Origin of the sequence: Microbacterium sp. LWH11-1.2, from assembly GCF_038397745.1 — a bacterium.
GTDB lineage: Bacteria > Actinomycetota > Actinomycetes > Actinomycetales > Microbacteriaceae > Microbacterium.
In genome coordinates, this window is the sequence record NZ_CP151636.1 from 1,406,174 (window position 1) to 1,627,315 (window position 221,142).

At 69.8% G+C, this 221,142-nt stretch carries 213 protein-coding genes and 1 riboswitch (2 of these 214 only partly in view); of the genes, 123 read left to right on the plus strand and 90 right to left on the minus strand.

What is annotated here, in order from left to right; translation table 11 throughout:
- Nucleotides 1-351, plus strand: the 3' portion of a protein-coding gene (locus MRBLWH11_RS06680) for a hypothetical protein (RefSeq protein ID WP_341947227.1). Its footprint begins 180 nt before the window's first position; only the last 351 of its 531 coding nucleotides appear in the window; its start codon lies off the left edge, out of view; it ends in the stop codon at nucleotides 349-351.
- A 21-nt stretch (nucleotides 352-372) separates the two neighbouring features.
- On the opposite strand, the gene MRBLWH11_RS06685 is transcribed toward MRBLWH11_RS06680, so the two are convergent.
- Nucleotides 373-1,302 (minus strand): alpha/beta hydrolase, encoded by a 930-nt coding sequence (locus tag MRBLWH11_RS06685; protein WP_341947229.1) that lies wholly within the window; start codon nucleotides 1,300-1,302, stop codon nucleotides 373-375.
- Nucleotides 1,303-1,376: 74 nt separating this feature from the next.
- Between MRBLWH11_RS06685 and MRBLWH11_RS06690 the strand changes: the two genes are divergently transcribed.
- Nucleotides 1,377-2,024: a TetR/AcrR family transcriptional regulator gene (locus MRBLWH11_RS06690; protein WP_341947230.1), complete on the plus strand. Its 648-nt coding sequence runs from the start codon at nucleotides 1,377-1,379 to the stop codon at nucleotides 2,022-2,024.
- 61 nt (nucleotides 2,025-2,085) lie between these two features.
- Here the strand turns inward: MRBLWH11_RS06690 and MRBLWH11_RS06695 are convergent, their stop codons facing one another.
- Complete coding sequence (locus MRBLWH11_RS06695) at nucleotides 2,086-2,832, minus strand: hypothetical protein (protein ID WP_341947231.1); 747 nt, start codon at nucleotides 2,830-2,832, stop codon at nucleotides 2,086-2,088.
- A gap of 103 nt (nucleotides 2,833-2,935) precedes the next feature.
- Between MRBLWH11_RS06695 and MRBLWH11_RS06700 the strand changes: the two genes are divergently transcribed.
- On the plus strand, nucleotides 2,936-3,493 hold the full coding sequence (locus MRBLWH11_RS06700) for a MarR family winged helix-turn-helix transcriptional regulator (RefSeq protein WP_341947232.1): 558 nt from the start codon (nucleotides 2,936-2,938) through the stop codon (nucleotides 3,491-3,493).
- A 9-nt stretch (nucleotides 3,494-3,502) separates the two neighbouring features.
- Here the strand turns inward: MRBLWH11_RS06700 and MRBLWH11_RS06705 are convergent, their stop codons facing one another.
- Nucleotides 3,503-4,420 carry a cation diffusion facilitator family transporter gene (locus tag MRBLWH11_RS06705; protein ID WP_341947233.1) on the minus strand — a complete coding sequence of 306 codons (918 nt, stop codon included), beginning with the start codon at nucleotides 4,418-4,420 and terminating at the stop codon, nucleotides 3,503-3,505.
- 75 nt (nucleotides 4,421-4,495) lie between these two features.
- Here MRBLWH11_RS06705 and MRBLWH11_RS06710 point away from each other — a divergent pair, with 75 nt between their 5' ends.
- Both MRBLWH11_RS06710 and MRBLWH11_RS06715 read left to right on the plus strand, forming a co-directional pair.
- Nucleotides 4,496-4,771, plus strand: coding sequence for a DUF1778 domain-containing protein (locus MRBLWH11_RS06710; RefSeq protein WP_341947234.1), 276 nt, complete (start codon nucleotides 4,496-4,498; stop codon nucleotides 4,769-4,771).
- Nucleotides 4,749-5,264: a GNAT family N-acetyltransferase gene (locus tag MRBLWH11_RS06715; protein WP_341947235.1), complete on the plus strand. Its 516-nt coding sequence runs from the start codon at nucleotides 4,749-4,751 to the stop codon at nucleotides 5,262-5,264. The genes MRBLWH11_RS06710 and MRBLWH11_RS06715 overlap by 23 nt, the downstream gene beginning before the upstream one ends.
- A gap of 19 nt (nucleotides 5,265-5,283) precedes the next feature.
- Here the strand turns inward: MRBLWH11_RS06715 and MRBLWH11_RS06720 are convergent, their stop codons facing one another.
- Nucleotides 5,284-6,690: an MFS transporter gene (locus MRBLWH11_RS06720; RefSeq protein ID WP_341947236.1), complete on the minus strand. Its 1,407-nt coding sequence runs from the start codon at nucleotides 6,688-6,690 to the stop codon at nucleotides 5,284-5,286.
- Nucleotides 6,691-6,761: 71 nt separating this feature from the next.
- Nucleotides 6,762-7,658: an Lrp/AsnC family transcriptional regulator gene (locus tag MRBLWH11_RS06725; RefSeq protein WP_116633657.1), complete on the minus strand. Its 897-nt coding sequence runs from the start codon at nucleotides 7,656-7,658 to the stop codon at nucleotides 6,762-6,764.
- A 222-nt stretch (nucleotides 7,659-7,880) separates the two neighbouring features.
- On the opposite strand from MRBLWH11_RS06725, the gene MRBLWH11_RS06730 reads away from it, so the two are divergent.
- From MRBLWH11_RS06730 to speB, 4 genes are read left to right on the plus strand one after another with little or no spacing between them, the layout of a single operon-like run.
- A complete protein-coding gene (locus MRBLWH11_RS06730) occupies nucleotides 7,881-9,203 on the plus strand; it encodes an MFS transporter (RefSeq protein ID WP_341947237.1) in 1,323 nt (440 codons plus the stop codon).
- Between the two features lie 51 nt (nucleotides 9,204-9,254).
- The gene (locus MRBLWH11_RS06735) at nucleotides 9,255-10,922 is read left to right on the plus strand and encodes an amidohydrolase (RefSeq protein WP_341947238.1); all 1,668 of its coding nucleotides are present in this window, start codon (nucleotides 9,255-9,257) and stop codon (nucleotides 10,920-10,922) included.
- Nucleotides 10,915-12,525: a thiamine pyrophosphate-dependent enzyme gene (locus MRBLWH11_RS06740; protein ID WP_341947239.1), complete on the plus strand. Its 1,611-nt coding sequence runs from the start codon at nucleotides 10,915-10,917 to the stop codon at nucleotides 12,523-12,525. Before MRBLWH11_RS06735 ends, MRBLWH11_RS06740 begins: the two co-directional genes overlap by 8 nt.
- A 2-nt stretch (nucleotides 12,526-12,527) precedes the next feature.
- Nucleotides 12,528-13,478 (plus strand): agmatinase, encoded by a 951-nt coding sequence (speB, locus tag MRBLWH11_RS06745; protein ID WP_341947240.1) that lies wholly within the window; start codon nucleotides 12,528-12,530, stop codon nucleotides 13,476-13,478.
- A gap of 10 nt (nucleotides 13,479-13,488) precedes the next feature.
- On the opposite strand, the gene MRBLWH11_RS06750 is transcribed toward speB, so the two are convergent.
- Both MRBLWH11_RS06750 and MRBLWH11_RS06755 read right to left on the minus strand, forming a co-directional pair.
- The gene (locus tag MRBLWH11_RS06750) at nucleotides 13,489-14,316 is read right to left on the minus strand and encodes an RIO1 family regulatory kinase/ATPase (RefSeq protein WP_243408768.1); all 828 of its coding nucleotides are present in this window, start codon (nucleotides 14,314-14,316) and stop codon (nucleotides 13,489-13,491) included.
- Between the two features lie 251 nt (nucleotides 14,317-14,567).
- Nucleotides 14,568-16,043, minus strand: coding sequence for an alpha/beta fold hydrolase (locus MRBLWH11_RS06755; RefSeq protein WP_341947242.1), 1,476 nt, complete (start codon nucleotides 16,041-16,043; stop codon nucleotides 14,568-14,570).
- 193 nt (nucleotides 16,044-16,236) lie between these two features.
- On the opposite strand from MRBLWH11_RS06755, the gene MRBLWH11_RS06760 reads away from it, so the two are divergent.
- Nucleotides 16,237-17,430, plus strand: coding sequence for an MFS transporter (locus tag MRBLWH11_RS06760; RefSeq protein ID WP_341947243.1), 1,194 nt, complete (start codon nucleotides 16,237-16,239; stop codon nucleotides 17,428-17,430).
- A gap of 226 nt (nucleotides 17,431-17,656) precedes the next feature.
- Here the strand turns inward: MRBLWH11_RS06760 and MRBLWH11_RS06765 are convergent, their stop codons facing one another.
- A complete protein-coding gene (locus MRBLWH11_RS06765; RefSeq protein WP_341947244.1) occupies nucleotides 17,657-18,574 on the minus strand; it encodes an AraC family transcriptional regulator in 918 nt (305 codons plus the stop codon).
- A 78-nt stretch (nucleotides 18,575-18,652) separates the two neighbouring features.
- On the opposite strand from MRBLWH11_RS06765, the gene MRBLWH11_RS06770 reads away from it, so the two are divergent.
- Nucleotides 18,653-19,114, plus strand: a complete 462-nt coding sequence (locus MRBLWH11_RS06770) for a DUF3817 domain-containing protein (RefSeq protein WP_341947245.1) — start codon at nucleotides 18,653-18,655, stop codon at nucleotides 19,112-19,114.
- A 24-nt stretch (nucleotides 19,115-19,138) separates the two neighbouring features.
- Here the strand turns inward: MRBLWH11_RS06770 and MRBLWH11_RS06775 are convergent, their stop codons facing one another.
- The 13 genes from MRBLWH11_RS06775 to MRBLWH11_RS06835 all read right to left on the minus strand — a co-directional run bounded on the left by MRBLWH11_RS06775 (nucleotide 19,139) and on the right by MRBLWH11_RS06835 (nucleotide 32,028).
- Nucleotides 19,139-19,816: a hypothetical protein gene (locus MRBLWH11_RS06775; protein ID WP_341947246.1), complete on the minus strand. Its 678-nt coding sequence runs from the start codon at nucleotides 19,814-19,816 to the stop codon at nucleotides 19,139-19,141.
- A 49-nt stretch (nucleotides 19,817-19,865) separates the two neighbouring features.
- Entirely contained in the window at nucleotides 19,866-20,810 is a 945-nt protein-coding gene (locus tag MRBLWH11_RS06780; protein ID WP_341947247.1) for an NAD(P)/FAD-dependent oxidoreductase, read from the minus strand.
- Nucleotides 20,803-21,132: a ferredoxin gene (fdxA, locus tag MRBLWH11_RS06785; protein ID WP_116633669.1), complete on the minus strand. Its 330-nt coding sequence runs from the start codon at nucleotides 21,130-21,132 to the stop codon at nucleotides 20,803-20,805. Before fdxA ends, MRBLWH11_RS06780 begins: the two co-directional genes overlap by 8 nt.
- On the minus strand, nucleotides 21,129-22,583 hold the full coding sequence (locus tag MRBLWH11_RS06790) for an FAD-dependent oxidoreductase (RefSeq protein ID WP_341947248.1): 1,455 nt from the start codon (nucleotides 22,581-22,583) through the stop codon (nucleotides 21,129-21,131). Before MRBLWH11_RS06790 ends, fdxA begins: the two co-directional genes overlap by 4 nt.
- 23 nt (nucleotides 22,584-22,606) lie before the next feature.
- The gene (gene cobA / locus MRBLWH11_RS06795) at nucleotides 22,607-23,518 is read right to left on the minus strand and encodes a uroporphyrinogen-III C-methyltransferase (RefSeq protein ID WP_341947249.1); all 912 of its coding nucleotides are present in this window, start codon (nucleotides 23,516-23,518) and stop codon (nucleotides 22,607-22,609) included.
- Complete coding sequence (locus MRBLWH11_RS06800; protein ID WP_116633672.1) at nucleotides 23,515-24,432, minus strand: ABC transporter permease; 918 nt, start codon at nucleotides 24,430-24,432, stop codon at nucleotides 23,515-23,517. The genes cobA and MRBLWH11_RS06800 overlap by 4 nt, the downstream gene beginning before the upstream one ends.
- The gene (locus MRBLWH11_RS06805) at nucleotides 24,422-25,312 is read right to left on the minus strand and encodes an ABC transporter ATP-binding protein (protein ID WP_116633673.1); all 891 of its coding nucleotides are present in this window, start codon (nucleotides 25,310-25,312) and stop codon (nucleotides 24,422-24,424) included. Before MRBLWH11_RS06805 ends, MRBLWH11_RS06800 begins: the two co-directional genes overlap by 11 nt.
- Entirely contained in the window at nucleotides 25,309-26,382 is a 1,074-nt protein-coding gene (locus MRBLWH11_RS06810) for an ABC transporter substrate-binding protein (protein WP_341947250.1), read from the minus strand. Before MRBLWH11_RS06810 ends, MRBLWH11_RS06805 begins: the two co-directional genes overlap by 4 nt.
- Nucleotides 26,383-26,444: 62 nt before the next feature.
- Complete coding sequence (locus MRBLWH11_RS06815; RefSeq protein ID WP_341947251.1) at nucleotides 26,445-27,761, minus strand: GTP-binding protein; 1,317 nt, start codon at nucleotides 27,759-27,761, stop codon at nucleotides 26,445-26,447.
- Entirely contained in the window at nucleotides 27,761-28,726 is a 966-nt protein-coding gene (gene cysD, locus MRBLWH11_RS06820; protein ID WP_341947252.1) for a sulfate adenylyltransferase subunit CysD, read from the minus strand. Before cysD ends, MRBLWH11_RS06815 begins: the two co-directional genes overlap by 1 nt.
- Nucleotides 28,723-29,499 carry a phosphoadenylyl-sulfate reductase gene (locus MRBLWH11_RS06825; RefSeq protein ID WP_341947253.1) on the minus strand — a complete coding sequence of 259 codons (777 nt, stop codon included), beginning with the start codon at nucleotides 29,497-29,499 and terminating at the stop codon, nucleotides 28,723-28,725. The genes cysD and MRBLWH11_RS06825 overlap by 4 nt, the downstream gene beginning before the upstream one ends.
- A complete protein-coding gene (locus tag MRBLWH11_RS06830; protein ID WP_341947254.1) occupies nucleotides 29,496-31,214 on the minus strand; it encodes a nitrite/sulfite reductase in 1,719 nt (572 codons plus the stop codon). Before MRBLWH11_RS06830 ends, MRBLWH11_RS06825 begins: the two co-directional genes overlap by 4 nt.
- Before the next feature lie 139 nt (nucleotides 31,215-31,353).
- Nucleotides 31,354-32,028, minus strand: a complete 675-nt coding sequence (locus MRBLWH11_RS06835; RefSeq protein WP_341947255.1) for a CbiX/SirB N-terminal domain-containing protein — start codon at nucleotides 32,026-32,028, stop codon at nucleotides 31,354-31,356.
- 100 nt (nucleotides 32,029-32,128) lie between these two features.
- Between MRBLWH11_RS06835 and MRBLWH11_RS06840 the strand changes: the two genes are divergently transcribed.
- From MRBLWH11_RS06840 to MRBLWH11_RS06855, 4 genes are all read left to right on the plus strand, one after another.
- On the plus strand, nucleotides 32,129-33,022 hold the full coding sequence (locus MRBLWH11_RS06840) for a heparin lyase I family protein (protein ID WP_341947256.1): 894 nt from the start codon (nucleotides 32,129-32,131) through the stop codon (nucleotides 33,020-33,022).
- 75 nt (nucleotides 33,023-33,097) lie between these two features.
- Nucleotides 33,098-34,465, plus strand: coding sequence for an NtaA/DmoA family FMN-dependent monooxygenase (locus tag MRBLWH11_RS06845; RefSeq protein ID WP_341947257.1), 1,368 nt, complete (start codon nucleotides 33,098-33,100; stop codon nucleotides 34,463-34,465).
- A 9-nt stretch (nucleotides 34,466-34,474) separates the two neighbouring features.
- Nucleotides 34,475-34,894 carry a hypothetical protein gene (locus tag MRBLWH11_RS06850; protein ID WP_341947259.1) on the plus strand — a complete coding sequence of 140 codons (420 nt, stop codon included), beginning with the start codon at nucleotides 34,475-34,477 and terminating at the stop codon, nucleotides 34,892-34,894.
- Between the two features lie 48 nt (nucleotides 34,895-34,942).
- Nucleotides 34,943-36,280 carry a DUF222 domain-containing protein gene (locus tag MRBLWH11_RS06855; protein ID WP_341947260.1) on the plus strand — a complete coding sequence of 446 codons (1,338 nt, stop codon included), beginning with the start codon at nucleotides 34,943-34,945 and terminating at the stop codon, nucleotides 36,278-36,280.
- Nucleotides 36,281-36,295: 15 nt separating this feature from the next.
- Here the strand turns inward: MRBLWH11_RS06855 and MRBLWH11_RS06860 are convergent, their stop codons facing one another.
- On the minus strand, nucleotides 36,296-36,955 hold the full coding sequence (locus MRBLWH11_RS06860; RefSeq protein ID WP_341947261.1) for a hypothetical protein: 660 nt from the start codon (nucleotides 36,953-36,955) through the stop codon (nucleotides 36,296-36,298).
- A gap of 199 nt (nucleotides 36,956-37,154) precedes the next feature.
- On the opposite strand from MRBLWH11_RS06860, the gene dnaK reads away from it, so the two are divergent.
- From dnaK to MRBLWH11_RS06910, 10 genes are all read left to right on the plus strand, one after another.
- On the plus strand, nucleotides 37,155-39,017 hold the full coding sequence (gene dnaK / locus MRBLWH11_RS06865) for a molecular chaperone DnaK (RefSeq protein ID WP_116633685.1): 1,863 nt from the start codon (nucleotides 37,155-37,157) through the stop codon (nucleotides 39,015-39,017).
- A 2-nt stretch (nucleotides 39,018-39,019) separates the two neighbouring features.
- On the plus strand, nucleotides 39,020-39,637 hold the full coding sequence (locus MRBLWH11_RS06870) for a nucleotide exchange factor GrpE (protein ID WP_341947264.1): 618 nt from the start codon (nucleotides 39,020-39,022) through the stop codon (nucleotides 39,635-39,637).
- A 7-nt stretch (nucleotides 39,638-39,644) separates the two neighbouring features.
- Entirely contained in the window at nucleotides 39,645-40,628 is a 984-nt protein-coding gene (locus MRBLWH11_RS06875; protein WP_116633687.1) for a DnaJ C-terminal domain-containing protein, read from the plus strand.
- A gap of 30 nt (nucleotides 40,629-40,658) precedes the next feature.
- Nucleotides 40,659-41,084: a MerR family transcriptional regulator gene (locus MRBLWH11_RS06880; protein WP_116633688.1), complete on the plus strand. Its 426-nt coding sequence runs from the start codon at nucleotides 40,659-40,661 to the stop codon at nucleotides 41,082-41,084.
- Complete coding sequence (locus MRBLWH11_RS06885) at nucleotides 41,063-41,839, plus strand: AraC family transcriptional regulator (RefSeq protein WP_341947266.1); 777 nt, start codon at nucleotides 41,063-41,065, stop codon at nucleotides 41,837-41,839. Before MRBLWH11_RS06880 ends, MRBLWH11_RS06885 begins: the two co-directional genes overlap by 22 nt.
- Before the next feature lie 112 nt (nucleotides 41,840-41,951).
- On the plus strand, nucleotides 41,952-42,917 hold the full coding sequence (locus MRBLWH11_RS06890) for an ABC transporter substrate-binding protein (protein ID WP_341947267.1): 966 nt from the start codon (nucleotides 41,952-41,954) through the stop codon (nucleotides 42,915-42,917).
- Entirely contained in the window at nucleotides 42,914-43,813 is a 900-nt protein-coding gene (locus tag MRBLWH11_RS06895) for a siderophore-interacting protein (RefSeq protein ID WP_243408771.1), read from the plus strand. Before MRBLWH11_RS06890 ends, MRBLWH11_RS06895 begins: the two co-directional genes overlap by 4 nt.
- The gene (locus MRBLWH11_RS06900; RefSeq protein ID WP_341947268.1) at nucleotides 43,794-44,888 is read left to right on the plus strand and encodes an iron chelate uptake ABC transporter family permease subunit; all 1,095 of its coding nucleotides are present in this window, start codon (nucleotides 43,794-43,796) and stop codon (nucleotides 44,886-44,888) included. Before MRBLWH11_RS06895 ends, MRBLWH11_RS06900 begins: the two co-directional genes overlap by 20 nt.
- Nucleotides 44,885-45,940, plus strand: a complete 1,056-nt coding sequence (locus MRBLWH11_RS06905) for an iron chelate uptake ABC transporter family permease subunit (RefSeq protein ID WP_341947269.1) — start codon at nucleotides 44,885-44,887, stop codon at nucleotides 45,938-45,940. The genes MRBLWH11_RS06900 and MRBLWH11_RS06905 overlap by 4 nt, the downstream gene beginning before the upstream one ends.
- Nucleotides 45,937-46,764, plus strand: coding sequence for an ABC transporter ATP-binding protein (locus MRBLWH11_RS06910; RefSeq protein ID WP_341947270.1), 828 nt, complete (start codon nucleotides 45,937-45,939; stop codon nucleotides 46,762-46,764). The genes MRBLWH11_RS06905 and MRBLWH11_RS06910 overlap by 4 nt, the downstream gene beginning before the upstream one ends.
- A gap of 32 nt (nucleotides 46,765-46,796) precedes the next feature.
- On the opposite strand, the gene MRBLWH11_RS06915 is transcribed toward MRBLWH11_RS06910, so the two are convergent.
- Genes MRBLWH11_RS06915 through MRBLWH11_RS06935 form a run of 5 tightly spaced genes read right to left on the minus strand, consistent with a single transcriptional unit; the run spans nucleotide 46,797 to nucleotide 51,621 of the window.
- Nucleotides 46,797-47,219 carry an ATP-binding protein gene (locus MRBLWH11_RS06915; RefSeq protein ID WP_341947271.1) on the minus strand — a complete coding sequence of 141 codons (423 nt, stop codon included), beginning with the start codon at nucleotides 47,217-47,219 and terminating at the stop codon, nucleotides 46,797-46,799.
- Nucleotides 47,209-47,541, minus strand: coding sequence for an STAS domain-containing protein (locus MRBLWH11_RS06920; protein ID WP_341947272.1), 333 nt, complete (start codon nucleotides 47,539-47,541; stop codon nucleotides 47,209-47,211). The genes MRBLWH11_RS06915 and MRBLWH11_RS06920 overlap by 11 nt, the downstream gene beginning before the upstream one ends.
- Nucleotides 47,525-49,489 carry a glycosyltransferase family 2 protein gene (locus MRBLWH11_RS06925; protein ID WP_116633695.1) on the minus strand — a complete coding sequence of 655 codons (1,965 nt, stop codon included), beginning with the start codon at nucleotides 49,487-49,489 and terminating at the stop codon, nucleotides 47,525-47,527. Before MRBLWH11_RS06925 ends, MRBLWH11_RS06920 begins: the two co-directional genes overlap by 17 nt.
- A complete protein-coding gene (locus MRBLWH11_RS06930; protein ID WP_116633696.1) occupies nucleotides 49,486-50,646 on the minus strand; it encodes a GAF domain-containing SpoIIE family protein phosphatase in 1,161 nt (386 codons plus the stop codon). Before MRBLWH11_RS06930 ends, MRBLWH11_RS06925 begins: the two co-directional genes overlap by 4 nt.
- 42 nt (nucleotides 50,647-50,688) lie before the next feature.
- Nucleotides 50,689-51,621, minus strand: a complete 933-nt coding sequence (locus tag MRBLWH11_RS06935; protein WP_341947273.1) for a hypothetical protein — start codon at nucleotides 51,619-51,621, stop codon at nucleotides 50,689-50,691.
- Nucleotides 51,622-51,667: 46 nt separating this feature from the next.
- Between MRBLWH11_RS06935 and MRBLWH11_RS06940 the strand changes: the two genes are divergently transcribed.
- The 5 genes from MRBLWH11_RS06940 (at nucleotide 51,668) to MRBLWH11_RS06960 (ending at nucleotide 57,338) form a co-directional block, all read left to right on the plus strand.
- Complete coding sequence (locus tag MRBLWH11_RS06940; protein ID WP_341947275.1) at nucleotides 51,668-52,828, plus strand: DUF4185 domain-containing protein; 1,161 nt, start codon at nucleotides 51,668-51,670, stop codon at nucleotides 52,826-52,828.
- 131 nt (nucleotides 52,829-52,959) lie between these two features.
- Complete coding sequence (locus MRBLWH11_RS06945) at nucleotides 52,960-54,327, plus strand: extracellular solute-binding protein (protein ID WP_116633698.1); 1,368 nt, start codon at nucleotides 52,960-52,962, stop codon at nucleotides 54,325-54,327.
- Between the two features lie 74 nt (nucleotides 54,328-54,401).
- Nucleotides 54,402-55,328 (plus strand): sugar ABC transporter permease, encoded by a 927-nt coding sequence (locus MRBLWH11_RS06950; RefSeq protein WP_341947276.1) that lies wholly within the window; start codon nucleotides 54,402-54,404, stop codon nucleotides 55,326-55,328.
- A 1-nt stretch (nucleotide 55,329) separates the two neighbouring features.
- Nucleotides 55,330-56,226, plus strand: coding sequence for a carbohydrate ABC transporter permease (locus MRBLWH11_RS06955; RefSeq protein WP_341947278.1), 897 nt, complete (start codon nucleotides 55,330-55,332; stop codon nucleotides 56,224-56,226).
- Nucleotides 56,227-56,237: 11 nt separating this feature from the next.
- Nucleotides 56,238-57,338 (plus strand): DUF4185 domain-containing protein, encoded by a 1,101-nt coding sequence (locus MRBLWH11_RS06960; protein ID WP_341947279.1) that lies wholly within the window; start codon nucleotides 56,238-56,240, stop codon nucleotides 57,336-57,338.
- A 9-nt stretch (nucleotides 57,339-57,347) separates the two neighbouring features.
- Here MRBLWH11_RS06960 and MRBLWH11_RS06965 read toward each other — a convergent pair whose 3' ends face one another.
- Entirely contained in the window at nucleotides 57,348-58,190 is an 843-nt protein-coding gene (locus tag MRBLWH11_RS06965) for a PhzF family phenazine biosynthesis protein (protein ID WP_341947280.1), read from the minus strand.
- Between the two features lie 140 nt (nucleotides 58,191-58,330).
- On the opposite strand from MRBLWH11_RS06965, the gene MRBLWH11_RS06970 reads away from it, so the two are divergent.
- Nucleotides 58,331-58,771, plus strand: coding sequence for a DoxX family protein (locus tag MRBLWH11_RS06970; RefSeq protein ID WP_116633703.1), 441 nt, complete (start codon nucleotides 58,331-58,333; stop codon nucleotides 58,769-58,771).
- Nucleotides 58,772-58,799: 28 nt separating this feature from the next.
- On the opposite strand, the gene MRBLWH11_RS06975 is transcribed toward MRBLWH11_RS06970, so the two are convergent.
- Complete coding sequence (locus MRBLWH11_RS06975; protein ID WP_341947282.1) at nucleotides 58,800-59,933, minus strand: glycoside hydrolase family 172 protein; 1,134 nt, start codon at nucleotides 59,931-59,933, stop codon at nucleotides 58,800-58,802.
- A gap of 102 nt (nucleotides 59,934-60,035) precedes the next feature.
- Here MRBLWH11_RS06975 and MRBLWH11_RS06980 point away from each other — a divergent pair, with 102 nt between their 5' ends.
- Nucleotides 60,036-61,019: a LacI family DNA-binding transcriptional regulator gene (locus MRBLWH11_RS06980; RefSeq protein WP_116633705.1), complete on the plus strand. Its 984-nt coding sequence runs from the start codon at nucleotides 60,036-60,038 to the stop codon at nucleotides 61,017-61,019.
- Nucleotides 61,020-61,030: 11 nt separating this feature from the next.
- Here the strand turns inward: MRBLWH11_RS06980 and MRBLWH11_RS06985 are convergent, their stop codons facing one another.
- Nucleotides 61,031-61,462: a hypothetical protein gene (locus tag MRBLWH11_RS06985; protein WP_341947285.1), complete on the minus strand. Its 432-nt coding sequence runs from the start codon at nucleotides 61,460-61,462 to the stop codon at nucleotides 61,031-61,033.
- A gap of 199 nt (nucleotides 61,463-61,661) precedes the next feature.
- On the opposite strand from MRBLWH11_RS06985, the gene MRBLWH11_RS06990 reads away from it, so the two are divergent.
- Genes MRBLWH11_RS06990 through MRBLWH11_RS07005 form a run of 4 tightly spaced genes read left to right on the plus strand, consistent with a single transcriptional unit; the run spans nucleotide 61,662 to nucleotide 67,791 of the window.
- On the plus strand, nucleotides 61,662-63,155 hold the full coding sequence (locus MRBLWH11_RS06990) for an FGGY family carbohydrate kinase (protein WP_341947287.1): 1,494 nt from the start codon (nucleotides 61,662-61,664) through the stop codon (nucleotides 63,153-63,155).
- Complete coding sequence (locus MRBLWH11_RS06995; RefSeq protein ID WP_341947288.1) at nucleotides 63,152-65,737, plus strand: GH116 family glycosyl-hydrolase; 2,586 nt, start codon at nucleotides 63,152-63,154, stop codon at nucleotides 65,735-65,737. Before MRBLWH11_RS06990 ends, MRBLWH11_RS06995 begins: the two co-directional genes overlap by 4 nt.
- Complete coding sequence (locus MRBLWH11_RS07000) at nucleotides 65,734-67,368, plus strand: fucose isomerase (protein WP_341947289.1); 1,635 nt, start codon at nucleotides 65,734-65,736, stop codon at nucleotides 67,366-67,368. The genes MRBLWH11_RS06995 and MRBLWH11_RS07000 overlap by 4 nt, the downstream gene beginning before the upstream one ends.
- Before the next feature lie 12 nt (nucleotides 67,369-67,380).
- Nucleotides 67,381-67,791, plus strand: coding sequence for a hypothetical protein (locus MRBLWH11_RS07005; protein WP_116633710.1), 411 nt, complete (start codon nucleotides 67,381-67,383; stop codon nucleotides 67,789-67,791).
- A 7-nt stretch (nucleotides 67,792-67,798) separates the two neighbouring features.
- Here MRBLWH11_RS07005 and MRBLWH11_RS07010 read toward each other — a convergent pair whose 3' ends face one another.
- The gene (locus MRBLWH11_RS07010; RefSeq protein ID WP_116633711.1) at nucleotides 67,799-68,248 is read right to left on the minus strand and encodes a MarR family transcriptional regulator; all 450 of its coding nucleotides are present in this window, start codon (nucleotides 68,246-68,248) and stop codon (nucleotides 67,799-67,801) included.
- A gap of 93 nt (nucleotides 68,249-68,341) precedes the next feature.
- Here MRBLWH11_RS07010 and MRBLWH11_RS07015 point away from each other — a divergent pair, with 93 nt between their 5' ends.
- Genes MRBLWH11_RS07015 through MRBLWH11_RS07025 form a run of 3 tightly spaced genes read left to right on the plus strand, consistent with a single transcriptional unit; the run spans nucleotide 68,342 to nucleotide 71,147 of the window.
- A complete protein-coding gene (locus MRBLWH11_RS07015; RefSeq protein ID WP_341947290.1) occupies nucleotides 68,342-69,388 on the plus strand; it encodes an LLM class flavin-dependent oxidoreductase in 1,047 nt (348 codons plus the stop codon).
- Between the two features lie 29 nt (nucleotides 69,389-69,417).
- The gene (locus tag MRBLWH11_RS07020; protein WP_341947291.1) at nucleotides 69,418-70,473 is read left to right on the plus strand and encodes an LLM class flavin-dependent oxidoreductase; all 1,056 of its coding nucleotides are present in this window, start codon (nucleotides 69,418-69,420) and stop codon (nucleotides 70,471-70,473) included.
- The gene (locus tag MRBLWH11_RS07025; RefSeq protein WP_341947292.1) at nucleotides 70,470-71,147 is read left to right on the plus strand and encodes an NAD(P)-binding domain-containing protein; all 678 of its coding nucleotides are present in this window, start codon (nucleotides 70,470-70,472) and stop codon (nucleotides 71,145-71,147) included. Before MRBLWH11_RS07020 ends, MRBLWH11_RS07025 begins: the two co-directional genes overlap by 4 nt.
- A gap of 11 nt (nucleotides 71,148-71,158) precedes the next feature.
- Here MRBLWH11_RS07025 and MRBLWH11_RS07030 read toward each other — a convergent pair whose 3' ends face one another.
- From MRBLWH11_RS07030 to MRBLWH11_RS07040, 3 genes are all read right to left on the minus strand, one after another.
- Nucleotides 71,159-71,833 carry a hypothetical protein gene (locus tag MRBLWH11_RS07030; protein ID WP_341947293.1) on the minus strand — a complete coding sequence of 225 codons (675 nt, stop codon included), beginning with the start codon at nucleotides 71,831-71,833 and terminating at the stop codon, nucleotides 71,159-71,161.
- Nucleotides 71,830-72,291 carry a MarR family transcriptional regulator gene (locus MRBLWH11_RS07035; protein WP_341947294.1) on the minus strand — a complete coding sequence of 154 codons (462 nt, stop codon included), beginning with the start codon at nucleotides 72,289-72,291 and terminating at the stop codon, nucleotides 71,830-71,832. The genes MRBLWH11_RS07030 and MRBLWH11_RS07035 overlap by 4 nt, the downstream gene beginning before the upstream one ends.
- A 115-nt stretch (nucleotides 72,292-72,406) precedes the next feature.
- Complete coding sequence (locus tag MRBLWH11_RS07040; protein WP_341947811.1) at nucleotides 72,407-72,802, minus strand: RidA family protein; 396 nt, start codon at nucleotides 72,800-72,802, stop codon at nucleotides 72,407-72,409.
- Between the two features lie 111 nt (nucleotides 72,803-72,913).
- Here MRBLWH11_RS07040 and MRBLWH11_RS07045 point away from each other — a divergent pair, with 111 nt between their 5' ends.
- Nucleotides 72,914-73,888, plus strand: a complete 975-nt coding sequence (locus MRBLWH11_RS07045) for a WYL domain-containing protein (RefSeq protein ID WP_341947295.1) — start codon at nucleotides 72,914-72,916, stop codon at nucleotides 73,886-73,888.
- Between the two features lie 74 nt (nucleotides 73,889-73,962).
- Here MRBLWH11_RS07045 and MRBLWH11_RS07050 read toward each other — a convergent pair whose 3' ends face one another.
- Nucleotides 73,963-74,550: a hypothetical protein gene (locus tag MRBLWH11_RS07050; RefSeq protein WP_116633719.1), complete on the minus strand. Its 588-nt coding sequence runs from the start codon at nucleotides 74,548-74,550 to the stop codon at nucleotides 73,963-73,965.
- Between the two features lie 121 nt (nucleotides 74,551-74,671).
- Between MRBLWH11_RS07050 and MRBLWH11_RS07055 the strand changes: the two genes are divergently transcribed.
- Nucleotides 74,672-75,886, plus strand: coding sequence for a glycosyltransferase (locus MRBLWH11_RS07055; protein ID WP_341947296.1), 1,215 nt, complete (start codon nucleotides 74,672-74,674; stop codon nucleotides 75,884-75,886).
- A gap of 12 nt (nucleotides 75,887-75,898) precedes the next feature.
- A complete protein-coding gene (locus MRBLWH11_RS07060) occupies nucleotides 75,899-77,179 on the plus strand; it encodes a glycosyltransferase (RefSeq protein WP_341947297.1) in 1,281 nt (426 codons plus the stop codon).
- A 16-nt stretch (nucleotides 77,180-77,195) separates the two neighbouring features.
- Here MRBLWH11_RS07060 and MRBLWH11_RS07065 read toward each other — a convergent pair whose 3' ends face one another.
- From MRBLWH11_RS07065 to MRBLWH11_RS07075, 3 genes are read right to left on the minus strand one after another with little or no spacing between them, the layout of a single operon-like run.
- A complete protein-coding gene (locus tag MRBLWH11_RS07065) occupies nucleotides 77,196-77,726 on the minus strand; it encodes a hypothetical protein (RefSeq protein WP_341947298.1) in 531 nt (176 codons plus the stop codon).
- Between the two features lie 60 nt (nucleotides 77,727-77,786).
- Entirely contained in the window at nucleotides 77,787-78,419 is a 633-nt protein-coding gene (locus MRBLWH11_RS07070) for a LysE family translocator (RefSeq protein ID WP_116633723.1), read from the minus strand.
- Between the two features lie 33 nt (nucleotides 78,420-78,452).
- Complete coding sequence (locus MRBLWH11_RS07075) at nucleotides 78,453-78,614, minus strand: hypothetical protein (RefSeq protein ID WP_341947299.1); 162 nt, start codon at nucleotides 78,612-78,614, stop codon at nucleotides 78,453-78,455.
- A gap of 86 nt (nucleotides 78,615-78,700) precedes the next feature.
- Between MRBLWH11_RS07075 and MRBLWH11_RS07080 the strand changes: the two genes are divergently transcribed.
- From MRBLWH11_RS07080 to MRBLWH11_RS07110, 7 genes are all read left to right on the plus strand, one after another.
- On the plus strand, nucleotides 78,701-79,675 hold the full coding sequence (locus tag MRBLWH11_RS07080; RefSeq protein WP_116633724.1) for a helix-turn-helix domain-containing protein: 975 nt from the start codon (nucleotides 78,701-78,703) through the stop codon (nucleotides 79,673-79,675).
- A 220-nt stretch (nucleotides 79,676-79,895) separates the two neighbouring features.
- Nucleotides 79,896-80,408 (plus strand): nucleoside deaminase, encoded by a 513-nt coding sequence (locus MRBLWH11_RS07085; RefSeq protein WP_243408775.1) that lies wholly within the window; start codon nucleotides 79,896-79,898, stop codon nucleotides 80,406-80,408.
- A gap of 24 nt (nucleotides 80,409-80,432) precedes the next feature.
- The gene (locus MRBLWH11_RS07090; protein ID WP_116633726.1) at nucleotides 80,433-81,947 is read left to right on the plus strand and encodes an NCS2 family permease; all 1,515 of its coding nucleotides are present in this window, start codon (nucleotides 80,433-80,435) and stop codon (nucleotides 81,945-81,947) included.
- Nucleotides 81,948-81,982: 35 nt separating this feature from the next.
- A complete protein-coding gene (locus tag MRBLWH11_RS07095) occupies nucleotides 81,983-83,500 on the plus strand; it encodes an FAD binding domain-containing protein (RefSeq protein ID WP_341947300.1) in 1,518 nt (505 codons plus the stop codon).
- Entirely contained in the window at nucleotides 83,497-85,869 is a 2,373-nt protein-coding gene (xdhB, locus tag MRBLWH11_RS07100; protein WP_341947301.1) for a xanthine dehydrogenase molybdopterin binding subunit, read from the plus strand. Before MRBLWH11_RS07095 ends, xdhB begins: the two co-directional genes overlap by 4 nt.
- A gap of 12 nt (nucleotides 85,870-85,881) precedes the next feature.
- Nucleotides 85,882-86,721: a xanthine dehydrogenase accessory protein XdhC gene (gene xdhC, locus MRBLWH11_RS07105; protein WP_341947302.1), complete on the plus strand. Its 840-nt coding sequence runs from the start codon at nucleotides 85,882-85,884 to the stop codon at nucleotides 86,719-86,721.
- Between the two features lie 401 nt (nucleotides 86,722-87,122).
- Complete coding sequence (locus MRBLWH11_RS07110) at nucleotides 87,123-88,469, plus strand: reverse transcriptase family protein (protein WP_341947303.1); 1,347 nt, start codon at nucleotides 87,123-87,125, stop codon at nucleotides 88,467-88,469.
- A 348-nt stretch (nucleotides 88,470-88,817) separates the two neighbouring features.
- On the opposite strand, the gene MRBLWH11_RS07115 is transcribed toward MRBLWH11_RS07110, so the two are convergent.
- From MRBLWH11_RS07115 to MRBLWH11_RS07125, 3 genes are all read right to left on the minus strand, one after another.
- Nucleotides 88,818-89,078 (minus strand): PLD nuclease N-terminal domain-containing protein, encoded by a 261-nt coding sequence (locus MRBLWH11_RS07115; protein ID WP_341947304.1) that lies wholly within the window; start codon nucleotides 89,076-89,078, stop codon nucleotides 88,818-88,820.
- A 243-nt stretch (nucleotides 89,079-89,321) separates the two neighbouring features.
- Nucleotides 89,322-89,483 carry a hypothetical protein gene (locus tag MRBLWH11_RS07120; protein ID WP_341947305.1) on the minus strand — a complete coding sequence of 54 codons (162 nt, stop codon included), beginning with the start codon at nucleotides 89,481-89,483 and terminating at the stop codon, nucleotides 89,322-89,324.
- A 117-nt stretch (nucleotides 89,484-89,600) separates the two neighbouring features.
- Nucleotides 89,601-90,299: an NRDE family protein gene (locus MRBLWH11_RS07125; RefSeq protein ID WP_341947306.1), complete on the minus strand. Its 699-nt coding sequence runs from the start codon at nucleotides 90,297-90,299 to the stop codon at nucleotides 89,601-89,603.
- Between the two features lie 56 nt (nucleotides 90,300-90,355).
- On the opposite strand from MRBLWH11_RS07125, the gene coaBC reads away from it, so the two are divergent.
- The 6 genes from coaBC to MRBLWH11_RS07155 all read left to right on the plus strand — a co-directional run bounded on the left by coaBC (nucleotide 90,356) and on the right by MRBLWH11_RS07155 (nucleotide 95,536).
- Nucleotides 90,356-91,570: a bifunctional phosphopantothenoylcysteine decarboxylase/phosphopantothenate--cysteine ligase CoaBC gene (gene coaBC, locus MRBLWH11_RS07130; RefSeq protein WP_341947307.1), complete on the plus strand. Its 1,215-nt coding sequence runs from the start codon at nucleotides 90,356-90,358 to the stop codon at nucleotides 91,568-91,570.
- A 47-nt stretch (nucleotides 91,571-91,617) separates the two neighbouring features.
- A complete protein-coding gene (gene bcp, locus MRBLWH11_RS07135) occupies nucleotides 91,618-92,085 on the plus strand; it encodes a thioredoxin-dependent thiol peroxidase (RefSeq protein WP_341947308.1) in 468 nt (155 codons plus the stop codon).
- Between the two features lie 152 nt (nucleotides 92,086-92,237).
- A complete protein-coding gene (uraD, locus tag MRBLWH11_RS07140) occupies nucleotides 92,238-92,741 on the plus strand; it encodes a 2-oxo-4-hydroxy-4-carboxy-5-ureidoimidazoline decarboxylase (protein WP_341947309.1) in 504 nt (167 codons plus the stop codon).
- Nucleotides 92,738-93,079 carry a hydroxyisourate hydrolase gene (gene uraH / locus MRBLWH11_RS07145; RefSeq protein WP_116633739.1) on the plus strand — a complete coding sequence of 114 codons (342 nt, stop codon included), beginning with the start codon at nucleotides 92,738-92,740 and terminating at the stop codon, nucleotides 93,077-93,079. Before uraD ends, uraH begins: the two co-directional genes overlap by 4 nt.
- 7 nt (nucleotides 93,080-93,086) lie before the next feature.
- A complete protein-coding gene (gene pucL, locus MRBLWH11_RS07150) occupies nucleotides 93,087-93,980 on the plus strand; it encodes a factor-independent urate hydroxylase (protein WP_116633740.1) in 894 nt (297 codons plus the stop codon).
- A gap of 128 nt (nucleotides 93,981-94,108) precedes the next feature.
- The gene (locus MRBLWH11_RS07155; protein ID WP_116633741.1) at nucleotides 94,109-95,536 is read left to right on the plus strand and encodes a nucleobase:cation symporter-2 family protein; all 1,428 of its coding nucleotides are present in this window, start codon (nucleotides 94,109-94,111) and stop codon (nucleotides 95,534-95,536) included.
- A gap of 8 nt (nucleotides 95,537-95,544) precedes the next feature.
- Here MRBLWH11_RS07155 and MRBLWH11_RS07160 read toward each other — a convergent pair whose 3' ends face one another.
- Nucleotides 95,545-96,291 carry an SDR family oxidoreductase gene (locus MRBLWH11_RS07160; RefSeq protein WP_341947310.1) on the minus strand — a complete coding sequence of 249 codons (747 nt, stop codon included), beginning with the start codon at nucleotides 96,289-96,291 and terminating at the stop codon, nucleotides 95,545-95,547.
- Between the two features lie 70 nt (nucleotides 96,292-96,361).
- Here MRBLWH11_RS07160 and aceE point away from each other — a divergent pair, with 70 nt between their 5' ends.
- Nucleotides 96,362-99,094 (plus strand): pyruvate dehydrogenase (acetyl-transferring), homodimeric type, encoded by a 2,733-nt coding sequence (aceE, locus tag MRBLWH11_RS07165; protein WP_341947311.1) that lies wholly within the window; start codon nucleotides 96,362-96,364, stop codon nucleotides 99,092-99,094.
- A 6-nt stretch (nucleotides 99,095-99,100) separates the two neighbouring features.
- Here the strand turns inward: aceE and MRBLWH11_RS07170 are convergent, their stop codons facing one another.
- On the minus strand, nucleotides 99,101-99,868 hold the full coding sequence (locus MRBLWH11_RS07170) for an IclR family transcriptional regulator (RefSeq protein WP_116634014.1): 768 nt from the start codon (nucleotides 99,866-99,868) through the stop codon (nucleotides 99,101-99,103).
- Nucleotides 99,869-100,012: 144 nt separating this feature from the next.
- Between MRBLWH11_RS07170 and MRBLWH11_RS07175 the strand changes: the two genes are divergently transcribed.
- The 11 genes from MRBLWH11_RS07175 to MRBLWH11_RS07225 all read left to right on the plus strand — a co-directional run bounded on the left by MRBLWH11_RS07175 (nucleotide 100,013) and on the right by MRBLWH11_RS07225 (nucleotide 115,057).
- Entirely contained in the window at nucleotides 100,013-101,410 is a 1,398-nt protein-coding gene (locus MRBLWH11_RS07175) for an NAD-dependent malic enzyme (RefSeq protein ID WP_341947312.1), read from the plus strand.
- 5 nt (nucleotides 101,411-101,415) lie between these two features.
- On the plus strand, nucleotides 101,416-102,711 hold the full coding sequence (locus MRBLWH11_RS07180; protein ID WP_341947313.1) for an aldolase: 1,296 nt from the start codon (nucleotides 101,416-101,418) through the stop codon (nucleotides 102,709-102,711).
- The gene (locus MRBLWH11_RS07185) at nucleotides 102,708-103,535 is read left to right on the plus strand and encodes a bifunctional allantoicase/(S)-ureidoglycine aminohydrolase (protein ID WP_341947314.1); all 828 of its coding nucleotides are present in this window, start codon (nucleotides 102,708-102,710) and stop codon (nucleotides 103,533-103,535) included. The genes MRBLWH11_RS07180 and MRBLWH11_RS07185 overlap by 4 nt, the downstream gene beginning before the upstream one ends.
- Nucleotides 103,536-103,641: 106 nt before the next feature.
- The gene (locus tag MRBLWH11_RS07190) at nucleotides 103,642-104,442 is read left to right on the plus strand and encodes a TIM barrel protein (RefSeq protein ID WP_341947315.1); all 801 of its coding nucleotides are present in this window, start codon (nucleotides 103,642-103,644) and stop codon (nucleotides 104,440-104,442) included.
- The gene (locus tag MRBLWH11_RS07195) at nucleotides 104,439-105,344 is read left to right on the plus strand and encodes a 2-hydroxy-3-oxopropionate reductase (RefSeq protein WP_341947316.1); all 906 of its coding nucleotides are present in this window, start codon (nucleotides 104,439-104,441) and stop codon (nucleotides 105,342-105,344) included. The genes MRBLWH11_RS07190 and MRBLWH11_RS07195 overlap by 4 nt, the downstream gene beginning before the upstream one ends.
- A gap of 15 nt (nucleotides 105,345-105,359) precedes the next feature.
- A complete protein-coding gene (gcl, locus tag MRBLWH11_RS07200) occupies nucleotides 105,360-107,147 on the plus strand; it encodes a glyoxylate carboligase (RefSeq protein WP_116633748.1) in 1,788 nt (595 codons plus the stop codon).
- 8 nt (nucleotides 107,148-107,155) lie between these two features.
- Nucleotides 107,156-108,307, plus strand: a complete 1,152-nt coding sequence (locus tag MRBLWH11_RS07205; RefSeq protein ID WP_341947318.1) for a glycerate kinase — start codon at nucleotides 107,156-107,158, stop codon at nucleotides 108,305-108,307.
- 47 nt (nucleotides 108,308-108,354) lie between these two features.
- Nucleotides 108,355-109,746 (plus strand): allantoinase AllB, encoded by a 1,392-nt coding sequence (allB, locus tag MRBLWH11_RS07210; protein WP_341947319.1) that lies wholly within the window; start codon nucleotides 108,355-108,357, stop codon nucleotides 109,744-109,746.
- 63 nt (nucleotides 109,747-109,809) lie between these two features.
- On the plus strand, nucleotides 109,810-111,993 hold the full coding sequence (locus tag MRBLWH11_RS07215) for an AAA family ATPase (protein WP_116633751.1): 2,184 nt from the start codon (nucleotides 109,810-109,812) through the stop codon (nucleotides 111,991-111,993).
- Nucleotides 111,994-112,173: 180 nt separating this feature from the next.
- Nucleotides 112,174-113,541, plus strand: a complete 1,368-nt coding sequence (locus MRBLWH11_RS07220) for an 8-oxoguanine deaminase (protein WP_341947320.1) — start codon at nucleotides 112,174-112,176, stop codon at nucleotides 113,539-113,541.
- A gap of 52 nt (nucleotides 113,542-113,593) precedes the next feature.
- A complete protein-coding gene (locus MRBLWH11_RS07225; protein ID WP_116633753.1) occupies nucleotides 113,594-115,057 on the plus strand; it encodes a nucleobase:cation symporter-2 family protein in 1,464 nt (487 codons plus the stop codon).
- Nucleotides 115,058-115,062: 5 nt separating this feature from the next.
- Here MRBLWH11_RS07225 and MRBLWH11_RS07230 read toward each other — a convergent pair whose 3' ends face one another.
- Genes MRBLWH11_RS07230 through MRBLWH11_RS07245 form a run of 4 tightly spaced genes read right to left on the minus strand, consistent with a single transcriptional unit; the run spans nucleotide 115,063 to nucleotide 119,853 of the window.
- On the minus strand, nucleotides 115,063-116,574 hold the full coding sequence (locus MRBLWH11_RS07230) for an amino acid permease (RefSeq protein ID WP_116633754.1): 1,512 nt from the start codon (nucleotides 116,572-116,574) through the stop codon (nucleotides 115,063-115,065).
- Between the two features lie 30 nt (nucleotides 116,575-116,604).
- Nucleotides 116,605-117,534 carry an acetamidase/formamidase family protein gene (locus MRBLWH11_RS07235; RefSeq protein WP_341947322.1) on the minus strand — a complete coding sequence of 310 codons (930 nt, stop codon included), beginning with the start codon at nucleotides 117,532-117,534 and terminating at the stop codon, nucleotides 116,605-116,607.
- On the minus strand, nucleotides 117,531-118,940 hold the full coding sequence (locus MRBLWH11_RS07240) for an APC family permease (RefSeq protein WP_341947323.1): 1,410 nt from the start codon (nucleotides 118,938-118,940) through the stop codon (nucleotides 117,531-117,533). Before MRBLWH11_RS07240 ends, MRBLWH11_RS07235 begins: the two co-directional genes overlap by 4 nt.
- A 19-nt stretch (nucleotides 118,941-118,959) precedes the next feature.
- Nucleotides 118,960-119,853 carry a proline iminopeptidase-family hydrolase gene (locus tag MRBLWH11_RS07245; protein ID WP_341947325.1) on the minus strand — a complete coding sequence of 298 codons (894 nt, stop codon included), beginning with the start codon at nucleotides 119,851-119,853 and terminating at the stop codon, nucleotides 118,960-118,962.
- A gap of 78 nt (nucleotides 119,854-119,931) precedes the next feature.
- On the opposite strand from MRBLWH11_RS07245, the gene MRBLWH11_RS07250 reads away from it, so the two are divergent.
- Nucleotides 119,932-120,651, plus strand: a complete 720-nt coding sequence (locus MRBLWH11_RS07250; protein WP_341947326.1) for an FCD domain-containing protein — start codon at nucleotides 119,932-119,934, stop codon at nucleotides 120,649-120,651.
- Here MRBLWH11_RS07250 and MRBLWH11_RS07255 read toward each other — a convergent pair.
- From MRBLWH11_RS07255 to MRBLWH11_RS07270, 4 genes are all read right to left on the minus strand, one after another.
- Nucleotides 120,641-122,938 (minus strand): excinuclease ABC subunit UvrA, encoded by a 2,298-nt coding sequence (locus MRBLWH11_RS07255; RefSeq protein WP_341947327.1) that lies wholly within the window; start codon nucleotides 122,936-122,938, stop codon nucleotides 120,641-120,643. The two genes, MRBLWH11_RS07250 and MRBLWH11_RS07255, sit on opposite strands and share 11 nt — an antisense overlap.
- A 59-nt stretch (nucleotides 122,939-122,997) precedes the next feature.
- Nucleotides 122,998-123,585 carry a nitroreductase family protein gene (locus MRBLWH11_RS07260; protein ID WP_341947328.1) on the minus strand — a complete coding sequence of 196 codons (588 nt, stop codon included), beginning with the start codon at nucleotides 123,583-123,585 and terminating at the stop codon, nucleotides 122,998-123,000.
- An 84-nt stretch (nucleotides 123,586-123,669) separates the two neighbouring features.
- On the minus strand, nucleotides 123,670-125,160 hold the full coding sequence (locus tag MRBLWH11_RS07265; protein ID WP_341947329.1) for a glycosyltransferase: 1,491 nt from the start codon (nucleotides 125,158-125,160) through the stop codon (nucleotides 123,670-123,672).
- Nucleotides 125,161-125,242: 82 nt separating this feature from the next.
- The gene (locus MRBLWH11_RS07270) at nucleotides 125,243-126,151 is read right to left on the minus strand and encodes a LysR family transcriptional regulator (protein WP_116633760.1); all 909 of its coding nucleotides are present in this window, start codon (nucleotides 126,149-126,151) and stop codon (nucleotides 125,243-125,245) included.
- 133 nt (nucleotides 126,152-126,284) lie between these two features.
- On the opposite strand from MRBLWH11_RS07270, the gene MRBLWH11_RS07275 reads away from it, so the two are divergent.
- Nucleotides 126,285-129,752, plus strand: a complete 3,468-nt coding sequence (locus MRBLWH11_RS07275) for a bifunctional proline dehydrogenase/L-glutamate gamma-semialdehyde dehydrogenase (protein WP_341947330.1) — start codon at nucleotides 126,285-126,287, stop codon at nucleotides 129,750-129,752.
- A gap of 65 nt (nucleotides 129,753-129,817) precedes the next feature.
- Here the strand turns inward: MRBLWH11_RS07275 and MRBLWH11_RS07280 are convergent, their stop codons facing one another.
- On the minus strand, nucleotides 129,818-130,909 hold the full coding sequence (locus tag MRBLWH11_RS07280; RefSeq protein ID WP_341947331.1) for an ABC transporter permease: 1,092 nt from the start codon (nucleotides 130,907-130,909) through the stop codon (nucleotides 129,818-129,820).
- Nucleotides 130,906-131,802, minus strand: coding sequence for an ATP-binding cassette domain-containing protein (locus MRBLWH11_RS07285; RefSeq protein ID WP_116633763.1), 897 nt, complete (start codon nucleotides 131,800-131,802; stop codon nucleotides 130,906-130,908). The genes MRBLWH11_RS07280 and MRBLWH11_RS07285 overlap by 4 nt, the downstream gene beginning before the upstream one ends.
- Nucleotides 131,803-131,980: 178 nt before the next feature.
- On the opposite strand from MRBLWH11_RS07285, the gene MRBLWH11_RS07290 reads away from it, so the two are divergent.
- The gene (locus tag MRBLWH11_RS07290; protein WP_341947332.1) at nucleotides 131,981-132,832 is read left to right on the plus strand and encodes an alpha/beta hydrolase; all 852 of its coding nucleotides are present in this window, start codon (nucleotides 131,981-131,983) and stop codon (nucleotides 132,830-132,832) included.
- Between the two features lie 3 nt (nucleotides 132,833-132,835).
- Here the strand turns inward: MRBLWH11_RS07290 and MRBLWH11_RS07295 are convergent, their stop codons facing one another.
- From MRBLWH11_RS07295 to MRBLWH11_RS07310, 4 genes are read right to left on the minus strand one after another with little or no spacing between them, the layout of a single operon-like run.
- Nucleotides 132,836-134,029 carry a benzoate/H(+) symporter BenE family transporter gene (locus MRBLWH11_RS07295; RefSeq protein WP_341947333.1) on the minus strand — a complete coding sequence of 398 codons (1,194 nt, stop codon included), beginning with the start codon at nucleotides 134,027-134,029 and terminating at the stop codon, nucleotides 132,836-132,838.
- A 10-nt stretch (nucleotides 134,030-134,039) separates the two neighbouring features.
- A complete protein-coding gene (locus MRBLWH11_RS07300) occupies nucleotides 134,040-134,726 on the minus strand; it encodes a class I SAM-dependent methyltransferase (RefSeq protein WP_341947334.1) in 687 nt (228 codons plus the stop codon).
- Entirely contained in the window at nucleotides 134,683-135,360 is a 678-nt protein-coding gene (locus MRBLWH11_RS07305; RefSeq protein ID WP_341947335.1) for a response regulator transcription factor, read from the minus strand. The genes MRBLWH11_RS07300 and MRBLWH11_RS07305 overlap by 44 nt, the downstream gene beginning before the upstream one ends.
- The gene (locus MRBLWH11_RS07310; RefSeq protein ID WP_341947337.1) at nucleotides 135,357-136,622 is read right to left on the minus strand and encodes a sensor histidine kinase; all 1,266 of its coding nucleotides are present in this window, start codon (nucleotides 136,620-136,622) and stop codon (nucleotides 135,357-135,359) included. Before MRBLWH11_RS07310 ends, MRBLWH11_RS07305 begins: the two co-directional genes overlap by 4 nt.
- A gap of 138 nt (nucleotides 136,623-136,760) precedes the next feature.
- Between MRBLWH11_RS07310 and MRBLWH11_RS07315 the strand changes: the two genes are divergently transcribed.
- The 5 genes from MRBLWH11_RS07315 to MRBLWH11_RS07335 all read left to right on the plus strand — a co-directional run bounded on the left by MRBLWH11_RS07315 (nucleotide 136,761) and on the right by MRBLWH11_RS07335 (nucleotide 141,411).
- Nucleotides 136,761-137,411: a dihydrofolate reductase family protein gene (locus MRBLWH11_RS07315; protein ID WP_341947338.1), complete on the plus strand. Its 651-nt coding sequence runs from the start codon at nucleotides 136,761-136,763 to the stop codon at nucleotides 137,409-137,411.
- 29 nt (nucleotides 137,412-137,440) lie between these two features.
- Nucleotides 137,441-137,920 carry a hypothetical protein gene (locus MRBLWH11_RS07320; protein ID WP_341947339.1) on the plus strand — a complete coding sequence of 160 codons (480 nt, stop codon included), beginning with the start codon at nucleotides 137,441-137,443 and terminating at the stop codon, nucleotides 137,918-137,920.
- A 928-nt stretch (nucleotides 137,921-138,848) separates the two neighbouring features.
- Nucleotides 138,849-140,561: a carboxypeptidase-like regulatory domain-containing protein gene (locus MRBLWH11_RS07325; RefSeq protein WP_341947340.1), complete on the plus strand. Its 1,713-nt coding sequence runs from the start codon at nucleotides 138,849-138,851 to the stop codon at nucleotides 140,559-140,561.
- A 113-nt stretch (nucleotides 140,562-140,674) separates the two neighbouring features.
- Nucleotides 140,675-141,208, plus strand: a complete 534-nt coding sequence (locus MRBLWH11_RS07330; RefSeq protein ID WP_341947341.1) for a hypothetical protein — start codon at nucleotides 140,675-140,677, stop codon at nucleotides 141,206-141,208.
- Entirely contained in the window at nucleotides 141,205-141,411 is a 207-nt protein-coding gene (locus MRBLWH11_RS07335; RefSeq protein ID WP_116633772.1) for a hypothetical protein, read from the plus strand. Before MRBLWH11_RS07330 ends, MRBLWH11_RS07335 begins: the two co-directional genes overlap by 4 nt.
- Here the strand turns inward: MRBLWH11_RS07335 and MRBLWH11_RS07340 are convergent.
- From MRBLWH11_RS07340 to MRBLWH11_RS07355, 4 genes are read right to left on the minus strand one after another with little or no spacing between them, the layout of a single operon-like run.
- On the minus strand, nucleotides 141,408-142,220 hold the full coding sequence (locus tag MRBLWH11_RS07340) for an HAD family hydrolase (RefSeq protein ID WP_341947342.1): 813 nt from the start codon (nucleotides 142,218-142,220) through the stop codon (nucleotides 141,408-141,410). The two genes, MRBLWH11_RS07335 and MRBLWH11_RS07340, sit on opposite strands and share 4 nt — an antisense overlap.
- A gap of 28 nt (nucleotides 142,221-142,248) precedes the next feature.
- Complete coding sequence (locus MRBLWH11_RS07345; protein WP_341947343.1) at nucleotides 142,249-143,094, minus strand: exodeoxyribonuclease III; 846 nt, start codon at nucleotides 143,092-143,094, stop codon at nucleotides 142,249-142,251.
- A 9-nt stretch (nucleotides 143,095-143,103) separates the two neighbouring features.
- Nucleotides 143,104-145,296 (minus strand): malate synthase G, encoded by a 2,193-nt coding sequence (locus tag MRBLWH11_RS07350; protein WP_341947344.1) that lies wholly within the window; start codon nucleotides 145,294-145,296, stop codon nucleotides 143,104-143,106.
- On the minus strand, nucleotides 145,293-145,724 hold the full coding sequence (locus tag MRBLWH11_RS07355) for a heme-binding protein (protein WP_116633776.1): 432 nt from the start codon (nucleotides 145,722-145,724) through the stop codon (nucleotides 145,293-145,295). Before MRBLWH11_RS07355 ends, MRBLWH11_RS07350 begins: the two co-directional genes overlap by 4 nt.
- A gap of 66 nt (nucleotides 145,725-145,790) precedes the next feature.
- On the opposite strand from MRBLWH11_RS07355, the gene pyrE reads away from it, so the two are divergent.
- Nucleotides 145,791-146,399: an orotate phosphoribosyltransferase gene (gene pyrE, locus MRBLWH11_RS07360; protein ID WP_341947345.1), complete on the plus strand. Its 609-nt coding sequence runs from the start codon at nucleotides 145,791-145,793 to the stop codon at nucleotides 146,397-146,399.
- Complete coding sequence (locus MRBLWH11_RS07365) at nucleotides 146,396-147,298, plus strand: ROK family protein (RefSeq protein ID WP_341947346.1); 903 nt, start codon at nucleotides 146,396-146,398, stop codon at nucleotides 147,296-147,298. The genes pyrE and MRBLWH11_RS07365 overlap by 4 nt, the downstream gene beginning before the upstream one ends.
- Here the strand turns inward: MRBLWH11_RS07365 and MRBLWH11_RS07370 are convergent.
- The 3 genes from MRBLWH11_RS07370 to MRBLWH11_RS07380 all read right to left on the minus strand — a co-directional run bounded on the left by MRBLWH11_RS07370 (nucleotide 147,267) and on the right by MRBLWH11_RS07380 (nucleotide 149,811).
- Nucleotides 147,267-147,623, minus strand: a complete 357-nt coding sequence (locus MRBLWH11_RS07370; protein WP_341947347.1) for a hypothetical protein — start codon at nucleotides 147,621-147,623, stop codon at nucleotides 147,267-147,269. The genes MRBLWH11_RS07365 and MRBLWH11_RS07370 overlap by 32 nt on opposite strands.
- A 143-nt stretch (nucleotides 147,624-147,766) precedes the next feature.
- Nucleotides 147,767-148,912 (minus strand): hypothetical protein, encoded by a 1,146-nt coding sequence (locus MRBLWH11_RS07375; RefSeq protein WP_341947348.1) that lies wholly within the window; start codon nucleotides 148,910-148,912, stop codon nucleotides 147,767-147,769.
- Nucleotides 148,909-149,811, minus strand: a complete 903-nt coding sequence (locus tag MRBLWH11_RS07380) for a MurR/RpiR family transcriptional regulator (RefSeq protein ID WP_116633780.1) — start codon at nucleotides 149,809-149,811, stop codon at nucleotides 148,909-148,911. Before MRBLWH11_RS07380 ends, MRBLWH11_RS07375 begins: the two co-directional genes overlap by 4 nt.
- A gap of 168 nt (nucleotides 149,812-149,979) precedes the next feature.
- Here MRBLWH11_RS07380 and MRBLWH11_RS07385 point away from each other — a divergent pair, with 168 nt between their 5' ends.
- The 9 genes from MRBLWH11_RS07385 (at nucleotide 149,980) to MRBLWH11_RS07425 (ending at nucleotide 159,906) form a co-directional block, all read left to right on the plus strand.
- A complete protein-coding gene (locus MRBLWH11_RS07385; RefSeq protein ID WP_116633781.1) occupies nucleotides 149,980-151,527 on the plus strand; it encodes an ABC transporter substrate-binding protein in 1,548 nt (515 codons plus the stop codon).
- Between the two features lie 73 nt (nucleotides 151,528-151,600).
- Nucleotides 151,601-152,572: an ABC transporter permease gene (locus tag MRBLWH11_RS07390; RefSeq protein ID WP_116633782.1), complete on the plus strand. Its 972-nt coding sequence runs from the start codon at nucleotides 151,601-151,603 to the stop codon at nucleotides 152,570-152,572.
- Nucleotides 152,569-153,456: an ABC transporter permease gene (locus MRBLWH11_RS07395; protein WP_341947349.1), complete on the plus strand. Its 888-nt coding sequence runs from the start codon at nucleotides 152,569-152,571 to the stop codon at nucleotides 153,454-153,456. The genes MRBLWH11_RS07390 and MRBLWH11_RS07395 overlap by 4 nt, the downstream gene beginning before the upstream one ends.
- The gene (gene murQ, locus MRBLWH11_RS07400; RefSeq protein ID WP_341947350.1) at nucleotides 153,453-154,358 is read left to right on the plus strand and encodes an N-acetylmuramic acid 6-phosphate etherase; all 906 of its coding nucleotides are present in this window, start codon (nucleotides 153,453-153,455) and stop codon (nucleotides 154,356-154,358) included. Before MRBLWH11_RS07395 ends, murQ begins: the two co-directional genes overlap by 4 nt.
- The gene (locus tag MRBLWH11_RS07405) at nucleotides 154,358-155,551 is read left to right on the plus strand and encodes an anhydro-N-acetylmuramic acid kinase (RefSeq protein ID WP_341947351.1); all 1,194 of its coding nucleotides are present in this window, start codon (nucleotides 154,358-154,360) and stop codon (nucleotides 155,549-155,551) included. The genes murQ and MRBLWH11_RS07405 overlap by 1 nt, the downstream gene beginning before the upstream one ends.
- Nucleotides 155,548-156,036: a GNAT family N-acetyltransferase gene (locus MRBLWH11_RS07410; protein WP_341947352.1), complete on the plus strand. Its 489-nt coding sequence runs from the start codon at nucleotides 155,548-155,550 to the stop codon at nucleotides 156,034-156,036. The genes MRBLWH11_RS07405 and MRBLWH11_RS07410 overlap by 4 nt, the downstream gene beginning before the upstream one ends.
- The gene (locus MRBLWH11_RS07415; RefSeq protein WP_341947353.1) at nucleotides 156,033-157,172 is read left to right on the plus strand and encodes an enolase C-terminal domain-like protein; all 1,140 of its coding nucleotides are present in this window, start codon (nucleotides 156,033-156,035) and stop codon (nucleotides 157,170-157,172) included. The genes MRBLWH11_RS07410 and MRBLWH11_RS07415 overlap by 4 nt, the downstream gene beginning before the upstream one ends.
- Entirely contained in the window at nucleotides 157,169-158,278 is a 1,110-nt protein-coding gene (locus MRBLWH11_RS07420) for a serine hydrolase domain-containing protein (protein ID WP_341947354.1), read from the plus strand. Before MRBLWH11_RS07415 ends, MRBLWH11_RS07420 begins: the two co-directional genes overlap by 4 nt.
- Nucleotides 158,275-159,906 (plus strand): ABC transporter ATP-binding protein, encoded by a 1,632-nt coding sequence (locus MRBLWH11_RS07425; RefSeq protein WP_341947355.1) that lies wholly within the window; start codon nucleotides 158,275-158,277, stop codon nucleotides 159,904-159,906. The genes MRBLWH11_RS07420 and MRBLWH11_RS07425 overlap by 4 nt, the downstream gene beginning before the upstream one ends.
- Before the next feature lie 9 nt (nucleotides 159,907-159,915).
- Here the strand turns inward: MRBLWH11_RS07425 and MRBLWH11_RS07430 are convergent, their stop codons facing one another.
- From MRBLWH11_RS07430 to MRBLWH11_RS07445, 4 genes are read right to left on the minus strand one after another with little or no spacing between them, the layout of a single operon-like run.
- Nucleotides 159,916-160,083, minus strand: coding sequence for a hypothetical protein (locus MRBLWH11_RS07430; protein WP_341947356.1), 168 nt, complete (start codon nucleotides 160,081-160,083; stop codon nucleotides 159,916-159,918).
- On the minus strand, nucleotides 160,080-160,661 hold the full coding sequence (locus tag MRBLWH11_RS07435) for a YdeI/OmpD-associated family protein (protein WP_341947357.1): 582 nt from the start codon (nucleotides 160,659-160,661) through the stop codon (nucleotides 160,080-160,082). The genes MRBLWH11_RS07430 and MRBLWH11_RS07435 overlap by 4 nt, the downstream gene beginning before the upstream one ends.
- 3 nt (nucleotides 160,662-160,664) lie before the next feature.
- Nucleotides 160,665-161,477, minus strand: coding sequence for an HAD-IIA family hydrolase (locus MRBLWH11_RS07440; protein ID WP_116633790.1), 813 nt, complete (start codon nucleotides 161,475-161,477; stop codon nucleotides 160,665-160,667).
- A gap of 9 nt (nucleotides 161,478-161,486) precedes the next feature.
- Complete coding sequence (locus MRBLWH11_RS07445) at nucleotides 161,487-162,173, minus strand: helix-turn-helix domain-containing protein (RefSeq protein WP_341947358.1); 687 nt, start codon at nucleotides 162,171-162,173, stop codon at nucleotides 161,487-161,489.
- Between the two features lie 63 nt (nucleotides 162,174-162,236).
- On the opposite strand from MRBLWH11_RS07445, the gene MRBLWH11_RS07450 reads away from it, so the two are divergent.
- Nucleotides 162,237-163,853 (plus strand): amidohydrolase, encoded by a 1,617-nt coding sequence (locus MRBLWH11_RS07450; protein WP_341947359.1) that lies wholly within the window; start codon nucleotides 162,237-162,239, stop codon nucleotides 163,851-163,853.
- Between the two features lie 16 nt (nucleotides 163,854-163,869).
- On the plus strand, nucleotides 163,870-165,333 hold the full coding sequence (locus MRBLWH11_RS07455; protein ID WP_341947360.1) for a Na+/H+ antiporter NhaC family protein: 1,464 nt from the start codon (nucleotides 163,870-163,872) through the stop codon (nucleotides 165,331-165,333).
- A 23-nt stretch (nucleotides 165,334-165,356) separates the two neighbouring features.
- Here MRBLWH11_RS07455 and MRBLWH11_RS07460 read toward each other — a convergent pair whose 3' ends face one another.
- From MRBLWH11_RS07460 to MRBLWH11_RS07470, 3 genes are read right to left on the minus strand one after another with little or no spacing between them, the layout of a single operon-like run.
- Entirely contained in the window at nucleotides 165,357-165,989 is a 633-nt protein-coding gene (locus MRBLWH11_RS07460; RefSeq protein ID WP_341947361.1) for a metal-dependent transcriptional regulator, read from the minus strand.
- Nucleotides 165,990-166,011: 22 nt separating this feature from the next.
- On the minus strand, nucleotides 166,012-166,311 hold the full coding sequence (locus tag MRBLWH11_RS07465) for a hypothetical protein (RefSeq protein WP_116633792.1): 300 nt from the start codon (nucleotides 166,309-166,311) through the stop codon (nucleotides 166,012-166,014).
- 52 nt (nucleotides 166,312-166,363) lie between these two features.
- Nucleotides 166,364-167,638 (minus strand): Nramp family divalent metal transporter, encoded by a 1,275-nt coding sequence (locus tag MRBLWH11_RS07470; RefSeq protein WP_341947812.1) that lies wholly within the window; start codon nucleotides 167,636-167,638, stop codon nucleotides 166,364-166,366.
- Between the two features lie 125 nt (nucleotides 167,639-167,763).
- Between MRBLWH11_RS07470 and MRBLWH11_RS07475 the strand changes: the two genes are divergently transcribed.
- Nucleotides 167,764-168,414, plus strand: coding sequence for a TrmH family RNA methyltransferase (locus MRBLWH11_RS07475; protein WP_341947362.1), 651 nt, complete (start codon nucleotides 167,764-167,766; stop codon nucleotides 168,412-168,414).
- A 70-nt stretch (nucleotides 168,415-168,484) separates the two neighbouring features.
- The gene (locus tag MRBLWH11_RS07480; protein ID WP_116634022.1) at nucleotides 168,485-168,952 is read left to right on the plus strand and encodes a VOC family protein; all 468 of its coding nucleotides are present in this window, start codon (nucleotides 168,485-168,487) and stop codon (nucleotides 168,950-168,952) included.
- Nucleotides 168,953-168,982: 30 nt separating this feature from the next.
- Here MRBLWH11_RS07480 and MRBLWH11_RS07485 read toward each other — a convergent pair whose 3' ends face one another.
- Together MRBLWH11_RS07485 and MRBLWH11_RS07490 are read right to left on the minus strand one after the other, a co-directional pair.
- Nucleotides 168,983-169,261, minus strand: coding sequence for a hypothetical protein (locus MRBLWH11_RS07485; RefSeq protein ID WP_116634023.1), 279 nt, complete (start codon nucleotides 169,259-169,261; stop codon nucleotides 168,983-168,985).
- A gap of 116 nt (nucleotides 169,262-169,377) precedes the next feature.
- Entirely contained in the window at nucleotides 169,378-170,700 is a 1,323-nt protein-coding gene (locus MRBLWH11_RS07490; protein WP_341947364.1) for an MATE family efflux transporter, read from the minus strand.
- A gap of 49 nt (nucleotides 170,701-170,749) precedes the next feature.
- Between MRBLWH11_RS07490 and MRBLWH11_RS07495 the strand changes: the two genes are divergently transcribed.
- The 3 genes from MRBLWH11_RS07495 to MRBLWH11_RS07505 all read left to right on the plus strand — a co-directional run bounded on the left by MRBLWH11_RS07495 (nucleotide 170,750) and on the right by MRBLWH11_RS07505 (nucleotide 174,343).
- Complete coding sequence (locus MRBLWH11_RS07495; protein ID WP_341947366.1) at nucleotides 170,750-171,298, plus strand: DUF1992 domain-containing protein; 549 nt, start codon at nucleotides 170,750-170,752, stop codon at nucleotides 171,296-171,298.
- 25 nt (nucleotides 171,299-171,323) lie between these two features.
- Nucleotides 171,324-173,288: a M13-type metalloendopeptidase gene (locus MRBLWH11_RS07500; protein ID WP_341947368.1), complete on the plus strand. Its 1,965-nt coding sequence runs from the start codon at nucleotides 171,324-171,326 to the stop codon at nucleotides 173,286-173,288.
- A 113-nt stretch (nucleotides 173,289-173,401) separates the two neighbouring features.
- The gene (locus tag MRBLWH11_RS07505) at nucleotides 173,402-174,343 is read left to right on the plus strand and encodes a serine hydrolase (RefSeq protein WP_116633797.1); all 942 of its coding nucleotides are present in this window, start codon (nucleotides 173,402-173,404) and stop codon (nucleotides 174,341-174,343) included.
- Between the two features lie 24 nt (nucleotides 174,344-174,367).
- Here the strand turns inward: MRBLWH11_RS07505 and MRBLWH11_RS07510 are convergent, their stop codons facing one another.
- Nucleotides 174,368-175,807 (minus strand): MFS transporter, encoded by a 1,440-nt coding sequence (locus tag MRBLWH11_RS07510; RefSeq protein ID WP_341947370.1) that lies wholly within the window; start codon nucleotides 175,805-175,807, stop codon nucleotides 174,368-174,370.
- Nucleotides 175,808-175,869: 62 nt separating this feature from the next.
- Here MRBLWH11_RS07510 and MRBLWH11_RS07515 point away from each other — a divergent pair, with 62 nt between their 5' ends.
- Nucleotides 175,870-177,195: an alpha-hydroxy-acid oxidizing protein gene (locus MRBLWH11_RS07515; RefSeq protein WP_341947371.1), complete on the plus strand. Its 1,326-nt coding sequence runs from the start codon at nucleotides 175,870-175,872 to the stop codon at nucleotides 177,193-177,195.
- Between the two features lie 48 nt (nucleotides 177,196-177,243).
- Nucleotides 177,244-177,933, plus strand: a complete 690-nt coding sequence (locus tag MRBLWH11_RS07520; protein ID WP_116633800.1) for a GNAT family N-acetyltransferase — start codon at nucleotides 177,244-177,246, stop codon at nucleotides 177,931-177,933.
- Between the two features lie 9 nt (nucleotides 177,934-177,942).
- On the opposite strand, the gene MRBLWH11_RS07525 is transcribed toward MRBLWH11_RS07520, so the two are convergent.
- Nucleotides 177,943-179,412, minus strand: a complete 1,470-nt coding sequence (locus tag MRBLWH11_RS07525) for a peptide MFS transporter (protein ID WP_341947372.1) — start codon at nucleotides 179,410-179,412, stop codon at nucleotides 177,943-177,945.
- A 105-nt stretch (nucleotides 179,413-179,517) separates the two neighbouring features.
- Between MRBLWH11_RS07525 and MRBLWH11_RS07530 the strand changes: the two genes are divergently transcribed.
- Nucleotides 179,518-180,903 carry a glycine--tRNA ligase gene (locus MRBLWH11_RS07530; RefSeq protein ID WP_341947373.1) on the plus strand — a complete coding sequence of 462 codons (1,386 nt, stop codon included), beginning with the start codon at nucleotides 179,518-179,520 and terminating at the stop codon, nucleotides 180,901-180,903.
- Nucleotides 180,904-180,935: 32 nt separating this feature from the next.
- Entirely contained in the window at nucleotides 180,936-181,418 is a 483-nt protein-coding gene (locus tag MRBLWH11_RS07535) for a hypothetical protein (RefSeq protein ID WP_341947375.1), read from the plus strand.
- Nucleotides 181,419-181,430: 12 nt separating this feature from the next.
- Here MRBLWH11_RS07535 and MRBLWH11_RS07540 read toward each other — a convergent pair whose 3' ends face one another.
- Nucleotides 181,431-182,396: a WYL domain-containing protein gene (locus MRBLWH11_RS07540; protein WP_341947376.1), complete on the minus strand. Its 966-nt coding sequence runs from the start codon at nucleotides 182,394-182,396 to the stop codon at nucleotides 181,431-181,433.
- A 69-nt stretch (nucleotides 182,397-182,465) separates the two neighbouring features.
- Between MRBLWH11_RS07540 and MRBLWH11_RS07545 the strand changes: the two genes are divergently transcribed.
- A complete protein-coding gene (locus MRBLWH11_RS07545) occupies nucleotides 182,466-183,617 on the plus strand; it encodes an epoxide hydrolase family protein (RefSeq protein WP_341947377.1) in 1,152 nt (383 codons plus the stop codon).
- A 33-nt stretch (nucleotides 183,618-183,650) separates the two neighbouring features.
- Here the strand turns inward: MRBLWH11_RS07545 and MRBLWH11_RS07550 are convergent, their stop codons facing one another.
- Genes MRBLWH11_RS07550 through MRBLWH11_RS07565 form a run of 4 tightly spaced genes read right to left on the minus strand, consistent with a single transcriptional unit; the run spans nucleotide 183,651 to nucleotide 186,515 of the window.
- Complete coding sequence (locus MRBLWH11_RS07550; protein ID WP_341947378.1) at nucleotides 183,651-184,151, minus strand: GNAT family N-acetyltransferase; 501 nt, start codon at nucleotides 184,149-184,151, stop codon at nucleotides 183,651-183,653.
- An 11-nt stretch (nucleotides 184,152-184,162) separates the two neighbouring features.
- Nucleotides 184,163-184,588, minus strand: coding sequence for a DUF1801 domain-containing protein (locus tag MRBLWH11_RS07555; protein WP_341947380.1), 426 nt, complete (start codon nucleotides 184,586-184,588; stop codon nucleotides 184,163-184,165).
- Between the two features lies 1 nt (nucleotide 184,589).
- A complete protein-coding gene (locus MRBLWH11_RS07560) occupies nucleotides 184,590-185,183 on the minus strand; it encodes an HhH-GPD-type base excision DNA repair protein (protein WP_116633807.1) in 594 nt (197 codons plus the stop codon).
- A 27-nt stretch (nucleotides 185,184-185,210) separates the two neighbouring features.
- The gene (locus tag MRBLWH11_RS07565) at nucleotides 185,211-186,515 is read right to left on the minus strand and encodes a glutamyl-tRNA reductase (protein ID WP_341947382.1); all 1,305 of its coding nucleotides are present in this window, start codon (nucleotides 186,513-186,515) and stop codon (nucleotides 185,211-185,213) included.
- 72 nt (nucleotides 186,516-186,587) lie between these two features.
- Between MRBLWH11_RS07565 and hemE the strand changes: the two genes are divergently transcribed.
- Nucleotides 186,588-187,613: a uroporphyrinogen decarboxylase gene (gene hemE, locus MRBLWH11_RS07570; RefSeq protein ID WP_116633809.1), complete on the plus strand. Its 1,026-nt coding sequence runs from the start codon at nucleotides 186,588-186,590 to the stop codon at nucleotides 187,611-187,613.
- Here the strand turns inward: hemE and MRBLWH11_RS07575 are convergent.
- A complete protein-coding gene (locus tag MRBLWH11_RS07575; protein ID WP_341947383.1) occupies nucleotides 187,571-188,494 on the minus strand; it encodes an NAD(P)H-binding protein in 924 nt (307 codons plus the stop codon). The genes hemE and MRBLWH11_RS07575 overlap by 43 nt on opposite strands.
- 67 nt (nucleotides 188,495-188,561) lie before the next feature.
- Here MRBLWH11_RS07575 and MRBLWH11_RS07580 point away from each other — a divergent pair, with 67 nt between their 5' ends.
- From MRBLWH11_RS07580 to MRBLWH11_RS07630, 11 genes are all read left to right on the plus strand, one after another.
- Nucleotides 188,562-188,894, plus strand: coding sequence for a metalloregulator ArsR/SmtB family transcription factor (locus MRBLWH11_RS07580; protein ID WP_116633811.1), 333 nt, complete (start codon nucleotides 188,562-188,564; stop codon nucleotides 188,892-188,894).
- A gap of 26 nt (nucleotides 188,895-188,920) precedes the next feature.
- Complete coding sequence (locus MRBLWH11_RS07585; protein ID WP_341947384.1) at nucleotides 188,921-190,426, plus strand: FAD-dependent oxidoreductase; 1,506 nt, start codon at nucleotides 188,921-188,923, stop codon at nucleotides 190,424-190,426.
- Between the two features lie 105 nt (nucleotides 190,427-190,531).
- Nucleotides 190,532-190,933, plus strand: coding sequence for a hypothetical protein (locus MRBLWH11_RS07590; RefSeq protein WP_116633813.1), 402 nt, complete (start codon nucleotides 190,532-190,534; stop codon nucleotides 190,931-190,933).
- A 1-nt stretch (nucleotide 190,934) separates the two neighbouring features.
- Entirely contained in the window at nucleotides 190,935-191,342 is a 408-nt protein-coding gene (locus MRBLWH11_RS07595; protein WP_116633814.1) for a phage holin family protein, read from the plus strand.
- Nucleotides 191,329-191,604: a hypothetical protein gene (locus tag MRBLWH11_RS07600; protein WP_116633815.1), complete on the plus strand. Its 276-nt coding sequence runs from the start codon at nucleotides 191,329-191,331 to the stop codon at nucleotides 191,602-191,604. The genes MRBLWH11_RS07595 and MRBLWH11_RS07600 overlap by 14 nt, the downstream gene beginning before the upstream one ends.
- Before the next feature lie 45 nt (nucleotides 191,605-191,649).
- Nucleotides 191,650-192,327: a hydrogen peroxide-dependent heme synthase gene (gene hemQ / locus MRBLWH11_RS07605; RefSeq protein WP_282215750.1), complete on the plus strand. Its 678-nt coding sequence runs from the start codon at nucleotides 191,650-191,652 to the stop codon at nucleotides 192,325-192,327.
- An 8-nt stretch (nucleotides 192,328-192,335) separates the two neighbouring features.
- Entirely contained in the window at nucleotides 192,336-193,331 is a 996-nt protein-coding gene (gene hemC, locus MRBLWH11_RS07610; protein WP_116633817.1) for a hydroxymethylbilane synthase, read from the plus strand.
- Nucleotides 193,328-194,122 (plus strand): uroporphyrinogen-III synthase, encoded by a 795-nt coding sequence (locus tag MRBLWH11_RS07615; protein ID WP_116633818.1) that lies wholly within the window; start codon nucleotides 193,328-193,330, stop codon nucleotides 194,120-194,122. Before hemC ends, MRBLWH11_RS07615 begins: the two co-directional genes overlap by 4 nt.
- On the plus strand, nucleotides 194,119-195,096 hold the full coding sequence (gene hemB / locus MRBLWH11_RS07620; protein WP_341947386.1) for a porphobilinogen synthase: 978 nt from the start codon (nucleotides 194,119-194,121) through the stop codon (nucleotides 195,094-195,096). The genes MRBLWH11_RS07615 and hemB overlap by 4 nt, the downstream gene beginning before the upstream one ends.
- A gap of 240 nt (nucleotides 195,097-195,336) precedes the next feature.
- Nucleotides 195,337-195,669: a hypothetical protein gene (locus MRBLWH11_RS07625; protein ID WP_341947387.1), complete on the plus strand. Its 333-nt coding sequence runs from the start codon at nucleotides 195,337-195,339 to the stop codon at nucleotides 195,667-195,669.
- A gap of 80 nt (nucleotides 195,670-195,749) precedes the next feature.
- On the plus strand, nucleotides 195,750-197,072 hold the full coding sequence (locus MRBLWH11_RS07630) for a glutamate-1-semialdehyde 2,1-aminomutase (RefSeq protein ID WP_341947388.1): 1,323 nt from the start codon (nucleotides 195,750-195,752) through the stop codon (nucleotides 197,070-197,072).
- 83 nt (nucleotides 197,073-197,155) lie between these two features.
- On the opposite strand, the gene MRBLWH11_RS07635 is transcribed toward MRBLWH11_RS07630, so the two are convergent.
- Nucleotides 197,156-198,601, minus strand: a complete 1,446-nt coding sequence (locus MRBLWH11_RS07635; protein WP_341947389.1) for a DUF222 domain-containing protein — start codon at nucleotides 198,599-198,601, stop codon at nucleotides 197,156-197,158.
- 134 nt (nucleotides 198,602-198,735) lie between these two features.
- On the opposite strand from MRBLWH11_RS07635, the gene MRBLWH11_RS07640 reads away from it, so the two are divergent.
- Nucleotides 198,736-199,185: a hypothetical protein gene (locus tag MRBLWH11_RS07640; protein WP_116633822.1), complete on the plus strand. Its 450-nt coding sequence runs from the start codon at nucleotides 198,736-198,738 to the stop codon at nucleotides 199,183-199,185.
- A 70-nt stretch (nucleotides 199,186-199,255) separates the two neighbouring features.
- Here the strand turns inward: MRBLWH11_RS07640 and MRBLWH11_RS07645 are convergent, their stop codons facing one another.
- Nucleotides 199,256-201,382, minus strand: a complete 2,127-nt coding sequence (locus MRBLWH11_RS07645) for an ATP-binding cassette domain-containing protein (protein WP_341947390.1) — start codon at nucleotides 201,380-201,382, stop codon at nucleotides 199,256-199,258.
- Between the two features lie 110 nt (nucleotides 201,383-201,492).
- Here MRBLWH11_RS07645 and MRBLWH11_RS07650 point away from each other — a divergent pair, with 110 nt between their 5' ends.
- The 3 genes from MRBLWH11_RS07650 (at nucleotide 201,493) to MRBLWH11_RS07660 (ending at nucleotide 206,742) form a co-directional block, all read left to right on the plus strand.
- Nucleotides 201,493-202,554 (plus strand): enoyl-CoA hydratase/isomerase family protein, encoded by a 1,062-nt coding sequence (locus MRBLWH11_RS07650; RefSeq protein ID WP_341947391.1) that lies wholly within the window; start codon nucleotides 201,493-201,495, stop codon nucleotides 202,552-202,554.
- Nucleotides 202,555-202,786: 232 nt separating this feature from the next.
- Nucleotides 202,787-204,514 carry an ABC transporter ATP-binding protein gene (locus MRBLWH11_RS07655; RefSeq protein ID WP_341947392.1) on the plus strand — a complete coding sequence of 576 codons (1,728 nt, stop codon included), beginning with the start codon at nucleotides 202,787-202,789 and terminating at the stop codon, nucleotides 204,512-204,514.
- Nucleotides 204,511-206,742 (plus strand): ABC transporter ATP-binding protein, encoded by a 2,232-nt coding sequence (locus tag MRBLWH11_RS07660; RefSeq protein WP_341947393.1) that lies wholly within the window; start codon nucleotides 204,511-204,513, stop codon nucleotides 206,740-206,742. Before MRBLWH11_RS07655 ends, MRBLWH11_RS07660 begins: the two co-directional genes overlap by 4 nt.
- A gap of 67 nt (nucleotides 206,743-206,809) precedes the next feature.
- On the opposite strand, the gene MRBLWH11_RS07665 is transcribed toward MRBLWH11_RS07660, so the two are convergent.
- A complete protein-coding gene (locus tag MRBLWH11_RS07665) occupies nucleotides 206,810-208,720 on the minus strand; it encodes a D-alanyl-D-alanine carboxypeptidase (RefSeq protein WP_341947394.1) in 1,911 nt (636 codons plus the stop codon).
- An 81-nt stretch (nucleotides 208,721-208,801) separates the two neighbouring features.
- Nucleotides 208,802-208,913, plus strand: a riboswitch (TPP riboswitch).
- Here MRBLWH11_RS07665 and MRBLWH11_RS07670 point away from each other — a divergent pair.
- From MRBLWH11_RS07670 to MRBLWH11_RS07680, 3 genes are all read left to right on the plus strand, one after another.
- Nucleotides 208,904-209,554, plus strand: coding sequence for an ECF transporter S component (locus MRBLWH11_RS07670; protein ID WP_341947395.1), 651 nt, complete (start codon nucleotides 208,904-208,906; stop codon nucleotides 209,552-209,554). (Overlaps the previous riboswitch by 10 nt.)
- Nucleotides 209,551-211,008, plus strand: a complete 1,458-nt coding sequence (locus MRBLWH11_RS07675; RefSeq protein WP_341947813.1) for an ATP-binding cassette domain-containing protein — start codon at nucleotides 209,551-209,553, stop codon at nucleotides 211,006-211,008. The genes MRBLWH11_RS07670 and MRBLWH11_RS07675 overlap by 4 nt, the downstream gene beginning before the upstream one ends.
- Complete coding sequence (locus MRBLWH11_RS07680; protein WP_341947396.1) at nucleotides 211,005-211,784, plus strand: energy-coupling factor transporter transmembrane component T; 780 nt, start codon at nucleotides 211,005-211,007, stop codon at nucleotides 211,782-211,784. The genes MRBLWH11_RS07675 and MRBLWH11_RS07680 overlap by 4 nt, the downstream gene beginning before the upstream one ends.
- A gap of 19 nt (nucleotides 211,785-211,803) precedes the next feature.
- On the opposite strand, the gene MRBLWH11_RS07685 is transcribed toward MRBLWH11_RS07680, so the two are convergent.
- Entirely contained in the window at nucleotides 211,804-212,538 is a 735-nt protein-coding gene (locus MRBLWH11_RS07685; protein WP_341947398.1) for an aminoglycoside 3'-phosphotransferase, read from the minus strand.
- A 117-nt stretch (nucleotides 212,539-212,655) separates the two neighbouring features.
- Between MRBLWH11_RS07685 and MRBLWH11_RS07690 the strand changes: the two genes are divergently transcribed.
- The gene (locus MRBLWH11_RS07690; RefSeq protein WP_341947399.1) at nucleotides 212,656-213,417 is read left to right on the plus strand and encodes an SDR family NAD(P)-dependent oxidoreductase; all 762 of its coding nucleotides are present in this window, start codon (nucleotides 212,656-212,658) and stop codon (nucleotides 213,415-213,417) included.
- Nucleotides 213,418-213,444: 27 nt separating this feature from the next.
- Nucleotides 213,445-214,275 carry an NAD(P)-dependent oxidoreductase gene (locus MRBLWH11_RS07695; RefSeq protein ID WP_341947400.1) on the plus strand — a complete coding sequence of 277 codons (831 nt, stop codon included), beginning with the start codon at nucleotides 213,445-213,447 and terminating at the stop codon, nucleotides 214,273-214,275.
- Between the two features lie 6 nt (nucleotides 214,276-214,281).
- Here the strand turns inward: MRBLWH11_RS07695 and MRBLWH11_RS07700 are convergent, their stop codons facing one another.
- A complete protein-coding gene (locus MRBLWH11_RS07700; protein WP_341947401.1) occupies nucleotides 214,282-215,031 on the minus strand; it encodes a sulfite exporter TauE/SafE family protein in 750 nt (249 codons plus the stop codon).
- Nucleotides 215,028-215,615 (minus strand): ankyrin repeat domain-containing protein, encoded by a 588-nt coding sequence (locus tag MRBLWH11_RS07705; protein WP_243408783.1) that lies wholly within the window; start codon nucleotides 215,613-215,615, stop codon nucleotides 215,028-215,030. The genes MRBLWH11_RS07700 and MRBLWH11_RS07705 overlap by 4 nt, the downstream gene beginning before the upstream one ends.
- On the opposite strand from MRBLWH11_RS07705, the gene MRBLWH11_RS07710 reads away from it, so the two are divergent.
- Nucleotides 215,602-215,778: a hypothetical protein gene (locus MRBLWH11_RS07710; RefSeq protein ID WP_341947402.1), complete on the plus strand. Its 177-nt coding sequence runs from the start codon at nucleotides 215,602-215,604 to the stop codon at nucleotides 215,776-215,778. The two genes, MRBLWH11_RS07705 and MRBLWH11_RS07710, sit on opposite strands and share 14 nt — an antisense overlap.
- Before the next feature lie 15 nt (nucleotides 215,779-215,793).
- On the opposite strand, the gene MRBLWH11_RS07715 is transcribed toward MRBLWH11_RS07710, so the two are convergent.
- Nucleotides 215,794-216,432 (minus strand): bifunctional 4-hydroxy-2-oxoglutarate aldolase/2-dehydro-3-deoxy-phosphogluconate aldolase, encoded by a 639-nt coding sequence (locus tag MRBLWH11_RS07715; protein ID WP_341947404.1) that lies wholly within the window; start codon nucleotides 216,430-216,432, stop codon nucleotides 215,794-215,796.
- Nucleotides 216,433-216,495: 63 nt separating this feature from the next.
- Nucleotides 216,496-217,056: a ribosomal protein L7/L12 gene (locus MRBLWH11_RS07720; RefSeq protein WP_341947405.1), complete on the minus strand. Its 561-nt coding sequence runs from the start codon at nucleotides 217,054-217,056 to the stop codon at nucleotides 216,496-216,498.
- A 71-nt stretch (nucleotides 217,057-217,127) separates the two neighbouring features.
- Between MRBLWH11_RS07720 and rlmN the strand changes: the two genes are divergently transcribed.
- Complete coding sequence (gene rlmN, locus MRBLWH11_RS07725) at nucleotides 217,128-218,429, plus strand: 23S rRNA (adenine(2503)-C(2))-methyltransferase RlmN (protein WP_341947406.1); 1,302 nt, start codon at nucleotides 217,128-217,130, stop codon at nucleotides 218,427-218,429.
- Here the strand turns inward: rlmN and MRBLWH11_RS07730 are convergent.
- Nucleotides 218,378-219,013 carry an NAD(P)H-dependent oxidoreductase gene (locus tag MRBLWH11_RS07730; protein ID WP_116633833.1) on the minus strand — a complete coding sequence of 212 codons (636 nt, stop codon included), beginning with the start codon at nucleotides 219,011-219,013 and terminating at the stop codon, nucleotides 218,378-218,380. The genes rlmN and MRBLWH11_RS07730 overlap by 52 nt on opposite strands.
- Nucleotides 219,014-219,079: 66 nt before the next feature.
- On the opposite strand from MRBLWH11_RS07730, the gene MRBLWH11_RS07735 reads away from it, so the two are divergent.
- Together MRBLWH11_RS07735 and MRBLWH11_RS07740 are read left to right on the plus strand one after the other, a co-directional pair.
- On the plus strand, nucleotides 219,080-219,658 hold the full coding sequence (locus MRBLWH11_RS07735) for a TetR/AcrR family transcriptional regulator (protein ID WP_341947408.1): 579 nt from the start codon (nucleotides 219,080-219,082) through the stop codon (nucleotides 219,656-219,658).
- A 56-nt stretch (nucleotides 219,659-219,714) separates the two neighbouring features.
- Nucleotides 219,715-221,142 carry the 5' portion of a DUF4407 domain-containing protein gene (locus tag MRBLWH11_RS07740; protein WP_341947409.1) on the plus strand. The gene runs 183 nt beyond the window's last position, so 1,428 of the gene's 1,611 nt are visible here — the first part of the coding sequence; its start codon is at nucleotides 219,715-219,717; the stop codon falls past the right edge of the window.

Sequence of the window (221,142 nt, forward strand, 5' to 3'; positions counted from 1 at the left end):
TCAGACATCTGGGGCTTGCTCACCGAGCACCCCGCACTGCGCGACGACGACGACTTGTGCGAGCAGATCATCGCCATCGTGACGAATTCAGCCGCTCTGCGTGGTCGCCAATCGTTCATCCTCGCGTGCGGCTCCGTGAAGTTCGCGGCATATGCGCCGCAGATCGCCTCGCAACTCGGCGACCCGGACGTGGAGGGGCAAGCCCTCAGTACTCTCATAAAGATGCGGGCCGGGGCGTACGCCGCACAGGTGCGACCACTCCTGGACTCGCCGAGCGGCTTCATACGCAAATTTGCGAAGCGCTACCTTGCGAGGTACGAGGGCGCGAGCGACGGAGTCGGCCTCAGCTGATGTCGGCGTCTGCCTCGCGTCTCACGCCGGGGTCCTGACCGCGGCATCCGTCGATTTCGGCTGAGCCTGCCCCGTGGTCGTGCCGAGCGCGTCGACGGCCGCAAGCCCGCCGGCCACGAATGCCACCACCGCGTCGAGGGTGGCATCGGCCGACAGCACCCTGGTGTGCCCGTAATCGTCGGTGCGGAGCAGTCGCGAGCGCTCACCATGTGCGGTGTGCAGGCGCAGCGCGTCGGCATCCGGCATCCGACGGTCGCCGCGATCGTGCACGACGAGCAGTGACGTGTCGTCGGGGAGGGGGTGCGTCGCCGCGTCGGACAACGCTCCGGTCGTGGTCTCCTCCGCGCCGAACCGTCGGCGGAAGCGGGCCTTCATGTCGTCTGCTGTCGCACGGCCCAGTCGGAACTCGCGCACGAACTCGTCGATGAAGGCGTCGGGTCCTGCGCCGCCGGCGATGGCGACCACGGCCGGCGTCGGCACGGTCGACCGCGCGGCCGCCAGTGCGGCGAGGGCGCCGAAGGAGTGCCCGACGATCGCCGCGAAGGGCCCGTGGATCGCCTGCAGCTCCTCGGCCAGGGCGACCCAGTCGCGCACATCGGTGCGGCGGCCCTTCGATGCGCCGTGCGCGGGGGCGTCGAACGAGACGACGCGGAAGCCCTCGGACACGAGTTCCCGCACGAGCGGCGCGAACTGCGAGGCTCGGCCATGCCAGCCATGGAGCACCAGCACGGTACGCGGACCTGTTCCCCACTCGTAGCCGACGACCTCGATGCCGCGGGCGGTGAGGCGGCGGTACCGAGCCTCGCCGTGGGTGGTGGCATCCCAGTCTCGCACGGGCATCCGCGGGCCGGTTGCGAAGAACACCCGCAGGGCAAGTCCGCCGGCGAGTGCGGGGGATACCGCGGCGGTGGTGCGGATGCCGCGGGCGATGAGTGCAGGCAGGGACGACATGGTTCTCTCCTTCGCCGAAACAATACGAACGATCATACGTATAGTAGGCGAACGATCGTTCGTATACTAGGGGGATGCCGGATCACGCCGTGCTGGACGGGCGGAGGGCCCGCGGAGACGCCTCGCGTCGGGTCGTGCTGCAGAGCGCGACCGATCTGGCGTCGGTCGACGGGCTCGACGGTCTGACCATCGGGCGGCTCGCCGAAGCATCGGGCTACAGCAAGAGCAGCATCGCGACCCTGTTCCAGAGCAAAGAGGGTCTGCAGCTCGCGACCGTGGCGGCGGCGCGCGAGATCTTCGTCGCGCAGATCGTCGAGCCCGCTCGGGTGGAGCCTCGAGGAGTCCGCCGCCTGGCGGCGCTGATGCGGAACGGTCTCGTCTACTCGCGCGATCGCGTGTTCACCGGCGGGTGCTTCTTCGCCGCGACCGCGGCAGATGTCGACTCGAAGCCGGGCCCGGTGAGCGATGCAGTGCGCGCGGGGCTGTCCGACTGGTACGCCTATGTCGGGGTGCAGATCCGCTACGCGGTCGACGCCGGCGAGATCGAGGTCGACGACGTCGAGGTGCTCGCCTTCGAGTTGATCGCCCTGGACGACCAGGCGAACTCGCGTTCGCTGCTCATGCGCGACGAGCGCCCGTACGCACTGGCTGCCGCCGCCATGCGCGGACGCCTGCGCGCGGCCGGTGCTGATGAAGACGCGGTCGCGCTGCTCCGACTGTGACGAAACGCCCCACCCGACTGGTGTGTCGAGTGGGGCGTTCCCTCGTTCATGAGCCTGGAGCTCAGGCGTCGCGACCGCGGCTGTAGCCCGCGTCGAAGCCGCGCTCGTACGCGTGCTGCGCGAACCGCGCGGCACGGTGCGGGCCGTGACCGCGGTGACCGTGGTCTCCGCGCTCACCGTGCTCGCCCTCGCGGAAGCCCGGGTGGCCGTGGTGGCCGTGCCCGCGCTCGCCGTGGCGGCACTCGTCGTCACGCCGGTCGGCGTCGGGGCCGAAGCCGCGGCCGAAGCCGCGCCCCGGACCGAAGCCCGGACCGAACCCGCGGCCGAAGGGTCGACCGGATCGGCCCGGGAATCCGCGACCTTCGCCGCGCCCGCCGAAGCCGTGGCGACGGCCACGCGGAAGCGGGGTCTCCTCGTCCCAGCCGAAGGCGCGGGCGATCTTCTCGAGCGACGCGAGCGTGGTCGCCATCTCCTCGTCGGAGACGGCGCCTTGGACCTTTGCACGGATGCCGTCGACGATGGCGCCGAGGCGCTCCTTCGCCGCGCGGCCCTCGTCGGTGAGCGTCCAGCCGTCGCCGTCTGCGGCGACCCAGCCGCGCTCGACCAGGCGGTGCAGCTTGTGGCCGTTCAGCGGACGCCGCGCGGGGACGGTCCCGTCGATGACGTTGAGGATCCGCCAGTCGCGGCGGCTCGCCTGCTCCGCCTCGAAGGCGGTGGCGAACTCGGCCGCCATGAGGCGGTCGGCGGCCTTCAGCCAGTAGCCGAAGGGCCGGGAGGTGTTCTGGGGGTTCTGTGTATCGGTATTCATGAGCAGTCCTTGGATGTCAGTGTGCATGTGCTTGTCACATGTCATGTATATGTAGTGTGACATGCAGTAATGATCCATGTCAAGTCGCATGTAAAATCGATACGTGACCACCGACTCGAACGATCCCGCCGAAGCCATCGCCCAGGCGCTCTCCCGTCTGCGCGGTCGCCGTCCCGGAGAGCGGGGGCTGGGAGAGCGAGGCGCCGGAGAGCGAGGGCGCGGTGGCCCGCACGGCTGGCACGGCGGCCCGCGCGGCGAGCACGCCGACCACCACCGCGGGCACCCCGGCATGCCGCCCTGGATGGCCGACCCCTCGGGACGCATGGGCGGGCCTGCGCGCGTCCGGATGCTGGAGGCGCTCGCCGCGGCATCCGCTCCGCTCAGCGTCAGCGCTCTCGGAGAGGCGATCGGCGTCGATCAGCCGCGGGCCTCGCGTCTCGTGCAGCAGGGGGTCGAGCGAGGCTTCGTGCGCCGCGAAGCCGATCCCGACGACGCGCGCCGCACCCGCATCGCGCTCACCGACGAAGGTCGAAGGCTCGCGCGCGGCATGCGGGGCGAGCGTCGGGAGATGCTCTCCGGCGCCCTGGCGGCGTTCACCGAGGAGGAACGCTCCGAGCTCGCGCGGCTGCTGAACAAGCTCGCCGACAACTGGCAGCGCTGAGCAGTCGTCCTACGTGACCGCGAACTCCAGCGAGGGCTCGTCGTCGACCGAGAGCGACAGCACCACGGTCTCGATCGCGTCGTGCGCCTCGATCTGCCGCTCCACGTCGCGCAGGCGCCGGGCCACGTCGTGCTCCTGCTCGTCGCCGGCCAGATCGACCTCCGCGACGAGGAAGAACCGGTTCGGCCCCACGTACTCGATGTGCAGATACGTCACGCGCTCGATCTGCGGCAGGGCGAGGAGTGCGGTGCCGACGCGCGCCCGCAGCTTCGGCGACGCCGTGGTGCCCACCAGGAACTCGATGTTGCGTCCGATCAGGATGATCGCGACCACACCCAGCAGGATCCCGATGAGGATCGACCCCACGGCGTCCCAGGCGGCGATGCCCGTCACCTGATGGAGGAGGATCGAGCCGCCCGCCAGCACCAGTCCGATCAGGGCGGCCGAGTCCTCGAAGAACACCGCACGCAGGGTGGTGTCACTCGTCGAGAGCACGAAGTCCCAGGTCGAGGAGCCGCGCTCCTTCGCCAGTCGGCGTGACTTCACCATCGCCTGCATGAACGAGGCGCCTTCGAGCACGAACGAGACACCGAGCACGACATAGGCGATGACCGGACTCTCGACCGGCCCGCCGACGGACAGCTCCTGGATGCCGTGCATGATCGACACGATCGACCCGGCGGTGAAGATCCCGAACGCCGCGACGAGCGACCAGACGAACGCGTTCCGTCCGTAGCCGAGCGGATGCCGCGCGTCCTTCGTGCGTGCACCGCGGCGGTCCGCGATGAGGAGGAAGATCTCGTTGCCGGCATCCGCCCACGAGTGCGCCGCCTCGGCGACCATGGACGCCGACGACGTGAGGATCGCGGCGACGGTCTTGGCGATCGCGACCAGGACGTTGGCGAGGAAGGCGATGATCACGGTCACGCGGTCAGGCTACTCCCGTCGCGACGTGTGGACAGGGCCGTCCCTCGTACGGAAGATTGCCGTACAATCGACGGCATGGCATCTCCCCTCAAGGATCGGCGGATCGAACTGCGTGTGACCTCTGCGCAGAAGGCGGCGATCGAGGAGGCCGCGGCCCTGCAGGGGCGATCGGTCACCGACTTCTCGGCCGAGACGCTGGTGGCTCGGGCCGACGAGGTCATCCAGCGCGATCGTCAGCTGCGAGTCGACGCGATCCGGTTCGATGCGTTCCTCGAGGTGCTCGATCGTCCCGCTCAGAGCCTGGACGGACTCCGCTCGCTCCTGACCCGTGGTTCCGTCTTCGTTGACTGAGTTCCTGCGACCGAGACCGATAGCCGCCGGCGATCGTGTCAGCGACTTCCGGTGCGGCGAGGAACAGCTCGACGCGTGGCTGCGCGCGCGAGCGCGAGGCAACGAACGATCCGGCGCCTCACGGACGATGGTCTCGGTCCTGCGTGACGGCCGGGTCGCCGGCTACTACTGTCTGTCGTCCAGCGCGATCGTCCGCGACGCCGTGCCGGCGGGGCTTTCCCGTCAGCAGCCCGATCCGGTACCGGTGGTGCTGCTCGGTCGGCTTGCGGTCGATGAGGCGTTCGCCGGCCAGGGGCTCGGCGCGTCACTCTTGCAGCATGCCACCGTCCGGGCCGTCGAGGCCGCCGAGGCGATCGGCATCCGCGCGATCCTCGTGCATGCCATGACCGAGGGCGTGGTGCCGTTCTACGAGCGATACGGGTTCACTCGTTTCCCCGGTGAGGAGCGCACGCTGTACATGCTTCTCGCCGACGTCCGCGAGACGCTCCTCTGAACACGAGCCCGGCGACAGGTCAGCGCGGCGCCTTGACCGGGAGCAGCAGCACGAACCCGAGGATCAGGACGAGCACGATCCCGAGGATGCCGTACGCCGTCTGGCTCGTCGCCACGATGAGCACCGTCCAGGCGCCCGAGGCGATCCAGCTGGCCGCGCGGCCGGTCGTGGCGTAGAGCCCGAAGATCTCGCCCTCGCGGCCGGCCGGCGTGACGCGGGCGAGGAACGAGCGGGCTGCCGCCTGAGCAGGGCCGACGAACGCGCAGAGGATGAGGCCGCCGATCCAGAACACCATGGTCCCGCCGTCCCGCAGGAAGAACACCGCGAGGCCCGCGACGACCATCGATCCGATCGAGGCGAGGATGATGCGCTTCGGTCCGAGGCGATCGTCGAGGCGTCCGGCGAGGATCGTCGAGACGCCGGCGATGAGGTTCGCCGCGATGCCGAAGATGATGATCGCCTGGGTCTCGAAGCCGAACACCGCCGTGCCGATGATCGCGCCGAACGCGAAGACGCCGCCGAGCCCGTCGCGGAAGACGGCGCTCGAGAGCAGGTACCAGAAGGTCGGCCGGGTCTCGGGGTCGCGGTAGAGACCGGCGACGTCCTTCACCAGAAGCGCGTAGGACTGGAAGAAGCCCACCTTGCGCTCGGGGCGGCCGAGCGAGGGCTCCGGCACGTTCAGGAAGATCGGGATGCTGAAGATGATCGTCCAGACCGCGCATCCGACCGCGATCAGCCGGTAGGCGAGGCCGTTGTCGGTCGACATCCCGAACCAGTCGAAGGTGTCGAGCACGACCACGATGACGAGCGCGAGGATGCCGCCGATGTACCCGAAACCCCAGCCGAGGCCCGAGATGCGTCCGACGTTCTTCGGGGTCGCGATGCCGATGAGCATCGCGTTGGAGTTCACCGCCGCGATCTCGCCGAACACCGACCCCGCCGAGATCAGCGCGACGCCGAGCCAGAACAGGCTGGGGGTCGGTTCGACGAACCACAGGCCGAGCATGCAGAAGACCAGGGCGCCGGTGCCGATCCCCAGCCACAGCTTCTGCCGGCCTGCGGCATCCGCTCGCTGGCCGAGCACGGGAGCGAGCAGCAGGATGCCGAACGCCGCGATCGTCGACCCCAGTCCGAGCCCCGACGCGAGGTCGGCCTCGGCGGCCATGCGGGCCGGGTCCGACGCGTCGAGCGCGGCGATGTCGGCGGGGAGGAAGCCCTCGCCGACCAGGTACAGCGCCGTGAACACGAACGTGAGGATCACGGTGTTGAAGGGCTGCGTCGCCCAGTCCCACAGCGCCCACGAGTAGACCTGCTTCCTCGGGGCGGGTGTCTCGCCGCGCAGGTCCAAGCCGATCACGCCGACGGCGCCGCTGTTCGCGGTGGCGGCAGGCTCCGGAACGCCGGGACGCGCGTCAGGTTCGCTCATGGTCGAAGTCTGGCGCTGCCCGGTGAACGGGCGGTGACGGCGCGCCGCACGTGGATGCCGGACCGAGTGGATCACTCCGTGCGCAGCGGCCGCAGCGTGCGCGCGTAGTCCTCCTTCAGCACGGCGAGGTGCAGCCACGCCTCGATGCGTGTGACGCCGGGCAGAGCGCGCAGGCGCTCGAGGCTCGCGTACAGCGCGCCCGCCGAGGGCTCGACGAGGGTCGCGACCGCATCGAAACGCCCCAGCGTGCGCGCGGCGAAGTCGACTCCGCGGCCGCGCCGGAGTTCGTCGATCACGGCCTCGTCGTCGTCGCCGAGGATCATGCCGACGCCCATCGACAGCTGTCGGTGCGCGAGACCGCGCGCCTCGACCGCGCTGATCTTGATGACTCCCGCGTCGATGAGCCGCTGCACGCGGGTGGCCACAGCGGAAGGCGAGAGCCGCACCTGCTCACCCAGCGCGCGGAAGCTCCGGCGCCCGTCCGTCTGCAGCTGCTCGATCAGCGCCTCGTCGATCGCGTCGAGCGTCACCCCGCCGTGGTACTCCGAGACGAAGAACCCCTTCACGACGGTGGAGTAGATGATGGTGCTGATGTCGAGCACGCCCGTGATGGCGCGGATCTGGGCGAGCAGGTCGTGCAGCTCCGACATCGAGCCGACGCGGATCTCGGTCACGACGTCGTGCGCTCCGCCGACCGCCGAGACCAGCACCGTCTCGTCGAGGTCCCGCAGGTGCTCCGCGACGACCTCGACGGCGCCGTCGGTGCGGATCGAGACGTGTGCGAGGACGTGCTGACCGAGGAAGACGGGATCGACCGCGGCGACCACCCGCACGGTGCGATCTTCGAGCATGGCCTTCAACCGCGCCGCGACGGCAGCCCGGGACTGCCCGAGACGCACGGACAGCGAGCGGATGCTGGCGCGTCCGTCTTCCTGGAGCGCCCGGATGAGCTCGGCGTCGAAATCCATGGATCTCCCTCGATTCGTCACTTTCCCGGGATCGCTCGCGGACGCGAGCACATCATCAGCATAGGAGGTCGCTCTACCGGCGGGAAGGCGATACTTGCTTCATCAGCCGATCATTTCTCCAGTGTATGGCTCCTATCGCTGGAGTTCTGGCCTTGTCGCCGGCTCCGTGCGCCCGTAGCATCCTCCGATATCCGACATCTTCCGCAAAGGAGCGGTTACCCCATGACTTCCACGCACAGCAGGGCGCGACGCGCAGGCGTCGCCGCCTTCGTCGGCACCACCATCGAGTGGTACGACTTCTACGTCTACGCGACGGCCGCCGCCCTCGTCTTCGGCCCGTTGTTCTTCCCGAGCGGCGACCGGCTCGCCGAGACGGCCGCCGCCTTCGCCACCTTCGCCGTCGCCTTCCTCGTCCGCCCCCTCGGCGGCATCATCTTCGGCCACATCGGCGACAAGCTCGGCCGCCGCACCTCGCTCGTCATCACCCTGCTGCTGATGGGGGCGGCGACCGTCCTGGTCGGCTGCCTCCCCACCTACGAGAACGTCGGCATCCTCGCGCCCATCCTCCTGATCCTGCTCCGCGCCCTCCAGGGCCTCGCGGTCGGCGGCGAGTGGGGCGGCGCGGTGCTCATGAGCGTCGAGCACGCCCCCGAGAAGTCGAAGACGTTCTACGGCGGCTTCACGCAGCTCGGCAACCCGGCCGGAGCGCTCCTCGCCTCGGGCATCTTCGCGATCATGTCGCGCGTGAGCCCGGACTTCATCATGGACGGCGGATGGCGCATCCCGTTCCTGCTGTCGATCGTGCTGGTGGGCGTCGGGTTCTGGGTCCGCTACCGCGTCGAGGAGACGCCCGTCTTCGAGGCGAAGGTCGAGGGTCGCAAGCAGTCGATGCCGCTGGCCTTCGCACTGCGGACGAACTGGCGCCCGATCCTGCTCGGCATCGGCATCCTGCCGATCTCGACCGGCGGCTACTACCTCGCGACCACGTTCGCCACGGCCTACGCCACGGGCGAGCCCATCGCGATCAGCGAGCAGGTCATCCTCGACGCGATGACGATCGCCTCGTTCGTGGAGTTCGTCGTGACGCTCCCGGTCGCCTGGCTGGGCGACAAGTGGGGTCGCAAGAACGTCATGTACATCGGTCTGGTCACCTCGGTGCTCACGTTCGTGCCGTTCCTGCTGATCATGCCGGGCCGGGTCGAACCGCTGATCTTCCTCTTCGCCTCGCTGGTGCGCATCGCCATGAGCGCGACCTACGCGCCGATCGCAGCCCTGCTCGCGCAGATGTTCCGTCCTCAGGCCCGGTACACCTCGCTCGCGCTGTCCTACGGTGTCGGCGCCGCGCTCTGGGCGGGCTTCTCGCCCTGGTTCGCGACGCAGCTCATCGCCTGGACCGGCAGCGTCTGGTCGGTCATCGCGATGTTCATCGGCATGGCCGTCATCGCCGGCATCTGCACGCGTCTCGCGCCGCAGCACTCGGATGAGGCTCCGGTCACGGCATCGTTCACCGCCCGCACCGACACCACGGCCAACCGGCTGCCCTGATCGGCGCCGACTCCTTCCCGCCCGCACCGACACGATCGCGAACAGGCTCCCATGAGAAAGCTCACCCCCTTCGACCGCTCGGCTCAGACCGCGCCGCGACTCCTCACGGCACGGGCGATCCACACCGCGGATGCCGCCGCCACCGCGGCCACGGCCATGCTGACCGACCGCGGGCGGATCCTCGCGGTCGGCAGCGTGGAGGAGTGCGAGGCCGCCGCGGACCGCGCCGGCCTCGCCCCCGAACGGGTCGACCTCGGCGACGCGGTCGTCGTCCCCGGCTTCGTCGACGCGCACGCGCACCCCCTGATGTACGGCCAGCTGATGACCTGGGTCGACTGCGGGCCGGAGAAGGCCGGCAGCATCCCGGAGATCGTGGCGCTGCTGCAGGCGGCCGCCGCCGAGACCCCCGCGGGACGGCCGGTGCGCGGCTACGGCTACGAGCAGCGCAACCTCGCCGAGAAGCGGCATCCGACTCGCTTCGAGCTCGACGAGGTCGCGGCCGACCGCGAGGTGTACCTGATGAACGCGTCCGGTCACGGCGGCGTCGTCAACTCGCACACGCTCACCGTGAACGGCGTCGACCGCGACACCCCGAACCCCGACGGCGGCGAGTTCTTCCGCGACGCCGACGGCGAGCTGACGGGCGAGCTGTCGGATGCCGCGTGCAACATCCTCACCGGGGTGCACGGCGTGAAGATCGGCCACCACGGCCCGAACTTCCACCTCGCCGACGAGCCCGAGGAGCACCTCCGCCAACTGGATGCCGCGACCCAGCGGTTCCTCGCCGGCGGCGTCACCTCGATCGGAGACGCGCAGGTCACGCGCCGCGAGTTCGACATGTACCTGCGTCTCGCCGAGGCCGGGCGCCTCGAGCTGCGCGTGTCGATGTACCTGCTCTCGCATCTGCTCGACGAGGCGCTCGAGATGGGACTCGTCGGCCAGTTCGGCAACGCCCACCTCAGCTTCGCGGGCATCAAGCTCTACGCCGACGGCACGCTCGGCGGCTGGACCGCGTACTTCCCCGACGGCTATGTGGGCGACCCGTGCCGCACGGGCCAGCTGTACCACGAGCCCGCCGAGTACACCGCCCTCATCAGCAGGGCCCACGCCGCGGGTCTCCAGACCGCGACGCATGCGCAGTCACCCACCGCGATCGAGATGGTGGTCTCCGCGATCGAGGCCGCGCTCGCCGAGCGTCCGGATGCCGATGCCCGGCACCGCATCGAGCACTGCGGGCTGCCGACGCCCGAGCAGATCGAGCGGATGGCCGTCTCCGGCATCCGTCCGGTGAACCAGACGCAGCACTACTTCAACTGGGGTGAGGGCGTCGAAGAGGCGATCGGCACTCCGGGCGAGCGCTTCAACCCGCTCGGCGAGTTCGAGCGCGCCGGCGTGCCGTTCACGATCTCCTCGGATGCCCCGGTCGCCGAGCCGATCCCGCTCGAGGCCGTCCAGACCGCCGTCACGCGAGTGACGCGTCGCGGGCACAAGCTCGGCCCCGACGACCTGCGGGTGACCGCGCTCGCCGCCCTCCGCGCCCACACGATCGAGGGCGCGATCTCGATCGGCCGCGAAGACGACCTGGGCTCGCTCGAGGTCGGCAAGTACGCCGACTTCGCCGTGCTCTCCGATGATCCGCTCGCGGTCGCCGGGGAGGACATCGCCGCGATCACGGTGCGTGAGACCTGGGTCGATGGGGAGCGTCGGTACCGTGCCTGATTCCGACGAGACGTACGCCGACACCGCGGGCCGCGCGGTCCTCGAGACCATCCGCGCCTACGGGGTGACCGCGATCTTCGGGATCCCGGGCACCCACAACCTCGAGCTGTATCGGCCGCTCGCCGACCTCGGCATCCGCGCGGTGACGAACCGTCACGAGCAGGGATCCGGCTACGGCGCCGACGGCTGGGCGCAGCAGACCGGCCTCCCGGGTGTCGTCATCACGACCTCCGGACCGGGACTGCAGAACGCCATGAGCGCGATCGGCACGGCGTTCTGCGAGTCGCGTCCGATGATCGTGCTCTCACCCGGCGTTCCGCTGGGTGCCGAGTTCGCCGACGTCGGCACCCTCCACGAGACGAAGGATGCCACGGCCATGGTCGGCGCCATCGCCGAGTGGTCGCGCCGGGTGCGTTCGGCTGCCGAGGCCGTCGAGGCCGTGCACGACGCCTTCACCCTCTTCCGAACCGGTCGCCCGCGGCCCGTGCATATCGAGATCCCCCTCGATGTTCTCGAAGCCCCCGCGCGTGTCCCCCTCGCGGATCGAAAAGCGCGCCCCGCGCCCGATCCCGCCGCGGGCGACCCCTCCTCTGTGGCGGATGCCGCGCGCCTGCTGGCTTCCGCCCGCACCCCGGTGATCGTCGCCGGCGGCGGCGCGACGGATGCTGCCGCCGAGGTCACCGCGCTCGCCGAGCGCCTGGGCGCCCCGGTGCTCACGACGCTCAACGGCAAGGGCGTCGTCGATGAAGGACATCCGCTCTCCCTCGGATCGAACCTGCGGCTCGCGGCTGCCCGTGCCGTGGCGGAAGACGCCGACGTGCTGCTCGTGATCGGCTCGAAGCTGGGCGAGGCCGAGCTCTGGGCTCCGCGACTGGAGGCGCGCGGCGCCGTCGTGCGCGTCGACATCTCGCCCGCGCAGCGCGACAAGAACCTGGCCGCGACCGTCGGGATCACCGGAGACGCGGCGACCGTCGGCAGCGCACTGCTCGCGGCGCTCCCGTCGGAGCCGCGACCCGCGCCCGATCTGACGGCCGAGCGGGCGGCGATCGATGCCGAGATGCGCGCGACCGCACCCGAGGCCGTCGCGCTCGCCGAGATCATCGCCGACGCCCTGCCCGCCGACGCGATCGTCGCCGGCGACTCCTCGCAGATCGTCTACATGGCGCTGGGCAGCGTGCTGCAGGCACGGCATCCGCACTCGCTGCTGTACACGCCCACCTACGCGACGCTCGGCTACGGCCTGCCCGCCGCGATCGGCGCACGGGTCGCTCAGGAGGAGCGGCCGGTCGTCACCGTGATCGGCGACGGTGCGCTGATGTTCTGCGTCAACGAGCTCGTGACCGCGGTCGAGCAGCGCCTCGACGTCACGATCGTGTGCGTCGACAATGGCGGCTACGCCGAGATCCGTCAGAACGAGATCGATCGCGGGATGGCTCCCGTGGGCGTCGACCTCGTGCAGCCGGACTGGGCAGCTCTCGCCACGGCGTTCGGGGCCACCGGTCGCCGCGTCGACAGGGCCGAAGACATCGCGCACAGCATCCGTGAGGCCATCGCCGAGGGCGGCGTGCAGCTCGTCCACATCCCCACCGGAAGACAGGACTGACCATGACCGAGAACATCGGCCCCATCGACGCCTCCGTGAACCCCCGGTACTCCGGGATCGCGACCTTCGCGCGGCTGCCCCGGATCGAGGATGTGCCGCGCGCCGACATCGCCGTCGTCGGCATCCCGTTCGACTCCGGCGTGAGCTACCGTCCCGGCACGCGCTTCGGACCGTCGCACGTGCGCGAGTCCTCGCGCCTGCTGCGCCCGTACAACCCGGCGCAGGACGTGTCGCCCTTCGCGATCGCGCAGGTGGTGGATGCCGGCGACATCCCGGTGAACCCGTTCGACCTGACCGCCGCGGTGAGCGAGGTCGAGACCGCCGCGATCGCGCTCGGCGAGCAGGTGCAGCGCATCGTCACGATCGGCGGCGACCACACGGTCGCGCTCCCGCTGCTGCGCGCGGTCGCAGCGAAGCACGGCCCGGTCGCGGTGCTGCACTTCGATGCGCACCTCGACACCTGGGACACGTACTTCGGCGCGCCGATCACGCACGGCACCCCGTTCCGCCGCGCGAGTGAGGAGGGGCTGATCGACCTCACCGCGAGCTGCCACGTCGGCACCCGCGGCCCCCTGTACTCCAAGCAGGACCTCGAGGACGACGAGCGCCTCGGCTTCTCGATCGTGTCGAGCGAGTACATCGAGGAGCACGGCGTCGAGGCCGCGATCGCGCGGATCCTGCAGCGCATCGGCGACAAGCCGCTGTACGTCTCGATCGACATCGACGTGCTCGACCCCGCACACGCCCCCGGCACCGGCACGCCCGAGGCCGGCGGTCTGACGAGCCGCGAGCTGCTGCGCATCCTGCGGGCGCTCGGCGCGCAGGACATCGTCGGCGCCGACGTCGTCGAGGTCTCCCCGGCATACGACCACGCCCAGATCACCGGCATCGCCGCGAGCCACGTCGTGTACGAGCTCGTGAGCCTGCTGGCGGCACAGGTCGCGCGGCCCTGAGACGAAGGGCTCACGCGTACGACGCGGCGAGCAGCTCGGCGAACAGCTCCTCCGCGTCGCACTCGACCCGTCGCCGGCGGAACCAGTCGCAGATGTTGACGCAGTCGCGGTGCAGCAGGTCGAGACCCTGCGGGTTCGCGATGATGTCGACGATCTGCGGCAGATCGATCACCCGCACCCGCCCCTCGTGCACGAGCAGGTTGTACGCCGACAGGTCGCCGTGCGCGAAGCCGGCGGCGGCGAACGTGCGCATGAGGTCGACGATCTGCGTGAAGAAGTCGGCGAGCTCGGCGCGGTCGCTGCGCACCTGGGCCAGTCGCGGCGCGGCCGTGCCGTGCGCGTCGCCGAGGAACTCCATCAGCACCTCGGTGCCGTTGACCTGCACCGGGTAGGGGACGGGCGCGCCCCGCTCCCACATCCGGCACAGCGCCTCGAACTCCGCGAATGACCACTGTGCGGCGGCGACCTCGCGCCCATGGCTCGACTTCTTCGCGAGGGCGCGGGTGTCGCGGGTGTTCCGGGTGCTGCGACCCTCGGTGTAGACGGCCGAGCGGTGGAAGCTGCTGTGCTCGGCAGAGCGGTAGCGCTTCGCCGCCAGCAGCGTGTGCTGCGTCGGATCATCCGGCACGGCGCGCTCCAGCAGGAACACGTCGGCCTCCTTTCCGGTCTTGAGGATGCCGAGCTCGGTGTCGAGCGCGCCGGCGGAGGTCACGACCCACGAGGGCCGGGGCTCGGGGCCGCGTTCGGAAGGGGTGACGGCCGGCCAGGTGGTCCAGCGCTGGTTCTCGCCGGGTTCGACGTCGGCGAAGAAGAGTTCTGTTTCGAAAGGATCAGACAAGATGTGGCTCCGGAAGAGGAGGCCACACCAGGGATCAGGAGCGGGCGGCCTCGAAGGGAAGGATGTCGGCGGAGAGCGCGACGAAGACGGTGTTCATGTCCTCAGCTCCTTCCGCTCGGCCTTCCGGGCTCGTCCCGGTGCGTCGACGAGCCTAGGGCCTGCGTGCGGGGGCTGTCCAGACCGCGTGTTCCCCCGGACGCGGAGACGCACCCACCCGATCACGGATGGGTGCGTCTCGCGACGGCGATGCGTCAGGGTGCCGGGATGTCGTACTCGCAGGTGGTGGTCTCCGTCTTCCCCGTCCGCAGGAACTCGGTCACCGCGGCCGCGCCGCACGCCGACGCGTTACCGGTGCTTCCGTGGACGTCGTCCTCCATGGTGAGGATGGAGCCGCCGATCGCACCCTGCATGTCGGGCGCGAGGGACTCCGGCGTCACCAGCTCGTCTGTGTGGGCGGCGAGCAGCAGGGGGCGTCCGGTGTCCTCGAGCGCGACGGGGTCCGGCGACAGGTCGGCCGGCCAGTCCACGCAGAATCCGTAGTAGTAGGCCTGCGTCGCCGTCCACGTCTGGGGGAAGTCGGCGCGGAGCTTCGAGATGCTCTTCCACGCCGATGCCGCAGACTGCTCGGTGGTCGAGTCGTTGCACAGATACGCGGCTTCGGTGCCGCTGGCGACGATGTCGGTGCCGGGCTCGACGTCGGCGAGCGTGCCGAGCGCGGCATCCATCTGCACGATCTGCGCCAGCATGATCGGCCAGGTCGCCTTGACCCCGAACACCGCGTCCGACAGGGCGGCGGCGCCGAGGGTGCCGCCGAAGCCGTCGTCCTCCGGCACGGTCACCTGCTTGCCCAGCATGGTGTCCGAGAGCTCCGTCAGCGAGGTCTTCACCTCGTCGGGAGTCGTCCCGAGCGTCGCCCCCTCGGGGCTCGCGGCGACGAACTCGGCGAATGCCTGCAGGGCCGGTTCGCCGAGCTCGGCGACGCCGGGCTGGATCGCAGCCAGATCGATGTCGGGCGGCGCGATGGAGTCGAGCACGATCTCATCGATGCTCTCCGGGAAGAGCGAGCGGTAGACCGCGCCCAGGTAGGTGCCCCACGAGTAGCCGAGATAGTCGACCTTCTTCAGGCCGAGCGCGACGCGGATCGCGTCCATGTCACGCGCGGTGGTCGCCGCGTTCATCGAGGCGATGTACTCCTCGTTCTCCGAGATGCAGGCGGCTCGATCCTTCGTCTGGGCGTCGATCGCGGCCGTCATCGCCTCCTCCGTCGGCTCGAAGCCGGTCAGGGTGGTGGCCTGCTCGAGGCAGTCGAGTGGGGCGCTCGCGCCGGTCCCGCGCGGATCGAATCCGACCAGGTCGTGGTCGGTGGCGAGGTCGGCGAGGTTCGCCGTGCCGAGGAAGGGCAGGGAGCGGCCGCCGGCCCCGGGCCCACCCGGGTTCATCAGGACCGTCTCGGCATTCTCGGCGCTCTCGGTCGCGGAGAGCTTCGACAGCGCGATCTCGGTCATGCCGGCCTCGGGGTCGGAGTAGTCGAGGGGGACCTTCAGCGTGGCGCACTCGAGGCCGGGCTCGATGGTCACGGCGGGATCGTCGGGAGAGCACTCGCTCCAGGTCACCGGCTTCGGCTTCCAGTCGGGCTCGGCGGTGTCGGTGCCGCCCGCCGTGCACGCGGTCAGCGCGAGGAGCGCGACCGTCACGGCGGCCGTCGTCAAGAGGGCAGGGGTCTTCATCAAAGCCTTTCGCAGGAGTCATCGGTTGGTCTGGCGTCGCCACGCTAACGATCGCGACGTCCGCACCGCGTCCTCCCGCGGGCCCGTGCCTGTCCACCCGCGGGACGATCTTGCGCTCGCGCGCCGGACGAATGGTCGGATGCCGTGGACGACCGGTCGGGCGTCGACCCGCGGAACCTGAGAGCGTGGAACCATGACCACGACAGCGCCGATCCCGACGACCGCATCCCCTTCTCGAGCAGGGCGGATGCCGTACGGCGGCCTCATCGTCGTGATGCTGATGAGCTTCCTGCTGGTGACGGCGGAGTTCCTCCCCAACGGCGTGCTCACCGAGATGGCGGCGTCGCTGGGCGTCACCCCGGGACAGGCGGGGCAGACCGTCACGGTCACCGCGCTCGTCGGCCTGGTGGTGGCACCGACGATCGGCCTGATCTTCCCCCGCCTCGATCGCCGATCGCTGCTCGTGTGGATGGCGCTCGCCGCGGCCGTGTCGAACCTCATCGTCGCGATCTCGCCGAACCTCATCATCGTGCTGCTCGCCCGGTTCCTGCTCGGGGCGGCGATCAGCGCGTTCTGGTCGATGTCCATCACGGTCGCCGCGCGCATCGCCGGACCCGAGCGCCTCGGCCGTGCGGTCATGTTCACGGCCGCGGGGACCTCGCTCGCCACGGTCGCCGGCGTGCCGATCGGGGTGATGCTCAGCGAGCTCATCGACTGGCGCGTGGTCTTCGCCCTGGCGGGGGTCGTCACCGGACTCCTCGCGATCGCGCTGCGGACGCTCCTGCCCTCGGTGCCGGCCGCTCAGGCATCCAGCCTCCGTCTCCTGGTCGACACGGTGCGTCGTCCGGGCATCAGCCTCGGCATGATCGGACACGTGCTGATCGTCCTCGGCCACTTCCTCGCGTACACCTACGTGCGCCTCGCGCTGGAGCGCATCCCGGATGTCGACGCCTCCACCATCGTGGTGCTGCTCGCCCTGTTCGGTGCGGGCGGCCTGATCGGCAACCTCGTGATCGGCCTCGTGATCGACCGCTCCTTCGCCTTCTTCGCCGTGTTCGCCCCCGTCGTGATCGCCGTGGCGGTGGCCTCGATGATCCTGCTCTCGGGCACCGTGCTCGGGATCGGCATCGTCGTGTTCGTCTGGGGCCTGTTCTTCGCCTCCTGGCTCATCGTCGTGAACACCTGGGTCGGTCACCGGATGCCGGACCGCCTCGAGGCGGGCGGCAGCCTGGTCGTCGTCGGGTTCCAGGGCGCCATCATGATCGCGGCGGGCGTGGGCGGATTCCTCGTCGACACCATGAGCATCGAGCTCGTGTACGCGGTCGGGGCGGCGATCCTGCTCGTCGGAGCCGTGCTCTTCGGCGCCTCCAACCGCATCAAGGCCTGAGCGCGATCGCGGCACGCCCGACCGGCCGCGGCACGCCCCGACCGGCCGCGGCGTGCCCGGCCGACAGCGCACAGCTTCGGAGATCGCGGCCGACACTCCGCGGCTTCGGAGCCTCCCGCGGCGAGTCGCGCGCGGAACTCCGAAGTCGTGCCCGCAACGGATGCCGGATGCCGGATGCCGGATGCCGGATGCCGGATGCCGGATGCCGGATGCCGGATGCCGGGGGCTACGCGGGGACGGGCGCGCGGTGGGCCATGCGCCAGGATGACGGTGTCATGCCGGTGCGGCGGCGGAACGCGCGGCTGAAGCCCTCGTCCGAGGCGTAGCCGAGCTCCCGCGAGATCTCGGAGACGGCTCGTCCGGCGTCGAGCATCCGCTTCGCTGCGTCGACGCGCACCTCGGTGACGTAGTCGGCGGGGGAGCGGCCGACGGCGGTGCGGAAGCGCTCGGCGAACGTCGATCGCGACATCGCGCTGACCCCGGCGAGGCGCTCGACGGTCCAGTCGCGACCGGGCTCCTCGTGGATCGCCTCGACGACACGGTCGAGGAAGGGATCGTTCGACAGCGAGGGCCAGCCCTGCGGTGCGCAGCCGTTCGCCGCCCAGGCGCGGATGAGGGAGAGTAGCACGGTCGTCGCCATCATGCGGCAGATCAGCGGATCGCCCTGGCGCACGGGGCACGCGTCCGGGTCGACGAGGCCCATGTTCTCGGCCAGAGCGGCGGCCGCGGGTTCGAGGGCGTCGAAACCCGTCACGCTGATGAACTCGGGCAGCACAGCGCGCAGCTGCGACGCGGCATCCGCGAGTTCGAGGTCGACGACCATGAGGCTCGCGGCATCTTCGGCCTCGAGCGCGAACGGCGATCCGCCCAGCATCAGGAAGGCGTCGCCGGCGACGAGCCGATCACGGGTGCCCTGCGGGTCGATCGTGAGACGGCGCGAACCGGGATCGACGTCGAGACGGCATCCGTCTCCCAGGGGCGGATGCCCGTGCACGCTGCCCTCGGCGATGTAGACGAGGGTGATCACGTCGTGGGGGATCGGCAGCAGCGCTCCCGCGGGAAGGGAGGTGCGCCGAGCCACGCCGACGCGCAGATCGACGGTGCCGAGCACCTGCGAGAGCGCGTCCGCATCCACTGTCACCATGCCTTCGGCAACGCCCGTGCGCGATCGGGTATTCCGCTGCGCCCGGATACGCTGGGAGGACGCCACCCGAGGAGTCCCGTGTTCCGCACCCCCGACCGCCTGTTCCGAGTCCTCGCGATCGCGGAGGCGATCACCTGGACGATCCTGATCGCCGCGATCATCGCGCGTGCGGTCGGCGCACCCGGCGTGGTGGTGACGGTCGGCGGAGGCATCCACGGCTTCGTGTTCCTCGCCTACGCGGCCACTGCGGTGCTCGTCGCGCTCAACCAGCGCTGGCACCTCGGGGTCGGCGTGCTGGCGGTCGTCAGCGCGATCGTGCCCTACGCCACCATCCCCACCGAGATCTGGCTGCACCGCACGGGCCGGCTCGACGGCGCCTGGCGCCTCGATGCGACCGACGATCCCCGCGACCGCCGCTTGTACGACCGGCTGATGCGCTGGTTCCTGCGCCGGCCCCTGGTGCTGGTGCTCCTGCTCGCGGTCGGGATCGTCGCGCTCTACGTGATCCTGCTGCTGGTCGGTCCTCCCGGCGGCAAGTGAGGTCTCGCGCTCGCCGGAAGCCGATCAGGGGGTGACGACCACCGCGTTGGCTTCGTTCACGAGGTCCATGGTCGCCTCGGCGCCGATGCCGCCGGTGCAGTCGACGATCACGTACAGGCCGACGCCCGTCGTCGTGAACGCGCGAGCGGCCATCGTCCAGGTGCGGTCGCCGTCGGTGCCGACGACCTGGCGGGTCTCGACGCCGCCCGCGCCGCCGACCAGGTAGCTGAACTCGCCGGTCGTCGCCACCGCGGTGATGTCGGCGGTCGCGGTCTGCAGGAGAACGCCGAGGATCGCGTCGGACGAGGCGCTGTCGTCACCGGCGACCACGGCTACGTCGGAGGTGCGGCCCTGCCAGAACTGCGCGGTGCACGTGTCGTCGACCGTGCCGTACGTCCAGCCGCCGTTGCCGTCGTCGGGCGTGACCGTCTTCCAGGCCTCGTCTGTCAGGAAGCCGTCGCCCCATTCGATGTAGGCGCTGCTCGAGAGCTCCTGGCCCTCGGCGAAGGTCAGCGTCGATCCGCCCGACGGCTCCTCGGCGGGCTCGTCGGTCGCCTCGGGACCGCTCGAGGGGGCGCTCTCGGATGGCTCGGTCGTCGGGATCTGCGCGAAGAGGCATCCGCTGAGCGGAAGCGCCGCCGTCACGACCATCGCCGCGGCGGCCAGACGGAGGAGCGGTGAGAGCTGCGAGGTGCGCGTCATGGCGGTCAGCCTAGACCCGTGTGCGGGCGCGGACGATGGGCAGCCCTGCTCAGTGCGCGGTCGCGACGCCGATCGTGTCGTGCACGATGACCGCCGCCACGCGGGCTCCGGCCCCGGCCGCGACGATGAGCTGCTGCGGGCCGGGGGTGGCCGCATCGCCCGCCGCGTAGAGGCCGGGCACATCGGTGCGTCCGGAGCGATCGGTGACCAGGTGCCCGGCCTCGTCGAGCGTCGGGGCGATGCCGTCGAGGAACGACAGCTCGGTCTCCCACACGGGCCGCACGAACCCGCCGTCCACGGCGATCGTCGCCCCGTCGGCCAGCCGGATCGCCTCGAGCCGGCCGCGGTCGCCCACGAGCTCGACGATCGGATGCCGTCGCACGGCGACGCCGGCAGCGGCGAGCTCTGCCTCCTCTGCCGTGCTCACGACGTCGGCGCCGTTCGTGAAGACCGTGAGCGTCTCGGTCCAGCGGCCGATCAGGCGTGCGCGGGCGGCGAGGTCGGCGGACTCCCCGATGAGCGCGAGACGCCGTCCCTGCAGCTCCCAGGCGTCGCACGCGGCGCAGCTGAACAGGCTCATGCCGTAGAAGCCGCGGAGGTTCGGAACGTCGGGGAGCGTCTCGCGGAGCCCGGTGGCGAGCAGCACCGACCGCGCCGAGACCGTCGTCTCAGGCTCGCGTCGTCCGATCTCGGCGTCGAAGCGCACCCCGTCCGCTTCGGCATCCGTCGACCGGAGCGCCGCGACGCGCACGCGCGAGCGGATCTCGACGTTCGGGTAGGCCGCGAGCTCCTCGCGGGCGATGCGACGCAGCTCGTGCGGCGGCACGCCGTCGCGGGTGAGGAAGCCGTGGGAGTTCAGCGTGGCGGCGTTGCGCGGCCGGTCCGCATCGACCACGAGCACGCGCACGAGCGAGCGGCCGAGGTTGAGGGCGGCCGAGAGGCCGGCGGGGCCGCCGCCGATGATCAGCACGTCGTACGGAGCCGTCTCAGTCATGCCCACCCTCCTGTGGGGGAAGGGCGGCGACCACCGGATGGTCGAACGCGTAGACGCCGACCTTGGCGGCGCCGCCGGGCGATCCGATCTCCGAGAAGAAGTCGACATTCGCCTTGTAGTAATCCTGCCACTCCTCCGGCAGGTCGTCCTCGTAGTAGATCGCCTCGACGGGGCACACGGGTTCGCATGCGCCGCAGTCGACGCACTCGTCGGGGTGGATGTAGAGAGAGCGCTCTCCCTCGTAGATGCAGTCCACCGGGCACTCGTCGATGCAGGCCCTGTCCTTGACATCCACACAGGGCAGTGCGATGACGTAGGTCATCGGACGTAGGCGTCGTCGCGCGACACCGCCCGTGACGACACCGCCACCTGCTCGTCACGCGGCACGACCTTGACCCGCTCCCGGGCGTGGGTGTGCGTCTCGCCGAGGTGGCGCTCGTGGGCATCGAGGGCGAGCCAGCCGTCCCACGTCGTGTACGCCGTCTCGCGGGCGTCGAGCAGGTCGAGCACGTCGCCCTCGCCCTTCGACGGGCTCAGGGACCCAGAGGCATCCGTCAGCAGGCCCGCCTCGGCATCCGCGACCAGGTGCGTGATCGTCTCGAGCGCATCGGACTTGGTGTGGCCGATGAGGCCGACGGGTCCGCGCTTGATCCAGCCCGTCGCGTACAGGCCCGCCTCGCCGTCGACGCGACCGCCGTCGTTCGGCACGACGCCGCGTACTTCGTCGAACGGGGCGTCGACCACGCGCGTGCCGTAGTAGCCCACCGCGCGGTAGACCGCCTGCACGGCGTAGTCGCGGAACTCGCCCGTGCCGGTCAGCCGCGGCGCGGCATCCGTCCCGTCGGTCGCGAGACGGGTGCGCTCGAACCGGATGCCCTCGACCTCCCCGTCGCCGGTGATCTCCACCGGCGCGTGCCAGAAGTGCAGATGCAGCCGGCGGGATGCCGTGCCGGCGGGGCGCTCGCGCCAGCCGTTCAGCGTGCGGAGCATGACCTTGAGCTGGTTGTTCGGGGCGGCGGCCGGATCGACGCCCTCGAAGTCCTCGTCGTACAGGACGATGTCGACGTCGCGCACCTCGCCGAGCTCGCGCAGCTCGATCGGCGTGAACTTGATGTCGGCGGGGCCGCGGCGGCCGAACACGTGCACGTCGGTCACGGCCGACGACTCGAGGCCTTCGAGCACGTTGTCCGGCACCTCGGTCGTGCGCAGGTCGACCGCGTGCTTGGCCAGCACGCGCGCGACGTCGAGCGCGACGTTGCCGTTGCCGATCACGGCGACCGACGAGGCGTCGAGAGGCCAGGTGCGGGCGACGTCGGGGTGGCCGTCGAACCAGGCCACGAAGTCGGCGGCGCCGTACGAGCCGGGCAGGTCGACGCCCGGGATGTCGAGCACGGCGTCGCGGATCGCGCCGGTCGCGAGGATCACGGCGTGGTAGCGCTCACGCAACTCGTCGAGGGCGATGTCGCGCCCGACCTCGACGTTGCCGATGAAGCGGATGGTGCGCCGGGACGACGAGGTCGACGCGTCGAGCATCTCGTGCAGCGAGTTCACGATCCCCTTGATGCGGGGGTGGTCGGGAGCGACGCCGTAGCGGATCAGCCCGTAGGGGGCGGGAAGCGACTCGAACAGGTCGATCTCGACATCGGCGTCCGGCACCCCGCCCGGTTCCTGAGCCCGTCGAAGGACGGCGGTGGCGAGGAGGTTGCCGGCGTAGATGCCGGCGGGGCCGGCGCCGACGATCGCGACGCGCAGGGCAGGAGGGAAGGAGGTCATGACAGAGCCTTTCGGGGGCGCGTTCAGCGCGAGCGAGAGAACAGGGAGGCGAGGGGAGAGCGACGAGCGGATGCCGGGTCGAGCGCGTCGACCGCCTGGATGAGGCCGGTGTCGACCGCGAGACCCGCGTCGAGGGCATCCGCCCAGTGCGGCTTGGGTCGAGGTGCGCGCGGCTCGGAGACGGACGAGGTGACGATCAGCGCCGCGTGCGGGCTCAGAGCCACCACGTCGCCGACCACGACGACGGCAGGCGACCGCACCTGACGGCTCGCGGCGAGCTGCGCGATCGTGCCGAGCGTGCCCACGGTGACGCGCTCGCGCTCGCCGTAACCGTCCTCGATGATCGCGACGGGGCAGTCGACCCCGCGAGGGCCGGAGCTGAGCACGTGCGCGGAGTGTCCGAGGGTGTTCACACCCATCAGCAGCACGACCGTGTGATCGCCCTTCGACAGGCTCAGGGGCCCGCCCTGCTCGATCTGGTCGTGGCCGCTCAGCACGGTGAAGGATGCCGCTACCCCGCGGTGGGTCAGCGGGATGCCCGCGACGGCGGGGACGGACACGGCGCTCGTGACACCGGGGACGACGTCGACGGGGATGCCGGCGGCTTCGCAGTGCTGCTGTTCCTCGCGCCCGCGGCCGAACACGAACGGGTCGCCGCCCTTCAGCCGCACGACGCGGCGCCCCTCCGAGGCGAGCCGCACGAGCAGGTCGTTGATGCCGTCCTGCGGCACCGGATGGTGTCCGGGGAGCTTGCCGACGTCGATGACCTCAGCGGTGATCTCCACTCCTTCGGCGGCCAGCTGCTCGAGGACCGCGCGGGCGCCGAGGCGGTCGGCGACGATCACGTCGGCCTCCTGCAGCGCACGGAGGCCGCGGACGGTGAGCAGGCCGGCATCGCCGGGCCCCGCCCCCACAAGAGTGACTGTTCCGGTCATCGGTCGCCTCCCAGCGCGAGGCCGCGGCTCTGCAGCATCCGTCGCTCCAGCGGCCCGAAGATGGCGAGCTCGATGAGGATGCCGATCGCGAGGATCAGCAGGATCGTGCCGAGCACGCCGGCGAGATCGGCGAGTTCGCGCGACTGCTGCAGCATCGAGCCGAGCCCGAAGCCGATCGAGCCGCCCACGGCGATGATCTCCGCGGCCATGAGCGATCGCCACGAGAACGCCCAGCCCTGCTTGAGCCCGGCGACGTACCCGGGGAGCGCGGCCGGAAGGATCACCGCGGTGGCGAGCTGCCAGCGGCTCGCCCCGAGCACCGTCCCGACCCGGCGCAGCTGCGGCGGCACCTGGTCGATCCCGGAGAGCAGGCCGTTCACGATCGAGGGGATCGCGCCCATCAGGATCACGAAGTACACCGTCGCGTCGGAGAGGCCGAACCAGATGATCGCGGCCGGCACCCAGGCGACGGAGGGCAGCACGGTGAGGCCGGAGATCAGGGGGCCGGCGGCGCGGCGCAGCGGCTTCCATTCGGCCAGGAGCAGACCGAGCGGGGTGCCGACGGCGATCGCGATGAGGAAGCCGATGATTCCGCGCTCGAGGCTGGTGAGCACGGCCTCCTGCAGGCGTCCCGTCTGCCAGGCCTCGCCGAGCGCACCCGCCACCTGGAGCGGACCGGGGGCGATGTCGGGGCGCGGGTCGGCGATGACGACGTACAGCTGCCAGGCGGCGAGGAGCGCGAGCAGCAGGACGATGGGCGGCAGCACCTTCGACAGTGCCGTGCGCCATCGGGGGCGGAGGTCTCCCTGCGCGCTCTGCAGGCGGTCGAGGCCCGCGGAGAGCGTGCGCAGCTCGTCGTCCTTCGTCTCGCTGCGCTCGCTCGAAAGCCGAGGGGATGCGGTGTCAAGCGGCATTGCGGCGGATCTCCTTCCGCAGCTCGGCGGTGATCTCGGTGGCGAGGGCGGCGACCTCGGGCGACTCGATGCGCCGGCCGGTGGTCGTGGCGACCTTCCACTCCCCGGCGACCCGACCCGGGCGGCTGGAGAGCAGGATCACACGCTGTCCGAGCCGCGCCGCCTCGCGCACGTTGTGCGTGACGAAGACGATCGTGCGGCCGGTGGCGCGCCACACCCGCTCGAGCTCCTCGTGCAGCAGGTCGCGGGTGATGGCGTCGAGCGCGGCGAACGGCTCGTCCATCAGCAGGACGGGGCGGTCCTGGGCGAGCGCGCGGGCGAGCGCGACGCGCTGCCGCATGCCGCCGGACAGCTCATGGGGCCGCTTGTCACCCGCCTCGGCGAGATTCACGGTCGCCAGCAGCCGCTGCGCCTCCGCGCGGCGCTCGCCGCGGGGGACGCCGCGCAGCCGGAGCGCGAGCTCGACGTTCTTGCGCGCTGTCAGCCACGGCATCAGCGCCGATTCCTGGAACATCACCGCCGCGCCGCCCCTCGACGGGCTCAGTGACCCCGTGGTGGTCAGGATCTCACCCGACGTGAGCGGCTCCAGCCCGGCGATGAGGTTGAGCAGGGTGGACTTGCCGCATCCGGAGGCGCCCAGCAGGCACACGAACTCACCGGGCGCGATGTCGAGCGTCACGTCGTCGAGCACGAGCGGTCCCGCACCGAAGCGCTTCGTGACGTGGGAGAGGCGCACCGCGGGGTCGACCGGCGCGGCCGGCGCCGCCGGCGGCGTGACACCGTCGAAGCTCGGCGTCAGCGCGGCCACGGACACAGCCGGGGTGCCCTCAGACAGGCTCAGGGCCCCGGCTCCTGACGACCCCGCGGGCGCACTCATCAGTCCTCCCCGAGGCCGGCGGCGGAGACGGGCTCCTCGCCGTCCTTCTTCAGCAGCGCGTTCAGCGCACGCAGGTCGAACAGCCCGTCGATCGAGCCCTTCTTCTGCGTGCCGGCGGCCAGTCCGTTCTCGACCAGCGTCTCGAAGGTCTCCGCGTGCGGATCGACCGTGAACGTGACGTTCTCGAGGGCGCGGGCGAGCACGTCGTCCGAGAGGCGCTTGCCGGTGGCCTCCTCCAGGGCGTCGTTGATGACGCCGGGCGCCTCGTCGGCGTGCTCGTCGAGCCAGGCGACCGAGGCCACGTGTCCTTCGAGCAGGTCCTCGACGACGTCGGGGTGTTCCTCCGCGAACTCCGCGCGCACCAGCAGCACGGTGGTCGGGAACGCCCCGTCCTTCCAGAGGTCGGCCTCGTCGACGAGCACGTGCGCACCCGCCTCGACCACGAGCCGCGACACCCACGGCTCCGGCAGCCAGGCTCCGTCGAGCTCGCCCTGCTGGAACAGCGTGAGGGTCTGAGCGTTCTCGGTCGGGGTGATCGTGACGTCGCCGCCTCCGGCGGTCGAGGTCTCGAACCCCTCCTCGGCCAGCCAGCTGCGCAGCGCCACATCCTGCGTGTTGCCGAGCTGCGGGGTCGCGATGTTCGCACCGGCGAGATCGTCAGGGCTGTCGATCCCCTCGCGCACCACGAGGGCGGCGCCACCCGAGGTCGCGCCGGCGATGATGTGCGCGGACTCGCCTCCGGACTGGATGAAGGTGTTGATCGAGGGGTTCGGTCCGATGTACGTGGCGTCGATGGCGCCGGCGGACAGCGCCTCGATGGCGGCGGGGCCGGCGTTGAAGACCTCTGTCTTCAGATCGATGTCGCCGAGCGCGTCCTCGAACAGTCCCTCGGAGAGCCCGACGAGCGCCGGGGCGTGCGTCACGTTGGCGAAGTACCCGAGGCGGACCTCGTCGGGTGCCTTCGTCTCGCCCTTCGCGGCGTCGTCGGTCGCGGATGCGGAGGCGCAGCCGGCGAGCATCATCGCAGCGAGTCCCAGGGCAGTGAGTGTCGTGGTGGTGCGGGTGATCTTCACGGTTTCGCCTCCTCAGCGGTCGGTGGTGCAGGTGGGGTGGTGCAGGTTCGGTGGTGCAGGTCTCAGGGTTCGTCGATCACGGTCGCGGCGGCGAGCGTCGCGCCGTCGGCGGGGTGGATCAGCAGGAGCGAGCCGCCGGAGCGATCCCGCGCATATGGCTCGATCGGCAGGTCGGCGGCGAAGCGCAGCCGCACCCGGCCGATCTCGTTCGCGGCGAGCGACGGCGCGTCCTCGTGCGCGAGCGTCTCGAGGTCACGGCGCGACAGCACCTCGGCGACGAGCGCCTGCACCGTGGCGGTACCGTGCTTGACGAGCACCTTCGCGCCCGCGACGACCGGGCGCGCGTCCAGCTGGAAGAGCTCGACCACGGCCTCGCGGCTTCCCGTCGGAGCGGTGCCGGCGGCGGCGATCAGCGCGCCGCGGGCGGCGTCGATCTCGTCGGCGAGGGTCAGCGTCACGGACTGGGGCGCGGTGGCGGCATCCGCCGGCTCCCCGGCCACGTGGATGCCGGTGACGGTCGTCTCGTGCCCGCCGGGGAAGACGTCGACGCGGTCCCCCACCTGCACGACGCCCGAGGCGATGCGCCCGGCGAAGCCGCGGAAGTCGCGGTACTGCTCGGGATCGTCGATGTCGGGGGAGAGCCCGCCCTGCGGGCGCAGCACGAGCTGCACCGGAAGCCGGAAGGAGGATGCCGCGGCGTCCTCCTCGTCCTGACGGGGCAGCTCCTCGAGCAGCTCGATCAGCGTCGGGCCGGAGTACCACGGGGTGCGCGCGGACCGGTCGACGATGTTGTCGCCCTCCAGGGCCGAGACCGGCAGGACATGGATGCCGTGCAGGCCCAGCTGCTCCGCGACGCGCGCCGCCTCGAGCTCGATCTCGACGAAGACGTTCTCGTCGAAGCCGGTCAGGTCGATCTTGTTCACCGCGATGATCACGTGCGCGACGCGCAGCAGCGACACGACGGCGAGGTGACGGCGCGTCTGCTCGACGATCCCCTTGCGGGCGTCGACCAGCACGATCACCGCATCGGCCGTGGCCGAGCCGGTGACCATGTTGCGCGTGTACTGCACGTGTCCGGGGCAGTCGGCGAGGATGAAGCTCCGCCGGGCGGTGGCGAAGTACCGGTAGGCGACGTCGATCGTGATGCCCTGCTCACGTTCGGCGCGCAGGCCGTCGGTGAGCAGCGCGAAGTCGAAGTCGCCGTGCGCGAAGCCGCGCTGCCGGGACGTCGTCGCGACCTGCTCGAGCTGGTCGGCGAGGATCGCCTTCGCGTCGTGCAGCAGGCGCCCGACGAGCGTGGACTTGCCGTCGTCGACGGACCCCGCCGTGGCGAAGCGGAACAGCGTGGTGGTCTCCGACCCAGCTTCAATCGCGCTCATCAGAAGTACCCGTCCTTCTTGCGGTCTTCCATGGCCGCCTCGCTGATGCGGTCGTCGGCCCGGGTGGCGCCGCGCTCGGTGAGCGTCGAGCGGCCGACCTCGGCGACGACGGATGCCGTGTCCGCGGCATCCGATTCCACCGCTCCCGTGCAGCTCATGTCGCCCACCGTGCGGTAGCGGACCACGCGGCGCTCGGTCTCCTCGCCGGTGCGTGGCTGCGAGAACTCGCCGATCGCCCACCACATGCCGTCGCGGCGGAACACCTCGCGCTCGTGCGCGTAGTACAGCGGAGGCAGAGCGATGCCCTCGCGCTCGATGTAGCGCCACACGTCGAGCTCGGTCCAGTTCGAGATCGGGAACGCACGCACATGCTGGCCGGGCAGGTGGCGGCCGTTGTAGAGGCTCCAGAGCTCGGGCCGCTGGTTGCGCGGGTCCCACTGACCGAACTCGTCGCGCAGCGAGATGATGCGCTCCTTGGCGCGCGCCTTGTCCTCGTCGCGGCGGGCACCGCCGAACACGGCATCGTGCTTCCCCGCGGCGATGGCGTCGAGCAGCGGCTGCGTCTGCAGCGGGTTGCGCGTGCCGTCGGGGCGCTCGGCGAGGCGGCCGTCGTCGATGTACGACTGCACGCTCGCGACCTCGAGACGGATGCCGAGCCGCGCCACGGTCTCGTCGCGGAAGGCGATCACCTCGGGGAAGTTGTGGCCGGTGTCGACATGCAGCACGGGGAAGGGCACGCGTCCGGGGGCGAAGGCCTTGGCCGCGAGGTGCAGCACCACCACCGAGTCCTTGCCGCCGGAGAACAGCAGCACGGGGCGCTCGAACTCGGCGACGACCTCGCGGATGATGTGGATGCCCTCCGCCTCGAGCAGGTCGAGCGCGGAGAGCCGACCCTTCGACGAGCTCAGGGGCCCATGGTGCTGGGTCGCTGAGCCTGTCGAAGCGTCCTGCGTATCGAGAGTCATAGGTGCAGCCCGCATTCGGTCTTGGACAGGCCGGCCCAGCGGCCGGATCGAGGGTCTTCGCCGGCGGCGACGGGCTTCGTGCACGGTGCGCAGCCGATCGAGGGGTAGCCGTTCGCGATCAGCGGGTTCACCGGCACCTCGTTGACGGTCGCGTAGTCGATGAGGTCGTCGAAGCTCCAGGCGGCGACCGGGTTCACCTTGACCAGTCCGTTGCGCTCGTCCCACACGATCAGCGGAGTCTCGGCGCGGGTGGGCGCCTCCTCACGACGCACGCCGGTGAACCACAGCTCGTAGTCGCCGAGCGCGCGCTGCAGCGGCTCGACCTTGCGCAGCGCGCAGCACAGGCCCGGGTCGCGGGCGAAGAGGTCCTCGCCGTGGGCGGCATCCTGCTCGCGCACCGACTGCACGGGCTTGACGTCGACGATGCGCACGTCGAGCTCTCGCTCGACCTCGTTGCGCGTGACGGTCGTCTCGGCGAAGTGGTAGCCGGTGTCGAGGAACAGCACGTCGACGCCGGGGAGGCTCTGCGCGACCAGGTGCGGCAGCGCGGCATCCGCCATCGAGCAGGCGACGGTGGCCTGGCTGACGGCGAAGTTCTCGGCGACCCAGGCGACGACCTCGGCGGGGCTCGCCTCATCGGCCTGACGGCTGCGAAGCTCGACCGCGCCGCGCTCGGCGAGGGCGCGCAGCTCGTCCGCCGAGCGGCGGGCCGGACGTATGACGACCTGCTGGCCCTTCGACCGGCTCAGGGACCCAGCCTCGATAGGGCTCATTGCAGCGCCTCCTCGTCGGCGCGGTGCGCCCAGACGGCGAAGGTCTCGTCGACCTCCCGGTCGGCGAGGTAGCGGCGGATCACCCGCTCGGCGTAGTCGGCGATGCCGTCGGCGGCCACCTTCAGGCCGCGGACGGTGCGGCCGAGGCCGGCCTCCTCGCGGTCGACGTTCGCGAGGCCGCCGCCGAGGTGCACCTGATAGCCGGGCACCTGCTCGCCGTCGATCGACACGAGCTGGCCCTTCAGCCCGATGTCCGCGATCTGGATGCGGGCGCACGAGTTCGGGCATCCGTTCACGTGGAGGGTGATCGGGCGGCCGATCTCGGGCTCGAGCTCGCCGAGACGCCGCTCGAGCTGCGTGATCGCCTCGGCGGCGTTGGCCTTCGTCTCGACGATCGCGAGCTTGCAGTACTCGATGCCCGTGCAGGCGATCGTGCCGCGCCGGAACAGGCTGGGACGGGCGGACAGGCCGATCGCATCGAGGCCGGCGATGAGGCTCTCGACCTCGGGCTCCGGCACGTCGAGCACGATGAGCTTCTGGTGCGGGGTGGTGCGGACGCGCTGCGACCCGTGCACCTCCACGAGATCGGCGAGAGCCGTGAGCGTCGAGCCGGACACGCGTCCGACGAGAGGGGCAGCGCCGACGAAGAATCTGCCGTCCTTCTGCGCGTGCACACCGACATGGTCGCCGAGGCTCGTGGGCTTGGGGGCTGCGGGGCCGTCGGGGAGAGGCGTGTCGAGATACTCGGTCTCGAGCACCTCGCGGAAGCGCTCCACGCCCCAGTCGGCGAGGAGGAACTTCAGGCGGGCCTTGTTGCGGAGACGGCGATAGCCGTAGTCGCGGAAGATCTGCGTGACCCCGTGCCACACGTCGGCGACCCGGTCGGGCGCCACGAAGACGCCGAGGCGCTCGCCGAGACGCGGAACCACCGAGAGCGCGCCGCCGACCCACAGGTCGTATCCGATCCCGAGCTCGGGATGCTCGACGGCGACGAAGGCGCAGTCGTTGATCTCGTGGACGACATCCTGGCTGGGGTGACCGGTGATGGCCGTCTTGAACTTGCGCGGGAGATTCGCGAGCGTCGCGTCGCCGATGAAGCGCTCCGCGATCTCCTGGATCTGCGGAGTCGGGTCGATGATCTCGTCGGCGGCGATTCCGGCCACGGGCGACCCGAGGATGACCCGCGGCACATCGCCGCAGGCCTCCGTGGTGCTGAGTCCGACCTCTTCCAGGCGCCGCCAGATCTCCGGGACGTCTTCGACCTGCACCCAGTGCAGCTGCACGTTCTGGCGATCGGTGAGGTCGGCGGAGTCGCGGGCGAACTCGGTCGAGATCTCGCCGATCACCCGGAGCTGCTGCGTGGTCAGCTGACCGCCGTCGATGCGCACGCGCAGCATGAAGTACTCGTCCTCGAGCTCGTGCGGCTCGAGCTGGGCGGTGCGGCCGCCGTCGATGCCCGGCTTGCGCTGGGTGTACAGCCCCCACCAGCGGAAGCGTCCGTGCAGGTCGGTCGGATCGATCGATGCGAATCCGCCCTTCGCGTAGATCGTCTCGATGCGCTCCCGAACGTTGAGCCCGTCGTCCGCGAGCTTGAACTCCTCGTTCGCGTTCAGGGGTTCGCGGCCGTCGACCGCCCACTGTCCGTGCGGCTTGGTCGGCGTCCGCGTGGTGCGCGTGCGGGCACCACGGATCGGCGTCGGCTGCTCGATGGTCATGACCTGCTCCCTGGGATGGCTTCGCATCAAGGTAGGAGCTTGGACTCGGTGCAAGAACCTCGATGACACGGGGCGTCAGGGGGCGTCACAGAGAGACATACGGTCGCCGGAATATTGACAGACGGCCCGTCCGTCGGGATCAGCCGATCTGCGGGACGGTCTCCTCGAAGCGCGAGACCACGATGTCGATCAGCGGCTCGGGCACAGCGCCGCCGTCGAGCAGGGGCAGCGTGAGCACGCGTCCGGCCGCCTGCCGCTCCGCGAGGTCGAAGAAGTAGCCGCGAGCCAGGAGGTAGGTCGAGACGACGGCGTCCGGATGCGCCGCGAGTGCCGTCGGCAGATCGGGCTCGCGCGCGGCGAGGTACGCGAGCTCCACGCGGCGGCCGAGATGCTCGCGCAGGACGGCGGCCATGCCCTCGGCATCCGTCAGCGACCGCGGATCACGCGACCCCGCGACCGCGAGGATCACCGGGAGAGCGGATGCCGCGGGCATCCGCTCCGCGAGCACGGCGGCGAGCCGGGGGTCGGGGCCCAGAGGCGCCGCCACCACGGCATCCGCCCGGTCGGCGACCATCCCGTGCAGGTCGTGATGCACGTGGAATCCGCTCGACAGCAGCAGGGGGACGACCACGACGGGGCCGTCGATCGCCGCGAGGGCGTCGACGGCGTCGGGCTCCTGCACGTCGACGAAGGCGGCACGCACCTCGACGTCGGGGAGCCGGGCTGCGACCGCCTCGACGAGGTCGGCGATCGCGCGCGCCCCGGCGGCGTCGGACGTGCCGTGCGAGACGGCGAGCAGGGTGGGTCGAGCCATGCGGTCAGCCTAGGAGGTGCGTATGACGGAGATGTGTCGCGATTGTTAGCTTCTGTTGTATCGCTTGGCCGCCCCGCTCCGCGCCCCTACCGTGTCGGGGATGACGAACGACGATGTTTCTCAGACCCACCGGACCGCCCTCGGACGCCTCCTGCTCGATCGGCGCACGCTGCTCCGCGCCTCCGGCGCCGCGGCACTGGCCACGACCTTCGCGGTCGCCGGACGCCCGGCATCCGCCAGCGCCGCCTGCGAGGCGCTCGTCCATCAGGACGGATTCGCCACTCCCTCCGCCGGCAACTGGACCGCGCGCATCTTCGACGGCGCCAGCAGTCCGGTCGGCGCCGGTGACGTCTGGGGCGACCAGACGCTCTTCCCGCCCGCGCGCTACGCGATCGTGCCCGATCCGGCAGGCTCAGGGCAGCCGGTGATGCGCTTCACGGTGCCGGCCGACCAGGTCTCGTATCGGGCCGAGATCGCGCGCCGCCAGTTCACCCTCGGCCGGTACCGCTACGGAGTCTCGCACTACATCCCGACCGACTACGTGCCCTTCCGGTACGGCACGATCCTCGCGCAGTGGCACGGCTACACGCTGCCCGACGGCCGGGCGACGAACCCGCCGCTCGCGCTCCTGCTCAACGGCACCCCGACGCCCGTGTGGGAGCTGCACGTCTACCGGCTCCAGCCCGACCTCACGACGCAGCTGACCAGGCATACGCTCCCGGTGCCGGTGCAGTACGGCCGCTGGAACGACTGGACCGTGGACATCACCTGGTCGACGCCCTCCACTCCCGGCCGCGTGATCGTCACCCACGGCGGAACGACGGTGCTCGACATCTCCGGCGACAACAACTACCACCAGCAGTGGCCGCCGTACTTCCAGACCGGCATCTACCGGTCCTCGTGGCGCACCGGAGGGTATCCGGCGCAGCCCGACCTGCAGATCTACCACCGGGGCATCACCGTGCACGACCTCACGGGGTGCGCCGCCGGGTGACGTTCCGCGTCCCCCGTCTCGCCGCGAGGATGCCGACTTCACTAGGGTTCTGCGAGGGCCGAGGAAGGAGGCGCGATGACCAAGCAGCTCATCGTCAACCTGTTCGAGATGGCGACGCCGGGGCACATCACCCATGGGCTGTGGCGTCAGCCGGACAACCAGCGCGAGCGCTACGCCGACATCTCCTACTGGACCGAGCTGGCGCAGGTCGCCGAGGCGGCCGGTTTCGACGCGATCTTCCTGGCCGACGTCGTGGGTGCGTACGACGTCTACGACGACAGCTTCGAGCCCGCGCTCGAGCGCGGGCTGCAGATCCCCAACATCGATCCGCTGCTGCTCGTCGCCGCGATGGCGGCCGTCACCGAGCACATCGGCTTCGGCGTGACCTTCTCGACGACCTACGAGCCGCCGTTCGCCTTCGCGCGGCGCATGGCGACGCTCGATCACCTGACCCGCGGGCGGGTGGGATGGAACATCGTCACCTCGTACCTGCCGAACGCGGCGCGCAACTTCGGTCTCGACGATCAGATCCCGCACGACACCCGATACGAGATCGCGGCGGAGTACATCGACGTCCTCTACAAGCTGTGGGAGGGCTCGTGGGACGACGACGCGGTCGTCGCCGACAAGGACGGCGGAACGTACAGCCGCGCCGGCGCCGTGCGCGCGATCGATCATGTCGGCACGCACTTCCGCGTCGCCGGGCCTCACCTGTCCGAGCCGTCGCGGCAGCGTGTTCCGCTGCTGTTCCAGGCGTCGGCGTCGAAGGCCGGCATCGCGTTCGCCGCGCAGCACGCGGAGGTGCTGTTCACGGCCGACCGTCCGCCCGGAGCGCTCGAGCGCAACATCGCCGCGATCCGCGACGAGAGCGTGCGCCACGGTCGGCGGCCGGAGGACACGCGGTACGTCGTGATGGCCACCGTCATCGTCGCGCCCACCGAGGAGGAGGCGCGGGCGAAGTACGAGGAGTACCGGTCGTTCCGCGACCCCGAGGGAGCGTTCATCCACATGAGCGTGCCGTTCCATCCCCTGCAGCATCCGGCCGACATCACGGTGCGTGAGGCGCTGGAGCGCGAGGGGCGGCAGGACGTGGTCGACGCGGGCGCGCTCCCGCTGCATCTGACCGTCGGCCAGTTCGCGGGAGCGGTCGACGAGGCGTGGGATTCGCGCTTCCTCGCGGTCGGCAGTCCTGAGCAGGTGGCCGACACGATCGAGCGGTGGCTCGACGCCGACGGCATCGACGGGATCAACCTGCGCCAGTACCACTCGTTCGACACGGCCAGGGACTTCGGTGAGCTCGTGGTTCCGGAGCTGCGTCGGCGGGGACGGATGCGCGAGGCGTACGTGCCGGGGGAGATACTGCGCGAGCGGATCTTCGGCGAGGGGCCGCGCCTCCCGGAACGGCATCCCGCTGCGCGGTATCGCGGGGGTGCGAACCTCTAGACTCGGGCCATGCGGCTCCGTGCCATCGATCTGGTCGACGTCCTCGTGTATCTGGTCGTCCTCGGCACCTTCACTCAACTGTTCCCGGCGGTGATCTCCGAGAGCTTCCTGCTGTCGCTGCTGACGGCGGTCCTGCTGAAGGTCGTGCTCGAGGCCGTCGTGTGGGTGAAGACGAAGGCGCTCGCGCGCATCCGCTCCGAGGGCAGCGGCGCGAGACGGGCGGTCGGCGTGGTCGTGCTGCTGCTCGTGATGCCGGGCAGCAAATTCCTCGTGCTGGAGCTGGTCGACCTGGTGTTCGGCGACGCCGTGTATCTCGGCGGGTTCTTCCTTGTCACGCTGCTCATCGTCGTGCTCATGCTGGCGCGCGGGGGTGTGCGGCGGCTGCTGGTGCGGCCGGCGTCTGCCGAGGTGACGGCGTCGGACTCGTGATTCGCGACTGTATTCCGGAATGCCGGTTTATGCGCCTGAACAGGGGATTTGAATGTCGGTGGCCCCTGGTTCACTGAAGGTATGACAGCACTGGCGGATGCGACGGCCGAGCAGGTGAAAGCCCTGAGTTCGGCGACCGACATGCTCGTGGGGCTCGAGCGGACGATCAGCAGTCTGCAGGCCGCGCGCGACGGCGTTCTGGCGATCGGTTCTCGTCTGGCCCTGCAGGTCGCCGCCGAGCAGGAACACCCCGACTTCGGTGAACTCGCAGCGCGCACGGTCGCTTCCGAGATGGCAGCTGCGCTGCGCGTCAGCGACCGCACCGTGCAGGCGCGGATGGCGGATGCGGTGTGGCGGGTCGAGCGGTTTCCGCTGGTCTGGGCCGCCCAGGGGTCCGGCCGCATCAGTGCTGCGCACGCCCGAGCGATCTGCGATGCCGCCGAGCATCTGGAAGACGCCACGGACCGGGACTCGTACTCCGCCGAGATGGTGGCGTTCGCGGAATCGGAGTCCCCGAACCGGGTCTCCAGGCGCGGGCGGCGGGTGGCGGAACGATTCCAGCCGCGGTCGATGGATGAGCGGCATGCAGACGCACGGGAGAAGCGTTCCGTGTGGGTGAAGGACACCGGGGACGGGATGACGCAGCTCGGGCTGCTCGGCCCCTCCGCGCTCGTGCACGGTGTCTTCGAGCGGCTCACCGCGATGGCCAAGGCCGTCCGGTCCTCGGCATCCGAGCAGGATCACGATGCTGTGCAGGAACAGTCGGTGCGGGGAGCGGACACGCGGACCTTGAATCAGATCCGTGCCGACATCGCCCTCGACCTCCTCCTCTCCGGGGCTCCGGCCGGGCACGACACCCCAGACGAACTGCTCGCCGCGATCACAGCCTCGGTCTCCGTCACCGTTCCGGTCACCTCCCTGATGGGTCGCGCGACAGCTCCGGCCGAACTGAACGGTCGTACCCCGATGGACCTCGCCACCGCCCGCAGACTCGCCGGCGCAGCATCCGGATGGGATCGCATCCTCACCCACCCGATCACCGGCGCCCTGCTCTCCGTCGACCGCTACCGACCCAGTGCGGAGCTGAGACGACACCTCAGAGCCCGGGACCAGCGTTGCCGATTCCCCACCTGTGGCCACGCCGCCACCCACAGCGATATCGACCACCATCACGACGCCGCCCGCGGCGGTGCGACGACGGTGGAGAACCTCGGCCACCTCTGCAGACGACACCACGTCCTCAAGCACCACTCGCCATGGCACGTCGAACCCCTCGGCGACGGCACCTACGCCTGGACCAGCCCCACCGGCCGCACCTACATCGACAAACCGCCGCCCCCGCACACGATCACCTTCACCGACGACGATTCGAGCCCGCCGTTCTGATTCGACGGCTTCGCGCTATTCATCGACCGCGATGAAGTTCTTCGACAGCATCTCCTGCACGACGGGGCCGACAGGCTCTCCCTCGCACGTGACGGTGACCCACACCGAGTAGTCGGCTTCCACGAAGGCTCGCGCGGCCATGAAGTATCCGACCTCGTTGAACGTGTAGCTGAACTGGCGGTGCTCCACGCCGGAGCCCTCGCCTCCGTAGCGCAGGAACTCTCCGTCGGTGAGCCAGCCCTGCCCGAGGAAATCGCCACCGGACTGATGCTCGATCAGGGCGTCGGTGGCCTCCCTGTCGTCCATGCCGCCCGCGTCACCGAGCACGCCGCCCCGGAACGCGGCCGTGCAGGAGCCGCTGGCGTTCCGGTACGACCATCGTCCCGGCTGATCGGACGGGAGCGCCGCCCACCCCTCGTCCTCGATCAGCCCGTCGCCCCACCGGATGTCCGAATCCGCCGTCAGGGCCGCCCCTGCGGCGAAGGTCACATCCTCCGAAACCGACCCGATCCCCGCATCGGATGTCGGGCTCGTGCCGGATGTCCGGCTCGGGTCCGTACTCCTCGCCTCGCGCGAGATCGGGGGTGCGGCGCACCCGGTCGCGACGGCCAAGAAGGCAGCCACGGCGATGACGGCAGGGATGCGGAGGGTGGTGCGATGAATTCGTCGAGTCATGCTGCGGGAGCCTAGGCAGTCGCCGCATCCGCCGATCCACGCCTGTGGATAACTGCCGACACCCAAACTTGAGCCTTCTCGTATCAACTTTGTTTGACAGCATCCGCACCTCGGAGTACAGTTGAGTCATCGCGACTCAGGTTTCCCTGATCGCCGCAGATTTCCGAACCACAAGAACTTCCAACAAAGGAGAAAACACATGGCACGTGCTGTCGGTATCGACCTCGGAACCACCAACTCCGTCGTCAGCGTCCTCGAGGGCGGCGAGCCCAAGGTCATCGCCAACGCCGAGGGCTTCCGCACCACCCCCTCGGTGGTCGCCTTCACCAAAGACGGAGAGGTGCTGGTCGGCGAGACCGCCAAGCGCCAGGCCGTCACCAACGTCGACCGCACGATCTCGTCGGTCAAGCGCCACATGGGCACCGACTGGAGCTTCGACGTCGACGGCAAGAAGTGGACGCCGCAGGAGATCTCCGCGCGCATCCTCATGAAGCTCAAGCGCGACGCCGAGTCGTACCTGGGCGACACGGTGACGGATGCCGTCATCACGGTCCCCGCGTACTTCAACGACGCCGAGCGCCAGGCCACGAAGGAGGCCGGTGAGATCGCGGGCCTCAACGTCCTGCGCATCATCAACGAGCCGACCGCCGCCGCCCTCGCGTACGGTCTCGACCGCGGCAAGGAAGACGAGCTCATCCTCGTCTTCGACCTCGGTGGCGGAACGTTCGACGTCTCCCTCCTCGAGGTGGGCAAGGACGACGACTTCTCGACCATCCAGGTGCGCTCGACCGCCGGTGACAACCGCCTCGGTGGAGACGACTGGGACCAGCGTCTCGTCGACTTCCTCATCAAGCAGTTCAAGGAGACCACGGGCGTCGACGTCTCGGGTGACAAGATCGCCCTCCAGCGCCTCAAGGAGGCTGCCGAGCAGGCCAAGAAGGAGCTCTCCTCCTCGACCTCGACCAGCATCAACCTCCCGTACCTGTCGCTGACGGAGTCCGGCCCGGTGTCGCTGAGCGAGACCATCACCCGCGCGAAGTTCGAGGACCTCACCAAGGATCTGCTCGACCGCACCAAGAAGCCGTTCGAGGACGTCATCCGCGAGGCCGGCATCAAGGTCGCCGACATCGCTCACGTCGTGCTCGTCGGTGGATCGACGCGTATGCCCGCCGTCGCCGAGCTCGTCAAGCGCGAGGCCGGCAAGGAAGCGAACAAGGGCGTCAACCCGGATGAGGTCGTCGCCGTCGGCGCCGCCCTGCAGGCCGGAGTCCTCAAGGGTGAGCGCAAGGACGTGCTGCTCATCGACGTCACCCCCCTGAGCCTCGGAATCGAGACCAAGGGCGGCATGATGACCAAGCTCATCGAGCGCAACACGGCCATCCCGACCAAGCGCAGCGAGACCTTCACCACGGCAGACGACAACCAGCCGTCCGTCGCGATCCAGGTCTTCCAGGGCGAGCGCGACTTCACGCGCGACAACAAGCCGCTCGGCACGTTCGAGCTGACCGGCATCGCCCCGGCTCCCCGCGGCATCCCGCAGATCGAGGTCACCTTCGACATCGACGCCAACGGCATCGTGCACGTGTCCGCCAAGGACAAGGGCACCGGCAAGGAGCAGTCGATGACGATCACGGGCGGCTCGTCGCTGTCCAAGGAAGACATCGACCGCATGGTGCGCGAGGCCGAGGAGAACGCGGCCGAAGACAAGAAGCGCCGCGAGGCCGCCGAGGTACGCAACCAGGCCGAGACCCTCGCCTACTCGATCGACAAGCTGATCAAGGACAACGAGGACAAGCTCCCCGCCGACGTCAAGGAGTCGGTCCAGGCCGACGTCGACGCCCTCAAGACCGCACTCGCGGGCGAGGACGACGACGCCGTGAAGACCGCATTCGACAAGCTGAACGAGTCGCAGGGCAAGCTCGGCGAAGCGATCTACGCCACGTCCCAGGCGGATGCCGCGGCCGGCGCCGCCCCTGAGGGCGACGCGCCCGCCGATGACAGCTCCTCCGACGAGGACGTCATCGACGCCGAGGTCGTCGACGACGAGGAAGACAAGAAGTAATCATGACGGACAAGAACTTCGACGACAACGCCGGGGTTCCGGAAGAGGGGCCGGACGCGAACGCGTCCGGCCCCCAGCCGCAGAACCCCGACTCCACCGAGGCCGCAGCGGCCGAGGGCTCCGTCGACGACCTCACGGTCGACGACATCCTCGGTGCCACGCAGACCGGTGAGGCCGCGGCGGAGGACGCCGTGCTCGCCGACCTCGAGTCCACCCTGCTCAACGACCTCAAGCGTCTGCAGGCCGAGTACGCCAACTACCGCCGCCGCACCGAGGAGCAGCGTCAGATCGAGAGCGAGCGAGCGAAGGGCGAGGCCGCCAAGGGCCTCATCCCGGTGCTCGACGATCTCGACCGCGCGGCCCAGCACGGCGACCTCGTCGAGGGCACGCCCTTCGCCGTGATCGCCGACAAGGTGCGCGTGGTGGTCGAGCGCCTCGGTGTCGTCTCCTACGGCGAGAAGGGCGAGGAATTCGACCCGCAGCGCCACGAGGCGATCTTCCAGCAGCCCACTCCGGGCGTCACCAAGACCACGGTGCTCGAAGTCGTCGAGGTGGGATACCGCCTCGGGGACATCGAGCTGCGTCCCGCGAAGGTCGTCGTCGCTGTCCCTGCCGAGTAGGTGATCGATGGCTAGCCAGGATTGGTTCGACAAGGACTTCTACAAGACCCTCGGGGTCTCGAAGGACGTCAGCGACGCCGATCTCAAGAAGACGTACCGCAAGCTGGCGCGCAAGTATCACCCCGATTCCAATCAGGGTGATGCGGCGGCAGAGGCGAAGTTCAAAGAGATCAGCGAGGCGTACTCGGTGCTCTCCGACGCCGATCAGCGCAAGGAGTACGACGAGATCCGTGCCATGGGCTCGGGCGCGCGCTTCACGGCGGGCGGCGCGGGCGCGGGCGGCTTCGAAGACGTGTTCAGCCGCTTCGGCCAGCAGGGGCGCGGCCAGTCCGCCGACTTCGAGGACATCTTCGCGATGTTCAACCAGGGGCAGGGCGGTTCGTTCGGCAACGGCCGCTTCGGGCAGACGAGCGGCGGGTATCGCGGCTTCGGCGGGCCGCAGCGCGGTGCCGACGTCACGGCGCGGACGACGATCGACTTCATCACGGCCGTGCAGGGCGAGACCATCTCCCTGCAGGGAGAAGACGGCAAGCCGTTCAAGGTGAAGATCCCCGCCGGCGTGGCCGACGGGCAGAAGATCCGACTGCGGGGTCGCGGTCGCCCCTCGCCCGATGGCGGGGAGCGCGGCGACATCGTGGTGCAGATCACGGTGCGCCCGCATCCGGTGTTCACGCGTGACGGACTGAACCTGCGCGTCATCGTGCCGGTGACGTTCACCGAGGCGACCCTCGGCGCGACCATCGAGGTGCCGACGCTCGGCGGCGACGTGGTCAAGCTCCGCGTCGCACCGGGCACCCCCTCCGGTCGGGTGCTGCGCGTCAAGGGGCGCGGCGTCACGACGTCGAAGGGCAGCGGCGACCTGCTCGCCGAACTCCAGGTCGCGGTGCCGACGCACCTCGACGAAGCCGCTCGTGCGGCGCTGGAGAAGTTCCAGGAGCTCGAGCCGACGGAGAATCCGCGCGCCGAGCTGATGGCGAAGGCGAAGCGATGACGTCCGCGAGCACCGGGGAGGTGAGCATCCATGGCTGAACGTGGCATGGACGCCGACACCCCGGTGTTCGCGATCGCCGTCGCCGCCGAGCTCGCGGGCATGCACCCGCAGACGCTGCGGCAGTACGACCGCATCGGCCTCGTGGTGCCCGGCCGCACCTCCGGCGGTTCACGCCGGTACTCGACCCGCAACATCGAGCAGCTCCGCGAAGTGGCCGAGCTCTCCTCCCAGGGTGTCAGCCTCCCCGCGATCGCGCGCCTCCTCGACCTCGAGGATGAGAACCGGATGCTGCGCGCCCGAGTCGCCCAGCTCGACGCGGCGCTACGCGCCGAGCGCGAGAGCCGTCCCGGCGTGCGCGTGTTCGCCGCGGGCTCCACCGGCGTGGTGCCGATGCCCTCCGGCCGCCGCATCCGCCGTTCCACAGAGGTCATGCTGTGGAACCCGCGCGGGAACTGAGCGACGCGCTCGACGTCCCGGTCGGCGTGACCGGGATCAGCACGAGCCCCTTCGCGATCAGTGCGGCCGAGGAATGGGACTGGCACCGGCACGACGCCGATGAGCTGCTGTGGTCGGCACGCGGGTCTCTCGTCGTCGAGACAGCCGTCGGCTTCCACGCCGTCCCGTGGACCGTCGGCCTCTGGATCCCGGCAGGCGAACCGCATCGTGTGACCGCGTCGAAGGGCACGGAGTTCTCGTGCACGTTCCTCGCACCGGGGATCGGCTCCCCGCCGCGAGAGGGGGTCGGCGGCGTCGGCATCCCGATGGCCGCCCGCGCGCTCCTCGATGAGCTCGCGACACAGGACATGGCCGACGAGACGCGTCGGCTTGCGGAGCAGCTCGTGCCCCGCCTGCTCCATCGCGCGGAGCTGCTTCATCTCACCCTGACCCTGCCCGACGACGATCGGGCGAGGCGGATCGCGGAGGCGGTGCAGCAGGATCCGGCCGATGCGCGCACGCTGCAGGAATGGGGCGCCGTCGTCGGCGCGAGCGAGCGGCATCTCGCACGCTTGTTCCGCCGCGATTCCGGCCTCTCCTTCGCCGAGTGGCGCACCCGGGCGCGGATGCTCGCGGCGATCGTGATGCTGGCCGAGGGGCTTCCGGTCGCCATGGTCGGGAGACGTGTCGGGTACGCGCGGTCGAGCGCCTTCGTGCAGGCGTTCCGTCGGGAATTGGGGACGACGCCGGGAGCATTCGCGGTGTCCGCGCTCTGATTCGTCTCTCTCACGACATTCCCTGGCAGTTTCGCGACATCGGGAAGAGGGATGATCGATGAGGCACTTAGGTAAGCCTCAGCTAATCCCTCCCCGAATCGAAGGTCCGTTCATGACGCCCTCCCGCACCCGTCGTCTCCGCGCCGTCGCTCTCGCGACCGGCGCCGTGTTCCTGCTCACCTCGTGCGCGTCCGCACAGGCCGGTGAAGCCGGCGGCGAGACCCTCACCATCGACACCGAGTTCGGAGAGGTCACCGTGCCGACCGAACCCCAGGCGGCGATCGGCTTCTACACGACCGACGTCGACATCCTGATCACCCTCGGATACCCGCTGGCCGCCGAGCAGCCGATCCGCGACGACTGGGACGCGTTCCCGAGCTACTTCCCGCAGGAGGAGCTCGAGGGCATCAAGGGGTTCCACAACTACCCGGAGTTCAACCTCGAGCACATCCTCGAGGTCGGTCCGGACTTCATCCTCAACGGCATCGGCTACGAGACCGATCTGCACGACAAGCTCACGCCGATCGCCCCCACCTACACGTACAACGCCTTCGACGGCGGCGACTGGCGCGACAAGTTCGAGGCTCTGGCCGCGGACCTCGGCCGCGAGAAGCAGGCCCAGGCCTGGCTCGACGACTACGCGGCGCGCGTCGCCGAGGTTAAGGAGCAGCTCGACGCCGCGGGCGTCGCCCCGGTCGTCGCCGACATCTCCTTCTGGGACGGTCAGATCAACGTCGGCTGCTACAGCATCTCCTGCCTGGTCTTCGCCGATCTCGGCCTCGAGATCAGCCCGCTCGCCGACGGCGACGGCGACGGAAAGCCCGACAGCGACGGCACGTCCCTCAGCATGGAGCAGGTGGGACAGCTCGCCGACATCGACGTCATCTTCACCGGGGTGAGTGAAGACGGCTCCGGTCTGATCACCGACGAGGAGGCCCTGCAGGCGAACCCGCTCTGGACCGCGCTCCCCGCGATCGTGAACGGCGAGGTCCACGCCTACAACTACGAGATGAGCTACGGCTCGCCGAGCGGCCAGGACGGTCTGCTCGAGGTCGTGCGCAAGGCGCTGCTCCCGTGAGCCGCCCCGAGGTGAACCGCGTCCATCGCGTCGAGGTCGTCGAGGTCGAGCGGCTGACGCCAGGGATGGTCCGGATCGTCTTCGCCGGCGACGGGCTCGAGGGCTTCCTCTCCTCGGGTGTCGGCGACGAGTATCTGCGGCTGTTCCTGCCGAAGACCGGCCACGAGGAGCCCGTGCTCCCCTCGCCGACCGAGGACGGCTACTGGGAGTTCCCCGACGGCGTCGACTCCACCGAGGTGCGCACCTACACGGTGAGGTCGTGGGATGCCGTGTTCGGTCGTCTCGTGATCGACTTCGTCGTGCACGAGGGCGGCATCGCCGCGACCTGGGCACTGGGTGCCCGGCCGGGCCACATCGTCGGAGTGAACACCCCGCGCGGTCTGTACGACCCGCCCGAGGGCATCCGCTGGCAGCTGCTCGTCGCCGACGCGACGGGGCTCCCCGCCGCGCTGCGTCTGGCCGAGCAGGCGCCGGCGGGCGTGCGCACGCGAGTGGTGCTGGAGGTCGGCGATCCGGCCGACGAGCACCACGTCGATCTGCCCGCCGACGTCGAGCTCACCTGGGTGCACGGCGGCAACGGCCATGGTCCGAGCCGCGTCGAGGACATCGTGCGCGCGAGCGAATTCCCGCGCGAGCCGGGCTACGTCTGGGTCGCGGGAGAGACGCGTGTGACCCGTGGGGTGCGCAAGCACCTGCGGCACGAGCTGAGGCTGCCGTCGACGGCGTACAAGGTCGTCGGGTACTGGACCGCGAACTCGGAGCAGTGGAGCGAGCGCTTCGAGGCGCTCCCCGACACGGTCCGGAAGCAGCTCAGCGCGATGTGGGACGACGAGACGCGCGATGTCGAAGAGGTCGAAGACGAGTACGAGGCCACTCTTGAGGCTCACGGACTCTGAGCTCGCGCCGGCGGCGGCGGTCGCCGCGCCCGCTGTGCTGACGAGCGAGGCCGTCGACAGTGCGCGGGCCGCGATCTCGGTCTCGCGCCGGCGGCGGATGCTGGGCTTCGCGCTCGCGGTCGGCGCGCTCGCCGTCTGCATTCTGCTGAGCTTCACGATCGGCTCCCAGCGGCTCTCGATCGAGCAGATCGTCGCTGCTCTCCAGGGCACCGACACCGAGGCGTGGACGATCATCCGTGACCTTCGCGGACCACGGACAGCGCTCGGCATCCTCGTCGGTGCCGCGCTCGGCATCGCCGGCGCCCTGATGCAGGCATTCACGCGGAACCCGCTGGCCGACCCCGGCATCCTCGGGGTGAACGCGGGCGCGGCGTTCGCCGTGGCCGCGGGTGCGGCGGCCTTCGGCATCACCACCCTGTCGGGCACGATCTGGTTCGCGCTCCTCGGTGCGGTCGCCACGACGTTCGCGGTGTGGGCGATCGGCGCCTCCGGCCGTCGCGGCGTCGACCCGCTGCGGATCACCCTCGCCGGCGTCGCGATCGGGGCGTTCCTCAGCGGCATCACCTCGGGCATCACGCTCCTGCTCCCGGAGGTCTTCGACCGCATGCGCGGCTGGAACGCCGGGAGCATCGCCAGCGTGCCGTCCGAGCAGATCGGATGGGTGCTGCCGTTCCTGCTCGTCGGGTTCGTGCTCGCCTTCGCGGTGGCGCGGCCGTTGAACGCGGTCGCGCTGGGCGACGACCTCGCCGTGTCGCTGGGGTCGCGGATCGTGCGCACCCGCGTGCTCGCGATCATCGCGGCGACGCTGCTGTGCGCCGCCGCGACCGCTGTCGCCGGGCCGATCGGCTTCGTCGGTCTCATGGTGCCGCACGCCGTGCGCTGGTTCACCGGGCCGGACCAGCGCTGGATCTTCGCCGGGAGCCTGATCGCCGCACCCGTGCTCGTGCTCGCGAGCGACATCGTCGGCCGCGTCGTGCTGCGCAGCGGCGAACTGCCCGTCGGCATCGTCACCGCCTTCGTCGGGGCACCGGTGCTGATCATGCTCGTCCGCCGCCGAGGGGCGAGCGCCCTGTGAGCGTGCACGTCGAGCGCGGGTACCGCACCTGGCTGCTCCGATCGAGGAACGGCGGCGTCAGCATCCTCGTCCGACGTCGCCCCGTGGTGGTCGTGACAGCACTGGTCCTCGCTGCGGCGGCGGTCGCCGTCGTGAGCCTCGGCGTCGGCGACTACGTCGTGCCGATCCCCGACGTCGTCGCCACCGTCTTCGGCTTCGGCGACTCCCGCTCGCAGCTGGTGGTCTGGGGATGGCGGATGCCGCGCGTGCTGCTCGCCCTCGCGCTGGGCGCCGCACTCGGCACCGCCGGAGCGATCTTCCAGTCGCTGACCCGCAATCCGCTCGGCAGCCCCGACATCATCGGCTTCGATTCGGGTGCGTACGTCGGCGCCCTGCTGATCATCACGACCGTCGGCACCGGATACCTCGCTGTCGCGGGCGGGGCGCTCGCCGGCGGACTCGTCACCGCGCTGCTCGTGTACGTGCTGGCCTACCGACGCGGGTTCCAGGGATTCCGGTTGATCATCGTGGGCATCGCCGTCTCCGCGATGCTCGCCTCCGTCAGCACCTGGGTCATCCTCGACACCGACCTGAACATCGCTCTCGCCGCATCGGCGTGGGGGAGCGGATCGCTCAACGTGGTCGGGTGGCCGCAGGCGGCACCCGCCGTCGCAGTCCTCGTCGTGCTGTGGATCGTCGCCGCCATGCTGTCGCGCGGCATGCATGCGCTCGAGGTCGGGGATGACGCGGCGGTCGCGTTCGGCGTGCGCACCGGGCGCGTGCGGCTCCGGCTGGTGGTGCTGGGCGTCGCCTTCACGGCGACGGCCACCGCGGCAGCCGGACCGATCGCCTTCGTGTCGCTCGCCGCCCCGCAGCTGGCGCGGCGGCTGACCCGCTCCGCCGGCGTCACGCTGTCGGCCTCGGCGGCGATGGGAGCGCTGCTGCTCGTCGTGAGCGATCTGATCGCCCAGCGGATCTTCGCGCCGTCGCAGCTCCCGGTCGGCGTGATCACCGTCGCCCTCGGCGGCGCGTACCTCATCTGGCTGCTGATCTCGGAGGCGAGAAGACGATGACCGACACCGCTGTGCCCCTGGTGGGCGTGGAGCGCGGGTCCGACCCGCGACTGTCCGCGAAGGACGTCACTCTCGGCTACGACCGACGTGTGATCGCCGACGGACTGACGGTCGACATCCCGACCGGATCGTTCACTGTGGTCATCGGGCCGAATGCGTGCGGCAAGTCGACCCTCCTGCGCGCGCTCGCCCGGGTGATGAAGCCGTCTGCGGGCTCCATCCTGCTCGACGGCCGGGAGATAGCCGAATTGCCGGCGAAGGAGGTCGCCCGTCGACTGGGGCTGCTGCCCCAGAGCTCGATCGCCCCCGAGGGCATCACGGTCGCCGATCTCGTGGCGCGAGGGCGGCATCCGCATCAGGGAGTGTTCCGGCAGTGGACGACGAGCGACGAGAACGCCGTTGCCCAGGCTCTGGCTGCGACCAACACCGCCGACCTCGCCGCACGGCAGGTCGAGGAGCTCTCCGGGGGACAGCGCCAGAGGGTGTGGGTGGCCATGGTGCTCGCGCAGGAGACGCCGCTGCTGCTGCTCGACGAGCCGACCACGTTCCTCGACATCGCGCATCAGTACGAGCTGCTCGAGCTGCTGCGACGTCTGCACGACGAGGGCGATCGCACCCTCGTGGCCGTGCTGCACGACCTGAATCAGGCGGCGCGCTACGCCGACCATCTGATCGTGATGCGCGAGGGGCGCGTGATCGCCGCGGGAGCCCCGGATGAGGTGATGACCGAGCAGCTGATCGAGGAGGTCTTCGGGCTGCCGTGCACCATCATCCCCGACCCGCACACGGGCTCTCCGCTGGTGGTGCCGCGGCCCTCGCGGTGAGCTCCGACCGGGCCGGGTGACGGCGAGCCGATTCAGTCCGGGGTGCCGAGCAGACGCCGGAGGACCCAGGTGTTGCCGCCGTCATCGTAGGTGTGCACGAACTCGTCGAGCACGGTCTGCGCGAGCGCGAGCCCGCGCCCGCTCTCGCTCTCCGCGTCGGGCATGGCGACGTCGTGCCAGTCGATCGATGCCGGAGGGGCCGTGTCGACCAGGGTCGCGGTGAGGTGGTCTGCGGCGATGCGGATGTCGATGCGCAGCTGCACGTCGGTCGGCCCGTCGCTGTGCTGCACCATGTTCGTGGCCACCTCGCTCACGGCCAGCGTGAACAGGGTGCGGTCCAGGTCCGGGACATGCGATGCCGCCGCCCACGCGGCGTCGAGCGCATCGAGCACGCCATCGACGAGGGCGAGCCGCGCCGGCCCGTCGAGTCGGATGACGTGGGCGTCAGCGTCCATCGAACGCCGATTCCGGCGTGGGGTAGTCGCGCAGGACACGGTCGAGGTTCGTCAGGCGCAGCACCGTGCGCACGGCATCCGGAACCGCGGCGATCCGCAGATCGCCTCCGGCGACGCGCGCGCTCTTGAGCCCGCCGACGAGGGCTCCGAGACCCGACGAGTCGACGAACTGCAGGTCGACCATGTCGATGACGATCCGCGATTCGCCGGCGGTGATCAGATCGCCGACCGCGTTGCGGAGCAGGGGAGCTCCGGTCGCCGTGAGTCGACCGCCGAGTGCGATGACGGCGTATCCGTCGCGGGATTCACTGTTGAGATCCATGGGACTCCTTCTCGAGGATCAGAGCGGCGGGGCCGCGGTACCGTGCGGCCTGGATGATGACGCTGAGGACGACGAGGTCGTAGAGGACCCAGGCGGTGTTGACGAGAGTGCCGGTCCCGTCGGCGGTGCCGATGAACACCCGGACGATGCCGATCACGAGTGCGATGCTGAGGACGACGATCGCGGTGAGCTGCGGCCAGATCTCGCCCCAGGGCACGCCGCGAGGATCGCGGCCGTCCTTGCGCGTCACGGCGAACGACAGCGGTCGGCCCAGCACCACGTTGGCGAAGGCGGTCGTGCACGCGCGGATCCATACCGGGAACAGCGCGAGCGAGTACTGCTGCCCGCGCCAGGTCTTGACGCCTCTCGCGACGAACAGGAACAGCAGCTGGTTCACGAGGAAGTACGGCAGGAAGCGGGCGAAGAAGTCGACCGACCAGGCGGTGACCGGCAGCACGCCGAAGACGAGGTACACGACGGGCGCGGTGAGGTACACGATCGCGGCGAAGCCGGACAGGTAGCTCCACATCGTCGCGAAGTACATGAGACGCTGGCCGACCGACAGTCCGCGCTTGGCGAGCGGGTTGTCCCTCAGCATCACCTGGAGCGTCCCCTGCGCCCAGCGCAGTCGCTGGGTCAGCATGGTGCGCAGGTCTTCCGGGGCGAGACCCTTGGCGAGGATCTCGTGGTGGTAGACGCTGCGCCAGCCGATCGCATGCAGCTGCATGGCCGTCGCCATGTCCTCGGTCACCGAGATCGTGGCGAGCGGGAGGATCGGCTGCGCCTCGTCGCCGCGATCGAGTCGCAGAGCGTCGAGCAGCGCCCGCACGGTGTCGAGCGCCGTGATCGGGGACAGATCGGATGCCGCCAGTGCAGCGAGCCCTGCCTCGTCGACGATCACGGCGTCGAGCTGCGCATCATGGGCGATCGGCAGCGCGCCGAGTTCCTCGAGGTCGGCGCGGATGCCGGCGAGGTCGTCGGCGATGAGGATCCGCGAGGCGTTGTCGACGGCCTCCCTGACGCCGTCCGCGACCTCGGAGACGGGGGCGCCGTCGGCCAGGTTGCGGCTTCCCCGGCGGATCGCGATCTGCAGGGCGGAGAGCTCCCGACGGAGTCGCGGGTCGGATGCCGACCGCATCTCCTTCTCGATCATCTGCTCCGAGGTGCGGAGCGCTCTCGCCGCGGAGTCGGTCACCTCGCGCACGTAGCCGATGATGCCGAGCTGCATGAGCGCCTCCCGGCGCAGCACGGCATTCGACCCGCAGAAGAAGGCGGCGTTCCAGCCGTCCTTGCCCTGCTGGATCGGCCCGTAGAACAGCGGTGCCTGGCTGCCGAGCGGATCGGCCTCGTCCACGTTCATGAACCACTGCGGCGTCTGCACGAGCGCGACCTCGGGGTCGTCGGCGAAGTAGCCCAGGGTGCGGTGCAGGATCAGCGGGTCGGGGATCTGATCGGCATCCAGGATGAGCAGGAACTCCCCATCGGTCTGGAACAGGGCGCTGTTGAGGTTCCCGGCCTTGGCGTGGCGGGGTTTGCCGGTCCAGTCGTCCGAGCGCGTGAGGTAGCCCAGGCCCGCCTCGCGCGCAGCCGCCTCGAGCTCGGGGCGGGACCCGTCGTCGAGCACCCAGGTGGTGTGCGGGTAGGCGATCCGCTTCGCGGCGCGGGCGGTGGTCATGACGAGCTCGATGGGCTCGTCATACGTCGTGATGAACACGTCGACCGTCCCCTGCGGAGGCGAGACGGGCGCGGGGCGCTCTCGGGCCCTCCACATCGTCAGGCAGAACAGGAACGTGTCGATCAGACTGTAGGTCTCGGCGATCACGAGCGGCACGGCGATCCACCACGCCGACCAGTTCACCGACTCGAGCCAGCGCCAGGCGACGTAGTTCACCCCGAGCAGGACCGACAGCAGGGCGAGGATGCGGATCGTCGCGAAGCGCGCGGTCACGGCTCGCGCCTCACGACCACCACGGTGATGTCATCCGTGGCCCGTTCGTCGGAGGACAGCCGGAGCGCCTCCCGGATCGCGCCGTCCGGCCCGAGCGTCGTCAGCACGCGGTACACGTGCGCGTACGGGTCGTCGGGGTCGAGCACGTCGAGCAGGCCGTCGCTGCAGCAGACGAACGAGTCGCCCTTGTCGAGGCGCGTCGTGCGCGGCTCCCTCTCCTCGGGCGGCTGGAGGCCCATGCCCATGCCGAGAGGCAGGCTGGTCGATCGCAGGTGCTCCCACGAGCCGTCGGCGCGCAGGATGAAGGCGAGGCTGTGTCCGGCATCGATCACCTGCAGCTCTCCCGTCTCCGGCTGCAGCTCGGCGTGCACCGCGGTGACGAACATCGACGTGTCTGCGAGGTCCTCCTCCAGCAGCCGGTCGGCGTCGGCGATCGCCTCGGCGATGCTGCGGTCGGGAGCCGTGCGCAGCGACGCGCGCACGCTGGCCGCCACGAGTGCCGGGCCGGTGCCCTTGCCCATGGCATCCGCCAGCGTGATGCGCAGTGATCCGCGGTGCATGCGGAGGTCGTAGAAGTCGCCCGCGATGCGACCGCGCGAGACCGCACCGCCCGCGATCGTGTAGCCGGGGACATCGGGGTGCTCCTGCGGACGGAGCGCGCGCTGGATGACCGCCGCATGGTCGAGCTCGGCGTCGTTCGCGAGTTCCGACTGCACCCAGAAGGCGAGGTCGCGGAGCAGGCCCTGTTGCGCCTCGCTCAGGGTGTGCGGAACGGTGTCGAGCACGCACAGGGTGCCGATCGGTTCGCCGCCGGGGGCGTGCAGCGGGTGACCGGCGTAGAAGCGCAGATGCGGGTCGCCGACGACGAACGGGTTGTCGGCGAAGAGGTCGGTGGCGCTGGCATCCTCGACGATGACGGTGCGGTCCTGGCTGACCGTGTAGTCGCAGAACGAGTCCTGGCGTGGGGCCTCGGAACCGCCGAGCCCGATCTCGGACTTCCGCCACTGCCGGTCGCGGTCCAGCAGCGAGACGCTGACCATGGGCACGCCGAACATCTCCTTGGCCAATCGTGCCACTCGATCAACGCGCTCATCGCGCGGTGTGTCGAGGATCCCCAGTTCCTCGAGCGCTTCCTGTCTTCTTCGCTCGTCGAACATCTGCCGCCCTCCACGGTCACCTTCATCCTAGGAGGGAACGGGTCAGATCTCGTCGACCGAGAAGCGGAACGCCGCGCCCTGGCGGAACGGCTCGATGATCTCGAAGTTCTCGTAGGCCGGACCGCCGGGGATCGGCGACGCGCTCGCCCAGTACGACCAGCGGGCGTTCACGACGGCCTCGAGCTCGGGGTGCGGGTCATCGACCCGCCAGCTCTGCACGGCGCGGCGGCCGAGGAAGCGCCAGTGCTCGGCGGTGTCGGCGGAGTACTCGACCGACCACGGGTCCTCCTCGTCACCGGTTGCGCTCACGACCGCCGCTTCTCCGTCGCGGGCGAGCGCGGACAACGGGAACCGCGCATGCTCGGCGAAGGCCGTGCCGGAGAAATCCGGCCACAGCTCGGCCGCGGTCACGATGCGATCGGCGAGGTGCAGCCGCCGCAGTCGCGCCCAGTTGCCCATCGTCGCCGTGAGGATCAGGTGGGACAGCGGGACGGATGCCGCGTTCGCGTAGCCTGCGACCTCGACCTCGTGCGGACGGTCGGCGAAGAACCGCACGCGCACGCGGACGTCCGCCCCGTTGTCGAAGCGCTCGACGCCGATCCAGACCGTCAGGGTCTCGATGCCATCGGCGGTCTCGACGACGCCGCGTGCGGGAGGATCCCCGGCGGCCCGCTCGACGGCATCCGCTTCCTCGGCCGACCAGAGACGCTTGCCGCGTTCGCCGGGGTCGAGGGTGCTGGGTTCGAGCTCGGAGAACCCGCGGTGGGTGTCGCCTGCGGGGATCGGCTCGACAGCGATGAAGTTGACGAGCCGCTCGGGCGGATGGTCGAGGTAGGGGGCGAAGACACGGAGCAGGCCTCGGGGGCCGGGGATCGGCGGGATGCCGATCTGGATGCCGTCCGGGTGGCCCCAGCGGGGCTCGGCATCGGGTGCGCCGGACGGCCGGAGCCACCCGTGTTCGGGGGAGAGGGGCATGTCGAAGACCCTAGTGATCTGAAATCGATTTCGCTAGATTCGTGGCATGCATCGTCGCAGAAGACCCCTTCGAGTCGCCGCCCGTCGAACCGCCGTCGCGGCATCCGTCGTTCTCGCCGTCGGGCTGGCCGGCTGCGCCGGCGGACGCGCCCCGAGCGTGGACCCGGACCCGGACAAGCCCTTCGTCCTGGAGGGGGTCTCGGGGCTCACCGAGATCGCGCAGCTCACCGGTCCGGATGCCATGAACGACACGGCATCCGTCTCGGTCGCCGGCACGGATCTCGGCTCCATGGTGAACGTGGGCGACAAGACCTTCTTCCTCTTCGGCGACACGTTCGGCGAGCGTGATCCGGAGTCCATCGGCGGCCAGGGCGGCTTCTGGAGATCGAACGTCGCCGCCTGGACCACCGACGACGATCCCACGGACGGCATCGACTTCGAGGGGTGGGTGGAAGACGACATCGGGCTCGCCGGGCCGCTCATCGAAGGCGATCACGATGCCAACGGGGCCGGCGGCGAGGTGACGAAGATCCCCACCTACGGCTTCGCGATCGGCGACACGATCTACGTCTCGTACATGTCCGTGAAGTTCTGGGGCGAGCCGGGCGCCTGGGATGCGAACCGCTCCGCGCTCATCGTCTCGCGGGATGACGGCACAACCTGGTCGCCGGTCGACGGCGTCGAGTGGCCTGGCGACTCGAACTTCATCCAGTTCGCGACCGCGCAGGTCACGGAGGGCGGTGAGGACTGGATCTACTTCTGGTCCATCCCCTCCGGCCGGTTCGGCGGCGTCCAGTTGATGCGCGTGCGCGCCACGGAGGCCGCGGTCGAGGACCAGTCGTCGTACTCGTACTTCGCCGGGCTCGACGGCGAAGCGCCGCAGTGGAGCGACGAGATGACGGATGCCGAGACGATCGTCGAGGGCACGATCGGCGAGCTGTCGGTGATGTGGTCGACCTACCTGGAGCGGTGGATCATGACGTATTCGGATGCCGGCAGCGCCTACATCCGTGAGGGGATCACGCCCTGGGGGCCGTGGGGCGAGGCGATCGAGCTCGTGCCCGGATCCGAGTATCCGGGGCTGTATTCCCCGTACCTGAATCCCCGCTACGTCACGGAGGACGGCCGCCGCATCCACTTCACGCTCTCGCTCTGGGACCCGTACAACGTGTTCTGGTTCTCGGCCGACCTCGACCGCGCCGACTGAAATATCGCAAGGTTGATCTCCCTTGCGCATGAAATCGATTTCGCCTACTCTGGCGCTACCCGGTCACTGAGGATCGATCGGCCTGCACAGCAGCGACTCGATGAGGAGTCCGTTCCCTGAGGAGGAACAAGATGAGAATCACCACCCGCACCCGACGCACAGCGATCGCCGCTCTCGGCGCGCTGACGGTCGGCTCCCTGCTCGCCGCCTGCGGCGCGGGCACCCCCGGTGGAACGGCGGGAGGCGACGGCGGCGAAGACGGCGTCACCACGGTCCAGTTCTGGCACCGGAGCTTCACGCCGGTCGAGAACGAGTGGTACGCCGACATCGTCAAGCAGTTCAACAAGTCGCAGAGCGACATCAAGGTCGTCGACACCGAGGTCCCCGCCGATGCCTGGGATCAGAAGATGAAGGCCGCGCAGGCCGCGGGCAAGGCGCCCGACGTCTACACGAGCTCGGCCAACCTGCTCGACCTCGTCAACGCCGGCTCGGTGCACGAGCTCGACTCGATCGTCTCCGAAGACGCGCTCGGCGAGATCATGGACACCGCCACCTCGATCTCCGAGGTCGAGGGCACCCACTACGCCTACCCGCTGCTGCTCGAACCGCAGACCGTGCTCTTCTGGAACACCGACATGCTCGACGCCGCCGGCGTCGACTCCTCCGCGGCCCCCGAGACCTGGGATGACCTGCTCGCGGCCTGCGCGAAGATCCAGCCGACGCTCACGGACGGCCAGTACTGCATCTCGCCGGCGCAGGACGCGGTGACCATGGCCTGGTCCACCGTCGGACAGCAGTACAACTTCGCCGGGCACCTCGCGCTCACCGACGACTGGGCCGCGCCCGACATCGACAACGACGGCTATCGCGGGCTCATGGCGCAGTACAAGGAGCTGTGGGACAAGGGATACATGCCCAAGCAGCCGCTCGCCGCGTACGTCGGCGGTGAGGACTTCGGTCAGCAGAAGGTGGCCTTCAAGGTCTCCGGTTCGTGGATGATGTCGGAGATCGGCTCGGACTACGCCGACCTGCTCGCCAAGACGGGAGTCGGCGCGTTCCCGAGCGCGCCGGGTGCGGACGGCCGCACCGCCACCACCATGGGCAACTTCACCTGGGTGGTCGATGCCAAGAGCAAGAACGCCGAGGCCGCCGGGAAGTTCCTCGAGTGGGCCATCGCCGGAGACCCGGAGAACCTCGTGCCGTTCTTCGTCGACACCCAGTTCACCAAGGTTCCCGTCCGTCAGTCGGTGCAGGATGCCGTCGCCGCGAGCCAGGAGGCCGCGGACGCCCCGTGGTCGAGCATCATCGTGGACGAGATCGCACCCGATGCGATCGCCGGCGCGACCTACCCGTGGGACGTGAACCTCGCCGTGGGCACCGCCATGGAATCCGTGATGAAGGGCTCCGCCTCGGCGGACGACGCGATCAACACGGCCAACGCCGCGATCCAGACGGTCATCGACCGTGACGGGCTGCCCGACAAGGCGCCCAAGAACTGACATCGCCCGCTGTCCGGGGGTCGGGGGTCCCGGTCCCCGGACAGCGTCGGCCCTGAGATCGCGACGAGGTGGATATGGCCAGTCAGGCTGTGCAGGAACGCCGGGAGATCCGGCAGAGACAGAACCGGTACAAGTACCGCGACAACCGGACCGCCTACTGGTTCCTGGTGCCGCTGGTGGTGCTGCTCGGGATCTTCGTGATCTGGCCCGCCATCTACGCCGGATACCTGTCCTTCCAGGACTGGAGCTTCTACAAGGACCCGGAGTTCGTCGGCATCCGCAACTACGCGAACGTCCTGAAGGACCCGCTGTTCATCGCCACGATCGGGCGCGGCTTCCTCTTCGTGCTGATGACCGTGCCCGCGATGCTGGTCCTGGCGTTCCTGTTCGCGAGCCTCGTCGTGGCGGTGTCACGACGGGCGGCGAGCGTCCTCAAGGTCAGCATCTACATCCCGACCATCATCTCCGCCGTGATCACGTCGATCATCTTCGTGCTGATCTACAACTACTCGGGCGGTCTGCTGAACGCGTTCCTGGGGATCTTCGGTGTCGACCCGATCGCGTGGATCGGCGACCCGAAGTGGGCGCTGCTCGCGGTCGCCGTCCCCGCCATCTGGCTCGGCATGGGGCTCACCTCGCTGATCATGGTCGCAGCGATGGTCGACATCCCCACCGAGTACTACGAGGCCGCCGCGATGGAGGGCGCGAACTGGGGGCAGAAGACCGCGTACATCACGATCCCGCAGATGAAGAACGTGGTGCTCTATCTGCTCATCACCGGCTTCGTCGCGGCGATCCAGCAGTTCGAGCTTCCTCTCGTCATGACGCAGGGCGGTCCGCTCGACTCGACGACCCTGCCGAACCTCTTCATCTTCAACCACTTCCGCAACGACGTGAACGTCGGCTATTCGATCGCGGCCGCGCTGCTGCTGTTCGTGGTGCTGGGAACCATCTCGGCTCTCGTGTTCAAGTTCGTCAACTCCGAGAGGCTGGTGGACTGAGATGGCCGTCATGCAGGAGACCACCCGCATCGTCCTCGCCGGCAAGGAGCCGCGCGCACAGCGCAGAGCGCCGCGCACGGCCGGCGGCTGGCTGATCGTCCTCGGCAAGGTGATCCTCGGCGCGCTCTTCGTCGTCGCCTCGCTGTTCCCGCTCGCCTGGATGGTGATCGCGGGATTCAAGTCGAAGACCGAGGTCGTCGAGACCCCGTTCCAGTTCTTCCCCGAGGTGTGGCTGTGGCAGAACTACGCGCAGATCCTCGCTGACCCGACGTTCCTGCGCACACTGCTGTGGACGTTCTTCGGAGCCGTGCTCTTCACGGTCGGCAGCCTGGCGGTCAACTCCCTCGCCGCCTACGCCTTCGCGCGCCTCGACTTCCGGTTCAAGGGGACGATCTGGGCGATCGTCATCACGACGATGTTCATCCCGGGCATGACCATCCTGCTCACGAGCTTCATCGTCGTGACGCGCCTGTCCATGCTCGACACCCTCGGCGTGCTGGTGATCCCCGGGCTCGCCAGCGCCGGGATGGTGTTCTTCATCCGGCAGTTCTACCTGAACATCCCGAAGAGCCTCGAAGAGGCCGCGATGCTCGACGGCTGCGGCCGGTTCGGCATCTTCGTGCGGATCTTCCTGCCGCTGTCGAAGCCCCCGTTCGTGGTCATGGGCATCACGGCGTTCCTCGCGTACTGGAACTCCTATGTCTGGCCGATCCTGACCATCACCTCGCCGGAGAGGTTCGTCCTGCAGCAGTACCTGGCGACCTTCCGCTCGGAGCGCAGCACCGAGCTGGGGCTGCTCATGGCGGGGTCCGTGCTGGCGGCGGCACCGGTGATCATCCTGTTCCTGATCTTCCAGCGCCAGATCATCGGCAACATCAAGATGGCAGGTCTCAAGTAGAGGAGAGGTCGATGGAGACCCAGAACACGCACGGTGGCGGAATCAGTCGCCGAGGAGTGCTGCAGGGAGCCGCCGTGCTCGGCGCCGCGTTCGTCGCGGCGACGGCACCGGCACCACCGGCATCAGCCGCCGGACTCACGGTGACGAGGATCAAAGTGCTCGCGGGAACCCAGAGCCCGCTGCAGTACGGCGTGGGCGCGACCGATCTCGGCATCCCGGCCCGCACGCCGGACGGGCGGATGCTGTTCCTGTTCGGCGACACATGGGCCGACACCGTGGGAGGGGCGAACTGGCGCTCGCCGGTGGCGCTGTACTCGTCGACGACGAACCTCGACGCGGGCGTGACCTTCGACGGCTGCGGCGGGGCGGGCGCGAACACGCAGGGCGTGGCGCCGCAGCTCTGGTACTACCCGCACGACGCGTACTTCACGACCGTCATCCCGTCCGACGTGATAACGATCGGATCGCGGATGTACCTGCACGCGATCGTGAACGGTCCGCAGTTCGGCGCTGTGCGCTGGACCGAGCTGTGGAAATCGGACGACAACGGCGCGACCTGGCAGCACACCGGTCTGCAGTTCCCTGCCGACATGGCGGGCGGGAAGTTCCAGTGCATCACGTGGGGGCTCGGCAGCGACGGCTACGTGTACATCTACGGCACCGGATTCCAGCGCGACAAGGGCATCGTGCTCTACCGTGTGTCGTCGAACAACATGACCACGCTCTCGGCCTACCAGCCGTGGGGGTTCGCGAACGGATCCTGGGGCTGGGGAAAGCCCGTGACCGAGGTCCTGCCCGGAGGGTTCGGCGAGATGTGCCTGCGGCCCCTCGGCGGCAAGTGGATCCTCACCTGGTTCAACGCTCCCGAGTACCGGATCGACGCGATGGTGCTGAACACCCCGACCGACAACCTGTACACGGCGACCAAGACGACGCTGCTGCACGGCACCGAGTGGGGAACGGAGGATGCCTCGCACGTCGCGCAGTTGTACGGCGGATACATCATCCCCGGGTCGACGCTGTCGGATCTGCACCTCAGCGTGAGCCAGTGGCACACCGGGAACAACAGCGTCTATCACTCGGAGCAGTTCCGGGTGCAGGGACTCGTCTGAGGGCAGCGGTCAGAGCTCGACTGACCCCGAGATGACCACGTCGGCACGGCCGCCCACCCACACCTGATCGGCCTCCCGGCTGATCCGGATCCGTCCCCGGCGTCCGATGGCCGTGCCCTGTGCGGCGAGATACGGGGCGTGGGCGCGACCGCTCGCGAGCAGCCACTCCGCCGCCGCGGCGTTCAGGCTGCCGGTCACCGGGTCCTCCCGCAGCGGGCCCTCGCCGTCGGTGAAGAACGCGCGCAGCTCGAACGCGGTCTCGGATCCTTCCGGGTGAGGGCCGATCAAGCCGATGTCCCAGACGCCGGGGTGACCTGCGACATCGGGGCGGAGGCCGAGAACCGTCTCGGCGCTGTCGAGCAGCAGGCCGACCCAGCCGGGGCCGTTGTCGAGCCACTCGGCGTCGACGAGCTGCTCGCGGCTGATGCCCAGGATCTCGACCAGCTCGGTGACGAGCTCGGGCGCGACGGGGCCGGAGCGCGTCCGAGGCGGCGAGGCGAAGGCCAGTCTGTCGCCGTCCACCCGCACCGGGATCAGGCCGGCAGGGCACTGCTGGATCACCGTGCCGGGGGTCGACGGCGCGCCGCCGGCATCCAGCCACGCCCTCGCCGTTCCGAGCGTCGGATGCCCCGCGAAGGGGAGTTCGGTGCTCAGGCTGAAGATGCGCACGCGGTAGTCCGCGCCGGCATCGGTCGGCGGCAGCACGAAGGTGCACTCGGAGAGGTTCGTCCACACCGAGAACCGTCGCAGGTCATCGTCGTCGAGGCCGTCCGCATCGAGCACGACGGCGACGGGGTTCCCCGTGCCGGGGGTGTCGCCGAACACGTCGACCTGTCGGAATCCACGCTGCATGTCTGGAGGATAGCGGGCTGACGGGCGCGCCCGCACTCGCACTCAGCAGACGGAAAGCTCGTCTTCATACCGTCGAGGGAGGGAATGCCCCTGCTCCGCGCCTGGCGCGCGCGTGTCCTGCCACGAAGGAAGAACTCCTCATGACGAACACCACCCGCCCCTCTGCCTCCGCCTCGCTGGGACTCCTCGTCCTCCGCGTCGTCGTCGGAGCCGTCTTCGCCGCCCACGGTGCGCAGAAGATCTTCGAGTACACCCTGCCCGGCACCATCGGCAGCTTCGCGGGCATGGGGATCCCCCTGCCCGAGATCGCGGCACCGGTCGTCGCCTTCATCGAGCTCGTCGGCGGCATCCTGCTGATCGCCGGGTTCTTCACCCGCCCGGTCGGCATCCTCCTCGCGATCGACATGGCCGTCGCCCTCGTCGCGGTGCACCTTCCGGCCGGACTCTGGGTCGGCGAGGGCGGCTACGAGTTCGTGGCCGTGCTCGGCGTCGCCGCGCTCGCGCTCGCCTTCACGGGCGCCGGGCGGTTCTCCCTCGACGCAGCTCTCCTGCGCGGACGCGTCCCGGCCTGGATCGCCTGAGGATCGATCGCGAGCAGCCCGGACGCCGTCAGTCCTGAGGCGCCCGCGGCGGGGTCGCCCCGATGTCGGGAACGGGAGCCGTCCCTAGGTGGACCTCCAGGTCGTCGGCCGTCGGCGTCTTCGGACGCCGCGCGGTCGGTCGGTCGAGGTAGAACACGGCGGTCGAGGCGATGTCGTCGCGCAGGGGGAGGTAGCGCCAGCCGCTCCGCCAGCCGAGGGCCTGGATGTCGACCTTCGGGATGCCGGTCGCGAAGTGGATCGGATCGAGCAGGTGCCAGCGGTACATGCCGAAGCGCTGCTGGCTCACATAGAGGCCGTCCGGTCTGATCACCTGCGGCATCCCGAGATACGGGGTGGAGAACTCGGTGTAGCCACTGCCGGGGATGTCGAAGTTCCAGGCGCCGCCGAAATAGTCCTCGGTGCCGGTGCCGCAGATCGTCGGATACTCGGTGTCGTCGTCGAGGTAGAACTTGATCTCGCCCTCGCCCCACCAGCCGTTGGAGTTCACTCCCCAGGCGATGTACGTGCCGACGTACTGGCCATGGCCCTCGATCCCCTCGAGGATGACGTGCGGCGTGAGGTCCTCGAGGGGGTTCGACCGACGCCACTGGGCATGGAAGTACGCGTCGTTCGAGTGGTCGCCGCCGATCTCGTACGTCACCTGGTAGTACACGCGCACGTCGACGACCGAGGTGTTCTCGACCGTCAGGCGCGCGCCGTCCTTGAACGGCATCGGCCAGTACGAGTTGAAGCCGCCGTGCGGGTTCGCGGCGATCGTCTGCGAGTTCACCTGGGCGAACACGCCCCAGCCGTTGCAGAAGAAGTCGCCGTACGGCACCTCGACCGCCGGCTCCTCGGATCCGTCCCAGTAGGCGCGCAGCAGCAGTGTGCGCCAGTTGTCGGTGTGCGTCGTGATCCAGATGTGCGTGATCTTCCCGGCACCCTCGATGTTCGCGAGCTCGAATGTCTCGCCGGCCTTGATGTCGATGCTCGGGGAGATCTTCCAGCCGGGGCCGAGGTCACGCGCGTTCCCCGCGCCCGTGCCCTCGGTCGCCCGGCCTCCGCCCCCAGCGGAACCGTCGAAGTTCTCCGGCGAGATCGAACGCGTCTGCACGGATCGCAGCGCTGCGAGGGATGCCAGGTCAGAGGAAGCAGAAGTCATGGGCGTCAATGTAATCGATTTCAGCGCAGAACTCCAGAGATCGCCTGCGCGCGCGATACTGTTGCTTCACGTCCGGCTCGACCGGGCAGGCAGTGAGGGTGCATGGCCACGATCTACGACGTCGCAGAACTCGCGGGAGTCTCTCCCGCGACGGTCTCGCGCGTCTTCAACGGCACGAGCGTGTCGGAGGAGAAGGTCGCCGCGGTCCGGGATGCCGCCGAGAAGCTGAGCTTCACACCGAATCGCACGGCACGCACCCTGCGCCGCCAGAGCTCCGAGGTGATCGCTCTGGTGATCCCCGACATCGAGAACCCCTACTTCACCGAGATGGCCCGCGGCGTCGAGGACGTGGCATCCGAAGCCGGCTACTCGGTCGTGCTCTGCAACTCCGATGCCCAGATGGAGAAGGAGGCCACGTACCTCCGGATCGCGATCGCCGAGCACATGTCCGGCGTGATCATCGCGACGGCGGACGAGGGCACCAAGCTCGACACGATCCTGGCGACCGGGCGACCCGTCGTCGCCGTCGACCGCAGCACGACCTACGACATCGACGGGGTCGTCATGGCGAACCGCGCCGCCGGGACGTCGGCGACCAAGGATCTGATCGACGCGGGGTATCGGCGCATCGCCTACATCGGCGGCCCCGAGCACATCGACACGGCGGCCGAGCGCGCCGCGGGGTGGCGTACGGCGCTCGGTGCCGCGTATCCGGATCTCGACCTCGACGCGCTACAGCGGTTCGAGACGTTCCGCGTCGACGGCGGCCGTGCCGCCATGGAGGATCTCCTCTCGCTGCCGGAACCGCCGGATGCCGTCGTCGCCGGGAACAACCTCATCGGCGTCGGCGCGATCCAGGTGCTCACCGAGCACGGGCTCACGCCGCCCCACGTGGGGGTCGCCGTCATCGGCTCGCTGCCGTTCACGACACTGTCGCCCAGTGCCGTGACCGTCGTGCGACTGCCCGCCCGCCACATGGGCGTGACCGCGGCGCGGATGCTGCTCGAGCGCATCAAGGGCGACAAGCAGCCGGCGCGCACGGTCGTGCTGCGCAACGAGGTGCAGCCCGCGAACCCTCGGTCCTGAGCGGCCTTCGCTCAGGAGGAGCCCCAGAAGCGGGTCGCCAGATTCGCGACCTCCTTGTCGAGCTCTTCGAGTCGCCGGTCGATCGACCCGAGGCGGGTGTCGACCTTGTCCTCAAGGGTGTCGAACTTGTTCTCGAGCAGATCGAACCTGGCATCGAACTGCATCTGGAAGCCGTCGAAGCGGGCGATCATCTCGTTGCGGAGCCCGGCTATCGCGTGCTCGTTCTGTCGGGAGAGCGAGGTCAGCGTGCTCTCGTTCTGTCGTGAGAGCGAGGCGAGCGTGTTCTCGTTCTGCCCGGTCAGGACCGCGAGCGTGTTCTGGCTCTGGCCGGTGAGTGCCGTCAGCGTCCGGTCGTTCTGCCGCAGCAGCAGGGAGACCGCGCCGATCATCACGGCGGCGAACACGCCGATCAGTGTCCACACCTGCGGCTCGGTCATCTCCATGGCTCCATTCTGCGAACGAAACACCAGATTGTCACGGTATTCCGGATGCCGACCGCCCATATCCCACGCGCTGTGAACAAGCCGAATCGTGCAGGTTCGGTGCAGCAAGAGTCGCCGCCGCCTTGCGACTTGAAATCGATTTCGCGTACAGTGACGAACAGGTTTCAGATTCTGCCGCTCAGGTTTCAAGGAGGACGCCATGCGCTGCACCCTCGGGGTGGACATCGGCACATCCAGCAGCAAAGGCGTGCTGGTCGATGGCGACGGCAGGATCCTCGCGACCGCGACGCGGTCTCACGACGTCAGCCGTCCGCGCACCGGCTGGGTGGAGATGGACGGGCGCGTGTGGTGGGACGAGTTCGTCGCGATCGCGCGCGAGATGCTCGCCGCTGCGCCGGATGCCGAGATCGCGGGTGTCGGCGTGAGCGGCATGGGGCCCTGCATCCTGCTCACGGACGACGGGGATGAGCCCGTGCGCCCCGCGATCCTGTACGGCGTCGACACCCGCTCCGGCGCACAGATCGAGCGGATGACGGCGGAGCTGGGCGTCGACGAGATCACCCGGATCGGGGGCTCGACGCTCACCTCGCAGGCCGGCGGCCCGAAGCTGGTCTGGGTCGCGGATGAGGAGCCCGACGCGTGGGCGCGTGCCCGCCGATTCTTCATGCCGGCATCCTGGCTCGTGCGCAAGCTCACCGGTGCCTACGTGCTCGACCACCAGTCGGCGAGTCAGGTCTCGCCGCTCTATGACATCGAGAACGAGCGCTGGCATGACCCGTCGTGGGAGCGGTACGCCGACGGCATCGAGCAGCCCGCGCTCGCCTGGGCGGGCGACATCGCCGGCGAGGTGACCGCGGAAGCGGCATCCGCCACCGGCATCCCCGCGGGGACCCCCGTCATCACCGGCACGATCGACGCCTGGACCGAGGCGGTGAGCGTCGGCGCGCACGAGGTCGGCGACCTGATGCTCATGTACGGCACGACGATGTTCCTCGTGGCGACCGGCGCCGAGACGCTGCGCACGCCCTCGATGTGGACGACGGCCGGCGCGTTCGCGGGCACCCGCAATCTCGCCGGAGGGCTCTCCACGTCGGGCGCGCTCACCGCGTGGCTGAAGGACCTCACCGGCGCCGACTATCCGGAACTGCTGGCGGATGCCGAGAGGTCGGGGCCCGGCGCCCGCGGCCTGCTCGTGCTGCCCTACTTCGCAGGCGAGCGCACGCCGATCCAGGATCCGGATGCCCGCGGCGTGATCGCCGGTCTCACCCTCGAGCACGAACGCGGTGACCTCTATCGCGCGGCGCTCGAGGCGACGGCGCTCGGCGTGCGGCACAACGTCGAGACCATGCGTGCGGCGGGAGCCGACATCCGCCGGATCGTCGCGGTCGGCGGCGGCACGCAGGGGAGGCTCTGGCTGCAGGTGATCTCCGATGTCACCGGACTCGACCAGGAGGTGCCGGAGACGACCATCGGCGCGAGCTACGGCGCGGCCTTCCTGGCCGCGACGGCGACCGCCGGCACCGGCGCAGCCCCGCTCATCGCCGACTGGAATCCGGTCGCCGAGACCGTCCACCCGGATGCGGCGCTCCGCGCCTTCTACGACTCGCTGTTCGACCGCTACACGCGGCTGTACGAGGGCTCGAAGGACGTCGTGCACGAGCTCGCCGCCGCGCAGCGCGGAGCATCCGCATGACCCGGCGTGCCCGGGGCATCCCGCACACCTCCGAGGCGACGGCGTTCCCCCTCGGCGGCATCGGCACCGGCAACGTCTCGATCGGCGCCCGCGGCGAGCTGCGCGACTGGGAGTTCGAGAACCTGCCGGACAAGGGGCGGCGCAACCCGCACTCGTTCTTCGCGATCCACGCGCGGCCCGAGGGCGGCGTTCCCGTGACCCGGGTGCTCGAGGCGAAGATCACCGGGCGGCACGACGCCGACGCCGGGTACGCCTTCGACCAGCTCGCCGGTCTCCCGCGCCTCGACGGCGCGACCCTGCACGGCGAATACCCCGTGGTCGATGTCGACTTCACCGACGCGGTCGTTCCGGTCGACGTCTCCCTCCACGCGTTCACCCCACTGATCCCGCTCGATGCCGATGCCTCGGGGATCCCGGCCGCGGTGCTGCGCTACCGCGTGAGCAACCCCGGCCAGGTGCCCGTCGACGTCACGGTCGTCGGCAGCGTCTCGCACACGGCCGGCCGCGGTACGCCGGGACCCGACGCCCCGTGGGGAATGCGCGCGATGCAGAGCGTGCGGTGGCGCGAGGAGGGCGACGTCCGCGGGATCGACTTCGGCATCGATCTCCCCGAGGACGACCCGGGCTACGGCACGCTGAGCCTGACGACGACGGATGCCGCCACCACCGTGAAGCCGCAGTGGGTCACGAGCTACTGGCCGGACGGGGCGCGCCTGTTCTGGAACGACCTGACGGACGACGGGCTCCTCGCGCCCGAGCCGCGGCTCACGCTCGAGGACCGCCCGCGTGGGCTGTTCGCCGAGCTCGACGTCGACCCGGATGCTGCTCCGCTCACCGAGGAGCAGATGCTCGCGAAGCTCCCTCGGCTGCGCACCGGATCGCTCGGCATCGTGCACGCGCTCGCCCCGGGAGAGAGCCGCGACTTCGAGTTCGTGCTCTCCTGGAGCTTCCCGAACCGGCGTCGCGGCTGGCACGGGCACATCGTCTTGGACGACCCACTGGGAGACGGCCCGCTGTCGCCCACGGTCCGCAACCACTACGCGACCCTCTGGCCCGACGCCTGGGCCGCTGCAGAGCATCTGCACCGCGAGCTGCCGGCTCTGGAAGGGGCGACGGATGCCTTCGTCGAGGCCCTGTACGGCAGCACCCTCGACCCCGTGCTCGTCGACGCGATCGGCGCGAACATCGCCGCCGCGCGGTCGACGACCGGTTTCGTGCTCGAGTCCCCGAACCCCGAGCTGGGGGAGGGGCCGGTGTTCGCGGCCTGGGAGGGATCCTTCGATCACGGCGGGTCGTGCGAGGGCACGTGCACGCACGTCTGGTCCTACGCGCAGACCCTCGCCTGGTTGTTCCCCTCGCTCGAGCGCAGCGCCCGGCGCGTCGAGTACCTGCTGGAGACCGACGACGAGGGCGCGCAGAAGTTCCGCGGCAACCGCATCTTCGGCGGGCCGTCGTGGTTCATGGCCCCCGCCGTCGACGGGCAGCTCGGCACCCTGCTGCGTCTGCACCGCGAGTGGCGCTTCAGCGGCGACGACGCGTTCCTGCGGGAACTGTGGCCTGCGGCATCCCGCACTCTCGACTACGCGATCCGCGAGTGGGATCGCGACGGTGACGGCCTGCTCGACGGCGAGATGCACAACACCTACGACATCGAGTTCCATGGTGCCGAGCCGCTCGCGAACGGCGTGTACCTGGCGGCGCTCCGTGCGGGAGCCCGTATGGCCGAACACCTCGGCGAAGCCGAGCGGGCGCGTGCGTGGACGACTCGCGCCGACCACGTCGCCGCGGCGATGGACGAGACGCTCTGGAACGGCGAGTACTACCGGCAGGTGATCGACGATGCCGACGCGCACCGCTACCAGTACGGCGAGGGCGTGCTCTCGGATCAGCTGCTCGGCCAGTTCCACGCCTCCGTGAACGGGCTCGGGCACATCCTGCCGCCTGAGCGCGTGGAGTCCGCGCTCGCCGCGATCGTCGCCCACAACCACCGCACCGACCTGTCTGCGCACGAGAGCACGCAACGCGTCTATGCCCTGAACGACGAGGGCGGACTGCTGCTCGCCTCGTGGCCGCGCGGCGGACGACCCGCGATCCCGTTCGTGTACTCGGACGAGGTGTGGACGGGGATCGAGCACCAGGTCGCGGCCTCCCTGCTGTTCGCCGGTCGCTACGACGACGCGCTGCTGATCGAGCGGACGCTGCGCGCGCGCTACGACGGCGGCCACCGCAGTCCGTGGAACGAGATCGAGTGCGGCAACCATTACGCGCGCTCGCTGGCGTCCTGGGCTCTGCTGCTCGGTGCCACGGGTGCGCAGTGGGATGCGCCGAACGGGACGCTGTCGTTCGCGCCCGTCGGAGCGGGCGGCTCGTTCCTCTTCACCACGGGCACGGGGTGGGGGCGCGTCGAGATCGACGATGACGCCCTGACCCTGCACCTCGACGGCGGCGCGCTCGACGTCGCTGATCTGCAGCTGCACGGCCGGAGCGTCGGCCGCGGCATCCGACTCCGAGCGGGCACTTCGTCGGCCTCAGCCACCCAGAGGTTCCCGCTCACCACGACCCCAACACCGGAGGCATCATGACCACCTACACCCTGCCGACGCCGGCCTCCCGCCCGGCATCCGCTCCCCAGACCGCATACCTGATCGCCTCCGGCGACCTGCGCGAATCCGCCAACACGGGCGGCTGGCCCGTGCAGGTCGAGCTGGAGGCCGGCGTCACCGGGGTCTTCGAGGATCTCGGCTGGACGGTCATCCGCGCGAACGAGGTCGATCCCGCGACCGGGCACGGCTTCATCTCCAGCCAGCGCATGGGGCTCGAGGTGTTCAAGAACATCCCGACGGATGCTCCGCTCATCGTCGCCGAGGCCGTGTGGCAGTACTCGCACCACGTGCTCGCCGGTCTGCGGTCGCACGAGGGGCCGATCCTCACGGTCGCGAACTTCGCCGGCGACTGGCCGGGACTCGTCGGCCTGCTCGGCCTGAACGCCGGCCTCACCAAGATGGACAAGCCCTACGCCTCGATCTGGTCGGTCGACTTCAGCGACGACTGGTTCAAGGCCGGCATCAAGGAGTGGACCGAGACCGGCTCCATCACTCACGACGCCTCGCACGTGCGCGCCCTGCCCGAGCTGCCGGACAGCCCGGAGAAGCAGCTGGGCGAGGCGCTCGCCGCCCAGCTGCTCGCCGAGAAGGCCATCATCGGCGTCTTCGACGAGGGCTGCATGGGCATGTACAACGCCATCTTCGACGACGAGCTGCTGAACAAGACGGGCATCTACAAGGAGCGGCTGTCGCAGTCGGCCCTGTACGCCGAGATGCTCAAGGTCTCGGAGGACGAGGCGAACGCCGCCTACGACTGGCTGATCGATGCGGGCATGACCTTCCAGTACGGCGAGGATGCCGCCACCGAGCTCACCCGTGAGCAGGTGCAGTGGCAGCTGAAGATGTACATCGCCGCCCTGCGCATCGCCGATGACTTCGGCCTCGATGCGGTCGGCATCCAGTATCAGCAGGGACTCAAGGACCTGGTGCCGGCATCCGACCTGGCCGAGGGCATCCTGAACTCCACCGAGCGCCCGCCGGTCACGTCTCGCGACGGCTCGCGCGTGCTGCACGAGGGTCGCGCGTTCCCGCACTTCAACGAGGCCGACGAGGGCGTCGCGGTCGACGCGCTCGTGACCGACCGGGTGTGGCGTGCGATGGGCCTCGTTCCCGACAACACGCTGCACGACGTGCGCTGGGGCGAGGACTTCGACGGCCAGTTCGTCTGGGTCTACGAGATCTCGGGCTCGGTCCCGGCTTCGCACCTCGGTGGATGGCAGAACGCGGAGGGCTGGCGTCAGGGGCATGTGTTCTTCCCGGCGGGAGGCGCCACGATCAACGGCGTCTCGAAGCCCGGGGAGATCGTGCTCTCGCGCGTCTTCATCGCGGACGGCATCCTGCAGGCCGACATCTTCCGGGCCTCCGTCGTCGAGCTGCCGGCCGAGGAGACGCAGCGCCGCAAGGACGCGACGAACCCGGAGTGGCCCATCGCGCACGTCGTGCTGCACGGCATCTCGCGCGACCAGTTCATGGCCCGCCACAAGGCCAACCACGCACAGCTCGTCTACGCGCCCGACGCCGAGACCGCCGACAAGGCGCTGAGCGCGAAGGCCGCGATGTTCGCGGGCATGGGCATCAAGGTCAACCTGGTGGGAGACGTGAACGTCTGAGATCCTGACGGCATGGCCACCGTCGACGACGTCCGTGAGATCGCGCTCGCTCTTCCGGGTGTGGAGGAGACGACGGGCGGACACACCGGAGAGGCGGCCTGGCGGCTGAAGAGCGGCCAGGTCGCCTGGCTCCGCGGACCGAGCGGCACGGACCTGCGGCAGCTCGCCGATCTCGGGCGCGAGTGGCCCGACGGGCCGGTGCTCGGCGTGCGGGTCGGCAGCCTCGAGGAGAAGGACGCTCTGCTCGCGGCCGAGCCCGAGGCGCTCTTCACGATCCCGCATTTCGACGGGTACCCCGGGCTGCTCGTGCGCCTCGACGTGATCGACCGTGATCGGCTGGCGGAGATCATCGACGATGCCTGGCTCGTGCGCGCGCCGGCTCGCGTCGCGAAGCAGTGGCTGGCGGATCGCGGACTGGAGTGACCTCGCCCTAGGCGCTCGTCCTCAGCGCCTTCGTGATTCCGTCGACCATCTGCAGCTGCTCGTCGTCGAGGCGATCGATGAAGAGCTCGCGGATCGCACGCAGATGCGGGACGTTGGCTCGGCGGAAGGCGCCGGAACCCTCTTCGGTGAGCACCACCACCGCGCCGCGGTTGTCGGTCGCGCAGTCGTCGCGCCGGATCAGCCCGCGACGCTCCATGCGCCCGAGGTGGTGGGAGAGGCGGCTGCGCTCCCAGCCGATCGTGCGGGCGAGTTCGCTCGATCGCAGCTCGTGGTCGCCCTGGTCGCTGAGTGCGAGGAGGACGGAGTAGTCCGCTGCGGAGAGGTCGGAATCGTCCTGAAGTCGTCGACCCAGCTCGCCCTGCAGCGTGGCGACGGTCTCGATGAAGTCCCGCCAGACGCGCAGCTGCGGCGCGGTGGGCGTGCTCCGTGCAGCCATGATCGCCTCCTTTTAGTTGACATGTCCATCATATCGGAGTACAACGGAATTACAAGTGGTTGACGTATCAACAAAAGAGAACAGGACAGAGTCGTGAACCCGCAGGGATTCGAGATCGGCCTCAACTCGTTCGGCGACACCGCGTCGTCGGGCGGGCGAGACCTGAGCGGCGCAGAGACTCTGCGCCTGCTGGTGGACGAGGCGCGTCGCGCCGAGGATGCCGGGATCGACGTGTTCAGCGTCGGCGAGCACTATCGACCGGGGCACAACGACTCGGCGACCCCCGTGCTGCTCGCCGCCATGGCCACGGCCACGGAGCGGATCGCTCTCGGAACCAGCGTCACCGTGCTCAGCACCAACGATCCGGTGCGGCTGTATCACGAGTTCTCGACCCTCGACGCGGTCTCGAACGGTCGCGCGCAGCTCGTCCTCGGGCGTGCGTCGGCCACGGAGTCGTTCCCGCTGTTCGGCTACGACCTCGCCGACTACGAGGACCTGTTCGAGGAGAAGCTCGACCTCTTCCTGCGCCTGCAGCGCGAGGAGGCGGTCACCTGGTCGGGCAGCACTCGGGCCCCGCTGCGCGAGCACGTCGCGCAGCCGCGGATGCGGCCGGGCGGCATCCCGACCTGGATCGGCGTCGGCGGCAGCCCGAACTCGGTGATCCGGGCCGCGCACTACGGTCTGCCGCTCATGCTCGCCATCATCGGCGGCAACCCGCAGCGCTTCGCCGGTCACGTCGATCTCTACCATCGAGCGCTCGCCCAGGCGGGGAATCCGCCCCAGCCGGTCGGGATGCACTCGCTCGGGCTCGTGGCCGACACCGACGAAGAGGCGAGGGAGACATGGTGGCGGTACTGGGAGCCGGTCGTCACCGACCTCGCGAAAGAGCGCGGCTTCTACGCGCCGACCCGCGCCCGCTACGAGCACGAGATCTCCGAGGGCGCCCTGTTCGTCGGCTCGCCCGAGACGGTCGCGCAGAAGATCGTCCGCTCGGCGCGTGATCTGCAGCTCGACCGTTTCGACCTCAAGTACGACATCATGCATCTCCCGGCCGAGGCGCGGGCCCGCACCATCGAGCTGCTCGGCCGCGAGGTCGCCCCGCGCGTGCGCGATCTCCTCTCCCTCGAACGCGCCGCGTGAACTCCTCCAACCCAGGAAAGAAAGCAGTCATGAACGACATCGAATTCGGCCTCGACACCTTCGGCGACCTCACCGAAGACGAGAACGGCGAGCTCTCCAGCCATGCGGCGGCCATCCGTCAGACCGTCAACGAGGCGGTGCTCGCCGATCAGCTCGGCGTCGACGTGTTCCTCGTGGGCGAGCACCACCGGCCGGAGTACGCGATCTCGAGTCCCGAGACGGTGCTGGCGGGCATTGCGACCCGCACCTCCCGCATCCGCCTCGGATCCGGGGTCACCGTGCTCAGCTCGGACGATCCCGTGCGCGTGTTCCAGCGCTTCGCCACCGTCGACGCCCTGTCGAACGGCCGTGCCGAGGTCATCCTCGGACGCGGATCGTTCACGGAGTCCTTTCCCCTGTTCGGGCACGACCTCGCCGACTACGAGGTGCTCTTCGACGAGAAGATCGACCTGTTCGCCGAGCTCCTGAAGGAGGAGCCGGTGACGTGGTCGGGCACCCAGCGCCCCGCGCTCGTCGACGCGGACGTCTTCCCCAAGACCGAGAGCGGGCTCAGCACCTGGGTCGGGGTCGGCGGTTCGCCGCAGTCGGTGATCCGCACCGCCCACTACGGCTTCCCGCTCATGCTCGCAATCATCGGCGGGGCGCCGGAACGGTTCGCGGGTTACATCGATCTCTACCGACGCGCGGCCGCGCAGTTCGGCACCACCGCGTATCCGGTCGGCATGCACTCGCCCGGCTTCATCGCCGACACCGACGAAGAGGCCCGCGAGCTGCTCTGGCCGCGGTACAAGGTGATCCGCGACCGGATCGGCGCGCTCCGCGGCTGGCCGCCGATCCGCCGGGAGGAGTTCGACCAGGAGATCGAGCACGGCTCCATGTACGTCGGCTCGCCCGAGACCGTGGCGCAGAAGATCGCCCGCACTCTCGGCGCGCTCGACGTCGGCCGCTTCGACCTCATCTACACGATGGGGTTCCTGCCGGCCGCGGCGCGGATGCGCGCGGTCGAGCTGTACGGGTCGGTCGTCATCCCGCGCGTGCGCGAGCTGCTCGCCGCGCAGCGCGCCGAGAACGAGGTCGCGGCGTGAGCGGGGCGAGGGATGGGGCCACGCTCGGCATCCTCGGTGCCGGCAAGGTCGGCACCGTCCTCGCCCGACTGGCTGTGGCAGCGGGGTATCGGGTGCTCATCGCCGGCTCCGGCGATCCGGGGAGGATCGCCCTGACCGTCGAGGTGCTGGCTCCCGGCGCCGAGGTGGCGACGGCGGCAGTCGCGGCCGAGCAGGCAGACATCGTGATCCTCGCGCTGCCGCTCGGCAAGCACCGGTCGCTCCCGGTGGCGGCGCTGCGTGGAAAAGTGGTGGTCGACGCCATGAACTACTGGTGGGAGACCGACGGCATCCGCGAGGAGTTCACGGGGTCGACGAGCGAGATCGTGCAGGATTTCCTGCCCGACTCCCTCATGGTGAAGGCCTTCAATCACATGGGGTATCACGACATGGAGGCGGACTCCCGGCCCTCCGGTGCTGCCGACCGCAAGGCGATCGCGCTCGCCGGGGATCATGAGGATGCTCTCGCCCGGGTCGCGCGGCTGATCGACGATCTGGGGTTCGACCCGCTTCCTGCCGGGGCGCTGGCCGACGGCATCCGCCTGCAGCCGGGCGCGGGGGCCTTCGGGGCGAACGTCTCGCGCGGTGAGCTCCTCGAACTCGTCGAGGCGTTCGATCCGGAGCGGGACCGGTTGACGCTCCCTGCGTTCGGGTGACGCCGCGGCGATCAGTCCGTCGCGGTCAGGAACGGGCGGGCGGCGGCGAGGAACGCGCGCGGGTCATCGGCCCAGAGGCGGATGCGGGTGATCTCGTGCCTTCCGCCCTTGGGCAGGAGGCCGGGGAGGCGGATGCCGACGGGCCGCTCCAGCTCGATCTCGATGTTGGTCTCGTCCTGCATCCGCTCGGCGTACTCGGCACCCTGTTCGGTCGGGGTGATCCGTGGCAGCTTCGGCTCATCGACGCGCTTCGAGATGGCGATGGAGGCGATGTCGTCCCAGGCGATCGGGACGTCGATCTCGAGTCCGCTGCGGATGCGGATGCCGTCGGGCGCGACCGCGTGCGGCCTCATGAGCATCGCGCAGAGGAGCCCGATCATCCACGTCAGACCCCAGATGCCGAGGATGAGGATGGGGATCCGCACGGCGGGCCAGGGGTGCACGATCAGGTCGAGAATCGGGATCTCGACCGCCGAGAGCACGATGAAGATGATGAGGATCGTCAGCACCGGCTGGTGATACGCGACGCCGGTGCCGCCCGGCGGGACGGCGGGACGGCGGGCGATGGCGCGGCCGATGCTCGCGTAGACGCGCAGCTCGGCGATCCACGCGCGGTGGAGGAAGTTCAGCGCGCGGGCGACTCGCGATGGTGCGTCTGACGGGGACGTCCTCGTGCCCGTGGTCATGATGCAGCCCGTCCGGCGTCGGCGCTCGCCGCCTCTGTCACGAGGGTCTCGAGGTGGGATGCGATCGCGGCGATGCCGCGTTCGAGTGCCGCACGGTCCGACGGAGCGACCGCGGCGAGGAGCATGTCGTTGAGCTCGGTGTGCTCCTGCTGCATCCGCGTCATGGTCTCGGTCGCCGAGGCGGTCAGTTCGACGAGGACAGCGCGCCGGTCGGTCGGATGCGGCGTCCGGCGGACGTGGCCCGACTCCTCGAGGCCGTCGACAAGGCCGGTGATGTTGCGCGGCGTGACGTCGCAGAGTCGGGCGAGGTCGCGCTGGGTCGACGGGCCGGCATGCTGCAGCACCCAGAGCAGGTGCACGCGGGCGGTCGTGAGTCCTGTGCCGTCGAAGGCGCGTGCCATGTCTCTCTGGAAGAGCTCGCCGATCAGCAGCAACCGGTCGAGCAGCAGGATGTCCATATCCGTGAGCCTACTACATAGTTACCTCACTTCACGAGTTGGATGTCGCTCCCGTGGCAGTTGTGGCGAGTGGAACGGCAGAACACCCGCCACAACTGCCACGGGAGTGGCTCGATCAGGCGACGGCCGTGGCTTCGAGCTCGACAAGCTGGCCGGGTATGGCCAGTCGCGTGACCTGGAGCATCGTCGTCGTGGGGGCGACGCCGGCGGCACCCAGGCGCCCGGCGAGCACGCCGTAGTGCGGGAAGAGCGCGTCGACATCGGTCGTGTAGACGTTCAGGCGCACGAGGTCGGCCAGCGACATGCCGGCCGCAGCGAGCACCGCCTCGAGGTTGTCCGCACTCAGCGCGAGCTGCGCCGCGATATCCCCGTCATGCTCGGGCCGGCCCTCCGCGCTCATCGCGGTCTGGCCCGAGATGTACAGCGTGCGGGTCTCGCCGGAGACGACCTCGCCCTGGTGGAAACCCAGCTCCTGCGACCACGTCACCGGGTTCACTGCTGTGCGTTCGATTGTCATTTCCTGGTCCTTTCGTCGTGCGATTCCGCCTCGGGAGGAAGCGATGGATCCAGCCTTCCAACGAATCACGACACCTTCTGTCATGTATTCCTGAGACAATCTCCCATGCGCGCAGATCGGCTGGTCTCCCTCGTGCTGCTGCTCCGGCAACGCGGCCGCCTGTCCGCGACGGCGCTCGCCGAAGAGCTCGAGGTCTCGACGCGCACGGTGCTGCGCGACATCGAGGCGCTCTCGACGGCGGGCGTCCCCGTCTACGCCGATCGCGGCCGTCATGGCGGCTTCACGCTCCTGCCGGGGTTCCGCACCGAGCTCACCGGTCTCAATCACGACGAGGCGCTCGCGCTGCTCACCGCCGGCGGCGCCGGGGCGAAAGAGGTGTTCGGGCTCAGCGCCGCGCTGTCATCCGCGATGCGGAAGATCGTCGATGCGCTGCCCGAGGGTCACCAGATCACGGCGGCGGATGCTGCCCGTCGCATCCTCGTCGACCCCGAAGCCGACCTTCTCTCGCGGCGTCGGATCGCCGAGATCATCCCGGAGCCGATCATGAGCGAGGTGCGCCGCGCCGTGCTCGTCGGCCATCGGCTGCGCATCCGCTACGCGGCCGAGGCCCGCGAGCCGGTCTGGCGCACGCTCGATCCGATCGGCCTCGTCACGGTGCGCGACAAGGGCTACCTCCTTGCGACCGTCGACGGCGGCGATCGCACCTACCGCCTCTCGCGCATCCTCGCCGCCGAGGCGCTCCACGAACCCGCGCAGCGAGACGGCACGGTCGACCTGGCCGAGCTGTGGCAGCAGCGCAGCGCGCGGTTCCGGGAGGGGGAGGATCCGCTGGAGGTCGTCTTGCGCCTGGCCCCGTCGCGTCGAGAAGAGGTCGCATCCACGGCCGTCACGGTTCTCGAGGAGACGATCGATACGGACGGCGAGCTGCGGATGACCGTGTCCTTCCAAGATCTCCGTCACGCGGAATGGGCGCTCTGGCAGCTCGACACCGGCGCTGAGGCGCTCGAACCCGTCGAGCTCCGCGAGGCGCTGCGCGCTCGCGCGATCGCGGTCGCCGCCCGCTACGCCGGACCGGTGTGAGTCGAGTCGCGATGGATCAGAAATGCCGTTCCCGCCCCGCCGCCGGCAGCATTATCGATCCAGCATCAGGCCGGTCAGGCCGGATCGAGCCGGAGCACCTCGGGCGACTCCCCGCCCTCGAGATCGTCGGCGATGCGGATGCTGCGCGCCAGGTCGTCGAGCGCCGCGGTCAGGGTGCCGAAGCGCTCGCGGTCGCTGCACACCGCGGTCAGAGTGACCAGGTGGGTTCCGGTGTCCCACGTGTAGGTGGCGAACGGGGGCGTGGCCTCGGACGACGGCAGGGGTACGAGCAGCTTCTCTCCCACGCCGAGGCGCGTCGGGAACGACTGTGTGTCGTCGTACTCCATCGGCATCGATGCCCGCGCGATGCGCACGTCCGGCGTGAGCTGCTGCGCCGTGGCCATCGCCACGATCAGCTCGGGCTCGGCCTTCCAAGTCCACACCAGCACCCGGCCGTCGGCGCGCTTCATGAGCATCGGCGCGGCCTGGCTCATGGCCCAGGCGCCGAAGCGGGATCCCGGGCGCTCGGTCGCCCCGACCGCCGCGTTGACCTGCCCCAGCAGCATCCGGATCGCCGCCTTGCGGTGGCGCCGACCGCGCCAGCCGAGCGAGTCCGTCACGGGGATCCACAGCCGGGGATCGGCGTCGGCAGTCAGTCGCATGGCCCCACGCTAACGGGTGACCCTGGGGGATGCCGGTACGCCTCGGCGGCGCGGTCAGGGCCCTCGGGTAGAGTGGCCAGCGCCCGATCGGGCTCCCTTGGCCGCCGTACCGTAAGGCAGAATGTCTTCCTCTCCCTCCGATCCGACGAACGCTGCGGGGACCCCGCCCCGTCCGCTGAAGATCCTGATCGGGTGCGACACGTTCGCCCCCGACATCAACGGCGCCGCCCGCTTCGCCGAGCGTCTCGCCGCGGGGCTGGTCCAGCGCGGGCATGACGTGCACGTCTCCGCCCCCAATCAGGCGTACCGTCGCGCGGAGCCCCGCACCGAGGTGATCGAGGGCGAGCCGATGACGCTGCACCGCCTTCCCTCCGTGCGGTGGGCGCCGCACGACTGGCTGCGCTTCGTCTGGCCGTGGCGCTCGAAGCACTACGCGCGCACCGTGCTCGATCGCGTCCAGCCCGACGTCGTCCACATCCAGTCGCACATCGTGATCGGTCGCGGGCTGGCCCACGTCGCGCACGAGCGCGGCATCCCGGTCATCGCGACCAACCACGTCATGGCCGAGAACATCCTCGATCACACGACGATGCCGAAGTTCATCGACGATCTGGTGCTGAAGTTCGCCTGGGCCGACGCCAAGCGCACCTTCGACCTGACCCGCGCGATCACCACTCCGACCCGCCGCGCCGCCGACTTCCTCGAGAAGACCGTCGCCGTGCAGGGCGTCATCCCGGTCAGCTGCGGCATCGACCGCACCCAGTACACGCCGGTGATCGCGCCGCGCGACAAGAACCGCATCGTCTTCGTCGGCCGCCTCACCGCCGAGAAGCAGGTCGAGGTCATCCTGCAGGCGATGACCAAGCTCGATCCCGCGCTCGAGACCACGTTCGACATCGTCGGCGGCGGCGACCAGCGCAAGCAGCTGGAGAGCCTCACCGCACAGCTCGGGCTCTCCGACCGCGTCACCTTCCACGGCCGTACGACGGATGAAGACCTGCGTGCGCTGCTGTCACGGGCCAGCCTCTTCGTGATCGCCTCGATCGCCGAGCTGCAGTCCATCGCGACCATGGAGGCGATGGCCTCGGCGCTGCCGATCGTCGCTGCGGATGCCGTCGCGCTCCCGCATCTCGTGCACGACGGAGAGAACGGCCATCTGTTCGAGCCGGGCAACGTCGAAGAGCTCGCCGCGCGCCTGACCGACGTGCTCACCGCGTCGCCGGCGGAGTACGAGCGGATGCAGCGCGCATCGCTCGACGGCGTCGCGATCCACGACATCAACCGCACCCTCGACACCTTCGAAGCGCTGTACCGCGACGAGCCGCTGCCCGAATAGGCGGGCCTCGACATGCACATCGTCTTCTTCGGCGATCAGCACCTCGACTCCCTCGGCGGAGCGCAGGTCTCGATGCGGCTGCAGCGCGAGTTCCTCGAACGCGCCGGGCACACGGTGACCGTCGTCGCGCCGCGGATGCACGCTTCGACAGGCTCAGCGACCCAAGGGCGGACAGGCTCAGCGACCCAAGGGCGGACAGGCTCAGCGACCCAAGCTCCGAACCCGGCCTACGTCGACCTGCCGTCCGTGCCGATCACGCTCGACCGCGAGTACTCCATGAGCTGGCCGGGACGCGGAACCGACCGCTTCCTCGATCGCGCGATGACCCGCCGTCCCGCGGTCGACCTGGTGCACGTGCAGGCCGACTTCTGGGGCGCCTTCATCGGCCACCGCTACGCCGCGCGTCACGGCATCCCGGTCGTCCACACGATGCACAACCGCGTCGATGTCGGCCTCGCCGCGGTCACGCCGCTGCACCGTCCCGTGCTCCGGATCCTCAACGCCTGGCGGCGCGGCGCGCTGCGCGGCGTGGGCGATGCGGTCGCGGGCAGCGATGGCTGGGCCTTCCTCCGCGGGCTCGCCGCCGGCGCCTCGGCCGTGACGGCGCCGTCGACCCATTTCGCCCGCCGCCTCGAGCAGCACGGCGTGTTCGACACGGTCGACGTCGTCTGGAACGGCATCGACGACGACCTGCGCGACGCCACGGTCGCCGCAGCGCCGGAGCACCGCGCGCCCGGAAAGCCGCGCTTCGTCTGGCTGGGGCGGATGAGCCCGGAGAAGCGCCTGCTGCCCTTCCTCGAGGCGTTCGTGGCCTCCGGAGTGGATGCCGAGCTCGAGATCATCGGCGGCGGCGCGCAGCGCGCCGCCGCGGAGAAGATCGTCGAGGGTCGCGCGGGTGTGCGCTTCGCGGGGCGGCTCACCTACGCGCAGACGCTCGCGCACATCGCCGCGGCGGACGCGCTCGTGCAGACGTCGATCGGCTTCGAGACGCAGGGCATGACGCCGTTCGAGGCGGCGACCCTCGGCACGCCGTCGGTCATCTGCGACCCCGACATCGCCGCGGAGCTCGGCGGCGGGCTGTGGGCGGTGCCGGATGCCGATGCCCCCGCGACCGGTCGTGAACGAGAGGCGCAGCGCGCGGAAGCACTCGCCGAGACGCTGCGACGCGCGGCATCCGACATCGTCGCCGGCGCCGCACCGACCCCTGTCCCGGAGGTCGCGGAAGCGTTCCGGCAGTCCTCGCGGACCGCGGCGATGATCCGCGTCTACGAGCGCGTGCTCGCCGGCCGCTGAGGCCGAGTCCCTCCGCTCAGAAGAAGCGGTAGAAGGTCGACGACACGAAGCTGATCACGAGACCGAGCAGCCCCACCCCGGCGATCCCGATCGCGATGCCGACGAGCAGCTGCGAGCCCGGACGCTTCGCGGCGATGAGCGCGAGCACCAGTGCCGCGGCGTAGCCGAGGAGGCTGATGACGCCGAGGATGCCGGAGATGACGGTCGTGGTCTCGAAACCACCGGTCGACATGTAGAGGAACGGCGTGAACAGCGACACGAGCAGGCTGAGACCGGCGGTGACGACGGCGATCACGAAGGCGATCCGGCCGAGCGGGTTGCCGGGCCCCGTCGGCTTCGGAGCCGTGGGGTAGGCGGGATAACCGGGCTGCGCGCCTGCGTTCTGCGGGGCCGCCGGGTACTGCGGACCGGCCGGGTACTGCGCTGCCGCGGGCGCCTGCGGGGCCGCGGGGTACTGCGGCGCGGCGGGCAGATGCGGCGGCGCCGGCGGGAAGGCGGGGTTCGGCTGTGCGGACGGCGGAACAGGAGGCTGCTGCGGCTCGCTCATGGTTCGAGCGTAGTCGCGGGGGCGCGTTCGCGTCAGGATCGCTTTCGCGGCCGCCGGCGGTCAGCTCTTGGCGCCGGTCAGTGCGAGTGTGCCGCCGAGGCCGATCATCATGACTCCGCCGGTGCCGGAGAGGGTCGACATGCGGCGCGGGGAGCGGGCGAACCAGGTGCGCGCCGTTCCCGCTGCCAGAACCCAGACGCTGTCGCACATGAGCGCGAGCGTCTGGAAGGTGAGCCCGAGGATCAGCAGCTGCGCCCACACCGGACCCCCCGACGGAGCCACGAACTGGGGCAGCACCGCGACGAAGAAGGCGATGGTCTTGGGATTGGTCGCTCCCACGATGAAGCCCTGGCGCAGCAGCTTCCCCGCAGACGCCGGGGTGCGTCCCGCGTCAGCGACGTGATCGTGGCGGTGGCGGATGGCCTGGATGCCGAGCCACACGAGGTACGCGGCGCCGATGATCTTGATGACGGTGAAGGCGACGACCGACGACGCGACGATGGCGCCGACGCCGAATGCGACGGCCAGGACCGCGGGCACGGTGCCGAGGGCGTTGCCGACGACGCTGAGCGCTCCTGCGCGACGGCCCAGCGAAAGCGACCGGCCGATCACGAAGAGCACGCTCGGGCCGGGGATGACGATGATCACGACAGACGCGATGGTGAAGGCGAGCAGGCTGTCGAACGGGATCATGAGCCGACGATACCGTGGCGCGCTACTTCCGGCTCAACGGTAGGTGTGTCCGGTCTCGGCGTGCTGTGCGACGTCGCGACCGGCGACGCGACTCCAGTCCGTGGGGGTCTGGCGGTAACCGTCGCGGCGCAGTTCGACGACGGAGGCGACGGCGGCCCAGAGGGCGAGGGCGAGAACTGCGATGAGGAGTACCATGGCAGAAACGCTACGCTCGGCGGTAAACCGCCACGAGTGGCAGAATAGACTAAGAACGTTCGAAAACTGCCAAACAAGGAGAGTCGATGAAGACGGTCGCCTGCGTCATCCAGGACGGGTTCGCGCCCTTCGAGTTCGGTGTCGCCTGCGAGGCCTTCGGCCTCGACCGCTCCGACGACGGTGTGCCGAACTTCGATTTCCGCATCGTCGCGCCGCGGGCCGGTGTCGTCCAGTCGAAGATCGGGTTCTCCATCAACGTCGAGAACGACCTCTCCTTCGCCTACGAGGCCGATCTCGTCGTGTTCTGCCCGCTTCCCCGCACGCATTGGTCTGCCATCGATCCGCTGCTCCTCGACCTCGCGCGCCACGCGGTCGACCGCGGCGCGTGGGTGATGAGCGTGTGCAGCGGGTCGTTCATCCTGGCCGCCGCCGGTGTCCTCGACGGGCGACGCGCGACCACGCACTGGATGTACTCGCACGTGATGGCCGAGATGTATCCGCAGATCGACATCGACCCCGACGTGCTGTTCGTCCAGGACGGCAAGATCATCACCAGTGCCGGCACCGCCGCCGGCATCGACGCGTGCCTGCACCTGCTGCGTCAGGAGCTGGGCGCCGATCTCACCAACCGCATCGCCCGACGCATGGTCGTGCCGCCGCAGCGCGACGGCGGTCAGGCCCAGTTCATCGACCGTCCGATCCCCGTCGTCGCCAGCGACTCGCTGGCCGCTGTCGCCGACTGGGCCGTCGAGCATCTGCGCGACGAGCTCGGCGTCGATCAGCTCGCGGCCAAGGCGCTGATGTCGCCGCGCACGTTCGCCCGGCGGTTCAAGGCCGAGTACGGTGCGACGCCTGCGGCCTGGCTCGCGCGCCAGCGCATCATCCACGCGCAGCGGATGCTGGAGCGCACCGATCTGCCTCTCGAGCAGATCGCCGAGGAGTGCGGATTCGGCTCGGCGGCCGTGCTGCGGCAGAACTTCGCTCGGGTGCTCGGCCTGACCCCGACGGCTTACCGGGCGCGCTTCTCCTGCGCGGACGACGAGGAGGCTCCGGCGGCCTGAACCGCTGCTCCATTATTTCGCATGGTGGAAGAGAGATTCCGAAAGGCTGGACGCGCAGCGAATCCGGTGTTACAGTCGTTCCCAGCCCGCACCTCAATAGAGGCCTGCGGACAGGAAGCAGCACAACCTAGCGGTTCGACGTATATCTCGCGGAACGGCCTGATCAAGGCCCGACCAGATAAGCCGTATCACTGCGACGACAGCAAGGAAGCTCTCCGTCATGACCAGCACCGCTATGCCCGAAACCGGCCTGCGATCGACTCCGGCCGAGTATCTCGCCCGCGCCGTCGCCATCGCGACCGACAACGTCCGCAACCAGGGCGGCCCGTTCGGCGCCATCGTCGTCACGGCCGATGGCCGCGTCTTCGAAGGCGTGAACCGCGTCACCGCGAACCTCGACCCCTCGGCGCACGCCGAGGTCACCGCGATCCGCGCCGCCTGCCAGGGTCTCGGCACCTTCGACCTCACCGGCGCCGTGCTCTACAGCAGCTGCGAGCCGTGCCCGATGTGCCTCGCCACCTCGCTGTGGGCACGCGTCGACCGCGTCTACTTCGCCGCCGATCGGAACGACGCGGCCGACGCCGGATTCGACGACGCCGTGTTCTACCGCTACTTCGAAGGCGGTGAGGAGGACAGAGCGATCATGCCGGTCGCGCAGGAGCCTCTGCCGCCCACCGCGCGCATCGCTCCGTTCACAGAGTGGAGCACCACGTCCACCCGAGTCGACTACTGACCCGAACGACGATTGGAGCCGAAGATGTCTTCATCCGTTTTCCTGCCGGACGAGCCCGAGACCGGGGCCACTCCCGCGGCGGTGCACCCGCCGCTGCCCACCGGGGCAACCACGACCGTCGACGCCGAACCCCGTAACGGGCTCGACCGCTTCTTCGAGATCACCCAGCGCGGGTCGACCTTCGGGCGCGAGATCCGCGGCGGTATCGTCACGTTCGTGACGATGGCGTACATCGTCATCCTCAACCCCCTCATCCTCGGCGGCGTCGACGACGTCACCGGTAACGCCCTGCAGGCCGCGCAGATCGGCGCAGCCACCGGCCTGACCGCCGGCGTCATGACGATCCTGTTCGGTCTGATCGCTCGGCTGCCCTTCGCCCTCGCCGCAGGCCTCGGCATCAACTCGTTCCTCGCCGTCTCGGTCGTCGGCCAGGTGACCTGGCCGGAGGCCATGGGACTGGTCGTGATCAACGGCGTGCTCATCGTGCTCTTCGGGGCCACCGGCATCCGCACGGCGATCTTCAACGCGGTGCCCGCTCCGCTCAAGGCGGCGATCACCGTCGGCATCGGCCTGTTCATCGCCTTCATCGGCTTCGTCGACTCCGGATTCGTCAACCGCACCCCGGGCGGTCCGCCCGTGCAGCTGGGTGACGGCGGATCGATCACCTCGGTCCCGACGCTGATCTTCCTGCTCGGCCTGCTCATCATCGGCGTGCTCGTGGCGCGCAAGGTGCCGGGCGGCATCCTGATCGGCATCGTCGCGGCGACGGTGATCGCGATCATCGCGCAGGCGTTCCTCAAGCTCGGCCCGAGCTTCGAGGAGCCGGGCGGCTGGCACATGACCATCCCCGAGATCCCCGCCTCGTTCGTGACGATCCCCGACTTCGGGCTCATCGGCCAGTTCGACCTGTTCGGCTCGTTCAGCCGCATCGGCGCCCTGGCGGCCACGATGCTGGTGTTCACCCTGGTGTTCTCGAACTTCTTCGACGCCATGGGCACGATGACCGGTCTCGCGAAGAACGCCGGGCTCGCCTACAAGGACGGCACGTTCCCGCGTCTGCGCTCGGCGTTCGTCGTCGAGGGCCTGGGTGCCGTCGCCGGCGGCGCCACCTCGACCTCGTCCAACACCGTGTTCGTGGACAGCGCCTCCGGCATCGGCGAGGGGGCCCGCACGGGACTCGCCTCGGTCGTGGTCGGCGTGCTCTTCCTGCTCTCGATGTTCTTCACGCCGCTCACGCTGGTGGTGCCGATCGAGGTGGGATCCGCCGCGCTGGTCGTGGTCGGCGCGATGATGATGGCGCAGATCAAGGAGATCAAGTTCACGAACTTCGCCGTGGCGCTCCCCGCGTTCCTCACCATCGTCACGATGCCCCTGACGTACTCGATCGCCAACGGCATCGGCGTCGGCTTCATCGCCTGGACCCTGGTGAACACGCTCTCCGGCCGTGCGCGCAAGGTGCACTGGCTGATGTGGGTCGTGGCCGTCGGCTTCGCGCTGTACTTCGTGCGGGGCCCGATCGAGGTGCTGCTCGCCGGCTGAGCGGCAGCACCACAGCTGTACTGAGGAGATCGACCATGAACGACATCGCCGTCACTGAGACCGCTGTCACAGGAACCGCCGTCAACGTCAACGGGCGGGTCCGCCCGCTCGACGGCGTCGCCGCCCACACGACCGCACTCGACTGGCTGCGCGACACCGGATTGTCGGGCAGCAAGGAAGGCTGCGCGGAGGGGGAGTGCGGAGCGTGCGCGATGCTGCTCGCGACCCCGACGCCCGAGGGCGGTACCGCCTGGACGCCGGTCAACGCCTGCCTGGTTCCCGTGTACGCGCTGAACGGTCAGGAGATCGTGACCGCCGAGGGTCTCGGCTCCCCGGATGCCCTGCACCCGGTGCAGGAGAAGCTGGCCGAGGCGGGGGGATCCCAGTGCGGCTACTGCACCCCCGGCTTCGCCTGCAGCATGGCGGGGGAGTACTACCGGTCCGAGCGCACTCCTGCCGAGACCACGCCGGCCGAAGGGGGCACCGGTCACGACGACGGCATCCCCTCGCACGACGCGGAGCACGGCCCGAACGGATTCGATCTGCACGCGCTCAGCGGCAACCTCTGCCGCTGCACCGGGTATCGGCCGATCCGCGACGCCGCCTACACGCTGGGTGACCCCGAGGCGGACGATCCCCTGCAGCAGCGGCTCGCGGCTCCCGCTCCCGCGGCAGTCCCCACGGTCGCCGAGGTCGACGGGTCGCGGTTCATCCGTCCGGCCTCCCTCGCCGAAGCCCTGCGTCTGCTCCGCGAGGAGCCGGAGGCGCTGCTCGTGGCGGGCTCCACCGACTGGGGCGTCGAGGTGAACATCCGCGGTCGTCGCGCGCCGCTCGTCATCGCGATCGAGCAGCTCGACGAGCTGCGGACCCTCCATCACGACGATGACGTGCTCGAGATCGGTGCGGCGCTCCCGCTCTCCGAGGTGGAGAAGCGCCTCGGCGGCGCGGTGCCGCTGCTCGCGAAGCTCTTCCCGCAGTTCGCCTCCCGCCTGATCCGCAACCGCGCCACGTTCGGCGGCAACCTGGGCACCGGCTCCCCGATCGGCGACACTCCGCCCGCCCTGCTCGCGCTCGGCGCCCGGCTCGTCCTGGCATCGGTCGACGGAGAGCGCGAGGTCGAGCTCGCGGAGTACTTCACCGGCTACCGGCAGACGATCCGTCGTCCTGACGAGCTGATCCGCGCGGTGCGCATCCCGCTCCCGCTCGCGTCGGTGACCGCGTTCCACAAGATCGCGAAGCGACGCTTCGATGACATCTCCAGCGTCGCGATCGCCTTCGCGCTCGACATCGAGGACGGGATCGTCACGGCGGCGCGGATCGGTCTCGGCGGTGTCGCGGCCACGCCCCTTCGCGCCTACGCCGCGGAAGAGGCTCTGATCGGCCGGCCGTGGAACATCGCCACGGTGCGGGCGGCATCCGAGATCCTCGGAGCCGAGGGCACCCCGATGTCGGACCACCGCGCGAGCGCGGACTACCGGTCGCTCATGCTCAACACCGCGCTGCTCAAACTCTACAGCTCGACGGTCATCGGCTCGAAGGAGGTGTCGGCATGAGTGCTCTCGCCGACCGACCGGCCAACCCCATCGTGGGACACCGGGCCGCGCACGAGAGTGCGGCCCTCCACGTCACCGGCGCCGCCATGTACACCGACGACCTCGCCGCCCACACCGCGGGGGTGCTCACGGCGTGGCCCGTGCAGTCCACGAACGCGCACGCGAAGGTCACCGTCGACGTCTCCGGTGCCTACGAGGTGCCCGGCGTCGTGCGCGTGCTCACCGCCGACGATGTGCCCGGCATCAACGACGCGGGCATCAAGCACGACGAGCCGCTGTTCCCCAGCGAGGCGATGTTCTACGGGCACGCCCTCGTCTGGGTGCTCGGCGAGACGCAGGAGGCCGCGCGCCTCGGCGCCGAGCGCGTCACGGTCGAATACGAGCCCCTGCCGTCGCTCATCACCGTGCGGGATGCGATCGACGCGGAGTCGTATCAGGGCATCGCCCGCACCGTGCAGCGCGGCGACGCGGCATCCGCTCTCGCCTCGGCGGCCCACGTGTTCGAAGGCGTCACCGAGTTCGGCGGCCAGGAGCACTTCTACCTGGAGACGCATGCGTCGCTTGCGATCCGCGACTCCGAGGGTCAGTACTTCGTGCAGTGCTCGACGCAGCATCCGTCCGAGACGCAGGAGATCATCGCGCACGTGCTCGGGATCACGTCCAGCGAGGTGACCGTGCAGTCGCTGCGGATGGGCGGGGCGTTCGGCGGCAAGGAGATGCAGCCGCACGGCCTCGCCGCGATCGCCGCACTCGGTGCGAAGCTCACGGGTCGCCCCGTGCGCCTGCGCCTGAACCGCACCCAGGACATCACGATGACCGGCAAGCGGCATCCGTTCCACATCTCGTGGAAGGTCGGCCTCGACGCCGACGGGATGCTGCAGGGGCTGGATGCCACTCTCACCTGCGACGGCGGATGGAGTCTCGACCTGTCCGAGCCGGTGCTCGGCCGCGCCCTGTGCCACCTCGACAACGCCTACTGGATCCCCAACGTGCACGCCTACGGCCGCATCGCGAAGACGAACAAGGCCTCGAATACGGCCTTCCGCGGCTTCGGCGGGCCGCAGGGCGTGTTCCTCATCGAGGACATCCTCGGCCGGGTCGCGCCCGCGCTCGGCATCGACCCGCTCGAGCTGCGCGAGAAGAACTTCTACCAGCCGGGCCAGAGCACCCCCTACGGCCAGCTCGTGAAGGACGCGCCGCGCATGGGTGCGATCTGGAGCGAGCTGCGCGGCGAGGCCGAGGTCGACGAGCGTCGAGCGGAGATCGCCGCGTTCAACGCCCGCAGCCCGCACATCAAGCGCGCCCTGGCGCTCACGCCCATCAAGTTCGGCATCTCGTTCAACTTCGCGGCCTTCAACCAGGCCGGTGCGCTCGTGCACGTCTACAAGGACGGGTCCGTGCTGATCAACCACGGCGGCACCGAGATGGGGCAGGGCCTGCACACCAAGATGATGCAGGTGGCCGCGACGGCGCTCGGGCTCGAGCTGCATCAGGTGCGCCTGGCGCCGACCCGCACCGACAAGGTGCCGAACACGTCGGCCACGGCGGCATCGTCGGGCACCGACCTCAACGGCGGTGCGGTCAAGAACGCGTGCGAGCAGATCCGCGGGCGGATGGCGGCTGTCGCCGGTCGCCTGCTGAACGCCGACGAGCGCGATGTGCTGTTCGAGGGAGGGTACGTCACCGCCCTCGGCAACCTGTCGCAGCGGCTCACCTTCGCCGAGGTGGCGAACGCCGCGTACCTCCAGCGCGTGCAGCTGTTCGCCGCGGGGTACTACCGCACCGAGGGCCTGCACTGGAACCCGGAGATCATGCAGGGCTCGCCCTTCAAGTACTTCTCCTACGGCGCGGCCGCGACCGAGGTCGAGGTCGACGAGTTCACGGGGCTCTACAGCGTGCGCCGGGTCGACATCATCCATGACGTCGGCGACTCGCTCTCTCCCATGCTCGACATCGGGCAGATCGAGGGCGCCTATGTGCAGGGCGTCGGCTGGCTGACGCTGGAGGAGCTGCGCTGGGATGAGAGCGACGGGCCGAACCGCGGGCGGCTGCAGACCCAGTCGGCGTCGACGTACAAGCTGCCGAGCTTCTCGGAGATGCCGGAGCAGTTCCATGTGCGCCTGTTCGAGAACGCCCGCGAGGACGGGGCCGTGTACGGCTCGAAGGCCGTCGGCGAGCCCCCGTTCATGCTGGCGTTCAGCGCGCGGGAGGCCATCCGTCAGGCCGTCGGAGAATTCGGTCCCGCCGGGCACATGGTCGAGCTGAGCTCGCCCGCGACACCGGAGGCGGTCTTCTGGGCCGTTCGCCGCGCGCAGCAGGCGGCGGGAGCCGTAGAGGCCCCCGAGCCGGAACTCGTCGCCTCGATCTGACCGGGACACGACATGGACTGGGTCGATGCGCTGCAGGGATTGCGCTCCACGCGCACGCCCGCGGTGATCGTGACGCTCGCGCTGGTGCGCGGGCATGCGCCGCGCAATGGCGGGGCGAAGATGGTCGTGTCGCCCGACGCCGTGTTCGGAACGGTCGGGGGTGGCAACCTCGAGGCCACGGCGATCGAACGCGCCAGAGGGATGCTCCGCGCGGGCGCGGCGGAGCCCGAGCTGCTGGTTCTCACGTTGAGCGACAAGGCCGTCACCGAGTACGGCGTGCAGTGCTGCGGAGGAGAGGTCACGATCATGCTCGAACCGGTGCGCGTCACGCCCAGCATCGCGATCTTCGGGATGGGGCATGTGGGACTCGAGCTCGCGCGCATCCTCGCCCGGCACGAGGTCGAGCTGCACCTGGTCGACTCGCGGCCGGAGATGCTCGCCGCGGAGCGGATCGGGGTGCCCGGCGAGAGCGGCGTCTTGGCCGACAGCGTCGCGCGGGTTCATGCGACGCTTGCCCCCGTGCCCGAAGCCGTGCTGGCCGCGCTGCCGGTCGGCTCCCACGTCCTGGTGATGACGCATGATCATGTCGAGGACCTCGCGGTCGTCGACATGTCTCTACGCACTCCCGATCTCGCCTCGATCGGCCTGATCGGCTCGGCGTCGAAGTGGGCGCGGTTCCGCAAGAAGCTCACCGAGCTCGGCCAGACCGAGAGCGACCTGGCGCGGGTCGTGACGCCGATCGGCATCCCCGAGGTGGCGGGCAAGCAGCCCGCCGTGATCGCCGTCAGCGTCGCCGCGCGGCTGCTGCAGCTGATCGAGGAGGCGGCGCCGGAAGAGGCCGCGGGCAGCTGACGCCGGATGAGTGCCCGTCACCTTCCTCATCAACGGCGTCACCGGAACCTCCCCATCTGGTTCCGCGCAGCATGTCATGTAGTCGCTTACGGCAGGCCATCAGGGCCGCGTAGTCGGGCTAACCGCCCGGGGCTACGGTCGATGCATCCGGACGTTGGTGTTCCTTGCTATCGTGGCGCCGTGCGATGGCTTGCGGACGAGGCGAGTGGTTCACGATGTGTTCCGCTCTCTCCGGGGTCACCCCGGGGCGCGCAGTCTGACCTGGAACGAACGCCGCAGGCGCCTTACTGCGCTTCGCGCAGACCGGTGCCCGCACTGATGGACGAGTCGTACGCAGGCCATTGCACGCCCGGCGACCGCTCTGCGACTGCCCTCTGATGGTGCACTCCAGCGCATCACGCGTGCTTGGGCGCACGCCGCGACCGCTGCCGTCGTCGGTGGCCGCCTCTCTGGCCGATGCTTTCCTCGCCTCAGAGGTCTGGGCGAAGGAGCAGCTCGTCGAGGCCGGCGCGTACGTCATGGGAGCGCGTCGCCGTTGGCTCTCTCCGCTCGTCGTCGACGTGTTGACCTCCTTCGTCCGCCCCCCTGTCGATGCTCCCCGGCTGCTGACATCGGTGATCCTCCGTTCGCCCGATTTCGCAGAAGCGGTGCGCAAGGCCGACGAGCGCCGTTCGCCGTTGCGCATCCACCACCGCGTCGTCGGTCCATCGGTGTCGCAGCCGCCCGCGGGCGCTCTTCCCCGCATCGACAGCATCCCGGATCTCGCCGCCATGCTCGATCTGGACATCGGCCGGCTCCAGTGGTTCGCCGACACCAAGCATTGGAATCGGCGCGCACACTCAGGGGCCTTGCACCACTACCGGTACGAGTGGCGCACACGGCACGGGCGGATCCCCAGGTTGCTGGAGATCCCGGAGCAACGGATGCGCCGTGTACAGCGCAGCCTCCTGGAACGGGTGCTCGGCCTCATGGCCGTGAACGATGCCGTCCACGGCTTCATGCCCGGTCGCAGCGCGGCCACTGGGGCCGCGCGCCACACGGGGGCCGACATCGTCATATCCCTCGACCTCACCACGTTCTTCTCCCGCGTGACGGGCGGTCGCATCTACGGAACACTTCGGCAGTCGGGACTGTCCGAACCCATCGCGCACGTCATGACCGGGCTGTGCACCAACGCCGTTCCTCCGCGCGTGCTTGCTGCCATGCCACCGGGCGGATCATCCGACGAGCGGTTCGCCCTGCGCCGGGCGCTGGCCACGAGTCATCTGCCGCAGGGCGCTCCCTCCTCGCCGATGCTTGCCAACCTCGCCATCCGGCGTCTCGATTCACGGCTGACGGGATGGGCGGATGCCGTCGATGCGACCTACACGCGATACGCCGACGACCTCGCGTTCAGCGGCGGCCCGAGACTCGCGAAGCGACCTGATGCCTTCATCCGTGGTGTGCAGCGGATCATCGAGGACGAGGGGCACGTGGCCAACCCGCGCAAAACGAGGGTCCGACGCCAGGGCGTCAGGCAGAGCGTGACCGGAATCGTCGTCAACCAGCGAACGAATGTCTCACGGGACGACTACGACCGGCTCAAGGCGACGATCCACAACTGCGTCGTGCACGGTCCGGGCACTCAGAATCACCGCCGACTCGACGATTTCCGTGCACATCTGCTCGGCCGCATCTCGTGGGTCGAGAGTCTGAACCCCCAGCGAGGCGAGAAGCTCCGTGCGGAGTTTCTGCGCATCCGTTGGTGAATCCGAGACGGTCGTTTCTCTCTCTAACGTGCGCGTGCCTGAGTGGCAGCGCTGATGAGATAGGAGGTCCTCAAAGCAATCGCGTACTTTGTCTCGGCCGGAAGCGACCGGGGAGCATTGAGGCAGATCTCGAGGTCTCCGACATCCAGCCCTGTGAGGTTGGCGATGTTGTGAACAGTGAGGTTGCACGCGGTCGTCAGCGACTCGATGATCGCTCGAAGACGCTCGTCAAGGAGTGCAGAGAATCCTCTGAAATGTGCTCCATTGCGATGAGTCGTCTCAGCGCGGCCGCGATGTCCTGTTCGTTCGTCGTCATCCCAGTCCCTTCTTCAACGGTAGCTGCAACCGTCACAGCGGAAGAGAGACGCTCTTTTCGCCGGGCGTTCGGGCCGCAGAACGACGACCGAGGAAAAACCACGACAGCGGTCCCACAAAGGGAACGAAGATCGCGAAGAGCATCCACATCAGCGACTGCAACGCAGTGATTCGCTTCGCCGTCCGGGCTATCGAGATCAGGGCGATAACCACGAGCGATAACAGGGCGACAACTCCCACGGACCACGCGATGTCATATGCGGTTGGGTACAGCGGGTTAGTGACGTCCGACATGCTCCGATCCTAATCAGGCGCGACTGGCAGCCATGGTCTAGAAGACCGTGCTGAGCGTCCTGCCGAAAATGATCGGTTTCAGTTGGTCATCGACATCGACGACCAGATGCACGCCGTGCGGGAATCCGCCGAAACGTCCTGCCGAAACCGAACGCGCCGGAACGGGGGGATCGTCGTTCTCGGCACGGCACACGGCGCAGATGCCGATGGCATTCGATCATCGAACCTCGCAAGCAGTATCGATCAGGTCGCCTTCGGGAAGAGGATGCGGAACGCGCGGACGTAGCTGTTCCCCCGGTCGCCGTGGGAGGGGACGTAGAAGTCGGGATCGATGTGGACGATCGACCGCTCGTCGGTCGCGTCGTCCGCTGCGGGTGCGATCTCGGGAGTCAGCATGGTGGTCACCTCGGTCCTTCTCGAGCGGGCTCTCGCATTTCATAATACGGAAACAAAGTTCTACTTTATGAAAAGAGTAGAACGAACGCCGCATCGCGTCAAGAGGTGCGGTGGTGCGGCTTCGCGTCAGGACCAGTGCCCCGGGCGGGGGAGGGTGCGGTCGAGCACCTCGACGCCGGCCGGTGTGACGGATGCCGTGCAGTACAGCAGCGACTGCGTCGGGTAGCCGTGCGGCCGGTTGTCGCGGATGATCGCGCGGTCATCTTCCGGGGAAAGACGAGCGGATGCCGCCAGCAGTCCGACCCAGGTGTCGACCCAGTCGGCGTCGGCCGCCGCCGGGCCGAGCGCACGGAACTCCGGCAGCCAGGTCGAGATGCGAGGGGTGGACGGGTCGTCGAGATCGTCGTGCGCGATCATGTGGGTTCCCGGCTCGATGGGAGTCGTCCGCAGGGCGGCTCCGTCCCAACTGAGCACGCGCGCGCCCTCCGGCTGCACCTCGAGAAGGTTGAACCCGTGCATCGGGAGCGGGGCTGACGGCGACCGCCCGGCGACGGACTCGAGGGCGAGCGTGCCGCGAGAGACCGCGCGATCCAGCGGCAGGCCGCCCACGTCCTCGCGGTTCAGCAGCACGGCGAGTCGACGCCGTTCCGGATCGACCGCCAGCCAGGCGCCGCCGGCTCGACGATCGCGGATGCCGATCACGCCGGGATACCGTTCGGGCCACCACGGACCCAGCGCATCCCAGTCCCGCTCCGGGTCTTCGTCGCGCACCGCGAGCAGTCGCGCGCTTCCGGCCTCCGCCACATCGATCACGACCGTGCACACGCACGTCAGTCTAGGTCGTGCCCCTGGGGCGCGGATGCTGGGGCAGAATCAGACGTGTGAACATCGTCGTATCGGTAACGGGCGGCATCGCCGCGTACAAGACGGTGCACCTGGTGCGCCTGCTCACGAAGGCCGGTCACGACGTGACGGTGGTCCCGACGGAGGACGCGCTGCGTTTCGTCGGCACTCCGACCTGGGAGGCGATCAGCCGGCACCCGGTGACCACGAGCGTGCACGACGACGTCGCCAAGGTGCGCCACGTCGCCCTCGGCCAGGCGGCGGACCTGGTGATCGTGGCGCCGGCCACCGCGAACTCGATCGCGAAGATGACGGCCGGCCTCGCGGACGACCTGTTCGGCACGACGCTGCTCGCGACCGAGGCCCCGGTCCTGATCGCGCCGGCGATGCACGCCGAGATGTGGCGGCATGCGGCGACCCGCGCGAACATCGAGACGCTGCGCAGTCGCGGCGTGCACATCGTGGGTCCGGCGGACGGCGAGCTGGCCGGTGGTGACAGCGGTCCGGGGCGGATGTCGGAGCCGGAGGAGATCTTCGCCGCGGCACAGGCGCTGCTCGCACCGCGCGATCTGGAGGGCCTGCGCGTGGTCGTGTCGGCCGGCGGCACGAGAGAGCCGATCGATCCGGTCCGCTTCCTCGGCAACCGTTCGAGCGGCAGGCAGGGAGTCGCCGTCGCCGCGGAGGCAGCGGCGCGCGGAGCTGCGGTGGTGCTCGTGGCGGTCAACATCGCCGGTGACGTGCTCGCCGACGCCCGGCATCCGTCTGTCCGGATCGTGACGGCGGGATCTGCGGCCGAGCTCGCGGATGCCATGACGGATGCCGCTGCCGACGCCGACGTGGTGATCATGGCCGCGGCTGTCGCCGATTTCCGTCCCGTCGCGGTGTCGGACCGCAAGCTCACCAAGGAGGGCGGCGGCATCCCGTCCATCGAGCTCGTCGAGAACCCCGACATCGTCGCGTCGCTGGTCGCGGGCCGTCGTCCGGGTCAGCTCGTCGTCGGGTTCGCCGCGGAGACGCCGGAGGACCAGGACGAGCTCATCGCCCGCGCGCGGCGCAAGCAGCAGCGCAAGGGAGTCGATCTGCTGGTCGTGAACGAGGTGGGCTGGGAGCGCGGCTTCGAGAGCGCCGACAATGCCGTGCACATCCTCGGGGCGGCCGGCGTGATCGCCGGAGAGGCTTCCGGGACGAAGCGGGCCGTCGCGGCGGCCGTCTGGGACGCCGTGCGCGGTACACTTTCGTCAGACAGAAGCTGACTTCCGTAATGCGAAATTGACGATGCGGAATCCTGAATGGAGAGATCATGACCGAACGACTCGTCCCCGGTGACGCCGCACCCGCCTTCACTCTTTCCGACGCCGACGGCGTCCCGACGTCGCTCGCCGATCACCGCGGCCGGAACGTGGTCGTCTACTTCTACCCGAAGGCCGCGACGCCGGGCTGCACGACCGAGGCCTGCGACTTCCGTGACAGCCTCTCCTCGCTGGCCGCCGCCGGCTACACGGTGCTCGGGATCTCGCCCGACGAGGTCGCGGACATCCGCGCCTTCGCCGACGCCGAAGCACTGACCTTCCCCCTCCTGGCCGACACGGACGCCGCCACGGCGCGCGCCTGGGGTGCATGGGGTGAGAAGACGGTGGGGGATCGGACGTTCGAGGGCGTCATCCGCTCGACCTTCGTGCTGGATGCCGACGGCATCGTGCAGCGCGCCGAGTACGGTGTCGACCCGACGGGGCACGTCGCTCGCCTTCGCGCCGAACTCGGTGTATGAAGAGGGTTGACAAGCGCGCGACGAGTGCGCAGACTTGTTACACATGCTGAAATAACAGTTCCGGCATACGGAAAGTAGTGCTTCTCCTGGAGAAGAGTCAGTCGTCCGTATAGTCCTACGCGCCGGATGCCAGCATGTGCTGAGGATCAAAGATGTTGCTCACGGAGTTCAACTCCTGCACGCACGACGTCGCCGTCCGTGTCGTGAAGCCCGCCTTGGACATTCCCCGCTGGTATGACGCGCTCATCGCCGGTCGGCCGTACGCGTCGATCGCGGAGCTGACGGAGGCCGCCGCACAGGTCGCGGCACCGCTCACCGCCGCCGAGATCGATGGTGCGCTCGCGCACCATCCGCGCATCGGCGAACGCGCCCAGGGCGAGAGCGCCGAGGCGGCCCTCGCCCGCAAGGAGCAGTCCGGCGTCGACGCCGCGGCCGCCGCGGCGCTGGCCGACGGCAACCGCGCCTACGAGGAGACGTTCGATCGCGTCTTCCTGGTGCGCGCAGCCGGCCGCTCAGCCGACGACATCCTCGCCCTGCTGCAGGAGCGGCTCGGCAACACCGCCGAACAGGAGCTGGCGGTCATCGACCAGCAGCTGCGCGAGATCGCGGCCCTGCGCCTGGCCGGGGCCATCGAGACAGAAGGAGCACGCGCATGAGCGTCTCTCACGTGACCACCCACATCCTGGACACATCGATCGGGCGCCCCGCGCCCGGCGTCGCCGTCGTACTCGAGGCCCGAGACGGCGACGGATGGGTCGGGATCGGTACGGGCCTCACCGATGCCGACGGACGGGTGAAAGACCTGGGCCCCGAGCGGCTGGAGAGCGGTGCCTACCGCCTCCGGTTCGACACGGGGACCTACTTCGCCGGCATCGAAACGGACACCTTCTTCCCGGAGGTGGTGCTGACCTTCCTGGTCGACACTGCGCAGGCGCACTACCACGTGCCGCTGCTGCTCAGCCCGTTCGCCTATTCCACTTACCGAGGAAGCTGAGAAGAACATGACGACCATCACCCTGGGCAAGAACCAGTACGGCAAGGCCGAGGTCCGCGTCGTGCGGGTCACGCGCGACACCGCCCGCCACGAGATCGAGGACCTCAACGTCACCTCGCAGCTGCGCGGCGACTTCGCCGACGCCCACTTCACCGGCGACAACACGAACGTCGTCGCGACGGACACGCAGAAGAACACGGTCTACGCCTTCGCCAAGGACGGCATCGGCAGCCCCGAGGAGTACCTGCTGCGTCTCGGCCGTCACTTCACCGGCGAGTTCGACTGGGTGACCGGCGGTCGCTGGGAGGCGGAGCAGTACACGTGGGAGCGCATCCCCGTCGACGGTCAGGGCCACGACCACTCGTTCGTGCGCGGCGGCACGGAGACCAGGACCGCCCTCGTCGAGATCGACGGAGAGCAGACCACGGTCATCGCCGGCCTGACGGACCTCAAGGTCCTCAAGTCCACCGAGAGCGGCTTCGTCGGCTACCCGAAGGACCGGTACACGACGCTGAAGGAGACGACCGACCGCATCCTCGCGACCTCGGTCACCGCCAAGTGGCGGTACAACCGCGCCGACATCGACTACAACGAGGTCTTCGCCGACGTCCGCCGCCTGCTGCTCGAGGGCTTCTCGGCCAACTACTCGTACGCGCTGCAGAACACGCTGCACGACATGGCCGAAGCTGTTCTCGAAGCGCACCCCGAGATCGACGAGATCCGCTTCTCCACGCCGAACAGCCACCACTTCGTCGTGGACCTGTCGCCCTTCGGTCTGGAGAACCCGAACGAGGTGTTCTACGCCGCCGACCGCCCGTACGGCCTGATCGAGGCGTCGTTCCTCCGCGAAGGAGCGGATGCCGACCACCGCGTGTGGGACGGCGTCGCCGGCTTCTGCTGAGCCGAACCCCGAGAGATCCCGAACAGGGGTGAGCCCGTTCCCGACGCACCGGGCTCACCCCGACGTTCGTCATGCCCATCAACCGCACGCCCACCCCGAAGAGCGGGTCCCGGACAAGGAGGTCCCCGATGTCTGAAGTACGCAGCTCCAAGAAGAAGAGGAACACGAACGAGACGAACCGACCGGAGGACGAGCGCCTCGGCGCCGGCACCGCCTTCACCTTCGGGCTCCAGCACGTGCTGACGATGTACGGCGGCATCATCGCGCCGCCGCTCATCATCGGTGCCGCAGCCGGGCTCACACCCGCAGAGGTCGGAGTGCTCGTCGCCGCCTGCCTCTTCATGGGCGGCCTCGCGACGCTGCTGCAGACCCTCGGCATCCCGTTCTTCGGTTCGCAGCTGCCGCTCGTGCAGGGCGTCTCGTTCGCCGGTGTCGCGACCATGCTCGCGATCGTCAATCAGGGCAGCGGCCTGCCGGCCGTGTTCGGCGCGGTGATCGTCGCGTCCCTGATCGGACTGGTCATCGCGCCGTTCTTCGCGCAGATCGTGCGGTTCTTCCCGCCGGTCGTGACGGGCACCGTCATCACCATGATCGGGCTCTCGCTCGTGCCGGTCGCGGCCCGCTGGATCACCGGTGCGAACCCCGATGCGCCGACCTACGCCGATCCGGTGTTCGTCGGCATCGCCGGGTTCACGCTGTTCGTGATCATGCTGCTGAGCAAGCTCGGCAACGCCACCATCTCGCGCCTGTCGATCCTGATCGCGATGGTCGTCGGAACGATCTTCGCTGCCCTCATCGGCAGGGCCGACTTCTCGAAGGTGCTCGAGGGACCGGTCTTCGCGTTCCCGACGCCGTTCGCCTTCGGTGTGCCGACGTTCGACCTCGCCGCGATCGTGTCGATGACGATCGTCGTGCTGGTGATCCTCACCGAGACCACGGCCGACATCATCGCCGTCGCCGAGATCACGGGCTCGAAGGTCGATCGCAAGCGGATTGCCGCGGGCCTGCGCGCCGACATGGTGTCGAGCGCGATCTCGCCGATCTTCAACTCCTTCACGCAGAGCGCGTTCGCGCAGAACGTCGGACTCGTCGCCGTGACGAAGATCAAGAGCCGCTACGCCGTGGCCGCGGGCGGCGTGATCCTCATCATCCTCGGGTTGACCCCGATCCTCGGCCGGGTGGTCGCGGCTGTGCCCACCGCCGTGCTCGGCGGCGCCGGTCTCGTGCTGTTCGGGACCGTCACCGCCAGCGGCATCCGCACTCTCTCCAAGGTGAAGTACGACGGCAACATGAACCTCATCATCGTCGCCGCGTCACTGTCGTTCGGCGTGCTGCCCGAGGTGAACCACGACATCTACTCGAACTTCCCGACGTGGTTCCAGGTCATCTTCGGCTCGGGCATCAGCTCGGCCGCGATCATGGCGATCGTGCTGAACCTCGTGTTCAACCACTTCAGCAAAGGCACCCCGGAGGACCCGTCGGTGTTCGCGGCGAGTCCCGTGCGGGCGGTGAAGACCGACGTCATCCGCGTGCTCCGCGACGGGCGACGGCGCTGAACAGGATGTCAGCCGCGGCCGCCGAAGGGCATGCCCGCCGCCGCGACGGTGAGGGTCGAGATGTTCGACTCGGCCGGCAGCTGCGCCATGAACAGCACGGCGCGCGCGGCATCCGCCACATCGAACGTCGGCTCCACGCGTCGCGATCCGTCGGGCTGGAGTGCGCCGGAACCGACGCCGAGATCGCTCATGATCGACGTGCGGGCGTTGCCGATGTCGATCTGTCCGCACGAGATGCCGTGCGCCCGGCCGTCGAGATCGATCGACTTCGTCAGACCGCTGATCGCGTGCTTGCTCACCGTGTACGCGACAGACAGCGGCCGCGGCACGTGCGCCGAGATCGATCCGTTGTTGATGATGCGGCCGCCGGAGGGCTGCTGCGCGATCATCGCGCGCATCGCGGCCCGCGCGCAGAGCAGCGACCCCGTGAGGTTCACGTCGAGGGTGCGCTGCCAGTCGTCGAGCGAGATCTCCGCGGCGGATGCCGTCGGCCCGAAGGCTCCGGCGTTGTTGAACAGCACGTCCACCCGCCCCCACTCCGCCACGGTACGGGCGAAGAGGGTCTCGACCTCGGCCTCGACGGTGACGTCGGTGGGCACGACGAGCGCGTCGGGGTGGCCGTCGGCCGTCTCGTGCAGGGCGTCCTCGCGACGTCCTGCGAGCGCCACCCGGAAGCCTGCCTCGAGCAGGGCGCGGGAGACCGCGCGGCCGATACCCGAACCCGCGCCTGTCACGACGGCGATGCGTCCGCTCATGCCGACACCTCCGGAATCTGATCCGCTGCCCACGAGGCAGACTCCTCCATCTAACAAGAAGGGCCGTACCGTGACCGACAATCGCGCCTCCGCCGTCACATCCGCCGACCTCGACGCTGCCGACCTCGATCCCGAGGAGACGGCGGAGTGGCTGGAGTCCCTCGACGCGCTCATCAGCGAACGCGGCGCCGAGCGCGGCGACCACATCGTGCGCACCCTCGTCGATCGCGCCGGCCTCCGCGCCCAGCCGACCGTGGCGGGCGAGCCGACGGTGACGACCGACTACGTGAACACGATCGCCGCCGCCGATGAGCCCGAGTACCCCGGTGACGAGGAGCTGGAGCGGCGCTACCGCGCCTGGATGCGCTGGAACGCCGCGGTCATGGTGCATCGCGCGCAGCGTCCGGGCATCGGGGTCGGCGGGCACATCTCCACCTATGCCGGGGCGGCGACCCTGTACGAGGTGGGCTTCAACCACTTCTTCCGCGGCAAGGACCACCCGGGCGGCGGCGATCAGATCTACTTCCAGGGTCACGCCTCGCCCGGCATGTACGCCCGCGCCTTCCTCGAGGGGCGCCTCGGCGAGGAGGACCTCGACGGCTTCCGCCAGGAGAAGTCGCGCGAGGGGCACGCACTGTCGTCGTACCCGCACCCGCGCCTGATGCCGGAGTTCTGGGAGTTCCCGACCGTGTCGATGGGCATCGGCCCGATGAACGCGATCTACCAGGCGCAGTCGAACAGGTACCTGCAGGGCCGCGGGCTCACGGACACATCCGACCAGCACGTCTGGGCGTTCCTCGGCGACGGCGAGATGGACGAGCCGGAATCCCGCGGGCTCCTGCAGCTCGCCGCGAACGAAGGCCTCGACAACCTCACGTTCGTCGTGAACTGCAACCTGCAGCGGCTGGACGGCCCGGTCCGCGGCAACGGCAAGATCATCCAGGAGCTGGAGGGGTTCTTCCGCGGCGCCGGGTGGAACGTGATCAAGGTCATCTGGGGTCGGGAGTGGGACGACCTGCTCGCGCGCGACGAGGACGGCGCCCTGGTCGACATCATGAACAGCACCCTCGACGGGGATTACCAGACCTACAAGGCGGAGTCGGGGGCGTTCATCCGGGAGAACTTCTTCGGTCGCGACCCTCGGGCGCGTGCCCTGGTCGACGGCCTCGCCGACGACGACATCTGGCGCCTCCGGCGGGGCGGGCACGACTACCGCAAGGTGTACGCGGCGTACCAGCAGGCGCTCGCGCACAACGGGCGTCCCACGGTCATCCTGGTGAAGACGGTCAAGGGGTACGGCCTCGGCCCGCGCTTCGAGGCGCGCAACGCGACGCACCAGATGAAGAAGCTGACGCTGCAGGATCTCAAGGACTTCCGCGATCATCTCCGCGTGCCGATCACCGACGCGCAACTCGAGGCCGACCCGTACCTGCCGCCCTACTACCACCCCGGCGCGGACGCTCCGGAGATCGCGTACCTGCGCGAACGCCGTCGCGCACTCGGCGGCTTCCTGCCGGAGCGCCGCTCGGCGCACGAGCCGATCGCACTGCCCGACCCGAAGGCGTACGAGGTCGCGGCTCGCGGCTCGGGCACGCAGCAGGCGGCGACGACCATGGCCTTCGTCCGGGTGCTGAAGGACCTGATGCGCGACCCCGGGTTCGGTCAGCGGATCGTGCCGATCATCCCCGATGAGGCCCGAACCTTCGGCATGGACGCGTTCTTCCCGACCGCGAAGATCTACAACCCGAAGGGTCAGAACTACCTGGCGGTCGATCGTGACATCGTGCTGTCCTACAAGGAGTCGACGTCGGGGCAGATCTTGCACGTCGGCATCAACGAGGCGGGATCCATCGCCGCGTTCACGGCGGCGGGAACGGCCTATGCGACCCACGGCGTGCCGCTGATCCCGGTGTACGTGTTCTACTCGATGTTCGGCTTCCAGCGCACCGGCGACTCGATCTGGGCCGCGGCCGACCAGATGACCCGCGGCTTCCTGATCTCCGCCACGGCGGGACGCACGACGCTGACCGGGGAGGGGCTGCAGCACGCCGACGGCCACTCGCCGCTGCTCGCCGCGACGAACCCGGCGGTCGTCACGTACGACCCGGCATTCGGGTACGAGATCGGCCACATCATGCGCGCCGGCATCGAGCGGATGTACGGACCGGACTCGACCGACCGCAACCGCATCTACAACCTCATGGTCTACAACGAGCCGATCGTGCAGCCCGCCGAGCCCGAAGGCGTCGATGTCGCCGGCATCCTCGGCGGCATCCATCGCATCTCACCGGTGGAGTCGCCGCGCACCCATCTGCTGGCGTCGGGCATCGGCGTGGCATGGGCGCTGGAGGCGCAGCGGCTGCTGCGTGACGACTGGGGTGTCGCGGCCGACGTGTGGTCGGTGACCTCCTGGACGGAGCTGCGCCGCGACGCCGTCGCGGCAGAGGAGGAGGCGTTCCTGCACCCGGAGCGCGGCATCCGCACCCCGTTCCTGCAGACGCAGCTCGCCGGCGCCGAGGGGCCGATCGTCGCCGTCAGCGACTACGCCAAGGACCTGCCCGATCAGGTGCGCCCGTTCGTGAAGAACGACTGGGCGACGCTCGGCGCCGACGGCTTCGGGTTCTCGGACACGCGAGCCGCGGCGCGGCGGTTCTTCAAGATCGACAGCGCGTCGATCGTCGTTCGCACCCTGCAGCTGCTCGCCGCACGCGGAGAGGTGGATGCCTCAGCGCCCGCGCAGGCCGCCGAGCGCTATCGCCTGCACGACGTGAACGCCGGCACGAGCGGTTCGGATGCCGAGTAGCCGGTGTCAGGCGGTCAGCTCGGCGCTGATCTCCTCGGCCGCCCGGCGCAGCAGGGGGACAGCCCGGCCGCCGAACGCCTCGTCGACGCGGGAGATCGGACCCGACACGGACACGGCGGTCGGGGTGGGGGCGTCGGGGACGGCCATCGAGAAGCAGCGGACGCCGATCTCCTGCTCCTGGTCGTCGATCGCGTAGCCGCGTTCGCGGATGCGATCGAGCTCGGCGAGCAGGTCGTCGATCGTGCCGAGGCTGAACTCGGTGGGCGTCGGCATCCCGGCGCGCCCCACGATGCCCCGCACGGTCTCGTCGGGGAGCTGGGCGAGGATCGCCTTGCCGACGCCGGTGTCGTGCAGGTTCGCCCGGCGGCCGACCTCGGTGAACATGCGCATCGAGTGCAGCGACGGCACCTGGGCGACATAGACGACCATGTCGCCGTCGAGCACCGCCATGTTGGCGCTCTCGCCGAGCTCGTCGACGAGGCGCTTGAGCTGCGGGCGCGCGAGGGCGCCGAACTGCCGGGAGGCTCCCTCGCCGATGCGGATGAGCTTGGGGCCGAGCGCGTAGCGGCGGTTCGGCAGCTGCCGTGCGTAGCCGAGCGAGACGAGCGTGCGCAGCAGGCGGTGGATCGTCGGGAGCGGGAGGTCGGTGGATGCCGCGAGCTCGCTCAGCGTGACGTCACCTCCGGCATCGGTCACCAGCTCGATGAGCTCGAAGACGCGCTCGACCGACTGCACGCCGGATCCGGCGCTCTTCGCGGGCTTGATATCGGTCATCGGATCCTCCGTCGGGGTCTGGATCATTCCATCATGCGAGAGAGGCATGTCGAAACAGACGCGCACAAAGATTACCGTGCTTGCTTCAAAGTTCCATAGAGTAGACAATAGAATCCACGATACGAAAACTTAGACGGAGGAAACATGGCGAATCCGGGACCCGGGAACTCCATCACACTGCGGATCGACGCTCCCTCGAACTTCAGCGTCACCAGCGAGCTCGCCGTGGCGGCGGCCGATGCCGGGGCAGCGGTGACCGCGCTCGACGTCGTCGAGTCGCATCCCGCGACGATCGTCGTCGATCTGACCTGCAACACCGCGGGGGAGGAGCACGCCGACCGCGTGCGCGCCGCGATCGACGCGCTCGAGGGCGTCACGGTCCGACTCGTCAGCGACCGCACCTTCCTGATGCACCTCGGCGGAAAGCTCGAGGTCGTGCCGCGCGTGCCGCTGCGCAACCGCGACGACCTGTCCCGCGCGTACACGCCGGGAGTCGCCCGCGTCTGCCTGGCGATCGCCGAAGACAAGAGCAAGGCGCGACAGCTCACCGTCAAGCGCAACACGATCGCTGTCGTCACCGACGGCACCGCCGTGCTCGGCCTCGGAGACATCGGCCCCGAAGCCGCCCTCCCGGTCATGGAGGGCAAGGCCGCGCTGTTCAAGCAGTTCGCGAACGTCGACGCGTGGCCCGTCTGCCTCGACACCAAGGACACCGAGGAGATCATCTCGATCGTCAAGGCGATCGCCCCGGTATACGGCGGCGTGAACCTCGAGGACATCGCGGCGCCGCGCTGTTTCGAGATCGAGGCGCGCCTGCGCGAGGAGCTCGACATCCCGGTCTTCCACGACGACCAGCACGGCACCGCCATCGTGACGCTCGCCGCTCTCGGCAATGCGCTCAAGGTGGTCGGCAAGAAGATCGAAGACGTCCGCATCGTCGTGTCCGGGGTCGGCGCCGCCGGCAACGCGATCATCCAGCTGCTGCTCGCCGAGGGCGCCCGCGACATCGTGGCCTGCGGCCGGGACGGCGCGATCCACCCGGATGTCGAGTACACCGACGCGCACCGCACCGAGATCGCGTCGACCACCAACCCGCGCGGCTTCCAGGGCACGCTGAAGGAGGCCATGGTCGATGCCGACGTCTTCATCGGCGTGAGCGCTCCGAACATCCTCGGCGAGGAAGACATCGCGGCCATGGCGGACGACGCGATCGTGTTCGCGATGGCCAATCCCACGCCCGAAGTCGACCCGATCGTCGCGTCGAAGCACGCCGCCGTCGTGGCGACCGGCCGCAGCGACTTCCCGAACCAGATCAACAACGTACTGGCCTTCCCCGGGGTCTTCCGCGGTCTGCTCGACGCCGGCGTGTCCGACATCACCGCGCCTATGCTGGTCGCAGCCGCCGAGGCGATCGCCGCACGCGTCGGGGACGACGAGCTCAACGCGAGCTTCATCATCCCCAGCGTGTTCGATCCCCTGGTGGCCGGCGCCGTGGCCGAGGCCATCGTCCGCGTCGCCTCCATCGTCTCGAGCAAGGAGTGAGCACCGTGCCCGTCAGCGTCGATCCGCGCAGCACCACCCTGGGCGAGGACGACTTCGCCGACATCGACGCCCGGCTCGCCGACACCGACGCGCTGCTCGCGACCTCGTACCCCGGGGACGAAGGCAGCCGCCAGCCGGTGCACACGCTCTATGTGCCCGCCGACCGCTTCGACCCCGAGCTGCCCGCGCGCTTCGGTGCGGAGGCCGCCGCGGCCGTCGCCGCGTTCGGCGGCTCGGCGGCGCTCGCCGATGCCGTCGGGCTCGGGCACCTCGCCGAGGAGCTCGCGCCGCTCGTCGACGCCAAGCTGCGCAGCGAGCCGATCGAGGACCTCCGCCTGGACTTCGAGGACGGCTACGGCGCGCGACCGGATGCCGAAGAGGATGCGGATGCCGTGCTCGCGGCCGAGCGCGTGGCCGCGGCCGTCGCCGCGGGAACCGCGCCGCCCTTCATCGGCATCCGCTTCAAGTGCTTCGAGGCGCCGACCCGGCGCCGCGGCATCCGCACCCTCGATCGATTCCTGACCACCCTCGCCGCCGCCGGCCCGCTGCCGGACGGGCTCGTCCTGACCCTGCCCAAGGTGACCACGGTGGCGCAGGTCGAGGCGATGATCGTGCTCTGCGAGCGCTTCGAGGAGCGGCTGGGTCTGGCTCCCGGACGTCTGCGCTTCGAGGTGCAGATGGAGACGCCGCAGCTGATCATCGCCGCCGACGGATCGGTGCCGGTCGCGACCCTGCTGCACCGCGCGAAGGGCCGCGTCACGGCGCTGCACTACGGGACCTACGACTACAGCGCCTCGCTGCAGATCGCCGCCGCGCACCAGTCGATGGAGCATCCGTCCGCCGACTACGCGAAGCAGGTCATGCAGGTCGCCGTCGCCGAGACCGGCGTGCGGCTCTCCGACGGCTCGACCAACGTCATCCCCGTCGGTGACGCCGACCACGTGCGCGCGGCCTGGCAGCTGCACGCGCGCCTGGTACGGCGCTCGCTCGAGCGCGGCTACTACCAGGGGTGGGATCTGCACGCCGCCCAGCTGCCGACCCGCTACCTCGCGACCTACGCGTTCTATCGCGAGGGCTTCGCCGCCGCCGCGCGTCGCCTCGACAACTACCTGCACGGCAGCGACGCGACCATCATGGACGAGCCGGCCACCGCCCGGGCTCTCGCGCGCTTCGTCGTGCGCGGCCTGGAGTGCGGTGCTGTCACCGAGGCGGAGGTGCGGGATGCCGCGGCCGCCACTCCTGCGGAGCTGACCAAGCTCGCGCATCCGAAGCTCGCCGTATCCGAGGAGGAGACCTCATGAGCGCTCACGAACGCACCTACTACACGCCCGCCGGCGGTCTTCCCGGTCAGTCGGCGCTGCTGACCGACCGTGCCGTGGTCAAGCTCGCGTACACCGTGATCCCGAAGGGCGTGCTGCGCGACATCGTCACCAGCAGCCTTCCCGGCTTCACGAACACCCGTGCCTGGATCATCGCCCGCCCGACGCCGAGCTCGGCGACGACCTTCTCGCAGCTGATCGTCGAGATCGGTCCCGGGGGCGGTGCCACGAAGCCCGAGGTCGAGGCGGGCGTGGAGGGCGTCGTGTTCGTCACGACCGGGTCCCTCACGCTGACGCTCGACGGTGAGCGGCACGTGCTGGAGGAGGGCGGCTACGCCTTCCTCGCACCCGGCGCGACCTGGTCGCTCGCCAACGAGGGCGACGAGATCACGAGCTTCCATTGGATCCGCAAGGCCTACGAGTGGCTCGACGGCGTCGACGCACCGGCATCCTTCGTCACCAGCGACAAGGACATCGAGCCGACGTCGATGCCCGACACCGACGACGTGTGGGCGACCACCCGCTTCTCGGACGCGAGCGACCTGGCGCATGACATGCAGGTGAACATCGTGACCTTCAAGCCGGGCGGCACGATCCCGTTCGCCGAGACGCACGTCATGGAGCACGGCCTGTTCGTGCTGCAGGGCAAGGCCGTCTACCGCCTCAACGACGACTGGGTCGAGGTCGAGGCGGGCGATTACATGCTGCTGCGCGCCTTCTGCCCGCAGGCCTGCTACGCCGGGGGCCCCGAGGACTTCCGCTACCTGCTGTACAAGGACATGAACCGCCAGATCCGGCTGACCTGACGCGGGTGCGCCCCGCGGGGATGCCGTTGACATCGCCGCGGGGTTCAGCGTACTCTTTTCACTAACAGGAATTTAACTTCCACATTACGAAATCAAGGATGATCCCATGAGCTACACCGTGAACGCCTCGATCCTGCTGACCGAGCTGCCGATCCTGGAGCGCCCGGCGGCGGCCGAGGCTGCGGGCTTCGACGCCGTGGAGTTCTGGTGGCCGTTCACCTCCGCCGTTCCCGCGCAGGAGGAGGTCGACGCGTTCGTCGCCGCGATCCAGGATGCGGGCGTGCAGCTCACCGGCCTCAACTTCTTCGCCGGCGACATGCCCGCGGGCGACCGGGGCCTCGTCTCCTGGATCGGTCGCGAAGACGAGTTCCGCGCCAACGTCGACGTCGTCGTCGGGATCAGCGAGCGTCTCGGCACGAAGGCCTTCAACGCCCTCTACGGCAACCGCATCGAGGGCGCCGATGCGCAGACGCAGGACGACCTGGCGGTGCAGAACCTCGCGATCGCGGGCGCAGCGGTCGCGAAGATCGGCGGCATCGTGCTGCTCGAGCCGGTGTCCGGAATGGACGCGTACCCGCTGAAGACCGCGGCCGATGCCCTGGCCATCATCGGCCGGGTCCGTGACGAGCACGGCGTCGACAACATCCGCCTGCTCGCCGACTTCTACCACCTGGCCGTGAACGGCGACGACGTCGCCGCGGTCATCGCCGACCACGCCGGAGAGTTCGGTCACATCCAGATCGCCGATGCCCCCGGGCGCGGCGAGCCCGGCACCGGCGACCTGCCGCTGACCGACTGGATCGACGCCGCCCGCGCCGGCGGATACACCGGGGTCATCGGCCTCGAGTACAAAGCCACCCAGGCGGATGCCTTCGCCTGGCTCAACCGCGAAGGAGCGAACTCATGACCAGCATCGCCATCATCGGCCTCGGCATCATGGGCCTCCCCATGGCCAAGAACCTCGTCAAGGCCGGCTACGAGGTGACCGGATTCAACCGCAGCCAGGAGCCGATCGATGCGCTCGTCGAGGCCGGAGGCACGGGAGCGACCAGCATCGCGGATGCCGTGAAGAATGCCGACGTCATCCTCACCATGGTCCCCGACTCTCCGGACGTCGAGGGGGTCGTGCGCGGCGAGGACGGCGTCTTCGCCCACGCCAAGCCGGGCGCACTGTGGATCGACAACTCCTCGATCCGCCCCGACGTCGCCAAGGCCCTCGCCGAGGAGGCGATCGCCGCCGGCTTCGGTGCGGTCGACGCCCCGGTCTCCGGCGGAGAGCAGGGTGCGATCGACGGAGTGCTGTCGATCATGGTCGGCGGAGCCCCTGAGCACTTCGCGGCCGCGGAGCCCGTCCTCAACGCGATCGGCAAGACCATCGTGCACGTGGGTCCCGCCGGCGCCGGCCAGACCGTCAAGGCGGCCAACCAGCTGATCGTCGCCGTGAACATCCAGGCGCTCAGCGAGGCCGTGGTCTTCCTCGAGGCGTTCGGCGTCGACACCGACGCGGCGCTCAAGGTTCTCGGCGGCGGACTCGCCGGCTCCAAGGTCCTCGACCAGAAGGGGCAGAAGATGCTCGACCGCGACTTCACCCCCGGCTTCCGTCTCGCCCTCCACAACAAGGATCTGGGCATCGTCACCGCAGCGGCACGCTCGGCGGGGGTCACCGTCCCCCTCGGCGCCGCTGTCGCACAGCTCGTGAACGCCCTCGTCGCCCGTGGCGACGGCGGCCTCGACCACTCCGGTCTCTTCACACTCACCAACGAACTCTCCGGCCGCGGCGCTTCGACAAGCTCAGCGACCCAGAACTGATCTGAAGGACTTCTCATGACTCGAATGCGTGCAGTCGACGCGATCTGCCAGATCCTGGTGAAGGAGGGCGCCACCGAGGCGTTCGGCCTGCCGGGTGCGGCGATCAACCCCTTCTACGCCGCGATGCGTGCCAACGGCGGCATCCGGCACACCCTCGCCCGTCACGTCGAGGGCGCCTCGCACATGGCCGATGGCTACAGCCGCACCGGCGACGGGCGCATCGGCATCTGCGTCGGCACCTCCGGCCCTGCCGGCACCGACATGATCACGGGGCTCTACGCCGCGATCGCCGACTCCATCCCGATGCTGTGCATCACCGGGCAGGCGCCGGTGGCCAAGCTCGACAAGGAGGACTTCCAGGCCGTCGACATCGCGTCGATCGCGAAGCCGGTCACGAAGTTCGCCAAGACCGTGCTCGAGGCGGCCCAGGTTCCGGGCGCCTTCCAGACGGCGTTCCAGATCATGCGCTCGGGCCGTCCGGGCCCGGTGCTCATCGACCTGCCGTTCGACGTGCAGATGGGCGAGATCGAGTTCGACATCGACACCTACGAGCCGCTGCCGGTGGCGAAGCCGGTCGCCACCCGTGCCCAGGCCGAGAAGGTGCTCGACATGCTGACGGCATCCGCGCACCCGCTGATCGTCGCCGGCGGCGGCATCGTGAACTCCGGCGCCTCCGCCAAGCTCGTCGAGCTGGCCGAGACCCTGGGCGTGCCCGTCGTTCCGACGCTGATGGGCTGGGGCGCGATCGCCGACGACCACCCGCTGGCGGCGGGCCTGGTCGGCATCCAGACCTCGCAGCGCTACGGCAACGCGAGCTTCCTCGAGTCCGACTTCGTGCTCGGAATCGGCAACCGCTGGGCGAACCGCCACACCGGCGGTCTCGACACCTACCGCAAGGGGCGCACCTTCGTGCACGTCGACATCGAGCCGACGCAGATCGGCCGCGTGTTCGCGCCCGACTACGGCGTGGTCTCCGACGCCGGAGCCTTCATCGACGCGCTGCTCGAAGCGGCACGCGACCGCGTCGAGGCGCTGCCGGACTACCTGGGCTGGGCCGAGGACTGCCGCGCCCGCAAGGCGAAGCTGCAGCGCAAGACGAACTTCGACAACGTGCCGATGAAGCCGCACCGCGTGTACCAGGAGATGCTCTCGGCCTTCGGCCACGACACCACCTACGTCACCACGATCGGCCTGTCGCAGATCGCCGGCGCGCAGCTGCTGCACGTGTACGGTCCGCGTCAGTGGATCAACGCCGGCCAGGCCGGGCCTCTCGGCTGGACGCTGCCCGCCGCACTCGGCGTCGTGCGCGGAAAGCCGGGCCACCCGGTGGTCGCACTCAGCGGCGACTACGACTTCCAGTTCATGATCGAGGAGCTCGCCGTCGGCGCGCAGCACAAGCTGCCGTACATCCACGTCGTGGTCAACAACAGCTACCTCGGCCTGATCCGTCAGTCGCAGCGTCCGTTCGAGATGGACTACGAGGTCTCGCTCGCCTTCGACAACATCAACACCCCGCAGGACTCGTCCAGCGTCGCGGTGGGCTACGGCGTCGACCACGTCAAGGTGGCCGAGGGCCTGGGCTGCAAGGCGATCCGCGTCGAGCGTCCGGAGGACCTCGCGGCCGGCTTCGCGGAGGCTGCGCGTCTGAAGGACGAGTTCCAGGTGCCGGTGGTCGTCGAGGTCATCCTCGAGCGCGTCACCAACATCGCGATGGGCGCCGACCTCGACACGATGAACGAGTTCGAAGACCTCGCGACGTCGCCCGCCGACGCTCCCGAGGCCGTCTACGCCCTGCTCGACTGACCCGCCGTATGCGCATCCTCATCGCCTCGGACAAGTTCAAGGGCTCCGCCACCGGGGCCGAGGTCGCGGAGGCGCTCGCCCTCGGCATCCGGGAGATCATCCCGGATGCCGAGGTCGACGCGGTGCCCGTCGCCGACGGCGGCGAGGGAACGGTCGAGGCCGCTCTCGCGAGCGGGTTCGAGGCGGTCACGGCGCAGGTGACCGGGCCGACCGGGCAGCCGGTGCCGGCCCGGTTCGCGATGCGCGGAACGCAGGCGATCATCGAGATGGCCGCGGCGAGCGGTCTCGACCTGCTGCCGGGGGGCGCGAAGGCCCCGCTCACGGCGACGAGCCGGGGGACCGGCGACCTCATCCGGGCGGCGCTGGATCGCGGATGCACGACGATCGTGCTCGGTGTGGGCGGAAGCGCCAACACCGACGGCGGTGCGGGGATGCTGCAGGCGCTGGGCGTCTCGCTCCGCACAGAGGAGGGCGATGCTCCTTCCGGCGGTGCGGCGCTCGCCGGCCTGGCCTCCGTCGACGTGACGGGTCTCGACCCGCGCATCGCCGCGGCGACGATCGTGCTCGCCAGCGACGTCGACAATCCTCTCCTGGGAGACCGGGGGGCGTCTGCGGTGTTCGCACCGCAGAAGGGGGCGAGCGCCGACGATGTCGCCGCCCTCGAGACGGGCCTCTCCCGCTTCGCCTCGCTGCTCGAGGCGCAGGCGGGGGTGCGCCCGTCGAAGGATCTTCCCGGTGCGGGAGCCGCCGGGGGAGTGGGCTACGCGGCCCTGGCGGTGCTCGGAGCGAGCCGAGAGCCGGGCGTCGACGTCATCCAGCGTCTGACCGGGCTCGGTGAGCGCATCGCCGGTGCCGACCTCGTCATCACGGGAGAGGGCAGCCTCGACGACCAGAGCCTCGGCGGCAAGACGCCGCTGGGTGTGGCGGCGGCCGCGCGCGCGGCGGGCGTTCCCGTCGTGGCGGTGTGCGGGCGTTCGACGCTGACCGCGGAGGAAGCCGCCGATGCCGGCTTCGTCGCGGTGCTGCCGCTCAGCGCGCTCGAGCCGGACCCTGCGGCGAGCATGGCGAACGCGACCGCGCTGCTCGCGCAGGTGGGCCGGCGGATCGCCACCGAGATCATCCCGCGATCCCTGGCGGGATCGTGGTCCAGTATGGGCTGAGCAGGTGTCAGCCGGTCGGCGTGCAGCCGGCGGAAGGGAAGGGCGACATGTCGCAGGAGCAGGAAATGGTGGATGCCGGAGCGTCGCTCGACCCGACGGGTGAGCGGTACGACCTCGTGATCCGAGGACAGCGGGTGCTGACGTCCGCGGGCATCAGCCCGCGGGAGGTCGGGGTGCGCGACGGCAGGATCGTCGCCCTGCAGCCGTTGGGCAACAACCTCGACGGCGCGGAGGTCATCGAGCTCGCCGACGACGAGACGCTCATCCCCGGGCTCGTCGACACCCACGTGCACGTGAACGAGCCGGGTCGCACGGAGTGGGAGGGGTTCGCCTCCGCCACACGTGCCGCCGCGGCAGGTGGTGTGACGACCATCGTCGACATGCCGCTGAACAGCATCCCGGCGACCGTCGATGTCGAGGCGCTGAACATCAAGCGCGACGTCGCGCAGGGCCAGACGCATGTCGACGTGGGCTTCTGGGGCGGGGCGATCCCCGGCAACACCGCGGAGCTGCGCGGTCTGCACGATGCCGGCGTCTTCGGCTTCAAGTGCTTCCTGCTGCACTCCGGAGTCGACGAGTTCCCGCCGCTCGACGCCGACGAGATGGGGAAGGACATGCGCGAGCTCGCGACGTTCGACTCCGTGATGATCGTGCACGCCGAGGACTCCCGCGCGATCGACCGCGCCCCCTCACCCGAGGGAGACGACTACGGCAAGTTCCTGGCATCGCGTCCCCGTGGTGCCGAGAACCTCGCGATCGCCGAGGTCATCGAGCGGGCGCGCTGGACGGGCGCCCGTGCGCACATCCTGCACCTGTCGTCGTCCGACGCCCTGGCGATGATCCGCAGCGCGAAGCACGACGGCCTCCGGCTCACGGTCGAGACGTGCCCCCACTACCTGACCCTCACCGCGGAGGAGATCCCGCTCGGGGCCACGCAGTTCAAGTGCTGCCCGCCGATCCGAGAGGCCGGCAACCGCGAGCTGCTCTGGGAGGGGCTCGAAGACGGCACGATCGACTTCATCGTCTCGGACCACTCGCCGTCGACGCTCGATCTCAAGGACCTCGACAACGGCGACTTCGCGGTCGCCTGGGGCGGGGTCGCGTCGCTGCAGCTCGGCCTCTCGCTGATCTGGACCGAGGCCCGTCAGCGCGGGCTGACGCTCGAGACCGTGGTGTCGTGGATGAGCGAGCGCCCCGCGCAGTTCGCCGGGCTCACCGGCAAGGGGCGCATCGCGCCGGGCTACGACGCCGACTTCTCGGTGTTCGCCGCCGACGATGCCTATGTCGTCGACGTGAACAAGCTGCACCACAAGAACCCGCTCACGCCCTACCACGGCAAGGCTCTGGCGGGTGTGGTGCGCAAGACGTGGCTGCACGGCGAGGTGATCGACTTCGAGACACCGCGCGGACGGCTGCTGCGCCGGGGCATGACCGATTGACGCGTGATCTTCGCCCGGAGTAAAGTTGAGTCAGGATAACTCAACTTTACTTCGGAGGGATACGTGTCCAACCCCCAGGCCGGCCCGCAGAATCAGGACCAGCAGTCTGCTCTCGAGCAGTTCGGCATCAACCTCACCGACCGCGCCCGCCAGGGCAAGCTCGACCCCGTGATCGGGCGGGACGGTGAGATCCGCCGCGTCAGCCAGGTGCTGACCCGACGCACCAAGAACAACCCGGTGCTGATCGGTGAGCCCGGCGTCGGCAAGACCGCCGTCGTCGAGGGTCTCGCACAGCGGATCGTGGCGGGCGACGTCGCCGAGTCTCTGAAGGACAAGGAGCTGATCACCCTCGACATCTCCGCCCTCGTGGCCGGCGCCATGTACCGCGGCCAGTTCGAGGAGCGGCTGAAGCAGGTCCTCAAGGAGATCACCGAGTCCGAGGGCAAGGTCATCACGTTCATCGACGAGCTGCATGTACTCATGGGTGCCGGCGGCGGCGAGGGGTCGGTCGCGGCATCCAACATGCTCAAGCCGATGCTGGCCCGAGGAGAGCTGCGCCTGATCGGCGCGACGACGCTCAACGAGTACCGCGAGTTCATCGAGAAGGATGCCGCGCTCGAGCGGCGCTTCCAGCAGGTCTATGTGGGCGAGCCCACGGTCGAAGACACCATCGCGATCCTCCGCGGGCTCAAGGGTCGGTACGAGGCGCACCACGGAGTCACCATCGCCGACAGTGCTCTCGTAGCGGCCGCCGCGCTGTCGAACCGCTACCTCCCCTCCCGCCAGCTGCCCGACAAGGCCATCGACCTCATCGACGAGGCCATGTCCCGGCTGAAGATGGAGATCGACTCCTCGCCGGTCGAGATCGACCAGCTGAAGCGCCAGGTCGACCGCATGAAGCTCGAGGAACTCGCGCTCAAGAAGGAGAAGGACGCCGCGTCCAAGGAGCGGCTGGGCACGCTCCGCGAGCAGCTCGCCGGGCTCGAGAAGGAGCTCGCCGCGCTCGAGGAGCGCTGGGCGCGTGAGCGTCAGGGCCTCAACCGTGTCGGCGACCTGAAGAAGCAGCTCGACGACGCCGTCACGCAGCGCGATCTCGCCATGCGTGAGGCCGACTACACGCGCGCTTCCAAGCTCGAGTACGAGACCATCAAGCGCCTGGAGCGCGACATCGCCGAGGCCGAGCAGGCGGAGGCCGCCACGTCGTCCGAGGGCCGCATGGTCAACGAGCAGGTCACCGATGAGGACATCGCCGGCGTGATCGCCGCGTGGACCGGCATCCCGGTCGGAAAGCTCCTGCAGGGCGAGTCCGAGCGACTGCTGCACCTCGAGAGCGAGCTCGGCAAGCGGCTGATCGGGCAGAAGGAGGCCGTGAAAGCGGTGTCGGATGCCGTGCGCCGCTCGCGCGCGGGCATCAGCGATCCCGGGCGCCCGACCGGCTCGTTCCTGTTCCTCGGCCCCACCGGTGTCGGCAAGACCGAGCTCGCGAAGGCGCTCGCGGAGTTCCTCTTCGACGACGAGCACGCCATGGTGCGCATCGACATGTCGGAGTACGGCGAGAAGCACTCGGTCTCCCGCCTCGTCGGCGCCCCTCCGGGGTACGTCGGCTACGAGCAGGGCGGTCAGCTCACCGAGGCCGTGCGTCGACGGCCCTACAGCGTGATCCTGCTCGACGAGGTCGAGAAGGCGCATCCCGAGGTGTTCGACGTGCTCCTGCAGGTGCTCGACGACGGACGCCTCACCGACGGCCAGGGCCGCACGGTCGACTTCTCGAACGTGATCCTGATCCTCACCTCGAACCTCGGCTCGCCGATCCTCATCGACCCCGTGCTCCCACCCGACGAGAAGCGCGAGCAGGTGATGGCGCTCGTGCGCCAGGCGTTCCGACCCGAGTTCCTGAACCGCCTCGACGACATCGTGATGTTCGCCGCGCTCACCGAAGACGACCTCGCGCAGATCGTCGAGCTCTCCGTCGACCAGCTGCACGACCGGCTCCACGACCGCCGGCTCACGCTCGCCGTCACCCCGGATGCACGCTCGTGGCTCGCCGAGCGCGGGTACGACCCGATGTTCGGTGCGCGGCCGCTGCGCCGCCTCATCCAGTCCGAGGTGCAGAACAAGCTGGCGACCGCCCTGCTGTCCGGCGGGGTGCGCGACGGCGACACCGTCCGAGTCGATGTCGCGGCTGACGGATCGGGCCTCGTGCTCACCGCTCAGAGCCCGACGGAAGGCGATCCGCGCACGTCCTAGATTCCACATCTTGGAAGTGTCAATCCGAGATTCGGAAAAATCCTTGACCGCGTTCGCGCGCCCGTGATAGATCTGGAGTGTTCCAAAGTCGGAGCACCTGGATCAGCAGACAGGGAAAAACTGAGCTGACCCCCTGGTGGGGTCAGCCGTTCGACTCCACCCCGATGGACGGAGTCTGCTATGTCACAGCACCCCACGAGCGTGTGGTTGAAGAGCCCGCTCGGCATCTACACCGGAGGCGACGCCGACGCTGCCGGCGGCATCGTCATCGAGGGCTCGCGGGTCCTCGAGGTCGTCCCCGCCGGCGGCGCGCCGTCGGTGCCGGTCGACGAGGTCTTCGATGCCTCGCGGCACGTGATCATCCCCGGCCTCATCAACACGCACCACCACTTCTACCAGACGCTCACCCGCGCCTGGACGCCCGTGGTGAGCGCCGAGCTGTTCCCCTGGCTCAAGGGCCTCTACGGGGTGTGGGCAGGGCTCACGCCCCGCGATCTCGAACTGGCGACGACGGCGGCGCTCGCCGAGCTGCTGCTCTCCGGATGCACCACGGCCGCCGACCACCATTACCTGTTCCCGAACGGGCTCGAGGATGCGATCGACGTGCAGGTCGACGTCGTGAAGAAGCTCGGCATGCGGGCGACCCTGACCCGCGGGTCGATGTCGCTCGGCGAGGAGGACGGCGGCCTGCCACCGCAGCGGACGGTGCAGGATGCCGACACGATCCTCGCCGACAGCGAACGGCTCATCAGCGCCCACCACGAGCGCGGCGACGGCGCGTTCGTGCAGATCGGACTCGCGCCGTGCTCGCCGTTCTCCGTGACGACCGGCGTGATGCGCGACACCGCCGCCCTCGCCGAACGACTCGACGTGCGGCTGCACACCCACCTCGCCGAGACGCTCGATGAGGAGGACTTCTGCCGCGAGATGTTCGGTCTGCGCACGGTCGACTACCTCGAGAGCGTCGGCTGGCTGTCGGATCGCACCTGGCTCGCACACGGCATCCACTTCGACGATGCCGAGATCGCGCGGCTGGGAGCGGCCGGTACCGCCGTGTCGCACTGCGCGACATCCAACATGCGTCTCGCCTCCGGCATCGCCCGTGCGATCGAGCTCGAGCAGGCCGGCGCGCCGGTGGGCCTCGGCGTCGACGGCTCGGCATCCAACGACGGCTCGAACATGATCCAGGAGGTGCGGCAGGCGCTGTACCTGCAGCGCCTGCGCTACGGCGCCGCCGCCGTCACACCCGAGCGCGCGTTCGGCTGGGCGACGGCGGGATCGGCGCGGGCCCTCGGACGCTCCGACGTCGGCGTGCTCGCCCCCGGGAAGCAGGCGGACCTCGCGATGTTCACCCTCGACGAGCTGCGGTTCTCCGGAAGCCACGATCCGGTCGCCGCCCTGCTGCTGTGCGGCGCGGATCGAGCCGACCGCGTCATGGTCGGCGGGCGCTGGCGCGTGCTCGACGGTCAGATCGCAGGCCTCGACGTCCCCCAGCTCATCGCCCACCACAGCGAGGCGGCCCGCGGCCTCCTCGCCCGACACTCCTGAAACGCAGCCCCCCGATACGACGCACGCCCCGAAAACCGACGAAGAGGTCGACATGAACAAGCAGAAGACGGTCGCACGGCGACCGGAAGACGAGCGGATGCCGCTCGGCAGCACCATCGCCTACGGCATCCAGCACGTGCTCACGATGTACGGCGGCATCATCGCGCCGCCGCTCATCATCGGCTCGATGGCGGGCCTCGACGGCGCCGAGATCGGCGTGTTGATCACGGCGTGCCTCTTCATGGGGGGTCTCGCCACGATCCTCCAGACCGTCGGGATCCCGTTCTTCGGATCGCAGCTGCCCCTCGTGCAGGGCGTCTCCTTCGCCGGTGTCGCGACGATGGGAGCGATCGTGACGAGCGGCGGCGGATTGCCCGCGGTGTTCGGCGCGGTGATCGTCGCCTCGATCATCGGCCTGTTGATCGCCCCCGTGTTCGCCACCATCATCCGGTTCTTCCCACCCGTCGTGACGGGCGTGGTCATCACCACGATCGGGTTGACCCTGCTGCCGGTGGCCGCGGGCTGGGCCATGGGCGGCAACAGCCAGGCCGAGGACTTCGGCGATCCGCAGAACCTGCTGCTCGCGGCGATCACGTTCGTCATCGTGCTGGTGCTCAGCAAGGTGCGGATCGGTGCGATCTCCCGCCTGGCGATCCTGCTCGCCATCGTGCTCGGCACGATCCTCGCGGTCATCCTCGGACGCGTCGACTTCGGCGCCGTCGGGGACGGGCCGATCTTCGCCCTGCCCAGCGTGTTCGGGTTCGGGATGCCCACGTTCGAGATCGCCGGGATCATCTCGATGTTCATCGTGATCCTGGTGACGCTCACCGAGACGACGGCCGACATCCTGGCCGTGGGCGAGATCGTCGGCACCAAGGTCGACTCCAAGCGGATCGCGGCGGGGCTCCGTGCCGACATGCTCTCGAGCGCCGTCTCGCCCGTGTTCGGCTCGTTCACGCAGTCCGCCTTCGCGCAGAACGTCGGCCTCGTCGCGATCACCGGAGTCAAGAGTCGGTTCGTGGTCACCGCGGGCGGCGTCGTGCTCGTCATCCTGGGTCTGCTCCCGGTGCTCGGACGCGTCGTCGCGGCGGTGCCGGCACCCGTGCTCGGCGGCGCGGGGATCGTGCTGTTCGGAAGCGTGGCGGCGAGCGGCATCCGCACGCTCGCGAAGGTCGACTACCGGGGCAACATGAACCTCGTCATCGTGGCCTCCTCGATCGGGATCGGCATGCTGCCGATCGCCGCCCCCACGATCTACGACCAGATGCCCGCGTGGTTCGTCACGATCTTCCACTCCGGGATCAGCTCGGCCGCCGTGGCGGCGATCCTGCTGAACCTGCTGTTCAACCATCTCGGGAAGCCGTCGGGCAAGGATGCGTCCGTGCTCGCCGCCGCTCCCACTCGGAGCATCCCGATCGCCTATCTCGATGCCTTCGAGGACGGGGATTCGATCGTCGACGGCAAGATCGTCGACCGCGACGGCCGAGAGGTCGAGGTCCAGCGCCCCGACCACTGACCCCGCTAGCGCAGCGGACGGGTGCCGCGGCCGGCGATCGCGTCGGCCGCGAGCTCCTGTCCGATGATCGAGTGCCGGCGGGAGTAGGCGAAGTAGATCACCAGGCCGAGCGCCAGCCAGACCGCGAACCGCAGCCAGGTCTCCGAGCTCAGGTTCAGCATCAGCCAGAAGCAGGCGATCGCCGAGATCCACGGCAGCCAGGGGGAGAACGGCACGGTGAACGGCCGCTCGAGGTCGGGCCGGCTCTTGCGCAGGATCGGCACCCCGATGCTCACCAGGACGAAGGCCGACAGGGTGCCGATGTTGATCATGTCGCCCAGCACCTGCACGTCGGTGAAGCCGGCGATGATCGCGATCACGACGCCGACGATCACCTGGATGCGCACGGGCGTGCCGCGCTTGGCATCCGTCACGCTCAGGGAACGGGGGAGCAGGCCGTCGCGGCTCATCGCGAAGACGACACGGGCGAGGCCCATGAGCAGCACCATGACGACGGTCGTGAGACCGACGAGGCTGCCGATCGCGATCACCTGCGCGGCCCAGGTCGCGCCGACGAGCTCGAACGCGCTCGCCAGTGAAGGCTCGTCGAGCTTCGCGAGCTCGGTGTACGAGACCATGCCGGTGATCACGATGGCGACCAGCACGTAGAGCACCGTGACGATCACGAGGCCGAGCATGATGCCGCGGGGCACGGTGCGCTTCGGGTCCTTCGTCTCCTCGGCGCTCGTGGCGACCACGTCGAAGCCGATGAAGGCGAAGAAGACCAGCGCGGCGCCGCTGAGGATGCCGAAGACGCCGTACATCGTCGGGTCGGCTCCGGTCATCAGCGAGAACAGCGACTGGGTCCACGCGCTCTCGGATGCTGCGCCGGCCTCGGCGGGCGGGACGAAGGGCGTGTAGTTGGCGCCGTTGATGAAGAAGAGCCCGACCACGATGACGAAGAGCACGATGGCGACCTTGATCACCGTGAAGACGCTGTTCACCCGGCTCGACAGCCGGGTGCCGAGAGCGAGCAGCGTCGTGAAGATCGCGACGATGACGACGGGACCCCAGTCGAAGGACAGCGGCCCGATCGCGATCGTCATCGGGATGTCGAGGTCGAACAGCGAGACCGCGTCGCCGAGGTACACGCCCCAGTACTTCGCGATCACGGCCGACGCCATCAGCATCTCGAGGATCAGGTCCCAGCCGATGATCCAGGCGAGGAACTCGCCCAGCGTCGAGTAGGTGAACGTGTAGGCGGAGCCCGCGACAGGGATCGACGAGGCGAACTCGGCGTAGCAGAGGATCGCGAGCGCGCAGACGGTCGCCGCGATGATGAACGAGATGATCACCGCGGGGCCGGCGTGGCGCGCCGAGGCCTCGGCGCCGACCGAGAAGATGCCGGCACCGACCGCCACGGCGACACCCATCACGGCCAGATCCCACACGCCGAGCGATCGCTTCAGCGACCGCTTCTCGTCGTGGGTCTCGGCCATCGACTGCTCGACGGACTTGATCCTTCGCTGAATCGCCATGCGGACGAGTCTAGAAGGACGTGCTCCCGGCTACAGCACCGACTTCGGGAGCCGATGCAGAGTCACCGCACCGATCGCGGCGAACGGATGCAGCGGATCGGGGTCGCCCGACCCGGTCGGGCCGCCGAGGGCGGAGTCGACCAGCGCGCTCATCACGGCGAACGCGTCCATCGGGTCCCACCCGTGCCCGGTCACGAGGAAGTCGAACGCGTCCTCGTACCCGCGGGTGATGCTCTCCTGCACCGGGTCGCCGAGTCCGACGAAGACCCAGGCGTCCTCGGTCTCGATGCGGGGTGCGCGCAGCGAGAGGCCCGACACGAGGTCGATGCTCACGATCGCGACCCCCTCGGCCTCGATCGCGACGAACGAAGACTCGCCCTCGCTCATGATCGCGTGGATGTCGCCGATGGAGAGCAGCGCTCCCTCCACCTCGACCGGCAGGTACACGATCGAGCCCGGTCGTGCCTCGGTGACGTCCATGTTGCCGCCGAGAGCGGTGGTGGGCATGACGGTCGAGTTCACGCCGACAGCCGGGGCGGTGCCGATGCAGCCGATCATGGGTCGCGGCGCGACGACGTGCCTGTCGGTGAGGTGCACGCCGTCCTCGTCGATCGGGATGCGCCTGGACGCGACCGTCTCGCCCATCCGATGGCGTAGGGCGCCGACACCGGGCAGGCTCTGCGACCATCCGCAGTCCTTCAGGCGGATCTCGTGGATCGTCACGGCGAGCGTGTCGCCCGGCCGGGCGCCGTCGATCCAGACCGGACCCGTGACCGGGTTGATCGGTGCCTTGAGGGCGGCGAGGTCGCCGTGGTCGTGGAGCTCGCGGTACACGGCGTCGTCGGTCTCGAAGCCGATGCGCTCACCCGTGCCGGGCCGGATGCGCAGCACGGGTTCCACGTCGGCCCGGAAGCCGGGACGACCGAGCTCCTTGCCCAGGAAGTGGTCCATGCCGTTCATGCGGACCTCTCCTCGCCGGAAGCGGCATGCTCGGACAGCAGCTCGGGGTTCGCGCCGTTGCGGATGCGGAAGATGACGAACACGATCACCCCGATCACGAGCCAGACAACTCCGCCGATCTTGGCCAGGTCGGATGCGTTGAAGAGTACGTAGCCGACGATGAGGAATCCGCACAGCGGCACCACGAGGTGCAGCAGCCAGTTCCGCGACCGCTGGCGCACGATGTAGTGCCAGAACACGGCGACGTGCAGCAGGAGGAACCCGAAGAGGGCGCCGAAGTTCACCAGCGACGAGATCAGATCGATCTGCCCGACGAAGAACAGCACGAGCACCGTGCTCAGTGCGCTGACGAACAGGATCGCGTACACCGGGACCTGCCGCGCGTTGATCTTCGAGAAGAACGCCGGGAGGCGCCGGTCACGGCTCATCGAGTAGAGCAGCCGCGAGGTCGCCGCCTGCGCCGCCACCGCGTTCGCGATGCCGACGGCGATGACGTTGACCGCGAGGAACGCCGTGGCCCATCCGCTGCCGGCCGCCTGAGCGACGATCGAGAAGAACGCGTTGTTGACCTCATCCTCGGGGAAGGACACGGTGCCGGCGGCGAGTGCGCTCGCGAGCCAGGTCTGCAGGATGAACAGCGTCGCGACGATGAACAGGGCGATGATCATGGCCCGCCCCGCCGGGTTCTTCTTGCCGGTCGTCTCCTCCGAGAGCGTCGAGATCCCGTCGAAGCCGAGGAAGCTCAGCACGGCGATCGAGAGCGCGGATGCGATCAGGGCGGGGTCGACCTTCGCGGGGTCCCAGAGCTGTGCGAGGGAGAAGGAGGATCCCTCGATCGTCTGGCCGGTCAGAGCGGACACGGCGATGACGACGAAGATCACCACGAAGACGAGCTCGATGGCGAGGAAGACGCGGTTCGCCACGGTGATCGAACCGATGCCGAGCACGTTGATGATCGTGTTGACCGCCACGCAGAGGATCGCCCACAGCCATTCCGGCGACTCGGGGAAGATCCCCCGCATCGAGGAGGCGGCGAAGACGTAGAGAAGCGTCGGCACGAGCAGGTAGTCCAGGAGGATCGCCCAGCCCGCGAAGAAGCCGGCGACGGGATGCGTGCCGCGGCCGACATAGGAGAAGACGGATCCGGCCAGCGGGAAGGACTTGGCCATCTGCGCGTACCCGAGGGCGGTGAAGATCATCGCGACGAGGCCCACGAGGTAGACGAGCGGGACCATCCCCTTGGACTCGTTGAACACGACGCCGAAGATCGCCCACGGGGCGATCGGCACCATGAAGACCAGGCCGTACACGACGAGGTCGAAGGTCGAGACGGAGCGCTTGAGCTCCTGCTTGTAGCCGAACGATTCCAGCCGAGGCTGGCCGTCGGAGGCGGCGGTGGCGGTCATGATGTCTCCAGGATGGGTGTCAGGGATGCTGAGCGAGGAAGTCGGCGATCACGTCGAGGAAGATCTGAGGCTGTTCCAGGTGCACGCAGTGGCTCGCGCCGGGGAACACGTGTCCGGTCGCATCGGGGATGCGATCGAGGAACGGCTGCCAGGTCGCGGGCGTCGCCTCGTCGTGCTCGCCGGCGACGACGAGCGTCGGCACCTGCACGAGCGGGAGGCGGTCGATCACGGACCAATCGCGAAGCGTGCCGATCACATGGAACTCGTTGGGCCCGTTCATCGTGTGGTAGACGGTCGGGTCGGCGAGCATCTGCTGCTCGCTGTCGACGAAATCCTGCGGCGTGGGAGCGACCCGGCAGACGTGCCGCTCGTAGAACAGCTGTGTGGCGGCGACGTAGTCGGGGTGATCCAGCGTCCCGGCCGCTTCGTGCTCCGTGAGCGCGTCGCGCGCGGCATCCGGGAGCGCGTCGCGCAGCCGCGCCGCCTCGCTCACCCAGAGCGGCATCGAGGCGGGGGAGTTGCAGATCATCAGCCCGAGCAGGCCGTCGGGCTGCCGAACGGCGATCTCGGCGCCGAGCATGCCGCCCCACGACTGCCCGAGCACGTGATACTCGTCCATGCCGAGATGTGCGCGCAGCGAGTGGAACTCCTCGTCGAAGAAGGCGGGCGTCCACCGCTCGACGGGGGCGTCGGGGTGGTGGGAGCTCCGGCCGCAGCCGATCTGGTCGTAATGGACGACCGTTCGCCCTGTGAGATCGGCGAGGCGGGCGATGTTCTGCACGTAGTCGTGCGCCATGCCCGGGCCGCCGTGGAGCACGAAGACCGGAGCGAGGTCGCGGCTCTCGTCGGGCGTCGTGACGCGGAACCAGGTGAAGCCGTCGCGGAAAGGGACGGAGGACTCGTGAACGTGCATGAACACATGTTGGCGATAAAAGGTCCGCGAGTAAACCATTTGGCGACAAGTTAACGTTGATGAAACACTGGGAGGGCCATGACGGAGACCGATGAGACCCTGATCGATCGCATCACCGACCGGCTGATCACCGCCGTGGCGATCGGCGAATTCCTCCCTGGGGCCCGCCTGCCGGCTGAACGCGATCTCGCTCGCTCGCTCGGCGTCGGGCGCACCACGACACGAGCCGCCTTGGAGCGCCTGGTCGGCAGGGGCATCCTGGAGAAGCAGCGGGGGAGGTCGGGGGGATCATTCGTCAGGGAGGAATGGCCGACCTCCGAGGTCGCCGCCGTCGCCCGATGGTTCGAAGAGCAATGGCCGCAGCTCGTCGATGCCGCCATCGCCGGGACGCACCTCCACGGTGCGGTCGCTCGCCTCGCGGCAAGCAACCGCACGGACGACGACATCGAGTGCCTCGAGAGCTGCCTCGACGACTTCCGGCAGGCCGAGAGCGGAGCCGCTCGTCAGCACGCCGACAGTCTCCTGCACCTGGCGATCATCGCCGCCGCGCACAACGAGACGCTCTCCGCGATCGTGCTCGACCACGAACGCCGGTTCACGATCATCGCCCCCGCCCACCCGTGGGGCGATTCGGCGAGCCGACCTGCGATGGAGGAGCGCGCCGGACGTGAGCACGGCGAACTGGTCGTGGCGATCATCGACGGCCGTGTCGATGATGCCGGGCGGATCGCGCAGCGCCACGTCGAGATCGATCTGGAGCTCCTCGACGCCGCCCGTCGTCGCGCGCTCACCCGCTGACGCGGGCTCCCGATCCGTCGCCGGAGGATGCCGCCAGCGCCGCTCCGGTCAGCGAGTCCCCGTCGGCCGCGAGCTCAGCCGGGGTCCCCGCGAACATCAGCCGACCCCCGTCGGACCCTGCTCCTGGACCGATGTCGATCACGTGATCGGCGCGTGCGACGACACGCATGTTGTGCTCCACCACGACCAGTGTCGCGCCGTCGTCGAGCAGGTCGTCGAACAGGCGATTGATCGTGTCGACGTCGTTCGGGTGGAGCCCGGAGGTCGGTTCGTCGAGGATGATCCGGTCGGCGGGATCGCGCTGCGGGTCGCTGAGGTGGCGCGCGAGCAGCAGGCGCTGCTTCTCGCCCCCGGAGAGGGTGTCGAGCGAGCGGCCGACCGGGATGTAGCCCAGTCCGGTGCGCTGCACCCAGTCGAGGGCCGCCACGACGTCGGAGTGGTCGGACAGCAGCCCGCTGACCTCGCTCGGAGTCGAGGCGAGGACATCGGCGATCGTCGCACCGCCGACGCGGACCTCGAGCGCCGTGTCGTTGAATCGCAGACCCCCGCACGCTTCGCACGGCAGGGAGACGTCGTCGAGGAACGCGAGCTCGGTCGTGATGTGCCCGCGTCCGCGGCACGTCGGGCACGCGCCCTTGCCGTTGAAGCTGAACCACGACGGGTCGAGACCCGATGCCGCGGCGAACACCTCGCGCACGGTGTCGGCGATGCGCAGGATGCTCAGCGTGGTCGAGCGGATGCCGCCGCGCAACGGGTCCTGCCCGACGACGGTGAACTCCGGATGCTGCCGCGGAAGCTCCACCGTCGCGAACGAGCTCTTGCCGGAACCTGCCACACCGGTGATCGCCGTGAGCACCCCCACGGGCACGTCGACGTCGAAACCCTGCAGGTTGTGCGACCGTGCGTCGCGGACGGTGACCTGACCGCGCGGCGCTCGACTCGTCTCGGCTGCGCGCAGCGGCTCTGCGAGCAGTCGTCCGGTCAGGGTGCGGCTCCGACGCAGCGCGTCGGGCGTGCCCTCGAACTGCACCAGGCCGCCTGCGGAGCCGGCGCCGGGACCGAGGTCGACCACGTGGTCGGCGACGGCGATCACCTGCGGATGGTGCTCCACCACGAGGATCGTGTTGCCGGCGTCGCGCAGGCGCTGCAGCAGCGCGACCAGGCGCTGGATGTCAGCGGGGTGCAGCCCGGTGCTGGGCTCGTCGAACACGTAGGTCACATCGGTCAGGGCGCTCCCGAGGTGCCGCACGATCTTGACCCGCTGGGCCTCGCCGCCGGACAGCGTCGACGATTCGCGGTCGAGCGTGAGGTAGCCGAGCCCGACGGAGAGGAGGGCATCGAGGACGTGTCGGATGCCGTCGACCGCCGGGGCGACCCTGGCGTCGGCGAGGTTGTCGAGCAGCACGCGCAGCTCGGCCACCGGCATCCGCATCCAGTCGACGATCGATCGCCCGTCGATGAGGCTCGCCCGCGCGGCGTCGTTCACGCGGGCGCCCTGGCAGTCGGGACAGGCATGGTGGGTCACCAGGCGGTCGAGCTCCTCGCGCACCTGCGCGGACATCTTGGTCGGGCGCTGCTTCAGGAAGACCGCGCGCATGCGGGTGATCACGCCGTCGAACCGTGCGCTCTGCGGGAAGCGCGGGTCGGGGTCGGTCAGCTTGAGCTGATCCGCGTACAGGAAGAGGTCCATCTCCTCGGCGGTGTACTCCTTCAGCGGCTTCTGCCGGTCGAACAGGCCGCAGTAGGCGAAGCGCTTCCAGCGGTAGACGCCGGGCCGGAAGAGGCTGAAGCGCACCGGCCCCTCGTCGATGCTCTTCTCGGTGTCGATGAGCGCGTCGAGGTCGATGTCGTAGACCGTGCCGAGCCCTTCGCAGGTCGGGCACATGCCGGAGGGGTCGTTGAACGAGTAGGCGGGCGAATACCCGGCCGAGGGCGAGCCGATGCGCGAGAAGACCAGCCGCACCAGGGAGGCGAGGTCGGTCGCGGTCGCGACCGTCGAGCGGGCGTTCCCGGAGAACCGTCGCTGGTCGATGAGCACCGTGAAGGTCAGGCCGTCCATCGCCTGCACATCCGGCGCCGGTATCTGCGGCAGCCGGGCGCGGATGAACGTCGAGAACGAGTCGTTCACGAGCCGTTGCGCCTCGGCGGCGATCGTGTCGAGCACGACCGATGACTTGCCGGATCCGGAGACGCCGGTGAAGACGGTCATCAGCTTCTTCGGGACGTCGAGCGAGACATCGCGCAGATTGTTGGTCCGCGCTCCGGTGATGCGGAGGAAGGAGTCCATCACCTCACGCTAGACAGGCCCCCGGACATCCGTCCGGGGGCCTGTCCGAGGAGAGGGCGTCAGGCGCTGAGGACGACCGTCTCGTCGATCGGCCGGCGCACGCGCGGGGCGACCTCGCGCTGCTGCAGGACCTCGGGAAGGCTCTCGACGTCGCCGAACTCGCCGACGGCGAAGACCGTGACGGGGGTGAAACGGGGCTCGAGGTCGGCGAACTCGCGCACGGCCTCGGGGTCGAAGCCGCTCATCTGGTGCACGACGAGTCCGTCGTGGTGGGCCTGCACCGAGAAGTGCGCGACGGCCTGTCCGAGGTCGTACACGGCGTGGGTGATCGGGGTGCCGTCAGCGGCGGCGGTCTCCGCGATGGCCACGACGAGGACGGCCGCGTTGCCGGCCCATGTCTGGTTGAAGCCCATCAGCGCGTTCACGACCTGGGCGTGCAGGGCGGTGCCGCGGCGGGCGACGATGAAGCGCCAGGGCTGGGTGTTGTTCGCGGAGGGGCTCCAGCGGGCGGCCTCGAGGGCGGTGGCAAGCTTGACCTCGTCGATCGCGTTCTGCGCGTCGTAGGCGCGGGGGCTCCAGCGCCCGGCGAGGACGTCGAGGACGGGGTGCTCGGTCGGTGCGGTGCGATCGATGACAGGAGTGCTCACGATGAAGCCTTTCGGGAGGAGTGGATCGGACTCCGTCGTCCGGCTTACAGGGGGTCAGAACGCATGTATGCGCATGTATATTCCTCAGCGCCCGAGCGCCCACAGCACCTTCCGGCGCAGCACGCCGGCACGTCGCCGCAGACGCACCGCGAAGGGCTGGTCCTTGGCGGCGGCGAGCAGCTTGGCGTCGTACGCGGCACGCAGCTCACGCGACCAGCGTCGCGTCACCGTCGCATCCGAGAACTCGGCCGCCCGTGCGATCGCGCGCCGGCGCATCGCCTCGATCTGCGCCGTCGGCATCGACTGCAGCTCGACGATCCGCCGCGCCATGGCATCGACGTCGCCCTCGGGGATCAGGAAGCCGTCGACGCCGTCGCGGATCATGTCGGCCGGACCGTAGCGGATGTCGTAGGCGATCGGGATGCAGCCGGCGGCCATGCTCTCCACGAGCACGAGGGGGAGGCCCTCCGAGGTGGACGTGAGCAGGCTGAAACTCGCCGTCCGGAACGCCAGGCGTGCGGCCGGATCGTGTCCGCGCAGGCGGATGCGGTCCTCGACGCCGAGACGGCGGATGCGCCGGCGGATCACGGCTTCGCGCGGGCCCTCGCCGAAGATGTCGGCCTCGACTCGCGCACCGGCGGCGCGTGCGGCGGCGATCGCCTCCACGGCGTGGGTGAGGCGCTTCCGGGTGTTCAAGGACGCCACGACGACCCCGTGCCCGGCCTCGCGGGCGATCACGTTCTCCTCCGGCAGGTCCACGCCGTTGGGGATCGTCCAGATCGTCGCCTCGACACCGACGGCGGCGAGATCCTCGGCGAGATCGGCCTGCTGGCGGGTGGTCAGGACGACGATCGCGTCGAACTCGCCTGCGCGGCGCAGCACGTACTGGCGCGTCGCCCGCAGCTCGCCCGCCCGTCCGCCCTGCCGGTGAGAGGCATGGACGATGTGGACCGTGGTGGCGTTGTCCCGGCGGTAGCCGGCGACCGACCGCGCCGCCGTCTTCGAGTCGACCAGGAGGAAGCTCGGCTTGCCCCCGGTCACCCGATCGAACCACCAGCGGTACAGTCCCCAGCTCGTCTTCCACGACCGGATGGGGGTGCCGTCGCCCGCGTAGAGCACGATCTTCCTGTCGGAGTCCGGGCGCTCCGTGGCGAGGAGCGAGCCGTCGCGACGGAACCGGTCCACGGCGAGCAGCCGGCCGTCGGCTCCGCGCCGCACGCGGCTCAGCACGGTGCCGCCGTGCATCGCCACGACGTCGCCGTCCTCGGGCCGCAGCAGCTCCGGCCTCTCGGGCGCGGTTCCGCGCGGGGCGGGCAGCTTCTCCCGCAGCTCATCCCAGAGGTTGCGGATCCGGAGGCCCTCGATCAGCTCTCCCGACGCGTGGAGGCGCGCGGCGTACTCCGAGTAGTCCGGGCGGTCGTCCAGCGTGAGGATGTCGACATCCACCCCGCCGATCAGGCGGAAGGAGCGCGAGCGGCGCAGCATGGCGCTGGTCATCCCGCCGTGCTGGTCGGCGAGTCCCCACGTCAGGGCGAAGTGCCGAGCGGGAGGGAGACGGGGCGAGGAGCGGAACATCTCGAGCAACGATAGGCCTGGTCCTGTGGCGGGGACTGTGCGTCGGCTGTGTCCCTGCCGAGGATCGAGGAGCGCGGCTCGGCTACTCCGGCAGGTTGTGCGACGCCGCATCCGCGAGGGCGCTGCGAACGGCTCGGATCGAGGGCGCCGCCGCCGACACCCGCCGCGCCGAGGAGAAGATCTCGCGCCGCGGATCATCGGGCAGCGGTGTGAGATCGACTGTCGGAGTGTCGCCGGCCCAGACGAGCTCGGGCAGCAGGCCGACCGCGAGGCCGGCGTGGATCAGGCGCACGTGCGCGGTGAGGTCGGCGATCTCGAAGCGCACGTCGGGCTCGAAGCCCGCGGTGCGGCAGAGCTGCTCGGCCCACGCGCGCGAGGCCGTTCCCTCGGGTTCGAGCACCCACGGCTCGTCACGGGTGGACCACAGCGCGGCGACGGCATCCGTCTGATCGGCCGTTCCCGGTCTCCGGGCCAGGGCGATCGCGTCGTGAGCCAGCATCACGCGGTCGAGGTCGGCGTGGATCGGGCGCGTGCGCCCGGGGTACTGCTCGGCGAGGATCAGATCGAAGTCACGACTCGAGACCCCGACCAGGCCGGTCTCGGGATCGCACTCGGTCACCTGCACGCGCAGCGCCGGATGCCGGTCCTTGAGCGCCTCGAGGGCGCGGGGCAGCAGCGAGTGCGCGGTGGACTGGAACACGGCGATGTGCACCGTGCCGGTCACCTCGGTGAGAGATTCCGCGACAGCGACCTCGGCATGCTCCAGCTGATCGAGGATGCCGATGGCCTGTGCGACGAGAACATTCCCCTGTGGAGTGAACTGCACGCCGCGGCCGACGCGTCGCAGCAGCGGGACGCCGACGTCGCGCTCCAGCGCGCTCAGCTGCTGCGACACCGAGGCCTTGCTGTACGACAGCGCGTCGGCGACGGCGGAGAGCGTGCCGCGGCGGGAGAGCTCCACCAGCATCCGCAGGCGATTGACGTCGAGCACGGCGATCCGTTCGTTCAGTCTGAGTGAACAGAATTCACGCAATTCGGTTGATAGACGGAGCCTACCGACCGGACGGACAATGATCCAGCCGCACACGACCCCGGGTGTGCGATCTCTCCGGAAGGCACCGCCCATGTCTGTCGACGTCGACACCACTCCCCGTACCGATCAGGTCGCCGCCCTCGTGCAGCGCTGGCTCGCCGAGAGCGAGTCGTACCCCGTCGAACCCGCCGCCCAGCGCCTGTCGGAGGTGCTCAAGGACCCGAACGGTCTGGCGTTCACGGTCGGCTTCGTCGACGGGGTGATGCGTCCGGAGGACCTGCGTGTGGCCGGCCGCAAGCTCGCCGAGATCTCGGACATCACCCCGACCCTGCTGCCGGGCTACCTCCGCGCCGCCATCAAGACCGGCGGATTCTGGGCGCCGAAGCTGCCCGGCGTCGTCGTGCCGATCTCGCGCCGGGTGCTGCGGGCGATGGTCGGGCACCTCGTCCTCGACGCGACCCCCTCGAAGCTCGGCCCGGCGATCGCGAAGCTGCGCAAGACGGGCAACCGACTGAACCTCAACCTTCTCGGCGAAGCCGTGCTGGGCGAGCGCGAGGCCGGCCGACGCCTGCAGGGCACCAGCGACTTCCTCGCCCGCGACGACGTCGACTACGTGTCGATCAAGGTCTCGAGCGTCGTCAGCCAGCTGTCGATGTGGTCGTTCGACGAGGCCGTGGCGGATGTCGTCGCCAAGCTCACCCCGCTGTACGAGCTCGCCGCGCGTGCGGAGGCGGCGGGCAAGGCCAAGTTCATCAACCTCGACATGGAGGAGTACCGCGACCTCGACCTGACGATCGCGGCGTTCACGAGCATCCTCGACCAGCCGGGGCTGGAGAACCTCGAGGCCGGGATCGTGCTGCAGGCCTACCTGCCCGACGCGCTCGGCGCGATGCAGCACCTGCAGGAGTGGGCCGCCGCCCGCCGCGCCAAGGGCGGAGCGCCGATCAAGGTGCGCGTCGTGAAGGGCGCCAACCTCGCCATGGAAGAGGTCGACGCCGCGATCCACGGCTGGCCGCTCGCGACCTACGGCACGAAGCAGGACTCCGACACCAACTACAAGCGCGTGCTCGACTGGGCGATGACGCCGGAGCGACTGGATGCCGTGCGCATCGGCGTCGCGGGACACAACCTCTTCGACATCGCGTACACCTGGCTGCTCGCGCAGGCACGGGGCGTGGCCGGCCCGTCGACAGGCTCAGGGGCCCAGGTGGAGTACGAGATGCTGCTCGGCATGGCGACCGGCCAGGCCGCCGCGGTCCGCAAGGACGTCGGTCAGCTGCTGCTCTACACACCGGTCGTGAACCCGGCCGAGTTCGACGTCGCGATCGCCTACCTGGTGCGCCGACTCGAAGAGAACGCGAGCCCGGAGAACTTCATGTCGGCCGTGTTCGAGCTCGCCTCGAACCCCACGCTCCTGACGCGTGAACGGGAGCGGTTCGAGCGCTCGCTGGCCGGGCTCGAGGCGGACCGCTCGGTTCCGGCATCCCACCGCGTGCAGAACCGGCAGACCGAGGACGCGGCAGCGGCGGGTACCACCGGCTTCGAGAACCAGCCCGACACCGACCCCGCCCTCGCCGCCAACCGCACCTGGGGGCGCGAGATCCTGGGCCGTTCGGTCGGCACGACGCTCGGCACGGACGCGATCGCCGCCGCGCGCATCGAGACGGATGCCGAGCTCGACGCGGTCTTCGCCGCCGCCACCGCCGCCGCCGCGAGCTGGGCGGCCCGGCCCGCCGCCGAGCGGGCGGCTGTGCTGCACCGCGCCGGCGACGAGCTCGCGGCGCGCCGCGGTGAGCTGATCGAGATCATGGCTCATGAGGCCGGCAAGACGATCGCGGAGGCCGACCCGGAGATCAGCGAGGCGATCGACTTCGCGCACTACTACGCCGAGCGAGCGCTCGATCTCGAGGCCGTCTCCGGTGCCGAGTTCGTGCCCTCGAAGGTCACCGTCGTCACCCCGCCGTGGAACTTCCCGGTCGCGATCCCGGCGGGTGGCGTGCTCGCCGGCCTCGCATCCGGCTCCGGCGTCATCATCAAGCCGGCGAAGCTCACCCAGCGCTGCGGCGCCGTCATGGTCGAGGCGCTGTGGGCGGCCGGCGTGCCGCGCGACCTGCTCGCGCTCGTCGACCTCGCCTCGCGCGACCTCGGCACGCGTCTGGTCGCGAGCCCCGCGGTCGACCGGGTGATCCTCACGGGGGCCTACGAGACCGCGCAGCTGTTCCGCTCGTTCCGCTCCGACCTCCCGCTGCTCGCCGAGACCAGCGGCAAGAACGCGATCATCGTCACACCGTCGGCAGACCTCGATCTGGCCGCCGCCGACGTCGCGCGCAGCGCCTTCGGCCACGCGGGCCAGAAGTGCTCCGCGGCGTCCCTCGTCATCCTCGTCGGATCGGTCGCCGAGTCGAAGAGGTTCGAGCGCCAGCTCGTGGATGCCGTGACCTCGATGCGGGTGGGCCTGCCCGATGACCCCGCCACGCAGATGGGTCCGATCATCGAGCCCGCCTCCGGCAAGCTGCTGACAGCGCTCACGAAGCTGGAGAAGGGCGAGCGCTGGCTCGTCGAGCCGCGCAAGCTCGATTCCGAGGGCAAGCAGTGGACCCCGGGTGTGAAGACCGGCGTCGGCGAGGGCTCGTACTTCCACCTCACCGAGTTCTTCGGACCCGTCCTCGGCGTGATGCGCGCGAAGGACCTCGACGAGGCGATCCGTCTCCAGAACGCGGTGGACTACGGTCTCACGGCCGGACTCCACTCGCTCGACTCGCACGAGGTCTCGACCTGGCTCGACCGCGTCGAGGCGGGCAACCTCTACGTCAACCGCGGCATCACCGGCGCGATCGTGCAGCGCCAGCCGTTCGGGGGCTGGAAGCGCTCGGCGGTCGGTGCCGGCGCCAAGGCCGGTGGACCGAACTACCTCTTCGGCCTGGGCGAGTGGGTGCCGGCGGAGCTCCCGGCGGCCGCGGCGGACGCCGCCGTGCTTCCGGCGGTCGACGCCCTCCTCGCGGCCGCCACCCCGGACCTCGACCCGGTCGAGTCCGCCTGGGTGCACCGCGCCGCGGCATCCGACGAGCGGGCCTGGGTCGACGAGTTCGGCGCCGTGTCCGACAAGTCGGGCCTCGGGGTCGAGCGCAACCTCTTCCGGTACCGTCCGGTCGCGGTCGACGTGCGCATCGCGGAGCACGCGCCTCTGGTCGACGGCATCCGCGTGCTCGCCGCAGCGCTCCGCAGCGGAAGCCCGTTCACGGTGTCGGCACCGGCGCTGCCCTCGCGCGTCGAGAAGGCGCTGCGTGCGCACGGCGTGACCGTGAAGCACGAGACGGATGCCGCGTGGACGAAGCGCTACGCGAAGGCGCAGCGGTCCTGGCAGCGCCTGCGGCTCGTCGGCGGCGATGCATCGGCCCTGTTCGACGCGCTCGGCGGCAGCCCGGATGTCGCCGTCTGGTCGCACGCCGTGACCGGTGCGGGTCGGGTCGAGATCCTGCCGTTCCTCCACGAGCAGGCCGTGTCGATCACGAACCACCGGTTCGGCAACCCGACGACCCTCACCGACGGCGTCATCTGAGAACAGGCCGAGCAACGACGAACCCCCTGCCGCGACGCGCGACAGGGGGTTCGTGGGTTGGGGCGTCAGCCGCGCAGCGCCTCTCCGAGCTTGACGCGGGATCCCATCTTCAGGAGCGAGTTCTCGTAGATCTTCGCGCCCACGACGATCGCGGCCACGCAGCTCGCGAGCAGGATCACCAGGCTCAGCAGCGGCTCCCACCACTGCGCCTCGCCGACGAACAGCCGCATCGGCATCCCGACCGGGGCCGAGAACGGCACGTACGACATGATCGTCAGCACCAGCGGGTTGTCGTTGAAGATGATCACCAGAACGTACGGCGCCATCACGAGCATCGTGATCGGGGTCGTCGTCGAGCCGATGTCCTCCTGGCGCGAGACCATCGAGGCCGCCGCCGCGAACAGAGCGGCGAGCAGGATGAACCCGAACAGGAAGAACACCGCGAACCAGATGATCGGCGCGCCGAGCATCGAGAGCACGTCACGCTGGCCGGTGACGATCAGCCCGATCGTCGCGATCGCAGCGAGAGCGATGATCTGGCCCATCGCCAGGATCGTGTTGCCGACGACCTTGCCCGCCAGCAGCGTGCGCGCCGGGATGGCCGACAGCAGCACCTCGACGACGCGCGTCTGCTTCTCCTCCACGACGCTCTGCGCGATCGTCCCGCCGAAGGTCGCCGCCGCCATCATGAAGACCAGACCGAAGCCGATCGCGATGAAGTAGCGCAGGATCCACGTGGTCGTCGCCGGTTCCAGGATCGTGACCTCCGGCGCCTTCGACAGACCGGAGACCAACGAGCTGGGGGCATCCTTCAGCGCGACGATCGTGAAGTCGGAGGCGCCGGAGCCGGGAAGCACCGCGGCGTCGACCTTCTCGTCGCGGACCAGCTGCTCGGCCTCCGCCTGATCGGAGACCTCGGTGACCGTGACGTTCGGCAGCGCCGAGACGGCGGCGGAGGTCTGGGACGTGACGGCGACGGGCGTGGTCTCGGTAGCGGTGTTCTTGCTCGCGAATCCGCCGATGACGATGCCGGCGAGGGCGATCAGCAGCAGGATGCCCGTGGAGATGAGGAAGGCCTTGCTGCGGAGCTTGGAGCCGATCTCGCGCTCCGCGACGAGCCAGATGCCGTTCGCCGTGGTGGGGGTCGAAGCGCTCACTGGATGACCTCCTTGAAGATCTGTGCGAGAGACGGATGCTTGGGGGCGAAGCTCGCGACGTCACCGCGCTCCACAGCGGAGCGCAGCACCCGCTGCGCGGTCTCGGGGCCATCGGCGTCGAAGAGCGCGTAGCCGCCCTCGAAGTCGACGACCGTGACACCCGGTTCGGTGCGCAGCCAGCCGGCGTCGCCGGTGGAGACGAGCTCGTAGCGGTCGCGGGCGTGCTCGGCGCGCAGCCCGTCACGCGAACCGGATGCGCGGACCGTGCCGCCGGCGAGGATCACCAGGTCGTCGCACAGCCGCTCGACCACGTCGAGCTGATGCGAGGAGAAGAGGATCGATGCGCCCTTCGCGGCGCTCGACTGCAGAACGCCGGCGACCACGTCGACCGCGAGAGGGTCGAGCCCGGAGAACGGCTCGTCGAGGATCAGCACCTCGGGGTCGTGCACGAGCGAGGCCGCGATCTGCGCGCGCTGCTGGTTGCCGAGCGAGAGCGACTCGATCGTGTCGTTCAGCCGCTCGCCCAGGCCCAGCTCGGTGAGCAGCTCGGTCGCCCTGCTCGTGGCCTCCGCCTTGCCGAAGCCGTGCAGGCGGGCGAGGTACACGATCTGCTCCCGCACCTTCATCTTCGGGTAGAGCCCGCGCTCCTCCGGCATGTAGCCGAAGCGGCGGCGGTCGGCGGCCGTCAGAGGCGCGCCGTCGAGGTCGACGGTGCCGCCGTCGGACGAGAGCAGCCCGAGGACGATCCGCATGGTGGTGGTCTTGCCGGCGCCGTTGCCGCCGACGAATCCCGTCAGCCGCCCCGGCGAGACCGTGAAGGACACGTCATCGAGCACCCGCCGCGAGCCGTAGCTCTTGGTGATGCCCGTGAGTTCGAGCCTGCCTGTCGTCATGTCGACTCCTTCGTTCGCTCCGCACATCGCATGCCCTTCACGTTACGGAGAGCCGGGAGCCGCGACATCCCCCGCGCGGCGGATTCCGGGCGTCGGATGCCCTCCCTATCGTGGGCTGCATCCCGCGTGAGGCGGGTGCCACGCGATCGGAGGAGGTGTCCGGACGATGATCCGCCCGGTGAGGACAGCGACGGCACGCGTGCAGGGCATCGAGACGTTCTACAGGCACGCCGGCGATCCGACGGCCCCGCTCCTGCTGCTGCCGCACGGCTACCCCGCGTCGTCGTTCGAGTTCCGCAACCTCATGCCCGCTCTGGCGGACGACTGGTACCTCGTCGCTCCGGACGCGCCGGGATTCGGATACTCCGAGACGCCTCCTCCGACCGTCTTCCCGTACACCTTCGCCGCCTACGCCGACTGGTTGGAGGCCTTCACCGACGAGCTCGGGCTCGACCGCTACGTCCTCTACCTCCACGACTACGGGTCGCAGTTCGGGTTCGAGCTCGCGATGCGCAGACCCGAGCGGGTCGCGGGGCTGGTCATCCAGAACGGCGACATCTACGAGGACCGGTTCGGGCCGAAGTACGACGCGCTTCGCCGCTACTGGAGCGATCCCACGCCGCTCGGACTCCACGAGCTGGCCGCCAACATCAGCGAGGAGGGGTTCCGCGACGAGTTCGTCGGCGAGCTTCCGCCGGAGCTCGCGGACCGCGTCGCCCCGGACCTCTGGATGCTGCACTGGGCGCTGATGACGCCTGGTCGGTTCGAGTACGCACGTCTGTTCCATGACCAGCGCACGACGCTGGAGCGCTTCCCCCTGCAACAGGCGTATCTGCGGGAGCACCGCCCGCCGACTCTCATCGTCTGGGGCGAGAACGACGGGTACATGCCGGCGGATGCGGCCCGAGCCTACCTGCGCGACGTGCCGGAGGCGGAGCTGCACATCCTGGACGGCGGCCACTGGCTGCTGGAGACGCACCTCGGCGAGGTCGTCGACCGACTACGGCCGTTCCTCGTGCGACTCGCGTGACGATCAGCCCCGCGCTCTGGGGCCCTGAGCCTGTCGAAGGGTCAGGACAGCACGCACGACGAGTCCCGCGACGAGCGCCCAGAACGCCGCGCTGACGCCGAGCACCGCGATGCCGGACGCCGCGACGAGGAATGTCACGACGGCGGGGATGCGCTCGGCCGGGTCGTCGATGGCCTGCTGCACGGCGGCGCCGAAGGCAGCGAACAGCGCGAGGCCGGCGACGGCGGGGATCACGGCCTCTGGTGCGAGAGTCACGAGCGCGGCGAACGCGGCCGAGCAGGCGCCGAGGACGAGGTACGACCCGCCCGTCGAGACGCCGGCGACCCAGCGGCGCTTCGGATCGGGGTCGGCATCCGGAGACGCGGCGAGAGCCGCGCTGATGGCGGCGAGGTTGATCGCATGACCGCCCGCGGTGGCGCCGAGCGCGGTGCCGAGTCCGGTCACGAGCATCGCAGGACGCCAGGGCACCTCGTATCCGAAGCTGCGCATGATCGCGATGCCCGGCACGTTCTGCGACGCCATGGTCACGATGAACAGCGGCAGGGCGAGGCCGACGAGCGCGCCGACCGTGAACGTCGGCGTGGTCAGCTCCACGCGCGGGAGCAGGAGAGCCGGATCGAACGTCGTGCCGGTGTGGACGAGCGAGACCGCGACGACGACGGCCGCCGCGACGAAGGCGAGCGGTACGGCCCAGCGCGGCGCGAGGCGCGCGAACACCAGCCACGTGAGCACGACGGGGACCACGCCCCAGGGGTTCGCCACGAGGCCGCTGATCGGCGCCAGGCAGAGCGGGAGGAGGACCCCGGCCAGCATCGCCTGCGCGATCGACGGCGGGATGCGGGCGATCAGCGCGCCGAGCGCCGGCCACAGGGCTGTGAGGAGGATGAGCGCCGCGGTCACGAGGAACGCGCCGACCGCCGCCGGCCAGCCGCCGTCGACCGCACCGGTCGCCGCGAGCAGCGCCGCCCCGGGAGTCGACCACGCGACGGTGATCGGCATCCGGTATCGCCAGGCCAGCACGATGCAGGCGAGCCCCATGGTGAGACTGACCGCGAGCAGTCCGCTGGCCGCCTGGGCCGGCGTCGCGCCGACGGCATCGAGACCCGTGAGCACCACCGCGAAGGAGCTCGTGAAGCCGACCAGCGCGGTGACCACTCCCGCCAGGATCGGGCGGGACAGGGGAGCAGCGCCGGGCATGGGTACGAGGTTATCGCGGAGGGGCGGTGACAGCGCCTTCGACGTCGTCGGTCGGTTTCGTCCAGGACAGCAGGTAGCGGTAGTAGAGGCCGCGCCTGAGCCGAGCGCCGGGGAGTTCTTCGTGAGCGATGGCTCGGATCTCTGCCACGTTCTCCGTGGCCTCGGCGGTGGGGACGCCGATGTCGCGCGACTCCCGGTGGAGCATCGATCCGAGCCGCACCCAGGGCAGTGCGATGCCCGAGAGGACCCAGTCCGCGAACGTCCGGTTGGCGGCCAACCCGACGACGAGCAGCTTCCCGCCGGGGCGCAGGAGCGTCTCGGCCTTCGCCAACGACGAACGCGTGTCCATGTGATGGAGTGCGGCGACGAAGGTGATGACGTCGAAGAGGCGGTCGCCCGCGTCGAAGGCCGCGAAGCCCGATGTCGTGACGGATGCGTTCGGCGTGCGGAGCAGACGGGCACCCGCTCGCGCGGCCGCCCCCGGGTCGGGCTCGACGCCCGTCACCGTGGCGCTCAGAGGGGCGAGCCGCTGCAGCAGCAGCCCCTCGCCGCATCCCACATCGAGCACATCGGGAGCACGCATGCCGGACACGATCCCGATGATCCACGGGTGGTAGGCGCTGTTGTGATTCCAGTACTCGACCACGGTCGCCTCAGGCGAGACCCATCCGATGCGCCAGGACCACGGCCTGCACACGGTCGCGCGCTCCCAGCTTCTGCAGGATGCGCGAGACGTGCGTCTTCACGGTGGCCTCGCCGATGAAGAGAGCGGTCGCGATCTCGGCGTTGCTGCGCGCATCGGCGAGCAGCGTCAGAACCTCGGCCTCGCGGTCGGTGAGCGGCTCGGCCAGGACGGTCGGGTTCGGCGGCGGGACGGCAGCGGGTGCAGGAGCGGATGCTCCGACGAACCGCGCCAGCACCCGGCGCGTGACCTCGGGCGCCAGCATCCCGTCGCCGGCGGCCAGGGCGCGCACGGCGGCGATCAGGTCTTCGGCGCCGGCGTTCTTGAGCAGGAAGCCACTGGCTCCGGCATCCAGCGCCTGATAGAGGTAGTCGTCCTGGTCGAACGTGGTGACGATCGCGATCGCCGCTCCGACGGCGGGATCGGCGACGATCCGTCTGGTCGCCTCGATGCCGTCCATGTCGGGCATCTGCACGTCCATCGTGATGACGTCGGGGAGGAGAGCGGATGCCTGGGCCACAGCCTCGGCTCCCGTCGCCGCTTCGCCGACCACCGTGATGTCGGGCTGGATGTCGAGGATCGTGCGGAATCCCGCCCGCAGCATCGAGTGGTCGTCGACGATGAGGACGCGGATCTGCGGGTCTGTCATCGGGTGCTCCTCGCCTCGGCGGTCACGGGCAGGGGGACGCGGGCGCGCACGCGCAGACCGCCGAGGGTCCGGGGCGTCACCTCGAGGGTGCCGCCGGACGCTGCGGCGCGCTCGCGCATGCCGAGCTGACCGAGGCCCGGTCGCAGCTGGGCGACCGTGCGTCCGGTGTTCACGATCTCGACCTCCACGCCGTCGTCGTCGTAGCGCACGCGCACGTCGGCCGTCGCTCCGACGCCCGCGTGGCGGCGGGCGTTCGTGAGCGACTCCTGCGCGATGCGGTACAGGTTCACGGCGATGAGCGAAGGGACGGCGACGGGCTCCCCGATCACGGCGTAGTCGGTCGGAAGGCCGGCGTCGGTCGAGGCGGCCGCGAGCTCGGCGATGTCGTCGAGGGTGAGAGTGGATGCCGGCTCGGCGGTGTCGCCCCCGGGGGTGCGCAGCGTCTCGAGCAGCTGCCGCAGCTCGCTGATGGCGTCGCGCGCCGAGTCCTCGATCCCGGCGAGTATGCGGGTCGACTGCGCCGGATCCTGGTCGATCACCAGTCGCGCGGCCCCCGCCTGCACCCCCATGACCGACACGTGATGCGCCACGACGTCGTGCAGCTCGCGGGCGATGCGCACCCTGTCGAGCGCGACCGCCTGCGCCGCAGTTACCTCGCGCTCGCGCTCCAGTTCGCTCGTGCGCTGCTCGAGGACCTCGCGTTCCGCGGCCGAGTGCCAGGCGCGCTCGCCGAAGTAGTACGCGCCGCCGAAGTAGAGCGCGTTCAACAGGATCTGGATCATCATGAAGGCGACGTAGGGCGAGAAGGCGCCCGCGACGACCTCGGCCTCATCGGCCTGCGTGATCGCCTCGTAGTACATCGTGATCAGCAGCCAGGCGAACATGCCGACGATGATCGCGATGCGCACGATCATGGCGCGACGGCGGTGGTTCATCCATGCGCCCACCGAGTACAGTCCGATGAACATCGCGATGTTGCCGACGTAGACCTCAGGGATCTTGATCGTCACGGCGACGAAGTAGGCCGTGGCCGTGACGACGGCGACGATGCCGGGCCATCGGCGGCGGAAGGCCAGCGGCGCGGTGACGACCACGGCGTAGACGACGGCGGTCCACAGGTCGGCCTGCTCGTCGCCGTACATCTGCGCGATCGAGGAGAGCCCGGCGCTCAGGACGGCGCCGACGAACAGCACGGCGGCGAGCAGCAGGTCGCTGCGCTGCTCTCGGGCGGTCGGCGTGCGGGTGAACGGGACGGCGGGCATCCTCCCACCGTATGGGGGAGCGGATGCCAGGGCATCCCCCACGCGGCGGACCCGGTAGCCCCATCGACAGCGCGATCGAGGTTGCGTAGCGTTCATCTCGCAATCCCGATTCGTCGCACCGACAGCAAGGAGCAGGACATGAGCACTCTTGATTCGAGCACGGCGGCATCCGGTCGCATCCTGATCGACCTCTTCATGACCCTCGACGGCGTCGCGCAGGGGCCGGGCGGCACCGACGAGGACACCTCGGGCGGCTTCCGCTTCAGCGGCTGGCAGGCAGGGCACCCCTCGTCGGGTGTCGGACCCGAGGTCGAGAAGGGCATGCAGCAGCTCGATGCCCTGCTGCTCGGCCGTCGCACCTACGACATCTTCGCGGCGTACTGGCCGCACCACACCGAGGGTGAATCCGGCGCGATCGGCACACTCTTCAACAGCGTGCCCAAGTACGTGGCGACGCGGGATGCCGACTTCACGCTCGACTGGGAGGGCAGCACCCGCGTCGGCGACGACCTCGCGGCCGAGATCGCCGCGATGCGCGAGAACCACCGCGAGGTGCATGTCATCGGCAGCGTCGACTTCGTGCACACCCTGCTCGCCGAGGGGCTGTTCGACGAACTGAACCTCTGGGTGTACCCGATCCTGCTCGGAGCCGGCAAGAAGGTGTTCGACGACGACGCACTGCCCTCGGTCCTCACCCTGCTCGAGCCGGCGAAGACCGACGACGGTGGCGTCACGCTGCTGCGCTACGGGCGGACGGAGAAGGTGCCGGAGGTCGGCACATACGAGTGAGGGGCTTCGCTCGGAGGAGGCTACGAAGGATGCGGCTGAAAAGATCGAGCTCGCGGCACGCGACTGCACTCGCGTTCTTGACGGGCGTGGTGCTTGTCCTGACCGGATGCGAGACCTACTACCAGTACGGTCCATATGCGCTCGGAACTGATGGCGAGAACCTCCTGATTGCGGCCTGCGAAGCTCGGACGATCACCACGGTTTATGTGGAAGAACGGCCAGACCTTCCCGGCGTCGAAGGGCGTCGGCACGTATGGGAGGCCTCCGGTGACCGCACCATCGCGGCTGGAGAGGTGCTCGTCGTCGGTGGTGAAAATGCCGGTCTGGTCGATGGCGTCAGCCTGCAGCCAACTATCGAGCCGGGCGTGCGGTACTTCTTGGACATGAACGAGGAGAAAGGGCAGGTCACTTCCGCGCTGTTCATGATTCCGGAGGAAGGACTCTCGGCGGGTGAGTGGGTGACGCCGGAGGGAGACGTGTCTTCTCAGCCTTGTCCGAATACGACCTAGTTGTCTCGCGGGTTGTCGCAGGCTGCGGGTTCTGCTGTGGTGGCGGGTGTGCGGACGTACAGTGGTGCGGAGGGTAAGCCGATTGCGGAGAAGTCGGCGAAGACCGGGACCACGGGGACGACGTTGACGTGGTTGTTCCCGAATCTGGAGGGGACGGTGGACGTGCAGACCGTAACGAACGGGACGGGTGGCCACTCTCGCCCAGAATGCCGGCAAGGGGCTCCGGACATGCAGGCCGCGAATTGAAACGGATGCTCCGCCAGTGAGTGACGTGGAGAAGGTCAGGTTAGCCAGATTCGTTCTTCGGTGTCTTCCTCTTATCGCAGCGCTCGCGGTCGTGCTGGGGTTTTCGTATCGATTCTTGTTTCTCGGCCAAGTAGTTCTCGATCGCGGCCCTGCGGCGAGTATTCGCGACGCTTTTTCTGCGAGCGCAGCAATGTTTGTAGTACTCCTCGTCGCCTCGATTGCTCCTGGTGTCGCCTTCCGAGTCCGCGCCTCGCTCGGGGGAAAGATCGTCACGGCGGGCATCTCGGGGTTGCTGGTCTACGCGTTAACTTGGTTCTCGTTGGCGCAAGTCGGTGGTTTCCCTCTAGCCGCGGGTTCAGTAACGGGCGCGACTTCTTTCCTTCTCTTGATATGCGTGCCGAGGCGCAGTTCCGACTGATCGGTGGTTGCCCGCGATGGTGAGCAGTGAGGCTCAAGCACCATGCCACCCGTCGGAATCGGGGACTCCGGTGCACGGACAGGCGCCGAGGTTCGGGACATACGAGTGAGAGGTTTCGTTCCGGTTCATCCGTTGAATCGACTATTCCCTTCCTGTGCAGGCATCCTCTAGATTCGATCCGTTGCCGCATTTTCGGCAGAGGCTCGAGGGCCGAGCGGGACAGCGTGAATGTTGCGCGCGCGACCTCCTTCACAGGGTGGGACGATGACGCGACGACGCGGGATGATGCGGGCGATGCTCGGCGGGATGGCGGCGTTCGCGCTCGCCCTGGGCGGTGCGACGACGGCGGCTGCCGCCGGACCGGAGGATGCCGCAGGGTCGGGCTCCATCAGCGGGGTGGTCACGCGCGAGGACGACGGCACTCCGCTCGAGGGCGTCACGGTCTCGGCAGGCGGGGAGGGGGCGGCCTGGGTATCGACGGAGACGGACGAGGCGGGAGCCTACTCACTGACCGGTCTGGCACCCGGCTCCCACCTGGTCTCCTTCACCCCCGAAGGCACCGATCTGAAGTCGGAGTACTGGGAGAACGCCGAGCGATGGGATGCTGCGACTCCGATCGTCATCGGCGACGGCACCGTCGTCGCGGGCATCGACGCCGCGCTGAGCGTGGGAGGCACGATCACGGGTGTCGTCACCCGCGAGGACGACAGCTCCCCGCTCGAGAACGTCTCCGTATCCGCTCTCGATGCGCACAATGAGATCGTCGGAATGACCCGGACGGATGCGACGGGTGAGTACCACCTCGGCGGTCTCCCCGATGGTTCGTACCGGCTGCGCTTCGGCTCTCCGGATCCGGAGCTGCTGTCCGAGTTCTGGGAGAACCAGTACCGGGGGGATTCCGGGACCGTCATCGCTGTCGTCAGCGGGCAGACGACCGCGGGCGTGGATGCGGCTCTCGCCGCCGCGGGGTACATCAGCGGCACGGTGACCAGTGGGGCCGACGGGCAGCCGCTGTTCTCCTCGGTGCTGGTCTACGACGTCGATGAGCGGTTCGACTTCGAGTTCAGCTATACGGAGGTCGACGGCGGCTACCGCGTCGCAGTTCCTGCGGGAACCTACAAGGTGCTCTTCCGTTCTTCCGGCCTGGCGGAGGAGTGGTGGAACGATGCGCCAGTCTGGGACGCTGCGACCGCCGTCACCGTCTCTGCGGGCGACGAAGTCGAGAGCGTCGACGCTGTGCTCGACGAGATCGCGACCGTCACCGGCACGGTGACGGTCGACGCCGGCGCAGCGTCGGAGATCCTCGTGGAAGCCTGGAGCGACGGCATCCAGGTCGCGAACAAGTATGCCGACCCGGCCACGGGCGCCTACTCGATGCTTCTCCAGAAGGGGACATACATCCTGAAGGCAACGGCCACGTTCACGGATGGCGCGACGGCCACGATCTCGCAGTTCTTCGACGGGGTCGAGACGGCTGCCGAGGCGACGCCGCTCTCCCTCTCCCCGGGTGACATCGTGCAGGGGATCGACTTCCTGCTCACGGCCGACACGGAGCCAGAGCCGACTCTCGTGCTTTCGTCCGGCGCCGCGCAGGCCGGAGGCGACATCACGGTCTCGGGAACCGGCTTCGCGCCGAGTGCCGAGATCACGTTCGAACTGCACTCCGACCCGATCGTGCTCGGCACGCTGACGGCAGACGCGGGAGGTGTGCTGAAGGGCTCGTTCACGATTCCGGCCAGTGCTCCGGCCGGCGCCCACACGCTGGTCGCGTTTTCCGGCGCGACCGTGGTCGCGACCGCGGCGTTGAACGTCACAGCCGCAGGGAGCACCGGTTCGGGAGGGGCCACCACCGGCGGAACCGGAGGTGCTCTCGCGAACACGGGCTCGGATGCGCCGGTCGCCGCAGCTGCGACCGCTCTGCTGCTGCTGCTCGCGGGTCTGACCCTCGTGCGGCGGCGCCGTCGGGTGCAGGTCTGAGGAGGAGCCACGCGGCCATGCACATTCATGGGGCGTGGGTACCGATTTCGCGTGGCCAAGCGATGGCCTGGTCAAGGGAATCCCTCGACCAGGGGTCCGGTATCTCCGCACAGATGGCCGCCAGGCTCGACCACGAACAAGTCCACGCCTTTGCGATCATGCCTCGTGATCGGGCCGGCGCCGATGTGGCAGATTTCGCGCGATCTGCGCAGCTCGGCGATGCCGATCTCCTTCTGGGGAGATTCCTTCGGAGTCTCTCCGCAATCTCGGACAGCATCCTCGTGGTCGACGACGATCTTGCGCGCCGCGGTGACCCGGGACTCGACGACGTCTCATTCATCGATGACCGAGTCATTCGTTGGAATGACCTGCAGTCGGGCCCCGACCGCCTGACGCGCCTCCTACGGACCGGAGCGTCGGGGTATCCGCTGAATGCCTTCATCTGCGGTGCTCAAGGTGGTCACGCCTTTCGCCCCCCAAGTGGTCCACTGTCCGAATCGGACGTCGAGCTGCTGGTACGCGAGGCGCGAGCCGTCATCCACTCGATCTACGACGCGGAATCGTTCCTGATCCTGGTCATCGACCAGGAGCTCAAAGAACTCTTGGAGACGCATACACACGCAGTCGACTCCGCACCGGAATCATGATCGACGGATACTCTCTCGTGCTGGCCAGCTCTGTCGGCGTGCGTGATGGAATGGCCCTCGAGCTGACCAGAGCTGGTGGCGTGATCATCGCTGAGGTCTATGAAGACGACTCCACCCGGGCGCGGACGGTGACCGTTTTCGAGCCTGACGTTCCGGTGGAGGCAATGGAGTGGCTCCTCTCGTCGGCACGAGAAATGCTCTAGGCGGAGATTCCGAGCATCCGCTCGATCACCTGCGCCACCCCGTCATCGTCGTTCGACGCGGTCGTCTCGTCGGCGGCATCCTGCACGACGGCCTCCGCGCCGGCCATGGCGACGCCGCGCCCGGCCCAGCGGAGCATCTCGACGTCGTTGAGCGCGTCGCCGAACGCGACGACGTCGGCGCGGTCGATGCCGAGGTGCGCGCACAGGCGTGCGAGCCCCGTGGCCTTCGTGACCCCCTCGGCCATGACCTCGACGAACGGCGCGCCCGACAGAGTGGCCTCGAAACCGGTGAGGCCGAGCGAACGCAGGGTATCGAAGAGTGCGGCGGCGGCGAGCTCGGGATGCCGGATCACGAACTTAACACTCGGTGCGGACACGACGTCGTCGAAAGCGACGCCGCCCATCGTCTCCGGGGCTCGCTTGTGATCGGTCAGGTCCGCGATCGCCGCATACCCTTCCTGCGCCACGAACGTCTCGCCGGCGTCGCGCACGCTCGCGAACAGCAGCCCGGGGATGCTGGCGCGCAGCGCCTCGGCGAGCGTGCGGATCGTGTCGGCGGGGAGTTCCTCGGCGAACAGCATCCGTTCGTCGGTCAGGTGCACGGCATACGCCCCGTTGCTGCACAGCGCCCAACCGTGGAACGCCGCATCTGCCGCGATCGCGCGCAGGCCGATCGGCTGGCGGGCGGTCACCGGGACGACGTGGATGCCGCGCTCACGAGCGGCATCCAGCGCCGTACGCGTGCGCGGGGAGACGTGCGATGAGGAGTCGAGAAGCGTGCCGTCGAGATCGGTGGCGATCAGGCGCATCGGATGTGTCCCTGAGCCTGTCGAAGTGTCAGGAGAAGATCATCGGCAGGTCGTCGTCGTCCTCGGCGCCGCCGAGATCGAGGTCGACGACCACGGGCACGTGGTCGCTGGGCTGCTCGCCCTTGCGCTCGTTGCGGTGGATCGACGCGCCCGTGACGGCATCGGCGAACGTGCGCGACCCGAGCACGAAGTCGATGCGGATGCCCTCGTTGCGCGGGAACTTCAGCCGCTGGTAGTCCCAGTACGTGTACCCCTCGGGGAGGAGCGGGCGCACGACATCGGTCACCCCGGCGTCTTCGAACGCGAAGAAGGCGGCGCGCTCGGGCGGCGAGACGTGGGTGGACCGGCCGACGACGATGTCGGGGTCGCCGTTGTCATGGTCGAAGGGGATGATGTTGAAGTCGCCGACCAGCGCGAGCGGCAGCTCGGGGTTCGCCGCGAGCTCGGCCGCCGTGGAGTTCCGCAGCGCCTCGAGCCAGTGCAGCTTGTAGGCGAGGTGCGGATCGTCGAGCGAACGGCCGTTGGGCACGTACAGGCTCCACACCCGCACGCCGTCGACCAGCACGCCCAGCGCGCGGGCCTCGAGCGGAGCATCCGGACCCTCATGCCCCTTCGCGAAGCCCGGCATCCCGTCGAATGCGGTGCGCACATCGGTGATCGGCAGCCGGCTCGCGATCGCGACGCCGTTCCACTGGTTCAGGCCGTGCACTTCGACGTGGTACCCGGCCTCTTCGAACGGGCCGTACGGGAACTGCTCCGGCTTGCACTTGATCTCCTGCATCGCCAGCACGTCGATGTCTTCGCGTACGGCGAATTCGACGGTGCGGGTGACGCGGGTGCGGATGGAGTTGACGTTCCAGGTGGCCAAGCGCATGCGTCCAGCCTAGTTGCGGGCTCCGACAGCGGTCGCCTGCTGCGCCTTCTTCTCGCGGCGCAGGCCGTGCAGCAGCGGCTCGGTGTATCCGCTCGGCTGCGCCGCGCCCTCGACGATCAGTCGCCGGGCCGCGGTGTAGGCGATTCCGGGCTCCTCACCCTCGGCGAACGCCAGTGGCTCGTACGCGGCGTCGCCGGCGTTCTGCGCATCGACGACCGGTGCCAGGCGCCGCAGGCTGTCGTCGATCTGCGCCTCGGTGATCACGCCGTGCGCGAGCCAGTTGGCCAGTAGCTGGCTCGAGATGCGGAGCGTGGCACGGTCTTCCATGAGGCCGACGCCGCGGATGTCGGGCACCTTCGAGACGCCGATGCCCTGATCGATCCAGCGCACGACGTAGCCGAGGATCGACTGCACGTTGTTGTCGATCTCGTCGGCGACGATCTCGGGCGTGAGGTCTCCCTCTCCGGCGAGCGGAGGCGTGAGCAGCACGTCGAGCGAGGCCTCGTCGAGGGCGGGCAGCGTCTCCCGCACCGCGAACGCGTCGACCTGGTGGTAGTGCAGCGCGTGCAGGGTCGCCGCGGTCGGCGAGGGGACCCACGCGGTCGAGGCCCCGGATCGCACGTGCGCGATCTTCTTCTCGAGCATGTCGTGCATGAGGTCGGGCTCGGCCCACATGCCTTTGCCGATCTGCGCGCGACCGCCGAGTCCGGCGGCCAGCCCGATCGCGACGTTGCGGGCCTCGTAGGCCGCCATGAACGGCTGCGCCTTGATCCCCGCCTTCGGCAGGAAGGGCCCCGCGTGCAGCGACGTGTGGATCTCGTCGCCCGTGCGGTCGAGGAATCCGGTGTTGATGAATACGACGCGATCGGATGCCGCGGCGATGCCGGCCAGGAGGTTCACCGACGTGCGGCGCTCCTCGTCCATGATCCCGATCTTCATGGTGCGCGCGGGCAGCCCGAGCAGCTGCTCCACGCGACCGAAGAGCTCGGCCGTGAACGCGACCTCGTCCGGGCCATGCATCTTCGGCTTGACGATGTACATCGAGCCGCTGCGCGAGTTGCGTCCGCGGTGCGGCCCCTCGAGTTCGGGGAGGGCGCCGAGGGCGGTCATGATCGCGTCGAGCATCCCCTCGAAGGTCTGCTCGCCGTGGCGATCGAGCACCGCGTCAGTGCGCATGAGGTGACCCACGTTGCGGACGAAGAGGACCGCTCGTCCCGGCAGCGTCAGCTCGCCGCCGTCGACCGCGCGGTAGGTGCGGTCGGGTGCGAGCTCGCGGAGGAACGTGCGCCCGGCCTTGGTCACCGACTCGGTGAGCGTGCCGTCCATGAACCCGCGCCAGTTGCGGTAGCCGAGGGCCTTGTCGTCGGCGTCGACGGCGGCGACCGAGTCCTCCAGGTCGAGGATCGCGGTGAGCGCGGACTCGAGCACGATGTCCTGCACCCCCGCCTCCTCGGTGCGCCCGATCGCGCCCTCGTGGTCGATCACGATCTCGGCGTGCAGGCCGTGGTGCCGCAGCAGCACGGCGGTCGGGGCGTCGGCCTCTCCGGTGAAGCCGACGAGACCCTCGGGTGCGGCGAGGCGTCGGTCGCCCCCGGGCGTCCGGATCACGAGGCCGTCCGCGTCGACGAGGTAACCGGTCGCATCGCGGTGCGAGCCCTCGGCGAGCGGAGCGATCTGGTCGAGGAACTCGCGCCCGCGAGCGACGACCGCGGCGGCGCGCACCGGGTTGTGCTGAGATCCCGGTGCCAGATCGCCGGTCTGGTCCACGGCGTCGGTGCCGTAGAGCGCGTCGTACAGGGAGCCCCATCGGGCGTTGGCGGCGTTCAGTGCGAACCGGGCGTTCAGCAGCGGCACGACCAGCTGCGGCCCGGCCATCGTCGCGATCTCCGGGTCGACATCCTCCGTCGTCACAGACACGGCATCCGGAACCGGGACGAGATAGCCGATATCGGTGAGCAGCGCCCGGTACGCGGCGGGATCCGGCGCTCCGGGGTTCGCGCGGTGGAAGTCGTCGATGCGCTGCTGGAGCTCGGCGCGTCTCTGCAGCAGCTCCGCATTCCGCGGGCCCAGATCATGGATGAGCGCACTCGCCTCGCGCCAGAAGGCCTCGGAGTCGCGTCCTGAAGCGGCGAGCGACGTCTCGGCGAACTCCACGATCGGCGCGGCCACCGAGAGGTCTGCTCGGGTGAGATACGAGGTCATGTGGGCATTCCTTCTCTTCGGGCGCCGAGGCGCTGCAGGGTCTCCAGGGCGATCTCCGCATCCTGGACGGGAGTTCCTCCGGCGACACCCAGTCCGCCGACGTGGTCGTCGCCGAAGAAGATCGGCACGCCTCCGTCGATCGTCGTGAGGGCGCCGCCGGTGCCCAGGGGCAGCGTGGTGCTGAGTGCTTCGGGGATCAGCCCGGTGCGCCGACGAGTGGATGCCGACGTCGCGGCCTTGCGACGGCTGGTCTCTGCGCTGTGCGGTGTGGCCCCGTCGGACATCCCGTAGGCGATGAGCGTCATCGAGGGATCGGCGACGGCGACGACGGTCTTCACGCCGTGGCTCTCGCCCACCTCCATCGCGATGGCGACGGCGCGGACGGCCGTCTCGTAGTTGATCGCGGCGATCTGGCGGTGGGTAGACATGACGTCTCCTCTTCTCGATCTCAACTATTCACACTGCGAATGTTAACTTTCGTATGACGGAATCCTATGTCATCGGGCGTCGCCGATTCAACCGCGCCTTCTACACTGGATGCCGTGACCGCACTCGACGCAGACCGCCAGACCCTTCTCGACCTGATCAAGGACGAGGCGGTGTTCCACGGCGACTTCACCCTCTCCAGTGGCAAAAAGGCGACGTACTACGTCGACATGCGCAAGCTGACCCTCGACCACCGCGCGGCTCCGGCGATCGGCCGCATCATGCTCGACCTCATCGGCGACCTCGACATCGTCGCCGTCGGTGGCCTCACGCTCGGCGCCGACCCGATCGCGAACTCCGTGCTGCACGCCTCGGTCGCCGCGGATCGCCCGCTCGACGCGTTCGTGGTGCGCAAGGAGCCGAAGGACCACGGCCGCGGCCGTCAGATCGAAGGCGCCGACGTCAAGGGCAAGCGCGTCGTCGTGGTGGAGGACACCTCCACCACGGGGCAGTCCGCTCTCAAGGCCGTCGAGGCGCTGCGCCGCGAGGGTGCCGAGATCGTCGCCGTCGCCGTGATCGTCGACCGCAAGACCGGCGCCCAGGCGGCGATCGAAGCCGAGGGCCTCGAGTGGCGCGCCGCCTTCGACCTCGACGACCTCGGGCTCGACCCCCAGTGACGCGCTACGCCCTGGCCGTCGATGTGGGCGGCACGAAGATGGAAGCCGCGCTCGTCGGCGAAGACGGCGTGCTCGTGCACGGAAGCCGCAGCCGCCGGGCGACCGGCAGGGATGCCACTCCCGCGTCGCTCGACGACGCGATCGCGACCGTGATCGCCCACGCTCTCTCCCGTCTCCCCGACGACGCCGAACTCGTCGGCGCCGGTATCGGCAGCGCGGGGCCGATCGACCGGAACGTCGGCCAGATCCTCCCGGTGAACATGCCTGCGGCCCGCGGATACGGTCTCGCCGAGGCGGTGCGCACAGCCGCCTCCGGCCTCCTCGGCCGGGAGCTGCCGACGGTCTTCGGCCATGACGGCGGAGCGCTCGCGCTCGCCGAGTCCTGGCTCGGTGCGACGAAGGATGCCCGTTCCTCGCTCTCGATCGTCGTGTCCACCGGCGTCGGCGGCGGGTTCGTGGTCAACGGGTCCTACATCCCCGGCGCCACCGGCAACGCCGGCCACCTCGGGCAGGTGCGCCGTGAGGGCGGGCTGACGCTCGAGGAGATCGCCTCCGGGCCCGCGAGTGCCGCCTGGGCGCAGCAGCAGGGCTGGAGCGGCGCGACCGGCGAGGACCTCGCTCGGGACGCCGCGGCGGGAGTCGCCATCGCGCGTGCCGCGATCGAGCGCTCGGCGAAGGCTGTCGGTGAGGCGTTGGCGGATGCCGCGACCCTCGTCGACCTCGACACGGTCGCCATCGGGGGAGGCTTCTCCCGCGTGTCCGACGACTACATCGAACTCGTCCAGCAGGCGCTCACCGCAAGCGCCGCGCACGAGTACTCGCGCAAGGCGCGCGTGGTGCGCTCGGGACTGGGCGACGAGGGTCCGCTCATCGGCGCTGCGGCGCTCGTGCTGCGCTAGCTGCTCGCGGTGACGAGGTGGCGGGCGGTCCTTCGAGCCTCGCGATCGCGATCTTCACTCCGGTGACCTCGTCGGCCAGGGCGTCGATGCGTGCGGTGAGCTTCTCCTCGACGGCGTCGATTCGTGCGGTGAGTTTCTCGTCGACGGCGTCGATTCGTGCGGTGAGTTTCTCGTCGACGGCGTTGATGCGGGTCGTGAGCTTCGTGTCGACCGCGTCGATGCGGCGCACCATCCAGGCGAAACCGGCGAACAGGCTCGCCCCGAGGGTCAGCACGATGCCGATCGCGCTGATGACGATCGTCAAGGTCTCCACGGACACGTACACGGCTCCATTCTGCGGCTCAGGTTCGGGATGTGCCAGCAGGTTATCGAAGAAACCGATATTCTCTGTGACCAGGAAAAATTCAGGCTCAGCGATCGTGGACGACGTGACGAATCTGCCTCGCTGTGGAGGAAAAGTCCCGCCGCTCAGTTCGTCGCGGAGGTCCTCTGCTGTGCCCCTGCGGCGATCAGCACCAGCACCGGGACGACGGCGCACAGCGCGGCCGAGATGATCAGGGTCGTGCTCGATGCCGGGTCGCGGCCGATCAGCAGCACAAGGCTCGGGACGAACGTGCCGCCGATCGCGCCGCATGCCACCAGGGCGCCCGTCACCGCGGCGCTGCGCACCGCATCGAGCCGATCGAGCGCGAGCCCGAGGATGAGGCCGTAGCTCGGGGCGAGCAGGACGACGGATGCCGCGAGGGCGACGAGTGCGCCGACGGGGGTGTCGCCGACGAGCACTCCGGCCGTGGCCATCAGGCCCGCGGCACCGATCGTGCCGGTGGCGAGGATCGCGACCGGTGGAACGGAAGCGCGGCGGAGGGCTGCCGCGACGAAGCGGCCCAGTGCCATCAGCGCCCAGAAGGCGGACGTGCCGAGGGCCGCGGCCGCGGGTTCGAGCGCCAGAGCCCGCTCGGGGATCACCGCCGACCATCCGGACAGCACGGTCTCGACGCCGACGTACAGCGGCAGGGCGACCGCGAACGGGAGCAGCGCCGTCAGCCCGCGCAGGTCTCGACGCGTCGGGGTGTCCGAGGCGGGTGTCGACGGCGCGCGCCCTCCGGCGAGCAGGACGATCGTCACGAGAGGGACGACGGCGAGGATGCTCAGCGCGGGCAGAGCCCCGGTTCCGGCGGCCACGGCGAGAGGGGTGACGGCGGCGCAGACGGCCACGGTCCCCATGAGTGCGCTCAGCAGCCCGGTGGCGCTGCCGGTTGCTGCGGCCTTCGCCGCGACGGAACCGGCCGCTTCGACCAGACCGAACCCGAGTCCGGCCAGGGCTGCCGCAGCGATGAAGACCGCGGGGTGGCCCGCCCACGCCGCGGCGAGGATCGCGCCGGCCTGGAGCGCGCTGCCGAGGATGAGTGCGGTCCGCGGAGGGCGCCGCACGAGCAGGGGGCCCGAGAGCAGCACGCCGACGAGGAGCCCGGCGAAGAGCGCGGGGACGGCGACGCTGAGCGCCGTCCCGATCGCCCGCTCGGCCGCCGGCAGCACCGCGGGGACGAAGGACGCCGTGACGCCGAGGCCCGCGAAGGCGGCGAAGAGCCCCGTGCGGTCGCGGCTGCTCGTCACGCGCCGCCCGCTCTGACGCGGTGCACGGCGGCGTAGGTGTCGCGGAGCGCCTCCATCGAGCGGTCGTAGTTCGACTGGGCGACGCCGATGAAGATGCAGTCGACGACCATGAGCTGGGCGATCCGGCTGCCGAGGGCCCCGGAGCGGAACCCGGTCTCCCTGGCCGCCGTGGTGAGCACGATGTCGGCCTGGTCGGCGAGGGGGGCTCCGGCGTGGTTCGTGATCGCGATCGTCGTCGCTCCCGCGCGGCGGGCGAGCAGGAGGAACTCGATCGTGTCGGTCGTCGAGCCGCTGTGCGAGACCGCGATCGCGACGTTGCCGGGACCGAGCGTGGCGGCCGATGTCCACGCGGCATGCGGGTCGGACCAGTCCAGGGCGGTCCGGCCGATGCGGGTGAGCTTGCGCTGCAGGTCGAGCCCGACGATCGAGCTCGCGCCGACACCGAAGATGTCGACCCTCGACGCGGAGGTGATCGCGTCGACGGCCGCGCGCAGCGCGTCGGTGTCGAGCACCTTGGCGGTGTCGGCCAGAGACAGCGTCTCGGCGAGCGAGACCTTCGCGACGATGTCGGCGAGGGTGTCGTTGCGGTCGATGTCACCCGAGACGTCGGGAAGCGCGGCCGTGTCGAAGGTCTCGCGCTCGACGTCGCGCAGCACGTGGTTGCGCAGCTCGCGCACATGGTCGTAGCCGAGCCGCTTGCAGAAGCGCACGACCGAGGTGGTCGAGGTGTCGCAGCGCTGCGCCAGCTCGGCGATGGAGAGCCCTGCCGTCTCGGCGGGGCTCGCGAGGAAGAGGTCGGCGATCCGCTGCTCGCTGGGGCGCAGCTCGGGGCGGATCGCGCGCATGCGCACGAGAACAGGGTGCCCGCCGGCGTCGTCGAGGGCGGCGTGATGGGGCATGGAGGTCTCCGATCGATGTTTCATAACACTAGAGGAACTTCTGTTACATAAGAAGTGACTTTCGTGTACTTTTGGTACCACCAAGACCGACGATGTTCGCGGGCGAGCAGGCGCAAGCGCCTCCCCGACGCCACGGCGACGCGTCCCAGCCAGCAGGAGGAATCAGCAATGAGCACAGCACGGCGGGCGTCACTGGGCGCTCTCACCGCGACGGGAGCCATCCTCGCCCTCGTCATGACCGGGTGCTCCGCCCCGGCATCCGATCCGTCCCCCTCCGAGGGTGCAGCCGGCGGCGATCTCGTCATCGGCGTCACCAGCGACCCGGACACCCTGTTCCCCTGGAAGGCCACGCAGTTCCAGGCCGTCAACGTCCTGCAGAACCTCTACGGCACGCTCACCGAGTTCGACGAGGAGCTCAACGTCGTCCCCGGGCTCGCCGAGTCCTGGGACGTCTCGGAGGACGGGCTCACCGTCACCCTCAAGCTCCGTGAGGGCGTAACCTTCGCCGACGGCAGCACCTTCGGATCCGAGGACGTGAAGTACTCGCTCGACGCGATCGCCCTCGAGGCCACCGCCGCCGTGGCGCGCAGCTCGCTGGCCTCGGTGACGGCCGTCGAGGCGACCGATGAGACGACCGTCACCCTCACGCTCAGCGCACCCGACGCCGCGCTCCCCGCCAACCTCGCCGTGATCAACATGGCGATGCTGTCCTCGGACGACACCGAGGAGGCGCTGAATACCACGCCGAACGGCACCGGGCCCTTCGTCCTCGAAGACCGTGCGCCGAGCCAGTCGCTCACGCTCGCGAAGAACGACGACTACTGGGGCGACGCCGCGCTGCTCGACACCGTCGAGTTCCGCGTCATCCCGGACGAGTCCTCGATCGTCTCGGCGATGCAGTCCGGCAACGTCCAGCTCGCCGTGTTCGACGACCCGCTGGTCGCCCAGACCGCCGAGGGCGCGAACGTCGAGGTCGCGACCACGCCGCAGCTGAGCTACCACGCCCTGCAGCTGAACGCGACGCGCGGCGACCTCGCCGACGTCAACGTGCGTCTCGCGATCCAGTGCGCGATCGACCGCCAGGAAGTCCTCGACACCGCCGCCCTCGGCGAGGGCGAGGTCACGGGGCCGATCACCTCTCCCGCGTACAAGTCCGACCCCGACGCGCGCCCGTGCCCCGAGCGCGACCTCGACAAGGCGGCGGAGTACCTGAAGAAGGCGGGCAAGGAGGACGGCGTCACGATCAACGCGATCGTCTCGCAGGGCGAGTACGCCACCTCGGTGAACGAGGCGCAGAACCTCAAGGCCCAGCTCGCCGACGCCGACATCACCCTCGAGATCGAGGTGCTCGAGTCCGGTGCGTTCGTCGACCGCTGGATCGCCGCGGACTTCGATGCCGCCGTCGCCCTCAACGGCGGACGCCCCGACCCCGACGGCATGTACGGCCGGTACTTCACCAGCACCGGGAACCTGAACAAGGTCGCCGGCTACTCCTCGCCCGAGCTCGACGCGCTGTTCGCCGAGGGCCGTCAGACGGCGGATGCCGACGAGCGCAAGGAGATCTACGCGCAGGTCTCCGAGAACCTCGAGGACAACGCCGCGTGGATCTGGCTGTTCACCAGCTACACCTACACCGCGACGGCGTCGTCCGTCGACGGCTTCGTTCCGATGGTGAACGGCTCGCTGCAGTACCTGCGGACGACCTCCATCAAGTAGCGGACGGAGGCGGCGCCGGCGTACGACCGGCCGGCGCCGCCTCCTCCCCGACGACAGGCAGCCTCACACTCGCATGTTCAGACAGATCCTCCGCAACACCGTGCTGCGCCGCATCCTCGCAGCCCTCGGCACGCTCCTCGGCGTGGCCGTCTTCGTCTTCCTGATGCTGCGCGCCATCCCCGGCGACCAGATCAGCTCGGGCCTCGGCACCGAGGCCGCCGCCCTCACACCCGCGCAGCGCGCCGCGCTCGAGGCCTACTACGGTCTCGACCAGCCGCTGTTCGTGCAGTTCTTCTCGTGGCTCGGCAACATCTTCACCGGCAACCTCGGCTTCTCGTCGCGGGCGCAGACCAGCGTGCTCGACCTCACGCTCGCCGCACTGCCGGTGACCTTCGAGCTCGCGATCTTCTCGATCGTGATCGCCCTCGCCATCGGCATCCCGCTGGGCATGCTCTCCGCCTCGAAGCCCGACTCGGTCCGCGACGGCTTCGGCCAGGTCGTCGGGCTCGCCGGGCTCTCGATCCCCGCGTTCCTGCTCGGCACCGCGCTCCTCGCGATCCTGGCCTCCTCGTTCGGGTTCAACCCCAACGGTCAGGGCTTCGTCACTCTGTTCCAGGACCCGCTGCTGAACCTCCAGCAGATGCTGCTCCCGTCGATCGTCCTCGGCTTCGGCATCGCCGCCCCGATCATGCGGACCACGCGCACCGCGGTGCTGGAGATCCGCGCCAACGACTTCATCCGCACCGCCCGGGCGAAGGGCGTGCCGCCGCGTCGCCTGCAGATCCGGCACGTGCTGCGCAACGCGCTCGTCCCCATCGTCACCATGACGGGCCTGCAGTTCGGCTACCTCCTCGGAGGTGCCGTCGTGGTCGAGCAGATCTTCTCGCTTCCCGGCATCGGCCGCCAGGTGCTCCTCGGCATCCAGCAGAAGGAGTACGCGCTCGTGCAGAGCACCGTGCTGGTGATCGCGCTCGCGTTCGTCATCGTCAACCTGCTCACCGACCTGCTCTACCGGGTCATCGATCCTCGGGTACGTGCCGCATGACCGACATCTCTCAGACCCCCGCCCTCGCTCCCGGTGGCGGGCGTACGATGGAGCGCGTCCGGCTGCTGCTGCGCAGCAGGAGCGGTCTCACCGGGCTCATCATCGTCGTCCTCCTCGGTGTGCTCAGCATCGTCTCGGCATTCGGACTGCTGCCGTTCGACCCGCTCGCGCAGGACCCGCCGTCGCGCCTGCAGCCGCCCTCGGGCGTGCACTGGTTCGGCACCGATCAGTTCGGCCGCGACGTGTTCTCCCGCGTCGCCGCCGGCGTCGCGAACTCCGCCCTCATCTCCCTCGTCGCCGTCGCCTTCGCCACGGTCGTCGGCACGGTGTGCGGTCTCATCGCGGGCTTCTACCGCGGCTTCTCCGACGGTGCGATCACGGCGGTCACGAACGTGCTCTTCGCGTTCCCGCCGCTGCTGCTCGCGCTCTCGCTGGCCTCGGTCTTCGAGCGCAACTGGTTCACGATCGCGGTGGCGATCGCGATCGTCTACGTGCCGATCTTCATCCGCGTGACCCGCGGTCCCGTGCTGTCGCTCCGCGAGGTCGAGTACGTCAAGGCTGCCAAGAGCACCGGGCAGAGCCGGATGGCCACGATGTTCCGTCACGTGCTTCCGAACATCACGTCGATCATCATCGTGCAGGTGACGCTCTCGCTCTCGTGGGCCGTGCTCACCGAGGCGTCGCTGAGCTTCCTCGGCCTGGGCACCCCGCCGCCGGCGCCGTCGCTCGGGTCGATGATCTTCGAGGCGCGCACGCTCGTGACGATCGCCCCCTGGACGATGATCGCCCCGGGTGTGATCGTGGTCCTGCTCGTCGTCGGTCTGAACCTGCTCGGCGACGGACTGCGCGACAGCCTCGACCCGCGGAACAGGGGGAAGCGATGACCCTGGAGGATCTCGGCGGACTCGCCACCGAGGCGAGCGACCCCCGGTACGCGGAACTCGACCGGATGAGCGTCGCCCAGCTCGCGCAGACTATGAACGACGCGGATGCGACGGTGCCGGGCGCCGTGCAGCGGGCACTCCCGCAGATCGTGCCGGCTATCGAGGCGACCGCCGAGCGCATGGCTCGCGGCGGTCGGCTCGTCTACGTGGGCGCCGGCACGCCGGGCCGCATCGGCGTCGTGGACGCCTCGGAGTGCCCGCCGACGTTCAGCACGCCGCCGGAGCTCGTCTTCGCGATCATGGCAGGCGGACCGGGAGCCATCGTGAACCCGGTCGAGGGCGCGGAGGACGACGCCGACGCCGGCAGCGCCGCGATCGACGAGGCGGGTATCGGCCCGCTCGACACGGTGATCGGCATCGCCTCCAGCGGACGCACGCCCTACGTGGTGGCCGCGATCCGGCGCGCGCGGGAGCGCGGCGCACTGACCGTCGGGCTGTCCTGCAACACCGGCACCGTGCTCAGTGCGGCGGCGGAGCACGGCATCGAGGTCGAGGTCGGCCCCGAGGTGCTCTCCGGGTCGACGCGCCTCAAGTCGGGTACCGCGCAGAAGCTCGTGCTCAACATGTTCTCGACCATCGTCATGGTGCGGAACGGCAAGGCCTACGGCAACCTCATGGTCGATCTGAAGGCGACCAACCACAAGCTCCGCGAGCGCGCCACCCGCATGGTGCAGTCGATCGCGGGCGTCGATCGGGATGCCGCGGTCGGCGCGCTCGAGACGGCGGGCTACGACGTGAAGATCGCGTCGATCATGCTCCGCCGGGGCGAGGACCTCGCCGCGGCCACCGCACGGATCACCGCCGCCGACGGTCGGCTGCGGACAGCACTGGAGGAGAACTGATGCGCGTCCTGGGACTCATCTCCGGCACCTCGCACGACGGGATCGATGCATCGGTCGTGGACTTCACGATCGACGGCGATGGGTCGTCGACCCGGGGCGTCCACCTCCGCGGGAGCGTGCTCGCCTCGACGAGCGTCCCGTACACCCCCGAGCTGCGCGCCCGGCTGATCGCGGCGCTTCCGCCCGCGCAGACCACGCTCGCCGAGGTGGCCGAGCTCGACACGCTCATCGGGCAGGCGTTCGCCGAGGTCGCCGCCGACATCTCCGCCGAGGTCGGCGGCGTCGACGCGATCTGCTCGCACGGACAGACCGTGTACCACTGGGTCGACGGCGCGCATGCGCTCGGAACGCTGCAGATCGGACAGCCCGCCTGGATCGCCGAGCGGGTGGGCGTACCCGTCGTCTCCGACATCCGCATCCGCGACATCACGGCCGGCGGCCACGGCGCTCCGCTGGTCTCCTTCCTCGACGAGCTGCTGCTGCGCACACACGCCGGCGTCTCGGCCGCCCTGAACCTGGGCGGCATCTCGAACATGACCGTGGTGCGCCCCGACGGCCTCGTCGCGTACGACATCGGTCCGGCGAACGCGCTCGTCGACGCGGTCATCGTGGAGCACGGGCTCAACCCGCTCGGCTACGACGACGACGCCCGGATCGCGCGCACGGGCCGCGTGGACGACGCCCTGCTCGCGGCGCTGCTCGCCGACCCGTACTACGCGCTGACTCCGCCGAAGAGCACGGGCAAGGAGCACTTCCACCTCGGCTACGTGCTCGAGCACCTCGCGGTGCAGGGGCGCGAGATCGCGGTCGAAGACGTCGTGCGCACCCTCACCGAGCTCACGGTGCAGACCGTCGCCCGCGACGTGGCCGCGGCCGGCATCGAGTTCCTCGCGGTGTCGGGCGGCGGATGCCGCAATCCGCTGATCCTCGACGGACTCCGCGCCGCTCTGCCGGGCACGCGGGTCGTCCTCGCGGACGAGCTCGGCGCCCCGGCCGACAGCAAGGAGGCGATCCTCCTCGCGCTGATCGGCTGGTGCACGATGCACGGCGTCTCGGCCATCGTCCCCGGCGGGACCGGGGCCAGGGAGCCGCGCATCCTCGGCACGATCACCCCGGGCGCCGGCCCGCTCGTGATGCCGCAGCCGGTCTCCGGCATCGACTCTCTGAGCCTCGCGGAGGCCGCGGCATCGTGAACGTCGAGGTGCGCCCTGCGACCCCGGACGACCTGTCCGGGGTGCTCGGCGTGTTCCTGGGATGCTGGCGAGAGAGCTACCGCGGCATCCTGCCGGCATCCGCGATCGACGCCATGACCGATGAGCGCGCGGAGGCGCTGTGGGGACGGGTGCTGGCCGATCCGGTCGGCGAGGTGCTGGTGGCCGAGCGCGACGGCGAGGTCGTCGGTCTGACCCGCTACGCCGTGAGTGACGGCGAGGCGGCGGTGCACTCCCTGTACGTCTCGCCGCGCACGCACGGCGGCGGGGTCGGCACCGCGCTGCTGTCGGCCGCCGGCGAGGCGCTCCGCGCGGCCGGAGCGGATGCCGCCACCCTCTGGGTCTTCGCGGCGAACGCACCCTCCATCGGCTTCTACGAGTCCCGCGGCTGGCATACCGACGGAGCGACCCGCACCCAGTCCGACTTCGGCGAGCCGGAGCAGCGGATGCGCAGGGAGTGGGCATGAGCGTCGTGGAGCGGATGCGCGTGCTGCGGGTGTCGTCGCCGCTGGTGCGGCCCTTCGTCACGGCGGTGCGCCGCACGGATCGCCTCGACGTCGTGCTCGTCGAGGCGACCGATGCGGACGGCCGCGTCGGCTGGGGCGAGGCGGCGGTGAGCTGGCGGGTCACGGGGGAGAGCCCGCAGAGCGTCGCCGCCGCCGTCGCCGGTCCGCTCGGTGACATCGTCGGCGGACGGGGAGCAGGGGACCCCGCGCTGGCCGACGACCTCGCGCGGGCGATCTGGGGGAATGCGGCCGCTCGCAGCGCGGTCGCCTGCGCGGTCGCGGATCTCGCCGCGCGGCAGCGGGGGCTGTCCGTCGCGGAGGCGCTTCTGGGGAACGGCGCGACGGCGCCGTCGCGCCTCCGCACGGACATGACGCTGTCGACCGCCGCCCCCGCGGAACTGGCGGAGCAGGCCATCGCGCACGTCGCGGCGGGGTTCGGCTGCCTCAAGATCAAGGCCTCGGCCGATCACGACACCGTGGCGGGGCTGCGGGCGGTCCGGGCGGCCGTCGGGGCTGAGGTGTCGCTGCGGATCGACGCGAACCAGGCGTGGGACGTCGCGACCGCGATCCGCATCATCCGCACCTGCGAAGACGAGGGACTCGGCATCGAGCTGGTCGAGCAGCCCGTCGCGGCGCCCGACATCGAGGGCCTTGCGGGGGTCACGGCCGCGGTCGGCACCCCGATCATGGCCGATGAGGCGGTGCGCACCGAGAGTGATGTCCGGGTGATCGCCGAACGCGGCGCCGCCGACCTGGTCAACATCAAGCTGGCGAAGACCGGCGGGCCGGCCGAGGCCGTCGCCGCGGCCCGCGCCGCTCGGGAGCACGGACTCGGCGTCGTGTTCGGCTGCATGATGGAGTCGCCGGTCGGCGTCACCGCCACCGCGCACCTCGCCGCGGCCCTGGCCCCCGAGGTCGTGCACGATCTCGACGCGGCGCTCTGGCTCCAGCGGTCGCCCGTCACGGGCGGCATCCGTTCCGAGGCTGACGTGCTCATGCTCGGAGACGGGTGCGGTCTCGGCATCGACGCGCTCGCGTCCGACGCCGACGCCGATGTCCTCGCCGACATCCGGGTCCACCAGGGGGTGTGCGCATGAGCGCCGCGCAGGCCGTCGAGGCCGTGATGGCAGAGCGCTCCGCTCCGGCCGGGGTCGTGGTCGGCATCACGTCGCCCGCTGGACGCGACGTGGCCGCGGGTGGTCGTGCCGACCTCGCGGGAACGCCGATGACGGTGGAGACCGCCTTCGACATCGCCTCCGTCACCAAGGTGGCCGCGACCACGACGGCCCTTCTCGGGCTGGTCGGCCGCGGCGAGCTCCGGTTCGACGACCTCGTCTCGCGGTTCCTCCCGGGAACCGCGTGCGCGCCGCGGACGACGCTCCGCCACCTGCTGCAGCATCGTGCCGGTCTCTGGGAATGGCAGCCGCTCTACCTGGACCCGCGCGACCCGGTCGCCGCCATGGATGCCCTGCCCCTGCGCTACGGACTCGACGAGGGGCGCCACTACTCCGATCTCGGCTTCCTGCTGCTCGGCCGCATCGTCGCCGCCGTCACGGGCATGCCGCTCGACGCCGCCGTCCGCGATCTCGTGACCGCGCCGCTCGGGCTCGACCGCACGGGCTTCGGGCCCGTGGCGCCGCCGGTCGCCTCGACCGCGGTCGGCGACATCGCGGAGCGCCGTATGGTGGCCACGGGCGAGCCCTACCCGATCCTCACCTCGCGTCGCCACTTTGCCTGGCGCGAGGAGGAGATCACCGGTGCGGCGAACGACGGCAACTGCTTCCACGCCTTCGGCGGGATCGCCGGGCACGCGGGACTCTTCAGCACCGCCGACGACCTGCTCGCCTTCGGCGCCGCCCTCGCCGATCCCGGGCAGCACGCCGATCTGTGGAATCCGGATGCCGTCGCCGACCTGTTCCGCGACGGACCCGACCCCGGCCAGGCGCTCGGCTGGCGCAGCGACACGGTGCGGGTCGACGGCCACGAGCAGCGGATGCTGTGGCACCCCGGCTTCACCGGCTGCGCCCTCGGCATCATCCCCGGCGCATCGACCGCCGTCGTGATGCTCGGCAACCGCCTCCTCGCGGCCGAGCCTGCCACGACAGAGACCCTGTGGCGATCGGCTCTCCCCGCACTCCTGGGCGACCAGGCATCCCGTGACACCGCGACTTCCCGTGAAACCGAAGGAACGAGAACACCATGAGCAACACCGAGCCCGTGCTGAGCATCAAGGGCCTCGCGGTCGCCTTCCGGACCGGCTCCGAGCTGGTCACCGCGATCAGCGACGTCAGCATCGACGTCGCCGCGGGAGAGACGGTCGCCGTGGTGGGCGAATCCGGATCCGGGAAGTCCACGACGGCCGCGGCCGTCAACCGGCTCCTCCCGGACAACGGCATGATCACCGCCGGCAGCATCCGCTTCGACGGGCGCGAGCTCACCGAGCTGGGCGAGAACGCGATGATCTCGCTGCGCGGCGCGGGGATCGGCCTCGTCCCGCAGGACCCGATGTCGAACCTCGACCCGCTCATGCGGGTCGGAGATCAGATAGGCGAGGCTCTCGAGGTGCACGGCCGCACGACGGGCGACGCCACGACGGCCCGCGTCGTCGAGCTGCTCGAGATGGTGGGGATCGCGGATGCCGCGAACCGCGCGCGCCAGTACCCGCACGAGTTCTCCGGCGGCATGCGCCAGCGCGTGCTGATCGCCATGGGGCTCGCCTGCACGCCCCGGCTGCTCATCGCCGACGAGCCGACCTCCGCGCTGGACGTCACGGTGCAGCGCCGCATCCTCGATCAGCTCGACGAGCTGACCGACGAGCTCGGCACGGCCGTCTTCCTCATCACGCACGACCTGGCGCTCGCCGCCGAGCGGGCGGACCGCATCGTCGTGATGTTCCGCGGGAAGATCGTCGAAGAGGGCACCTCCGCGGAGGTGCTCGGCAACCCGCAGCACGAGTACACCCGGCAGCTCCTCGCCGCAGCCCCCAGCCTCGCGTCGCGCCGCGATCCGCTCCCGCTCCGCGAGACGGTCGCGTCGGAGACGCCGTTCGTCGAGGTGCGCGACCTCCGCAAGGAGTTCGCGCTGCGCTCGCCGAAGCCGGGGGAGCCGCAGACCTTCACCGCCGTCGACGGCGTGAGCTTCTCGATCCGCCGCGGCACGACCGTGTCGATCGTGGGGGAGTCGGGCTCGGGCAAGTCGACGACCGCGAACATGGTGCTGGGACTCGAGGACGTCACCTCGGGATCGATCCTGTTCGACGGTCTCGACCTGACCGGTCTGCGGCGCAAGGAGCTCTTCGCCCTGCGGCGGCGCGTCCAGCCGGTGTTCCAGAACCCCTACGCGTCGCTCGACCCGCGGTACACGGTCGAGCAGTCGATCGCGGAACCGCTGCGCGTGCACCGCATCGGCACCGCGGCCACCCGGCACGCCCGGGTCCTCGAGCTCCTGGAGCAGGTCGCCCTTCCCGCGGCGATGGCCGAGCGCCTGCCGCACGAGCTCTCCGGCGGACAGCGGCAGCGCGTGGCCATCGCCCGGGCGCTCGCTCTCGAGCCGGAGCTCGTGGTCCTCGACGAGGCGGTGTCGGCCCTCGACGTGCTGGTGCAGGCGCAGATCCTCGACCTGCTCGCCGACCTCCAGCGCCGCCTCGGGCTCAGCTACCTGTTCATCAGCCATGACCTCGCGGTCGTGCGGATGATCTCCGACGAGGTGCACGTCATGCAGCGCGGCGTCGTCGTGGAGAGCGGAACGCCGGAGCGCATCTTCGACGATCCGCAGCATCCGTACACGAAGGAGCTGCTGGCGGCGATCCCGGGGGCCTCGCTCGCCTCCTGAGCGCTGCGGTCAGCGCTTCCGGTCGTCGTCGTCCCAGGGGCCTTCCCACCAGTTGCCGCCCCCGCCCTCGTCCGACCCGCCGCGGCGACGGGAGCGCACGAACTGCACGATGATCACCGTCAGCGAGCTGAGCAGGATCAGGAAGACGACGAGGAACAGCACGTCGCTCTGGTTCATGGACGCTTCCCCTCCGCGGCATCCGCAACGATCTTCGCGATCCGGGCGGACCGCGTCTCGGGCCGCTTCGCCATCGCGATGTGCGTGAGGCCGAACTTCTTGACCGACTTCGGGAACGCGTCCCAGTTCTCGCGCGCCGCGGGCACGGCGTCGAGCGCTGCCGCGAACTCGTCGGGCTCGATCCCGGCCTCCGGCCCGTCGAGCACCGTCCAGGACCCGTTCGCCTTCGCGACCTCCAGGACACGGATGCCGGCCGGCGCGAGCAGCCCCTCCGCTTCGAGCAGGGCGATGCGCGCCTTGTTGGTCGCCGCCCATCCGCTGCCGGGGCGGCGCGGCGAGAACCACTGCCCGTTGGCGCGGTCGTTGCCTCCCTCGTCGAAGACGCGCACCGGGCCGTCGATCCATCCGAAGCAGAGCGCCTGCCGCACGGCATCCTCGTAGCCGACGCCGCCGGAGTCCGTGCCACGCACGCTCAGGAGCCAGACGCCGGCCGCGCGTTCGTGGTTCTCCTCGAGCCAGGCGCGCCATGCGGCGGCATCCGCCGCGCGGATCCGTTCGCCCTCGTCAAGCGCGCCCACGGGTCACTTCTTGGTCTTGACCGTCGTGATCGTGTCGGTGATCCGCGGCAGCAGGTCGGCGACCGACTGCACGATCTCGTCGGGGCGGAACGGATACTTCTCGATCTCGGCCTGGTCGCTGATGCCGGTGAGCACCAGCACGGTGTGCAGGCCCGCCTCGATGCCGGCGACCACGTCGGTGTCCATGCGGTCGCCGATCATGCCGGTGCGCTTCGAGTGCGCGCCGATCTTGTTCAGAGCGGAGCGGAACATCATCGGGTTCGGCTTGCCGACGACGTACGGCTCCTTGCCCGTGGCCTTCGTGATGAGGGCGGCGATCGCCCCCGTCGCGGGCAGAGGGCCGTCGGCGCTCGGGCCCGTGGCATCCGGGTTCGTCACGATGAAGCGCGCGCCGCCGATGATGAGGCGGATGGCCTTCGTGATGGCCTCGAAGGAGTAGTTGCGCGTCTCGCCGACGACGACGAAGTCGGGGTTCGTCTCGGTCATGATGAAGCCGGCGTCGTGCAGGGCGGTGAGGATGCCGGCCTCGCCGATCACGAACGCCGAGCCGCCGGGGAGCTGCTGCTGCAGGAACGACGCGGTCGCGAGGGCCGAGGTCCAGATGCGCTCCTCCGGCACATGCAGTCCGCTCGTGCGGAGGCGGGCGGAGAGGTCGCGGGCGGTGAAGATCGAGTTGTTCGTGAGCACCAGGTACGGGATGCCGGCGCTCTCCCAGCCGGCGAGCAGCTCGGATGCTCCGGGGATGGCGTCGTTCTCATGGACGAGCACGCCGTCCATGTCGGTGAGCCAGCATTCGATGTCGTCTCGTTGGGCCATGTGCCCAGCCTAGAGGGAGGGGGTGACCGCCGGAGGTCTGATGTCCGCGGACGGGACGGCCCAGGCGGCGAGGCCGGTGATGAGGGCCCGCAGCCCGATGCGGAAGGTCGCCGCGGCGGGGTCATCGCCGGCCCCCGCGCGGAGGCGCTCGGACTCGGCGTAGCGGGGGAACTCGTCGGCCAGCTCCCCCGGGGACATGTTGTCCCCGGGGGCGAGCGCGTCGAGCGCGGAGCCGATGATGAACGACTCGAGGGCGACGATCGTGTCGAGGGTCCGTGCGGCAGGCCAGCCGGCTGCGAGCAGTCGATCGGTGACGGCCTCGTACTGCACGAAGGACTCCCGATCCGCGTCGATGGGGAGGGTCGCCAGGAGGACGATCGCCCCCGGTGCGGTGAGCAGCGCCTCGCGATAGCTGGCGCCCCATCCGAACAGTGCGTCCGCGGCATCCGCCTCGCGCAGCGGCGCGAGATCGGTGAGCCGGCCGATGCGCGCCCGCATCCCGCGGATCACCGCATCGCGGTTCGCGTAGTGGTGGTACAGCGCCGACGTCCGCACGCCGAGCGCTGCGGCGAGCGCGGTCATGGTGAACTGCGCGGGTCCACGTGATCCCGCCACGCGGAACGCCGCCTTGAGGATCTTCTCCTCGGACAGGACGGTGGCGCTCGGGCGACCGGCGCTGCGCTGCTGCTTTGTCATGGACCCGTTCTCTGCTACTTTATTGAAACTCATTCAATTAAACCCCTGTCGGGAGCTCCCGCCATGACCATTGTCACTGCAGACGTGATCATCACGGGCGCGCGCATCATCACCATGGATCCGCGTCGCCCGGTCGCCTCCGCGCTCGCTGTGCGAGACGGCCGCATCCTCGCCGTGGGCGACGACACGACCGTCGCCGAGTTCCGCGGGGCGGCCACCGAGGTCCGGGACCATCGGGGGAAGACCCTGACGCCCGGACTCATCGACGCGCACCTGCATCCGATCCAGGGGCTCGAGCTCACGGTCGGAGCCGATCTCGGCGGGATCACCGAGGCCCGCGCCCTCCTCGCCGCCCTCCGCGCCGAGGCGGACCGCGCGCTGGCCGAGGACGCGGACCCCTGGGTGCGCGGCTGGAATCTCGACTACGACGTGTTCCATGCGCTGCCCTGCACGGCGGCTGCGATCGACGATGCGGTGCGCGGCCTGCCCGCCCTGCTGGTGATGTACGACGGGCACACGGCTCTCGCGAGCTCCGCGGGTCTGATCCGCGGCGGGATCACCGGCAGGCGCGACTTCTCCGACAACTCGGTCATCATGGTCGATGCGCACGGCGCGCCCACGGGTGAGCTGCGGGAGATGTCGGCCTACGAGCCCGTGCGCCTCGCCGCCCCCGCGCTCAGCCGCGAGCAGACGCTCGACGCGACGCATCGGCTGCTGCGCGGCCTCGGCTCGTCCGGTCTCACCGGCGGATGCATCATGGACGGATCCTTCGACACCCTCGACCTGCTGCGCGAGCTGGATGAGAGCGCGCGCCTCCCCATCCGCATCGTGTCGGCCGTCGACCACGAGCCGTCGTTCGATGCCGAGCGGATGGCGGCGAACCTCGCGGTGCGCGACCTGGGCGGAGCGCACTGGCGCGGGGGACTCGTCAAGCTCTACGCCGACGGCGTCGTCGAGACCGGCACCGCCTGGCTCTACGAGCCGGACACCGCGGGAGCGGGCCTCGAGCCGTTCTGGAGGGACCACGCGGCCTACGCGCGCACCGTCGGCGAGTACGCCAGGGCCGGATTCCAGGTGGCGACGCACGCGATCGGCGACCGCGCCATCGGCAGCGCCGTCGACGCGTATCTGCAGGCCGGGCCTCGAGCCGCGAACGGGGCCCCGCACCGCATCGAGCACCTCGAGACCACGGCCGATCGCGATGTCGCGCGCATCGCCGCCGCGGGCATCACGGCTTCGATGCAGCCCCTGCACCTGCAGTGGCGAAAGGCCGACGCCGCGGACGACTGGGCGCACCGCCTGGGTCCCGAGCGTGCGGCGCGGGCGTGGCGGGTGCGCGACTTCTGGGAGGCCGGCGCGCCGGTCGCCCTCGGCTCGGACTGGCCGATCGCGCAGAACGACGCGAGGATCGGCCTCGCCTGGGCGATGCTGCGTCGGCGGCCCGGCGCTCCCGATGCTCCGGTGTTCGAACCGGAGCAGCGCCTCACGGCCTACCGGGCGCTGCACGGCTACACCGTCGGCGCGGCGCGCGCCCAGGGCGACGTCGATCTCGGTCGGCTCGCCCCGGGGTACCGCGCCGACTACGCGGCGTGGGATGCCGATCCGCTCCAGGTCTCCGCCGACGAACTCGTCGACGTTCCCGTGTCCGAGACCGCCGTCGGCGGCCTCGTCGTCTCCTGATCACAACGAGGTGAACATGTTCGCTGAGGCGACAACACTCCCGGCCGTCGGCGGCTTCGTGCTGCTTCCCATCCTGGTCATCCTGCTCGTCGCCGTGCTGACGCGCCGGACGCTCTTCGCGCTGTTCTGCGGCACCCTCGTCGGAGCAGTGCTGCTGACCGGCTGGGGCGCCTTCGACACCTGGGTCGAGTACTTCGGCAAGTCGCTCGCGAACGAGACGGCCCAGTGGCTCCTGCTGATCGTGGTGCTGTTCGGCATCCTGATCACACTGTTCGAGCGCTCCGGGATCGTCTCGGACTTCGCGCGGTGGACAGAGCGGTTCGTGAACTCGCGGCGGAAGTCCACCCTGCTGACGTTCTTCCTCTCGGTGGTGCTCTTCGTCGACGACTACCTGAACGTCCTCACCGTCGGCACATCGCTGAAGTCCCTCACCGACCGCTACGCCGTGCCCCGCACGCAGCTGGGGTCGATCATGAAGATGACCGCAGCGCCGATCGCCGTGATCGTGCCGTTCTCGACCTGGGCGCTGTTCTTCTCCGGCCTCTTCGAGGTGCAGGGCGTGACCGTCGGGGGATCCGGCTTCGGCGCCTATCTCCAGGCGATCCCGTACATCTTCTTCGGCTGGATCGCGATCGTGGTGGCGTTCCTGATGAGCGCGGGGTGGCTCCCCCGGATCGGCGCGATCAAGCGCGACGCCGTGCGTGCCGAACGCGACGGCGACGTGTTCCCGCTCGGCACGACCGCGGAGGAGCGCGAGGCCGAGGGTGCCGTCCTCCTTCAGGAGATCCGGGCGACGGATGCCGACGGCTCGACCGCTCAGCGCGTCGCGGTGGCGCTCGAGACCGAGGCCGCCGTCAAGCGGCCGCAGGCCTGGCCCTTCCTGCTGGCGATGGTCACCCTCGTCGGGGTCACGATCCTGACCGAGGCGAACGTCGTGAAGGGCACGGCGGCCGCCCTGGTCGTCACGATCGTGATCACGCTCATCCAGCGGCGCCTGCGCATCCGCGAGGTGCTGGAATCAGCGCTCGCCGGCATCGAGAGCATGCTGTTCGTCGCGGTGCTCACGGTGCTCGCCTTCATGGTGCAGGAGATGAACCTCTCGCTGCACCTCGCCGATTGGGTCATCGCCGTCACGGAGCCCGTGCTCACACCGGCGCTGCTTCCCGCGATCGTGTTCGCCGTCTGCGGCATCTACGCCTATGCGACCGGTTCCTTCTGGGATCTCGCCGCCGTGATCACCCCGGTCGTGCTCCCGCTGGCGATCGCGCTCGGCGCCGACCCGATCCTCGCGGGCGCCGCCGTGTTCTCCGGGGCGGCCCTGGGCAGCACGACCTGCCTCTACGGTGACGGCATCATCCTCGCGTCGCGCTCGATCGGCATCAAGCCGCACAACCTCATGCTCGCGATCCTGCCGTACGCGGGCATCGCGGCGGGCCTGTCGTTCGTGATGTACCTCATCGTCGGCGTGATCGGAGCCTGAGCGCGGCCGACCGCCGGCCTTCGTCAGGCCGAGAGCCAGACCACGTCGGGGCTGCCATCCGGAAGCGCGGTGTCCGCGCCGTCCAGGCGCACGCCGGCGACGGTCACGGTGAGCGTGGTGCCGATCTCGACGCCCGCACCCTCCAGTGCTCGCAGCAGGTCCGGATCGCGGTCGTCCACCCGGAGTACGCGGCCGACGTGCCCGATCTCCGCATCCGCCAGCAGGACGAAGGGCTCGCGCTCGACCGCTCCGGAGGCATCGGGGATCGCGTCGCCGTGCGGGTCGAACCGCGGGCGGCCCAGACGTTCGTCGATGCCCTCGAGCAGCCGGTCGCTGATGGTGTGCTCGAGCACCTCGGCCTCGTCGTGCACCTCGTCCCAGCCGTAGTCGAACTCGCGCACGAGCCACGTCTCGATCAGGCGGTGGCGGCGCACCATCGCGAGGGCGCGCTGCGTTCCGGCATCCGTCAGCCGCACGGCGCCGTAGGGCACGTGCGAGACGAGACCTGCGGCCGCGAGCTTCTTCACCATCTCGGTGACCGAGGAGGGGGCGATGCCGAGCTTCCCCGCGAGGACCGACGGGGTGATCGGGGCGTCCTGCCATTCGGTGTGGGCGTAGACGGTCTTCAGGTAGTCGTCTGCTGCGGGGGAAGCCACGGGAGTCAGTCTAAATCAGGGGTCAGTTCGCGACCGCGACCAGCACGCCCCAGGCGACCTGCCCGGCGAAGAAGATGACGAGGAAGCCGAGGAGCGCCGCCGCCAGCGACAGACGTCCGTCGTAGTCGGAGACCTGGGCGATGCCGATCCGGCGGGCGCGGAACGACAGTACGAGCGTCGCGATGCCGAGCGCGAGCTGCACCCACGGCCCGCCGACCGGCAGCACCTGCGGGAATGCGATCAGCAGGGCGCCGATCACGCCGGCGGCGAGTCCGCTCCAGCTGAGGAGGCGGACGTTGCGGCGGGCGGTGTCGGCGGACATGACATCGAGCCTATCCGCGCCTCAGACCCCTCTCGTCCCGCTGCCTCCGGTCTCAGGCACCGGTGAGCACCAGCCAGAGCAGCGCCCCGTTGAGCGCGATCAGCAGCACGGATGCCACGATCCCGGCTGCCGTCGTCCACACCCGGTTGGTCCAGGCGCCGAGGGTGCGGCGCTGCGCGGTGAGCGCCACCAGGGGGATGAGCGCGAACGGGATGCCGAACGACAGCACGACCTGGCTGAGGACCAGGGCGAGGGTCGGGTCCACGCCGATCCCGAGGATCACGAGCGCCGGAATCAGGGTCACCAGGCGGCGCGCGAGCAGAGGGACGCGCACGTGCAGCAGGCCGTGCATGATCTCGGCGCCCGCGTAGGCGCCGACCGAGGTCGACGCCAGGCCGGAGGCGAGCAGGCCGACGGCGAAGAACGTGGCGACGACGGGACCGAGACCGGCGGCGAGGGCCGCGTGCGCGCCCTCCAGCGAATCGGTGCCCTCGACGCCGGCGAGGTTCGCCGCGGCCAGCAGCAGGATGCCGAGGTTCACCGAGCCCGCGATGACCATCGCGATCGAGACGTCCCAGCGGGTCGCGGTGAGGAGACGGCGGATGCGCGAGGTCTCGGTGCGCACCGCTTCGTCGCCCGCGTGGGCGGTCGTGGCGCCGAAACGGTCGCGGGCGAGCGAGGAGTGCGCGTAGATGGCGTGCGGCATGATCGTCGCACCCAGGATGGATGCCGCGAGCAGCACCGATCCTGTCCCCTCGAATCGGGGCACGAGGCCGCCGACGACGCCCGCGGGGTCCGGCGGAGCCACGAACACGCCCGCCACGAAGCCCACGGTGATGATGACCATGAGGCCGATGATGACGAACTCGAACGGGCGTGCGCCGCGACGGCTCTGCACCGCCAGCAGGATCATCGACACCGCTCCGGTGATGAGGCCGCCGAGCAGCAGCGGGATGTCGAACAGCAGGTACAGGGCGACCGCGCCGCCGATGACCTCGGCGAGATCGGTCGCCATCGCGACCAGCTCGGCCTGCAGCCAGTACGCGCGACGTGCCCATGGCCGCCGCAGCCGGGAGCCCAGCACCTCGGGCAGGCTCTGGCCCGTGACGACACCGAGCTTCGCCGAGAGGTACTGGATCAGCCAGGCCATCACGTTCCCGGCGAGCACGACCCACACCAGCAGGTAGCCGTACTGGGCTCCCGCCGTCATGTTGCTCGCGACGTTGCCGGGGTCGAGATAGGCGACACCCGCGACGAGAGCGGGTCCGAGGAGCCACAGGCTGCGCTGCGCGGTGGTGCGGGGAGCGGTACGGGGGGACGGCGTCAGCACCGACGGAGAATTTTTAGGCACACCGAAACCATAGCGTGTTTTCGGTGCACCTAAAAGTGGGAACGGTGCCTGCCTGGGTTCACGTGTCGGCCGACATCTGTGCCGCCGGATAGCCTGGCGTGATGGATGAGCAGACGCCCGACGGGCACACCGGTTCGGTGGCGCAGCCCGGGTACGGCGTCGGCCCGTGGCCGGGTGGTGAGGATGCCTGGCCCGACGGCGACCGCTACGACCCGGAGCTCCTGGCGGCGGGGGACACCCGCAACGTCATCGACCGCTACCGCTACTGGCGCATGGAGGCGATCGTCGCGGATCTCGACACCCAGCGGCATCCGTTCCACGTCGCGATCGAGAACTGGCAGCACGACATGAACATCGGCTCGATCGTGCGCAGCGCCAATGCGTTCCTCGCCGACACCGTGCACATCATCGGGCGCCGCCGCTGGAACAAGCGCGGTGCGATGGTGACGGACCGCTACCAGCACGTCGTGCATCACGAGGACGTCGAGACGTTCGCGGCGTGGGCGGCCGCCGAGGGCATCCCGATCATCGCGGTCGACAACGTCGACGGCGCGGTGCCCGTGGATCGCGCCGACCTTCCGCAGACCTGCGTGCTGCTGTTCGGTCAGGAGGGTCCCGGGCTGTCGGCGGAGGCTCTCGCCGCGGCATCCGCCCATATCGAGATCACGCAGTACGGCTCGACCCGCTCGATCAACGCCAGCGCGGCGGCAGCCGTGATCATGTACGAGTGGTGCCGCAGATACGCCAGCTGATCGTGCGGAGGAACCCCCTCGACAGGCGGTGCCCGCGGGCGTAGCGTGAGTGCCGATCGAGGAGGTCGACATGGCAGGCCCTACGCCCATCCGTCCCTATCTCTGGTTCCACGACTCCGCTCAGGAGGCGATGGAGTACTACGTCTCCGTGTTCCCGAACTCGTCGATCGACCAGGTGACGCTCTACCCGGATGAGAACCTCAGCGAGCACTTCGAGGGCATGGGCGGCAAGGTCATCAACGGCGAGTTCACGCTGAACGGCACGCGGTTCGGCTGCATCGACGGGGGACCGGCGTTCACGTTCAACGAGGCCGTGTCTTTCGTGATCGAGTGCGCCGACCAGGCCGAGATCGACCACTACTGGCAGGCGCTCTCCGCGGTTCCGGAGGCGGAGGCGTGCGGGTGGTGCAAGGACCGGTTCGGCGTCAGCTGGCAGGTGGTCCCCGCCGGCCTCGATCTGCTGCAGCAGCGCCCGGAGCAGATCCAGGCGCTCATGCACATGAAGAAGATCGTGATCGCGGAGCTCGAGATCGCCTGATCGAGACGCGGCGCCCAGGCGTGAGGTCGCTCAGCTGCGATCGATGCCGAAGAGGTGCCGATAGATCGCGTTGACGTCGCGATCAAGGTGATCGATTCGGCCATGCACGGCCTTGACCTCCGAGCGCACGCCGTCGAATCCGCTCCGGAACTCCGTGCGCACGGAGGTGAACTCGCTCCGGAACTCCGTGCGCAACCCGTCGAATCCGTTCTGCATCATTCGCAGGAAGATCGTCGAGATCAGTGTGATCGTCCCGAACATCCCTGCGGCGAAGACGCCGATCAGTGTCCAGATCTGTGGTTCGTTCATCCCCAGCATCCCCCCAGTGTGACTTGCTCTCATCGAGGATTCCACGCATCGGAACGTTGTATATCGCTGACCCCGCAGACTCTTAAGAACTCGTCCTTCTCTGGTGCTGTGGAGGACTAGACGGCGGCAGCGAGCCAGCGTCCTGACCGCACGCGCCAGCCCAGCGTCGCCAGACGTGCCAGCAGATAGACGCCGAAGAACGCGAGCGCGAGCCAGACGAGGCCGGTACTGCCGTCGACGCCGACCGCGGCGATGATCCACAGCACGGGTAGGAACGGCACGAGGTTCAGGGCACCGGCGATCGCGAGGTACCGCGCGTCGTTCGCCCCCATCAGCACCCCGTCGAGCACGAACACGATGCCGGCGACGGGTTGCGCGGCGGCCAGCAGGATCAGCGCCGGCTGCACGAGCGCCGCGATCTCCGGGTCGCCGGTGAAGACGAGGCCGAGCACCCCCGAGCTCGCGGCGATCAGCGCACCGACCGCGAGACCGAACCACGCACCCCAGGCCACGGTGCGGCCGAGCACTCGGTGCACCTGCTTCTCGTCGCCGGCTCCGAGCTCCTTGCCGATCAGGGCCTGCGCGGCGATCGCCAGCGCATCGAGCGCGAAGGCCGCGGCGGAGAAGATGGTGAAGACGATCTGCCAGCCGGCGAGCTCCTCGGTCCCGATGCCCGTGGCGACGGCGACCGTCACGAGGAGGGCGACGCGCAGGCTCACGGTGCGCAGGAACAGCCAGCCGCCGGAGGCGGCGGTGCTGCGCATGCCCGCCCGCTGTGCACGGAGCGAAGCGCTGTGCCGGGTGGCGAGCCGGCGCACGACCAGCACGTACGCGGCGACCATGCCCCACTGCGCGGCGACGGTGCCCGCGGCGGATCCGGCGATGCCCCACCCGAGCCCGTAGATGAAGAGCCAGTTGAGCAGCGCGTTGGCGCCGAATCCGAGGCCGGCGATCCACAGCGGCGTCACCGTGTCCTGCATCCCGCGCAGCAGGCCGGTCGCGGCGAACACGATCAGCATCGCCGGCAGCCCCCACATCGAGATGACGAGGTAGGCGTTCGCCTGTTCGGCGACGGCTTCCCCCGCACCGAACAGCGAGACGAGCCACGGCGATGCGACGGTGCCGACGACAGCGAGCGCCGCGCCCAGCGCGAGAGCCAGCCACATCCCGTTCACTCCCACGGTCACGGCTTCGCCGGGTCGGCCGGCGCCGAAGCGACGAGCGACCGCCGGGGTGGTCGAGTACGCAAGGAAGACCATCAGGCCGACGATCGTCTGCAGCACGGCCCCGGCGATGCCGAGCCCGGCGAGCGGCGTGGTGCCCAGATGCCCGACCAGGGCCGCGTCGACGATGAGGAAGGCGGGCTCCGCGATCAGAGCGCCCAGCGCGGGAACGGCGAGCCGCAGGATCTCTCGATTGAGGGAGCGGCGCGCGGTCATCTTCCGAGCTTAGGGTGGGGAGGGAACTCGGATGCTGCGGAGGTGCATCATGACGGATCCACGGGAGAGCGCTGCGCGATATCGGGCGCGGCAGCAGCAGGGCTCGACAGGCGACGACGAGGAGGGCATCGCCCCGGGCGTCGCGGCCGCCGTCGATCGGGCGGCCTTCATCGAGACAGCGATCCAGGTGGCGATCCGGCGTGGCGAGTTCGACGACCTGCCCGGTGCGGGCAAGCCGCTGGAGGGTCTGGGCACGCACCACGATCCGGACTGGTGGATCCGCCGCAAGATCGAGACCGAGAACCTCACCGGGCTCGGCCCGCCCGCCATCCTGCTGCGCAACGAGGACCGCGAGCTCGACGATCAGCTCGACCTCCTCGGACGGGAGTCCGACGTGCGCGATGTGCTGGCCGACTTCAACCGGCGCGTGATCGAGGCGCGTCGTCAGCTCCAGGGCGGGCCCCCGGTGGTCACCGCGACCAGGGACGTCGAGGCCTCCGTGGCAGCCTGGCGCGAGCGCCGTGCGGCCCGGCCCGCGGCATCCGCTCCCGAGCCGGAGCGTCGCCGCCGTCGCTGGGGGATCCGCAAGACCGAATGACGGAGGCGCGTCATAGGCTGTTCGCATGACTGACGTTCTTCCCGTGGGCCTCGCCCTTGATGAGTTCAGCTCCGACATCCGCCCGCAGGACGACCTGTACCGCCACGTGAACGGCGCCTGGCTCGCTCGCACCGAGATCCCGGGCGACAAGGCGCGCTGGGGCTCGTTCCACCTGCTCGCGGAGCAGGCCGAGAAAGACGTCAGGACGATCATCGAGGAGTCGCAGGATGCCGAGGACAGCACCCTCGCCCGCAAGATCGGCGACCTGTTCGCGAGCTTCATGGACACCGCGCGCATCGAAGCGGCCGGCACCGCTCCGCTCGCCGACACCCTGGCCGAGATCGACGCGATCGACAGCATCCCGTCGTTCCTGCGCACGGTCGGCGCCTATGACCGCGACGGCCGCGCGCACCTGATCGGGTTCTACGTCGACGGCGACCCGGGCGACCCGGAGCGCTACGTGCCGGTCATCGTGCAGTCGGGGCTCTCGCTGCCCGACGAGAGCTACTTCCGGCTCGACACGTTCGAGGAGACGAGGGCCAAGTACCGCGCGCACCTCGAGCGTCTGCTCGCGCTCGCCGGAATCGCGGATGCCGCCGCCCAGGCCGACCGGGCGATCACGCTCGAGACCGAGCTGGCCGGCCACCACTGGGACAACGTGAAGAGCCGCGACGCGGTCGCGACCTACAACCTGAGGAACTGGACCGAGATCCAGGAGCTCGCCGGCGTGGACCTCGCCCCCTGGCGCGAAGCGGTCGCCCCGTCGAACCCGCGTGCTTTCGACGAGGCCGTCGTCTCGCAGCCGAGCTTCCTCGAGGGCCTCGGCGCGCTTCTCACCGCCGAGCGCCTCGACGACTGGAAGGCCTGGCTGCGCGCGCAGGTCGTGCACGCGGCGGCGCCGTACCTGACCGACGACTTCGTGCAGGAGAACTTCTCGTTCTACGGGACCGAGCTCACCGGCGTCCCGACGATCCGCGAGCGCTGGAAGCGCGGTGTGTCGGTGACCGAGGGCGCGCTGAGCGAGGCGATCGGCAAGGTCTACGTCGAGCGCCACTACCCGCCGACGGCGAAGGCGGCGATGGACGAGCTCGTCGCGAACCTCATCGAGGCGTACCGCCGGAGCATCACGGACCTCGAGTGGATGACGGCCGAGACGCGCGAGCGCGCGCTGGCCAAGCTCGACTCCTTCACCCCCAAGATCGGCCACCCGACCGTGTGGCGCGATTACTCGAGCCTCACGATCGACCGGGCCGACCTGTTCGGCAACATCCGCCGTGCCGCGATCGTCGAGCACGACCGCCACGTCGACAAGGTCGGCAAGCCGATCGACCGCGACGAGTGGCACATGCCGCCGCAGATGGTGAACGCCTACTACAACCCGTCGATGAACGAGATCGTGTTCCCCGCGGCGATCCTGCAGTACCCGTTCTTCGACGCCGCACGAGACGCCGCCGCGAACTACGGCGGCATCGGCGCGGTCATCGGCCACGAGATCGGCCACGGATTCGACGATCAGGGCAGCCGCTACGACGGAGACGGCCGGCTCCAGGACTGGTGGACCGACGCCGATCGCGCCGCCTTCGAGGAGCGCACCAAGGCACTCATCGCGCAGTACGACGAGCTCGTCCCCGAAGGGCTGGACGCGGAGCATCACGTCAACGGCGCCCTGACGATCGGCGAGAACATCGGCGACCTCGGCGGCCTGGGCATCGCGCTGAAGGCCTACGAGCTGTCGCTCGCCGGCGCCGCGGATCCTGTCATCGACGGCTACACGGGAGTCCAGCGCCTGCTGCTCTCGTGGGCCCAGGTCTGGCAGCAGAAGAGCCGCGACGCCGAGACCCTGCGGCTCCTCACGATCGACCCGCACTCGCCGAACGAGTTCCGCTGCAACCAGATCGTGCGCAACATCGACGCCTTCTACGCCGCGTTCGACGTGAGCGAGGACGATGCGCTGTGGCTGCCGCAGGAGTCCCGGGTGACCATCTGGTGACCGATCACCGCACTCTGTGACGATCTCCCCGGCGGCGGGGTTACGATATCCCTGCCGCTGGGGAGCGCATCCTCTCGGTATCCCGCAATCCCCATCCCCCCTAAGGATCACGCGTGGGCGCTCCCGAGCCTTTCGAAGGGTTCCGCAACTCGCAGGCCCCGGCCTCTGCCGGCGGACGCCGGTCGCAGCGCGCCAGCAGGCGCCTCCCGCGACGAGCCGCCGTCGGACGCCGGTCGTTCACCTCGACCCTGCGGTCGCTGGAGGAGCTGGCGGACGCCGGTGCGCAGGTCTCCGTGCACGTCGTCGACCTCGACAGCCACGTGCACGTGCTCTCGGGCGATGACCACGTCACGATGCCGGTCGCGGGGCTCGGCGTCGTGCCGCTGCTGATCGAGGTGGCGGCGGGTTTCGAGAACGGCACGCTGGATCCCCTGGAGATCGTCGACCGCACGGTCGTGGAGGCGGTGGAGACCTCGGGGCTGTGGCGGAACCTGCATGCCCCCGCGCTGCCGCTCGAAGATCTCGCGGTGCTGGCTGCCACCGCCGGTGACCCGATCGCGGTGAACGCTCTGCTGCAGCGGGTCGGGCACGATCGAGTGCGCGAGCGCATCGAGTCGCTCGGGCTGCGTCGCACAGCACTGCTCGACCGCTTCCGCGACCAGCGCGGTCCCGACGACGCACCGCAGGTCGCGGTGGGATCGGCCCGCGAGCTCGCCGGCCTCTTCTCGGCGCTCGTGAACTCGCAGGTCGTCGACGCCGCGGTCAGCGCCCAGGTGTCGGAGTGGCTCAGCCTCAATCAGGATCTGAGCCTGGTGGCGGCATCCACGGGTCTCGATCCGTTCTCGCACGATCACGACGCCCACGGGCTGCTCTTCATCAACAAGACGGGCCGCGATCGCGGCGTGCGTGCCGAGGCCGGCGTGCTCGCCGGGCCCCGCGCCGGCATCGCCTACTCGCTCATCGTCTGCTTCGACGACCTCTCGATCACCCACCGTCTGCGCGCGCACGACGCGTTCCGCGTGCTCGGTGTCGAGCTCATGGAGTACACGCACTGAGCGCCGTCGCTCTCGGCCGAAGCGTCAGCCCGGCAGCGACGGATGCTGCTCGGCGCTGCGCTGGCGGGGGATGAACAGCGACAGCACGACGGCGACGATGCCCGCGGCGATCGCCAGCCAGAAGCACACGTCGAACGCGGCGCGCGTCGGCATCGCCACGCCGCCGGCGTCGGTGCTCATCGCCGCGAGGATCCCGCCCATGACGGCGGAGGCGCTGGACGTGCCGACCGAGCGGAACAGGGCGTTCAGGCCGTTGGATGCTCCGGTCTCGTTCGCCGGGACGGAGCGCATGATGATCATCGGCATGGCCGCGAAGGTGAAACCGATGCCCACGCCGATGAGGATGTTCGCGGCGAGGATGTGCCACACCTCGCTCGACCACAGCAGCACGAACAGATAGGCGAGCACGATCGCGGCAGCGCCGATGGTGAAGAGCGGGCGTGGGCCGACGGTGCGCTCGAGCCGTCCGGACAGCGGTGAGATGACCATCATCACCAGTCCGGCCGGCATGACGACGAGCGCGGCGCCGACCATGTCGAGGCCGAACCCCGAGCTCGCGACGGGCATCTCGAGCAGCTGCGGGAACGTGATGTTGGATCCGAACAGGGCGAAGCCCATGCCGATCGCGGCGATGTTCGTGAAGAGCACGGCGGGACGCGCGGCGACGCGCAGGTCGAGCAGCGGGTCTTTCGTGCGCAGCTGGTACCAGCCCCAGACGAGCAGCACGATGACGCCGCCGATGATGCTCGTGAGCGTGAGGGGCGCCGTCCAGCCCCACTCCGCACCTCGGGACACGAAGAGCAGGATGCCGGTGAGCCCGATCGCGAGCCCGATCGCGCCGATCACGTCGAGGCGGCCGGGGGAGCGCAGGACGTCTTCCGGCACGACCAGCAGCACGAGCGCGAGGCCGACGGCTCCGAGCGCGGCGGCGAGCCAGAAGAGCATGTGCCAGTCGGCGTGCTCGGCGAGAAGAGCGGCGACCGGGAGTCCGATCGCTCCGCCCACGCCCATGGTGGCGCTCATCAGGGCGACAGCGGTTCCCAGGCGCTCGGGTGGCAGGACGTCGCGCATGATCGCGATGCCGAGCGGGACGACACCCGTGACGGCACCCTGCAGGGCGCGGCCGATGATGACGCCCACGATCGATCCGGAGAGTGCGGCGATGAGGGAACCGGCGACGAGGAGCGCCAGCAACACGATCACGACGCGGCGCTTGCCGTACATGTCGCCCAGGCGTCCGGAGATCGGGGTGGCGACGGCGGCCACGAGCAGTGTGATCGTGACGACCCAGGTGGTGTCCTCGCGTGAGGCGTTCAGGAGCTGCGGGAGCTCCGCCTGCAGCGGCACCACCAGCGTGAACATGAACGACGAGCACAGCCCCGCGAAGGCGAGGACCGCGACGATCGCCCATTTCGGCGGGGTTCTCGAGAGACGTCTCCTGGCCTTGTCCTCGTTCGCACCCACCGACCAAGGCTATCGGCGCTCCCGACACCCGAGGGTCGAACGGCTCTGACTAACATGTGGACATGGTCACGAGCAGCGTCGCTCCGGACGATCCGGCCGCCAGTCGCGGCATCTCCCGGCGCACCCAGTCCGACATCTACCGCGCCGGCATCAGCGGGACGAAGCCCGCGGTGCCGATCGACTCCGCGGGGCTGAAGGCGGCGGCGCGCAAGGCGCTGAGCGCCGAGGCGTTCGCCTACATCGCCGGAGGTGCGGGCGCCGAGCGAACCGTGGCGGCCAACCGCGCGGCGTTCGGGCGCTGGCAGGTGTGGCCGCGTCCGCTGCGCGATGTCTCCGTGCGCGACCTCGGCGTCGACTTCCTCGGCACGCGCCGTCCGACTCCGCTGCTGCTCGCTCCGCTCGGGGTGATGGAGATGGCGCACGCGGATGCCGACCTCGCGGTGGCCAGAGCCGCGGCATCCGTCGGCGTGCCGTACACGCTCTCGAACCAGGCGTCGTTCCCGATGGAGCAGGTGGCGGATGCCGCGCCGCAGGGGTCCCGCCTGTTCCAGCTCTACTGGTCGGCATCGGACGACCTGAACCGCTCGCTGCTCGCCCGCGCCGAGGCGTCCGGCTGCGAGGCGATCGTCGTCACGCTCGACACTCATCTGCTGGGCTGGCGGACGCGGGATCTCGATCTGGCGTATCTGCCGTTCACTCGGGGCATGGGCATCGCGCAGTACATGAGCGATCCGGTCTTCCAGCAGCTCGTGCGCGAACGGGTGAGCGCTCCGAAGACGGATGCCGCGGCCGTGAAGGTCACGCCCCAGGCCGTCCGGGCGGCACTGACGATCGCGAGGAAGGGCGCGCCTCTCACAGGAGGCGGCTCGCTGCGCGACAACCTGCGCTCACCCCTGCCGAGGGCCGCGGTCGAGACGTTCCTCGATGTGTTCTCCACCCCGGCGCTGACCTGGGGCGACCTCGCCAAGGCTCGGGAGTGGACGACCCTGCCGATCATCCTCAAGGGGATCGTGCACCCCGACGATGCGCAGAGCGCCCTGGACGCCGGGATGGACGGGATCTGGATCTCCAACCACGGCGGCCGCCAGATCGACCAGTCCGTGCCCACGCTCGCCGTGCTGCCCGAGATCGCCGACCGCGTGGCCGGCCGGGTGCCGATCGTGTTCGACTCCGGCGTGCGCGGAGGAGCGGATGCCGCGATCGCCCTGGCTCTGGGCGCCACCGTCGTGGCGCTCGGGCGTCCCTACGCGTACGGTCTCGGCATCGCGGGGGAGGCGGGGGTGCGCGAGGTGATCCGCAACGTGCTCGCCGAGCTCGACATCACCGTCGGCCTGGCGGGCCTGACGTCGGTGTCGCAGCTGGATCGGGACGCCCTGCGCGCCGTCTGATCCGGATGCCGATTCCTCGAACCGGCCGAGGAGGGGCAGACTGGGTTCGTGCGAACCATCCGCGATCTCGACACCGTTGAACTCATCCTCGACGCGCAGGGTCTGCTCGACTCCATCAGGGGTCCGCAGCGCGTCGTGGATGCCGGCACTCTGCGCGCCCTGCAGCAATCGGGCAACTACGTCGTCGGCTTCTTCGACGGCGAGGGCGACGACGAGCGCATGGTCGGCGCGTCGATCGCGTTCTTCGGAGAGCCGGCACGCCGTGCGATGCACTCGCACATCACCGCGCTGCTGCCCGAGTACCGCGGCCGCGGGTGGGGCCGCGAGCTCAAGGAGCACCAGCGCCAGTGGGCGTTCTCGCGCGACGTCGGCCGCATCACCTGGACGTTCGACCCGCTCGTGGCGCGCAACGCGCACTTCTTCTTCTCGGTGCTGGGCGCCAGGGCCACCGGGTACTCGGTGAACCGCTACGGCATCTTCGGCGGCGGAGACGCCGGCGACGAGAGCGACCGGCTCGACGTCGAGTGGGCTCTCGCCGACATCGCGAAGCCCCCGGCATCCGACACGGTCGTCCAGACCCTCGAGATCCCCGCCGACATCGAGTCGCTGCGTGTCTCCGACCCCGACGCCGCCCACGAGTGGCGTATGCGCCTGCGTGGCGAGATGGAGGAGCTCCTCGGACGCGGCCTCCGGGTCGCCGGGTTCGACGTCGAGCGGGGCTACCTCTTCACGGAGTGACGCCGGCCGTCACCGTACCCCGCGCATGAGCTTCAGCACGGGCTTGACCGAGAGCAGCAGTCCGATCCCGACGACGATCGCGATGGCGCCGAGGATCGAGAAGAACGGCACCTCGTTCTCGGGGTCGTAGAAGGCCACGAGCTGCCCCGAGATCGCGGTGCCCAGCGCGACCGACAGGAAGAACAGCGCCACCATCTGCGTCTGGAACACGGCCGGGGCGAGCTTCGTGCTCGCCGACAGCCCGACGGGCGACAGCAGCAGCTCGGCGACGGTGAACACGAACAGGATGCCCACGATCGCCAGCACCGGCGTGGTGTTCTCCCCTCCGCCTGCGAACGGGAGGAACAGCAGGAACGCGGATCCCATGATGATCGCGGCGAGTCCGAACTTCACCGGGGTGGAGGGCTGGCGTCTGCCGAGTTTCGTCCAGAGGGCGGCGAAGACACCCGACAGGATGATGATGAAGACCGGGTTGATCGACTGCACCCACGAGACCGGCATCTCCCAGCCGAAGAGCGAGCGGTCCAGGCGCTTGTCGGAGTAGATCGTCAGCACCGTGAACTGCTGCTGATACAGCGACCAGAACGCGACGCTGGTGATGAACAGCGGCAGGAAGCCCCACACGCGCGACCGCTCGGTCGCGTCGATGCGGGGACTGCGCAGGATCACCGTGAAGTAGGCGATCGCTGCGACGACCGTGACGCCGATGACGATGGGGGCGAGGTTGTCGGCGCGGATGACTCCGAGCAGCACGAGCACCGCGATGAGCACGACGGCGGTGACCGCGATCACGACGACCAGACGGTAGCGCGACGAGGGCAGCGGGTTCGGCACCACGCGTGCGGCTGCGGGCAGGGATCGGCGGCCGAACGAGTACTGCACCAGGCCGAGGGTCATTCCGACAGCCGCCAGACCGAAGCCCCAGTGGAAGCCCAGGGTCGACTGCAGGATGCCGGTCAGGATGGGGCCGAGGAAGCCGCCGAGGTTGATCCCGAGGTAGAAGAGCGAGAAGCCGGCGTCGCGCCGGGTGTCGTCCGGCGCGTAGAGCGTTCCGACGACCGAGGTCGCGTTCGCCTTGAGGCCACCCGATCCGAGCGCGACCAGGACGAGACCGACGCCCACGCCGAGCACGCCGGGGATGAGGGCCAGCGCGATGTGCCCCGCGACGATCACGATGGCGCTGACGAACAGGACACGCTCCGACCCGAACAGTCGGTCCGCGAGCCAGGCGCCGAGGATGGTGGCGAGGTAGACGGATCCGCCGTAGGCGCCGACGATGCCGCCCGCCACCGCCTCGGGGATCCCGAGCCCGCCCTGGGTGGCCGAGTAGTACAGGTAGATGAGCAGGATCCCCTGCATGCCGTAGAAGCTGAATCGCTCCCACATCTCCACGCCGAAGATGTGGACCAGCGACCACGGCTGTCCGAAGAATCGTGTGTCATCGTCGCGGGTCCGACCGGTCGGCTGCGCAGTGCTCATCCCACGACGGTACCCTTCGGCAGGCTCAGTGACCCCGTTTCGCGACGGATAGAATGGGGGTGCCCGTGCTCACGGGTTCTCCCGCTTCCGACCATTGGAGCCACCATGGCCGAACAGTCCCGCCTCGACAAGGTCATCGCCCTCGCCCGCCACCGCGGGTTCGTGTTCCAGGCCGGTGAGATCTACGGCGGTTCGCGTTCGGCATGGGACTACGGCCCCCTCGGCACCGAGCTCAAGGAGAACATCCGTCGGCAGTGGTGGCAGACGTTCGTGCGCGGCCGTGGCGACATGGTCGGCCTCGACTCCTCGATCATCCTCCCCAAGCGCGTGTGGGAGGCATCGGGTCACGTCGCGACCTTCACCGACCCGCTGGTCGAGTGCCTGCAGTGCCACAAGCGCTTCCGTGCCGACAACCTCATCGAGGACTTCGAGGCGCGCAAGGGCCGCAAGGCCGAGAACGGCCTCGCCGACATCCCCTGCCCCAACTGCGGCACCAAGGGCCAGTACACCGAGCCGAAGGCGTTCTCCGGCCTGGTGAAGACGTACCTCGGCGTCGTCGACGACGAGTCGGGCCTCTACTACCTGCGCCCCGAGACGGCGCAGGGCATCTTCGTGAACTTCTCGAACGTGCTCACCGCGAGCCGCAAGAAGCCGCCGTTCGGCATCGGCCAGGTCGGCAAGGCGTTCCGCAACGAGATCACCCCGGGTAACTTCATCTTCCGCACCCGCGAGTTCGAGCAGATGGAGATCGAGTTCTTCACGCCGCCCGCCGAGGCGCCGCAGTGGTTCGAGCACTGGGTGGAGGCGTGCTGGAACTGGTTCATCGATCTCGGCATCGACCCCGAGAACATGCGTCAGTTCGACGTGCCGGAAGACGATCGCGCGCACTACTCCGCCGGCACCATCGACGTCGAGTACAAGTTCGGCTTCGCGGGCAAGGAGTGGGGCGAGCTCATGGGCGTCGCCAACCGCACCGACTACGACCTGTCGAGCCACAGCGAGGCATCCGGCCAGAGCCTGACGTACTTCGACCAGGCCACGGGCGAGCGCTACACCCCCTACGTGATCGAGCCGTCGTTCGGTCTCACCCGCGCCATGATGGCGTTCCTCGTCGACGCGTATCGCGAGGAGGAGGTCCCGAACGCCAAGGGCGGCTCCGACGTGCGCACGGTGCTGAAGCTCGACCCGCGTCTCGCCCCGGTCAAGGCCGCAGTGCTGCCGCTGTCGCGCAACGAGCGGCTCTCGCCCCTCGCCCGCGAGGTCGCCGACACGCTCCGGAGCTCCTGGGCGGTCGACTTCGACGACGCCGGCGCGATCGGCCGGCGCTACCGTCGCCAGGACGAGATCGGCACCCCGTTCTGCGTCACGGTCGACTTCGACTCGCTCGACGACCGTGCTGTCACCGTGCGCGACCGCGACACGATGGCGCAGGAGCGCGTCTCGATCGACGGCCTGCACGCCTACCTCGCGGAGCGTCTCAAGGGCGCCTGAGCGCCCGGCCTCACCGCCGCTATGCTGACGGCATGATCGAGGAGTGGAGCGAGTTCAACGTGGCCATGGCCGGGGCCACCGCCGCTCTGGTCGGCCTCGTGATCGTCGCATCCAGCGTGAACATCGGCGAGATCATCAAGTCGCGCACGCTCACGGCGCGGCTGCTGGCCGGGATCGCGGCGCTCGTGCTCGCCCTCGCGGTGTCGGCGATCAGCCTCGTGCCCGGGATCGACCGCGTCTGGTTCGGAGTGGTGACCGTCTTCGCGTCGCTCCTGGCGGCGATCTTCCAGGTGCACGCGACGCGGCTCATCGCGACCGACCCCGACCCCGCCGACCGGGCGCGACCGCTCAAGTACATCGTGGGCTTCCTCCCGCTCCTCGCCTACCTCGTCGCCGGCGTGCTCGTCCTGATCGGGCATCCGGCGGGCCTCTATCTCGCCGCGGCCGGATGCCTGCTGGCGATCGTGTCCGCGATCGTGGTGTCGTGGGTCGCGCTGGTCGAAGTGCTGCGCTGAGCGGATGCCGGCTCAGGAGGCCGGGGACCCGGCGACCGCCCGCGCATAGCGCTCCGAGAGCACCTGCAGGCGGGGGATGAGCTCCGGGGGCGATTCCACCGTGAAGTCCATCATCAGCATCCCGATGTAGGCGGCGACCGTGTCGAGGCTGTCGGCGCCGGTCACCAGCACGCAGTGGTCCTCGTCGATCGGCTCGACGGCGCCGACCGCCGGATGGATGCGGTCGAGCACCTGCTGCGTCGGCGCATCGATGAGCAGACGCGCGTGCACGTTCCAGCCGCTCTCGGCGATCGTGCGCATCATGAACGCGGTGTAGTCACCACCGGGCAGCGGCTGCGGGTCGAAGCGCCGTCGCGTCGGCATCCGCAGCTCCATCCAGTCGACGCGGTACGTGTGCCATCCGCCGCTCTGCGGGTCTCGTCCGACCAGGTACCACCGGCGATGCCAGGTGAGCAGTCGGTAGGGCTCCACCAGCACGGGCGCTTCCTGGTAATCGAACCGCAGCCACTCCTCGTTGCGGATCGCGCCCGCGATCTCGCGCAGGACGGTCGCGTCGACCACGGGGTCGGGTGCGTCGGTGTCGTTGTTCTCGGGCGCACGGTCGATCGTCGTCTTCAGTGCATCGACCACTGGGCGCAGGTGCGACGGCAGCACCTGCTCGAGCTTGGCGAGGGCCCGCGCGCCGGACTCCTCGACGCCGGCGATGCCCGCCGCGGCGCGCAGCCCCACCGTGACAGCCACGGCCTCCTCGTCGTCGAGCAGAAGAGGGGGAAGCTTGCCGCCGGAGCCGAGGCGGTAGCCGCCGACGGCTCCGCGTGTCGCGTCGACCGGATAGCCGAGTTCCCGCAGACGATCGACGTCGTGGCGGATCGTGCGCGAGGAGACTCCCAGGCGCTCGGCCAGGTCTCGGCCGGAGCGCTCCGGGCCCGTCTGCAGCAGCGAGAGGAGGGCCAGGAGCCGGGCGGTGGGATCGGCCATGAGAATCCCTTCGAGGAAGTTCTTTTATTAGGAACATATCCTACCTAATGAGGAAATATCGTCGAAGACATGAACAACACAACCGCTCCCCTCAGCATCCGCCCGTTCACCGTCTCGGTCTCCGCCGCCGAGATCGCCGATCTGCAGGATCGTCTCGCCCGCACCCGGCTGCCCCAGCCCTCTCCCACCGACGACTGGGATGCCGGCACCCCCAACTCCTACCTCCGTGAGGCCATCGAAGCATGGCGCTCGTTCGACTGGGCCGCCGCCCAGGAGCGGATCAACGCCGTCCCGCACTTCACCACCGAGATCGACGGACAGACGATCCACTTCATCCACGTCCGCTCCGCTCACGAGGGTGCGACGCCGCTCCTGCTCGCCCACACGTACCCCGGCTCGGCCGTCGACTATCTCGACGTGATCGACCGGCTCGTCGACCCGGTGGCGCACGGCGGCCGCGCCGAGGACGCCTTCGACGTCGTGATCCCGGATGCTCCCGGCTACGGCTTCTCGCAGCCGCTGGCCTCCGCCGGCTGGACCACGGCGAAGGTCGCCGCGGCCTACGACCAGCTGATGCGCGGCCTCGGCTACGACAGCTACGGCATCCACGGCTCCGACAACGGCGCGATGGTCGCGCGTGAGCTCGGGCTGCTCAACCCCGAGGGATTCCTCGGCCTGCACGTGCTGCAGCTGTTCTCGTTCCCGTCGGGCGACCCGTCCGAGTTCGAGCGGCTGGAGCCGCAGGACTACGCCGGCCTGGAGCACATGCAGTGGTTCCAGTCCGTCGGCGGGTACAACACGATGAACTCCTCGCGGCCTCAGACCGTCTCGGTGGGCATCAGCGACTCCCCGATCGGGCTGCTCTCCTACAGCGAGCTGTTCAACTCGTTCGGCAACGGCACCTCGCTCGTGACGCTCGAGCAGATCCTGCTCGAGGTCAGTGTGAACTGGTTCGCCAACGCGGCCTCCGGCATGAGCCGCAGCTATCTGGAGAACGCCCGCGCCGACGGCGGGGAGGACGCGGCGCCGCAGATCAACGCCGCGCCGACCGGGGTCGCGGTGTTCAAGGACGACTTCCAGACGATCCGGGTCTTCGCCGAGCGCGACAACTCGAACATCGTGCACTGGAGCCGCTTCGACGAGGGCGGCCACTTCGCGGCCCTCGAGCGTCCGGATCTCGTCGCCGGCGACATCCGCGCGTTCTTCGCCGGGCTGCGCTGAGCGCGACCGCCCCGAGACCCCGCCCCGCTGATCTCAGCCGGGCGGGGTCTCGTCGTGCAGGTCGAGCCACATGATGCGCAGGCCCACATCGCCTTCGATCGGATGCCGGAATGCACCGGGTGCGATGCCGATCGTGCGGAAGCCGAGATCCTCGTACAGGTGGACGGCGGACGCGTTCGTCTCGACCACCGCGTTGAACTGCACTGCCGCGAAGCCCTCGCGCCGCGCCCAGCCGATCATGTCCTCCACGAGGGTCCGTCCCACGCGACGCCCCCTCGCGGCGACGTCCACCATGAAGCTCGCGGATGCCACATGCGACCCCGGCCCCGGACGATTGGGGTACATGTTCGCCGTGCCGAGCACCCGCTCGCCGGACACCGCGACGACGGTCCGCGCCGGAGCGCCCAGCATCCACATGCGGTGTGCGTCGGCCTCGCCCATGCCGGGGTCGTAGGCGAAGGTCGTCTGCTCGCGGATGACCTCGCGGACGATCGTCCAGATCTGCGGCCAGTCGTCACCGGTGGCTTCGCGCACCGTGACGGCGCTCAGCTCGTGACCTCGATCCGCACCTCGTCGGTGCCGCCGGATTCCGCCCACGCGAGCGAGCGTTCGAGGATGCCGCGGAGCACGTCGAGGTCGATCTGCTCGAGGTCCTTGATGTAGACGCAGCTGACACCGGTCGTGTGCGGCCCGAGCTGCGCGAGCGCCTCGGCGTGGGCGTCTGTGCCGTCGAGCAGGTAGATCGTCGTGGATGTCTTGCGCGGAGCGAAGCCGAGGAGTCCGGTGTCGCCCTGTGTGCCGGTCGGGTAGCGGTAGTGGCACGAGCCGAAGCCGATGATCGTGCCCCAGGTCGCCGGCTCGCGGCCCGAGATCTCCTGCATGAGCGCGGTCAGCGTCTCGGCATCGCGCCGGCGGATCGCGGGGGTCGCGCGGGCGATGAGCCCGGCGACGTCGTTCCCGGTCGGCTCCATGTCAGGCCTTCGCTTCCTTCGCCGCGAGTTTCATCGCCTTCTTGTGCTCGCGCACCTTCGTCAGCGACTCGGGCGAGACGATGTCGGCGACGCTGCGGTACGAGCCCTCCTCGCCGTAGACGCCGGCGGCCTCGCGCCAGCCCGCGCCGGTGAAGCCGTACTGCTTGCCGAGCAGCGCCAGGAAGATCTTCGCCTTCTGCTCGCCGAAGCCGGGGAGGGACTTGAGGCGCTTGAGGACCTCGGCGCCAGACGGCTGGGTCCCTGAGCCCGTCGAAGGGCGCGTCCAGAGTGCGCTGGCATCCCCGCCCCAGTCGTCGACGAGCGTCTGGCACAGCGTCTGCACGCGCGTCGCCATCGATCCGGGGAAACGATGCACGGCGGGAGTCTGCTGGAAGGCCTCGAGGAACTCGTCCGGTGCCATGCCGGCGATGGCGGCGGCATCCGTCGCTCCGGTGCGCTGCTCGATCTTGAGCGGACCGGCGAACGCGGTCTCCATCGGGACCTGCTGGTCCAGCAGCATCCCGACAAGCAGAGCCAGCGGGTTATCGGTCAGCAGCTCGTCGGCGGCGGTGTCTCCGGTGATGTGAAGGGCCATGCCTCCAGTCTCCCACCGAGTCCGGCGTCACGCGATCGAGGACTCGGGCCCCTGCTCGGCGGCCGGCTCGACGGGGTCGATGCCGTAGAGCGCGCCGAGCGCCGCGGCGAAGTCGTCCGCGCGCCCGGCGGCGGCCAACTCGTGCGCGCGCGTGGTCGGCGTGTGCAGGAGGACGCCGGTGAGGTGGCGGAGCGCCTGCTCCACACGGCCGTCCTCGTCGCCGCGGGCGCGAGCGCGGGCGATCTCGGACTCGAGGAGAGAGAACATGTGCGTGCGCAGGGCGACGACCGACGGGGTGACGCTCTGCCGGGCGCCGACGACGTGGAACGTGTCGGCGGCCTCGCGCACCACGCTGCGCGCGGCATCCGTCGCCTGCAGCTCTTCGAGCGGGGCGTGCAGACGGATGGTCTCGAGGTCGAGCAGTGCCACGCCGTCGAGAGTGCCGACGGCAGGGTCGACGTTGCGCGGCATGCCGAGGTCGACGACGAGCTGGGTGTGCGGGCCCACGGGGCATCCCGTGGCGGCGACGCCGACCGGGTGCTGCAGATGCTCCGGGCCGAGCACGGGCTCTGTCGCGGTCGTGCAGGTGATCAACAGGCTCGAGTGCGCGGCGGTGCGGGCGTACTCGGCGGCGGAGATAGGGCGGATGCCGTGCTTCGCGGCGAACACCTCGGCGCGGCCGGAAGGCGAGTACACCGAGATGTCGACGGCGCCGCGTTCGCGCAGCGTGGCGAGGGTGACGGCGGCGTAGGCGCCTGTTCCGACGAGCAGCACGCGCTCAGCGGACCAGTCGGCGATGCGGCTGTCGGCGAGCTCGAGGGCGAGGCGCACGAGGGAGCGGCCGGCGCGGCCGAGGGCGGTGACGTTCTTGACCTTGCGCTGCGCCTGGCTCGCGCGCTGGAACAGCCGTTCGAGCTCGGGGGAGGTGGTGCCGTCCTTGCGTGCGGACTTCAGTGCGCGGCGCACCTGGCCGGCGATCTCGCCCTCGCCGGAGACCACGGATTCGAGACCGGATGCCACGGAGAACAGGTGCTCGGCGACGCGGCGACCGGAGTGCACGGCATAGGCGCCGTCGAACTCGGCGGCTGCGACACCGGTCGTGGCCTCGACCGCCTCGAGCACGGCCTCGACGCCGATCGCGCCGGCAGCCGTGACAGGCTCGTCCATCTCGACGTACGCCTCGAAACGATTGCAGGTCGCCAGAACGACCGCACCCTGCACGCACGGTGTCATGTCCACGAGGGTGGAGGCGACGTCGTCGGGGGTGCGGCTCAGGCGTTCGAGCAATTCGAAGGAGGCGGTCTTGTGACTCGCCGTCACACACAGCAGCACCCGACGATTCTACCTGAGCGCACGGCCCGGGGTCTCCGCGGACTCATAACGACCGGATGGGAGGATGGAGGCATGGCCCTCTCCGACGCTCCGCTGCTGCGCGCCCTCGCAGGCTCCCGCCCCGCTCACACCCCGGTGTGGTTCATGCGTCAGGCCGGCCGGTCGCTGCCCGAGTACCGCGAGCTGCGGGTCGGCACGCGGATGCTGGACGCCTGCCTCACGCCCGACCTGGCGGCCGAGATCACCCTGCAGCCCGTCCGCCGGCACGGCGTCGACGCTGCCGTGTTCTTCAGCGACATCGTGATCCCGCTGCGTCTCGCGGGTGTCGAGGTCGAGATCGAGCCCGGGCGCGGGCCGGTGTTCGCGAACCCCGTGCGCACGGCATCCGATGTCGACCGGATCACGGCCATCGATCCGGAGTCGCTCGACGGGACCGCGATCGCCGAGGCCGTCCGCCTCGTCACCGCCGAGCTCGGAGACACCCCGCTGATCGGCTTCGCCGGCGCGCCGTTCACGCTCGCCGCCTACCTCGTCGAGGGCGGGCCGTCGAAGGAGCACCTGCGCGCACGGGCCATGATGCACGCCGATCCGGAGTCGTGGAACCGCCTCGCCGGCTGGCTCGCCCGGGTCTCGCGCCGGTTCCTCGAGACGCAGCGCGACGCCGGAGCATCCGTCGTGCAGCTCTTCGACAGCTGGGCGGGTTCGCTCAGCCCGGCCGACTACCGCGCGTTCGTCGCCCCGCACTCGCACGCGGCGCTGCAGGGCATCGGCATCCCGACCATCCACTTCGGCGTGGGGACCGGACCGTTCCTCGCCGACATGCGCCTCGACGGTGTGGCCGACGGCGTCGGCGTCGACTGGCGCCAGCCGCTCGACGAGGCCGCCGCGATCCTCGGACCGGATGTCACGGTGCAGGGCAACATCGATCCCGCGCTGCTCTCCGCGCCCTGGTCGGTGCTGGAGGCGCATGTGCGCGACGTGCTCGAGCGCGGTCGCGCCGCACGCGGCCACATCCTCAACCTCGGTCACGGCGTGCCGCCCGAGACCGACCCCGATCAGCTCACGCGCATCGTCGAACTGGTCCACGGCCAGCGCTGACGCCCGCGCGCGATCCGCAGATCGGACAGCCCGAAACGCCCCTCGGGGAGCGCAGCGCGGATGCGCTCGTCGCTGAACGGGCGTGATGGCCGGAGGCCGACGGGCACCTCCGGCGCGGGCGGCGCGGCTTCGCTCACTCCCTCGGCCAGCATCCGCGCCTGAGCCTTCGCGACCAGCGGGACGACCATGGCCCATTCCGTGAGCTGCGCGAGCACCCGGACGGTCCACACGGGCACGGGGAGGAACGCGGGACGACGCCCGGCGACCCGGGCGATGCGGCGGATGGCCTCGCCCAGCGTCACCTCGTCGACACCCATCACGGCGACCGTCGGGTCGGGGATGCGCCCCTCGAGAGCCGCGACCAGCACATCGACAGCGTCGTCGATCGGCACGGGGCGGGCGGTGCGCTCGCGGTAGCCGACGGTCCAGAACATGGGCAGGGTCCGCACGGCGCGCGTGACGTGATCGACCATGTGGTCGCCGGGGCCGTAGATCATGCCGGACTTGAGGATCGTGTGCGGGATGCCGGAACCGCGCACGATCTCCTCGGCCTCCCACTTGGACTCGTGGTAGCCGGAGCCGCAGTCGGGGCGTGCACGCAGGAAGCTGACCATCACGATCCGCCGGACACCGGCACGGCGCGCGGCCTCGACGACGGCCCTCGTCCCCTCGACGTGCACGCGCCGGAACGTCTGATCCCCGATCTCGCGGTTGATGCCGGCGCAGTGCGCCACCGTGTCGCATCCCTCGAAGGCGGCGGCGAGGGCGTCGACGTCGGTGATCTCCACTCCGCTGCGCCGGGAGATCACGACCGCGTCGTCAAGGCGCTCGGCCAGGTGCCGTCCGACGAATCCGGTGCCGCCGGTGATCGCAACTCTCATGATGTCGCTCCTTCGCTTATTAGCTATGCAGCTAAAGAGTATCTAGCGAAGATGCTATATTGCAAACATGGCAGATAGCGCGTCCGACATCTTCGCAGCGCTGGCGCATCCCACCCGGCGGCAGATCCTGCAGGATCTCAAGGCCGGCGAGCTCGCGGCCGGAGAGATCGCCTCGCGGTTCTCGGCGAGCGGGCCGACCATCTCCCGGCACCTGAGCGTGCTCCGTCAGGCCGGGCTCGTGAGTGAGCGGCGCGACGGCAACCGCATCCTCTACTCGCTCGTCGGCGAGCGGCTGGCGCTCTCCGTCGGCGACTTCCTCTCCACCGTGTGCCCCGAGCAGATCGTGCTGCGCGAGGTCCGCAAGCGAGGGCGCGGCACCGTGACGCCCGTCGAGGCCTGATCGGCGCCGATGCGAGAATTGACGGCATGACCGTCGACTCCTCGAGTGAACCCGCCGACCTCGCCGCTCGCGCCGCAGAGAAGCACGTCGTCGTCATCGGCGGCGGCGTCGGCGGTCTGATCGCGGCGCGCGAGTGCGCGAAGGTCGGCATGCGCGTCACGCTGCTCGAAGAGGCGGATGCTGTCGGCGGGGCGATCCGTCGAGCCGAGCTCGGCGGCGTCGTGGTGGATGCCGGGGCCGAGAGCTTCGCGACTCGGGGCGGTCACGTGCGCGCCCTGCTGCAGGAGCTCGGGCTGACCGATCGCATCGTCGCGCCCGAGGCCGGGAGCGCCTGGCTCGCCGGCATCCCCGGCGTCGGTGCGGCACCGCTGCCCGTCGGCGGCATCCTGGGCGTCCCCGCGAATCCGTTCCAGGACGACGTGCGTCGCGTCATCGGCTGGTCCGGTGCGTGGCGCGCCTACCTCGATCGCGTGCGCCCACCGCTGACGATCGGGCACCAGCTCAGCCTCGGCAAGCTCGTCGCGTCGCGCATGGGCGCCAAGGTCCGCGACCGCCTCGTCGCGCCCGTGACCACCGGCGTCTACTCCGCGTCGCCCGACGACGTCGATGTCGACGTCGCCGCCCCGGGTCTCAACGCCGCGCTCACGCGGGTCGGCTCCCTCTCCGGCGCCGTGCAGGCGCTCCGCGAAGGCGCCGCCGGTGCCGCGAAGGCTCCGGGTGCCGCGGTCGAGGGGCTGACCGGAGGCATGGGTGTGCTCGTCGATGCGCTGGTGGAGGACCTGGAGCGGCTCGGCGCCGAGGTGCGCACCGGCGTGCGCGTGCGGAGTCTTCGCAGGGCAGCTGCGACGTGGACGATCGACGCCGAGATCGAGCCGGATGCCGAGGCGGAGGCCGCCGAGGACGAGGTGCCGACGGAAGGGCTCTCGCTCGATGCGGATGCCGTCATCGTCGCCACGTCGGAGGAGGCCGCGCGCTCGCTCCTCACCTCCGGGGCCCCCGCACTCGCAGACGCCGCGCCGTCGTCGTCGCCGGAGATCGAGATCGTGACGCTGCTGCTCGACGCGTCGGGCCTGCGCGCCGCCCCGCGCGGAACGGGAGTCCTGACCGTGCCGGGCAGCCACATCGCGAAGGCTCTCACGCACTCCACCGCCAAGTGGGGCTGGCTGCGCGATGCCGCCGGCGATCGGGAGATCGTGCGCGTCTCGTTCGGCGCGCAGGGCGAACCCGCGGCGACCGCGGATCTGAATGACGACGACGCCGCGCTGCTCGCACTGCGCGAGGCATCCGCTCTCCTCGGCGTGCCCCTCGCTCCCGCGAACCTCCTCGCCGCGCACCGGGCTCGCTATGTGCAGTCGCAGCCCGCGTCGATCATCGGCTCGGGCGAGCGGCGCGCGGCCGCACGCGCCGCCGTGCAGGCCGTTCCGGGTGTCGCGGTCGTGGGCGCCTGGCTCGCCGGCACCGGCCTCGCACAGGTCATCCCGGACGCGAAGGACGAGGCGGATCGCCTGCGCCGAGCCCTGTTGTGGGACTGATGAATCCCCATGTGTCAACCCCTCGGCCCTCTAGATGCCGAAATCGGCATACGGGGTTACGCTGAGTACCTGACCCGCAGGACTCGAACAACGTGAGGAGACCCCATGAAGGGGAAGATCGGACTCGTCGTAGGACTCGGCGTCGGCTACGTCCTCGGCACACGTGCCGGGCGCGAGCGCTATGAGCAGATCAAGACGCAGTGGCTGAAGCTCTACCACCTGGACCCCGTGCAGGAGCAGGTCGAGAAGGTCAAGGATTTCGTCGGTGACAAGGCTGCGGCCGTTCCCGGCGCGCTCTGGACGGGGGCCGTGAAGGTCGTCAAGTCCGTCAAGAGCAACGGCACCCCCGGGCAGAAGCTCGACGCCGTGATCGCCTCCGGCAAGGAGGCCGCGGAAGAGGTGGCCGAGGCCGCCGACGACGCCGTGGACGAAGTGAAGGCGAAGGCGAACACCTCCGCCGCGAAGCCGGCGACGAAGAAGCCTGCTCCGAAGAAGCCCGGCGCCTGAGATGCCTCGCGGATACCGGGACCGCGCCGATGACAGTCTGCTGACGCTGCTCGGCGACCTGCCCGAACTCGTCACGAATCTCGTCAAAGCCGAGGTCGACTCGGCCAAGGCGTGGATCTCGAAGACCGCGAAGGACGCCGGGATCGGTTCCGTCTGGTTCCTCGTCGCGCTGTTCTTCCTCTTCTGGGCCGTGCCGGTCATCCTCGTCTTCGCGATCGCCGGACTCTCGTCGTGGTGGCCGGTGTGGCTCTCGGCTCTGGCGGTCCTCGGCATCCTGATCGTCGCCGTGCTGCTGTTCGCGCTGCTCGGCATCCTGAAGTTCCGCAAGGTCCTCCGGCGTCAGAATCCCGCCCAGGCGGTCGCGGAGGACATCCGAATCGTGAAGGAGGCCGGCGATGACGAATTCTGAGTCGCTCGTACCGCGCACCGTCGTTCCCGCCGGCATCGTCGATCCGCGGGACTCCGCGCGCGCCGAGCTGAAGGCGGCGCTCGCCGCCATCGAGGTCAAGGGCAACATCCCCCGGCGCATCGAGAAGGCGTCGACGCGCGGCATCGCGAAGGCGCGCTCCTTCGCCGACCGCAACCCGATCGGCGCGGCTGCGGCCGTGATCGGGATCGCGGCGGCGGTGGGCGGGTTCGTCTGGGTCGTCGCCCGCGCGATCTCTCGCTGAGACCCCGCGTTCGCGGCACCTCCGCAAAGGGGGCAGACTGGAGACATGTCCGAAGCGCTCGAAGAGAACCCGTCCGGATTCACCCTCTGGGCCGTGTGGCGACGCAATCCCGACGTCCCCGTCACGGAGTCCGACTCGACCGAACTCGAGACGATCGTCTCGTACGTCGAGGACTCCGGCGTCACCGTACGCGGCTTCTACGACGTCTCGGGGCTGAAGGCCGACGCCGACCTCATGGTGTGGCTGCACGGCGAGACGGCCGAAGAGCTGCAGAAGGCGCTCCGTCGTCTGCGCCGCACCGAGCTGCTGCGCTCCCTCCTCCCGGTCTGGAACGTCATGGGCGTGCACCGCGACGCCGAGTTCAACCGCGCACACGTGCCGGGGTTCCTCCGCGGCGTCGAGCCGAAGGACTGGCTCTGCCTGTACCCGTTCGTGCGCACCCCCGAGTGGTACCTGGCTCCCGAGGAGGAGCGTCGCAAGATGCTCGCCGATCACGGTCGCAAGGGCGCTGCGTTCACGGGCGTCATCGCGAACACGGTCGCCGCGTTCGCCCTGGGCGACTACGAGTGGCTGCTGCCGCTCGAGGCCGATGACGTCACGGAGCTCGTCGACCTCATGCGCGATCTCCGCTACACCGACGCGCGTCTCTACGTGAAGGAGGAGGTGCCCTTCTACACGGGGCGCCGTCTGCGCTTCGACGAGATCGCGGACGTGCTGCAGTAGGCCGCCCGATGAGCACCCCGATCCGCCTGGGAACCCGGCGCAGCGCGCTCGCGCAGGCGCAGTCCGGTCATGTCGCCGCGGCCCTCGAGAAGGTCTCCGGGCGTCCGGTCGAGCTCGTCCCGATCACGAGCGAGGGCGACACGAACCGTGCGTCGCTCTCCGAGATCGGCGGTCAGGGCATCTTCGCCACGCGTCTGCGCGAGGCGCTGTTCGCGGGGGAGTGCGACTTCCTCGTGCATTCGCTGAAGGACCTGCCGACCGCCATCCCCGACGGCCTCATGATCGCGGCGACGCCGAAGCGCGAGGACGCGCGCGATGTCGTGCTCACCCGCCTCGGGATCCCGCTGCACGAACTGCGGTCGGGTAGCACCGTCGGCACGGGGTCGCCGAGACGGATCGCCCAGGTGCATCGCCGGGCGCCGTACGCCGAGGTCGTCGACATCCGCGGGAACGTCGACTCCCGCCTCGCGCGGGTCGCGTCCGGCGAGCTGGACGCGGTGATCCTCGCCGCGGCGGGACTCTCCCGGCTCGGCGCGGAGTCGCGCCTCCGGCGGGAGGAGCTCGGCCTCGCCGAGTGGCCGACCGCACCGGGGCAGGGATCGCTGGCCGTCGAGACGCGGACGGATGCTCCGGCCGAGCTGCTTGCCGCACTCGCTGCCCTGGACGACGAGGAGACCCGTCTCGCCACCACCGTGGAGCGCGCCGTGCTGGAGGGACTGGATGCCGGATGTCAGGCTCCGATGGCCGCTCATGCGGTGGTCGAAGGGTCCGCGATCCGCGTCAGGACGGTCGTCTACGCCCCCGACGGGGGCCGTCGGATCGGCCTCGACGTCACGGAAGCCCTGAACGGGGAGTATATTCGTCGGAACGGCAGTGGCAATGGAGCGGATGCTGCCGATGGTGCAGACCCGATGCACGCAGCGCGCGAGCTCGGGTTCACTGTTGCCCGTCGGCTGCTCGATCAAGGGGCGGCTGGCCTCGTTTCCCGAGAGCAATCCCTATGACATCCGATTCGAAGCAGGACCTACCGCTGTACGGCTGGCGCATCCTCGTGCCCCGTGGCGGGCCGTGGGGCGACGGCGTCGCCGCCAGCCTCCGCGCCCAGGGCGCGGTGCCGGTCGTCGCCCCCCTCATCAACTTCGCCCCGACCAATGACCAGGCGGCGCTCGACGTCGCGTTGGAGCAGCTGGCAGCCGGCGCCTTCGACTGGCTGACGATCACGAGCGCCACGACCGTCGACGTGCTGTTCGCCCACCGCGCGGTGGTGCCCCGGACGACGAGGATCGCCGCGGTCGGCGAGACCACGGCGGCGGCTCTGCAGGCTGTCGGCTACGAGGTGACCCTGGTTCCGGCGCAGGACAACTCCGCCGAGGGGATGGCCGAGCAGCTGATCGCCCTCGAGACGGAGCCCCGCCGCATCCTCGCCCTGCGCAGCGAGATCGCGAAGCCGGTGCTCAGCACTCTGCTCTCGAACGCCGGACACGATGTCGCGAGCGTCGTCGCCTACCGCACGGTCGGGGTCCCGGTCACGGAGCGGATCCGCCGGGACGTCGAGAACGGCCGGATCAACGCGATCCTCGTGACGAGCGGCTCGGTCGCCGAACAGGTGCGCGAGCAGTTCCCCGAGATCCCCGACGAGACGCTGCTCGCAGCGATCGGCCCGCGCACCGCACGCGATGCCCAGAAGGCCGGCCTGCCGGTGTCTGTGGTCGCCGACCGTCAGACGGTCGACGCGCTCATCGATGCCGTCTCGCACTTCACGCTTCCGCACGCGGCCGACGAGTTCGCGCCGTGAGCTTCCCCGAGGTCCGCCTGAGGCGGCTGCGTCAGTCGCGCGCCGTGCGCGATCTGGTCCGTGAGACGTCGCTGGAGCCGCGTCAGCTCGTGCTCCCCCTGTTCGTGCGCGAAGGCCTCTCGGAGCCCGTGGCGATCGGCTCGATGCCGGGTGTGGCGCAGCATTCGCTCGACTCTCTCCGAGCGGCAGCCGTCGAAGCCGCGGAGGCGGGCGTCGGCGGCGTGATGCTGTTCGGCGTTCCCGCGGTGCGCGATGCCCGTGGTTCTGGCGCCGACGACCCGCAGGGCATCCTGAACGTCGCGACCGAGGCTCTGGCGGCCGAGGTCGGCGATGCCCTCGTCGTGCAGACGGATCTCTGCCTCGACGAGTTCACCGATCACGGGCACTGCGGTGTCCTCGACGCCGACGGTGCGGTCGACAACGATGCGACGCTGGAGCGCTACGCGTCGATGGCGCTCGCTCAGGCGCGGGCCGGATCGCAGCTGCTCGGCCTGTCCGGGATGATGGACGGCCAGGTTGCCGTGATCCGTGCGGCGCTCGACGCCGAGGGCTTCTCCGACACCCTGCTGCTGGCCTACGCCGCGAAGTACGCGAGCGCGTTCTACGGACCGTTCCGTGAGGCGGTGGACTCGCAGCTGACGGGCGACCGTCGCACGTACCAGCTCGATCCCGGCAACCGTCGCGAGGGCGTGCGCGAGGCCGTCGTCGACGAGGCCGAGGGTGCGGACATCGTCATGGTCAAGCCGGCGATGGCGTTCCTCGACGTGCTGCGCGAGGTGCGTGACACCGTCCATATTCCGGTGTGGGCATACCAGGTGTCGGGCGAGTACGCGATGATCGAGGCCGCGTCCGCGAACGGATGGATCGACCGTCGCGCTGCGGTGCTGGAATCGCTGCTCTCCATCCGCCGTGCGGGTGCCGACGCTGTTCTGACCTACTGGGCGACCGAAGCCGCCCGCTGGCTGCGCGCCTGAGGCGACCACAACGTTTCGGCATCGACCAGCGCGCATCGGGAGGACGCGACCGATACTGGGGCGATGAGCGGATCGCGGACATTGCGGCGCTGCGCTGACCCGCTGGGTGTACTCGCCCTCTTGGCGTTGCTGACCTCGTGTTCCCCACCGGTGATCGGCGCTGTGACGCTGGCGCGGCATCCTGACGGCTCAGCTGTGGCCGTCGTCGTCCTGTGTCGCGGGGCAGTCACGCATCTCGACGTGACGTACGGCCCTCCCGGCGAGCCCGACCGTGGCGGCGCGGTCTCCTGGTCGGGGCACCTGTCTGCGCCCGGTGTCACCGGCATCCGCTTCACCGACTGGAATGAAGGGATCGTGTCCGGGAGCCAGTACGCCGTCCGAGGACGCGGCGTCAGTGACGATGAGTTCCTCGGCTTCAGCGCCGGGCAGGCGAATCTCCGGTCTGAGAGTCAGATCGACGGATCGACGCTCGCGCAACTGGCTCCTGGCGAGGTCGTCTCATGGGACGCGGCGACCCGGCGGTCGGTCGCCGTGCCGCTGGAGGAGTACCGAGAAGGTGTCTGCTCGGATTGACTCCGGCGTCGATACGCTCGTGGGCCGGATAGCCTGGAGGGGATCGCGGGCTGACTCCGCGCATCCCTGAGGAGTGTTCCGTGACCGACCGCAATGACGACCTGTTCTCCGCTGCACGCGCGGTGATCCCCGGTGGGGTCAACTCGCCCGTGCGCGCGTACGGCTCGGTCGGCGGCACGCCGCGCTTCCTGGCGTCGGCGGCCGGGGCCAGGGTCACGGATGCCGCAGGTCGCGCCTACGTCGATCTCGTCGCCTCCTGGGGGCCGGCGCTGCTCGGGCACGCGCACCCCGAGGTCGTCGCCGCCGTGCAGGAGGCCGCCACTCGCGGGCTGTCGTTCGGCGCTCCGACCGAGGGCGAGGTGGAGCTTGCTGCGCTGATCGCCGACCGCGTGCGCTTCGGCGACACCCGTCCGGTCGAACGCGTGCGGCTGGTGTCGACGGGTACCGAGGCCACCATGACCGCGATCCGGCTGGCTCGCGGGGCCACGGGTCGCGATCTGCTGGTGAAGTTCGCAGGCAACTACCACGGGCACTCCGACGGGCTGCTCGCCGAGGCGGGCTCGGGTGTCGCGACGCTCGCGCTCCCCGGTTCGGCCGGGGTTCCGGCTCCGATCGCCGCCCAGACGCTGGTGATCGGGTACAACGACCCGGAGGCCTTGGCGGCTGTGTTCGCCGAGCACGGCCCGCGCATCGCGGCCGTCATCGTCGAGGCCGCGGCGGCGAACATGGGCGTCGTCGCTCCGCTCCCGGGGTTCAACCGCCTCATCGCGGAGACCGCTCATGCTCACGGCGCGCTGATGATCCTCGACGAGGTGCTCACCGGATTCCGTGTGCACCCGGCCGGCTACTGGGGTCTGCAGGCCGCCGCCGGCGAGGACTACCTGCCGGACATCATCACCTTCGGCAAGGTCGTCGGCGGAGGGATGCCGCTGGCCGCACTCGGTGGCCGCGCCGAGGTCATGGATCTCCTCGCTCCGCTCGGGCCGGTCTACCAGGCGGGCACGCTCTCGGGCAATCCGCTCTCGGTCGCCGCGGGCCTGGCCACTCTGCGCCTCGCGACGCCCGAGGTGTACGCGACCGTGGACGCGGCATCCGTCCGTCTTGCGGCCGCTCTCGACGCCGCGCTCTCGGATGCCGGGGTCACGCACGCCGTGGCCACGGCGGGCAGCCTGTTCAATGCGTCGTTCCGCGCGACCGCCCCGCGGGACTATGCCGAGGCGCAGGCGCAGGAGTCGTTCCGCTACGCCCCGTTCTTCCACTCCATGCGCGAGCAGGGCGTGGCACTGCCGCCGAGCGTCTTCGAGGCCTGGTTCCTCACGGCCGCGCACGGCGACGAGGAGTTGGAGCTCATCGAAGCCGCGCTCCCGGTCGCCGCCGCGGCCGCGGCATCCGCTCGGGCCTAGTCGGGGTCGCCAGCACGCCGGCACGCCGGCATGAGCTGGTCGGCAGGAGCGGGCCAGGAGGAGCTGGTCGGGGGATTCGCCGCTCAGACGAACATGACGCGTCGGCGTGCCAGATCGCTGAAGGTGCGCCCGAGCGGACTCGTCCACTCGATGTCTCCACCGGGACGCTGTCGGGCGGTCCATCGATAGCGGCCGTCGATATCAGGATGCTTGAGCGCGTGGTGCCCCAGACACAAGTGGGAGAGGTTGTCGTTCGACGTCGGCCCGCCTCTGGCGTGGTCGTGGTTGTGATCGATCTGGCAGCGCTGCGTCGGCATGCGACAGCCGGGGAACCGGCAGTGCTGGTCTCGTGCCCGCAGATGCCGACGCATCGCCTCGGTCGGCGAGTACGCGTCGGTCGCCGTCACCATCCCGGTGCGGTCGAGGAACAGGCGGGACCATCCGCCCGCGCGCGCAGCGAGGTCTCGCGCGATGTCGGGGTGCAGCGGACCGAATCCGTCGAACTCCGCCGGACGGTCATCGGCTCCGGCGAGGGTGGAGGCCGCGATGGTGACCTGGATCTGGGCGCGGATTCCGTCGAGCCCTGTGCCGCTGGCTGCGACAGGATCGCTCGCGAGCAGCAGGTCCGTGAGCAGATCGGCGCGCACCTGATCGAGTGTGCGGTCGTCGGCCGGCACGTGCTCGATCCAGGGGTCGGTCGTGTAGGTGTCTCCGCTGACGATGGAGTGCGCGTCGAGCGGGTCGTGATCGATGCGGTGTTCGTTGAGCGCAGGATCGTCCCGGTGCGGATCGTCGGCGGCGAGATCGCGCACGAACACGGCGTCGTCTCCGGAGTCGAGCGCGTCGGAGGAGAGGACAGGATCCTGCTCGTCGCGGGTGGTGATCACCTGCCGAGCGAGCCGCGTCAGCCGATCGAGGATCGCCGCGGCGAGATGCTCGGGCAGCACCACCTGGAGCAGTGCGAGGCCGTCGTCGAGCGAGCGCATCGTCACCGCGCGCTCGCCGCGGGCGCGTCGGTGACGCTCGACCAGGGTCTCTCCGGCCAGCGACGCGGCGATCTGCCGCACCATGGCCCGCGTGCGGCCGGGGGAGTCGTGTTCGGCGATCTCGAGGGCCGCGGCGTCGTAGAGACCCAGCGTCTCGGCATCCACCCGTCCCTCCCGCACGGCCAGTCGCACGATCATTCCCGCACGGACGATCTCGCGCACGTGGGCCGCCGTGATGTCTCCCCGCCGGAAGGACTCCTGCACAGCCGGATGCTCGGAGTCGAGCAGACAGGCATCCGAGAACGCGTACTCGACGCTGCCTCGGGCCAGGCGTCCCGCCGCGGAGTACTCCGCGATCATGGAGCGGTGGATCGCGTCGCGGTGGTGCGGATGATCCTTCACATCTTGGTCGAGGATGCGCATCCGGTCGGCGAGGAACGAGGCCGCCTCGGCCTCGTTCACGGCGATCTGCCGGCGCTTCTCCACCCATGCGTCGAGCAACCGCTGACGCTGCTCGATGTCGCTTGTCGGAGAGGAGCTCATGCCTCTAGTATAGAACATATGTTCGAAAGTGCAAGAGGTGATTCGGGGCGACTGGTGCGATCCCACAACGGATCGTTGCGTTCCTGTGAGCAACTTCCAGACAACTGGGAGGGCCGCGCTGGCAGACTGGGGTCATGGTGACGTTGCTGCTGGACCAGACGCAACTGGAGGTCGTGCTCTCGCCGATCGAGCGTGCCGCCACCTTCCACCGGAGCAACCTCCGCGTCGTCCGCGACACCATCACCAAGGTGCAGCTCACGGAAGACGCCTGGACCTGGCTGCGCGGCGTACCGAACCCCGGAACCCACATCCCCGGCGTGCTCGCCGCCGGCAGCTGGAAGGCTGCGGGCAGCCTCGACTTCGTGCTCATCCGTCGTCGTCGACCCGGTGTCGTGATCGACCTCGAGGGTGACGAGCAGTACCGTCGGCTGATCCTGAGCACGCGTCACGGTCTCGCGCTCACGCAGGCGCTCCGTCTCGACGTGTCGACCGAACCCGCAGACGTGGAGGAGATCGTCGCGACCGCGCCGACCCCCGTCTCGAAGGGCAGCCGCCGACCGGTCATCCGTCCGCGACCCGCCTGACCCGCCCGTTCATCGGGAAAGCCCTCCGCACCTTTCGGCGCGGAGGGCTTTCTCGTGTCAGCGGGCGGTCTCAGCCGTGATGGTGCTCGGAGTTCTCGTCGCCGTGGTGCTCGTGATGCTCATGGTGCTCGCCGTGCTCGCCGTGCTCGCCGTTGTCCTCGGAGCCCTCGGAGTGCTCGGAGCCCTCGGAGTGCTCGGCGTTCTCGTCGTGGTTCTCGGAGCCGTCCGAGTCCCCGGCGTCCTCGTCGTGGGTCTCGCCCTGCTCCCCGGCATCCGCTTCGCTGTCGGGGGCCGGCTCGCCCGCGAGCGGGACGGTGTCGATCACACCCGTGGACGCGACCGCCCAGTGCGTTCCCTCGTCGGAGGACGCATCCTGCGGATAGTCCTTCGGCTCGTCCTCGTAGTACGCACGTGCGGCAGCCGCGAGCATGGAGCTGACGGCAGCCGATCGGGGGTCGTCGTCGTCCGTGGAGTCGGAGTCGGGGGCCTCAGCGGCGTCGGGCTGCGCCTCGTCTTGCGCGGACCCGGCGTCCGCGTTCACGGACTCATCGTCCGACTCGGCTTCGCTGTCCGCGTCCGTCGCATCGGAGGCGGCGTCGGTCGCCTCGGAAGCGACGTCGGCCGAGTCGGACGCCTCGTCCGCCGTGTCATCCGTCGCGCCGAGCTCCGTGAAGAACTCGACGCCGGCGTGCGCGTCGTCGCCCGGCTGGTCCGTGCCGTCCTGTGCCGCGTCGTCGGATTCCGTCGCCTCGGATGCGATGGGAGCCGACGTGCCGAACAGGATCTCGTCGAAGGAGCGCGTCGGCGCGGCATCCTCCTCGGATGCGCCATCGTGAGACGCATCGTCCTGAGGTGCATCGTCGGACGTAGCGTCGTCAGCATCGTGCTGCTCGACCGTGCTGTTCTCGACCGTGCTGTTCTCGGCCGAGGTCTCCTCAACGGAGCTCTCCTCGACCGAGCTCTCCTCGACGGAGCTCTCCTCAACGGAGCTCTCCTCGACGGCGAAACCCGCATCGGCCGCGTCGTCGGCGACGAGCGCTTCGACAGCACTCTCCTCGACCGCAGCCTCCGAATCCTCCGCAGCCTCCGAATCCTCAGCTGCCTCCGAAACCTCCGAAGCCTCGTCCTCGGACGCCGTCGCTTCGTCAGCGTCGCCGAGAGCAGCGACACCCGCGACACCGGCAACACCCGCGACGCCGGCAACCCCCGCCGCGACAGCGCCGGCGGCGATTCCTGCGCCGGGTGCCTCCGCGCTCTGCGGGGCGACGAGCTGCGGCGCGGCGGCCTCGGCGCGCGGGCTGAACTTCCCGCCGCGCACATGCTCGATGAAGACGTCTTCCAGGGTCGGGCCGCGCTGCACGAGCGTGCTCAGCGCGATCCCCGCGTCCGCGGCGACGGCGCCGACGGTACCGGCGTCTCCGCCGCGCACGGTGAGTCCGGAGCGCAGCACCTCGACGTCGAATCCTGCACCGGAGAGGGCCGCCGTGAGGGCGGCGCGATCGGCGGCGTCCACGACCACCGAGCCGTTCTTCGGGTCGGCGAGCGTCTCGATGCCGCTGGCCAGCACCAGCTGACCCTTCGACAGGACGAGCACGTTGTCGGCGACCTGCTCGATCTCGCTGAGGAGGTGCGACGAGACGAGCACCGTGCGGCCCTCGTCGGCCAGGCGTCGCATCAGGAGGCGCATCCAGCGGATGCCCTCGGGGTCGAGACCGTTCGCGGGCTCGTCGAAGACGAGGGCCCCAGGGTCGCCCAGGAGGGCGTTCGCGATGCTCAGCCGCTGGCGCATGCCGAGCGAGAATCCGCCGATGCGGGAATCGCCTTCACCCTCGAGACCCACCATCGCGAGGACCTCGTCGACGCGCGCGAGCGGGATGCCGTTCGCCTTCGCGGCGATGGTCAGCTGCCGGCTCGCGGTCCGGCGCGGACGGTAGACCGTCTCCTCGAGCACGGAGCCGATCGTGCGCAGCGGCTGACGCAGCTCCGCGAAGGTGGTCCCGCCGATCGTGGCGGTGCCGGAGGTGGCTCGGATCTGACCGAGCAGAATACGAAGAGTGGTGGTCTTGCCTGCCCCGTTCGGGCCGAGGAAGGCGGTGACGGCGCCGGGCTCGACTCGTGCCGAGAAATCGGAGACAGCGGTCACCTCATTGAAGCGCTTCGTCACATTCGTGAACTCGAGCACCTGTCCGTCGGGCATCCGCGACCTCTCGTTGCAATGAACAGTTCCCCCTATCCTGCCGGAAAAGCGCCCGGATCGCGTATTTCGTGCGGATTCCGACCCCGCGCCGACGGAGTAGCCTGGCACGCGTGACCGACACCATCGCTGCGCCCCGCGTCCTCGCGAGCAAGGAAGGAGCGCTCGGCCGGCTCACCCTCAACCGCCCCGAGGCGATCAACGCCCTCGACCTCGGCATGATCGAGCTGCTCACGCAGGCTCTCACCGCCTGGATCGACGACACCGACGTGCAGATCGTGCTGATCGACGGCGCCGGGGAGCGGGGGATGTGCGCGGGTGGCGATGTGCGTGCCCTGCACGGCCAGATCGTCTCCGGTCACGCAGAGCGGACCGCCGAGTTCTTCCGCGCCGAGTACGCGCTGAACGCGCTGATCGCCGAGTACCCGAAGCCCGTGGTCGCGATAGCGGACGGCATCACGATGGGCGGCGGCATCGGCCTGGCCGGCCACGCCGCGATCCGCATCGTCACCGAGCGGTCGAGGCTGGCGATGCCCGAGACCCGCATCGGGTTCACTCCCGACGTCGGCGGCACCTGGCTGCTCGGGCGCGCTCCCGGCCGCTTCGGCGAGTACTTCGCGCTCACCGGCTCGACCATGGACGGAGCGGATGCCGTGCTGCTCGGATTCGCCGACCACTTCGTCCCCTCCGACCGGCTCGACGCCCTGCGCGAGGCGCTGGCCTACCGCGCCGACCCCACGGGGCCGAGTGAGATCGTGCTGCTCTTCGACGAGACGCCCGACCCGTCGCAGCTCCCCGCATCGCGCACATGGATCGACGAGGCGTTCTCCGCGCCGACGGTCGTCGAGATCGTCGAGCGCCTGCGGAGTCAGGGGACGACGGATGCCGCCGCCACCGCCGACCTCCTGGAGGAGCTCGCGCCGACCGCGCTCGTCGTCACCCTCGACGCCGTGCGCGAAGCGCGTGGCCTCCCGAACCTGCGTGCAGCGTTGGAAGGCGAGTACCGCCGTGTCCTGTGGTTCGTGAACGAGCACCCCGACCTCGTCGAGGGCATCCGCGCGCAGCTCGTCGACAAGGACCGCGATCCGAAATGGCAGCCCCCGACGCTCGCCGAGCTGGCACCGGATGCCGGCGCCGGCGCGCGCGACTACGCACCGGAGCGTCCGCTCTTCTGAGTCTCGCTGTGCGCGAAGAAGAGGTCTCCATTCGCGCGAATACACGCCGCCCGTTCTTCGCCCGGGTTCAGAAACCGCAGGCCGCGGTCGACGAGGTTCGCTGTCAGCGAAGGTCCTCCGAAAGGGGGATACGAATGTCCGCGGTTCGTGGCACTCTGTCTTGTGGCCGGTTGTCGGTCGGCATCCGTCTGCCGAGAAACCTGTCGCTCCATCCTTCCTAGAAAGTCCGCCTGTGCTGGGAAAAATCCTCGTCCGCTATCTGTCTCGCTATAGGTGGCTCCTGCTCGGCGTGCTGGTCTTCCAGCTCGCTAGCGCCGCCGCGACCCTCTACCTCCCGCGCCTGAACGCCGACATCATCGACAAGGGCGTCGCGCAGGGAGACACCGGCTACATCTGGAGCACCGGGCTGTTCATGCTCGCCGTCTCGCTGGGCCAGATCATCGCCTCGGTCACCGCCACCTACTTCGCCGCCCGCGCCGCGATGGGCGCCGGTCGCGACATCCGCGCCGACGTCTTCGGCAAGGTCAGCGGCTTCTCCGAGCGCGAGGTCTCCGTCTTCGGCGCCGGCTCGCTCATCACGCGGAACACGAACGACGTGCAGCAGGTGCAGATGCTCGCGATGATGGGCGCGACCATGCTCGTCACCGCGCCTCTGCTCGCGATCGGCGGCATCATCTTCGCCGTCCAGACCAACGTCGGCCTCAGCTGGCTCATCGCCGTCTCGGTGCCGGCCCTCCTCATCCTCGCGGCCCTGGTCATCGGGCGCATGGTGCCGCTGTTCCGCAGCTACCAGGGCAAGCTCGACAACGTCAACCGCATCATGCGCGAGCAGCTCACGGGTGTTCGCGTCGTGCGCGCATTCGTGCGCGAGGGCATCGAAGAGGAGCGCTTCCGCGGAGCCAACACCGACATCATGGTCGTCGGACGCAAGGTCGGCTCGCTGTTCGTGCTGCTGTTCCCGCTGTTCATGCTGATCCTCAACGTCACCGTCGTCTCGGTCATCTGGTTCGGCGGCATCGAGGTCAACAACGGCACGGTGCAGGTCGGCACGCTCTTCGCCTTCATGCAGTACATCGGCCAGATCATGGGCGGCGTCATCATGGCCAGCTTCATGGCGATGATGATCCCGCGCGCCGCGGTCTCGGCCGAGCGCATCGGCGAGGTGCTCGACTCGGAGTCCTCCATGATCCGCCCGGAGAACGGCGTCACCGCGTTCCCTGCACCCGGTGCCGTGGCGTTCGACGACGTCGAGTTCACCTACCCCGGCGCCGATGCCCCCGTGCTCTCGGGCATCAGCTTCGGCGCGCAGCCCGGAGAGACGGTCGCGATCGTCGGTTCCACCGGATCGGGCAAGACGACGCTCGTCTCGCTCATCCCGCGCCTCTTCGACGTCTCGGGAGGAGCCGTGCACGTCGGCGGCACCGATGTGCGCGACGCCGACGTGGAGGCGCTGTGGGACAGCATCGGCCTCGTGCCGCAGCGTCCGTTCCTCTTCACCGGCACGGTCGCGTCGAACCTGCGCTACGGGCGCGAGGAGGCCACGGACGAAGAGCTCTGGCACGCGCTCGAGATCGCGCAGGGCCGCGACTTCGTCGAGGAGATGCCGCAGGGCCTCGAGTCGCGCATCGCGCAGGGCGGCACGAACGTCTCCGGCGGACAGCGTCAGCGCCTTGCGATCGCCCGTGCGATCGTGCATCAGCCGCAGGTCCTCGTGTTCGACGACTCGTTCTCGGCTCTCGACCTGACGACGGATGCCCGCTTGAGACAGGCGCTGTGGCGGGAGCTCCCGCACGTCACGAAGATCGTGGTCGCGCAGCGCGTCTCGTCGATCACGGATGCCGACCGCATCGTCGTCCTCGAAGGCGGCACCATGGTCGGCGTCGGAACCCATGAGGAACTGCTCGAGACGAGCGAGACCTATCGAGAGATCGTCGAATCGCAGCTGGGGGTGGACGCATGAGCGACAACACCAAGCGAGGCCGCGGCAAGGCAGCGGTCGCCGAGCCCGAGCTGACCGAGGAAGAGAAGTACGAGGCCGAGCTCGCCGAGCAGGCGCGCCAGAACTCGGGCGACTGGGACAGCGTCGCACCGGGCAAGGCCGACAACTTCGGTCCGAGCTTCGCGCGCATGATCGGCCTGCTGAAGCCCTCGGCGGTGTGGTTCGTCTTCGTGTCGATCCTCGGCGCCCTCGGCGTCGTCCTCACGGTCGCGGCACCCAAGGTGCTCGGCGAGGCGACGAACCTCGTCTACAAGGGCTTCATCTCCATCCAGCTCGGGCAGCCCAACGGCGACTTCCCCGGGTTCCCCGCCGGCACCTCGCAGGACGTCGTCGTCGAGGCCCTGCGCAGCGCGGGGCAGGACGACTTCGCGAACCAGGTCGGCGCGCTCGGCGACTTCACGGTCGGACAGGGCGTCGACTTCGAGGCGCTGCGCTGGATCATCGCCGCGGTCCTCGCGATCTACGTCGCGGCGGCGTTCCTCACCTGGATCCAGGGCTACGTCATCAACGTGATCATGGTGCGCACGATGTGGCGCCTCCGGGAATCGGTCGAGGCGAAGATCAACCGTCTGCCCCTGTCTTACTTCGACAAGGTGCAGCGCGGTGAGCTGATCTCGCGGGTCACGAACGACATCGACAACATCACGCAGACGATGCAGCAGTCGCTGTCCGGAGCGCTCACCTCGGTGCTCACCGTGATCGGCGTGCTGTTCATGATGTTCTCGATCTCGTGGCAGCTGGCGCTCGTCGCCCTCATCACACTGCCGCTGATGGCCGTGATCTTCGGTGTCATCGGTCCGCGTTCGCAGAAGGCGTTCGGCGCTCAGTGGCGCAAGGTCGGCCGACTGAACGCCCGCGTCGAGGAGGCCTTCTCGGGCCACGCCCTCGTCAAGGTGTTCGGACGCGAGAACGACGCGCTCGATAAGTTCCAGGTCGAGAACGAAGAGCTGTTCCAGGCGAGCTTCAAGGCGCAGTTCCTCTCCGGCATCATCATGCCGGCGATGATGTTCGTCGGCAGCCTCAGCTACGTGGGCATCGCGGTGCTCGGCGGGCTGATGGTCGCGAACGGTCAGCTCCGTCTCGGCGACGTGCAGGCGTTCATCCAGTACTCGCAGCAGTTCACGCAGCCGCTGTCCGAGCTGGGCGGCATGGCCGCGGTCGTGCAGTCCGGCACCGCGTCGGCCGAGCGCGTCTTCCAGCTGCTGGACGCCGACGAGCAGGAGGCGGACGACGCCGATGCTCCGGAGCTCGCCGACGGCAAGGGCGTCATCGAGTTCGAGAACGTCGCGTTCTCCTACACGCCCGAGCGCCCGCTCATCCAGGACCTGTCCTTCCGAGTGGAACCGGGACAGACCGTCGCGATCGTCGGACCGACCGGTGCGGGCAAGACCACGCTGGTCAACCTGATCATGCGGTTCTACGAGCTCAGCGGCGGCCGGATCATGCTCGACGGTCAGGACATCGCCGAGATCACCCGCGACGATCTGCGCTCCCGCACCGGCATGGTGCTTCAGGATCCGTGGCTGTTCGCAGGCAGCATCCGCGAGAACATCCGGTACGGCCGCTCCACGGCGAGCGACGACGAGGTTCTCGAGGCGGCCAAGGCGACGTACGTCGACCGATTCGTGCACGCTCTCCCCGAGGGCTACGACACGGTCCTCGACGAGGACGCCTCGAACGTCTCGGCGGGTGAGCGCCAGCTCATCACCATCGCCCGCGCGTTCGTCGCGCAGCCGTCGATCCTCATCCTCGATGAGGCCACGTCGGCGGTCGACACCCGCACCGAGCTGCTGCTGCAGCACGCCATGGCGGCACTCCGTGAGGGCCGCACGTCGTTCGTGATCGCGCACCGCCTGTCGACCATCCGCGACGCCGACCTCATCCTCGTGATGGAGCACGGTGACATCGTGGAGAAGGGCACGCACGACGAGCTCATCGCCGCGCAGGGCGCCTACTGGCGCCTGTACCAGTCGCAGTTCGAGCAGGCGGCCACCGACCTCGATGCCGAAGAAGCGCTCACCGGGACGACCCCGGTCGTCGTCACCGGCGACGCCGACGACAGTGCTCAGGCCGAGGCGGATGACGCCGCAGCCGGCGCGTCGGTCGGTGCGCAGTCGCCGACGGCAGAGGCCGCGGCCGCGCAGCGCCTGGTGGAGGACGGTGCCGACGACTCCGGTCGCCGGGCCTGATCACCTGCACAGCACGACGCCCCATCCCGTTCTCCGGGGTGGGGCGTCGTGCTGTTGTCGAAGCCGGTCAGGACTCGTCGGAATGGATGCCGAGCAGCTGCAGCGGGTGCGTCAGCCGCCACCAGGGACTCGGCCCCTCGACGTCCTCCGCGAGCACGAGCGGTGTCGTCACGGAGTCGAGCGGGCCCGCCGTGGTCAGTGTGCCCACCGTGCCCTTCTGCTCGCGCTGGTCGCCCAAGGCGAAGTCCGTCGTCGTGGTCGCGGTCGACCCGTTCCAGAGCACGACGTTCGCGTCGTCAGCGGTGACGATCTCGACCTTCTCGCCCCAGAGCGTCGTGACCTCTCCGACGACCGTGCCCTTCTCGACGGCGGGGGCCTGCGCCTGCAGCGCGGCCTCGGTCTCGGCGAAGAGCGCGCGCGTCGCGGCGAGGCGCTGCTCGTCATCCGCCTGGTTCAGCACCGCGGCGTAGAGCCGCACGGTGGTGTCGCCGACTGCGAGGTCCTTCGCCGTCAGCAGGTTCCACCCGACCAGTGATCCGGTCTTGATGCCCACGACGCCCGGGTCGACGAGCATTCCGTTCGTGTTGACCACTGTGCCCGCTCCGGGCAGATCGACCACCGGGGTTCCGACGATCTCGGCGAAGACCGGGTTCTTCATCGCCCATTCGCCGAGCGTGATCAGCGCCTCCGGGGTCGCCACGTTGCCCTCGTCGAAACCGGACGGCGTGACGACGGTGATGCCGCCGAGCCCGCGCTCCCGCAACCACACGGCAGCGGCGTCCGCGAACTGCTCGTCGGACCCCCAGATCTCCGAGGCCAGCCGGTCGATGTAGTTGTTCGCCGAGCCCATCAGCGTGCCCTGCAGCAGCTGATACTCCGTCAGCACGCCGTCGACCGGCACGTCCAGGGCCGATTGGTCCGACCTCCGGTACTCCCAGTACTCATCCTCGTCGTCGCTGTCGAACGAGAACTCCGGCCCCTGCTCGCCGAGGGCCAGCGGCATCCGGTCGAGCACCATCAGAGTGCTCACGACCTTGGTGATGCTGGCGATGCTCGCGGCGTCCGGCGTGGAGGCGGCCGTGCTCACACCGGCGATCCCGACGGCCGCGCTGCCCTGCGCCGGCCAGGTGAGGGTCGCTGCCGGTGCGGGGATCGTGTCGAACTCGATCGTCTGCACGGTCGGAGGAACCTCGTGCAGCGGCCAGAGCAGCGTCGTGCCGGCATAGGCCGCGACCAGCCCGGCGAGCACGCCCAGCGGGACCAGCAGACCCGGACGCGTGATCGCCGGCCGCAGGTGCGCATCGCGCATCAGTCCGTCGGACTGTTCGGCGTCGGCGACGTCATCGAGCGTCGCCACGGACGTGTGGTGCGCGACGGCCGCGGGGTCGACCCAGGTCAGGGCGGTCGCGGTGACGGCCTCGTCGGCCCACTGCGCGGGAGGCGCCTGCAGGGCCGCGGCCCCGCCGTCGGTCTCGTCAGGCGTCGCGGCGGACGATTCGGGAGGGAGCGTCGCCGTCGGCGCATCGGCGCGCGGCTTGAAGAGAGGCGGCTCCACGACGTCGGTGGGGGCCTCGGTCGGGACGCTTCCCGCAGCGACCGTCTCGGTCGGGGCGGTGTCGGACAGGGTCTGCTCGGTCGGGACCGTCTCAGTGGGGACGCTCTCGGTCGGGACCGTTTCAGTCGGGACGCTCTCGACCGCCGTGACCTCGCCGGCCTCCGGACGCGGCGGGTCCGAGGTGAACAGCGCGTCGACGGCGACGGCCGAGACCGCGAGGGCGGGCACGTGGGTCGAGGACGGCGGCGGCGCATCGCCCGCGAACAGGGCGTCGGTCGCGAAGGCAGAAGCCTGGTCCGGCGTGCGCGTGGCGGCATCCGTCCCGAACGGGAACGCGGCGCGATCGGCGTCGGGGGAGGTGTCCGAAGGAGCACCGTCGCCCAGGACGCCCGTCGCCTCGTCGGCGGGATCAGAAGGGGTCACTCGTTTACGGTACCGAATCCCGGCCGCGATCGCGGCGGAGTCACCCCGAGGTCACAGAGTGTCGGGACGCGGTAGGATCGTCAGCACAACCACGGGAGTCCGGCGAGCCGGGCTGAGAGGGAGCGAATCGCGCTTCGACCGTCGAACCTGATCTGGGTCATGCCAGCGCAGGGAGGAGTTCAGATGAGTACGTCCACGTCCACATCCGCGTCCACCACGACGCAGGGTCAGACACCCGCCGCAGGCCTCTTCCGCTGGCGCGTCGTCGACATCGTCGTCGCCGCAGTGCTCGGCGTCGCGATCGGCCTGGTCTTCTGGGGCTGGAACACGATCGGCTACGCCTGGTTCGGCGCGGCCGATGCCCTGACCCCCGGTCTCGGCGGCATCGCCGTCGGCGTCTGGCTGCTCGGTGGCGTCGTCGGCGGACTCGTGATCCGCAAGCCCGGCGCCGCGCTGGTCGTCGAGCTCGTCGCGGCGATCGTCTCGATGCTGATCGGCAACGTCTGGGGGGTCTCCACGGTGCTCTCCGGACTCGTCCAGGGACTCGGTGCGGAGATCATCTTCGCGCTGTTCTTCTACCGCCGCTTCGGCATCGTCGTCGCCGCACTGGCCGGTACGGGTGCGGCAGCTGCCGCGTGGGTGTTCGAGCTCTTCTACGGCAGCTCGCCGAACATCCTGAAGTCGCTCGAGTTCAACACGATCTACCTGGTCAGCGTCGTCGTCTCCGGAGCGATCCTGGCCGGCGTCCTCGGCTGGCTGCTCGTGCGCGCTCTGGCGGTCACGGGCGCACTGAGCCGCTTCGCCGTCGGGCGAGAGCACGTGCGCGAGGTCTGAGCGTGAGTGTCGCCGCCCCGGCCCGCGTGCAGGCCGCGGGCTGGGGGTGGCGCTACGCCGGTCGAAAGCGCCCGGCGGTCACCGATGTGAGCTTCACGATCGAGCCCGGGGAGCGCGTGCTGCTCCTCGGCGCCTCCGGTGCCGGCAAGTCCACGCTGCTCGCCGGCCTCGCGGGCGTGCTCGGAGACGCCGATGAAGGCGACCGTCACGGCTCGCTGCTCGTCGACGGGGCCGCCCCGGAGTCTCGGCGCGGACAGGTCGGTCTGGTGCTCCAGGATCCGGACGCCGGGATCGTGCTGTCCAAGGTGGGTGACGACATCGCCTTCGGGTGCGAGAACCTGGGCGTCGCGGCATCCGAGATCCCTGGCCGGGTCGCCGAGGCGATGGATGCCGTGGGCCTCGACGTACCGCTCCACCGCGCGACCAAGGCGCTGTCGGGAGGGCAGAAGCAGCGACTCGTGCTCGCCGGCGTGCTGGCCATGCGGCCAGGGCTCCTCCTGCTCGATGAGCCGACGGCCAACCTCGACCCCGACGGCGTGCACGAGGTGCGGGCCAGCGTCGAGCGTGCTGTCACCGCGACCGGTGCGACGCTGATCGTCGTCGAGCACCGCACGCCTGTCTGGATCGACCTGATGACGCGGGTGATCGTGCTCGCCGCCGACGGAGGCCTGCTGGCGGACGGCCCGCCCCATCGGGTGTTCGCCGAGCACGGGGCCACGCTCGCCGACGCCGGGGTGTGGGTGCCCGATCGCGGCATCGAGCTCCCGGTGCTGCAGCAGGTGCCGGCATCCGACGCCCTCACGGCGTCCCGGCTCGCGGTCGCCAGGGAACCCGGCGTGGTCGTGCAGGCGGGGCTCGACCTGCGTGTCCCGCGGGCGAACGCGACCGTGATCACCGGGCCGAACGGCGCGGGGAAGTCGACGCTCGCGCTCACTCTCGCCGGCCTCGTCCCCGAACACGACGGCGAGGTGCGCGCCGCGCCCGAACTCGCCGGGCGCCGCGGGGTCCGTCCCATCCGCTGGACCTCTCGCGAGCTGCTCACCCGCATCGGCATGGTGTTCCAGGAGCCCGAGCACCAGTTCCTCGCGCAGACTCTGCGCGACGAGCTCGCCGTCGGACCGCGCGCTCTCGGGTGGACCCAGTCGAAGACGGATGCCGTCGTCGACGAGCTGCTCGAGCGGCTGGGCCTCGCGCCTCTCGCGCTCGCCAATCCGTTCTCTCTCTCGGGCGGACAGAAGAGGCGCCTCTCGGTGGCGACCGTGCTCGCGGGCGCACCCGAGGTGATCGTGCTCGACGAGCCGACCTTCGGGCAGGACCGCCGCGGATGGATCTCCCTGGTCGCGCTGCTGCAGGAGGAGATCGCTCGCGGTCGCTCGATCGTCGCGGTCACCCACGACGATGCCGTGATCCGGCACCTCGGCGGTCACCGCATCGAGCTGGGGGCGGCATCGTGACCACGACCGAGACCGTCAGGGCGGCGTGGCTCGACGGCGTCAACCCGGTGACCAAGCTGCTGCTCGCGCTGCTGCTCTCGGTGCCGCTCTTCGCATCGATCGACGTCACGAGCGCCCTGGTCGCGATCGGGCTGCAGCTACTGTGCCTGCCGCTGACGGGCCTGCGCCTCGCCACGGTGCTGAAACGGCTGCTGCCGATCATGATCTTCGCGCCGATCGCCGGGATCAGCATGCTGCTCTACGCGGAACCTGCCGGTCGCGTCTACTGGACCTTCGGCTTCGCGACCATCAGCGAGGGATCGATCGTCCTCGCGATCGCGGTGAGTCTGCGCGTGATCGCCCTCGGCCTGCCGACCATCCTCCTGTTCGGCGGCACGGACCCCACGCAGCTCGCGGACGCACTGTCGCAGGTCGCGAAGCTGCCGAGCCGTTTCGTGCTCGGCATCCTCGCCGGCACGCGGATGCTCGGACTGTTCCTCGACGACTGGCGCACCATGGGCCTCGCCCGCCGGGCGCGCGGCGTCGGCGACCGCGGAGCGCTGCGGCGGTTCTTCTCGATGGCTTTCGTGCTGCTCGTGTTCGCCGTGCGTCGAGGGTCGAAGCTCGCGCTGGCGATGGAGGCGCGGGGCTTCGGGTCCGGCAGCCCGCGCACCTGGTCGCGGCCGTCGCGGCTGCATCCGCGGGATGCCGTCGCCGTGCTCGGGGGCGTCGCGATCATGGCGCTGGCGCTCGCCGCCGCTGTGGCCCTCGGCACGTTCCGCTTCGTCTGGAGCTGAGCCCGAGTCGAGGCGATCGTCAGGTCGCGTTCCAGAGGTCCCGGTAGTAGGCGAGGCGCTCGCGATCGGGTTCGAGACCGTAGGCCTCGATGAGTGCGTCCTCCCAGCCGGGGCCGTAGTTCCACTCCGTGCTCATGGAGGCGACGGCCAGGTCGGCCCAGCGGTCGGCGGTCCCGAGCAGCGCGAGGTCGACGTGGGCGATCCAGCGCCCGTCGTCGCCGACGAGGGTGTTCGGGCAGCAGGCGTCGCCGTGGCTGACGACGAGGCGATCGATGGGCGGGGCGGTGCGCAGCGTGTCCGGCACCTCGATGCCGCGCCCTTCGGCGTTCGCGATGCGCGAGGCGATGCTCCACTCCCACGGGCACTCCTCGACGGGGAGCGCGTCGTGCATCGCCCGCAGGGCCTCGCCGACGGCGCGCACAGCGGTCGCGGGTTCGGCGACCCAGCGCGGGTCCACGGCGCTGAGGCCGTCGATCGCCGCGGTCACGAGCCACTCGTGCGTGTCATCCTGTCCCTGCTCGATCACCGTCGGCACGGCGATCCAGCGGGAGGCCCAGGCCATCCGCTCGGCCTCGTCCTGCAGGCTGAACTCGAGGTTCCGCGGTCCCCACTTGATGTAGAACGGATCGCCTGCACCTGTCGCTCGGAAGGTGAGCCCGCCGTAGTCGTTGTCCCAGACGCAGACCAGGTCCGCACCACGCGCGAGGCGGCGGACCTTCTCGGGGACGGCGACCGGTTCCGTGGGAATCGTCATGCCTCCATCCTGACGCACGGTGCGATACCCGGACCCGGCTTCGTGACTGCACGGAGAACCACGTAGGCTGAGACTGCGTTTCAGAAGCAGCAGTCGCACACGTTCGAAGGAGAACAGATGCAGGTCAGCGGACAGGGTGCTCTCATCACGGGAGGGGCGTCCGGGCTCGGGCTCGCCACAGCACGACGACTCACGAAGGCGGGCGCGCACGTCACCATCGTCGACCTCGCCTCGTCGAAGGGCGCGGAGATCGCCGAAGAGCTCGGCGGACTGTTCGTGCCCGCCGACGTCACCAGCGCCGACGAGGTGCGCGATGCCGTCGCCGCGGCCCAGGCGGCCGCACCGCTGCGCGTCGTCGTGAACTGCGCGGGGATCGCTCCGCCCGCCAAGGTGCTCGACCGCGACGGGAACCCCGCCGTGCTCGCCGACTTCGAGCGCGTGGTCCGCATCAACCTCGTCGGCACGTTCAACGTGACCTCGCAGGCCGCTGCCGTCATCGCGAAGAACGAGCCCACCGAGAGCGGCGATCGCGGCGTGATCGTGAACACCGCGAGCGTCGCGGCCTTCGACGGGCAGATCGGCCAGCCCGCCTACTCCGCGTCCAAGGGCGGCGTGCACGCGATGACCCTCCCGGTGGCCCGCGAGCTCGCCCGCTACGGCATCCGCGTGTGCACCATCGCCCCCGGCATCATGGAGACGCCGATGCTGATGGGGCTGCCGCAGGCCGCGCAGGACTCGCTCGGCCAGCAGGTGCCGTTCCCGTCGCGCCTCGGCCGTCCCGACGAGTACGCCGCGCTGGTGGAGCACATCGTCGACAACGGCTACCTCAACGGCGAGACCATCCGTCTCGACGGCGCCATCCGCATGGCGCCGAAGTAACCCGTCCGGCAGATCAGAGGAGCACCCATGTCACTGGCAGGCAAGACCATCCTGATGTCCGGCGGAAGCCGCGGCATCGGCCTCGCGATCGCGCTGCGTGCGGCGCGAGACGGCGCGAACATCGCGATGCTGGCGAAGACCGACACCCCGCATCCGAAGCTCGAGGGCACGGTGCACAGCGCGGCCGAGGAGATCCGCGCCGCGGGAGGGCAGGCGCTGCCGATCGTCGGCGACGTGCGCGACGACGACGACATCACCGAGGCCGTCCTGAAGACGCAGGGCGAGTTCGGCGGCATCGACATCGTGATCAACAACGCCAGTGTGATCGACCTGTCGCGCTCGCTCGAGCTCGGCGCCAAGAAGTACGACCTCATGCAGGACGTCAATGTGCGCGGAACGTTCATGCTGTCGCGCGCCGCGGTCCCGATCCTCAAGGATGCCGAGAACCCGCACATCCTGTCGCTGTCGCCGCCCCTGAACCCGACGCCGAAGTGGCTCGGCGCGCACACCGGGTACACGCTGGCGAAGTTCGGCATGACGATGGTGACGCTCGGCCTGGCCGCGGAGTTCGCCCGTGACGGCATCGCCGCGAACACGCTCTGGCCGCGTACGACGATCGCCACCGCGGCGGTGCAGAACCTCCTCGGCGGCGACAAGGTCATGGCGGCGAGCCGCACGGCCGACGTCTACGCGGATGCCGCCTACGCGGTGCTGCTCAAGCCCGCCGCGAGCTACACGGGCCAGACGCTCATCGTCGAGGACGTGCTCGAGGCCGACGGCGTGACGGACTTCTCCGGCTACGCCGCGATCCCCGGGACGCCCGACTCGGCGCTGTTCCCGGACATCTTCCTCGACTGAACGGGCTCAGAACAGCAGGTAGACCGCACCCACGACGGTGAGCACGATCACGATGCGGTCGAACAGCCGCTGGTCCATGCGCTTCGCGAGACGGATGCCGGCGAGGGCGCCGATCACCACCAGCGGGGCGAGCACCGCGTCCATCAGCAGCACGGGCACGTGGAACAGGCCGAGTCCTGCGAGGAACGGCACCTTGACCAGGTTGATGATGGCGAAGAACCAGGCCGAGGTGCCGAGGAACACCTGCACGGGTGTCCGCGTCGCGAGGAAGTACATCGACATCACCGGTCCGCCTGCGTTGGCGACCATCGTGGTGAAGCCGCCGAGCGTGCCGTAGACGCCGGACAGCAGGATGCCGCCGGGGGCGGGCGCCGCGGCATCCGCTCTGTCCTGCCGCCAGCGGCGCCACAGCGTCACGGCGATCATGAGGAGCAGGATCACGCCGATCGCGCGCCGCACGATGCCATCGCCGGCGAGCGCGAGGAACGCGAAGCCGACCAGCAGCCCTGCGACGACGGCCGGCGCGAGACGCAGCAGCGTCGGCCAGTGCGCGTGGCGGCGGTACGCGATCAACGCGAACACGTCGCCGACCATGAGCAGGAGCAGCATCGCCGCCGTCGAGGTGCGGGCGGGCAGCACGGCGGCGAAGAGTGCGATCGCCAGGATGTTGCCACCGGGGATCGCGGTCTTCGAGATGCCGATCGTGATGGCGGCGACGGCGAGGGCCGCCCATGCCCACGGCTCGAGGCCGATCATCGGTCGATCTCGGCGACGATCGCGTCATAGCCCCGACTCGCGGCGAGTTCGCGGGGGAGGACGCCGTCGCCGTCGGGGATCGTCACGTCGGCACCGCCGTCGATCAGTGCGCGCACCACGTCGACGTAGGCGCCGGACCCGTCGCCGAGCACGATCGCCTCGTGCAGCGCCGTCCAGTTGAGGTCGTTCACGTGGTTCGGGTCGACGCCCGCCTCCAGCAGGATCCGCACGGTGGCGAGCAGGCCGCGCTCGGATGCCGGGATCAGCGCCGTGCCGCCGAAGCGGTTCGTGCTCGTCAGGTCGGCGCCGTTGTCGAGGGTGAGGCGCAGGATCTCGTCGTGACCGCGGGCCCCCGCGTAGAGGTAGGCCGAGTCCTGGATGTCGTCCTTCGCGTTCACGTCGGCGCCCGCTTCGATGAGCACGCTCGCGGCATCGACGCTGTTCGCCTTGGTCGCGATCACGAGCGCCGTCATCCCGCCCTCACCCCGTGCCTCGATGTCGGCGCCGGCGTCGAGCGCCTTCGCGACGGCGTCGGCATCGCCCGTGCCGACCGCATCGAGCAGGTCACGGGTGGCTTCGGACACGGAGGACTCCTCAGACGGCGGCGGCGTTTCGGCGGAGGCGGTGCACGCCGTGGCGGCCAGGGCCGTGCTCGCCGCGATGGCCGCGGCGACCAGCATCCGTCTCGTTCTCATCGTTCTGGTATACCAAACCAAGCTGAACGTGACCGAATGCGTCGCAGAGTGACGGCGGCGGAGCGCGTCAGCCGCGGACGGCGGACAGCGCTGTCGCGAACCGTGCCGCGCGCTGCTCGATGTCCGTCCAGTCGGATGCCGCGATCGACGCGCCGTTCGCCAGATCGCCGCCGGCTCCGACCGCCACCGCACCCGCGGCGAACCACGCCGCGAGGTTGTCGGGGCTGACGCCGCCGGTGGGCATGAGGGGAGCGTCGGGGAACGGCCCGCGCAGCGCGCCGAGGTAGGAGGGGCCGCCGAGAGAGGCGGGGAAGATCTTGACGACGTCGACGCCCAGCGCGAGTGCGCTCATGACCTCGGTCGGGGTCATCGCGCCGGTCATCACGACACGGCCGGTGTCGAGCATGGTGCGGGTCAGGTCGGGGAGCGTGCCGGGACTCACGAGGAACTCGGCCCCGGCGTCGGCGGCGAGCGCCGCCTGCTCCGGAGTGGTCACGGTGCCGGCGCCGACGTAGGCGGCATCCCCGTGCCGGGCGATCAGCTCGCGGATCACAGCCGGGGCATCGGGCGTCGAGAACGTGACCTCGATGCCCGTGACGCCGCCGCGGATGATCGCCTCGGACGCCTCCAGAGCGAGTTCGGGCGAGGGAGCGCGGAGCACGGCGAGGATGCCGGTGGTGCGGGCGCGGGCGAGACGGTCGGACATCGGTTCTCCTCGGGGTGGGGTGCCCCCATTCTCGCGGAACACAACCTGTAATTACAAGTTGTCTCAGTGCGTGCGGCCGGGAACCCAGGCGTCGATCAGGAGCTTGGACTCCTTGAGCCCGAGGCCGGTGTGCTCGCGAAGCACCTTGATCGCGACGATCCGCTGATCACCGGCGACCAGCTCGTCGATGTCGGAGGCGACGGGTGCCGGCAGCGACGCGCGCACCGAGGCGGGCGTGTGCGCCGCCGGAGTGATCGAGGAGTACGCGGCGGTGGCGTTCGAACGGGCAGCGAGGTGCGGAGCCGTCGTGCTGATGGACCAGTGCTCGACGCGGTCCTTCGCCTCCTTCAGGCCGACGCCCGTGACGTCGCGGAACAGCTTGATGGCGTGGATCTTCTGCCCTGCCGCGATGAGCCGGTCGATCTCGGCGACGACCTGCGGGGTGAGACCCGAGGCGGTCGTGGCCGCGGACGACGCGGGCAGCGAGCGTGCGGTCGTCGGCGAGGGCGTGAACACCTGGGGTTCGGGGAGCTTCGGTCGCATCCCTCGGAGCGCGGCGGACAGGATCACCACGACGACGACCAGGCCGACGACGATCCCGATGATCCAGACGATGGTGTCCATGGGGTCAGTCTAGGGACGCCCCGTCCCGCGCCCCAGGGCCTTCCCACCCGCCACCGCGTACCCTTGTACGTATGACCGACACTCCCCGCACGCGCGAGACGCGCCCCGCAGCATCCGCGTCCGCCCCGGAGGGTCGACCCGCCCAGGGCAAGGTCCGCTCCACGAAGCCCGCCCAGGTGCGTCCGGCAACCGAGGGCTGGACGCAGCAGAAGGATGCCGAGGGGCGTCCGCTCCTGCAGTTCGCGAGCCCGAAGCGGGGGAAGCCCCCCGTGCACCTCGCCGACCTCACCCCGGCCGAGCGGGTCGAGAAGGTCAAGGAGCTCGGGCTCCCCGGCTTCCGGGCGAAGCAGCTCTCCACGCACTACTTCCGGCACTACACGTCGGATCCCGCCGAGATGACCGACCTCCCCGCCGGCATCCGCGAGGATCTCGTCTCGGGGATGCTTCCGCCGCTGCTCACCGAGGTGCGCCGGCTCGAGACCGACCGCGGCGACACGATCAAGTTCCTCTGGCGCCTGCATGACGGTGCGCTCGTCGAGTCGGTGCTCATGCGCTACCCCGGTCGCATCACGCTCTGCGTGTCGAGCCAGGCCGGCTGCGGCATGAACTGCCCGTTCTGCGCGACCGGGCAGGCGGGCCTGACCCGCAACATGTCGACCGCGGAGATCATCGAGCAGATCGTGCGCGCGAACCGCCTGATCGCCGAGGGCGGTCTCGGCGGCAAGAAGGCGGACGACCACAGCATGGAGCGCGTCTCGAACATCGTCTTCATGGGCATGGGTGAGCCGCTCGCCAACTACAAGCGCGTCATGGATGCCGTGCGATCGATGGTGGCCCCGCAGCCCGACGGCCTGGGCATGAGCGCTCGCGGCATCACGGTGTCGACGGTCGGGCTCGTGCCGGCGATCAAGAAGCTCGCCGACGAGGGCATCCCCGTCACCTTCGCGCTGTCGCTGCACGCGCCCGACGACCACCTGCGCGACGAGCTCATCCCGGTGAACTCCCGGTGGAAGGTCGACGAGGCGCTCGACGCCGCGTACGACTACTACGCGAAGACCGGTCGCCGCGTCTCGATCGAGTACGCGCTGATCAAGGACATGAACGACCACGCCTGGCGCGCCGACCTCCTCGCCGAGAAGCTCAACCAGCGCGGCCGCGGCTGGGTGCACGTGAATCCGATCCCGCTGAACCCGACGCCGGGATCGATCTGGACCTCGTCGGAGACCTCGGTGCAGAACGAGTTCGTGCGGCGCCTGAACGACGCCGGCATCCCGACCACCCTCCGCGATACCCGCGGCAAGGAGATCGACGGCGCCTGCGGTCAGCTGGTCGCGACGACGGAGGACGAGGCCGCCTCGGCCGCGATGGCCTGACCTGCCCGACGCGGTTCCGCCGACCGGCGGGCGTCGCGGGCGCCGAGCTGCTCGGCTCGGTCGAGCCAGCGGGTGACGGTCGCCTCCTTCGCGTCCTTGACGCCGAGCATCCGGTGGGTGCGCACCGAGCGGATGCCGCACAGGCGCATCGTGTTGCGCGCGACGTGCGTCTGCGCGGGGAGACCGGTCAGCGGCGCCGCGAACCACGGGGTGTCGGCGAGCAGGAGCAGGCGCCCGCGACGTGCGGGCAGCAGGCCCTCGGGGAGTCCGAGCTTCGTGTAGCGGTACTCCTGCTGCGGAAGAAGAGCCCGGTCGAAGAAGCCCTTCAGCACCGCGGGCACCGACCCCCACCACAGGGGCGTGGTCACCACCACGGTGTGCGCCTCGCTCAGCGCTCGCTTGGCCTCGACGAGGTCCGGCTCGAGCGTCATCCGCTCGCGGTATCCGAAACGCAGATGCGGATCGAAGTCGAGGTCGCGCAGCGCGAGCACGCGGGCGTCGCCGTGCCCTGCGGCATAGCGCTGCGCGAGCGCGGCGGTCAGAGAGCGGGCGTCGGGGTGGCCGTCGATCACGAGAGCGGGCATGGCTGCGTTCCTATCTGGACAGTGTCAAGCTGGTGGACACTGTCAAGATAGGAGACAATGTTGCTCATGTCAAGTTCGAAGGACGGCTACCACCACGGCGATCTCGCCCGCGCGCTCGAGGATGCCGCGATGCAGCTGCTGGAGCGGATGCCGGCCGCGGAGATCAGCCTTCGCGAGGTCGCTCGCGCGGCGAACGTCAGCCACAACGCTCCGTATCACCACTTCGCCGATCGGCTCGGACTGCTGAAGGCCATCGCCGAGCGCAGCATGGCCGACCTGCTGGAGCAGGTGCGGGTCGCCTCGGTCGCGGCAGGCACCCCCCGAGAACGGCTCATCGAGGGTGGATCGGCGTACATCCGCTTCGCGGTCGAGCATCCGCACGCCTTCGACGCCGTCTACGATCCGACGGTCTGCGTCCCCGGATCGCCGACCGCCACCATGGCGCCGCTCATCCAGGGTCTCGAAGACGTGCTGGCCGAGTCGGCCACCGCGGCAGGCCTCGACACCCCGGCCGATGGACTGGCGCTGTGGGGGCTGATCCACGGGCTGGGCACCCTCGCCGCTGCCGGCCACTTCACGCTCGACCACGCCATCGTCGCGCATGCCGCGACCGTCGACCGGCTCCTCGGAGAGCCGAACCTGTGAGTCGTTCAAAGCCTTCTTCCACGGGATGCACAGGCGACCTTTCGTAGATTGTCGGGATGCCCTATTCCGCCCATCGACCGGGTCGCTACGACTCGCAGGGTCGGATCGTCCTCGACAGCGACCCGAACGCCGAGACCGACGACTTCGACTTCCTGCGCGAGTTCGAGCCCACCGGCACCGACGACGTGACCCGCGAAGTGCCCGTCACCGCGCCTGCAGGGGAGACGACGGAGCAGCCGTCACCCGCTCCGAAGCCGGCGCGCAAGCCCCGGGTCCGCAAGCCGCGTCGCGCGCGCACGCCCGGTTCCCGCGCCAGGACTCTGGCGATCCTCGGTGGTGCGGAGGGCGAGATCCTCGACCGCGTCCCCGGCGAGACCCCGCGCTTCGTGCAGATGTTCTTCGTCCTCGCCGGGACCGCACTGGTCTCGGCGATCTCCATGCTGTTCGCCTTGACCACCGGCGTTCAGGCGGCGATGTGGCTGGCCGTGCCGCTGGCACTCGTGTGGGCGCTCATCATCTTCAACCTCGACCGGTTCCTGACGTCGACCATGGCGTCGACCCGGAACGTCTGGAAGCTCATCGGCCTCGCGATCCCGCGAGTGATCATGGCGGCGATCATCGGCTTCGTGGTCGCCGAGCCGCTGGTGCTGCAGATCTTCCACAACGACATCGCACGCGAGGTCGCCTCGACCAACATCACGCAGTCGCAGTCCGACCAGGAGGCCCTCGAGTCGGGGCCGGAGAAGATCGCTCTGGACGCTGCATCCGACCGCGTCGCCGAGCTGGAGAACCAGGCCGCGACCGGAATCGTCGCCGGCACGGATTCGTCCTCGGCGACCGAATCCGCCGCGCAGGCGACGGTCGACGACCTCACCGCCAAGATGACCGCGCAGCAGGCGGTCATCGATCAGGCCCGCCTGCTGTACCAGTGCGAGCTCACCGGCGAGGGCGCGGGCACGGTCCCCGGCTGCACCGGAGTCAACGGCGAGGGCGCGAGCTCGGATGCCGCCGAGGCGCAGCTCGCCGAGGCGCAGCAGACCTACGACGCGCTGGCCGCGCAGCTGCGCACGGCGAACGACGAGCTCGCCGCCGCCGGCACGTCCGCCAAGGAGAACACCTCGGCGTCGGAGTCGCAGAACCGCGAGCAGGCGCAGTCGCAGCTGCCGGGGGCGCGCGACACCTACGACCAGGCTCTCGCGGCATACAACGCGCGCGCGGATGCCGTGGCGCAGGGCAACGCGGGAGCTGTCGGACTGCTGAGCCAGATCAGCGGACTCAACCGGCTGAGCGAGAAGGAGCCGACGATCCTGTGGGCGCACATCCTGATCGCGGCGCTGTTCTTCATGATCGAGCTGCTGCCCGTGCTGGTGAAGGTCCTCACGAGCTACGGGGACCCGAACCTCTATGAGAAGGCCGCGGCCATCCGCAAGCAGGTCGCGCTCGACAAGGTGACGGCCGAGGGCTTCCGCGACCGCGCCGAGATC

What these genes read in the sequence shown, in the direction of transcription:
- MRBLWH11_RS06685 (WP_341947229.1), bottom strand. Translation starts at nt 1,302, where the DNA reads ATGTCGTCCCTGCCTGCACTCATCGCCCGCGGCATCCGCACCACCGCC.
- MRBLWH11_RS06690 (WP_341947230.1), top strand. Translation starts at nt 1,377, where the DNA reads ATGCCGGATCACGCCGTGCTGGACGGGCGGAGGGCCCGCGGAGACGCC.
- MRBLWH11_RS06695 (WP_341947231.1), bottom strand. Translation starts at nt 2,832, where the DNA reads ATGAATACCGATACACAGAACCCCCAGAACACCTCCCGGCCCTTCGGC.
- MRBLWH11_RS06710 (WP_341947234.1), top strand. Translation starts at nt 4,496, where the DNA reads ATGGCATCTCCCCTCAAGGATCGGCGGATCGAACTGCGTGTGACCTCT.
- MRBLWH11_RS06720 (WP_341947236.1), bottom strand. Translation starts at nt 6,690, where the DNA reads ATGAGCGAACCTGACGCGCGTCCCGGCGTTCCGGAGCCTGCCGCCACC.
- MRBLWH11_RS06725 (WP_116633657.1), bottom strand. Translation starts at nt 7,658, where the DNA reads ATGGATTTCGACGCCGAGCTCATCCGGGCGCTCCAGGAAGACGGACGC.
- MRBLWH11_RS06730 (WP_341947237.1), top strand. Translation starts at nt 7,881, where the DNA reads ATGACTTCCACGCACAGCAGGGCGCGACGCGCAGGCGTCGCCGCCTTC.
- MRBLWH11_RS06735 (WP_341947238.1), top strand. Translation starts at nt 9,255, where the DNA reads ATGAGAAAGCTCACCCCCTTCGACCGCTCGGCTCAGACCGCGCCGCGA.
- speB (WP_341947240.1), top strand. Translation starts at nt 12,528, where the DNA reads ATGACCGAGAACATCGGCCCCATCGACGCCTCCGTGAACCCCCGGTAC.
- MRBLWH11_RS06755 (WP_341947242.1), bottom strand. Translation starts at nt 16,043, where the DNA reads ATGAAGACCCCTGCCCTCTTGACGACGGCCGCCGTGACGGTCGCGCTC.
- MRBLWH11_RS06760 (WP_341947243.1), top strand. Translation starts at nt 16,237, where the DNA reads ATGACCACGACAGCGCCGATCCCGACGACCGCATCCCCTTCTCGAGCA.
- MRBLWH11_RS06765 (WP_341947244.1), bottom strand. Translation starts at nt 18,574, where the DNA reads ATGGTGACAGTGGATGCGGACGCGCTCTCGCAGGTGCTCGGCACCGTC.
- MRBLWH11_RS06775 (WP_341947246.1), bottom strand. Translation starts at nt 19,816, where the DNA reads ATGACGCGCACCTCGCAGCTCTCACCGCTCCTCCGTCTGGCCGCCGCG.
- MRBLWH11_RS06780 (WP_341947247.1), bottom strand. Translation starts at nt 20,810, where the DNA reads ATGACTGAGACGGCTCCGTACGACGTGCTGATCATCGGCGGCGGCCCC.
- fdxA (WP_116633669.1), bottom strand. Translation starts at nt 21,132, where the DNA reads ATGACCTACGTCATCGCACTGCCCTGTGTGGATGTCAAGGACAGGGCC.
- MRBLWH11_RS06790 (WP_341947248.1), bottom strand. Translation starts at nt 22,583, where the DNA reads ATGACCTCCTTCCCTCCTGCCCTGCGCGTCGCGATCGTCGGCGCCGGC.
- cobA (WP_341947249.1), bottom strand. Translation starts at nt 23,518, where the DNA reads ATGACCGGAACAGTCACTCTTGTGGGGGCGGGGCCCGGCGATGCCGGC.
- MRBLWH11_RS06800 (WP_116633672.1), bottom strand. Translation starts at nt 24,432, where the DNA reads ATGCCGCTTGACACCGCATCCCCTCGGCTTTCGAGCGAGCGCAGCGAG.
- MRBLWH11_RS06815 (WP_341947251.1), bottom strand. Translation starts at nt 27,761, where the DNA reads ATGAGCGCGATTGAAGCTGGGTCGGAGACCACCACGCTGTTCCGCTTC.
- cysD (WP_341947252.1), bottom strand. Translation starts at nt 28,726, where the DNA reads ATGACTCTCGATACGCAGGACGCTTCGACAGGCTCAGCGACCCAGCAC.
- MRBLWH11_RS06825 (WP_341947253.1), bottom strand. Translation starts at nt 29,499, where the DNA reads ATGAGCCCTATCGAGGCTGGGTCCCTGAGCCGGTCGAAGGGCCAGCAG.
- MRBLWH11_RS06830 (WP_341947254.1), bottom strand. Translation starts at nt 31,214, where the DNA reads ATGACCATCGAGCAGCCGACGCCGATCCGTGGTGCCCGCACGCGCACC.
- MRBLWH11_RS06835 (WP_341947255.1), bottom strand. Translation starts at nt 32,028, where the DNA reads ATGGCTCGACCCACCCTGCTCGCCGTCTCGCACGGCACGTCCGACGCC.
- MRBLWH11_RS06840 (WP_341947256.1), top strand. Translation starts at nt 32,129, where the DNA reads ATGACGAACGACGATGTTTCTCAGACCCACCGGACCGCCCTCGGACGC.
- MRBLWH11_RS06845 (WP_341947257.1), top strand. Translation starts at nt 33,098, where the DNA reads ATGACCAAGCAGCTCATCGTCAACCTGTTCGAGATGGCGACGCCGGGG.
- MRBLWH11_RS06850 (WP_341947259.1), top strand. Translation starts at nt 34,475, where the DNA reads ATGCGGCTCCGTGCCATCGATCTGGTCGACGTCCTCGTGTATCTGGTC.
- MRBLWH11_RS06860 (WP_341947261.1), bottom strand. Translation starts at nt 36,955, where the DNA reads ATGACTCGACGAATTCATCGCACCACCCTCCGCATCCCTGCCGTCATC.
- dnaK (WP_116633685.1), top strand. Translation starts at nt 37,155, where the DNA reads ATGGCACGTGCTGTCGGTATCGACCTCGGAACCACCAACTCCGTCGTC.
- MRBLWH11_RS06870 (WP_341947264.1), top strand. Translation starts at nt 39,020, where the DNA reads ATGACGGACAAGAACTTCGACGACAACGCCGGGGTTCCGGAAGAGGGG.
- MRBLWH11_RS06875 (WP_116633687.1), top strand. Translation starts at nt 39,645, where the DNA reads ATGGCTAGCCAGGATTGGTTCGACAAGGACTTCTACAAGACCCTCGGG.
- MRBLWH11_RS06880 (WP_116633688.1), top strand. Translation starts at nt 40,659, where the DNA reads ATGGCTGAACGTGGCATGGACGCCGACACCCCGGTGTTCGCGATCGCC.
- MRBLWH11_RS06890 (WP_341947267.1), top strand. Translation starts at nt 41,952, where the DNA reads ATGACGCCCTCCCGCACCCGTCGTCTCCGCGCCGTCGCTCTCGCGACC.
- MRBLWH11_RS06910 (WP_341947270.1), top strand. Translation starts at nt 45,937, where the DNA reads ATGACCGACACCGCTGTGCCCCTGGTGGGCGTGGAGCGCGGGTCCGAC.
- MRBLWH11_RS06915 (WP_341947271.1), bottom strand. Translation starts at nt 47,219, where the DNA reads ATGGACGCTGACGCCCACGTCATCCGACTCGACGGGCCGGCGCGGCTC.
- MRBLWH11_RS06920 (WP_341947272.1), bottom strand. Translation starts at nt 47,541, where the DNA reads ATGGATCTCAACAGTGAATCCCGCGACGGATACGCCGTCATCGCACTC.
- MRBLWH11_RS06930 (WP_116633696.1), bottom strand. Translation starts at nt 50,646, where the DNA reads ATGTTCGACGAGCGAAGAAGACAGGAAGCGCTCGAGGAACTGGGGATC.
- MRBLWH11_RS06935 (WP_341947273.1), bottom strand. Translation starts at nt 51,621, where the DNA reads ATGCCCCTCTCCCCCGAACACGGGTGGCTCCGGCCGTCCGGCGCACCC.
- MRBLWH11_RS06940 (WP_341947275.1), top strand. Translation starts at nt 51,668, where the DNA reads ATGCATCGTCGCAGAAGACCCCTTCGAGTCGCCGCCCGTCGAACCGCC.
- MRBLWH11_RS06945 (WP_116633698.1), top strand. Translation starts at nt 52,960, where the DNA reads ATGAGAATCACCACCCGCACCCGACGCACAGCGATCGCCGCTCTCGGC.
- MRBLWH11_RS06950 (WP_341947276.1), top strand. Translation starts at nt 54,402, where the DNA reads ATGGCCAGTCAGGCTGTGCAGGAACGCCGGGAGATCCGGCAGAGACAG.
- MRBLWH11_RS06955 (WP_341947278.1), top strand. Translation starts at nt 55,330, where the DNA reads ATGGCCGTCATGCAGGAGACCACCCGCATCGTCCTCGCCGGCAAGGAG.
- MRBLWH11_RS06960 (WP_341947279.1), top strand. Translation starts at nt 56,238, where the DNA reads ATGGAGACCCAGAACACGCACGGTGGCGGAATCAGTCGCCGAGGAGTG.
- MRBLWH11_RS06965 (WP_341947280.1), bottom strand. Translation starts at nt 58,190, where the DNA reads ATGCAGCGTGGATTCCGACAGGTCGACGTGTTCGGCGACACCCCCGGC.
- MRBLWH11_RS06970 (WP_116633703.1), top strand. Translation starts at nt 58,331, where the DNA reads ATGACGAACACCACCCGCCCCTCTGCCTCCGCCTCGCTGGGACTCCTC.
- MRBLWH11_RS06975 (WP_341947282.1), bottom strand. Translation starts at nt 59,933, where the DNA reads ATGACTTCTGCTTCCTCTGACCTGGCATCCCTCGCAGCGCTGCGATCC.
- MRBLWH11_RS06980 (WP_116633705.1), top strand. Translation starts at nt 60,036, where the DNA reads ATGGCCACGATCTACGACGTCGCAGAACTCGCGGGAGTCTCTCCCGCG.
- MRBLWH11_RS06985 (WP_341947285.1), bottom strand. Translation starts at nt 61,462, where the DNA reads ATGGAGATGACCGAGCCGCAGGTGTGGACACTGATCGGCGTGTTCGCC.
- MRBLWH11_RS06990 (WP_341947287.1), top strand. Translation starts at nt 61,662, where the DNA reads ATGCGCTGCACCCTCGGGGTGGACATCGGCACATCCAGCAGCAAAGGC.
- MRBLWH11_RS06995 (WP_341947288.1), top strand. Translation starts at nt 63,152, where the DNA reads ATGACCCGGCGTGCCCGGGGCATCCCGCACACCTCCGAGGCGACGGCG.
- MRBLWH11_RS07000 (WP_341947289.1), top strand. Translation starts at nt 65,734, where the DNA reads ATGACCACCTACACCCTGCCGACGCCGGCCTCCCGCCCGGCATCCGCT.
- MRBLWH11_RS07005 (WP_116633710.1), top strand. Translation starts at nt 67,381, where the DNA reads ATGGCCACCGTCGACGACGTCCGTGAGATCGCGCTCGCTCTTCCGGGT.
- MRBLWH11_RS07010 (WP_116633711.1), bottom strand. Translation starts at nt 68,248, where the DNA reads ATGGCTGCACGGAGCACGCCCACCGCGCCGCAGCTGCGCGTCTGGCGG.
- MRBLWH11_RS07020 (WP_341947291.1), top strand. Translation starts at nt 69,418, where the DNA reads ATGAACGACATCGAATTCGGCCTCGACACCTTCGGCGACCTCACCGAA.
- MRBLWH11_RS07030 (WP_341947293.1), bottom strand. Translation starts at nt 71,833, where the DNA reads ATGACCACGGGCACGAGGACGTCCCCGTCAGACGCACCATCGCGAGTC.
- MRBLWH11_RS07035 (WP_341947294.1), bottom strand. Translation starts at nt 72,291, where the DNA reads ATGGACATCCTGCTGCTCGACCGGTTGCTGCTGATCGGCGAGCTCTTC.
- MRBLWH11_RS07045 (WP_341947295.1), top strand. Translation starts at nt 72,914, where the DNA reads ATGCGCGCAGATCGGCTGGTCTCCCTCGTGCTGCTGCTCCGGCAACGC.
- MRBLWH11_RS07050 (WP_116633719.1), bottom strand. Translation starts at nt 74,550, where the DNA reads ATGCGACTGACTGCCGACGCCGATCCCCGGCTGTGGATCCCCGTGACG.
- MRBLWH11_RS07055 (WP_341947296.1), top strand. Translation starts at nt 74,672, where the DNA reads ATGTCTTCCTCTCCCTCCGATCCGACGAACGCTGCGGGGACCCCGCCC.
- MRBLWH11_RS07060 (WP_341947297.1), top strand. Translation starts at nt 75,899, where the DNA reads ATGCACATCGTCTTCTTCGGCGATCAGCACCTCGACTCCCTCGGCGGA.
- MRBLWH11_RS07065 (WP_341947298.1), bottom strand. Translation starts at nt 77,726, where the DNA reads ATGAGCGAGCCGCAGCAGCCTCCTGTTCCGCCGTCCGCACAGCCGAAC.
- MRBLWH11_RS07070 (WP_116633723.1), bottom strand. Translation starts at nt 78,419, where the DNA reads ATGATCCCGTTCGACAGCCTGCTCGCCTTCACCATCGCGTCTGTCGTG.
- MRBLWH11_RS07075 (WP_341947299.1), bottom strand. Translation starts at nt 78,614, where the DNA reads ATGGTACTCCTCATCGCAGTTCTCGCCCTCGCCCTCTGGGCCGCCGTC.
- MRBLWH11_RS07080 (WP_116633724.1), top strand. Translation starts at nt 78,701, where the DNA reads ATGAAGACGGTCGCCTGCGTCATCCAGGACGGGTTCGCGCCCTTCGAG.
- MRBLWH11_RS07085 (WP_243408775.1), top strand. Translation starts at nt 79,896, where the DNA reads ATGACCAGCACCGCTATGCCCGAAACCGGCCTGCGATCGACTCCGGCC.
- MRBLWH11_RS07090 (WP_116633726.1), top strand. Translation starts at nt 80,433, where the DNA reads ATGTCTTCATCCGTTTTCCTGCCGGACGAGCCCGAGACCGGGGCCACT.
- MRBLWH11_RS07095 (WP_341947300.1), top strand. Translation starts at nt 81,983, where the DNA reads ATGAACGACATCGCCGTCACTGAGACCGCTGTCACAGGAACCGCCGTC.
- xdhB (WP_341947301.1), top strand. Translation starts at nt 83,497, where the DNA reads ATGAGTGCTCTCGCCGACCGACCGGCCAACCCCATCGTGGGACACCGG.
- xdhC (WP_341947302.1), top strand. Translation starts at nt 85,882, where the DNA reads ATGGACTGGGTCGATGCGCTGCAGGGATTGCGCTCCACGCGCACGCCC.
- MRBLWH11_RS07115 (WP_341947304.1), bottom strand. Translation starts at nt 89,078, where the DNA reads ATGTCGGACGTCACTAACCCGCTGTACCCAACCGCATATGACATCGCG.
- bcp (WP_341947308.1), top strand. Translation starts at nt 91,618, where the DNA reads ATGACCGAACGACTCGTCCCCGGTGACGCCGCACCCGCCTTCACTCTT.
- uraD (WP_341947309.1), top strand. Translation starts at nt 92,238, where the DNA reads ATGTTGCTCACGGAGTTCAACTCCTGCACGCACGACGTCGCCGTCCGT.
- uraH (WP_116633739.1), top strand. Translation starts at nt 92,738, where the DNA reads ATGAGCGTCTCTCACGTGACCACCCACATCCTGGACACATCGATCGGG.
- pucL (WP_116633740.1), top strand. Translation starts at nt 93,087, where the DNA reads ATGACGACCATCACCCTGGGCAAGAACCAGTACGGCAAGGCCGAGGTC.
- MRBLWH11_RS07155 (WP_116633741.1), top strand. Translation starts at nt 94,109, where the DNA reads ATGTCTGAAGTACGCAGCTCCAAGAAGAAGAGGAACACGAACGAGACG.
- MRBLWH11_RS07160 (WP_341947310.1), bottom strand. Translation starts at nt 96,291, where the DNA reads ATGAGCGGACGCATCGCCGTCGTGACAGGCGCGGGTTCGGGTATCGGC.
- MRBLWH11_RS07170 (WP_116634014.1), bottom strand. Translation starts at nt 99,868, where the DNA reads ATGACCGATATCAAGCCCGCGAAGAGCGCCGGATCCGGCGTGCAGTCG.
- MRBLWH11_RS07175 (WP_341947312.1), top strand. Translation starts at nt 100,013, where the DNA reads ATGGCGAATCCGGGACCCGGGAACTCCATCACACTGCGGATCGACGCT.
- MRBLWH11_RS07185 (WP_341947314.1), top strand. Translation starts at nt 102,708, where the DNA reads ATGAGCGCTCACGAACGCACCTACTACACGCCCGCCGGCGGTCTTCCC.
- MRBLWH11_RS07190 (WP_341947315.1), top strand. Translation starts at nt 103,642, where the DNA reads ATGAGCTACACCGTGAACGCCTCGATCCTGCTGACCGAGCTGCCGATC.
- MRBLWH11_RS07195 (WP_341947316.1), top strand. Translation starts at nt 104,439, where the DNA reads ATGACCAGCATCGCCATCATCGGCCTCGGCATCATGGGCCTCCCCATG.
- gcl (WP_116633748.1), top strand. Translation starts at nt 105,360, where the DNA reads ATGACTCGAATGCGTGCAGTCGACGCGATCTGCCAGATCCTGGTGAAG.
- MRBLWH11_RS07205 (WP_341947318.1), top strand. Translation starts at nt 107,156, where the DNA reads ATGCGCATCCTCATCGCCTCGGACAAGTTCAAGGGCTCCGCCACCGGG.
- allB (WP_341947319.1), top strand. Translation starts at nt 108,355, where the DNA reads ATGTCGCAGGAGCAGGAAATGGTGGATGCCGGAGCGTCGCTCGACCCG.
- MRBLWH11_RS07220 (WP_341947320.1), top strand. Translation starts at nt 112,174, where the DNA reads ATGTCACAGCACCCCACGAGCGTGTGGTTGAAGAGCCCGCTCGGCATC.
- MRBLWH11_RS07225 (WP_116633753.1), top strand. Translation starts at nt 113,594, where the DNA reads ATGAACAAGCAGAAGACGGTCGCACGGCGACCGGAAGACGAGCGGATG.
- MRBLWH11_RS07230 (WP_116633754.1), bottom strand. Translation starts at nt 116,574, where the DNA reads ATGGCGATTCAGCGAAGGATCAAGTCCGTCGAGCAGTCGATGGCCGAG.
- MRBLWH11_RS07235 (WP_341947322.1), bottom strand. Translation starts at nt 117,534, where the DNA reads ATGAACGGCATGGACCACTTCCTGGGCAAGGAGCTCGGTCGTCCCGGC.
- MRBLWH11_RS07240 (WP_341947323.1), bottom strand. Translation starts at nt 118,940, where the DNA reads ATGACCGCCACCGCCGCCTCCGACGGCCAGCCTCGGCTGGAATCGTTC.
- MRBLWH11_RS07245 (WP_341947325.1), bottom strand. Translation starts at nt 119,853, where the DNA reads ATGCACGTTCACGAGTCCTCCGTCCCTTTCCGCGACGGCTTCACCTGG.
- MRBLWH11_RS07250 (WP_341947326.1), top strand. Translation starts at nt 119,932, where the DNA reads ATGACGGAGACCGATGAGACCCTGATCGATCGCATCACCGACCGGCTG.
- MRBLWH11_RS07255 (WP_341947327.1), bottom strand. Translation starts at nt 122,938, where the DNA reads ATGGACTCCTTCCTCCGCATCACCGGAGCGCGGACCAACAATCTGCGC.
- MRBLWH11_RS07265 (WP_341947329.1), bottom strand. Translation starts at nt 125,160, where the DNA reads ATGTTCCGCTCCTCGCCCCGTCTCCCTCCCGCTCGGCACTTCGCCCTG.
- MRBLWH11_RS07275 (WP_341947330.1), top strand. Translation starts at nt 126,285, where the DNA reads ATGTCTGTCGACGTCGACACCACTCCCCGTACCGATCAGGTCGCCGCC.
- MRBLWH11_RS07285 (WP_116633763.1), bottom strand. Translation starts at nt 131,802, where the DNA reads ATGACGACAGGCAGGCTCGAACTCACGGGCATCACCAAGAGCTACGGC.
- MRBLWH11_RS07295 (WP_341947333.1), bottom strand. Translation starts at nt 134,029, where the DNA reads ATGCCCGGCGCTGCTCCCCTGTCCCGCCCGATCCTGGCGGGAGTGGTC.
- MRBLWH11_RS07305 (WP_341947335.1), bottom strand. Translation starts at nt 135,360, where the DNA reads ATGACAGACCCGCAGATCCGCGTCCTCATCGTCGACGACCACTCGATG.
- MRBLWH11_RS07310 (WP_341947337.1), bottom strand. Translation starts at nt 136,622, where the DNA reads ATGCCCGCCGTCCCGTTCACCCGCACGCCGACCGCCCGAGAGCAGCGC.
- MRBLWH11_RS07315 (WP_341947338.1), top strand. Translation starts at nt 136,761, where the DNA reads ATGAGCACTCTTGATTCGAGCACGGCGGCATCCGGTCGCATCCTGATC.
- MRBLWH11_RS07320 (WP_341947339.1), top strand. Translation starts at nt 137,441, where the DNA reads ATGCGGCTGAAAAGATCGAGCTCGCGGCACGCGACTGCACTCGCGTTC.
- MRBLWH11_RS07325 (WP_341947340.1), top strand. Translation starts at nt 138,849, where the DNA reads ATGACGCGACGACGCGGGATGATGCGGGCGATGCTCGGCGGGATGGCG.
- MRBLWH11_RS07330 (WP_341947341.1), top strand. Translation starts at nt 140,675, where the DNA reads ATGGCCGCCAGGCTCGACCACGAACAAGTCCACGCCTTTGCGATCATG.
- MRBLWH11_RS07335 (WP_116633772.1), top strand. Translation starts at nt 141,205, where the DNA reads ATGATCGACGGATACTCTCTCGTGCTGGCCAGCTCTGTCGGCGTGCGT.
- MRBLWH11_RS07340 (WP_341947342.1), bottom strand. Translation starts at nt 142,220, where the DNA reads ATGCGCCTGATCGCCACCGATCTCGACGGCACGCTTCTCGACTCCTCA.
- MRBLWH11_RS07345 (WP_341947343.1), bottom strand. Translation starts at nt 143,094, where the DNA reads ATGCGCTTGGCCACCTGGAACGTCAACTCCATCCGCACCCGCGTCACC.
- MRBLWH11_RS07350 (WP_341947344.1), bottom strand. Translation starts at nt 145,296, where the DNA reads ATGACCTCGTATCTCACCCGAGCAGACCTCTCGGTGGCCGCGCCGATC.
- MRBLWH11_RS07355 (WP_116633776.1), bottom strand. Translation starts at nt 145,724, where the DNA reads ATGTCTACCCACCGCCAGATCGCCGCGATCAACTACGAGACGGCCGTC.
- pyrE (WP_341947345.1), top strand. Translation starts at nt 145,791, where the DNA reads ATGTCATCGGGCGTCGCCGATTCAACCGCGCCTTCTACACTGGATGCC.
- MRBLWH11_RS07380 (WP_116633780.1), bottom strand. Translation starts at nt 149,811, where the DNA reads ATGCCCCATCACGCCGCCCTCGACGACGCCGGCGGGCACCCTGTTCTC.
- MRBLWH11_RS07385 (WP_116633781.1), top strand. Translation starts at nt 149,980, where the DNA reads ATGAGCACAGCACGGCGGGCGTCACTGGGCGCTCTCACCGCGACGGGA.
- MRBLWH11_RS07390 (WP_116633782.1), top strand. Translation starts at nt 151,601, where the DNA reads ATGTTCAGACAGATCCTCCGCAACACCGTGCTGCGCCGCATCCTCGCA.
- MRBLWH11_RS07395 (WP_341947349.1), top strand. Translation starts at nt 152,569, where the DNA reads ATGACCGACATCTCTCAGACCCCCGCCCTCGCTCCCGGTGGCGGGCGT.
- murQ (WP_341947350.1), top strand. Translation starts at nt 153,453, where the DNA reads ATGACCCTGGAGGATCTCGGCGGACTCGCCACCGAGGCGAGCGACCCC.
- MRBLWH11_RS07405 (WP_341947351.1), top strand. Translation starts at nt 154,358, where the DNA reads ATGCGCGTCCTGGGACTCATCTCCGGCACCTCGCACGACGGGATCGAT.
- MRBLWH11_RS07415 (WP_341947353.1), top strand. Translation starts at nt 156,033, where the DNA reads ATGAGCGTCGTGGAGCGGATGCGCGTGCTGCGGGTGTCGTCGCCGCTG.
- MRBLWH11_RS07420 (WP_341947354.1), top strand. Translation starts at nt 157,169, where the DNA reads ATGAGCGCCGCGCAGGCCGTCGAGGCCGTGATGGCAGAGCGCTCCGCT.
- MRBLWH11_RS07425 (WP_341947355.1), top strand. Translation starts at nt 158,275, where the DNA reads ATGAGCAACACCGAGCCCGTGCTGAGCATCAAGGGCCTCGCGGTCGCC.
- MRBLWH11_RS07430 (WP_341947356.1), bottom strand. Translation starts at nt 160,083, where the DNA reads ATGAACCAGAGCGACGTGCTGTTCCTCGTCGTCTTCCTGATCCTGCTC.
- MRBLWH11_RS07440 (WP_116633790.1), bottom strand. Translation starts at nt 161,477, where the DNA reads ATGGCCCAACGAGACGACATCGAATGCTGGCTCACCGACATGGACGGC.
- MRBLWH11_RS07445 (WP_341947358.1), bottom strand. Translation starts at nt 162,173, where the DNA reads ATGACAAAGCAGCAGCGCAGCGCCGGTCGCCCGAGCGCCACCGTCCTG.
- MRBLWH11_RS07450 (WP_341947359.1), top strand. Translation starts at nt 162,237, where the DNA reads ATGACCATTGTCACTGCAGACGTGATCATCACGGGCGCGCGCATCATC.
- MRBLWH11_RS07455 (WP_341947360.1), top strand. Translation starts at nt 163,870, where the DNA reads ATGTTCGCTGAGGCGACAACACTCCCGGCCGTCGGCGGCTTCGTGCTG.
- MRBLWH11_RS07465 (WP_116633792.1), bottom strand. Translation starts at nt 166,311, where the DNA reads ATGTCCGCCGACACCGCCCGCCGCAACGTCCGCCTCCTCAGCTGGAGC.
- MRBLWH11_RS07475 (WP_341947362.1), top strand. Translation starts at nt 167,764, where the DNA reads ATGGATGAGCAGACGCCCGACGGGCACACCGGTTCGGTGGCGCAGCCC.
- MRBLWH11_RS07480 (WP_116634022.1), top strand. Translation starts at nt 168,485, where the DNA reads ATGGCAGGCCCTACGCCCATCCGTCCCTATCTCTGGTTCCACGACTCC.
- MRBLWH11_RS07485 (WP_116634023.1), bottom strand. Translation starts at nt 169,261, where the DNA reads ATGAACGAACCACAGATCTGGACACTGATCGGCGTCTTCGCCGCAGGG.
- MRBLWH11_RS07490 (WP_341947364.1), bottom strand. Translation starts at nt 170,700, where the DNA reads ATGACCGCGCGCCGCTCCCTCAATCGAGAGATCCTGCGGCTCGCCGTT.
- MRBLWH11_RS07495 (WP_341947366.1), top strand. Translation starts at nt 170,750, where the DNA reads ATGACGGATCCACGGGAGAGCGCTGCGCGATATCGGGCGCGGCAGCAG.
- MRBLWH11_RS07500 (WP_341947368.1), top strand. Translation starts at nt 171,324, where the DNA reads ATGACTGACGTTCTTCCCGTGGGCCTCGCCCTTGATGAGTTCAGCTCC.
- MRBLWH11_RS07515 (WP_341947371.1), top strand. Translation starts at nt 175,870, where the DNA reads ATGGTCACGAGCAGCGTCGCTCCGGACGATCCGGCCGCCAGTCGCGGC.
- MRBLWH11_RS07525 (WP_341947372.1), bottom strand. Translation starts at nt 179,412, where the DNA reads ATGAGCACTGCGCAGCCGACCGGTCGGACCCGCGACGATGACACACGA.
- MRBLWH11_RS07530 (WP_341947373.1), top strand. Translation starts at nt 179,518, where the DNA reads ATGGCCGAACAGTCCCGCCTCGACAAGGTCATCGCCCTCGCCCGCCAC.
- MRBLWH11_RS07535 (WP_341947375.1), top strand. Translation starts at nt 180,936, where the DNA reads ATGATCGAGGAGTGGAGCGAGTTCAACGTGGCCATGGCCGGGGCCACC.
- MRBLWH11_RS07540 (WP_341947376.1), bottom strand. Translation starts at nt 182,396, where the DNA reads ATGGCCGATCCCACCGCCCGGCTCCTGGCCCTCCTCTCGCTGCTGCAG.
- MRBLWH11_RS07545 (WP_341947377.1), top strand. Translation starts at nt 182,466, where the DNA reads ATGAACAACACAACCGCTCCCCTCAGCATCCGCCCGTTCACCGTCTCG.
- MRBLWH11_RS07555 (WP_341947380.1), bottom strand. Translation starts at nt 184,588, where the DNA reads ATGGAGCCGACCGGGAACGACGTCGCCGGGCTCATCGCCCGCGCGACC.
- MRBLWH11_RS07560 (WP_116633807.1), bottom strand. Translation starts at nt 185,183, where the DNA reads ATGGCCCTTCACATCACCGGAGACACCGCCGCCGACGAGCTGCTGACC.
- hemE (WP_116633809.1), top strand. Translation starts at nt 186,588, where the DNA reads ATGGCCCTCTCCGACGCTCCGCTGCTGCGCGCCCTCGCAGGCTCCCGC.
- MRBLWH11_RS07575 (WP_341947383.1), bottom strand. Translation starts at nt 188,494, where the DNA reads ATGAGAGTTGCGATCACCGGCGGCACCGGATTCGTCGGACGGCACCTG.
- MRBLWH11_RS07580 (WP_116633811.1), top strand. Translation starts at nt 188,562, where the DNA reads ATGGCAGATAGCGCGTCCGACATCTTCGCAGCGCTGGCGCATCCCACC.
- MRBLWH11_RS07585 (WP_341947384.1), top strand. Translation starts at nt 188,921, where the DNA reads ATGACCGTCGACTCCTCGAGTGAACCCGCCGACCTCGCCGCTCGCGCC.
- MRBLWH11_RS07590 (WP_116633813.1), top strand. Translation starts at nt 190,532, where the DNA reads ATGAAGGGGAAGATCGGACTCGTCGTAGGACTCGGCGTCGGCTACGTC.
- MRBLWH11_RS07595 (WP_116633814.1), top strand. Translation starts at nt 190,935, where the DNA reads ATGCCTCGCGGATACCGGGACCGCGCCGATGACAGTCTGCTGACGCTG.
- MRBLWH11_RS07600 (WP_116633815.1), top strand. Translation starts at nt 191,329, where the DNA reads ATGACGAATTCTGAGTCGCTCGTACCGCGCACCGTCGTTCCCGCCGGC.
- hemQ (WP_282215750.1), top strand. Translation starts at nt 191,650, where the DNA reads ATGTCCGAAGCGCTCGAAGAGAACCCGTCCGGATTCACCCTCTGGGCC.
- hemC (WP_116633817.1), top strand. Translation starts at nt 192,336, where the DNA reads ATGAGCACCCCGATCCGCCTGGGAACCCGGCGCAGCGCGCTCGCGCAG.
- MRBLWH11_RS07615 (WP_116633818.1), top strand. Translation starts at nt 193,328, where the DNA reads ATGACATCCGATTCGAAGCAGGACCTACCGCTGTACGGCTGGCGCATC.
- MRBLWH11_RS07635 (WP_341947389.1), bottom strand. Translation starts at nt 198,601, where the DNA reads ATGAGCTCCTCTCCGACAAGCGACATCGAGCAGCGTCAGCGGTTGCTC.
- MRBLWH11_RS07640 (WP_116633822.1), top strand. Translation starts at nt 198,736, where the DNA reads ATGGTGACGTTGCTGCTGGACCAGACGCAACTGGAGGTCGTGCTCTCG.
- MRBLWH11_RS07645 (WP_341947390.1), bottom strand. Translation starts at nt 201,382, where the DNA reads ATGCCCGACGGACAGGTGCTCGAGTTCACGAATGTGACGAAGCGCTTC.
- MRBLWH11_RS07660 (WP_341947393.1), top strand. Translation starts at nt 204,511, where the DNA reads ATGAGCGACAACACCAAGCGAGGCCGCGGCAAGGCAGCGGTCGCCGAG.
- MRBLWH11_RS07670 (WP_341947395.1), top strand. Translation starts at nt 208,904, where the DNA reads ATGAGTACGTCCACGTCCACATCCGCGTCCACCACGACGCAGGGTCAG.
- MRBLWH11_RS07685 (WP_341947398.1), bottom strand. Translation starts at nt 212,538, where the DNA reads ATGACGATTCCCACGGAACCGGTCGCCGTCCCCGAGAAGGTCCGCCGC.
- MRBLWH11_RS07690 (WP_341947399.1), top strand. Translation starts at nt 212,656, where the DNA reads ATGCAGGTCAGCGGACAGGGTGCTCTCATCACGGGAGGGGCGTCCGGG.
- MRBLWH11_RS07695 (WP_341947400.1), top strand. Translation starts at nt 213,445, where the DNA reads ATGTCACTGGCAGGCAAGACCATCCTGATGTCCGGCGGAAGCCGCGGC.
- MRBLWH11_RS07700 (WP_341947401.1), bottom strand. Translation starts at nt 215,031, where the DNA reads ATGATCGGCCTCGAGCCGTGGGCATGGGCGGCCCTCGCCGTCGCCGCC.
- MRBLWH11_RS07715 (WP_341947404.1), bottom strand. Translation starts at nt 216,432, where the DNA reads ATGTCCGACCGTCTCGCCCGCGCCCGCACCACCGGCATCCTCGCCGTG.
- MRBLWH11_RS07720 (WP_341947405.1), bottom strand. Translation starts at nt 217,056, where the DNA reads ATGGACACCATCGTCTGGATCATCGGGATCGTCGTCGGCCTGGTCGTC.
- rlmN (WP_341947406.1), top strand. Translation starts at nt 217,128, where the DNA reads ATGACCGACACTCCCCGCACGCGCGAGACGCGCCCCGCAGCATCCGCG.
- MRBLWH11_RS07730 (WP_116633833.1), bottom strand. Translation starts at nt 219,013, where the DNA reads ATGCCCGCTCTCGTGATCGACGGCCACCCCGACGCCCGCTCTCTGACC.
- MRBLWH11_RS07735 (WP_341947408.1), top strand. Translation starts at nt 219,080, where the DNA reads ATGTCAAGTTCGAAGGACGGCTACCACCACGGCGATCTCGCCCGCGCG.